Genomic DNA, 230,686 nt, shown 5'->3' with positions numbered 1-230,686 from the left:
TAAGGCGTAACCGCCATCCGGCGATGCCGTTACTGCTCGTAGCGTTTAAAGACCAGCTCGTCTTGTGTGGAGGTTTCTTCATCAAAGAAATACCCTTCACGGTCAAACGCGGTAAGCTGTTCCGGCTTCGTTAAGCGGTTTTCAATAATAAAACGGCTCATCAGTCCGCGCGCTTTTTTGGCGTAGAAGCTTACCACCTTAAACTTGCCGTTTTTCTCATCAAGGAACACGGGCTTAATCAGTTCGGCATTCAGTTTCTTCGGCTTCACCGATTTAAAATATTCCTCGGAGGCCAGATTCACTACCACCCGATCGCCCTGCGCCTCAAGCGCTTCGTTGAGCTTATCGGTAATGATATCGCCCCAGAATTGATAAAGATCTTTGCCGCGCGGATTCTCCAGGCGAATCCCCATCTCCAGACGATAAGGCTGCATTAAATCCAGCGGGCGCAATACGCCATACAAGCCAGAGAGCATACGCAGATGCTGTTGAGCAAAATCAAAGTCCGCGTCGTTGAACGTTTCCGCCTGTAGACCGGTATAAACATCGCCTTTGAACGCCAGAATCGCCTGGCGTGCATTATCCGGCGTAAAATGAGGCTGCCAGTCATGAAAACGCGTGGCGTTGAGATCCGCCAGTTTGTCGCTAATTCCCATCAGCCTGGAAATTTGCGGCGCCGAAAGCTGGCGGGCCTGTTGAATAAGCTGCTGGCTGTGATCCAACAGCTCCGGCTGGGTATAGCGGGTCGTGGCCAGCGGGCTTTGATAATCAAGCGTTTTTGCAGGTGAAATCAGAATCAGCATATCCAGTCCTTGCAGGGAATTTTCTGCGACTTTAGCAAAAAAACGCCGCAGAGTTGACCGATGGTTGTGATTGTCGGCTTAATCGCGCGATGCCGCATCCCAGGTATCTGGCGCCAGTTGTGGTTCGATATCCGGGAAGCGCCGCGGATCGAACTGCGGTCTTACGCCCAGTTTCCGTTGTCGCAGATAATCGCCGGCGAGGGTATACACCACCGGTGAGAGCAACAAAATCGCCGTCAGATTGGTAATGGCCATACAGGCCATGATCATGTCAGCGAGCTGCCATATCAGCGGAAAACTGATAAGCGTACCGGCGATAACCATGCCAAGCGTCGCAAGGCGTAATAGCCAGATGGCCTTTGCGTTATGTAACCGCAGAAAAAATAGATTGTTCTCGGCGTAAATATAGTTGGCGACGATAGAACTGAACGCGAACAGAATGACGATAAGCGCGACAAAGCTGGCACCCCATTCACCGGTCAACGAAACCATTGCATGTTGGAGAAGCTGAATGCCTTCTGTTGACGAGTGGGACGCGTGATTCCCCGCCAGCAGGATAATCATCGCGCTGGCTGTACAGATGATAATGGTGTCGCTGAATACGCCAATCATTTGCACAATCCCCTGCGCGACAGGGTGAGGGGGATACGACGTTGCCGCTGCGGCCGCATTAGGCGTTGACCCCATTCCCGCTTCATTAGAGAACATCCCACGCTGAAAACCGCTGGTAATAGCCTGGGTGAGCGTATATCCGGCTGCGCCTGCCGCGGCTTCCTGCCAGCCAAATGCGCTTTTGACTATCGAGGCGATAACGCCAGGCATTTGCTCAATATGCCAGAGGCAAATGAATACGCTGCCAGCGACCCACAATAACGCGATGAGGGGAATCAGCCATTGCATCAGGCGGGCGACGCCTTTTATGCCGCGGATGATAATTAACAGGGCACAGAACGCCAGAGCAATGCCGGAGATAAGCGGCGGAATGTTGAAGGCGAAATGGAGCGCGCGTGAGACGGCATTCGCCTGCACGCTATTAAAAATCAACCCGTAGGCGACGAGCAGAAAGAGGGCGAAAACCACGCCCATCCAGCGCATTCCCAGCCCGCGCGCCATATACCACGCCGGGCCGCCGCGGAACTGGCCTGTCGGGTCACGTTCTTTATAAAGCTGGGCAAGCGAACACTCGGCGAAGGAGGTCGCCATGCCAATGATGGCCGAGACCCACATCCAGAATACCGCGCCGGGACCGCCTGCGGCGATAGCCAGCGCCACGCCGGCCAGATTACCGCTGCCAATCCGCGCCGCGAGGCTGGTACACAGCGCCTGAAATGACGTCAGGCCGCCTGGCTGCGGGCTAAAGCTGCCTTTCAGACTGCGGCTAAATTGGCGAATATAACGAAATTGAATGAATCCGCTACGCCAGGTAAACCAACATCCTGCGCCGAGCAGCAGGTAAATCATTACCGAGCCCCAGAGTATTTCGTTAATAAAACTGAAAAACTCAGGCATTAACGTCCCTCTTGTTGATGCCGTCACGCTTTGATGATCCTGTATAAGCGTGACCCATGATGTAGATGACCTTGTCAGACTAATATTAACGGCAGTTTACCATAAATACGGCGGTATCCTTTAATTGCGCATCAACCGTCGGCAGATACGCAAACAGTGCACAAGGGCAGCCAGGTGCATGTAGGCGGTTGCGCTGTGAGTGCGTCGTGTTATCATCAGGGTAGACCGGTTACATCCCCTAACAAGCTGTTTAAAGAGAAACTCTATCATGACGGACAAATTGACCTCCCTTCGTCAGTTCACCACCGTAGTGGCTGATACCGGAGATATCGCGGCAATGAAGCTGTACCAGCCGCAGGATGCTACAACTAACCCTTCTCTCATTCTTAACGCAGCGCAAATCCCGGAATATCGTAAGCTGATTGACGATGCTGTCGCCTGGGCGAAACAGCAGAGCAGCGACCGCGCGCAGCAGGTTGTTGACGCGACCGATAAGCTGGCGGTGAATATTGGCCTGGAAATCCTGAAGCTGGTGCCGGGGCGTATTTCTACCGAAGTTGACGCGCGTCTGTCTTATGACACTGAAGCGTCTATCGCCAAAGCAAAACGTATCATTAAACTCTACAATGATGCGGGTATCAGCAACGATCGTATCCTGATCAAGCTGGCGTCCACCTGGCAGGGCATTCGTGCAGCCGAACAGCTGGAAAAAGAAGGCATCAACTGTAACCTGACGCTGCTGTTCTCCTTCGCGCAGGCGCGTGCGTGCGCCGAAGCGGGCGTCTACCTGATCTCGCCGTTCGTAGGTCGTATTCTTGACTGGTATAAAGCCAATACCGACAAGAAAGACTATGCGCCAGCTGAAGATCCGGGCGTGGTTTCCGTAACGGAAATCTACGAGTACTACAAACAGCATGGTTACGAAACCGTCGTTATGGGCGCAAGCTTCCGTAACGTAGGCGAAATTCTGGAGCTGGCGGGCTGCGACCGTCTGACTATCGCACCGGCATTGCTGAAAGAACTGGCGGAAAGCGAAGGGGCGATTGAGCGTAAGCTCTCTTTCTCCGGCGAAGTCAAAGCGCGCCCGGAACGCATTACCGAAGCCGAGTTCCTGTGGCAGCATCACCAGGACCCCATGGCGGTTGACAAACTGGCGGATGGTATCCGTAAGTTTGCGGTAGACCAGGAAAAACTGGAAAAAATGATCGGCGATCTGCTGTAATCATTAACGCGTGGCCCTGATATGGGTCACGCTACCTCTTCTGAAACCTGTCTGTCCTTCCCTTCGCAGTGTATCATTCTGTTTAACGAGACTGTTTAAACGGAATAATCATGGATACCTTACGTATTGGCTTAGTTTCTATCTCCGACCGCGCTTCAAGCGGCGTTTACCAGGATAAAGGCATTCCTGCGCTTGAGGAGTGGCTCGCTTCTGCGCTGACCACGCCTTTCGAGGTCCAGCGGCGCTTAATTCCTGATGAACAGGAAATTATCGAGCAAACGTTGTGTGAACTGGTTGATGAGATGAGCTGTCATCTGGTGCTGACCACTGGCGGTACCGGTCCGGCGCGTCGCGACGTCACGCCGGACGCGACCCTTGCCATCGCCGACCGTGAAATGCCAGGTTTTGGCGAACAGATGCGCCAGATCAGCCTGCGCTTTGTGCCGACCGCCATTCTTTCCCGCCAGGTGGGCGTTATCCGTAAACAGGCGTTAATTCTTAATCTGCCTGGACAGCCAAAATCGATCAAAGAAACGCTGGAAGGCGTAAAAGCGGACGATGGCAGCGTTAGCGTGCCGGGCATTTTTGCGAGCGTGCCGTATTGTATACAGCTGCTTGACGGGCCGTATGTCGAAACCGCGCCGGAAGTGGTTGCCGCTTTCCGTCCGAAGAGCGCCAGACGTGAGAATATGTCGTCCTGACCGGAAAATACTGATAGTAGGGTTATTCCTCCCGGTGCGGGAGGAATAAAAGAGATTTAGTGCGCCTCGCCGATTGGCAGAATAGTGCGGCCAAATTGCTCGTTTAGCACTTCACCCATCGCCAGATAAATAGCGCTGGCGCCGCAAACCAGACCAACCCAGCCTGCGATATGGATAATGGCTTCGTTACCGGTGATATTGCCGACCGCCAGCAGAGCGAACAGTACGGTCAGGCTCAGGAAAACAAATTGCAGCGCGCGGGCGGCTTTCAGCGTACCGAAGAACATAAACAGCGTGAACACGCCCCACAGACCTAAATAAGCGCCGAGTAGCTGAGCGTCAGGCGCATCCGTCAGGCCCATTTTCGGCATCAGCAGGATAGCGACCAGCGTCAGCCAGAACGAACCGTAAGAGGTAAAGGCCGTTAAACCAAAGGTATTGCCTTTTTTATACTCCAGCAGACCGGCAAAAATTTGCGCGATACCGCCGTAGAAAATCCCCATCGCCAGAATAATACCGTCCAGGGCGAAAAAACCGGCATTGTGCAGGTTAAGCAGAATGGTGGTCATGCCGAAGCCCATCAGGCCCAGCGGTGCCGGATTAGCCAACTTAGTGTTGCCCATAATTCCTCAAAATCATCATAATTGAATGGTGAAATAGTTTCCCAGAATAACGAGTTCCGTATTCGGGGCGCGGCATAATAATCAGGGGGAAGAGGACTGTCTATGATCTAATAAGGGGGAAAAGAAAATATTTCCCCCTGTGAGGGCATTCACGCCTGAACGGCTGCCATCATTCGTCGCAGGCAGGCTATTTGCAACACTGCCGGAATAGTCACGCGATACGCGCTGCCGCTCATCGCTTTGACGCCGTTTAACGCCGCGCCGACCGGGCCGCCAAGACCTGCGCCGCGCAGCAATCCGTGGCCCAGGATGCTCATTGCGGCATGGGTACGCAAAATGCGGGTAAGCTGGGTGGAAAGCAGGTGAGAGACCCCTTTTGCCAGACTGCGATCTTTCATGAGCAGCGGCAGCAGTTCTTCCAGTTCAGAAACTTTGGCGTCTACGGCTTGCAGAAATTCCTGCTTATGCGCCGCGTCCATCTTCTGCCAGGTATGACGTAAAAAATGCTCCAGCAGTTGCTGTTCTATTTCAAACGTCGACATGCTTTTATCTGCTTTGAGTTTTAGCCGTTTTGCGACATCCAGCAGAATCGCGCGGTACTGTTTTCCGTGCCCGCGCAATTTGTTGGCGATACTGTCGCCGCCGTAATGCTGAAACTCGCCGGCAATGAGCTGCCAGTTACGGCGGTGTTGCTCCGGGTGACCTTCCATCGCTTTGAACAGCTCGTTATGACTAAGGACGCTTGACAAGCGAGCCTTGCCCTTTTCGTTATGCGTCAGCAAACGGGCGAAATCGGCGAGTTGTTCTTCGCTACAATGCTGAAGAAAGTCTAAATCCTCGTCGTGTAAATAAGTGACGTTCATTTTCAGTCTGGCTTTTGGAATAGAAATAACAGCGATTAATCGTCGCCAATGATTTTAAGTCTCGCCATATCGGAAGAATTTACCGTATGGCCTGAGAAGGTAATCTTTGATACGCAGCGTTTGTTGTCGTTATCGCTATTAATATTGATCCAGCCTGTCGTCTGGCCCTCTTTGATTGAGGAAGGGACGTTCAGGCTTTGGCTGGCGCTACGCGCAGTTTTAAAATAGACGGATGCGCCGCTAAGTTCGATGTCGCCGTGATCCGCCGTGAGTTGAATGCGCTTCACGATGCGGCAGACGGGAATTTTCAGCGTGAGATCGTTCGTTTCATTTCTGGGCATGGCAATAACACCCAGTATTTTATGGTCGTTCGCGTGCGCGACGCTACTTAACGCCAGGCCGAAAAGCAGGCCGGCGGAAATCGTTAACACAGATCGCATGGAATTTCTCTTTGACGGGTTCAATAAGCAATTACCGTCTATCATACTCTGCTCATGACAACGATTCAGTTTTGTAATCTTTTCTTTTTATTACAATTTTTCTGTGAATGGTATTCGTTATTTAATTTACTTCATGAATGTTTATCTGTCTGGTTTTCCATCGCGCCCTCTCGTCACTAAAAAATTTTTTCATCTCCCCCTTGATGACGTGGGTTACGACCCCATCTTGTAGTCAACCGCAGTGGTGAGTCTGAAAAAAAACGATTCAGGGTAGTTGAAACCGCACGTTTCGCCCTTATTACAGATTCACAACCACATGATGACCGAATTTTTAGTGGAGACGTTTAGATGGGTAAAATTATTGGTATCGACCTGGGTACTACCAACTCTTGTGTAGCGATTATGGATGGAACGCAGGCACGCGTGCTGGAGAACGCCGAGGGCGATCGCACTACGCCTTCTATCATTGCTTATACCCAGGATGGTGAAACTCTGGTTGGTCAGCCGGCTAAACGTCAGGCAGTGACAAACCCGCAAAACACCCTGTTTGCGATTAAACGCCTGATTGGCCGCCGCTTCCAGGACGAAGAAGTTCAACGTGACGTTTCTATCATGCCGTACAAAATCATCGGCGCCGACAACGGCGACGCATGGCTTGATGTGAAAGGTCAGAAAATGGCGCCGCCGCAGATTTCTGCCGAAGTGCTGAAGAAAATGAAGAAAACGGCTGAAGATTATCTGGGCGAACCGGTAACTGAAGCGGTTATCACCGTACCGGCTTACTTTAACGATGCGCAGCGTCAGGCTACCAAAGACGCTGGTCGTATCGCGGGGCTGGAAGTTAAACGTATCATCAACGAACCGACTGCCGCAGCGCTGGCTTACGGTCTGGATAAAGAAGTCGGCAACCGTACTATCGCGGTTTACGACCTCGGTGGTGGTACTTTCGATATCTCTATTATCGAAATCGACGAAGTTGATGGCGAAAAAACCTTTGAAGTTCTGGCAACCAACGGTGATACCCACCTGGGTGGTGAAGACTTCGATACCCGCCTGATCAACTACCTCGTTGACGAGTTTAAGAAAGATCAGGGCATTGACCTGCGTAACGATCCGCTGGCAATGCAGCGCCTGAAAGAAGCCGCAGAAAAAGCCAAAATCGAGCTGTCTTCTGCGCAGCAGACCGACGTGAACCTGCCGTACATTACCGCAGATGCCACCGGTCCGAAACACATGAACATCAAAGTGACTCGTGCGAAACTGGAAAGCCTGGTTGAAGATCTGGTGAACCGTTCTATCGAGCCGCTGAAAGTCGCACTGCAGGACGCTGGCCTGTCCGTGTCTGATATCAACGACGTGATCCTCGTTGGCGGTCAGACCCGTATGCCAATGGTGCAGAAAAAAGTGGCTGAGTTCTTTGGTAAAGAGCCGCGTAAAGACGTTAACCCGGACGAAGCTGTGGCTATCGGCGCAGCGGTACAGGGCGGCGTATTGACCGGTGATGTGAAAGACGTACTGCTGCTGGACGTTACCCCGCTGTCTCTGGGTATCGAAACGATGGGTGGCGTGATGACTCCGCTTATCACCAAAAACACCACCATCCCGACCAAGCACAGCCAGGTGTTCTCTACTGCGGAAGACAACCAGTCTGCGGTAACCATCCATGTGCTGCAGGGTGAGCGTAAACGTGCGTCTGATAACAAATCTCTGGGTCAGTTCAACCTGGATGGCATCAACCCGGCGCCGCGCGGTATGCCGCAGATCGAAGTCACCTTCGATATCGATGCTGACGGTATCCTGCACGTCTCCGCGAAAGACAAAAATAGCGGTAAAGAGCAGAAGATCACCATCAAGGCGTCTTCTGGTCTGAACGAGGAAGAAATTCAGAAAATGGTTCGCGATGCAGAAGCGAACGCTGAATCCGACCGTAAGTTTGAAGAGCTGGTTCAGACCCGTAACCAGGGCGACCATCTGCTGCACAGCACCCGTAAGCAGGTCGAAGAAGCAGGCGATAAACTGCCGGCTGATGACAAAACCGCTATCGAGTCTGCGCTGAGCGCGCTGGAAACTGCCCTGAAAGGCGAAGATAAAGCCGCTATCGAAGCGAAAATGCAGGAACTGGCGCAGGTTTCCCAGAAACTGATGGAAATCGCTCAGCAGCAACATGCGCAGCAGCAGGCTGGCTCCGCTGACGCTTCTGCAAACAACGCGAAAGATGACGACGTTGTCGACGCTGAGTTTGAAGAAGTAAAAGATAAAAAATAATCGCCCTTTGAACGGGTAATTACTGGCACGGGCGAAGAGGTTTCCTCTCCGCCCGTGCATGCATGTTAAGGGCAGATAAAAAGAGATGGCGAAAAGAGATTACTACGAGATTTTAGGCGTTTCCAAAACAGCGGAAGAGCGTGAAATCAAAAAGGCGTATAAGCGCCTGGCCATGAAATATCATCCGGACCGCAATCAGGGTGATAAAGAGGCCGAAGCTAAATTTAAAGAGATTAAAGAAGCCTATGAAGTGCTGACCGATGCGCAAAAACGCGCAGCCTACGATCAGTATGGTCACGCCGCGTTTGAACAAGGCGGTATGGGCGGCGGATTTGGCGGCGGCTTTAATGGCGGCGCTGATTTCAGTGATATCTTTGGTGACGTTTTTGGCGATATCTTTGGCGGCGGGCGTGGTCGCCAACGTGCGGCGCGTGGGGCTGATTTGCGTTATAACATGGATCTCACCCTGGAAGAAGCGGTGCGTGGCGTGACCAAAGAGATCCGTATTCCGACGCTGGAGGAGTGCGACGTTTGCCACGGCAGCGGCGCGAAAGCTGGCACGCAACCGCAAACCTGTCCGACCTGTCATGGTTCTGGTCAGGTACAGATGCGCCAGGGATTCTTTGCTGTACAGCAGACCTGCCCACACTGTCAGGGACGCGGTACGCTGATCAAAGATCCGTGCCATAAATGTCACGGTCATGGGCGTGTTGAAAAGAGTAAAACTCTGTCCGTTAAAATCCCGGCGGGCGTGGATACCGGCGATCGTATTCGTCTGGCAGGCGAGGGCGAAGCGGGCGAGCATGGCGCACCGGCAGGCGACTTGTACGTTCAGGTCCAGGTGAAACAACACCCTATTTTCGAGCGTGAAGGCAATAATCTTTATTGCGAAGTGCCGATCAACTTTGCGATGGCGGCGCTGGGCGGTGAAATTGAAGTGCCGACGTTAGATGGTCGCGTGATGCTGAAAGTACCGAGCGAAACACAAACGGGCAAGCTGTTCCGTATGCGCGGCAAAGGCGTGAAGTCCGTACGCGGTGGCGCGCAGGGCGATTTGCTGTGCCGTGTGGTGGTTGAAACGCCGGTCGGTCTGAGCGAAAAACAGAAGCAATTGCTAAAAGATCTTCAGGAAAGTTTTGGCGGCCCGACGGGAGAGAAAAACAGCCCGCGTTCAAAAAGCTTCTTTGACGGCGTGAAAAAATTCTTTGACGATTTGACTCGCTAATCTTTTTCCCGTTGTATTTTTCTTCAGCCCGGGTGTATATCCGGGCTTTTTTCTGCCTGTACGCGCCCAGGCTTCTGTTAAACGCATCGTATCCTCTCATTTGTTGATATTTTGTTTTTACTGATAAACAAATTGATGTTAATCAGCAGTTTTGTATACGCTTATTCTTTAAAAAAACGTGATGTGATGACATTAATGATTGCTTTTTTAGATGCTGTGAATTGATTTATCTTGAGTATTATCTATATTGCTTTTTTTAGTTTCCGGAGGCAGACAGCGAATGGGATCGAAAGGTGCCAACAAGAGCTTTGATTATAATTTAATCAAAATTCTTGACGCTGTTATTTTGTCAGGAAATGCGGCTATGGCGGCAAAAAAGTTAGGCATTACACCGGCTGCCGTTTCTCTGGCGTTAAAGCGCCTGCAGAGTTATTACCCGGAAGAACTGTTTAGCAGAGGGAAAGGCGGGCTCATCCCCACAGCTAAGGCTGTCGACATTCACCAAAATTTCAGTCAGGTGATGAAACTGGTGGATGACACATTTCTCTGTAATAGCAAAAAAGATGAAGCGTTCCAGATAACGTTATTAGGCAGTGATATTGTTGAAAGCTATTATCTTTCTCAGCTCTATAACAGCGATATATTTGACCGTATTTTGATAAATCATTTCACTGTCAGAAATATGAGTCGGGAGCATATCAGCGAACTTCTGTTTACTGCGCAAGGCGATCTGTTGATTAGTGCCGAACCTTTGCTGGAGTCCGGCATAGAGAATCAAATTATTGATAGTTTTAAATCATTTGTTTGTATCTGTAGCAGTAAACACATGCTGAGTACCCTCTCACAACTGTCGCTACATCATTTTTATTCTTCGCGTCATGCGTTATATCAGCCGGGGATGGGGGCTTCAGTGATATATCATGATAGCGAGTTATTTAAGGATGAGCTTTACTATACTGGCAGGCGTATTGTCGGCTATCGTAGTGATTCGCTTAACGGTTTGATGAGCATGATCGAACGAACCTCATTGATTGCATTGATGCCTTTGAAATTAGCGCTTTTTTATAAAAATCATCGTAAATATGACATTAAGTTTATTCAGCCTCCGCCCGAACTGGCTTTGAAGTCAGTTCAGGTCTATGCATCCTGGAATAAAAATAGTAGAAATATATCGACGATTAATGAGATGGTAAGTATGTTACAAACGCTTTCCTCCTTCCGTCGCTAATACACCTCATTTTTACGCTTTGATTTAATATGGTTTTAAATGATGTGCTTTGATTTTTACCCTTCTGACAGGGCGCTTACACTCCTTGTGTTAATTATTCATTTATAATGATTTCGGAGTGTTAAAATGTCTATTCCCAACCATGTGTCGACAACGGAAGTTGTGCTATTGGAGCTAGAGATCTTACTCACTATTATTTCGATTGGCGCGTGGGGAGGCTTTGTCAGCTATCTTTTACGCAAAGATAAGACAGAATATAATAGTTCTCATGAAAGTATTAAATATTGCTTAACGCAGATCGTGATTTCCTGCTTCACCAGTTTCTTGTTAAGCGCGATTGCAATCGAAAAAGAATGCAGTTTCAACATTGTTCTGTTGGCGGCAGGCTTAGGCGGTGTTTTCGCGAGTCCGATCTTAAAAATTCTTGGGCGGCGGATTAAAAAAATTATCGAAGGAAATAATTCAGATTAATTATCATTCGCAGTATCAGGCTCATCCGTGAGCCTTTTACGCGTTTTTTTTCAGCCGGGTCTAGGTCACTCTATTCTTGATCCAGCCATAAATAAATTGTTCGTTATTGTGGTTTTTCTCAGCAACGTTTAAGTAGTACGTGCCCTGACTGCAATTGAGGGCTTTCACCAAAACGGCTTCCCCTTCCTGGCCTCGCCAGGCCAAATAATGTTCGAGAGCGGCAAGCGTCCGCGGGCCAATATTGCCATCCACATGAATATCCGGGTAGCGTTTACCTTCGTGATTAAAGACGTTCAACCAGCGTTGCAGCCACGCGCTGGGGTGGTAAGCGCCTATGTTGACTGCCGCATCGCACAGCTCGAAGGAGACTGGCCACGATAGCGTCGAGATGACGTCAAAGCCTGGTTTTATCCAGTAATCCTCTTCGAGAATCGCGTAGGCTTCAGCGTGGGTCAGATCCCGCATATCGCCAGCATATCCATGCGCTCGCGCCGTGGCTTCGGTAATGCCCCAATGGGTGGCGCCGCCTTTATCTTTAGGGTTAAATACGTAACCGCCTTCAAGCGCAATAATTCCATCTATAATTGGATTCATCTTCCCTTTCCTTCGCTTAGTGAATATGCAGATACATGAGAGAACCTAACGTTACTGAAAATACGGTCGTCAGGGCGGCGATGGTTTGCCGTACAATCTGTTTTTTTCTTCCCTTTGTTTCGCTATCCGTCGCGATAATGGCGATATCACTATTCACTTTGAGACCTTGTCTTGGAATGGTAATAAAAAGATCGTTAATACCAAGCGCTTTAAGGTCACGTCTGATTAAATAGAGAATCTGCGTTAGATTTGCATCATTAACATAGTGGCTTCGACTTCCCCATAACGCAGTGGTTATTTTTTGTCGCTCGATAATCTCCAGATGAGCATTCTCGATGATGAAACTGAGGCATTTGGCTCTCATCGCAGTCATTTTAATAACCTGTGAATTTGAGACCGTCCTCAGTTCATATTTACCTTCATTGTAAATGCAGTTGCTATTAATGATATAAGTTTTCATAACGTCTTCCTTTAGAAATGTACATCCTGGTTGTCTGTGGTGACTATATTGTATGAGAAATGTCTTAATCCAATAAATGTCACTGGTTTTATTGTATTGTCATTGTCTATAGCGAGTGTAATCACATTATTTCATTGAAATTAAATGATATTTAATTACATGATAAATGATATTTACTATGCTCTCACCAGAACGGACTAAGCGGGCGCTGAGAGATGTTGTTTTCTCTTCGACAGACGGTGTTGTTAACCTCATTTTTATGATTTTTATATCATCTAAAAAGATGATGTTTTGTGATTAGCTATTTTTTATGCCTGTAACGATTATGGACCCCGCAGAACGAGCTGCGACAATTTTGAAACGTAAAAGGAAATTTGAAAATGGCTACAAGCAAACTGATTCAAGGCGATACAATTACTGAAACTACTCATGCAGCGAATGGTTTTGACCCTGCAACAAGCGATGATAAAATAAGCTATACTTCCGCTCGTGTTGCGAAACCGGTATACAATAAATATAAAAATTCCACGACTAAACCGAAGGTATTCGGTTATTACACCGACTGGTCACAGTATGACAGCCGTCTGCAAGGCAATATGTCCCAACCGGGCCGTGGTTATGATTTAACCAACGTTTCACCGACGGCTTATGACAAACTGATTTTCGGCTTTGTTGGCATCACCGGTTTCAGAAAAATTGATAAAGAAGACCGCGACGTCGTAGCAGAAGCGGCAGCACAGTGCGGTAAAGTGAAATATGAGCCGACCTTCCTCGATCCGTGGGGTGATTTCCAGTCTTATATCAACCTGGGTTTTGAAACCAGCGGCTGGGATGTTGATCCGAAAACCGTGACCCAGGCTAACGCCAAAGGTATGCTGGGCGCGCTGCGTGATATGCAGGCAAAAGCGAAAGCCGCAGGCCACACGCTGGCGCTCTCCATGAGTATCGGCGGCTGGAGCATGAGTAACGGGTTCCACGAAACTGCCGCTTCTGACTCTTCTCGTAAAACCTTCGCCAAAGGCGTGGTGAAACTGTTCAAACAGTTCCCGATGTTCAGCGAAGTGGATATTGACTGGGAATACCCGAACGATGAAGGGGCGGGCAACCCGTTTGGTCCGGAAGATGGCGCTAACTACGCGCTGCTGATTGCCGAACTGCGTAAACAGCTGGATTCCGCTGGTCTGAGCAATGTGAAGATCTCTATTGCCGCTTCTGCTGTCACTACTATTTTTGACTATGCGAAAGTAAAAGATCTGATGGCTGCCGGCCTGTATGGCATCAACCTGATGACCTATGACTTCTTCGGTACGCCGTGGGCGGAAACGCTGGGCCACCACACTAACCGCAAAGCGCTGGAAGAGGGCGGCTGGGCTGTCGAAACTATCGTTGATCACCTGCTGGCGGAAGGTTTCTCCGCTGACCGTATCAACATCGGTTATGCCGGCTATACCCGTAACGCTCGTCAGGTAGAAATTGAATCCCTGTCGCCGCTGAAAGGTTCTTACAACCCAGGTTCAGGCCCTACTACCGGTTCCTTCGAATCCGGCACCAGCGAATGGTATGACGTCATTTATAGCTACCTGGATCTGGAAAACCAGAAAGGCCGTAACGGTTTCAACGTTTACACCGACCAGGTCGCTGATGCTGACTACCTGTATAGCCCGGAATCCAAACTGTTTTTATCCCTGGATACGCCGCGTACCGTCAAAGCAAAAGGCGAATATGCAGCGAAACTGGGCCTGGGCGGCGTGTTTACCTGGACTATCGATCAGGACAACGGCGTGCTGGTTAACGCCGTGCGTGAAGGTCTGGGTTATGAAATCGAATCTGAAGTTATCGATATGGAACCGTTCTACTTTGAAGGTATCAATGTAGAAAAAGATGAAGAGCAGAGCGACAGCGACGACGCGCAGAAGGTCAATCACGCGCCGAAAGCGGCGATTGAACTGCTGGTCGTAGGCGGATCTACGGTACAGCTGTCTGGCGCAGGCTCTTCTGATGAAGATAACGATGAGCTGTCCTTTAGCTGGGGCGTGCCTTCTCAAATCACTGTGGCAGACAAAACGGCTGAAATCATTGAGGTTGTGGTACCGGAAGTTAGCGAAAAAACAGCCTTCCAGTTCACCCTGTTTGTACGCGACTGCTACAACGAACCGTCCTCTCAACAGCGCTTTGTTCTGACGGCTGTGCCTGCGCTATCTCAGGTTCAACCGGAACCGGAAGAGGAAGAGGAAGAGGAAGAAGAGATTATCGTTCCTGTACCGGACGAGGAAGAAGATACCACGCCGGCTGAGGATGATACGCCAGCAGATGACAAAACGTCACCTTACGCGCAGTGGGATGCTTCTACCGTTTATGGCGCAAACTGGGGTTCTTTCGAAATCGTTAGCTGGAAAGGCCATAACTATCAGGTGAAATGGTGGTCTATGGGCGACCAGCCTGACCTGAACTGCGGTGTCGGCGGTGCATGGACCGATCTTGGCGCTTACTAATACACGGCATTAAGCACGATGTATTGGGCTTCATGATTCAAGCCCCGGTTTACCGGGGCTTTTCTCCACCAGGGACAGAGGAAGAGCAGACCATGACCATTTCCATCCATGCCAGCGCATTTGACGTCAACAGCTGGTATCAAAAAATCACCTTAACCTTCATCAATGAGAGCGGTAATGCGGTCGATATGAACCATGCCGCAATATCATTCACGGCTTCCGGGCACATCGATCCATGGGGAAATAGCGGCGGTACGCTCAAAGGGAACCTGCCGCTTACGCTGAATGAGAGTTCGTATGGCACGCTGGAAACTAACAACATCATCATTAATAACAGCGATGCATTACTTCTTCAGCCGGGCGAACGCGGGACGCTCTCTTTCAGCCTCGCGGCGACGCAGGTGCCGGTAAAAATGTCCGCCATCACCTTGACGCTGTCGTCATCGTCATCCGAAGACGCAGAGTCTGAAACTCCATCCGATCAGGAGACGCCAGCGATACCCGCCGCAGACGAACAACCCGCCGAACCCGATGTGCCGGAAAAGGACAATGACCTTCAGGAACGCGGCCTTACGCTTAACGTTAGCGAGTTGAATACCGCGAGTTGGTATCAACGCGTCACCTTTACGCTGACCAACCTCTACGCTCAGGCGGTAGATCTCAATCAGCTTCAACTGAATTTTACGGCCAGCGCGCACCCCGATCCCTACAGTCCGTTTCAGGGAACAATGCTGGGGAATCAGGCCGTGACGCTGGCCAGCGATGGGGGATGGCCCATCGAGAAGAATACCATCACCATTAATCATGACGGCGCGCTGATGCTGGCGGCGGGGGATACCGCCGAATTACAGTGCTATCTGGCTGCCACGCAGATGCCAGTTGCCATCAGCGATTTGAGCGCGACGTTGGCCCATGACCCTGCCCGTCAGGGAAAAATTTGTGTTCATTTTCCTGCCATGACGCAGACCGTGGCGCTCAAACCGGCAATTGAGCTGCTGTTTCCTGCCGGCGAAACCCGGCGCTTTGTCGGTGAGTGGGGAGAGGTTCTGACAATAAGCGATCTTAGCGCAGGAACGTATCGGCTTACCGTACCGGTACTGGCGAATGATGAGATGCAAATCGCGCCAGTCGAGTCCTCTTTTACCGTTACGCTGCAATCCGGCGATGCCGCCGCGCAGGTCCAGGTATCCTGTCTGCCGATTGTCCGTTATGCCAGCGCGCGTCTGATGATTGACGCCCCTGCGCTTGGTAATGCGAAATTGACCGTTGATATCGCCGATGCTACGCAAGCGGATGAGCGTACCGTCACGCTGATCGCTAACCAACCGCAGTTAATCACCCGGCTACTGGCGGGGCATCATTATACGGTCAATCTGCAGCCTGCGATGATTAATAACCGCTTTATATCGGCCCCCATACAGCTTACGGGGTTTATCCCTGCTGCGGCGCAGGTTGCCGAGGTTGCTGTCGCTTACCAACAGTCAGCGCTCGACACGGCGAGTTTCGTGACGGTGGATGCCACTATACTGGGCCTGCCCGATGGCGTCGCGCCGCAGCGTTATCTGTTCAGCAGCGGTAAATATCAGTACTCATTAATGCTGGAGAGCGGCAGCGATCGGCAGACGTTGGCATTACGCTTGGCGCCCGGGCTGTATGATGTTCAGACGGACGACATTTTCATCGACAGTGTGCCGTGGCGTTGTGAACAGGCCGGGCCGCTACGGTTGTTGCAAAAGGTCAACCATGTGGCGCTGGAGTTTCTGCCCGGCGTGACGCTACAGGTAAAAGGTTGGCCTGATTACCTTGCTCATGGCGGCGTGACGGTTAACGCGCCAGAGACGGTTTCTCTTTATCGCGATATACCGTTTAGCGCGTTGTTTAAATACGATGGTTTTGACGGCGGCGGCGATCCGGTTCCGGCCGCGGAGGTTGACGTGAACGGGGATGGTTTTCTGGATTACGCGACGTTACCGATCCATAAAACCGTTGCGCTGGTGCGCCAGATAGAAAAAGAAGCCGGGCGTAGCGTCATGCCGGTAATGGTCATTTATACCGCGAATGCCAGCGGCGGTAGCGCGCTGGCGGATTTACAGGATGCGCAAAAGCTACGTAACCATTTTGGTAACTTTATTACCCAGTGTCTGGCGGCGCAGTCATACAAAGATGAGACGCATCCTGTCCCGGCCACCTTTGTGCTTAACCCGGATTTTCTCGGGGCGCTACAGCAAGGACCGTATGGCTATACCGTAGTACGGCAAAAAAACAGTGTGCCGGTGAATGCCCAACTGGCGGCGGCGATACAAGCATTACCGGCGATGGCTGGCTTTATCGCGCCTTCGTTGCCGACGTTTAGCGACGATCTCTACGGCTATATTCAGGCGGTGAACTATCTTGTTCGTCAGTTTGCCCCGGATGTGGCTTTTGGCTGGCAGACGAATGTCTGGGCGACAGGAACGGCGGACTGGGTGCTGCGCGATACCGCTGATCCGGTAGCTGAAGGGCAGGCGATCGCCGGATTTATTCATGAACTGGGCGTTTATAGTGGAGAATATGCGCCGGACTTTATTGCGTTTGATAAATTTGAGCGTGACTGTTTCAGTCCTGATGCGCTTGCCCACTATGGCTGGAATGCGACATGCTGGCTTAATTACCTGGCGATGGTCAAACAGGTGACGAAAGTGCTGCTGACGCCCGCCATGCTGTGGCAAATCCCTGGCGGCCATATGCCTACAGTAGAAGAGGGCGTCAGTAAAATCAGCGCTGCGCACTTTGCATCCGGCGGAACCTTTTTTATGGGTGACGCCCGCATTGGCAGCGATCCTGACACGCTCTCTTTGCAGCTACTCAATACGGCCTTAAATAGCGCGACTTACGGCGTCCCGACCGTCGGCGACTTTTTACGTAAAGATAAAGGGTATGACTGGGGCCAGATGCAGGCGCTGAACCTACCGGACTTTAACGTCTTTTCGATCTTATGGGGCGGTGGTTCTACTATCAGTATTACGACAATCCATTCTAACGGTGAAGACGGCGGCTGGCTGGCGGATAAAATGGTAGAGTATTATGCTGCTCCACGCTATTTCAGATAATATCACTGCTTATTTGCATTAATCTGGACTATTAGTTTGAGATTCGAAGGCGTGTGCTTTCGAATCTCTTTTCTTGCGCCCCCTGACCTCTCATTCTTTATGCGTAATTCGTTATTAATTTTCTGTAATCATTTTGTATTAAGAATTGTCTTAATCTTAAAAATATTGCGTATTAGTGCCTTATGAATACAGAAATACTGCATAGCGATGTTATTTATTATTAATTTAAGTACTTTTTGAGAGGTTATACTGTGGCGCTACATTGAGTAGACAACCGTTAATGAAAAAAAATGATGAACGACGCTTTTGCTAAAGATAATAATGAGAATTCATTACACTCTTTTCTTTTTTCTCAGCAGGCTAAACCTCACGCGGCGATTGATGCCTTATTTTCGGCCTTGTTGCCATTTGGCCAACCGTTTACGCTGGGTATCGGCGATGAGTTTTATTTACAGGCAAATGATGAACACTACATTGTATTACTGGAGTCAGGCGTTGTTTCTTTCTGTCATAATGACAAACGACTCCATATATCTTCATCGTTTGCGCCATCGGTCGTGGGTATGGTTGACAGCTATGGCGCTACCTATAATGTCCCCGCGCGACCGGAACACTTTTTGCTCGCAGAAACGGTTTGTACCGGTAGATTTGTTCGCCTGCCGGATTTTATAAAAATCGCCGATGAATGCGATTTGTGGCACGACGTGGCCCGTTGTCTGGCTTACCGTCTGATGGTGATGAGCGCGCGCGATCGTGAATTAGTCGGCGTCGATTCTTATCTGAAAGTTCGGGCGCTGCTGACTGAAATATGGGCTTATCCACAGGCCTACCGGGAAAGCATTATTGTGTTGAATTTTATTCAACGGCGTACCGGGATATCGCGCAGTCGGACCATGAAGATTCTGTCTGAACTAAAAAAAGGCGGGTATATCCATATTGATAATGGGCGGCTGACGGCGCTCGGAAAACTGCCAGTGGCGTATTAATGCGCTATCCGCAACGATATATTTACATATCTCGACTGAATTTGCCTGATATCGTTAATAAAATGTTTTATTAAAATTTCTTATGAAGGTTATTTTTAAAAAGTCAATATGGCTAAAGGAGATAGGCCGAACGACTGGTGTAAAGTTAATATAAAACAAGAAGTTATGCCTGGTCCTATAAAACCAAATGTCGATGATTGCAACTTGCCGTTGGCTTGCTAATAATTAATAACATCGTTATCTCATTATAACGTAAAGATTAACTCACGACGTTGAGTGGCTGTTTTATTGCCTCTGACATTTATATCAGAACAAGAAGACACTTTTTTTCGCATAAGAAAAAGTCGTGATATTGCTGTGAAGAAATATCAGCAGCCGTTTCGTTAAAAAATCTGATTACCCTCATTTTTATATTTAAAAGGAGCTTGAATGAAAAAGCCTGTACTAGCATTAATGGTCTCTGCAATTGCCTTTGGCGGAATGTTGTCCACCGCGCAAGCGGATACTACAACCGTCACTGGCGGTACGGTAAATTTTGTCGGACAGGTCGTTGACGCCGCCTGTTCTGTTTCCGCTGACTCTGTCGATCAGACCGTGACATTAGGCCAGGTTCGCGCCAGTAAATTAACCGAGGCCGGTATGGTGGCGAATCAAAAAGAAGATTTCACCATTAAACTGGAAGACTGCGATACTCAGACCAGCCAGAATGCGGCGGTGATTTTTAATGGCCAACAGGACGCAAACCAGCCGGGGTCGCTGGCGAATACCGCTGGGGCAGGTTCGGCGACGAATGTGGCATTACAACTTTATGGACCAGATGGCCAGGCGCTGAATATCGGTGAATCGTCCAGTACTGTTACCTTGAACGATGGCGAAAACGTTATTCCGCTTAGCGTGGATTATATCGCTACCGGTACGGCGACTGCTGGTAATGTTACCGCGACGGCGACATTTAGCATGGTTTATTCCTGATTCCTTATCGGGATTTTTTTCTCGTCTGTTGGGAGGCGAGAAAGGGGAGTTACGCGCGTCACTGCGCGTAACAAACCGACGGCATCAGGATATTACGCAGATGAAAAAAAACGTACCGATTTTCCTTCGATTATTGCTACTGCTGTCGGCGGCCGGCCTGTCGTTTGCCGCGCAGGCGGGAGGCATTGCGCTGGGCGCGACCAGGGTGATTTATCCGCAGGGAAGTAAGCAAACCTCCTTGCCGATTATTAATTCTTCTGCCAGCAATGTTTTTTTAATTCAGTCATGGGTCGCCAATGCCGATGGTTCACGCTCGACGGATTTTATCATTACGCCGCCTCTCTTTGTGATCCAGCCTAAAAAAGAAAATATATTACGTATTATGTATGTCGGGCCGTCATTACCGACCGATCGCGAAAGCGTATTTTATTTAAACAGTAAAGCGATACCCTCTGTCGATAAAAATAAATTGACCGGCAACTCCCTGCAAATTGCGACGCAAAGCGTGATTAAGCTATTTATTCGCCCGAAAAATCTGGCGGAGGCGCCAGCTCATGCCCCGTCGACGCTTCGCTGCCGTAACGAGCGCGGCCAGCTAACGATTACTAACCCTTCGCCGTACTACGTTTCGATGGTTGAACTGTACAGCGCGGGGAAAAAACTGCCGAATACTATGGTACCGCCGAAAGGCGCGATCACTCTCCCGGCGACGCCCGGCCAGGTATCTTTGCGCACGGTAAACGATTTTGGCGCAACGACGCCAGCACGCGTTTGTCCAGCTTCATGATGTTATGCGTAATCAGCTTTTCATGACGCGATATTACTCCAGCGTAACTAAACCCGTATTAACCCCGCTGGCGTTGGCTATCGCACTGGCGCCTGCGCCGGGGTGGGCGGAAAACTATTTCAACCCGGCATTTCTGTCTGACGACCCGTCTGCGGTGGCCGACTTATCGACCTTTTCCCGTAATGCCCAGGCGGCGGGGATGTATCGCGTTGACGTTTACCTGAACAATACGTTTCTCGCGACCAGAGACATTGCCTTCCAGGCGGTGAAGACGACGGGAAAAAGCGCGCCCACCGATGACAGCGGATTACGCGCCTGCCTGACGCCTGAAATGCTTAAAAATATGGGAGTAAACACCGGGGCGTTTCCACTGTTGGCGAAGGCGGCGGCGGGAAGTTGCCCGGATCTCGCCAGTGCGATACCGGCCGCCCGGACCCGCTTTGATTTTGCGCAGCAACGTCTCGACATTAGCATCCCGCAGGCGGCGATGGTTGCCAGCGCCAGAGGCTATATCCCACCGCAATACTGGGATGAAGGTATTAACGCGTTGCTATTGAATTACACCTTTACCGGCGCGAATAGTCAGGATCGGAGCCCTGGCGGCAGTGCGGAGAACAGCTATTTTCTTGGATTGAATAGCGGCCTTAATCTGGGGGCCTGGCGGTTACGCGACTACTCCACATGGAACGCGAATAGCGGCGATCAGAATAGCGACAGCGACTGGCAGCACATCAGTACTTATCTGGAACGTGATGTGGTCTTTTTGCAGGGAGAACTGACGGCAGGCGATAGTTATACCCCCTCCGCATTATTCGACAGCCTTCCTTTTCGCGGGCTACAACTGGCGTCTGACGACAATATGTTGCCAGACAGCATGAAGGGCTTCGCGCCGACCATTCACGGCATTGCCAGAAGCAACGCGCAAGTGACCATTCGGCAAAACGGCTACATCATCAATCAGCGCTATGTGCCGCCCGGGGCATTTACTATTAATGATCTCTATCCTACCGCCGCCAGCGGCGATTTGACTGTGGAAGTCAAAGAATCCGACGGTTCTATTAATCGCTATAACGTGCCCTATTCCGCCGTGCCGATTCTACAACGAGAAGGGCGGCTGAAGTATGCGGCGACGGTGGCGGAGTATCGCAGCGATAGTAGTCAAAAAGAGAAGGTGAAATTCAGTCAGGCGACCTTGATATGGGGGTTACCGCATGGTTTTACGCTGTATGGCGGAACACAACTTTCCAGTCATTATCACGCGCTGGCGATCGGCAGCGGCGCAAATCTGGGCGACTGGGGCGCGGTGTCGCTGGATGTCACCCAGGCTACCAGTACGCTGGCGGATAATAACACCTACCAGGGGCAATCGCTGCGTTTCCTGTATGCCAAATCGCTTGCACAGTCAGGAACCAATTTACAGCTTATGGGCTATCGCTATTCAACCTCGGGCTTTTATACGCTGGATGATACCACGTGGAAACGGATGAGCGGCTATGACGAGGACGCTCGGACTGACAGCGATAAAAGCAGGCCGGAATGGGCGGATTATTACAATCTTTATTACACCAGGAGGGGGAAAGTACAACTCGATATCAATCAACAGCTAGGCGGGTTGGGATCGCTTTTTATTACCGGCAGTCAGCAAAGTTACTGGCACACTGATGAAAAGGATTCTTTGTTGCAGGTGGGATACAGCGATACGCTGGCGGGTATTGCATGGAGCGTTTCTTACAACAATAACAAATCCGCAGGCGATGCGGAGCGCGATCAAATTTTCGCGCTGAATATCTCGGTGCCGCTAAGTCAATGGCTGCAACACGATGATGAGGTCACGCGCCATCACAATGTTTACGCTACCTTTAGCACCAGTACGGACAAACAGCATAACGTTACGCAGAATGCGGGCCTTAGCGGCACACTGTTGGACGAAAACAATCTTAGTTACAACATACAGCAAGGCTATCAGAATCACGGTATTGGCGAAAGCGGCGCCGCCAGCCTGGAATACGATGGCGCGAAAGGCAACGCCAATATTGGCTATAACGTTAGCGATAACGGCGATTACCAGCAGGTGAATTATGGCCTGAGCGGCGGCCTGGTAGCGCACGCGCATGGAGTGACGCTAAGCCAGCCGTTAGGCAATACCAATATTTTGATTGCCGCGCCGGGCGCAGCCAATGTCGGCGTTGTCGACCAGCCGGGTATTCATACGGACGCGCGTGGCTATGCGGTGGTGCCGTATGCGACGACATATCGCCAAAACCGTATGGCGCTGGACGTTAACGCCATGGCGGATGATGTCGATATTGATGACGCGGTGACTCGCGTTGTGCCGACCGAAGGCGCGCTGGTTCTGGCCAGCTTTAAAGCGCGGGTTGGCGCGCGTGCCCTGGTAACGCTGAATCATAACGGTAAGCCTGTACCCTTTGGCGCAACGGTGACGGTGAATGATCGCCATGCGGAGGCGATTGTTGACGAGGCCGGGGAAGTCTATCTTTCCGGGTTGTCAGCGCAAGGCGTTCTGCACGTTCGCTGGGGGAACCGGCCGGATCAACAGTGCGTCGCGTCCTATCATCTCTCTTCCTCCCGTCAGATTCTGAGTCGACAACATGCGGAGTGTCATTAAATGAAAATACCTCTTTTATTTGCTCTGCTGGCGGGAAGTGTCGTATCGCAGTACGCACACGCAGACGTGTGTAAAAACGTTAACGGTGTACCTTCCAGTATTAATTACGATTTAACGACCACTCTGACGGCAGAACAAAACCAGGTGGGAAAGACGGTTCAACTGGAAAAAAGCCAGGAAGTTAATGTACAGGCGGTGTGTCCCGCTGGCGCGTCGACCTATAGCCAGACTTATCGCTCCTATGTGTCGCCATATCCGGTCGTAGAAACGAGCGGTAACTGGAAATATTTAAAGCTGGACCCGGACTACCTGGAAGGCGGAATGCGAATTGAGGATTCTTCGGCGGGCGATATCTATCCGCCAATGAACAACGTTCTGATGGGATATGATGAAAATGTGAAAGCGGGTCAACCGTTTTACGTTCGTGACTCAAATCTGGAGTTTCAGCTCAAAATTGTTAAACCGTTCGTCGGCACGGTGAATATTAGTCCTAAGACTATGTTCAATGTTTATGTCATGACCGCCGCAGGCGATCCGCTGACAGATGTCGTATACAGCATTCTTTATAGTGGAACGGTGACCGTACCGCAAAGCTGCGAAATCAACGCCGGACAAACGATTCTGGTGAATTTCGGCGCATTATACAGCGGCAATTTCAACCATGCAGGCCAAAAGCCGGAGGGGGTACGAGCGAAAAAATTCAGCGTACCGGTAAAGTGCAGCGGTCTGGATTCGCAGGTCAATTTAACGATGCGTCTTATCGCTACGCCGGATAGCCACGTTCCCCAGGCTATCGCTTCGGATAATGCCGATGTCGGCGTAGTGGTCGAAACCGATGAAGGAAACGCGCTTATCCCCAATGATGCACAGAGCGTCGCGCCTTTTATCACCGATAGCGCCGGACGCGCTAACATCACATTGCAAGCCTACCCGGTAAGTACAACAGGCGAAACGCCTGCGGAAGGGGCGTTTACCGCACTGGCCAGCCTGCGAGTGGACTTTGACTAAATGAACAGATCACACTGCGCTCTTTTTGCCATGGGACTAATGCTGTGTCCACAAATCAATGCCAGCGCTGACGACCTCGCTTATAACCTCGAATTTACCGGCACTATTGTGGCGCAAACCTGCGACATAGATATTTCCAGTCTCAGTCAAAGTATTGATTTAGGACAGTTTGCGGTTGGCGATTTTCCTTCGACAGGAACAACGACAAAATTTAAGCCCTTTAATATCAACCTCAAAAATTGTTCCCGAGGAATTGCCGGGGCGAAGATCTGGTTTACTGGCGAACCCGATCCGGACAATCCCGCGCTACTGGCGATAACCGATACCGGAATGGGAAGCGGAAACATGTTAGCAAGCGGGGTTGGGGTGGAAATTCTGAATGATGATCAGGATACCATCAGTATCAATAATGCCGACTCGGTGGTCTATCCGTTGAAAGCCGGACGCAACACGCTGTCTTTTTATATTCGCTATAAATCGACCCGGCCGACGGTCACGTCCGGGAACGCGACGGCGGTCATGTATTTCGATATGCAGTATGAATGAGGAGCCATCGTAATTATGCGTAACGATATCCTGTACGGCATCGGGATGCTGCTGGCGGCATCCGGCGTCCAGGCGCACGATGGCCGGGTCTATGTTTCCGGAACCATCACGGACAATACGTGTTCGCTCTCTCCAGGCTCGGAAAATATTAACGTGGCGATGGGCGCGGTTTCTCAACGGCAGTTTTATCGCGCAGGCGACGGTTCCGCATGGCAACCTTTTGCTATCGATTTACAGAACTGCGGCAGCACTGCCAGCGGCGTAACGGTCAGTTTTAGCGGTGCGGCGGACAGTCGTAATACGGATTTATTGGCGCTTACCGCAGGGGAAAGCGACGCTTCAGGCATTGGGATTGCGCTTTATGATCAAAATAAAACCTTAATCCCACTGGGGCAGGAGAGTGATGTGGTGACGCTCAGTCCGGGCCAGGCGTCGGCGCATCTGCAATTTTACGCGCGTTATCTTGCCGATGGCGGCAAGATAACGCCCGGGGACGCCAATGCCTCCGCAACCTTCATTCTTGCCTATGAATAAGTTCTTTTTACGCTGCGCGATATATTGGTGCTTGCTTCCCATATCATGGGCGCAGGCTGGCGTGGTAATTGGCGGTACTCGCTTTATCTATCATGCGGGCGCCCCGGCATTAAGCGTACCGGTAAGTAACCATTCAGAAGCGTCCTGGTTAATTGATACGCATATTTTACCTGGTGGCCGCTGGCCTGGAACCAAAAACGAAGGGAATATCACGCCCTTCGTAGTCACGCCGCCATTATTTATGCTTTCAGCGCGCCAGGAAAACTCAATGCGGGTGGTTTATACCGGCGGACCGCTACCCGCCGACAGGGAAAGTCTGTTTACCTTGAGTATCGCCGCTATTCCCTCCGGTAAACCGGAAGCGAACCGTGTACAAATGGCGTTTCGTTCGGCTTTAAAATTGCTCTATCGCCCTGAGGGACTCGCCGGCAATCCGCAGCAGGCCTACCGGCATCTGATCTGGTCGCTTACCCCCGATGGCGCGACGGTACGCAATCCGACACCCTATTACGTTACGCTCTTTTTATTACGCGCTAATGAGCGCGCCCAGGACAACGCCGGGGTTGTGGCTCCCTTTGCAACGCGTCAAACGGACTGGTGCCGGCACACGGTTCGCTGCACTGTGCGCTGGCAAAGTATTAATGACTATGGGCGGGTAATGACAGCGCAAACCGTGGATCTGACGCGTATTCATTAACCTTTTTTTCAGGCGTCTCCCGATAGCGGGAGGCTTTCCGATCTTATCGAACGAGACTTTTATTATGTATTATCACGCGTTAAAACTTTCCCGACTGGCGATGTTGACGTTGGCAGGCGTTGCCGTATCCGCCTCGGCAATCGCCGCCGATTCTGCCCCGACGTCGCAAATTGGCCCGACGGCGGAAGCCTACATCGTCAGTCATCCGGATAAAGTGGGAGAGGTGGTGGCAACGTATTTGGCCGAACATCCGGAATTTTTGGTCGCCGCCAGCGAGACGTTGCATCAGCGTCAGCAGATTGCGCAACAACAGGCGTATGTTCAACTGGCATTACAGTATCGTGCTGAGTTGCTCAGTAGCAGCAGTCCTTCCGTTGGGCCCAACGAGGCAAAAGCGGCGGTGGTGATGTTCTTTGATTACCAGTGCTCGTGGTGCAGCAAAATGGCGCCTGTGGTCGAAAACCTGATTAAGGCGAACCCGGATACCCGGTTTATTTTCAAAGAGTTTCCTATTTTTTCCTCCCGCTGGCCAGTATCCGGACTGGCGGCCAGAGTCGGCGAACAGGTATGGCTTACCCAGGGCGGGGCGAAATATCTCGACTGGCATAATGCGCTTTATGCCACAGGGAAGGTGGAAGGCGCGTTAACGGAACACGATGTCTACACCCTGGCGCAACATTATCTAACGCCGACGCAGTTGGCCGCCGTAAAAGAAGCGCAAAGCAGCGGTGCAGTACATGATGCGCTCCTCACTAACCAGGCACTGGCGCAGCATATGGACTTTAGCGGCACGCCTGCTTTTGTCGTCATGCCTCAGACGCAAAACGGTGATGTAAAACGGGTGACCGTGATCCCGGGAAGCACGACTCAGGATATGTTGCAAATGGCGATTCAGAAAGCGAAGGGGTGATATTCGCTCAGAGGAGAACGCACAGGAGTGAAAGTAAAATGAAGTCTATGCGTTGCGTCATACCGGTGATTTTACTTTCCTTTATCGTTCATGAAGGGACAGCGAAACCGACCGCTCAGATTCATTTTATGGGATCGGTTGTTGAGGCAGGCTGCTGGAATGACGTGGGAACCTTAGAAATTCAATGCCATAATAAAGAGGGAATTGAACGTTATATTATTGTCGAGAATATTATCACGCCGATATCGTCTCCTCATGCAACGGTAAAACGAGATTATTTGGATGAAGATAAGCAATTAACAGTGCTACGCATTGTCTATGACTGAACCGCGTAGCAGACCGCAGATGGTGTCCCGTCAGTGTCGTGTGAGGATATTATGAAAAATGTTCTCACCTTCCCGGGACACGGTCTACAGACTTTATCTTCAGATAAACGGTGCTAAAAAGAAAAGCACGATCAATAAAAAAAGAGTGGGAATACCAATGGATATAATTTTATTACATCGGTGAGTATGATGTTGAATAGCTTGTGGCGGTATGTCAGCAGCGTCAATGATAAATCTTTCATCGATTTTTATCCCCTGCCTGGGGAGCGTAACAAACAGTTCGAAAAGCCCGATTTGTTGTAAATCTCGTCTCAGCAGATAAAGAAGTTGCGTCAAATTAGCATCGCTAACAAATTGACTTCGCTCTCCCCAAACTGCGTGTGAAATCATCTCCCGCGTAATCAGTTTCTTGTAGGCATTTTCAAAAAGATAGCTTAAACAACGCGCACGCATTAGCGTCACCTTTAGCACTTTTTTATCATGTAATGATATTATTTCTCTTAACGACTCATTATAAATAAATTCGTTATTAATAGTATATTGTCTCATGAATTCACTCCGTTTTGATATTCATAAGGTAAGTTTCACACTGTCAGTGTGTTCACTGGCGGTAAAGTACTCCTTACATCAGTACGGATAAGCGTAGAGAACCGCAAAGAAATAAGAGAATCATTTGTGATTAAACAGGATAATATTATGCTTTTTTACTTTTTTATAAAGTGTGCCAGATGTTTTTGATGTTTTTTATAAAATAGCATCATGTGTTTTTATTTCACACAGGCTGAAATGATATCAATAAAATTATAATTTAATAACAAATAGGTAGAGGGAATGATTTACTTATTGAAATAAGTGTGGTGCAAGGTTAATCTGCGCCTTAAATGATGGTGCCAGATTATACCAGCCAGGATAACCTATATGCGGCCAATAAAAAATGCAAAAAAAATTGACTACAATCTGATCAAAGTGTTCGATACGGTTATTACTGAAGGAAATGCAACCAGGGCGGCGAGGAAACTGGATGTCACGCCTGCGGCGATCTCTCAGGCTCTTCTTCGTTTACAAAATCTTTATGGCGAAGACTTATTCATCAGAACCCGCAAAGGATTAGTCCCGTCCAGCAAAGGTAAATCGCTCCACCAGGTATTTCGCCAGGCAATTGAATCTATAGAAAGCACACTGTGCGATAAAACAGATGCTCAGGAGAGTAATGAACTCATTGTTCTGGGAAGTGATATCACTGAAAATTACTATTTTCCGGCATTGCTGGATACTGTGTTGATGAATCGATATATTATTAAACACTATGCGATTAAAAAAACAGGGGAATACTCGCCAGCCTCCATGCTGACGCATGGCTATGCGGATGTCATCATGGGAATTCTGGAAATTAAGAATGAGATGATCGAAAGTTATCTTATTGATAATTTATCTGATTTTGTTTGTGTTTGTGGTGAAAAAAGTCCATTGGTTGGGCTTGAAAAAATGTCTTTATATAATTTTTATGCTGCCAGACATGCTGTTTATCATTCAGATATGTTCTCTTCCTTCACCACTGATAGCATTGATTTATTCAAGAGCAGTACGCCTTATGCGGGGCGCAGGGAAATAGGTTATTATAGTGATTCACTATTTGGAGTTATCGGTGTTGTTGAAAAAAGCGATATGGTTGCGATTTTGCCAGGAAAGATTGCTACTTATTTTAGAGATGTGCGGCGTTATAATATAAAAATACTACGTATGCCTGATGAAATAATTTTTCGTACATTACCCGTTTATGCTTATCTGGCTACAAACAGCACCCATTATAAAAATGCCAAAAAACTGATATCAACATTTCAGTCGACCTTTCTTTTTAGCCAGGAAAAGCAGCCTGACGCTTTGGTTGAAGGAAGCACATCCTTATGCGATTTGTCGGTTTAATATCAAATTATTGTATTAAATAAATAACCGTTATGACCATGGTCAGTAAAGCAAAAAATAATGCTATATATTTATACTCTTCTTTTTTTAAAGAAGAGGGGAGGCAGCTTTTGTTTTCATTGCTGATAATAATGTTAGCATCTACTTTAATACCAGTTCGAGGCACCGTGGAAAAAAACTGGCTCAGGCCAAAGCCTTTAAGATCGCGCCGCAGTAGATATAAAATCTGGGTCAGGTTGGCGTCGCTGATAAATTGACTTCTTTCCCCCCAAAGTTCATTAGTGAGTTGTTTTTTATAAATGCTCTCTTGTTGTGCATGATTCAGCATATATTCCAGACACTTTATGCGCATTGCGGCAATTTTTATCATCTTTCCCGTTTTTATGTTTTTTAGCTCATTGGTCTTATCATTGTAAGTGTGCGTGCTGTTAATTAAATAAATAGTCATGATGTTATTTAATGGGTTTAATTGGGGTGGCGATAATAATATGCATATTAAATTTATGGATCAACTGGCGTGATTGTAATAGCGTCTTTTTTCCAGAGAAAATCGTATCGTGTCACAAAAATGATGGTTTTTTAGAAAAACTAAAATTTTATTTTTAGTCGCTCTAAAAATAAAATGATAGTAGTGTTAATTTTTATCAGTAGATTGATATGCTTTGATTGATTTATTGTTGATATAAAATAATTTGAATTATGGCGCAAGGCCTATGCCAACCATAAAAAAGGTATAGGCTATTAGTCACAATGCATTAATGCTACATAATTGTTATGCTTTTATATTAGCGCCAGGGAAATAAAATCTTCGGATGATAAAGAATAGTTTTAGTCTGGGCGTTATTTTATGGATGTTTTATTTTAAATTATTAAACCGATTTCTCTTGTTGACGTAGGGTTATTTGCTAAGCAACGGGCTGGCTTGTTGCGGCCGCTCGTTGTCTATATCTGAATTAATAAGGAGAAACGTATGAATAAGAAAAGTTCGTCAATGGTTAACATGCCCGCACCGCGTGAGCCGATTAACCAGAAAATCGATACCAATAACGCATTGGTGTTAAATCATAACGCCATATATGAACAACGATTAGCGGAGATCACGCAATCTAATACCTGTGACAAGGCCATTGTCACCGTAAATCCCTACGGGACCGCCCCGTTGAGTCTCTATCTGGGGGTTTGGATCGATGAAGCTGCCGCGCTTGAGATCAATGTTGTTGATAGCGAAGCGACGACAGAGGCAGTGCGTTATCAATATGATGTACATCCGGGCGCTAACCTTATTCCTGTGTGTGGGATGGTATCCGCGGTGAATAATCAGATTACCCTACGCCTTGCCTCGCAAATTGTCGGGCAATATACAGTAATGACAGACGCATTACCGCCCACGGATTCGGCTAACGTGAGCCTCGGTTTCCCTATTATTAGCGTCTCCTGTCCTGCGCAGCAGGCCTCGCTGATGGAGGAAGGGCTTTATTTCTCCACTTATTTTGATCGGTATAATCTGGCTTTTGATCATAACGGGATTGTCCGGTGGTATGTAAGTCAGGAAATCCCTTCTTATAATTTTGTCAGAATGGATAACGGCCATTTCCTGGCTACGTCACAGGGAATAAACCATTGTCTGAATATGTATGAATTTGACATTATGGGACGGGTTTATACGGTTTATCTTCTCGACAATGAGTTCCATCACTCCATTCTTCCCATTGAGAACAATCTGGCGATTGCGCCTTCAGAATATAGCAATGGACGGCCAGATGGTTACTCAACCGGGAAAGATGGCGTTTCTATTATTAACTTATCTACCGGACTTGAAGTCGCCTATTACGATATGCTGTATGTGATGGATTATTCCAGATCGCCGCGTCCTTCCGGAAGCGCGCCAGGTCAGGATGTATCAATGGATGACTGGCTGCATATCAACCAAAGCTATATTAATGAACCCAACAATTTGCTGATCTGTTCCGGTCGACATCAGAGCGCGATTTTTGGCGTAAATGTGGATTCCGGCGAACTGCGCTTTATTATGGCGAACCATGAGGATTGGTCTGACGAATTCAGGCAATACTTATTAACCCCTGTCGATGATGATGGTGTCCCGCTGTACGATCTTACCTCGCCGGGAGGGATTGATGCGGCAGATAAGAATTTCTGGACCTGGGGGCAGCATAACATTGTTGAAATTCCAAACGATGAGCCTGGTATCCTGGAGTTTATGGTCTTTGATAATGGTAACTATCGTTCACGCGAAGATGCGAAAAGTCTGTTGCCGCTCGATAACTTCAGCCGGGTGGTGCAGTTTAAAATAAACCTAAACACGATGACCGTAACGCGTCCGTATGAATATGGTAAAACGGAAGTCGGGAACCGGGGCTATAGCAGTTTTGTGAGCGCTAAGCATTTATTGACTAATGGTCACCTGGTTATTCACTTCGGCGCGACGACGGTTGATGAGTTTGAACATACCATTACCGCGCAACCAGGTTCCAGCGATCTTGTCGATCCGGATGAAGGGCAACAGGCGTTAGGCCGACTGGTATTACAAGAAATCAATAAAGAGACGAAAGAGGTTTTATTCGAAGCGATGGTGACGTCGGGCTATTTCAAGAACGAAGAGACGAATGGCACGAATTATCGTTATGATATTTCTGCATTTCGGGTATACAAAATGCCGCTGTTTGCATAACTAAGTATGTTATGCGGCCGGTTATCGACCGCATAACATTATGGCTTATTTGCTAATATCATCCACGCGCATGGTGTGGTCAGGTTGAATATTGTTAACCTGCTTCATATAGTTAACCAACGCTGGTGCGGTTTGTATCCCTATATATTTGATATTTTTACCTTTAGTGAAGGTAAATCCGCCACCACCTTTACCGATAAAGGAATCCAGCGCGACGGTATAGAGTTTATTGTCTTCTACCGGTTTGCCTTTGATATCAAATTCAACAATACGCTGGCCCAGCGGTTTGGTGCTGTCATATTTAAACTGGACGGTTTTCGATACGTGCAGCATACCGTTTTTCAGATCGGCAGCGTGTGACATGATGGATTTCAGGTCCTTACCGCTGATTTCCATGCTCATGACATCGTTGGTGAACGGATACATACTCAGCACATCACCATAGGTGATATTACCTTTAGGCAATTCGGTACGGATGCCGCCAGCATTATAGAAGGATGCGTCGGCGCCAGGAACGGTAGCCATCAGGGCATCGGTGATTAAGTTGCCGGTTGGCGCGGATTCACCGTAAGAACGGGTCAGCACTTCCGGAGAGTGCGCGACCACCTCATCGGTAATTTTCTTAACCTTGTTATCCCATTCGTCAATTTTGGCCTGCGTGACCGGATCTGGCTTATAAGTATCCGCATACATGGTGATCAACTTACCATTGTAGCTGTCCACTTTTTTGGTTTCCGGGTTCCAGTCAAGCACCAGTTTACCTAATTCGATGGTGTACGCATCCGTGGAAACGACAAGAGTATCGCCCACTTTAATCGGTTCTGGCGTACCTTTATGCGCATGGCCGGTAATCAGGACGTTAAGTCCATAGCCTTCCAGCGATTTCGCCATATCAACGTCGGTTTTCAGTGCGCGTGCGACATCAGCCTCGCCCGCGCTGGACTGCATACCCGGCACGCCTTCGTGGGCGAGCAGCACGGTCAGGTCAACTTTCCCTTTTAACTCTTCCAGCTGTTTTTTCACATAAGGAATCGGATCGCGGCAGTCAACGCCTTCACGCACGCCTGCGGCAATCGCTTCATAGAATGCGGAAACGCCGTGCATACCGATGACGCCGATCTTGAATCCATCTTTTTCCACGATGGTATACGGTTCTTTAATTAATGGCGTATCTGTGCCGCTGTAAAAAACATTATCCAACAATACCGGGAATTGCAATTTGCTGAGCTGTTTAACCAGATTCTCATGGCCATGGTCAAATTCATGGTTACCGACAGAGACGGCGTCGTAAGGCATGGTATTTAAAATATCAATAATAGCCTCGCCTTTGGTCAGCGTACTGATAAAAGGTCCGGTGAAATAGTCGCCAGCATCAAAGAAAAAGACATCTTTCTCTTTCGCTTTTGCATCTTTGACAATTTTCGAGATGGGCGCAAAGCCCCCTACCGGACGTGTCTTGGATACATAGGGGATAATTTCTGGGGTCACATGGGCATGTAAATCGTTTGTATAATAAATTGTGATGTCACGCGCATCGGCTGAAAAGGAAATGGCTGAAGACAAACCAATGCACAGCGACAGTAGGGATATCGAAAACTTTTTGTTCATATAAACCATCCATTTACGCTACATTAAAGAAAAACAATGTCTGTAGTCGTGTCATTCACGACTACAAACCGGGGAAATTAAGTAATATTCATCAAGTTTATTAATTATTAAAACTCGAAGCCGATCAGGTAATTCATACGGTCGCCGTAGCCGTCATACCCCAATTTATTATTGAAGTAACGGTAAGAGACGGAGGCGGTCCATCGCGGCATAAATTTCCATGTAAACGTCACCGCGCCGTTCAGGCCGGTCGTCCCACCCTGTTGTTCGGCGTAGGCATCATTACGATCCATTTCAACTTCGTTCCAGTTTGAAATGACGAACTTTTCATTAAACATATCGAAGTTATAAGCCGCGACCCAACCGAGAACATAACCGTTAAAGCCTGTCGCCTGTCCATACTTTTTAGAGGTATAATCGTTCGATAAGTTATGAACAGCGAAATAGGGCTTAATAAAGCCTGATGGGCTGGTTAAACCCAGATAACCTACCCCGTACATCATGTTTAATTCATCACCGAATTTATTCTCCATCGACATATAGAGTTTCATCATTGCGGTAAAGTTAGAGCCTTCTACCACCCTATAATGTCCCAGAAATTGGGTAACATGGTTACGGCCTTCTACCGGATGGTTGAGCACGTTCATTTCATAAAATGATGCAAATTCGCCCCTGTCAAACACGGCGCCGAAATCGGCTACCGCTTTCCACACTTCGCCGCGATCGACATTGACAAAGCCTTTATTCCAGTCGCCATATCCGAAGCTAAGTTTACCGTATACGCGTTTCAACTCCGCTGCCTGGCCATTAAAGCAAGAGAAAAGAACACATGCGGCGAGTAGACTATTAATATATTTCTTATTTTTCATGCTCAACTCCATGAGGTAAAAACACAGTGAAATGTTGTGTAAAGAAGCGAATTCTAAGGAGTGTATTTTTATACGTAGGTGATAGATGTCTCAAAAATATCAGCGACATATAATCGTCAAATATTCGTGTCAGATAATGTTGTTTATTACGCAATAACTATTTGATTTATAGTTTATGTCTCTGTTGTAAAAGTCACACCGGATAGCATGAAATTAATGAAACTTCGAATGGGAATAATCTCTCGCAAAGACAACTTACTGCCAGTAAATGAGGGTGTTACCGTTGAAACAGCAACATATATTGACATCACAATAGCGGTTCTGGCATATGGGCCATATTTGAGATCTGCATCACTCGTTCTCGATTTCTTTTTTTATAGACTGCTTCAGGCGTGTTTTCTTTAGCACGAAATATATTTATGGTATTAATATTATAATGAGTGTGAATAATTTTCTACGATAAAACGATGTTAATGGAAGAAATATAAGACAAATCGAATATATATAGTGCAATTAATTCAGGCTGTATTCCGCAGCCGGGTCTATCGGCAAATATATCGTAATCAGACCGTGCGATAACTCAAAGGAGTTGAAATGAAAAGAACAGTCGTTGCCAGTATGATAGGGTTGGCGCTATGCGCTGGAAGCGTATTATCAACCGCGCAAGCGGCAACCGCAAAGCGCCCTAACTTAGTCATTATTCTGGCGGATGATTTAGGGTATGGCGATCTCGCCACCTACGGGCACCGCATCGTTAAAACACCTAACATAGACAAACTGGCGCAGGAGGGGGTGAAGTTTACCGACTATTATGCGCCAGCGCCTCTGTGTTCTCCTTCCCGCGCGGGCCTGTTAACCGGTCGTATGCCGTTCCGTACCGGAATCCGTTCCTGGATACCGGAAGGCAAAGATGTTGCGCTGGGGCGTAATGAACTGACTATCGCCAATCTGCTAAAACAGCAGGGCTACGATACGGCGATGATGGGGAAATTACACCTGAATGCGGGCGGCGATCGCACCGATCAGCCGCAGGCGAAAGACATGGGCTTTGACTATACGTTGGTTAATCCGGCGGGATTTGTCACCGATGCTACGCTGGACAACGCCAAGGAGCGCCCGCGCTATGGCGTGGTGCATCCTACGGGGTGGATTCGTAATGGCCAACATATTGGCCGCGCAGATAAGATGAGCGGCGAGTTTGTGAGCTCTGAAGTGGTGAACTGGCTGGATAATAAAAAAGACGATAATCCGTTCTTCTTATATGTCGCCTTTACCGAAGTCCATAGCCCGCTGGCGTCGCCGAAAAAATACCTTGATATGTATTCGCAGTACATGACCGACTACCAGAAGCAGCATCCGGATCTGTTCTACGGCGACTGGGCAGACAAACCGTGGCGCGGCACCGGCGAATATTACGCCAATATCAGCTACATGGATGAGCAGGTCGGTAAAGTGCTGGATAAAATTAAGGCGATGGGCGAGGAAGATAACACCATCGTCATCTTTACCAGCGACAACGGCCCTGTCACGCGTGAAGCGCGTAAGGTATACGAGCTGAACCTGGCCGGGGAAACCGACGGTCTGCGCGGGCGTAAAGACAACCTGTGGGAAGGCGGCATTCGCGTACCGGCAATCATCAAATACGGCAAGCACATTCCACAGGGGATGGTAACGGACACGCCGGTATATGGTCTTGACTGGTTGCCGACGCTGGCCAACATGATGGACTTTAAACTTCCGACAGATCGTACCTACGACGGTCAGTCTTTAGTTCCGCTCCTGAAGGACAAGACTTTAAAACGCCAGAAACCGCTGATCTTCGGTATCGATATGCCGTTCCAGGATGATCCGACGGATGAGTGGGCGATCCGCGACGGCGACTGGAAGATGATCATCGATCGCCAGAATAAACCTAAATATCTCTATAACCTGAAAACCGATCGTTTCGAGACGCTCAATCAAATTGGTAAACAGCCGCAGATTGAGAAACAGCTTTACGGTAAGTTCCTGAAGTATAAAAAGGATATTGATAACGATTCGCTGATGAAAGCCCGTGGCGATAAGCCGACGCCTGTCACCTGGGGCTAATGGAATAATTATAAAAAATTAAGTATGCCACTTAGGGCGATGCCCACCTGATCCGGTCACTCTGTGCCGGATCAGGTTCTTTTATTTCAGGGAAGGTAATGATGTTTGGGAAAAGTTGTCAGGTCATGGTTAAACCAACCGGATCGGTGTGTAACCTTGACTGTAAGTACTGTTTTTATCTGGAGAAAGAAAAGCTCTATCCGGATCGAAAAAACCATTACAAAATGTCGGAAGAGACCCTCGAACTCTTCATCAGGCAGCAGATTGCCGCACAGGATATTGATGAGGTCATTTTTGCGTGGCAGGGTGGGGAACCCACATTAATGGGCATCCCGTTTTATCGTAAAGCCGTTGAATTTCAGCAGCGCTATTGTGGCGGCAAAACCATCGTCAATACCTTCCAGACTAACGGCATCCTGATCAACGACGACTGGGCGACCTTCTTCCGGGAGCATGATTTTCTGGTTGGCGTCTCTATTGATGGCGATGCCGCGTTACACGATGAATGGCGAGTGACGCGCTCCGGAAAGCCGACGCATGAAAAAGTAGAAAATGCGGTGCGTTGTCTGGCGCAGCACGACGTGGAATTTAATACCCTCACGGTGGTTAACCGTACCAATATGCACCATCCTGTTCAGGTCTATCGCTACCTGAAAAGCATTGGTAGCCGCTATATGCAATTTATCCCTTTAGTTGAACGATGCGGGGAAAATGGGCTGGCGCAGCCGCAGGATAAACATATCGCGATGACGCCGTGGTCGGTCGATAGCCTGCAATTTGGTCAGTTTCTGAATGCGGTATTTGATGTCTGGATCCGTGAGGATATCGGCGATATCGGCATCCAGCTATTTGAACAGACGCTGGCGGCCTGGTGCGGCCTGCCGCCGCAGGTTTGCGTTTTTGCTCCCACCTGCGGCAGCGCGTTTGCGATGGAAATGAACGGCGATGTTTATAACTGCGATCACTTCGTATATCCGCAATTTAAACTGGGCAATATCCACCAGAAGACGCTGCGTCAAATGAATCAGGGCGAACAAAATCGCCAGTTCGGCAGCGATAAACAGCATTCAATGGCGCAGGAGTGCCATCGCTGTCAATGGAAGTTCGCCTGCTATGGCGGCTGTCCGAAACATCGTTTTTTACCCTCCGCGTCAGGCGCAACCAATCATAACTATCTGTGTGCAGGTTATCAGGCTTTTTTCTCGCATACCGCGACGGCGATGAGTGCCATGCGAACCCTGTATGAAAAAGGCATCTCACCTGCAGAAATAAAGTCAATATTTGTTTGAAGGTAGTATTCGCAGGGAGTGAATATGTTTTCTCACATTAATGTCGATGCTTGCAAGACGCCAGGCTGCAAAAATCTGGGGATTCTGGGGAGTCCAGACTATCTACCGCAAGGGAAAAATGTTCTCTGTCGAGCGTGCGGTTTTTTGTTCCCCATTATCTCAGCCAGATCGCTTAATCTTTTTCGCCAGGCGGCGAATCAACCCTGGAAAGGTCTGGTGAAGTCCTGTCCGCATTGTGGCGGGACGTCGCTGAAAAAATATGGATTTTCCACTAAAGGTGAACGGCGTATGTATTGCCGCCAGTGTAATAAAACGTTCATCTCCTATACCGCTATCAGAAGCGACGCCAGACAAGAGAACCTTGCCACGTTGATTGGCGAAGGAGCGTCGCTAGTTGAAATACGCGCGGCGCTGGCGATAGACAGCACGGGTTTTAGCCGCGAATTACAAAAACTGTCCCGTCGCGCTAATCAAGCGGAACGCGATTTTGTGTTTCCCGCGTTTGACATCGCTATGAGCACGCGGGCGTTTCGTGTGAAATTTAACGGCGGCGACAGCAGCTTATACGTGTTGGTGACGGCGGAAGAAGAGAGCGGTAAGGTCGTCGCGATCTCAACGAATTACTCCGCCCAACCGGTGGAAGCGGATTATCAATATCATTCTGATTACGAAGAACGACTCCCGTCCGGCACGCTGGCGCATCTGGTGCAGCGAAAAGAGGCGATGACCATGCGCCGTAATGTATTATTTGATGTGGATTACGGCCCCGCCATTTTATATAAAAACGATCCGGGGATGTTAGTAAAACCCGTATTACCTGCTTATCGACATTTTGAGTTGGTTCAGGCGTTGACGGATGAGCGCTCCCTGAATGTCCAGCATTATCTCGATCACGAATGCTTCATTCTGGGCGGCTGTATGATGGCGAATTTTAGCTATCTTCGTCAGGGTCGCTGCCATATTTCGTTTGTGCGTGAAAGAGGCGTTACGCCGCCCAAACGCGATCTCCCTCCGCGGTTGTTTTTGAGCGGCGGAATTCGCAACAACGTCTGGCGTACATTTTCCACACGGGATTATGCGATGGCAGTATGCAATCTCACAGGAAATAAAAAGGTGAGTTTGTTACGCCATGCGACGTTAAATAGCGCGACGGCGTTTATTCGCTATGTTCACAACCATCCCTTCCTGCCGCATCTTAACCGGATGTCTCCTGGCAATGTTGTTGCCGTACTGGATTACCTAAAATTTGAATATAACGCTTCACGTAACTGAATTGCTAAAATAAAAAGTGTGATGAGGTGTTGTTGCGGTATTTTATTCGGACGGCTTAAAAATCCAGAGTATTAATTTTCGTGGTCCCCATGAGGGGCGATGAGATTAATACACTGGAGATTTATCATGAATACGTTAACTGCAACGTCTGTTGTCCTTCCTGCGCCGCGTCCGGCGATTAATCAGGGTATCGATATCAATAATGAAATGGTGCTTAACCATACTGCTATTTATGAAAATTGCCTTGCGCAGGTCACGCAAGAGAATACGGTAGAAAATGCGCTGATGTTGTTAGACCCTTACGGCACGGCGCCTTTAAGCGCTTATGCTGGCGTCTGGAGTCTGGAACCGGCTGAGATCATAGTCACGGTCCAGGATGCGGCAAAAACGGCGATGCCGGTAGAACATCTTTACACCCTTACGCCAGGCGCAAATCTGTTGCCGGTTCTGGGGCTGGTAGCGGATACTGAAAACCGTATTGTCTTTTCTCAGGCAGATACGCCGCTTGCCGTCTATACGCTCATCACACAGCCATTACCGCCGGTAGATTCCGCGGAAGTCGTATTAGGTTTTCCGATTATCAACGTGACGCAACCTGCTACCGATGCGGACAAGATGGCGCCAGGGTTTTATTTTATTACGCATTTCGATCGCTATAATTACGCATTAGATCAGAATGGTCTGGTGCGCTGGTACGTTACTCAGGATTATCCGTCTTATAATTTTGTTCGAATTGATAATGGCCATTTCCTCACCACTTCAGAAGCGAAAAATACCTATCTGGATATGTATGAGTTCGACATGATGGGGCGTCTTCACACATTCTATAATCTCGATAATCAATTTCACCATTCTATCTGGCCGTGGGATAGCAATACCATTGTTGCGCCCTCTGAATATACCTCGGGTCGGCCCGACGATTTGAAAACCAATGAAGACGGCGTATCGGTTGTCGATCTGACTACCGGGCTGGAGACCGCTTACTACGATATGGCGAAAGTGTTGGATACGACGCGGGTTTCCCGTCCTTCAGGTACGGCGCCGGGAGAAGACCCGACGGTTAAAGACTGGCTGCACATAAACCAGAGCTACGTGAATGAGACGAATCAGTTGTTAATTGCGTCCGGGCGTCATCAGAGCGCGGTGTTTGGCGTCGATCTGCAAACGCAAGCGTTACGCTTTATTTTGTCAACGCATGAAGACTGGGACGACGCTTATCAGCCTTATCTTTTAACCCCGGTCGACAGTGACGGTGTGGCGCTTTACGACTTTAGCAAACAGGAGGATATCGACGCGGCCGACCGTGACTTTTGGACGTGGGGCCAGCATAACGTCGTTGAAATCGCCAATAATACGCCGGGTATAGTGGAGTTTATGGTATTTGATAACGGTAACTACCGTTCGCGTGATGACAGCAAAAGTCTGTTACCGCCGGATAACTACAGCCGCATTGTCCATTTCGTGGTGAATATGAATGAGATGACCGTTATGCGGCCATTTGAATACGGCAAGGAGCTGGGCGCGCGTGGCTACAGTAGCTGCGTTAGCGCGAAAGCGATCCAGCAGAATGGCAATATTGTGGTGCATTTTGCCGACTGCACGTTTGATGAAAATGGCCGCGCCATCTCTTGCCAGCCTGGCGAGAGCGATATTATCGATCCGCAGGCGGGCAGCGAGGCGATGGGGCTGCTAATTTTACAGGAGATTGCGCCTACGGAGAAAACTGTGCTTTTTGAAGCGACCATGACGTCAGGTTACTACAAAAACGCGGAAACGAACGGGGAAGGCTATCGCTACGATATTACCAGTTTCCGGGTGTATAAAATGGATCTGTACGCGTAGCGGTCTATCATCAATGACTGACTGCACTAAAAAAGTCCGGCGTAAGTCGGACTTCATTTCGTAAAAAACGAGCTATTCATCATATATAATCTAATTTTAACGATGAGTCAGGCGAGGTAAGATAGTAGATTCGAAGAATTCACCTGATTGAGAGAATAAAAAGTGAAACATCTGCACCGATTTTTTAGCAGCGATGCCTCTGGGGGCATCATTCTCATCATCGCCGCTGCGCTGGCTATGCTGATGGCCAATATGGGCGCGACCAGTGGATGGTATCATGATTTTCTGGAGACGCCGGTTCAGCTACGGGTTGGGGCGCTTGAAATCAACAAAAACATGCTGCTGTGGATCAACGATGCGCTGATGGCCGTGTTTTTCCTGTTGATTGGCCTGGAAGTTAAGCGCGAACTGATGCAAGGCTCGTTAGCCAGTCTGCGCCAGGCTGCTTTTCCGGTGATTGCCGCCATCGGCGGGATGATTGTACCGGCATTGCTCTATCTGGCCTTTAATTACTCCGATCCGGTCACTCGCGAGGGCTGGGCTATTCCTGCCGCGACGGATATCGCCTTTGCGCTGGGCGTGCTGGCGCTGTTGGGCAGCCGGGTTCCGCTGGCGCTGAAAATATTCCTGATGGCGCTGGCGATCATCGATGATCTCGGCGCCATCGTTATTATCGCACTGTTTTATACCAGCGATCTTTCTATCGTCTCGCTGGGCGTGGCGGCGTTCGCGATTGCCGTGCTGGCGCTGCTGAACCTGTGCGGCGTCAGACGGACAGGGGTATATATTCTGGTCGGGGCAGTGCTGTGGACGGCGGTACTGAAGTCCGGCGTTCACGCGACGCTGGCAGGCGTCATTGTCGGTTTCTTTATTCCGCTGAAAGAAAAACACGGTCGCTCGCCGGCCAAGCGTCTGGAGCATGTTCTGCACCCGTGGGTCGCGTACCTGATCCTGCCGCTCTTCGCTTTTGCGAATGCCGGTGTTTCTCTTCAGGGCGTCACGATTGACGGTCTGACCTCCATGCTGCCGTTGGGAATTATTGCCGGTCTGCTGATTGGTAAGCCGCTGGGGATTAGCCTGTTTTGCTGGCTGGCGCTGCGTTTCAAGCTGGCGCATCTGCCGCAGGGGACCACTTATCAGCAAATCATGGCGGTCGGCATTTTGTGTGGCATTGGCTTTACGATGTCCATCTTTATCGCCAGCCTGGCATTTGGCAATGTCGATCCGGAACTTATTAACTGGGCGAAATTGGGCATTTTGATTGGTTCATTGCTCTCCGCAGTGGTGGGGTATAGCTGGTTGCGCGCGCGTTTGAACGCGCCGGCATAATCAGTACGAAGGAAAGGGGGAGCGATGTATCGCTCCCTTGCGACATTGAACAGGGAGAGGAATGAGCATGTCTCATATTAACTACAACCATCTTTATTACTTCTGGCATGTCTATAAAGAAGGTTCTGTCGTGGGTGCCGCAGAGGCGCTTTTTCTGACGCCGCAAACCATTACTGGTCAAATTAAAGCCCTGGAAGAGCGTTTACAGGGGAAGCTATTTAAACGTAAGGGACGCGGTCTTGAGCCCAGCGAACTGGGCGAGCTGGTTTTTCGCTATGCGGACAAAATGTTTACGCTAAGCCAGGAGATGCTGGATATCGTCAATTACCGCAAAGAATCAAACCTGTTGTTTGATGTCGGCGTCGCCGATGCTTTATCCAAGCGTCTGGTCAGCAGCGTTCTGGATGCGGCGGTGGTGGTGGACGAACCCATACATCTGCGTTGCTTCGAGTCCACGCACGAAATGTTGCTCGAACAGCTCAGCCAGCACAAGCTGGATATGATTATCTCCGACTGCCCGATAGATTCCACGCAGCAGGAGGGGCTATTCTCAGTCAAAATCGGCGAATGTAGCGTCAGTTTCTGGTGTACGAATCCACTTCCCGAAAAAGCGTTCCCTGCCTGCCTGGAAGAGCGACGTTTGCTGGTGCCGGGACGGCGCTCGATGCTGGGGCGTAAATTGTTGAACTGGTTTAATTCGCAGGGGTTGCAGGTTGAGATCCTCGGCGAATTTGATGACGCGGCCTTAATGAAGGCGTTTGGCGCGACGCACGATGCGATTTTTGTGGCGCCGAGCCTTTATTCGCTGGATTTTTATGCCGATGAGTCGGTAATAGAGATTGGGCGCGTGGAGAATGTCATGGAAGAATATCATGCGATTTTTGCCGAGAGAATGATCCAGCATCCGGCGGTGCAGCGTATTTGCAATGCGGACTACTCGGCATTGTTTAAGCTACAGTAGACGTACCTACCGTAATACTTCCGGCTGCGGAACTAGCCCGCAGCCGGAATCATTCTACAAGTTCAGCAGGCTACGGTACTGCCCACCTTCGCGGATAAACACCGGAATTCTGTTCAGTGGCGTAGCGTAATGCAGCGTCTGCCCTCCTGAATAGCTTTCACCGGTCGCAAGATCCGTCCATGTTTCCCCTTCTGGTAGCCAGATATCACGTTCGCGCATACCTTCATGCATGACGGGGGCGATCAGCAGGTCAGGACCAAAACAATACTGGTCGGTGATTGCCCAACTTGTTTCCTGTTCGGGGAATTCAAAGAACAGGGGGCGCATCACTGGCGTATTGTGCTTATGGGTTTCCTCCATCAGCGCTTTGATATAGGGCTTGAGTTTTTCTCGCAACGCCAGGCAACCTGTCAGTACCTCGCATACTTCCTCACCGTAGCTCCAGACCTCGTTCGGCGCACCTGTAGGGCACTGGGCGATACCATCCCGATACGGTTGTGCGGGTAAAATCTGCGGATCGCGGTTGCCGTGCAGACGCATCACCGGGCTAAAGACGCCCCACTGGAACCAGCGAATCAGCAATTCATGGAATTTCGGGTCGTGAATATTACCGCCATGGAAACCGCCGATATCCGTCGTCCACCACGGTATCCCCGCGATTCCCATATTGAGTCCGGCGGCAAACTGGTTGCGTAGCGATCTAAACGAGGAGTGAATATCCCCTGACCAGACCAGTGCGCCGAACTTCTGACTGCCGGCCCAGGCGCAGCGTAGCAGGTTGATAACCTGGTCTTCGCCATCGGCTTTCATGCCGTCAAAAAAGGTTTTAGCGTACATACGTGGGTAGATATTGCCCACTTCCAGTACCGGCCCGGCATGGTAGCGATAGTTGTCGTAGTCGTAAACGCTGAACTCAGGTTCGGCTTCATCTAACCAGAATAACTTCACGCCTTTATCGTAATAGTTGCGTTTGGCTTTGCCCCAGACGTAGTCGCGCGCGCCCGGATGAGTCGCATCAAAGTAAGTGGTATTGCCGAGGAAATCCATATTGATCGGCAAGCCACGTTCCGTTTGTACCAGCCAGCCGTTTTCGCGCATCTCCCGATAGCTTTCGGTACGGTTATCCACCGTCGGCCAGACGGAGACCATCAGCTCAATTCCCAGCGATTTCAGCTCGGCAATCATGGCGTCAGGATCGGGCCAGTCGCGCGCATCGAACATCCAGTCACCCTGATTCGGCCAGTGAAAGAAGTCGATAACGATCACCGAGATAGGCAGATTGCGGCGCTTATATTCGCGGGCGACCTCCAGCAGCTCTTCCTGCGTACGATAACGGAGTTTGCACTGCCAGAAGCCCATGGCGTAGTCCGGCATCATCGGCGGCGTGCCGGTAGCCAGCGCGTAAGCCCGGCTAATTTCTGCCGGGGTATCGCCAGCCGTGATCCAGTAGTCTAACTGTTCGCTGACCTGCGCTTCCCATTCGGTAACGTTTTGGGCAAAGGTTACGCGTCCGACTGCCGGGTTGTTCCATAAAAATCCGTAGCCCAGACTGGAGAGCATAAACGGTACTGAGGCCTGGGAGTTACGTTGCGCCAGCTCAAGCACGCATCCTTTGAGATCCAGGTTGGCCTGTTGATACTGCCCCATACCATAAATTTTTTCCCCTTCGGTGGCTTCGAAGCGGGCTTTCAGTGAATATTTCCCACCCGGAATAGGGCGGAACTCGCGTCCCTCAAGGTTGAGTGCGCTGACGTACTGGCCGTGAGATGATTCATCCTCGCCAATTTCGCCCCGCAGGCGCCAGAACTCCTGCAACAGGGGTTTGTGTGGATGGCGGTAAAAGGCAACCTGTCCTTTTTGATTGACGATAGCGATAATTTTGCCGTTGGTCAGCGTTGCCTGGTGGTGCTCATAATCAATGTGGCACTGGCTTTCTGCGACTGGCTCAGTCAATGCCCAGTCTTCATTTCTCATTACCGGCAGATGACGGCCGCTGCGTACGCGCAGGCTGTTCTCGCCCCAGGGTTCAATCCATAAATAGCGATCGTTTTGCTGCCAGACCAGACGACGCGGGTCTTGTTGCATAAATGGCATGGTGGTGCCTCCCATATTCGAGGGTGAAGGTAAAGAACGTTATGAGTTGACGGTTTCCAGATCGTGGCGAATCTTCTCTTCCATCGCTTCGTATTTGCGAAAGAAAAGTAGTGGGATCGCTGCGAGCGCGAAGAGTAGGGCGGGTGCCCAGATAAAGGCCCAGATAATGCCCTCCAGACCCGCAGCACTCTGGGCATGGTTGGGGACATAGCCAAAACTGTTCATGATCCAGGCGGCGAAAGCGGTGCCGAGGCCACTACCCATCTTGATGCAGAAGGTGCTGCCGAAGGCGATAAGAATGCCGGTAGCCTTAATACCGGTCTTCCAGGCGCCGAAATCAACGGCGAAGCCCAGCATGGCAAATGGCATTGAGCAGGCGATACCGCTGCCGATATTGCCGAGTATCCAGGCGGCGATGAGGAAAGTAATGTTGTCCGCTGCCAGCCACATCATGACGCCGCCAAACGTGGCGACCAGCAGACCGCCTACCCATATCCAGGTTTTAGCCAGGTATTTGCTAAAGAAGGGGATAGCGATGATAAACAGGATCTGAATCGTCGCCAGGCTGTTAATCAGCGGTACCAGATCTTTACGGTCGAGGTTGTAGGTCAGATAATAGACAATGGTCGTGTTACGCTGCTGTAGGGCAATCCAGAAGATCAGATTAGCCAGCACCATCAGGATCCACGGCCAGTTACCTTTCATCGCCGCGAAACTTTTTTCATCGGCAACTTAGGTTCATGCTGTATTTTATCCGTATCCATTTCACGAATGTTTTTAAACGCAAAGAGCGTTAGCGCGCAGGATATAATGGCAAACGTAATTGCCGTATAAATAAAACCAGCGTGATCATCACCGTTACCTAAAAAAGCGACTAACGGCAAGGCGGTCGCGTTCATTAATAAAACCCCAATTTGCCCACCGGTCATTCGCCAGGAATTTAAAACCAGTCTTTCCTTGGGAGATAAGGTCATCAGGGGTAATATTGCACTGAGTGGTGTATTAAGTCCGGTAAATAGAATGCTGGCAATCATATAAGATATTGCTGCATAGATGGCTTTTCCTGTCATACTGATATCTGGAGACCAAAATGACAGCGCACTGAATACCGCAAAAGGCAGCGGTAACCATAAAAACCAGGGACGACATTTACCGTAGCGTGAACGTGTTTTATCGATGATGATCCCCCATATGGGGGCGTCTATGCCATCGATAATACGCGCCAGCAGCAGGATAACGCCTGCTACGGCAAGGCTAATGCCCGCAACGTCTGTGTAGAAATATAAAATGTACGTTGAACCGAAGCAGTACAGCAGATTACCCGCCACATCCAAAGAGCCGTAGCTAATACGCTGTAGTAAAGACAATGATGCTGACCCGGAAGGCTGGGTATCCTCAATGACAGAACTCATAATGATAACTCCGATATTGGTACGATACGCCCAGAAAAACAACCTCTACTTTCTAAGCAAGTTTTGAATATTATTTTTATGTCGTTTCTGAATTTAACCTCAGATTAAAATGAGTAAGTAAGGTGTACATGAAAAGTAGTTAACCCGACGGCATCAATCAATTATTAAATCTTACATCAGGATTGCGTTTATTAGTTTTTGAATGAGCGATGTTTTTATTTGCTAAGGTGGTCACAGTTTTTTCAGTAATGAAATAAGAAAAGGAAAACAGTGAAAGAAAATAACTTTCAAGTATTACGTGACTAAGGGAGGGGGAGCTGAAAAAATAGGCTGGTCAGGAAGAGCGTGAACGAGTGAGGTCAGCGCCAGCGGTTGACGAGCAAAACGGCAGATAGCAGGCATAAAAAAACCCGCTTTACGCGGGTTTTTCTACAAAGCTGATAACAAGCAGGCGATTAAGCCAGTTTGTTGATCTGTGCAGTCAGGTTAGCTTTATGACGTGCAGCTTTGTTTTTGTGGATCAGACCTTTAGCAGCCTGACGGTCCACGATCGGTTGCATTTCGTTAAATGCTTTCAGTGCAGCAGCTTTGTCGCCAGCTTCGATAGCTGCGTATACTTTCTTGATGAAAGTACGCATCATAGAGCGACGGCTTGCGTTGTGCTTACGAGCCTTTTCAGACTGAACGGCGCGCTTCTTAGCTGATTTGATATTAGCCAAGGTCCAACTCCCAAATGTGTTCTATATGGACAATTCAAAGGCCGAGGAATATGCCCTTTTAGCCTTCTTTTGTCAATGGATTTGTGCAAATAAGCGCCGTTTAAATTGCAGCACTCGTTGCGTAGTGATGGCGCAGGATTCTACCAGCTTGCGTGCTGTGAATACAGCCTTTCCATGAGAAAAATTGCATTAAGCGGCGGGTTTTGGGGCGGAGTTTGCCGCATGGCGATGAAAAGCATCTTCTTTATGTTTCATCAGGGCAATAGTCGGTTAACCTTGACCGCTGTACAAGGTATACTCTTGCGATTTTCACTGTTTTGAGTCAGACATGAAGCTGATACGCGGCATACATAATCTCAGTCAGGCCCCGCATGGGTGTGTGCTGACCATTGGTAATTTCGACGGCGTACATCGGGGGCATCGCGCTCTACTGCAGGGTTTGCAGGAAGAAGGACGCAGACGCGGTCTGCCGGTGGTGGTCATGATTTTCGAACCGCAGCCGCTGGAGCTGTTCGCGACGGATAAAGCGCCCGCCCGCCTGACGCGCCTGCGTGAAAAACTGCATTACCTTGCGCAGTGCGGCGTGGACTATGTGCTGTGCGTGAAATTCGATCGCCGCTTTGCCGCTTTGACGGCGCAAACGTTTATCAGCGAACTGCTGGTGGAGCGACTTGGCGTGCAATTTCTTGCCGTCGGCGATGATTTCCGCTTTGGTGCTAGCCGCGCGGGCGATTTCTTGTTATTACAGAAGGCGGGGGCGGAGTATGGTTTTGCGGTTTCCAGCACCCAAACCTTTTGTGAAGGCGGCGTGCGTATCAGTAGTACCGCAGTGAGACAGGCGCTGGCGGAGGATAACCTGGCGCTTGCCGAAAGCCTGCTGGGACATCCCTTTACTATTTCCGGGCGTGTCGTTCATGGCGACGAGCTGGGACGTACCATTGGCTTCCCGACGGCGAACTTACCGCTGCGCCGTCAGGTCTCCCCGGTCAAAGGGGTCTATGCGGTGGAAGTCACCGGGCTTGGCGATAAGCCGTTACCCGGCGTAGCGAACATTGGCACTCGTCCAACGGTGGCTGGCGTGCGTCAACAACTGGAAGTGCATCTGCTGGACGTTGTAATGGACCTCTACGGTCGCCATATAGATGTAATACTGCGTAAAAAGATACGTAATGAGCAGCGATTTGCGTCGCTTGATGAGCTAAAAGCGCAAATCGCACGCGATGAGTTAACGGCCCGCAAGTTTTTTGGGCTAGCCGGGCAGGTGTAACCCTGACGGTGTTTATCAAACCGAAATACGGAACCGAGAATCTGATGAGTGACTATAAATCGACCCTGAATTTGCCGGAAACAGGGTTCCCGATGCGCGGCGACCTCGCCAAGCGTGAACCGGGAATGCTGGCGCGTTGGACCGATGATGATCTGTACGGCATCATTCGTGCGGCCAAAAAAGGCAAAAAAACCTTCATTCTGCATGATGGCCCTCCATATGCGAATGGCAGCATTCATATTGGTCACTCAGTTAACAAGATTCTGAAAGACATTATCGTGAAGTCCAAAGGACTGTCGGGATTTGACTCGCCTTACGTGCCGGGCTGGGACTGTCACGGTCTGCCTATCGAGCTGAAAGTCGAGCAGGAGTTCGGTAAGCCGGGCGAGAAATTCACCGCCGCTGAATTCCGCGCTAAGTGCCGCGAATATGCCGCTACGCAGGTTGACGGCCAGCGTAAAGACTTCATTCGTCTGGGCGTGTTGGGCGACTGGTCGCATCCGTACCTGACCATGGACTTCAAAACCGAAGCCAACATCATCCGCGCGCTGGGCAGAATTATCAAAAACGGTCATCTGCACAAAGGCGCTAAGCCGGTGCACTGGTGCGTTGACTGCCGTTCCGCGCTGGCGGAAGCGGAAGTTGAATATTACGACAAAACGTCACCGTCGATCGACGTGGCGTTCCGCGCCGTCGATCAGGATGCGGTGAAAGCGAAGTTTGGTCTGCCGGGCGTGAGCGGCCCTGTGTCGCTGGTTATCTGGACCACCACGCCGTGGACTCTGCCGGCTAACCGCGCCATCTCCCTGGCGCCGGACTTTGATTATGCGCTGGTGCAGATTGACGGCCAGGCGGTGATTCTGGCGAAAGATCTGGTTGAAAGCGTCATGCAGCGTATTGGCGCGGCTGAATACACCATTCTCGGCACCGTTAAAGGCGCGGAGCTGGAACTGCTGCGCTTTACCCATCCGTTTATGGGCTTTGACGTGCCGGCGATCCTCGGCGATCACGTCACCCTGGACGCCGGTACCGGCGCGGTACATACCGCCCCTGGCCACGGCCCGGATGACTACGTGATCGGCCAAAAGTATGGCCTGGAAACGGCTAACCCGGTTGGGCCGGACGGCGCTTACCTGCCAGGCACATATCCAACGCTTGACGGTGTTAACGTCTTCAAAGCGAACGATATCGTTATTGAACTGCTGAAAGAAAAAGGCGCGCTACTGCATGTCGAAAAAATGCAGCACAGCTATCCGTGCTGTTGGCGTCACAAAACGCCGATCATTTTCCGCGCGACCCCGCAGTGGTTCGTCAGCATGGATAAAGAAGGGCTTCGTCAACAGTCCCTGAAAGAGATCAAAGGCGTTCAGTGGATCCCGGACTGGGGTCAGGCGCGTATTGAATCAATGGTCGCTAACCGTCCTGACTGGTGTATCTCACGTCAGCGTACCTGGGGCGTACCAATGTCGCTGTTCGTGCATAAAGAAACGCAGGAGCTGCTGCCGATTGAGCGTACTCTGGCGGCGATGGAAGAGGTGGCGAAACGCGTTGAAGTTGACGGTATCCAGGCGTGGTGGGATCTCGACCCGAAAGAGATCCTCGGCGAAGATGCCGCTCAATACGAGAAAGTTCCGGATACGTTGGACGTTTGGTTTGATTCCGGTTCCACCAGTTACTCCGTGGTTGACGCACGTCCGGAATTCGCCGGTCATGCTGCCGATATGTATCTGGAAGGGTCTGACCAGCATCGCGGCTGGTTTATGTCCTCCCTGATGATTAGCGTGGCGATGAAAGGCAAAGCGCCATACCGCCAGGTACTGACTCACGGTTTCACCGTCGATGGTCAGGGGCGCAAGATGTCCAAGTCCATCGGTAACACCGTGTCGCCGCAGGATGTGATGAATAAACTGGGCGCGGATATCCTGCGTCTGTGGGTGGCGTCTACTGACTATACCGGCGAAATGGCGGTCTCTGACGAGATCCTCAAACGTGCTGCCGACAGCTATCGTCGTATCCGTAATACCGCGCGCTTCCTGCTGGCGAACCTCAATGGCTTCAATCCGGCCACCGATATGGTCAAACCGGAAGAGATGGTGGTGCTGGACAGGTGGGCGGTGGGCTGCGCGAAAACGGCGCAGCAAGAGATTCTGAAGGCATACGAAGCTTACGACTTCCATGAAGTGGTACAGCGCCTGATGCGCTTCTGCTCCGTTGAAATGGGCTCGTTCTACCTCGACATCATCAAAGACCGCCAGTACACCGCGAAGGCCGATAGCGTCGCGCGTCGTAGCTGCCAGACTGCGCTGTATCATATCGCAGAGGCGCTGGTTCGCTGGATGGCACCGATCATGTCCTTCACGGCTGATGAAATCTGGGGCTACCTGCCGGGCGAGCGTGAAAAATATGTCTTCACCGGCGAATGGTACGACGGGTTGTTTGGCCTGGAAGAGAATGAAGAATTTAATGACGCATTCTGGGACGATGTCCGCTATATCAAGGACCAGGTCAACAAAGAGCTGGAAAATCAGAAAGCCAATGGCATCAAATCGAACCTGGAAGCAAAAGTGACGCTGAAATATGCTGACGATGCTAACGGTACGATCAAGAAGCTAAAACTGTTGGGTGAAGAGGTCAGATTTATCTTCATTACTTCCCAGTTCGTGATTTCTGAGCAAGCGGGGGGTATTGATGATGAAAATATTCAGTACAATGCTGGTAATACGACAGTTCAGGCAGTGGTAACGCGTGCCGAGGGTGATAAGTGTCCGCGCTGCTGGCACTACACTACTGATGTCGGCAAGGTGGCGGAACATGCAGATATCTGCGGACGCTGTGTCAGCAACATCGCCGGTAATGGCGAACAACGTAAATTTGCCTGATGAGTAAACCACTCTGTTCAACAGGACTACGCTGGCTATGGCTGGTAGTAGTCGTGCTGATTATCGATTTGGGCAGCAAATACCTGATCCTCCAGAATTTCGCTCTGGGGGATACGGTAGGGCTGTTCCCGTCGCTTAATCTGCATTATGCGCGTAACTACGGCGCGGCTTTTAGCTTCCTGGCGGATAGCGGCGGCTGGCAGCGCTGGTTCTTTGCCGGGATTGCGATAGGTATCTGCGTAATTCTTTTGGTGATGATGTATCGCTCGAAAGCGACGCAGAAGCTGAATAACATCGCTTATGCGTTAATCATCGGCGGCGCGCTGGGTAACCTGTTCGACCGCCTGTGGCACGGCTTTGTTGTCGATATGATCGATTTTTACGTCGGCGACTGGCATTTCGCGACGTTCAACCTTGCCGATAGCGCGATCTGTATCGGCGCGGCGCTGATTGTACTGGAAGGCTTTTTGCCGAAGCCGACAGCGAAAGAACAGGCATAAGCGTAAATACCGGGTGGCGCTTATCCGGTTTTGTAGGCCTGATAAGCGCAGCGCCATCAGGCAAACGTGGTGCCGGATGGCGGTGAAAACGCCTTATCCGGCCTACGGTTTTATCGTTCTTTGTGCCTCCGGGCAAAACACGTGAGCAATTTGCATGTCTAAATCCGTACAGAGCAACAGCGCGATCCTCGTTCACTTCACCCTGAAACTGGATGATGGCTCAACGGCGGAATCTACCCGCAATAACGGCAAGCCAGCCCTGTTCCGTCTTGGCGATACCTCGCTTTCCGAAGGTCTGGAGCAGCAGCTTCTGGGGTTGAAAGAAGGGGAAAAGAAAGCGTTTTCGCTGGAGCCTGACGCCGCGTTTGGCGTCCCCAGTCCGGACTTGATCCAGTATTTCTCGCGCCGTGAGTTTATGGCGGCGGGCGAACCGGAAGTCGGGGCGATTATGCTTTTTACCGCAATGGATGGCAGCGAAATGCCTGGCGTGATTCGCGAAATCAACGGCGACTCGATTACCGTTGATTTTAACCATCCGCTGGCCGGGCATACCGTTCACTTTGATATTGAAGTGCTGGAAATCGATCCGGCGCTGGAGGCATAAACATGCAGATCCTGTTGGCCAACCCACGCGGTTTTTGCGCCGGGGTAGACCGCGCTATCAGCATTGTTGAAAATGCGCTCGCTATTTACGGCGCGCCAATTTACGTTCGGCACGAAGTCGTGCATAACCGCTATGTAGTGGACAGCCTGCGCCAGCGCGGGGCGATCTTTATAGAGCAAATTAGCGAAGTGCCGGATGGCGCCATTCTGATTTTCTCCGCTCATGGGGTTTCCCAGGCGGTGCGTAACGAGGCGAAAAGCCGCGATCTTACCGTTTTTGACGCCACCTGCCCGCTGGTGACGAAAGTCCATATGGAAGTGGCGCGTGCCAGCCGTCGCGGTGAGGAATCTATTCTCATCGGCCACGCCGGGCACCCGGAAGTGGAAGGCACCATGGGCCAGTACAGCAACCCGGAAGGGGGGATGTACCTGGTTGAGTCGCCAGAGGACGTCTGGACGCTGAATGTCAAAAATGAAGGCAAGCTCTCCTTCATGACGCAAACCACGCTTTCCGTGGACGATACGTCCGATGTGATTGATGCGCTGCGTAAACGCTTTCCGAAAATCGTCGGCCCGCGCAAAGACGATATTTGCTATGCCACTACTAATCGTCAGGAAGCGGTGCGGGCGCTGGCCGAGCAGGCTGACGTGGTGCTGGTGGTCGGCTCGAAAAACTCTTCTAACTCTAACCGGCTGGCGGAACTGGCCCAACGGATGGGAAGAACCGCGTTTCTTATCGACGATGCGGCGGATATCCAGGAGGCGTGGGTGAAAGAAGCCGCCTGCGTCGGCGTCACCGCTGGCGCTTCCGCGCCGGATATTCTGGTGCAGAATGTTATTGCGCGTCTGCGCGAGTTTGGCGGCGGCGAAGCCGTCACGCTTGAGGGGCGCGAAGAAAATATTGTTTTCGAAGTGCCGAAAGAGCTGCGTGTGGATGTTCGTGAAGTCGAATAAGATTTCACAATTCAGAAATCTGCCCGATGACGCTACGCTGACCAGATCTTAAGGATTTCTTTTGATATTCAATGTGCGACAGGAAAAATAAGGCGTAGTCGTCATCCGGTGCTAATGCCCCACCTTTTTGCTATTCATCTGAAAAACCAGCACAATCGTTGCTGGTTTTTGGGTTGTAATACCTACAGGGATAAGGGAAATGGGCAAAATAAAATATGGATTGCCAACGTTACTCGCCATCGGCTTTTGGATGGACGCGGCAAGCGCCACGGTGCTGGAGCTACCCGCCTGGGAGCGAAACTATACCGGGACTATCGCGGGGAAACCGGTAAACGTTAATATCACGCGATTTGGTAACTCTCTTAATGGATATTACTGCTATGAACCTTGCAATCAGCACAAGGCAGTGATTGTTCTACGCGGCTCACTCCAGGATAAAGAGGTGCATCTTGAAGAACGCGTGAAGGCGCTTTCGGGTTACTGGAATGCGGAAATCTCCAGTAGTGAGATTAAAGGCGAATGGACGTCCGCAGATAAAAAACGACATTTTCCTGTTGCCCTTATCTACCTCAAACCTAAAAACTCCCCTGATATTGTGCTGGTCACGAACACGAATGATGCAGGGGGTTACGACCCTTCCAAAGAGATTGATTGCGGCAATACGCCTGCCATTTCGGCGATAAAATTATACCGTGATGGTAAACTCATACAGACCTTAGATACCGCCTCGGTGGGCACTTGTAGCCCGTTTATGCCTCAATGGGGGGATGTCAATTTTGATGGCTACCCGGATCTGTCGATTGTAACAGAGTTACTTGCTGGGCCGGATGCTCCAGTACAAACATGGCTCTATGACCCCGCCAAACAGCGTTATGTTGATGCGCCAGCGTCTTATCAGGAAATCACTTCACCAGAGATCGATGCTGAACATAAACAGATTGTCAGCTATTGGCGCGGCGGTTGCTGCAGCCATGGCGTCAATGTGTATCGCTGGAAAGGAAAAACGATTGAACTGATCGATCGCGGTGAAAGCTACTTTCAGCCTGTGATCAGTAAAGGCAAAATGTATAACTGCTACATGATACCTTCCTACGCTGATGGGCGTATTATTTATCCGCTAGTACGTAAAAATGGTCATTTGACGCCGCCTTTTAGCCTTGATGAGACGTGTCAACCTTTTTGGCTAACCGGTAATGTTCGTACCGTGATTCAGGCAGAAAAACCCGGCGCTGAGCCCGAATCGCTTGAGATTCAGTGGCAGGAAAACAAAGCATCGCCAGGGCGTTTTTGCCCATTAGTTCCGTTTGTCGAAGGTAATAAGCTAAGTCCGCGTCTGGTGACGGATGACGATGTGCCTGATACCTGTATCAGTCGCGCTGAGTATGAAGATATAAAACAATAGGTCAGGAGAGCGTTAATGACAGCATCCCTACACATTATTCTTGATACCGATCCGGGCATTGATGACGCGGCTGCGATTGCCGCTGCGCTGTTCGCCCCCGAGCTGGATCTGCAACTAATAACCACCGTTGCCGGCAACGTTTCGGTCGAAAAAACCACCCGTAATGCGTTGCAGCTTCTGCATTTCTGGGACGCCGATGTGCCACTTGCACAAGGGGCCGCGACGCCGCTGCTGCGTCCGTTACGCGATGCGGCATACGTCCACGGCGAATCCGGTATGGAAGGCTATGATTTTGTCGACCATCAGCGCCAACCGTTGGCGAAGCCTGCGTTTATCGCTATCCGGGATGTGTTGATGAACGCCCCGGAGCCCATGACATTAGTGGCGATTGGGCCATTGACCAATATTGCGTTGCTACTGATGCACTATCCGGAGTGTGCGTGTAACATTCGCCGTCTGGTGTTGATGGGCGGTTCCGCAGGGCGCGGCAATTTTACGCCTAATGCTGAATTTAACATTGCTGTCGATCCGGAGGCCGCCGCCCACGTATTTCGTAGCGGCATTGAGATTGTGATGTGTGGGCTGGACGTCACGAATCAGGCAATGCTCTCGCCAGATTTTCTGAATAAACTGCCCGCGCTGAATCGTACCGGTAAGATGTTGCACAGCCTGTTCAACCATTATCGCAGCGGTAGTATGCGCACTGGCGTCCGGATGCACGATCTTTGCGCGATCGCCTGGCTGGTGCGTCCGGAATTATTTACTCTTAAACCCTGCTTTGTGGCGGTGGAAACGCAGGGGGAATATACCGCAGGCACGACGGTCGTTGATATTGAAGGGCGGCTGGGGCAGCCCGCCAACGCGCAGGTGGCGCTGGCGCTGGATGTGGACGGTTTTCGTCAGTGGGTGGCTGAGGTGTTTGCCTATGCGCCGTAATTACATGTTGGCGCCATAATCTCATACTTTGCCGCGATAGAGTCTCTCCGGCCTGCCCACTTTCCCGTAGCTGATCTCCGCTTCGAGAAAGTTATTTTTCACGCCTTGTTCCAGATAGCGTCGGGCAGTGGTTTTACTGCTGCCCAGAATTTGCGCCAGAGTGTCTGCTGTATGTACTGCCTGCGGGTCGGCGAATATTTGTCGTACCCGGTTGAAGGTGTTTTCATCAATTCCCCGCAGTCCGCTATTCGGTTCTGCGGTTTGTTCTTTGGCCTGGATATTAAATAAGGCATCAACGTGCGTCTGGTTTGCCTGCTCACTGGAACGTAACGAACTGCGGTAACGGGTGAACCGCTCCAGGGTATGCTGCAGGCGCTGATAATGTACCGGCTTAATCAGATAATCGAATACGCCCATGCGTAAGGCATCGCTGATGGTATCCATATGATTGTCGGCGGTAATGAAAATAATTCGCCCCGTGTAGTTGGTGCTGATGGTATGACGAATTAAATCGATCCCTTTGCCATCGGGTAAAAAATTATCCAATAGAATTAACTGTGGTTGATAGAGGCGTATTTGCTTCTTTGCACTTTCCAGTTTGTCTGCGATGCCGACGATTGAAAACTGGGGAAAAAGCTTGATGGTGTCCACCAGGATTTCCGCTAGCATCGGTTCGTCTTCAACGATGAGTGTCGTAATGCTATCCATGTTATTCTTCTCTGGTAAAAGGGATATAGAGGGTAAAAATGGTGCCAAAAGGATTATTGTTATCGACGATAATGTCGCCATTGGCCTGCTTGACGTAGCTGTGCACCAACCATAATCCAATTCCGTGATCGCCGTTGTTGTGGGTGGTCACTCCACGCTCGAAAATATGCTGGCGGATATTTTCGTCAATACCACATCCCTGATCGGCAACTTCAATAATGACTTCATTACCTTCGCTATTGATCAGGCACTCAATCTGTCGCGAGCCTTCGCTATTGAGCAGGGTGGCGTTATAGGCGTTGTCCAATAAATTGCCAACAATCGAAATCCATTCATTATGCGAGAGCGATGACGGCAGGTGTTCAACAAAGCTTGAAGGATCGAAAATCAGCTCCAGCCCCAGCTCTTTTGCCCGATAATATTTACCGATTAATAGCCCCGCAAGGTGGTGGTCGCGGAAATTATGGGAAATAAAATCGAGTACTTTCTGGTGGCTTTCCGACTGCTGCTGAATCAGCGCCAACGCATTATCGTAGCGCTTCAGGAACAGCAGTCCGGCAATGGTGGAAATAAGGTTGCGATGCTCATGCTGCACGGCGCGCAGGTTATCGGCGTATTGCCGCACCTGACTTAACTGCAGGCTGAGTGTATTGATATCGTCTTTGTTGCGAAAGCTAATAACCCAGCCCTGAGGCTGGTTGTCAATAATGACCGCCATGCGACTGGCGATGACTTTCATTTGGTTAAAGGTGACGATCTCATCTTTTTTGTTTTTTTGCGGCGCATCGTAAAAGAAGGCCTCCGGCAACACGACATGGTGGATTGCATAGCCAATGAGTTCAGACTCCGGTTGGCTCAGATTCAGTAAGCGGCGAGCCGTTTGGTTAATAGCGGTAATACGGTGATGGGAGTCAATGGCGATCAACCCTTCAAATACCGACTCAAACAACACGCTTTGCTGAATTAATAGTTGTGAAAGCTGCTGCGGCTCCATGTTAAGCATCTGCTTTTTAATATGCAGCGAGAAGCGGCGGGCGCAGTACAACAGTACCAGCAGCAGTAACGCCATCGGGAACAGCAACGAGCTGATTTGTAAGTTAAGCCAGCTCTCCAACTGTTCCAGAGTATAGCCGACGGAAACAATACCGATGACTTTACCGGTACTGTCCTGAATCGGGGATTTACCACGTAAGGAAGAGCCTAATGAACCTTTGCGCACCGATACGTAGCTTTTAGCGTTATACAGCGCGTCGTCGCTATCGCCGCCCTCCATATATTTGCCGATCTCATCCGGGTTGACGTGATACAGTCGCTGACCTTTTTCGTTGCCAACGGTAATGTAAGTCGCATCCGAAAACGAGCGCATTGGGTCAATCAGCGCTTTGATGCGTGACAAATCATGCGCCTCTACGGCTTCAACTAATTCTGGCATAGCGGATATTTGCATTGCCTGAATAAGCGCACGTTGGCCCACCTGATAATGCAGGCGCTCTTTCGTGATATCGGTCAGATACCAGGTGATTGCCAGCATCACGATGGTGGATGTAAACAGGATCAGTAGAAATATCCGGTTTTGAAACGAGCGTCTGGCAAACCAGCGTGTAATTTCCCGTATAAACATATTGGTATTTAGATATTTAATTACGGTATTTTCTTGCATTCGGCATCACCGGAACCTGAACCAGCTCATACTTACTTTTCTTTTAGAAAAAATTTGGATGAAAATGGGATACGACATGCGTACCCCATCCGCGATTACATCGCCAGCACGTACTTCAGCATCACGCCCGCCGCAATGGCCGAGCCAATCACCCCGGCCACGTTCGGCCCCATCGCATGCATCAGCAGGAAGTTCTGCGCATCGGACTCCAGCCCCACTTTGTTGGAGACCCGCGCCGCCATCGGCACCGCCGACACGCCTGCGGAGCCAATCAGCGGGTTGATTTTGTGCTGACTGAACACGTTCACCAGCTTCGCCATCAGCACCCCGGCGGCGGTGCCGATACCAAACGCAATCACCCCCAGCACCAGTATCCCCAGCGTCTGCGGTTGCAGGAACTTGTCCGCCACCAGTTTTGCGCCAACGGAAAGCCCCAGGAAAATGGTCACGATATTAATCAGCCCGTTCTGCACCGTGTCGCTCAGGCGCTCCACCACCCCGCTTTCACGCATCAGGTTGCCGAAGCAGAACATCCCCAGCAGCGGCGCGGCGTCCGGCAGCAGCAGCGCCACCAGCAACAGCAGGATCACCGGGAACAGGATTTTTTCCCGCTTACTGACGGTACGCAGCTGCACCATGCGGATTTTTCGCTCTTTCTCCGTGGTGAGCAGCTTCATAATCGGCGGCTGGATTAACGGCACCAGCGCCATATACGAGTACGCCGCCACCGCTATCGCCCCCAGCAGTTCCGGGGCCAGCTTGCCCGACAGGTAAATCGCCGTCGGGCCGTCCGCGCCGCCGATAATCCCGATGGACGCCGCCTGCGGCAGGGTGAAGCTGATTATCCCGAAGTAGTTCAGCGTCAGCGCCCCCAGCACGGTGGCGAAGATGCCGAACTGCGCCGCCGCCCCCAGCAGCAGGGTGCGCGGGTTGGCCAGCAGCGGGCCGAAGTCCGTCATCGCGCCGACGCCCATAAAGATGACCAGCGGCGCGACGCCGGAGCCAATCGCCACTTTGTAGAACAGCGCCAGCACGCCCGGCGTGTAGCCCATGTCCACCGCCAGATTCTCCATCTGGCTCTGCACCGACGGCAGCGCCAGCGCTAACGCCTCTTTAATAGCGTGCACGTCCGGCGCGCAGTGGAGCTTCGCGGCAATCACCGCCAGCTGCCCGGCGTCGTGATGCGCCAGCAGGCTTTCCAGCGCGGTCAGCGCCATGCCCGCTTCCGGGATGTTGGAGAGCAGGCCGCCGAAGCCAATCGGCAGCAGCAGCAGCGGCTCGAACTTTTTCGCTATCGCCAGCCACAGCAGCAGCAGGCTGACCAGCAGCATGATGGCCTGACCCGCGCCGAGGTGCATCAGCCCCATGCCCTGAAGCAGGGCGTTCAGACTTTCCATTCGTCCTCTCCGTTACGCCAGCGTCATCAGGGTGTCGCCCACCGCCACCGCATCCCCGGCTTTCACCGCGATGCCGCGCACGGTCCCGGCCTGCGCGGCGCGGATTTCGGTTTCCATCTTCATGGCTTCCAGAATCAGCAGCACGTCGCCTTCGGCCACCGTCTGGCCTTCTGTGGCAATCACCTTCCAGATATTGCCCGCCAGCGGCGCGCTGACCGGGGTGCCTGCGCCAGCAGGCGCCGCGGTCTGAACCGGCGCAGGACTGGCCGCAGTCAGCTGGCTGATATCGCCGCCGTCGCTGACCTTCACCACAAAGGCTTTGCCTTCCACTTCCACGGTGTAGATACCGGAGGCGGCAGGCTTCTCTGCTTTTGCCACCGGCTGCGCGGCTTCCGCCTGCGGCAGTGGCTCAAACGCCGCCGGGTTATTGCGGTTCTCAAGGAATTTGAGGCCGATTTGCGGGAACAGCGCCACGGTGAGCACGTCGTCGATGGCGTTTCCCGCCAGAGTAATCCCCTTCTCCTGCGCCTGGCGCCTGACGTCCGCTTCCAGTTCAGCCAGTTCCGGTTTGAGTAAATCCGCCGGACGGCAGGTCACCGGGGCGCCCCCTTCCAGCACGCGGGCCTGTAACGCGGCGTTCACCGGCACCGGGGTGTGGCCGTATTCGCCTTTCAGAATGCCGGCCGTTTCTTTGGCAATGGTTTTGTAGCGCTCGCCGGTCAGGACGTTGAGCACCGCCTGGGTGCCGACAATCTGTGAGGTGGGGGTCACCAGCGGAATAAAGCCGAGGTCCTCGCGCACGCGGGGGATTTCCGCCAGCACCTGGTCGAGTTTGTCCGCCGCATTCTGCTGCTTCAGCTGGCTTTCGAGGTTGGTCAGCATCCCGCCCGGCACCTGCGCCACCAGAATACGGCTGTCGTAGCCTTTCAGCTGGCCTTCAAAGGCATGATATTTTTTGCGCACCTCGCGGAAGTACGCGGCGATGTTTTCCAGCTTCAGGATATCCAGCCCGGTGTCATATTTTGTGCCGGCAAGCGTGGCGACCAGCGCTTCAGTGGCCGGGTGGCCGTAGGTGGCGCTCATGGAGGAAATCGCCGTGTCCACACCGTCAACGCCTGCTTCAATGGCTTTCAGCAGCGCCATCTCCGCCATCCCGGTGGTGGCATGAGCATGCAGATGTAGGCGCACGTCATAGCGTTTTTTGATTTCGCTCACCAGCTCAAAGGCGGCCATCGGCGTGAGAATGCCGGACATATCCTTGATGGCGATGGAATCGACGCCGGTCTCCAGCAGTTGCTCCGTTAAATCCAGCCAGGTCTGCAACGTGTGCGCCGGGCTGGTGGTATAGCTCAGTGTGCCCTGGGCGTGCGCGCCGTGGCTGCGTACCGCGCTGAGCGCCGCTTTCATATTGCGCGGGTCGTTCATGGCGTCGAAGACGCGGAACACGTCCATGCCGTTTTTCACCGCGCGTTCAACAAAACGCTCCACCACATCATCGGCATAGTGACGATAACCGAGCAGGTTCTGGCCGCGCAGCAGCATCTGCAACGGGGTCTTCGGCATGGCTTTTTTCAGCTCGCGCAGGCGAACCCACGGGTCCTCGCCGAGAAAACGAATACAGGCGTCAAAGGTCGCGCCGCCCCAGCACTCCAGCGACCCGTAGCCCACCTCATCAAGCGCAGCAGCAATGGGCAGCATATCATCAAGACGCAGGCGGGTGGCGAACAGAGACTGGTGAGCGTCGCGCAGGACGACATCGGTAATGGCAATAGTCATGGATCTCTCCGGGAATTAAGCGTTAAGGCGGTGATGGTGAATGGCGGCGGCAATCACCGGCTTTAAGCGGGTGAAGTCGTCCACGACGGGAACGGCGCGCGGCGCGGGCGCGGCGACGGGTTCCGGGAAGAGGCGGGTAATGGCGACGGACATGCCCCGGATGGCAAAGATCAGCAGGAACAGAAAGGCCAGTACGAACCCCATCCCTAAAAACATCAGGGTGAAACCTTCACCCAGTAGTACAGCTTCATTCATGAATCATTTTCCATAATGAGAGGCACGACGGTGACCTTGACGACAGCCTTCCTGGTGAATCCGGCTAAGGAGTAGAGTGGATTTCCCTTGGCCGCCTCTGGCTTTGGCCTCTACTTTTCTCCAGGTCGTTTGCGGCAAAGACACCGCCGTGCGTTTTTTTACACCATCATGCTGAACACGATGCTAGCGATAACCAGCACAATACCGCCGCCCAGACGAGAGGAAATTTGTGCATATGAAATGAGGTTCATACGGTTACAGGCGGAGAGCACTTCCAGATCGCCGGAGCCGCCGCGGTTGGCCATACAAAGACCCGCAGTAATGGATGATTCAATCGGGTAGAAGCCAATCAACCAGCCCCCGACAGCCGCGCCGACGACTGCGCCGACCACGATGATCGCGGCGATAACGACGTTCGCGAACGTCAGGGCATCGATGATCTCTTGCAGATCGGTGTAGCAAACACCCACACCGACCATCAGCACCCACAGCAGTTGTTTGGAGAAGAAGTCAGAAAGACGTTTCGCCCCGGCTTTAATCTCCGGTGAGCAAAGACCTGATGCGTTCAGCGCAGCAACAATCAGAACCATCCAGGCGAAGTAGTGAATAGAGACGCCGCCGATGCTTGGCAGAATTTTCTTGGCAACAACATAGGCCAGCAGGAAGCAGGTGGTGGATAACACCATGCCAACCGCCGTTTCACGATGGGTAATCTGACCGGCCTTTTCATCATCTTCGGTTTTGAAGGAAGCCTTACGAACCAACTCACCTTCACCGCTAAGCCAGGTGTATTTTTTGCCTATCATATCGAGGAGGGCGGCGAAAATAATGGCGAAGATATTCGCAATGGTCAGAATAGCAATAGCCGTTGAGTAATACTCTTCGCGAGAACGTCCGGTAACCGAGTGATAAATTTCAGACAGAGGCACGGCGCCCGCGCCGTTACCACCGCCCATAATCGGCAGAACGTACAGCATCATGATACGGTCGACCGGGATACCGAAGCACAGACCAATGACGATACCGAAAAGGGACGCGCCGACAATCCCGGCGAGGATGGTTGGGATATAGCCCAGCAGTGATTTTAACAGTAATTTACGGTTTACCGACAGGATCGCGCCTGTGATCAACACTGCGATAAACAGGTTAAGGAAGTTGCTTTTATCCATTACGTTGCTGATTGCATCAATTTCTTTCTGCGTAAATATGCCAGCATAGACAAAATAAGCTGCAACCAGAAATATCATAACCGGTGCGCCGCCAATATATTTATTGAAGATCGGTAAACGTTTGCCGATTTCACCAAAAATGGCCCCCATAACAAACATAAGAGCAAAACCACCGACTAAGTCAGTCGGTATAGCGTTATAGAAATGAGACAGTAATAAAGTAATTAATGCAAAAGCATAAAGCGGTAGCGGCATACCAAAGATTTTGAATCTGAGTAAATCGCTAGCCCCCTTTTTCTCCGTCGCCGAAGCCTGGGTCATGTTGGTCATAAACATTTTCCTGTGTATTGATGGGTAACAAGACCCGCGCATACTAATAAATTCAATGAACCGTGAGATGTGACTATCTTCACTGAATGGTTGTGTTTTTAATTAATTTAATTATTTTTATTAACTCTGGTTAATTAAGGAAATAAAGACCATAAAGCTTATAAAAGCAAGGGGGAAAGTGTGATGTCTATTCCAGACGAGTAATACAAACGCTGGCGAAATATGCGACGTTATTTGCTGACGGATGCAGAATAGAGTGAATCTAATATTTAAACGCATTTATTTGCAAAAGGATGTATTGCGTCGCGAGTCGGTCGCCATGTTTCTGGAGGGCGTGGGACTCGCCCTGGAAGACGATTGTGAAATCGCGGTATGCGCATATTGGCAGGGTGAGATAGTTGGATGCGGCTCGCTGGCCGGGAACGTACTGAAATGCATCGCTGTTTCCCCGGTTTTACAAGGGGAAGGGCTCAGCCTCAAATTGCTGACTGAGCTGCTTACATTGGCCTACGAGTTAAACCGCAGCGAGCTTTTCCTGTTCACTAAGCCGCAAAATCGGCTGCTGTTTTCTGGCGCGGGGTTTTGGCCCATTGCGCAGGCAGGTGAGCTGGTGGTGTTAATGGAGAACAGCAGTGAACGGTTAGCGCGCTTTTGTCGCCAACTGGCGCTTTATCGTCAACCGGGAAAAACGATCGGCGCCATCGTCATGAACGCCAATCCGTTTACATTGGGCCACCGTTATCTGGTGGAACAAGCAGCGGCGGCCTGTGACTGGCTGCATCTGTTTGTGGTCAAAGAAGATGCTTCATTTTTTTCCTATACCGACCGTTGGGCGCTGATCGAACAAGGAATCGCTGGTATTGACAACGTCACGTTGCATTCCGGCTCCGCTTATATGATCTCGCGTGCGACGTTTCCCGGCTATTTCCTCAAAGAAAAAGGGGTTGTGGACGACTGCCATTGCCAGATCGATCTGCAACTCTTCCGTGAACATTTGGCTCCAGCGCTGGGAATTACCCATCGTTTTGTCGGCAGTGAACCGTTTTGTCCTCTGACCTGTGCCTATAACCAGCGAATGCACGACATTTTACACGATCCGAAGCGCAGCGGCCCGGTTATTGAGGTCGTCGAGCTGGCGCGGGTGGAGAAAAACGGCGCGGCTATTTCCGCCTCTCGCGTCAGAAAACTGTATACCGAACGTAATTGGCCGGCGATAAGCGCGCTGGTGCCTGCTAGCACCCTGGCATATCTGCAGCGGCATGCCGCCAGACACACTGAAACCATATGACGTAACACCGTTAACAAGGAACATAACTAATGAAAATCATTAAAGATGCCCTGGCAGGCACGCTGGAATCCAGCGATGTGATGATCAGGATTGGTCCATCCAGCGAGCCAGGAATTCGGCTGGAGCTAGAGAGTCTGGTGAAGCAGCAGTTTGGCGCGGCGATTGAGCTGGTGGTTCGGGAAACGCTGGCGAAACTCGGTGTCGAACGCGCGCTGGTTAGCGTCGATGACAAAGGCGCGCTGGAGTGTATTTTACGCGCCCGAGTGCAGGCGGCGGCGCTGCGCGCTGCAGAACAAACGGAAATTCAATGGAGTGCGTTATGAAACCTCGTCGCAGTATGTTGTTTATCCCCGGCGCAAATGCGGCCATGTTGAGCACCTCGTTTGTCTACGGTGCGGACGCGGTGATGTTCGACTTAGAAGACGCCGTAGCGTTACGTGAGAAAGACACTGCCCGTCTTTTGGTTCATCACGCGCTTCAACATCCGTTCTATCAGGATGTTGAAAAAGTGGTGCGCATTAATCCACTGAACACGCCATTCGGTCTGGCCGATCTTGAGGCCGTCGTGCGTGGTGGCGTGGATATCGTGCGTCTGCCGAAAACCGACAGCAAAAACGATGTGCTGGAGCTGGAAGCGCAGGTCGAACGGATCGAACGTGAATGTGGACGCGAAGTCGGCAGTACCAGGCTGATGGCGGCGATCGAATCAGCGAAAGGCGTGGTCAATGCCGTCGACATCGCCACCTCTACACCACGCCTGGTGGCGATTGCGCTGGCAGCATTTGATTATGTGATGGATATGGGCACCTGCCGGGGCGATGGCACCGAGCTGTTCTACGCTCGCTGCGCAGTGCTGCACGCGGCGCGCGTTGCGGGTATTGCCGCCTATGATGTCGTTTGGTCGGATATCAATAATGAAGAAGGCTTCCTGAAGGAAGTGCAGTTGGCGAAAGGGCTTGGTTTTAACGGTAAGTCCTTAGTGAATCCACGTCAGATTGAGCTGTTACATCAGGCTTATTCTCCGACACGTAAAGAAGTTGAGCATGCGTACGAGGTGATTGCCGCCGCTGAAGAGGCTGCGTCTCGCGGTCTGGGCGTCGTTTCACTCAACGGCAAAATGATTGACGGCCCGATTATCGACCACGCGCGCAAAGTGGTGGCGCTGTCGGCTTCCGGTATTCGTGATTAAGGAAGGAACCATGAAAGAGACTGTAACCATGCTCAACCAGCAATATGTCGTACCGGAAGGATTACAGCCCTACCAGGGGGTAACAGCGAACAGCCCGTGGCTTGCCAGTGAAACGGAAAAGCGTCGGCGTAAAATTTGTGACTCGCTTGAAGAGGCTATCCGTCGTTCCGGGCTTAAAAATGGCATGACGATATCCTTCCACCATGCGTTTCGTGGTGGCGACAAAGTTGTCAATATGGTGATGGCGAAGCTGGCGGAAATGGGATTCCGCGATCTGACGCTTGCCTCCAGCTCATTAATTGATGCCCACTGGCCGCTTATCGAACACATTAAAAATGGCGTGGTGCGGCAGATTTACACCTCCGGACTGCGCGGCAAGTTAGGGGAAGAGATCTCCGCTGGCCTGATGGAAAACCCGGTACAGATCCACTCTCACGGCGGCCGCGTAAAACTAATTCAGAGCGGTGAGCTGAATATTGATGTCGCTTTCCTCGGCGTGCCGTGCTGCGATGAATTTGGTAATGCTAACGGCTTTAGCGGCAAGTCACGCTGCGGCTCTTTGGGGTATGCGCAGGTTGATGCGCAGTACGCTAAATGTGTGGTGCTCTTGACTGAAGAGTGGGTCGAGTTCCCCAATTATCCGGCCAGTATCGCGCAGGATCAGGTTGATTTGATCGTGCAAGTGGATGAGGTAGGGGATCCGGAAAAGATCACTGCGGGCGCGATTCGTCTGTCCAGCAACCCGCGTGAACTGTTGATCGCCCGGCAGGCGGCCAATGTGATCGAACACTCGGGCTATTTTTGTGACGGTTTCTCGCTGCAAACCGGTACCGGTGGTGCTTCTCTGGCGGTTAGTCGCTTCCTCGAAGACAAAATGCGTCGCCACAACATTACGGCGAGTTTTGGCCTGGGCGGGATCACCGGCACCATGGTGGATCTGCATGAGAAAGGATTGATCAAAGCGCTGCTGGATACGCAATCATTCGATGGCGATGCAGCCCGTTCGCTGGCGCAGAATCCACATCATATTGAAATCTCAACCAATCAATACGCGAACCCCGCCTCTAAAGGCGCGGCATGCGAACGCCTGAATGTGGTGATGCTGAGCGCACTGGAAATTGACGTGAATTTCAACGTTAACGTGATGACCGGTTCAAACGGCGTACTGCGTGGCGCATCGGGCGGCCATAGCGATACGGCAGCAGGGGCCGATCTCACCATTATTACTGCACCGCTGGTCCGTGGCCGAATTCCGTGCGTGGTGGAAAAAGTGCTGACTACCGTCACGCCAGGGGCAAGTGTTGATGTGCTGGTTACCGACCATGGTATTGCGGTGAACCCTGTACGTCAGGATCTGATTGATAATCTGCGTGCTGCGGGTGTGGCGCTGATGACCATCGAACAACTGCAACAGCGCGCTGAGCAACTGACCGGTAAACCGCAGCCGATTGAGTTTACCGATCGGGTGGTGGCTGTGGTGCGTTATCGCGACGGTTCAGTGATTGACGTGATTCGCCAGGTTAAAGGCTGATGAAGGGCACAGACCTGCTGTACCAGGGCCAGGCAGTTACGCTGGAGGAGATGCTACAAGCGCGCGATAAACGTGCCGCCAGGCAGCGTCAGGCGTTGAACTGCTATCGGCTACCGTTGATTTCCCTCACGCTGGTTGCACCGGGCGCCGTTAAAAACTCAGCGGTCTGGCGGCGTGTCGCCGATTACGCAATTGCCGAAATACTGGCGCTTTGCGAACAGAAGGAGTGGGTCAACGTCTGGGAAATGCAGGTAAATGAACGCAGCGGCCCGGAATGGATGGCAGCGGTCTGTGCGCCGGCAATGGCGTTGAAACAGCACATGTCGACACTAGAGATGAGCCATCCGTTAGGGCGGCTTTGGGACATCGACATTATTGATAGCGACGGTAAGTCGCTATCACGCCGTGAACTCGGGCATCCTGCCCGGCCATGTTTGATATGCCAGCAGGATGCTCATCTCTGTGCCCGGGGCAAGCATCACACCCTTGACCTTTTGTTGGATGAAATTGCACGAAGGATTGAATGCTATGAACGTGAGCGTTGTGACTGAACGGCGTACGCCAGCGTACTCATCGCTGGCGGCTGGCGAACTTAATGGGTTGGTTGCAAGAGCGCTGCTGACGGAAGCCAGGCTGACACCAAAACCCGGTCTGGTCGATATTCGTAATTCGGGAGCGCATAGGGATATGGATCTGGCGGCATTTGAACGTAGCACTACCGCCATTGCTCCATGGATGGAAAAGTTTTTTATCATGGGCAACAACACGGCGGCGCTGGCGGCAGAAAATGTCCTGGTGATGCTGCGTCCGCTGGGGATGGCCTGTGAGAACGATATGCTACAGGCGACCAATGGTGTGAATACCCATCGCGGGGCGATTTTCGCTTTTGGCCTGCTGAGCGCAGCGATTGGCCGACTTCTCGCGCGGGGAGAACCGTTGGAGCAAAATCGTATCTGCGACCAGGTTGCCCGCCTGAGTCGGAATATTGTTGCCCACGAGCTCTCAGCAAAAAAAGCGGGAAAACTGACAAAGAGTGAAACCCATTTCCAGTGTTATGGCCTGTCGGGCGCGCGGGGAGAAGCGGAAAGCGGTTTTCGAACCGTCAGAACGCAGGCTTTGCCGGTGTTTAACCGGGTCGTGCAGGAGCATGACGATACCCATCTTGCCCTGCTGCAAACATTGTTGCATCTGATGGCGTGGAATGATGATACCAATCTGGTGTCACGGGGAGGCCTGGAAGGGCTTTACTACGTGCAGCAGCAGGCACAAAAATTGTTGTGGCAAGGGGGCGTATTGGTTGAGGGGGGCATTGAAGCGATGCAGTCCCTCGATGATGAACTCATCCTGCGTAACTTAAGCCCTGGCGGTAGCGCGGATTTACTGGCAGTGACCTGGTTTTTAAGTCATTTTCCTGCCGGTTCCCTCTATCCTGAGTAAGTTTCTCTTCTTTCATTCTCTCCAGCAATGATTCATCCTGCGGGATGAATCATGTCTTTTACTGATATCGCTCCCTGTTTATCATTAATTTCTAATTATCGGCGATTTTAGATGGCGGCCTCCGGGCGCGCTGGTTACTCTGAAAACGGTTTACGCAATTTTTACAAAAGAGAATAGCTATGCATGAAGCACAAATCCGCGTCGCCATTGCCGGCGCCGGTGGCCGCATGGGACGGCAGTTAATCCAGGCCGCCATGGCGATGGAAGGTGTTCAGCTGGGTGCCGCGCTGGAGCGCGAAGGCTCTTCCTTGCTGGGCAGCGATGCTGGCGAACTGGCGGGGGCGGGAAAGTCCGGCGTGATCGTTCAAAGCAGCCTTGAGGCGGTAAAAGATGATTTTGACGTTTTCATCGATTTTACCCGTCCGGAAGGCACGTTGACGCATCTGGCGTTTTGCCGCCAGCATGGTAAAGGGATGGTGATTGGTACTACCGGCTTTGACGACGCCGGTAAACAGGCCATTCGCGAGGCGTCGCAAGAGATTGCGATCGTTTTCGCCGCAAACTTTAGCGTCGGCGTTAACGTCATGCTCAAGCTGCTGGAGAAAGCCGCGAAGGTAATGGGCGACTATAGCGATATTGAAATTATTGAAGCGCACCACCGCCATAAAGTGGATGCACCGTCGGGTACGGCGCTGGCAATGGGCGAGGCAATCGCCGGGGCGCTGGATAAAAATCTGAAGGACTGCGCGGTCTACTCGCGTGAAGGTTATACCGGCGAGCGCGTACCGGGCACGATTGGCTTTGCGACCGTACGCGCGGGCGACATCGTCGGCGAACATACCGCGATGTTTGCCGATATTGGCGAGCGCGTAGAGATTACGCATAAAGCTTCCAGCCGCATGACGTTTGCAAATGGCGCGCTGCGATCGGCGTTATGGCTAAAAACGAAGAAAAATGGGCTATTTGACATGCGGGATGTGCTGGGGCTGGATGTATTATAGCGACTAAATACCTTCGTGATGTGGTTGTGGTAATCAAGATTAATTGATTACAAAGGGCAATATATTATTGCCCTTTTGTTTTTTTGCCCCCCGGTTATTCGGTCAGATAAATAACGCCTTTCGCCATTCATGTTTCGACAGTTTCTTCGCCCACGACATGTTCTGACGTTGTTTTCGCGTTAAGAATAGTCAGTTTAAAGACATCCGGGCCAACGGCATCCATTTGCGTGACGTAATTGCCATTACGATAAATACGGTTAATTAGCCCTTCGGGCGCATCGGTACGGGTCATTACGTTCAACAGGAAAAAATTACTGCCTGAACTGACATTAGTCATATTCAGCCGCAGCGGCTTACCGTATGCAAAATGCACCTCGACCAGACTGATAAGACTGATATCCATCGGGGGGTAGTGCTGTTCCACGGGGGCGTTTTATCTCTTTTGTTTCAATAGGTTGGCTTTTTTATGCTGTAGTGAGGCTGGTTGTGGTCCAATCGTATGCGCTAGTCTTAAAGAAAAAGAAGCTGGATCTTTATATCGCGATTGTAATTGTTATTACATTGTATTAATTTGCTGTTTTTGTTGATTTTATAATGCATTTGATTTGTTTTTTATATTTTTAATATATTGATTTTTAAAATGTTTTTGTTGTTAATTTGCTTAATTTTGAATTTTTATGCATTTAATGGTGTTGATGACTATTAAATGAATTTTTATCGTTGTTTTTTGTTGTTTTAATGTGAAATTTGACCATTTGGTCCACTTTTTATCATGCCAGCCAGTTTTTTGCGAACTCAAGGAAGCGCAAGCGTTTTCTATCGTCACTTAGTTGATCTTTTTGCCTCTTAAACAGAATAACTCCCTTATAATGTGCAAAATAACATAAAAAATACCCTCTTTAAGTTGACTTTTATCCGGCTTAACTTCAGAATGCCGCCGTTTGCCAGAAATCCACGGGTAAGCAAATTTGCATTGCTTCATACTGACTGAATGAATTAATATGCAAATAAAGTGAGTGAATATTCTCTGGAGGGTGTTTTGATTAAGTCAGCGCTATTGGTTCTGGAAGACGGAACCCAGTTTCACGGTCGGGCCATTGGGGCAACGGGTTCGGCGGTTGGGGAAGTCGTTTTCAATACTTCAATGACCGGTTATCAAGAAATCCTCACTGATCCTTCCTATTCCCGCCAAATCGTCACTCTTACTTATCCCCATATTGGTAATGTCGGCACCAATGAAGCCGATGAAGAATCTTCTCAGGTTCATGCGCAAGGTTTAGTGATTCGCGATCTGCCGTTGATTGCCAGCAACTTCCGTAACACAGAAGACCTCTCTTCTTACCTCAAACGCCATAACATCGTGGCGATTGCCGATATCGATACCCGCAAGCTGACCCGACTGCTGCGTGAGAAAGGCGCACAGAACGGCTGCATCATTGCAGGCGATAGCCCGGATGCGAAGCTGGCGCTGGAAAAAGCGAAAGCATTTCCTGGACTGAACGGTATGGATCTGGCGAAAGAAGTGACCACGGCGGAAACCTACCGCTGGACGCAGGGTAGCTGGACGCTGAAAGACGGTTTACCGGAAGCGAAATCTGAGGATGACCTGCCGTTCCACGTGGTGGCCTACGATTTTGGCGCCAAGCGCAACATTCTACGTATGCTGGTGGATCGCGGCTGCCGCCTGACGGTGGTGCCAGCGCAGACCTCTGCTGAAGAGGTGCTGAAAATGAATCCGGACGGCATCTTCCTGTCGAACGGCCCTGGCGACCCGGCACCGTGCGACTACGCCATCGAGGCGATTGAGAAATTCCTCCAGACCGACATTCCTGTGTTCGGCATCTGTCTCGGCCATCAGCTGCTGGCGCTGGCGAGCGGTGCGAAGACCGTTAAGATGAAGTTCGGCCATCACGGCGGCAACCATCCGGTAAAAGATATGGACAGAAACGTGGTAATGATCACCGCGCAGAACCACGGCTTTGCGGTGGATGAAGACTCGCTGCCAGCCAACCTGCGCGTGACCCACAAGTCGCTGTTCGACGGCACCCTGCAGGGTATTCATCGTACCGACAAACCGGCGTTCAGCTTCCAGGGACACCCGGAGGCGAGCCCGGGCCCGCACGATGCGGCGCCGCTGTTCGACCACTTTATCGAGCTTATTGAGCAATACCGTCAGTCCGCGAAATAATCAGGAGTAATAAGAGCCATGCCAAAACGTACAGATATAAAAAGCATCCTGATTCTGGGCGCGGGCCCGATTGTTATCGGTCAGGCGTGTGAGTTTGACTACTCCGGCGCTCAGGCGTGTAAGGCCCTGCGCGAAGAGGGCTACCGCGTTATTCTGGTGAACTCCAACCCGGCCACCATCATGACCGACCCGGAAATGGCTGATGCCACCTACATCGAGCCGATTCACTGGGAAGTGGTACGCAAAATCATCGAAAAAGAGCGTCCGGATGCGGTGCTGCCGACCATGGGCGGCCAGACGGCGCTGAACTGCGCGCTGGAGCTGGAGCGGCAGGGCGTGCTCGAAGAGTTCGGCGTCACCATGATTGGTGCCACCGCCGACGCCATTGATAAAGCCGAAGACCGTCGTCGCTTCGATATCGCGATGAAGAAAATTGGTCTCGACACCGCGCGTTCCGGTATCGCGCACACTATGGAAGAAGCGCTGGCGGTTGCCGCTGACGTGGGCTTCCCGTGCATTATTCGTCCGTCCTTTACTATGGGTGGCACCGGCGGCGGTATCGCTTACAACCGTGAAGAGTTCGAAGAAATCTGCGAACGCGGTCTGGACCTCTCGCCAACCAACGAGCTGCTGATTGATGAATCGCTGATCGGCTGGAAAGAGTACGAGATGGAAGTGGTGCGTGATAAAAACGACAACTGCATCATCGTCTGTTCTATCGAAAACTTCGACGCAATGGGTATCCATACTGGGGACTCGATCACCGTGGCCCCGGCACAGACGCTGACCGACAAAGAATACCAAATCATGCGTAACGCCTCGATGGCGGTACTGCGTGAAATCGGCGTCGAAACCGGCGGTTCTAACGTCCAGTTCGCAGTGAACCCGAAAAACGGTCGTCTGATCGTTATCGAAATGAACCCGCGCGTCTCCCGCTCCTCGGCGCTGGCGTCGAAAGCCACCGGCTTCCCGATTGCCAAAGTGGCCGCCAAACTGGCGGTGGGTTACACCCTTGACGAGCTGATGAACGATATCACCGGCGGGCGTACGCCGGCGTCGTTTGAGCCGTCTATTGACTACGTTGTCACCAAAATTCCGCGCTTTAACTTCGAGAAATTTGCCGGTGCCAACGACCGTCTGACCACCCAGATGAAATCGGTTGGTGAAGTGATGGCGATTGGCCGCACGCAGCAGGAATCCCTGCAAAAAGCGCTGCGCGGCCTGGAAGTGGGCGCCACCGGTTTCGACCCGAAAGTCAGCCTCGACGACCCGGAAGCGCTGACCAAAATCCGCCGCGAGCTGAAAGATGCGGGCGCTGATCGTATCTGGTACATCGCCGATGCTTTCCGCGCAGGCTTGTCTGTGGATGGCGTGTTCAACCTGACCAACATTGACCGCTGGTTCCTGGTGCAAATTGAAGAGCTGGTGCGTCTGGAAGAGAAAGTCGCTGAAGTCGGGATTACTGGTCTCAACGCCGACTTCCTGCGTCAGCTCAAGCGTAAAGGTTTTGCCGATGCGCGTCTGGCGAAACTGGCGGGCGTGCGTGAAGCGGAAATCCGCAAGCTGCGTGACCAATACAACCTGCATCCGGTCTACAAGCGTGTGGATACCTGCGCGGCGGAATTCGCCACCGATACCGCCTACATGTACTCCACTTATGAAGATGAGTGCGAAGCGAACCCGTCCGTTGATCGCGATAAAATCATGGTCCTCGGCGGCGGCCCGAACCGTATCGGCCAGGGCATCGAGTTTGACTACTGCTGCGTCCATGCCTCGCTGGCGCTGCGCGAAGACGGTTATGAGACTATTATGGTCAACTGTAACCCGGAAACCGTCTCTACCGACTACGACACTTCCGACCGTCTGTACTTCGAGCCGGTGACGCTGGAAGACGTGCTGGAAATCGTGCGCATCGAGAAGCCGAAAGGCGTTATCGTGCAGTACGGCGGCCAGACTCCACTGAAGCTGGCGCGCGCGCTGGAAGCGGCAGGCGTGCCGGTTATCGGCACCAGCCCGGACGCCATCGACCGTGCGGAAGACCGTGAACGCTTCCAGCATGCGGTTGACCGTTTGAAGCTGAAGCAACCGGCCAACGCCACCGTCACCGCCATTGAACAGGCTGTCGAAAAAGCGAAAGAGATCGGCTACCCGCTGGTGGTACGTCCTTCTTACGTGCTGGGCGGTCGGGCGATGGAAATTGTCTATGACGAAGCCGATCTGCGTCGCTACTTCCAGACGGCGGTCAGCGTCTCTAACGATGCGCCGGTGCTGCTGGACCGCTTCCTTGATGACGCGGTTGAAGTGGACGTGGACGCTATCTGCGACGGCGAAATGGTGCTGATTGGCGGCATTATGGAGCACATTGAGCAGGCGGGCGTACACTCCGGCGACTCCGCCTGTTCCCTGCCGGCCTACACGCTGAGCCAGGAAATTCAGGACGTGATGCGCCAGCAGGTGCAGAAGCTGGCCTTCGAGTTGCAGGTGCGCGGCCTGATGAACGTGCAGTTTGCGGTCAAGGACAACGAAGTCTACCTGATTGAAGTCAACCCGCGTGCGGCGCGTACCGTACCGTTCGTCTCTAAAGCCACCGGCGTGCCGCTGGCGAAAGTGGCGGCGCGCGTGATGGCCGGCAAATCGCTGACCGAGCAGGGCGTGACCAAAGAAATTATCCCGCCGTACTACTCGGTGAAAGAAGTGGTGCTGCCGTTTAACAAATTCCCGGGCGTTGACCCGCTGTTAGGGCCAGAAATGCGCTCCACTGGGGAAGTGATGGGCGTCGGCCGTACCTTCGCGGAAGCGTTCGCTAAGGCGCAGCTGGGCAGTAACTCCACCATGAAGAAACAGGGCCGTGCGCTGCTCTCCGTCCGCGAAGGCGACAAAGAGCGCGTGGTGGATCTCGCCGCCAAGCTGCTGAAACAGGGCTTTGAGCTGGATGCCACCCACGGTACCGCGATTGTGCTGGGCGAAGCCGGTATCAACCCGCGTCTGGTGAACAAGGTGCACGAAGGTCGTCCGCACATTCAGGACCGTATCAAGAATGGCGAATATACCTACATCATCAACACCACCGCAGGCCGCCGCGCGATTGAAGACTCCAGGGTGATTCGCCGCAGCGCGCTGCAGTATAAAGTGCATTATGACACCACGCTGAACGGCGGTTTTGCCACGACGATGGCGCTCAATGCCGATGCCACCGAGAAGGTAACCTCGGTGCAGGAAATGCACGCGCAGATCAAAAAGTCGTAAACAAAGGGTCCGGCGGATATTGCTCTAACCGGACCTGTAATATAATGTTGAAAGGGTTTCTGTAAAGAAACCCTTTTTTTATCTTGCGTAAGGTCATTCCTGGAGAAGTCCGTTTCCGTAACCACATTTTCAATGTAATAAGCACGATATTGCTCACACTAATCAATATTTAAGTCGCATACTATCTTGCATATCCACAATTTTAATATGGCTTAGTTTTTATTAGTTTGGACAGGCCGTAGCCAGATTTTTAATTTGTGAAATGGTGTGCTTATGTGTGAAAAATATGTTGAAAGACCGCTTTATTTGTTAATTGCTGACTGGATGATGGCAGAGAACCGATGGATCACTGCCAGGGAGATTTCCCGTCAATTTGATATTGAACATTGCAAAGCAATTAATACGCTCTCCTATATTCTGTCAGAAGTGGGGGAAATTGTTTGTGAAGTGAAGATGATCCCTAACCAAATTGCAGGACGAGGCTGCCAGTGCCAGCGTCTGGTGAAAGTCGTGAGTATCGACTCTCAACTCTATCGCCGATTGAATCATAATTTGCAGGAAAGAAAAGTGAGCGTGGCGAAAGCGCCGCGGCTGTCTGCCGTTCCCCCCACAGAGCTAAACCGTGAGCAGAAATGGCAGATGATGCTCTCCAAGAGTATGCGTCGCTAATTGTCTGTTTAACCTGTTGGCGGGGTAAACGGTAATTGACGCGTAGGCCGGATAAGCGTGAGCGCATCCGGCATCAATTACTGTGCTGATTTTGGCTTCACGTCCGTCGTGCCTTTCAGGCGTGGCCGGTTTTCTTCGACCTGCGTTAACGGCTTCGTTTCAGATAACCCCGTTCGACAACGGACCGCAAGATCCTGATATTCTTTGGTATTGAGGCGTTTCCAGTGCAGCTCCTGGTCCGTAACCTGGCGTAGTACGCGCGCCGGTGATCCCACCAGCAGTTGCCTTGCCTCACCCTGAAATCCGGCTTTGACAAAACTCATGGCGGCGACAATGCTCTCTTCGCCAATCACTGCGCCGTCCATAATGACGCTATTCATGCCGACCAGGGCGTCCCGTCCCACCACGCAGCCATGTAGAATAGCGCCGTGGCCGATATGGCCGTTTTCATGCACGATGGTATCGGTATCGCAGTAGCCATGCATAATGCAGCCATCCTGCAGATTAGAGCCTGCCTCCAGGATCAGGCGACCATAATCCCCACGCAATGACGCGAGTGGGCCAATATAAACACCGGCGCCCACGATGACATCGCCAATCAGCACGGCGCTGGGATGGACAAACGCGTCCGGATGTACCACCGGGATCAGTCCTTCAAAGGCGTAATAGCTCATAGTTGTACCTCGGTTTTTTGCTGGATGGCGGCGTAAACACCTTATCCGGCCTACGGTTGCGCATGTGCTGTAGGCCGGATGAGCGAAGCGCCATCCGGCATAGTCACATTAACGACCTTTCCACACCGGATCGCGTTTTTCGGCAAATGCCTGCGGTCCTTCGAGCGCATCTTCTGAATGCAGTACCGACGGATAATGCTTCAGCACGCCGCTGCGGATGTAGCGGTAGCCTTCTTCTACCGGCATTTCGCTGGTCGCGCGATAAATCTCTTTCAGCGCCGCGATAGCCAGCGGGGCGCTATTGACCAGTTGTTGCGCCAGTTCGCGCGCGCTATCCATCAGTTCGCTCTGGCTGACAACGCGGTTCACGACTCCCCAACGCAGCGCTTCTTCGGCGCTCATTCGTCTGCCGGTCATTACCATTTCGTTGACGATAGCCGGTGGCAGCAGCTTAGGCAGACGCAATACGCCGCCGCTGTCAGGCACGATGCCGAGCTTTGCTTCCGGCAGCGCGAAACTGGCGTTTTCGGCGCAGACAATAAAGTCCGCCGCCAGCGCCAGCTCAAAACCGCCGCCAAACGCGTAGCCGTTCACCGCGGCGATAACCGGCTTATCGAGGTCAAATATTTCGGTTAAACCAGCAAAGCCGCCGGGACCAAAATCGGCATCCGGCGCTTCACCTTCCGCTGCCGCTTTTAAGTCCCAGCCAGCAGAAAAGAATTTCTCCCCGCCGCCGGTAATGATTGCTACGCGTAATTCCGGATCGTCACGGAAATTAAGAAAAGCTTCACCCATTGCAAAGCTGGTTTTGGCGTCAATGGCATTCGCTTTAGGTCGGTCGAGGGTAATTTCCAGGATCGGGCCGTTACGGGTCAGATGTAATGACTCACTCATAGTTCATCTCCAGATAAATAGTTTCCCGGCGGGAGGGATTCCTGCCGGAAGGTTTATTTCAGATTTTTTTTGATTATTTTTCCTGAACAGTTGCGTGGCAGGTCGGTTCTGATCTCCATAAAAGAGGGAACCTTGAATTTCGCCATATTGTTTTCGCAAAAGCTGAAAAACTCGGCTTCGCTTAATGTTTCACCTTCATTAAGGACGATAAACGCTTTAATGGCCTCATCACGGATCGCGTCTTTAATACCAACCACCACAATGTCCTGAATTTTCGGATGCGCAGAAATAATATTTTCCAGCTCGACGCAGGAGACATTTTCCCCGCCGCGTTTAATCATGTTGCAGCGTCTGTCGACAAAATAGAAATAGCCATCCTCATCCTGGTAACCCGAATCACCGGTATGTAACCAGCCCTCAGGTTCCAGCGCCCTGGCGGTTGCCTCCGGCTGCATGTAATACTCTTTGAAGATAGTCTTGCCGGGGATGCCTTTAATACAGATTTCGCCAATTTCTCCGGCGGGCAGCGGGCGATTTTGATCGTCGCGAATTTCAGCTTCATAGCTAAAACCCACGCGACCAATGGAAGGCCAGCGCCGTTTGTCTCCGGGACGGTCGCCAATAATTCCGACAATGGTTTCAGTCATACCATAAGAGGTCAGCAGCCTGACGCCAAAGCGTTCGGTAAAATCGTCTTTTTCCTGCTCGGATAAATTGAGATAGAACATCACTTCGCGCAGGTGATGCTGCCTGTCCGTTGGTGCGGCGGGCTGGACCATCAGCGTGCGGATCATCATCGGGATGCACTCGGTCACCGTCGCCTGATATTTACGTACCTGATCCCAGAAGGCCCTGGCGCTGTACTTCTCTAGCAGCACAAAGGTGCTGCCGGCGGAAAAGGCTGGCATTGCGGCGGTACACTGGCAGTCGATATGAAACGCGGGCATCACCGTCATGTACACGTCATCATCGCGCAGGGCGATTTGCCAGGCAGAGTAGTAGCCTGCAAAACGCAGGTTATAGTGGGTAATCACCACCCCTTTTGGACGCGAGGTGGTACCGGAGGTAAACAGAATTTCCGCCGTATCGTCAGTGGATAACACGGGCGTATAGCACAGCGTGGCCGACTGGCGTGCTTGCAGTTGGGAAAAGTGGCTCACGCCATCGTCAGCCGGAAGCTGCTCGCCAATCAGACAGATATGATTAAGCGGAGTGCTATTGTCCTGGCGTATTTCACGGTACATAGGATAAAACTGGGCGCTGGTAACCAGCAGGCTCGCCTGGCTGTTTTGCAGGATCCAGGCGCTTTCTTCGCCCAGTAAGCGGGCATTAATCGGCACCATAATGGCGCCGATTTTTGCCAGTCCAAACCAGCAAAAGATGAATTCCGGACAGTTATCCAGATGCAGCGCGACCCTATCACCCTTGCGGATCCCTAAGGAATAAAAAAGGTTCGCCGTGCGGTTAATCTCTTCATTGAGCGAAGCATAGCTAAACTGCCGAACGATTCCCTCACAGGATTCGAAAATTAACGCCGTTTTATCTCCGTACACCCCGGCCAGGTCGTCCCACATCTGACGTAAGTTTTGTCCGCCAACGATATCCATATTGCTTTATCCACTGAAATCAGGCGTGAGCGCTAACCGGAAAACCGATTAGCGCATCGCGTTTAATCCTCAACTTTGGCCAGGCCTTTGCCGACCAGTTCCTTAATATCTGCTTCGCTATAACCAATGTTTTTCAGAATGGCGGCGGTATCCATGCCGTGTGACGGCATGCCACGCCAGATTTTCCCCGGGTTGTTTTTAAATTTCGGCATGATGTTCGGCCCCTTACAGGTGCGGCCGTCCATTGTTTGCCACTGAGTAATCGATTCGCGGGCAACGTACTGCGGATTACCTTCCAGTTCCGGAATGGTGAGTACCTTCGCACAGGCGATATTCAGCTCAGCAAAACGCGCCTGAACGTCGGCGATGGTGTGTGTTGCCAGCCAGGCGTCCAGTTTCTCTTCGACGAGCGGGCCGTAAGGGCATTCCACGCGATGGATGAGCTGCGTGCCTTCCGGAACTTCCGGCGTACCGAGAATGTGGGCCAGGCCAATATCTTTAAAACACTCGTTGATTTGCGTGATGCCGACCAACTCCATGACGATGTAACCATCGGCGCATTTATACAGGCCGCAACCGGCGTAGTAGGGGTCTTTCCCTTTCGTCATACGTGGACAGATTTCGCCGCCGTTGAAGTAGTCCATCATGAAATACTGACCCATGCGCAGCATCACTTCGTACATGGCGATATCGATGCTTTCACCTTTACCCGTTTCGCGTACTTTGTGCAGGGCCGCCAGCGCGGCTGTCGTCGCGGTCATCCCGGAGAAGTAATCGGCGGTATACGGGAAGGCTGGCATCGGCTGATCAACGTCGCCGTTTTGGATCAGATAACCACTGAATGCCTGCGCGATGGTGTTATACGCCGGAAGATTGGTGTACTCCTCGGTACCAAACTGGCCGAAGCCGGAAAGGTGGGCGATAACCAGTTTCGGGTTATGTTCCCACAGCACTTCATCGGTAATACCGCGGCGGGCAAAGGCCGGACCTTTACTGGCTTCAATGAAAATATCGGTGGTTTCCATCAATTTCAGAAACGCTTCCCGACCTTCATCTTTGAAAATATTCAGCGACAGGGCGTGCAGGTTGCGGCGTGAGAGCTGCGGGTAGTTAGGCTGTACGCGGATGGTATCGGCCCATGCGACGTTTTCAATCCAGATAACCTCGGCGCCCCATTCGGCGAACATCTGTCCGGCGAATGGACCGGCGATTTCGATTCCTGAAAAAACAACGCGTACCCCAGCAAGCGGGCCAAAGGTTGGCATTGGTAAATGATTCATCATTTTTCTCCTGGCATTTTTTGCGGTATGTAGGCCGGATAAGCACAGCGCCATCCGGCATGATTGCCTGATGGCGACGCCCCGCGTCTTATCAGGCCTACAAGGGATCGATTAGCGGTATTGCTTGAGTACCGCACGACCCAACGTCAGGATCTGCATTTCGTCAGAACCACCAGAAACACGGTCAACGCGCAGGTCACGCCAGAAACGCGTGATGCGGTGGTTGCCCGCGATACCAACACCTCCCAGTACCTGCATGGCGGTGTCTACCACTTCAAACGCGGCGTTGGCGCAGAAGTATTTGCACATTGCCGCGTCGCCGGAGGTAATAGTGCCGTTATCTGCTTTCCACGCGGCTTCCAGCAGCATATTTTTCATGGAGTTCAGTTTGATCGCCATATGCGCAAACTTCTCCTGAATCAGCTGGAAACGGCCAATAGCTTCACCAAACTGCACGCGCTGATTCGCGTAACGCGCAGCGTCTTCAAAAGCGCACATTGCGGTACCGTAGTTGGTCAGCGCGACGAGGAAGCGCTCATGGTCAAACTCTTCTTTCACGCGGTTGAAGCCGTTACCTTCCCGACCGAACATGTCTTTTTCGTCCAGTTCAACGTCGTCAAAGGTGATTTCACAGCAGCTATCCATGCGCAGACCGAGTTTCTCCAGTTTGTTGACCTTGATACCTGCTTTGCTCATGTCCACAAACCACTCGGTGTAAACCGGTTTATCCGGCGATGCACCGTCTCTCGCCATGACCACGATGTACGGGGTATAGGCGCTACTGGTGATAAAGCACTTACTGCCATTGAGATAAACCTTACCATTTTTGCGTGTATAAGTGGTTTTCAGACTACCAACATCCGATCCCGCTCCCGGTTCAGTGATAGCAGAGTTCCACATCTGCTTACCGGTGCCCCGGAACGCCATGATTTTATCAATTTGCTCCTGAGTTCCTTCACGCAGGAAAGTGTTAAAACCTCCCGGCAATTGGTACAACACGTAAGTTGGTGCGCCAAGACGTCCCAGCTCCATCCAGACGGCGGCGACGGTAACAAAACCCGCTTCCAGACCGCCGTGTTCCTCCGGGATCAGCAGGCTATCAATACCCATATCCGCCAGCGCTTTTACAAAACGCTCAGGGTAGACGCTGTCACGATCGCACTCGGCAAAATAAGCTTCCCAGTTCTCACTGGCCATCAGTTCGCGAATACCGGCGACAAACAGCTCCTGTTCGTCATTTAAGTTGAAATCCATCTTTCAGCCTCTTGATCAATTGGGTTAATAAGAATTACTTGTCTTTCCAGTGCACTTTGGCGTCTTTAATAAAGGACAGCGTCACCATAATGTTGACGAAGAACAGCGGACATCCTCCGGCGATAATCGCGGTCTGAATCGGCTTCAACCCACCCAGCGCCAGCAGAACGATACCGATGATGCCGACCAGCACTGACCAGCCGATACGCACTAACAGAGGCGGCTCTTCACCATCGCGAACTTCGCGACAGGTCGACATCGCCAGGGTGTAAGAGCAGGCGTTAATCAGCGTGACGGTGGCAATAAAGCAGAGGATGAAGAAGCCCCACATGGTGGCGGTGCTCAGCGGCAAGGCGGCCCAGGTTTCGATAATGGCGCGCGCCACGCCGTGTTGCTCAATGAGTTGCGGAATGTTGAGGATGTTTTTATCCATCAGCAGCAGCGTGTTGCTGCCAAGGACTGTCCACAGGATCCAGGTAGACGCGGTCAGACCCATCACCATCCCGAAGCACAGTTCACGTACGGTACGACCACGGGAAATACGGGCCAGGAAGATACTCATCTGGATGGCGTAAATAACCCACCACGCCCAGTAGAAAACAGTCCAGCCCTGTGGGAAGCCGCCTTTACCGATGGCGTCGGTATAGAATAGCATCCGTGGCAGGTGCATTAACAGCATCCCGACGGAGTCGGTGAAGTAGTTCATGATGAAGCTGGCGCCGCTGACGATAAACACCCAGCCGAGCATCAGGAAGCTCAGGTAGCTACGCACATCGCTGGCGATTCTGACCCCTTTTTGCAGGCCGCAGGCCACGCAAATCGCGTTCAGAATGATCCAGCAGGTAATGATGATGGCGTCGAGTTGCAGCGTATGCGGAATACCGAACAGCCATTGCATACACTCGGTGACCAGCGGGGTAGCCAGACCGAGGCTGGTGCCCATCGCGAAGATCAGCGCCACCAGGTAGAAGTTATCGACGATGGTACCGAACAGCCCTTTCGCATGCTTTTCACCGACGAGCGGTACCAGCGTGGAGCTGGGGCGGATGACATCCATCTTGCGTACAAAGAAGAAGTAGGCGAAGGCCACGGAAAGGAAGCTATAGGTTGCCCACGGCAGCGGCCCCCAGTGGAACAGGCTGTACGCCAGGCCTATCTCTTTCGCGCCCGTGGAATTGGGTTCCAGGCCGAACGGCGGGGTGGAAATATAGTAGTAGATCTCAATAGAGCCCCAGAACAGAACCGCAGCGGATGTACAGGAGGCGAACATCATGAAAATCCAGCTGGCGGTGCTAAACTCCGGTTTTTCGTCACCTAATCTCTTTTTGGCATAGGGGCCAAAAACCAGCCAGAACCAGCCGAAGAGCATGACGACCATATACCATTCAAATGCCCAACCCCAGACGTTGGTGACATAACTGAATACCGCATTAATAACGACGTTAGCGGCATCAAGATCTCTGACTGTTAGCCAGCAAAGTATCCCGACAATTATTAATGGCGGAAAAAAAACCTTCGGTTCAATTCCCGATTTTTTCTTTTCATTTTTCATAAGTGAATTCCAGTGTGAAAACGAAATTTATTTAGCGTGCCAGTCCATGAACGTTTGTTTATTTATTATTAATGATTTGTTGATAAGTTTTTAACCTCTGGGACGCCTCAATGAGTAACTCATGATGGGTATTCACTTCGGGTGATTCTGTTATCTGTGTCACACTTTTTTGCGTTGATTATTTTGTGTCTAAATTTTGATTTTTGCTTTATTTATCAATTGGTTGGTTGTGGTTTTTTAACTTTTTTAAGTATCTGACGTTCAATATTGTTGAGCCAGCAAACAATATTGAAAATTTTCATATTTGGCATATTTCTTTCAATATTGGTGAGGTGCGTAACACTATTGAAAGTTACGAATATCAATGTGTGACATTTTCAATATTGGTGATTAAGGTTTTATTTCCGAATTAAAGAGCGTGATATCTGTATTTAACACCGCCGATATAAATACGTTTCCTTCATGATTTCTGGAGATGCAATGAAGATAATTACTTGCTACAAATGCGTACCTGATGAGCAGGATATTGCGATTAATAATGCTGACGGAACACTCGATTTCAGCAAAGCGGATAGCAAAATCAGCCAATATGATCTGAATGCAATTGAAGCTGCTTGCCAGTTAAAACAGCAGTTGGGAGACGTTCAGGTTGTCGCCATGAGCGTTGGCGGCAAAGCGCTGACTAATGCAAAAGGGCGCAAAGATGTCCTCTCTCGTGGTCCTGATGAACTGATTGTGGTCATTGACGATCAATTTGAGCAGGCGCTGCCGCAACAAACTGCCAGCGCGCTGGCCGCCGCGGCGCAAAAATCAGGTTTCGATCTGCTTATCTGCGGCGACGGTTCTTCCGATCTTTATGCTCAGCAGGTTGGTTTGCTGGTGGGCGAAGCGCTGAACATTCCGGCGATTAACGGCGTGAGTAAAATCCTCTCTCTTACCGACAGCACATTGACAGTAGAACGCGAACTGGAAGATGAAGTTGAAACGCTGAGCATCCCGCTCCCGGCGGTGATCGCGGTTTCCACCGACATTAACACCCCACAAATCCCTTCGATGAAAGCCATTCTTGGCGCGGCGAAAAAACCGGTTCAGGTCTGGTCGCCTGCGGATATCGGGCTGAACAGCGTACCCGCGTATTCCGCACAACAGGTTGCCGCACCGAAGCAGCGCGAGCGTCAGCGTGTGGTGATTGAAGGTGACGGTGAAGAACAAATCGCCGCGTTTGTCGAGAATCTGCGCAAAATCATTTAATTATCAGGGGATGTTATGAACAAATTTTCCAGTGTCTGGGTATTCAGCGATACCCCTTCTCGTCTGCCCGAACTGATGAGTGGCGCGCAGGCTGTAGGTGAAAAAGTTAACGCGTTCGTACTGAACGAAGCAGACAGCGCGACAGCATGTCATTTGGGCGCGGATCATGTCTGGCTGCTCAGCGGCAAACCAGAAGACCGCATGATCGAAGACTACGCTGCTGCGATGGCTGAGACTATTCGTCAGCATAGCGAGGGCGGCGCGGTGCTGCTGCCGAATACGCGTCGGGGCAAGCTGTTGGCGGCAAAGCTGGGCTATCGCTTGTCGGCTGCGGTTTCCAACGATGCCAGCGAAGTCGCCCTGCAGGATGGAAAAGCGGCGGTTAAACATATGGTCTACGGCGGTCTGGCGATAGGGGCAGAAACCATCGCTTCGCCGTTTGCCGTGATCACGCTCAGCAGCGGAACGTTTGACGCACAACAACCGGATGCATCTCGCAGCGGCGAGATGCATACCGTGCAGTGGCAGGCTCCGGCCATTACCGTGACCCGCACCGCAACCCAGGCGCGTCAGAGCAACAGCGTTGACCTCGACAAAGCGCGTCTGGTGGTCAGCGTGGGACGCGGCATCGGCAGCAAAGAGAATATCTCGCTGGCCGAAGCGCTGTGCCAGACGATTGGCGCCGAGCTAGCCTGCTCTCGCCCGGTGGCGGAAAACGAGAAGTGGATGGAGCACGAGCGCTACGTCGGTATCTCCAACCTGATGCTCAAGCCTGAGCTGTATCTGGCGGTGGGGATCTCCGGGCAGATCCAACACATGGTTGGTGCCAACGGCGCGCAGACGATTTTCGCCATCAACAAAGATAAAAACGCGCCAATCTTCCAGTATGCAGATTTTGGCATCGTTGGCGATGCGCTGAAGATCCTGCCTGCGCTGACGGCTGCCTTAGCGCGATAAACCATTTCGGGCAGGATGCGAAGGTATCCTGCCGCTGACAGGAGTACGTATGTCCGAAGATATCTTTGATGCCATCATCGTGGGTGCAGGTCTGGCCGGTTCGGTTGCGGCGCTGGTGCTTGCTCGCGAAGGTGCACAGGTGCTGGTTATCGAGCGTGGCAATTCTGCTGGCGCGAAGAATGTCACCGGTGGGCGTTTGTATGCACATAGCCTGGAACGCATCATTCCCGGCTTTGCGGATCAGGCCCCCATTGAACGCATGATCACCCACGAAAAACTCGCCTTTATGACCGACAACGGGGCGATGACTATCGACTACTGCAATGGTGAAGATGCTTCAGCGTCGCAGGTTTCCTATTCCGTCTTACGCAGTAAATTTGACGCCTGGCTGATGGAGCAGGCCGAAGAGGCGGGGGCGCAGCTGATCACCGGTATTCGCGTCGATAATGTCGTTCAGCGTGATGGCAAAGTCGTGGGTGTGGAAGCCGATGGCGATATTCTGGAAGCCAAAGTCGTAATTCTCGCTGATGGGGTGAATTCTCTGCTGGCTGAAAAGCTGGGCATGGCCAAGCGTGTTGAGGCATCGCATGTTGCCGTCGGTGTGAAGGAACTGATCGAATTGCCGAAGTCGGTCATTGAAGATCGTTTCCAGTTACAGGGCAACGAAGGTGCCGCCTGTCTGTTTGCCGGGGCGCCAACCGATGGTCTGATGGGCGGTGGCTTCCTGTATACGAATGAAACAACCCTTTCCCTGGGGCTGGTCTGCGGTCTTCATCATCTGAAAGACGCGAAAAAATCGGTCCCGCAAATGCTGGAAGATTTCAAACAGCATCCGGCAGTTGCGCCGCTGATCGCCGGTGGCAAGCTGGTGGAATATGCCGCGCACGTTGTACCCGAGGCGGGAATGAATATGCAGCCTGAACTGGTGGGCGATGGCGTACTGATTGCCGGGGATGCTGCCGGCATGTGTATGAACCTCGGCTTTACCATCCGTGGTATGGATCTTGCCATATCCGCAGGCGAAGCGGCGGCGAAGACGGTGCTTTCGGCGATGAAGCGCGACGATTTTAGCAAGCAATCGCTGGGGGAATACCGTCAGCATCTGGACGAAGGTCCGATGCGCGATATGCGCATGTATCAGAAACTACCGGCTTTTCTTGATAATCCCCGCATGTTTACCGCCTATCCCGAAATGGCGGTCAATATCGCGCGCGACCTGTTCACCGTGGATGGCTCCGCGCCGGTGCCGATGCGTAAAAAAATCCTGCGCCATGCGAAGAAAGTGGGCTTCATCAACCTGATGAAAGATGGCCTGAAAGGAGTGACCGTATTATGACATCTCCCGTTAATGTGGACGTCAAACTGGGCGTCAATAAGTTCAATGTGGATGAAGATAGCCCGCACATCATTCTCAAAACCGATCCTGATAAACAGGCGCTGGAGGTGCTGATTAAGGCCTGTCCGGCGGGACTGTATAAAAAGCAGGACGACGGTAGCGTTCGTTTTGATTACGCCGGGTGCCTGGAGTGCGGAACGTGCCGGATCCTCGGCCTTGATACGGCGCTGGAGAAATGGGAATACCCACGCGGGACGTTTGGCGTGGAGTTCCGCTACGGCTAATAAGTACGAAGTTGTGCCCCCGTAGGCCGGATAAGATGCGGTAGCGTCACCATCCGGCAATCATGTGGCGCCAATGCCGGATGGCGGCGGAAACGCCTTATCCGGCCTACAGATGCGCTTTGCCCGTGTTGACACAGGACATCACCATGCAGCAGCCCAGGAACTTTGATGACCTTAAATTCTCCTCCATTCATCGCAGAATTATGCTGTGGGGAAGCGGCGGCCCGTTCCTTGATGGCTACGTGCTGGTGATCATTGGCGTGGCGCTGGAACAACTGACGCCGCTATTGCACCTTGATGCTGAATGGATTGGCGCGCTCGGTGCGGCTACGCTTGCCGGACTGTTTATCGGCACCTCGTTGTTTGGCTATATTTGCGATAAAGTCGGGCGGCGTAAAATGTTCCTGCTTGATATTATCGCTATCGGTGTTATCTCCGTGGCGACCATGTTTGTTTCCACGCCGCTTGAATTGCTGGTGATGCGCGTTTTAATTGGCATTGTTATCGGCGCGGATTACCCTATCGCCACTTCCATGATTACGGAGTTTTCCAACACCCGCCAGCGCGCGTTCTCTATCGGTTTTATCGCCGCGATGTGGTACGTCGGCGCGACCTGCGCCAACCTGGTGGGCTACTGGCTGTATGACATGGAAGGCGGCTGGCGCTGGATGCTTGGCAGCGCCTTTATCCCGTGCTTAATCATTTTGATTGGCCGCTTTGACCTGCCGGAATCGCCACGCTGGCTATTGCGAAAAGGACGGGTAAAAGAGTGCGAACAAATGATGATCAAACTGTTCGGCGAACCGGTCTGCTTTGACGATGAGCCGCCGCAGGAGACCCGCTTCCTGCAGCTGTTTAACCGCCGTCATTTCCCGTTTGTACTGTTCGTTGCGGCTATCTGGACCTGTCAGGTGATCCCGATGTTCGCTATCTATACCTTTGGGCCGCAGATCGTCGGGTTACTCGGCTGGGAGCAGGGGCGCAACGCGGCGCTCGGCAATGTGGTCATTAGCCTCTTTTTTATGCTGGGCTGTATACCGGCGATGTTCTGGCTAAACAGTATTGGCCGTCGCCCTCTGCTTATTGGCAGCTTCGCCATGATGACTATCGCGCTGGCGCTGCTGGGGCTGGTGTCAAATCTGGGCATCATACTGGTCGTGGTGGCGTTTGCGGTATACGCCTTCTTTTCCGGCGGACCGGGCATACTGCAATGGCTTTATCCTAATGAACTCTTCCCGACGGATATTCGCGCTTCGGCCGTAGGGGTCATCATGTCATTAAGCCGCATCGGAACCATTGTCTCCACCTGGGCATTACCGATTTTTATTACTCGTTACGGTATTAATAACGTCATGCTGATTGGCGCGTTGATTTCGTTAGTCGGGCTTGGCGTATCGGTGATGTTTGCCCCGGAAACCCGCGGCTTGACGCTAACACAGACCGGAAACATGACTTTGCGCGGAACGCCATCGGATAACCCTCGTTAAGAGTGTTCTGCATTTCTCCCTGCTTTTCGCCAATAACGCTACAGTTAACAGTCACATGCTAAAACAACTGAAAAGCAGGGAGAACACCATGCAAAAACGTCTTATGACCGCACTGTTTACCGCAGCAACACTATTCACCGTCGCAGGATGCTCTTCTAACCAGGCGGTTGAAACCACGGATGGCAAAACTATTGTCACCGACGGGAAACCCGAGGTCGATAACGATACCGGTATGGTGTCTTACAAAAACGCCGCCACCGGGAAAACCGAACAGATTAACCGCGATCAGCTGAAAAATATGAGCGAGCTGGATAATTAATTCAATTTTTTCTGGTTAGCCGCTCAATAATATTCTCTCTTTATGCGCATCCATTTATTCCCATGCGAATAAACGGATGCCTGAACAGGCAGGGACGCCGGAAAACGTCGAAATACGTTCGCCCGTGTTCCCGCTTTCCCCACCGCGCTGTCCGCTTACATGAGGTTACATTCATCGACATTTCTCTGAACAGCGGCTCAACATTTCCCGGAAAAAAAACATATCGCAGGGCATTTATCCTTATGATTAGGTATAAATGATGAGGTATAAGGAACAGGAGTCTGTAATGAAACCAATACCTTTTTATTTGCTCGCGCTATTTTCTGCCGCCTCCGGGGCTACGGAGATAAACGTCTGCAAAGACCTGATCGGAACATGGAAAACCACGGCAGATAACCCGCCTTATACCATGACAATATCGCCGCCAGTAGAAAGCTGCGGGGAAAAATGTGTGAAACTGAACGTGCAGTATGAACTTGACGTGACTCACCGCAACGCGCTTTATTGCCATGAAGGACAAGAGGGGGTAAAAGGGCAGGGACCCATGGTGATAGCATTTGAAGGGGCGTATGGTGGACACGCTATTGGAACCTATAACCGACAGCTGCAATTACTTTGGGCTGGCGTAATACCGAAAAATAAAAAGGGGAAATGGATAACGAAAATGGAAAATTACTGGTTCAGGCAGGTAAAAGCGCATTAAACATCATCTTAAAACAGCCCGCAAAACCGTCTTATTCACGAAGGGCTTACTGCCTGCGCGCGCACATTCCAACGGCTTGCCAGCCCCGGATGAACTGTTGATAAAAAAGAGGGCCAGCATCTGTTTCCAGACGGCCCTGAGTGGATTGTGACGTAACATGGCACCTTGCTGGCGCTCTCTTATTATTTCATGCCAGTGCCATCGTTATGGCGCAATCAGAGCATTATTTCGTCGCATCGTTATAAACTTCGGCAACGGCTTCAAAATTCGGACCATGCTCACGTGCAGCGATAATATGGTAATATTTTCCGCCTTTCGCATCGGCTAATTCTGACAGTTTTTCGCGTAGATCAGAGGGTGAGGAAATCTGCCCGCCACTCTGGGACACATTTATGGTGCCGACCTTAACCAGTTTGAAGTGGCTGATTTCTTGCTTAGAGACCTGCTCTGCCGCAAGTGTGCTGAATGAAGCAACCGTTGCCAGTAATGCGGCGGCAATAATGCGTTTTTTCATAGTTCTGTTCCTGTTGCATTGATGATAAGGTTTGCGCAATATCAGTAATCCGTAACGAAATTATTTATCCCCTTCATACTTCAGGTTGCTTATGGGTTGGCTACGGATTACTCGGCCCACCCATGGGCCTCGCCCTGACGGGCCGTCGCACGCGACGTTCAAATCTGCTCCCGGCAAATTTGTCGCTCACCTCAGTCACATAATTATCTATGCTCCTGGGGACTCACTCCCTTGCCGCCTTTAAGCAACTCGAATTATTTTGGGTAATAACCTCGGTTGATTATCTGAAAATAGCCTTATTTGGTGTGACCGTCTTATATCTTGTTATAGTCACCTCTTTATGTTGTTGTCAATGTAAAATAATACACTGCCAGCTAAAAAGAAACTTAACCCCCTGTAAATAATAGTTTTTATATTATTTCTTTTAATGGCGTAATTTTTATTGAATCACGCGGCAATACGCTAGTTTTATTCATAAGCAACATAACAGAATTGAGTTATGTTTTAATTTCCCAGAGTGATATTACCGGTTGTATGTCTATGGTTGCGCGGCCTGTTACTGATAGTGTTTCTTTCGGGGCGATTTTATTGTAGCGGCATAGGGTAATCACCGTAGTTGAAGGGAAAAGGCACGAACACAGAGCTATAGAGTATGTTTAATAATGTATTTTTTTATGAAGTAATGTCTGCAGTTGTATCTCTAAAATAAAAACAATGAACTTTTCATCTAAATAATTTTTCAATGAATTATGCTCATTTATTAATATATTTCTAATTTGAAATACAAATCAATTTATAACACATATTCTTACCCGGAAGGCATTGATACATATCCACGCTTCCTCGTACAGTAATAAATGAATATGTGATAAAGTTACTGACTACAGGTATAATAATATGAGTAATAAAAAAAATCTGTCCGCAGAAGAGACGGATCTTACGCGTAGGAAACTGTTAACCAGCGCCGGTATTCTTGCCGCCGGCGGTATGCTATCCGGCGCGGTAAAAGCTGATGAAAAATGTGCCGTCAAGGCGAAACCGGCGTGGGATAAACCGTTTACCGGCGAAATCCCGGAAAAATTGCCAGAAGGATATAATATTCTGTTAGTCGTGACCGACCAGGAGCGTTTTTTTCCTACGTTTCCTTTCCCGGTACCCGGCAGAGAGCGGCTCATGAAAACGGGGGTGACATTCTGTAATCATCAGAATACCAGTAATGTCTGTACGCCTTCCCGCTCCGTATTGTATACCGGCTTACATATGCCCCAGACAAAAATGTTTGATAATCTGGGATTACCCTGGATGCCTTATGACCTTGACCCCGCTCTTGGAACCACAGGCCATATGATGCGGGAACTGGGATACTATACGGCCTATAAAGGTAAGTGGCATCTTACAGAAAAACTGGAGAAGCCTTTGCCTGACGAAAAAGATGAGGATATTGATGTCGGGGATATTCCTGAACCAGAATTACATAAAATTATGGAAAAATATGGTTTTGCTGACTATCACGGCATCGGCGATATTATAGGCCATAGTAAAGGCGGTTATTTTTATGATTCAACCACCACGGCTCAGACTATAAATTGGTTAAGATGCAAGGGGCAGCCCTTGAATGACCAACACAAGCCCTGGTTCCTGGCCGTTAACCTCGTTAATCCTCATGACGTCATGTTTATTGATACCGATAAAGAGGGAGAAAAGGTACAGTGGCGTGGCGAGTTGGATCAGGATGATAATACCCTGGCGCCCACGCAGCCGCCGGAAAACGAGCTTTATCAGGCAAGCTGGCCGAACTATCCGCTGCCGGCAAACAGGCATCAATCATTCAATGAGCAGGGAAGACCGCCGGCGCATCTTGAATACCAGACAGCGCGCGCTGCGCTGGAAGGGCAGTTTCCTGATGAAGATCGTCGTTGGCGTAAACTGCTTGACTACTATTTCAACTGTATCCGCGATTGTGATACTCACCTTGACCGGATATTAAATGAACTTGATGCCCTCAAGTTAACTGATAAAACGATTGTTGTATTTACTGCCGATCATGGCGAATTAGGCGGAAGCCATCAGATGCACGGTAAAGGCGCTTCCGTTTATAAAGAACAGATCCATGTACCGATGATTATTTCCCACCCGGCGTACCCCGGTAATAAGAAATGTCAGGCGTTGACCTGTCATCTTGATATCGCGCCGACATTAGTTGGGCTGACCGGTTTGCCGGAAGAAAAACAGCACCAGGCGTTAGGCAACCGCAAAGGCGTTAATTTTAGCGGATTGCTAAAAAACCCGGAAGGCGTTGCGGTTAATGCGGTGAGAAATGCCAGCTTATATTGCTATGGCATGATCTTGTATACCGATGCCCATTATCTCCACCGCGTTATCGCGCTACAAAGAGATAAACAAAAAACGGTGGCGCAAATCAAGCAGGAAATATCCCATTTGCATCCTGATTTCAGCCATCGTTCAGGGACGCGGATGATTAACGATGGCCGTTATAAGTTTGCACGCTATTTCTCGCTAAGGGAGCATAATACGCCGGAAACCTGGGAGGATCTTATTAAGTACAACGATCTTGAACTTTACGATCTTAAAAATGATCCCGATGAGAACCATAACCTTGCTGCTGATAAACAGAAATATCAGGATCTCATTCTTACGATGAATGAAAAACTGAATAAAATTATCAAGGACGAAATTGGCGTGGATGACGGCAGTTTTATGCCGGATGCGGCCCATGAGCCGTGGGATCTTACTATTGAGCAGTTTAACCGCATGGCGAAAGATTAAGAGCCTGGCCCATTAGGCTATTTTATTCGCCATTTGGGGACCGGGCAGTGCTCAAAATCCTCACGTACTACGTGTACGCTCCGGTTTCTGCGCGCTGGTCGGCCCCAAACTGGCTTCAACAATTACGCCTACTGGGCCAGGCTCTAAGTACCTGACCCATTAGGTTAATTTATGCGTCGGCGATCTGGCATCCAGCGTGTCTGGAGGTTCAGATGCTGTTGGCGCTGCGCTTATTGGGTCTGTGTCATCATGTAATGGATTGATATTACAGTCATTACAGGCAAATTTAGCGCAGCGCCGCCCGACAAGAAGGCCTTAAACCGATTTGTCAGCGATTTAAGGCTGCTATCATCACCGACCTTTCCACACCGGATCGCGCTTTTCCGCAAACGCCTGCGGCCCTTCGAGAGCGTCTTCCGGGGGCAGGATGGCGCCAGCTCCTGGCTGGCGTTAATTCAATTTTTTCTGATTAGCCGCTCAATAATATTCACTATTAGCCTGGCGAATTTGTCACTACACTTTGTAATAAAAAACAGATCATCACAGGCTAATCATGATCCTCATTATTTATGCGCATCCGTATCCGCATCATTCTCATGCGAATAAGCGGATGCTTGAACAGGCAGGGACGCTGGAAAACGTCGAAATACGTTCGCTTTATCACCTCTATCCCGATTTCAATATTGACGTTGCCGCCGAGCAGGAGGCGCTGTCGCGCGCGAGTCTTATCGTCTGGCAGCATCCGATGCAGTGGTACAGCGTCCCTCCTTTACTCAAATTATGGATGGATAAAGTCCTCACCCACGGCTGGGCTTACGGTCATGGCGGTACGGCATTGCATGGTAAACATCTGCTATGGGCGGTAACGACCGGCGGTGGTGAAAACCACTTTGCTATCGGTTCACATCCGGGATTTGACGTCCTTTCTCAGCCGCTACAGGCGACGGCGCTCTATTGCGGCCTCAAATGGCTGCCGCCGTTTGCCATGCACTGCACGTTCATTTGCGATGACGACACCTTACAGGCGCAGGCGCGTCAGTATAAACAGCGTTTACTGGCATGGAAGGAGGTGAATCATGGATAGCCATACTCTACTGCAGGCGCTGATCTATCTTGGTTCGGCGGCGCTGATTGTGCCGATTGCGGTACGTTTGGGCTTAGGATCGGTGCTGGGGTATCTGATTGCGGGTTGCATTATCGGCCCCTGGGGACTACGGCTGGTGACGGACGCCGAATCTATTCTGCATTTTGCGGAAATCGGCGTCGTGCTGATGTTGTTTGTTATTGGGCTTGAGCTGGACCCGCAACGGTTATGGAAGCTGCGCGCCTCGGTATTTGGCGGCGGCGCGTTACAAATGGTGGTCTGCGGCGTACTGATTGGTCTGTTCTGCATGTTTCTTGGCCTGCGTTGGCAGGTGGCGGAACTGATTGGCATGACGCTGGCGCTTTCGTCCACGGCTATCGCCATGCAGGCAATGAATGAGCGTAACCTGACCGTTTCGCAAGTAGGGCGTAGCGCATTTGCAGTGCTCTTGTTCCAGGATATCGCGGCGATCCCGCTGGTGGCGATGATTCCGCTGCTGGCCGCCAGCGGCGCATCCACCACGCTTGGCGCGTTTGCGCTATCGGCGTTGAAAGTCGCAGGCGCGTTGGCGCTGGTGGTGTTGCTGGGACGCTACGTTACGCGCCCGGCGCTGCGCTTTGTCGCGCGTTCTGGTTTGCGGGAAGTGTTCAGCGCCGTGGCGCTATTTCTGGTGTTTGGTTTCGGCCTGTTGCTGGAAGAGGTTGGGCTGTCAATGGCGATGGGCGCGTTCCTGGCGGGCGTTCTGCTGGCGAGTTCGGAATATCGTCATGCGCTGGAAAGCGATATTGAACCCTTTAAGGGGTTGCTGCTGGGGCTGTTCTTTATTGGCGTCGGCATGTCGATTGATTTCGGCACGCTGGTGGAGAATCCGCTGCGCATTCTGCTGTTGTTGGCCGGTTTTCTGGCAATCAAAATCGTCATGCTGTGGCTGGTCGCGAGGCCGCTGGGCGTACCGGCAAAACAGCGTCGCTGGTTTGCCGTCTTATTAGGCCAGGGAAGTGAGTTTGCGTTTGTGGTTTTTGGCGCGGCGCAAATGGCGGATGTACTTGAGCCGGAATGGGCAAAAGCGCTGACGCTGGCGGTCGCGCTGTCGATGGCGGCTACGCCGATTTTTCTGGTGCTGCTGACTCGCATGGAGAAGACCGCGACGGGTGAAGCGCGCGAGGCGGATGAAATCGACGAAGAGCAACCGCGGGTTATTGTGGCCGGGTTTGGACGATTTGGGCAGATAGCCGGGCGTCTGCTGCTGTCGAGCGGGGTGAAGATGGTGGTGCTCGATCACGACCCCGATCATATCGAAACGCTGCGTAAATTCGGCATGAAGGTTTTTTATGGCGACGCGACGCGTATGGATTTGCTGGAATCTGCCGGAGCGGCGAAGGCGGAGGTATTGATTAACGCCATTGACGATCCGCAAACCAATTTGCAACTGAGTGAACTGGTGAAGTCGCATTTCCCGCATCTGCAGATTATCGCCCGCGCCCGTGATGTCGATCATTACATTCGCCTGCGCCAGGCTGGTGTGGCGATGCCCGAACGTGAAACCTTCGAAGGCGCGCTCAAAAGCGGGCGACAGGCGCTGGAGGCGCTGGGGCTGGGGCGTTATGAAGCCCGCGAGTGCGCGGATCTGTTCCGCCATTTTAATACCCGGATGGTGGAAGAGATGGCGAAAGGGGAAAACGATCCGTTATCTCGCGCCGCCGCCTATAAACGTACCAGCGCGATGTTGAGCGAAATTATTACCGAGGACCGGGAGCATCTGTCGTTGATTCAGCGCCACGGCTGGCAGGGAACGGCTGAGGGCAAACATTCCGGGGAGGTCGCCGATGAACCCGAGGTCAAACCGTCAATCTAAAGTAAAAAATGTGATGTTCTGCAAACTTTACTGCTAATTGGCTGTTTTTGAACTACTGTAATGCTGGCGCTCCACATCAAATGAGTGGCGTCGCCAGCAGAACGAAAAATTTTCGTGCTCATCCTCTTTTCGTCAGTCGACGAAAGATTGCGCTTTACGTATAGTGGCGGCAATTTTTTTTGTATCAGGAAATAATTAATGATCAGTCTGATTGCGGCGTTAGCGGTGGATCGCGTCATCGGTATGGAAAACGCCATGCCGTGGAACCTGCCTGCCGATCTCGCCTGGTTTAAACGTAACACGTTAAATAAACCTGTCGTCATGGGACGTCACACCTGGGAGTCCATCGGACGCCCCTTACCGGGACGTAAAAATATTGTTATCAGCAGCCAGCCGGGCACCGACGATCGCGTGCAGTGGGTGAAGTCTGTCGATGAGGCGATTGCCGCTTGCGGCGATGCGCCGGAAATTATGGTCATTGGCGGCGGGCGCGTGTACGAGCAGTTCTTGCCAAAGGCGCAGAAGCTTTATCTGACGCATATTGATGCGGAAGTCGAAGGCGATACCCATTTTCCGGATTATGAACCGGATGACTGGGAATCGGTATTCAGTGAGTTTCACGATGCCGATGCGCAGAATTCTCACAGCTATTGTTTCGAGATTCTGGAACGTCGTTAACGCTGTAGTGCCGGATGGCGGCGAAACGCCTTATCCGGCCTACTCTTGAGCCGGATGTAGCCGGATGTAGGCCTGATAAGCGTAGCGCCATCAGGCATAAACCTATCAGGCGTTGACCGCTTCGCCTTCGCCCATATCCATCTGGCGGTTTGACGGCTGCACAAAATACTGTTTATCTTCCCAACGTAAACAGGTTAACTCCCCGCCCCAGCAGCAGCCGGTATCCAGCGCGTAAATACCTTCTGGCGTCCCTTTCCCTTCCAGCGACGCCCAGTGCCCGAACGCAATACTGTAAGCCTCGCTCACCGGTCCCGGAATGGCGAACCACGGCTTCAGCGGCGCAGGGGCATTTTCCGGCGACGCTTTACTGTACATATCCAGTTGACCGTTAGGAAAGCAGTAACGCATACGGGTAAAAGCATTAGTAATAAAGCGTAGCCGCGCCAGACCACTTAACTCCGGCGACCAGTTATTCGGCATATCGCCATACATCGCGTCGAGGAAAAAGGGGTACGAGTCGCTCGACAGCACCGCTTCAACATCGCGGGCGCACTCTTTTGCCGTCTGCAAATCCCACTGCGGGGTAATACCCGCATGCGCCATGACCAGCTTTTTCTCTTCATCTACCTGCAACAGCGGCTGACGGCGTAACCAATTCAACAGCTCATCGGCGTCCGGCGCTTCAAGAAGCGGGGTCAGCCGGTCTTTAGGTTTGTTGCGGCTAATCCCGGCGAATACGGCCAACAGGTGTAAATCGTGATTCCCCAGCACCAAACGCACGCTATTGCCAAGTGATTTGACGTAGCGTAACACGTCCAGCGAACCAGGACCGCGGGCGACCAAATCGCCAGTCAGCCATAGAGTGTCTGTATCTGGCGTAAATTCCACTTGCTGTAATAAGGCGATCAGTTCGTCGTAGCAACCGTGAACGTCGCCGATGAGATAAGTTGCCATTGTTATAATTTTAGTGAATGAGTGTAGGGACGGCGAGTCGAAACACGGGAATGTCGATGGTAAAGGCGTCGCCATTTTCATCGATCATTTCGTAATGACCCTGCATGGTGCCCAGCGGCGTTTCAATTACCGCGCCGCTGGTGTACTGATACTCTTCGCCAGGCGCAATGCGCGGCTGGACGCCAACCACACCTTCGCCCTGGACTTCAGTTTCACGGCCATGACCATTGGTAATCAGCCAGTAGCGGCCCAATAGCTGCACTGGCGCCCGGCCCAGATTGCGGATGGTTACGGTATAGGCAAAAACGTAACGTTCATCGTCAGGTGAGGATTGCGCCTCAATGTAGACGCTTTGCACCTGAATACACACTCTGGGCGAATTGATCATGTTTAACTCTCCTTCAAAGGCGCGTTTTCCGACAGATAGTTGGCCATCTGGCAGTACTGCGCGACAGAGATATTTTCCGCGCGCATTGCCGGGTCAATACCCATTTCCGTCAACGTCTCAACGCTAAAAAGATTGCCGAGACTGTTACGGATCGTTTTACGGCGCTGGTTAAAGGCCTCGGTGGTAATACGGCTCAACACGCGAATATCTTTAACCGGGTAAGGCATTGTTGCGTGTGGAACCAGACGCACCACGGCGGAGTCCACTTTGGGCGGCGGCGTGAAGGCGGATGGCGGCACTTCAAGCACCGGGATCACCTGACAGTAATATTGCGCCATCACGCTTAAACGACCATACGCTTTGCTGTTCGGCCCTGCAACCAGACGATTTACCACTTCTTTTTGCAGCATAAAGTGCATGTCGGCAATGGCATCAGTATAGCTAAAGAGATGGAACATCAGCGGGGTGGAGATATTATAGGGCAGATTGCCGAACACACGCAGCGGTTGGCCCAACTGCGCAGACAGTTCGCCAAAGTTCATGGTCATGGCGTCCTGCTGATAAATAGTCAGCTTCGGCCCTAAAAACGGATGGGTTTGCAAACGCGCCGCCAGATCGCGGTCAAGTTCAATGACCGTGAGCTTATCCAGTCGTTCGCCGACCGGCTCCGTCAGCGCCGCCAGGCCGGGGCCGATTTCAACCATCGCCTGGCCTTTTTGCGGATTAATAGCAGAAACAATACTGTCGATCACAAACCGATCGTTGAGAAAGTTTTGCCCGAAGCGTTTACGGGCTAAATGGCCCTGATGGACTCGATTATTCATTGGGTATTAACAATCATTTTGATGGCGAGATTAAGCGCCGTAATAAAACTGCCGACATCCGCTTTTCCACGACCTGCCAGTTCAAGCGCGGTGCCGTGGTCAACGGAGGTTCGAATAAAAGGTAGGCCGAGCGTAATATTCACTCCCCGACCGAATCCCTGGTATTTTAGCACGGGCAGGCCCTGATCGTGGTACATCGCCAGCACCGCGTCGGCATTATCGAGATATTTGGGCTGAAACAGCGTATCAGCAGGTAGCGGCCCGTTGAGTGTCATCCCCTGCGCCCGCAGCTCGTCGAGCACCGGAATGATGGTGTCTATCTCTTCCGTGCCCATATGACCGCCTTCGCCCGCGTGCGGATTCAGGCCACAGACAAGAATGCGCGGTTCGGCAATACCAAATTTGGTCCGCAAATCGTGATGCAAAATAGCAATCACTTCGTGCAAAAGCGCAGGGGTGATGGCGTCTGCAATCGCCCGTAGCGGCAGATGCGTAGTCGCCAGCGCCACGCGAAGTTCTTCGGTTGCCAGCATCATCACGACTTTTTTCGCCTGCGAACGCTCTTCGAAAAACTCGGTATGACCGGTAAACGGAATGCCTGCGTCGTTAATAACGCCTTTGTGCACGGGGCCTGTGATCAGCGCGGCAAATTCACCGTTCAGACAGCCATCACACGCTCGCGCCAGCGTCTCTACCACGTAGGGGCCATTTTCTACCGTCAACTGACCGGGGATGGCAGGCGCGCGCAGCGAGACCGGCAATAGGGTCAGCGTTCCCGCGGGCTGCGGCGCAGCGGGGACATCAGGCGAGTAAGGGAGAAGCGAGAGGGGCAGGCCGAGCATGGCGGCCCGCTCCGTCAGGAGCGCGCCGTCCGCACAGACGACCAGTTCAATCGGCCACGCGCGTTGCGCCAGTTGGACGACAAGATCGGGGCCAATCCCGGCGGGTTCGCCGGGAGTGATAACAACGCGTTGCGCACTGCTCATTAGTTACTCAAAATCTTAACGTAAGCGCTGGCGCGCTGTTCTTGCATCCAGGTCGCCGCTTCTTCTGAGAACTTACGGTTCATCAGCATACGATAAGCGCGATCTTTCTGCGCCGCATCGGTTTTGTCTACCTTACGCGTATCCAGCAATTCGATCAGATGCCAGCCGAAAGAGGAGTGTACCGGCGCGCTTATTTGGCCTTTATGCAGCTTCGTCAGCGCGTCGCGGAACGCCGGATCGAAAATATCTGGCGTAGCCCAACCCAAATCACCGCCCTGGTTAGCGGAGCCCGGGTCCTGAGAGTACTCTTTCGCCGCAGCGGCAAATGTGGTTTTACCACTCTTAATGTCAGCCGCGATTTCTTCCAGCTTCAGGCGCGCCTGCTGATCGTTCATGATCGGCGACGGCTTAAGCAGAATGTGACGAGCGTGAACTTCGGTCACGGAGATACTCTGGCTCTGACCGCGCAGGTCATTTACTTTCAGAATGTGGAAGCCGACGCCGGAGCGAATCGGGCCGACAATGTCGCCTTTCTTCGCGGTGCTCAGCGCCTGGGCGAAAATCCCCGGCAGCTCCTGGATACGGCCCCAGCCCATCTGACCGCCTTTTAGCGCCTGCTGGTCGGCAGAGTAGGTAATCGCCAGTTTGCCGAAATCTGCGCCGTTACGCGCTTCTTCAACAATGCTTTCCGCCTGGCGCTGCGCGTCGTTAACCTGCTCGGAGGTTGGGTTTTCCGGCAGAGCAATCAGGATATGGCTCAGGTTCAGCTCGGTGCTGGCATCGTTTTGGGTGCCAATCTGTTTTGCCAGCGCGTCAACTTCTTGCGGCAAAACGGTGATACGGCGACGAACCTCGTTGTTGCGCACTTCAGAGATAATCATCTCTTTACGAATCTGGTTACGGTAGGTTGAATAGTTCAGCCCATCGTAAGCCAGACGGCTGCGCATCTGATCCATCGTCATATTGTTTTGTTTGGCGATGTTGGCGATGGCCTGATCCAACTGCTCATCCGTGATCTTCACCCCCATCTTCTGACCCATCTGCAGGATAATTTGATCCATAATCAAACGTTCCAGGATCTGGTGACGCAGCGTGGCGTCGTCCGGAAGCTGCTGACCTGCCTGACCCGCGTTGAGTTTGACTGATTGCATTAAGCCATCAACGTCGCTTTCCAGCACGACGCCATTATTGACGACGGCTGCGACTTTATCGACTACCTGGGGGGCAGCGAAACTGGTATTCGCGATCATGGCGATACCGAGAAGCAGCGTTTTCCAGTTCTTCATACTTTTTCCATTTCAATTAACCGCAATGCGGATTACGTTGTAAATCAATCAGATTACATAGAGCTTTGGTACGGCAGAATGTTCGAACGCAACATTTCTTGCGTGCCGAGGCCGTAGTTAGAGCTCAAACCGCGCAGCTCAATGTTGAAGCCAATCGCGTTATCATAAATCGCGTGTTGTTTATCGTTATCCCAACCGTTCAGCTTACGTTCGTATCCGACGCGGATCGCATAGCAGCAAGAGTTGTACTGCAAGCCGAGCATCTGGTCTGCAGGTTTGCTCGAATTGGTATCGAAGTAGTACGCGCCGACAATCGACCAGCGATCGGCAATCGGCCAACTTGCCACCGCGCCCACCTGGTTGATGCCGTTTTTATACTGCTCTGCCGTGGAATAATACGAAGGCAACGTAGCCTGAATATATTCCGGGCTGGCATAGCGGTAGTTCAACTGTACCAGACGATCCTGATCCCGACGGTATTCGAGGCTGCTGCTGCTGGTAGCGACGCTATCCAGACGGGTATCGTACTGCACTCCGCTACGCAGCCCCCAGCGTTCTGAAATACGCCAGTAAGTGTCGCCTGCCCAAACCAGCGAACCGGTTTTGTCGTCATTCTCCCATTTAATGTTGTCATCGCCGGTGCGAGACTCCGTGAAATAGTAGATTTGACCAACAGAAACGTTAAAACGTTCAACGGCGGCATCATCATAAATGCGTGTTGTGACGCCTGTCGTGACCTGGTTGGCGGAAGCAATACGGTCGAGACCGCCATAAGTGCGGTCGCGGAACAGGCCGTTATAGTCGGATTGCAGCAAAGAAGAATCGTAGTTATAGATGCCGCTCTGGTCGCGGTACGGCACATACAGGTACTGCACGCGTGGTTCCAGCGTCTGGGTATACCCTGGCGCCAGCATCGCCATATCGCGTTCGAAGATGAGCTTACCGTCGACTTTAAACTGCGGCATGACGCGGTTAACCGAATCTTCCAGCTTATTTTTATTGTTTGGATCGCTGTTATAGCTGTCCAGATTCGTTTGCTGATAGTGCGTCGCCATCAGCTTCGCTTCGGTGTTCAGGCTGCCCCAGCGGTTGGAGAGCGGCAAATTAATGGTTGGCTCCAGGTGGACGCGGGTCGCTTCCGGCATGTTGTCTTTGGTGTTAACAAAGTGCACCGCCTGGCCGTAAATCCGGGTATCAAACGGCCCGAGATCGTTATGGTAGTAGTTAACGTCTAACTGCGGCTCCGCAGAGTAGCTGCTGGTGTTTTGATCGTTAAAGACCTGGAATTGTTTGGTCGACACCGTAGCGTCAAAGTTTTGTACGGCGTAGCCGACGCTGAATTTCTGCGTTGCGTAGCCGTCGGTACTGGAACCGTACTTACTGTCGAAATCATTAAAGTAGCTGGAGTCGCTGACTTTGGTGTAATCGACGTTAAAACGCCACACCTGATCCATCACGCCTGAGTGCTGCCAGTAGAATAACCAGCGGTGCTTATCGCCCTCTTTGGGATGTTCGTCCTCGTAGACTTTATCAGAAGGCAGATAATCTAATTCCATCAACCCGGCGCCTGCCTGCGTGAGATAACGGAATTCGTTCTCCCACATAATATTGCCGCGGCGGTGCATATAGTGCGGGGTGATGGTGGCGTCCATATTGGGCGCGATGTTCCAGTAATACGGTAAGTAGAACTCGAAATAGTTCTTGGTCGTGTATTTCGCGTTCGGGATCAGGAAACCTGAGCGACGTTTGTCACCGACGGGTAGCTGTAAATAGGGGCTATAAAAGATCGGAACCGGACCTACTTTAAACCGGGCGTTCCAGATCTCCGCAACCTGTTCTTCACGGTCATGGATGACTTCACTCCCCACCACGCTCCAGGTATCGGAGCCAGGCAGACAGGAGGTAAAGCTGCCGTTTTCCAGAATGGTATAGCGGTTTTCGCCGCGCTGCTTCATGAGATCGGCTTTACCGCGCCCCTGACGGCCCACCATCTGGTAATCGCCTTCCCAGACGTTCGTGTCTTTGGTGTTCAGGTTCGCCCAGCCCTTCGGCCCTTTAAGGATGACCTGATTATCATCATAATGCACATTACCCAGCGCATCGACGGTGCGTACAGGTTCCGGCTGACCTTCCGCCTGCTTCTGATGAAGCTGCACTTCATCCGCTTGCAGGCGGCTATTCCCCTGCATAATGTCCACGTTGCCGGTAAAAACGGCATCGTCCGGGTAGTTACCTTTAGCGTTATCGGCATTGATAGTAACCGGCAGATCGTTGGTATCGCCTTTTACCAGAGGACGATCGTAGCTCGGCACGCCCAACATACACTGTGAGGCGAGATCGGCTGCCAGCCCCTGATGACTATAAAGGGCGCTGGCGATCATGGTGGCCAGAAGAGTGGGAATACGTTTTTTCATACGTTGTATTTATTGTTCCATCATCGGTAGCGTTGCGCGTGACAAACGGTCACAGCCTAACTTACTCATCTTCGCTGCGCCAGTGTTAATCCTGCCGTTTAGCGTCTGTGGTGTTAGGCACGGCATTGAATGACAGGTATGATAATGCAAATTATAGGCGATGTCCCACAATTGACCGTAGCCTTCATTCGCAGAAAAGCACCTTATTTTGTGGGAGATAGCCTCACCGATAGCGTAACGTTTTGGGGAGTCTATGCAGTACTGGGGAAAGATAATTGGCGTCGCCGTAGCCCTGATGATGGGCGGCGGCTTTTGGGGCGTGGTCCTGGGTCTGCTGGTGGGCCATATGTTCGACAAAGCCCGCAGCCGAAAAATGGCGTGGTTTGCCAACCAGCGGGAACGGCAGGCGCTGTTTTTTGCCACCACCTTTGAGGTGATGGGCCACTTAACCAAATCAAAAGGACGGGTGACGGAAGCGGATATTCATATCGCCAGTCAGTTGATGGATCGTATGAATTTACACGGCGATTCACGTACAGCCGCGCAGAACGCCTTTCGGGTCGGAAAAGCGGATAATTACCCATTACGTGAAAAGATGCGGCAGTTTCGTAGCGTCTGCTTCGGGCGTTTTGATCTGATCCGGATGTTTCTGGAAATTCAGATCCAGGCGGCGTTTGCCGATGGCTCGCTACACCCTAATGAGCGGGAAGTGCTGTATGTGATTGCGGAAGAGCTAGGTATTTCCCGCATACAGTTCGATCAGTTTCTGCGCATGATGCAGGGCGGTGCGCAGTTTGGCGGCGGTTATCATCAACAGTCCGGCGGCGGCTGGCAGCAGGCGCAGCGCGGCCCGACGCTGGAAGATGCCTGTAATGTGCTGGGGGTTAAAACCACCGACGATGCAACCACCATTAAACGCGCTTATCGCAAACTGATGAGCGAGCATCATCCCGATAAGCTGGTGGCCAAAGGATTGCCGCCGGAAATGATGGAGATGGCGAAGCAAAAAGCGCAGGAAATTCAGAAAGCGTATGAGCTAATCAAAGAACAGAAAGGCTTCAAGTGATTGAATTGCCGGATGCGGCTAGCGCCTTATCCGGCCTACGTTAATGAATGTAGGCCGGATAGGCGAAGCGCCCCGGCATAAATTGGCTCCGAATTTAAAAATCTGCCGGGACTTTAAACGTCATGCTGTTACCGTAAGCGGGATGGGTAATGGTCAGCATTTCGGCGTGTAACTGCAAACGCGGCGCCAGCGACAACGCTTCCGGCGAGGCGTAAAACCGATCGCCTAAAATCGGGTGGCCTAACGCCAGCATATGCACACGAAGCTGATGCGAACGCCCGGTGATCGGTTTGAGCACCACGCGGGCGGTATTATCCGCCGCAAACTCCACCACGTTATATTCCGTTTGCGCCGGTTTGCCGGTTTCATAACACACTTTCTGCTTTGGCCGGTTCGGCCAGTCGCAGATGAGCGGTAAGTCAACCAGCCCTTCCGCCGGGGAGGGATGCCCCCATACGCGCGCCACATACTGCTTTTTCGGCTCACGTTCGCGGAACTGGCGTTTTAGCTCCCGCTCCGCGGCTTTGGTCAGCGCCACTACAATCACGCCGCTGGTGGCCATATCCAGACGATGCACCGATTCTGCCTGCGGGTAGTCGCGCTGGATACGCGTCATAATGCTGTCTTTGTGCGCTTCCAGACGCCCCGGCACGGACAACAGGCCGCTGGGCTTATTGACCACCATAATGTGCTCATCCTGATACAGGATAACCAGCCAGGGTTCCTGCGGCGGATTGTAGTTTTCCATCCCCATGTACGGCTCCGTTATTGGTGCGTGACGACGATAAGACGCAGCGCGTCCAGACGCCAGCCTGCCTGATTCAGGCTTTCCAGCACCTGCTGACGGTTGCTGTCGATAGCGGCAAGTTCGTCGTCGCGAATGTTCGGGTTGACGGCGCGCAGCGCTTCCAGACGCGACAGTTCCCCGGACAGTTTTTCATCCGCCTCGCGACGCGCGTTATCAATCAGCGCTCTGGCGGACTGTTCAATCTGCGTCTCGCCCAGTTGCAAAATGGCATGGACGTCCTGTTGCACGGCGTTAACCAGTTTGCTGCCGGTGTGGCGATTCACGGCGCTGAGCTGACGGTTGAAGGTTTCAAACTCGACCTGGGCGGCCAGATTGTTGCCGTTTTTATCTAACAGCATACGTACCGGCGTCGGCGGCAGGAAGCGGTTCAGTTGTAGCTGTTTCGGCGCCTGCGCTTCCACGACGTAAACCAGTTCGACCAGCAGCGTGCCGACGGGCAGCGCTTTATTTTTCAACAGCGAAATGGTGCTGCTGCCGGTATCGCCGGAGAGGATCAGATCCAGTCCGTTACGGATGAGCGGATGTTCCCAGGTAATAAACTGCGCATCTTCGCGAGACAGGGCTACGTCACGTTCAAACGTGATAGTACAGCCGTCTTCCGGCAGGCCGGGGAAATCCGGCACCAACATGTGGTCGGACGGCGTCAGCACGATCAGGTTGTCGCCGCGATCGTCCTGGTTAATGCCGACGATATCGAACAGGTTCATGGCGAACGCGATCAGGTTGGTGTCGTCGTCCTGTTCTTCAATGCTTTGTGCGAGCTGTTGGGCTTTTTCTCCGCCGTTGGAGTGGATCTCCAGCAGGCGGTCGCGGCCCTGTTCTAACTGGGCTTTTAGCGCTTCATGCTGTTCGCGGCAGGATTTGATCAGATCGTCAAACCCGTCGGTTTCTTCAGGCGCGGCCAGATAGTTAATCAGACTGGCGTAGGCTGAATCATAAATCGCGCGACCGGTCGGGCAGGTGTGCTCAAAGGCGTCCAGCCCTTCGTGATACCAGCGAACCAGCACCGACTGGGCGGTTTTTTCCAGGTACGGGACGTGGATCTGGATATCATGCGCCTGGCCGATACGATCCAGACGACCAATACGCTGTTCCAGCAGATCCGGGTTAAACGGCAAGTCGAACATCACCAGATTGCTGGCAAACTGGAAGTTACGTCCTTCGGAGCCGATTTCGGAACATAACAGCACCTGCGCGCCGGTATCTTCTTCGGCGAACCAGGCGGCGGCGCGGTCGCGTTCAATAATCGACATGCCCTCATGGAACACGGCGGCGCGGATGCCTTCGCGTTCGCGCAGCACCTGTTCCAGCTGTAACGCGGTGGTCGCCTTGGCGCAGATCACCAGCACTTTTTGCGAACGATGGCTGGTCAGATAGCCCATCAGCCACTCAACGCGCGGGTCGAAGTTCCACCAGGTGCCGGTATCGCCTTCGAACTCCTGATAAATTTGTTCCGGATAGAGCATATCGCGGGCGCGATCTTCCGCGCTTTTACGCGCGCCCATAATGCCGGAGACCTTAATGGCGGTCTGATACTGGGTCGGCAGCGGCAGTTTTACCGTATGCAGTTCACGTTTCGGGAACCCCTTGACGCCGTTACGGGTGTTGCGGAACAGAACGCGGCTGGTGCCGTGGCGATCCATCAGCATCGACACCAGCTCATCACGGGCGGCCTGCGCGTCGTCGCGATCGCTATTAGCGGCCTGCAACAGCGGTTCAATATCCTGTTCGCCGATCAGATCGCCCAGCCTGTTCAGTTCGTCGTTGCTGAGTTTATTGCCCGCCAGCAGCATGGCCACCGCATCAGCGACAGGGCGGTAGTTTTTCTGTTCTTCGACAAACTGTTCGAAATCGTGGAAACGGTTCGGATCGAGCAGGCGCAGACGGGCGAAATGGCTTTCCATCCCCAGCTGTTCTGGCGTGGCGGTCAGCAGCAGCACGCCCGGTACGCGTTCAGCTAATTGTTCGATGGCCATATATTCACGGCTCGGCGCATCGGTGCTCCACACCAGATGATGCGCTTCGTCGACCACCAGCAAATCCCACTCGGCGTCGCACAAATGTTCCAGACGCTGCTTATTACGGCGGGCGAAATCCAGCGAGCAGATCACCAGTTGCTCGGTTTCAAACGGGTTATACGCGTCGTGCTGCGCTTCGGTATAGCGTTCGTCATCGAACAGCGCGAAGCGCAGGTTGAAACGGCGCAGCATTTCTACCAGCCACTGGTGTTGCAGGGTTTCCGGAACAATGATCAATACGCGTTCCGCCGCGCCGGATAATAACTGTTGATGCAGAATCATCCCGGCTTCAATGGTTTTACCTAAGCCCACCTCATCCGCCAGCAGTACGCGCGGCGCATGGCGACGACCCACATCATGAGCGATATTAAGCTGATGCGGGATCAGGTTGGTCCGCTGACCGCGCAGGCCGCTGTATGGCATCCGGTACTGCTCGCTCTGAAATTTACGGGCGCGATAGCGCAGCGCGAACCGATCCATTCGATCGATTTGACCGGCGAACAGACGATCCTGGGGCTTACTGAAAACCAACTTGCTGTCGAGCAGAACTTCGCGCAGCGTCACATTGGTCTCTTCGGTATCCAGGCGGGTGCCGACATAAACAAGCAGGCCATTTTCTTCTTTTACTTCATCGATATGTAGCTGCCAGCCTTCATGGCTTGTAATCGTATCGCCAGGGTTGAACATGACGCGGGTCACGGGAGAATCACTACGCGCATACAGGCGGTTTTCCCCCGTGGACGGGAAAAGTAAGGTGACGGTTCGCGCATCCATCGCAACAACGGTTCCAAGTCCCAGCTCGCTTTCTGTATCGCTGATCCAGCGTTGACCAAGTGTAAAAGGCATATGTGTTCGGCTCTATATCTTTAATTGCAGGCATTACTCGCCATTCCCAGGCGACAGCACTGGATAATTGCGAGTATACGACCCCGCTACCAGGCTAATGTGGTAGTGGCGTTAATTAGGTCCAGGAATGGAAAGGGCGCTATGGTACTGGAAGGCGGCGCTTTCGTCACGCGTCAAAATAGCCCCAGTTGCCCGGTCAGTAGTGTAGCAAAATTATCTTCAACGAAGGGAAGAATTCCTTCCGCCACGGGTTGTAGCTGGCGGGTAAGATAGTGTTCGTAATCCAGCGGCGACTGCTGGTAATCCACGGGCTCGGGGCCGTTAACAGTCCAGACATATTTTATGGCGCCGCGATTCTGATACTGCGCCGGACGACCCTGCTTCAGGTTTTGTTCATCCGCCAGCCGGGCGGCGCGAACGTGCGGCGGGATGTTACGTTGGTACTCATGTAAAGGGCGACGCAGACGCTTACGATAAACCAGCTGTGCGTCCAGTTCGCCCGCCATCAGTTTATCGATAGTCTCACGCACATAGTCTTGATAAGGTTCATTGCGAAAAACACGCAGATACAGCTCCTGTTGAAAGCGCTGCGCCAGCGGCGTCCAGTCGGTCCGCACCGTTTCCAGACCTTTAAATACCATGCGCTGGCTGTCGCCTTCCTGAATCAGGCCCGCGTAGCGTTTTTTACTGCCAGTATCCGCGCCGCGGATGGTCGGCATCAGAAAACGGCAAAAGTGGGTTTCAAACTCCAGCTCCAGCGCGCTGGTCAAATTTTGCTGTTGTAACGTCTGCGCCCACCATTCGTTCACGTGACGCACCAGCCTGTGCCCGATTTCCGCCGCATCGGCTTCTGAATGCGCGCGCCGGAGCCAGACGAAAGTGGAATCGGTATCGCCATAGATCACGTCATAACCCTGCGCCTCAATCAGCGCTTTGGTCTGGCGCATAATCGCATGGCCGCGCATGGTGATTGACGACGCCAGACGGGGATCGAAAAAGCGACAGGCCGTGGTGCCGAGTACGCCATAAAAGGCGTTCATAATGATTTTAAGCGCCTGCGAGAGCGGTTTATTACCCTGACGTTTGGCTTCATCGCGCCCGTGCCAGATTTGGCTAACAATTTCCGGCAGGCAGTGCTTTTCTCGTGAAAACCAGGCGTCAAGGAAACCTTCGGTACTGTGTTCCGGATCCGGCTGCGCCATGCCTTCGACCAGCCCGACGGGATCAATCAAAAACGTGCGGATAATCGACGGGTACAGGCTTTTATAATCCAGCACCAGTACTGAATCGTATAATCCGGGTTGTGAATCCATTACGTAGCCGCCGGGACTTGCCAGCGGCGGCACTTCGCCGAGATTGGGCGCGACATAGCCGGCGCGGTGCATTCGCGGAAAGTAAAGATGCCCGAATGCGGCGACCGAACCGCCGTGGCGATCGACCGGCAGGCCGTTGATCGTCGCGCGTTCCAGCAAAAACGGCATGATCTCGGTTTTATGGAAAATGCGCGTGACCAGCTCGCAGTCTTTCAGGTTGTAGGTGGCGAGGGCGGGTTTATCCTGGGCAAAGCGGCGATCGATCTCATCCATACGATCCCAGGGATTATCAATGGATTTTCCTTCGCCGAGCAGTTCCTGCGAGACGGCTTCCAGCGAAAAAGACGAAAAATTCCAGAACGCGGATTTAAGCGCGTCGATACCATCGATAATGACTCGCCCTCTGGCCTGGGCGAAAAAAACGCCGTTTTTGAAGCCATGTTCGCGCCACTCCAGTTCGCTATTGTCTCGCCCCAGCCGTAAAGGGATACGGTAGCGTTCGGCATGTTTTTGCAGCATACGCAGGTCGAACTGCACCACGTTCCAGCCGATGATGACGTCAGGATCATGTTCGGCAAACCAGGCGTTGAGTTTTTCCAGCAACTGCGGGCGGCTGGCGACATACACAAGCTCGAAGTCCAGTTGGCGGTCATCGCCATTCGCCGGACCCAGCATATAAACGGTACGCTGGCCGCAGCCTTCCAGACCAATGCAATACAGTTCGCCGTGTCGCGTGGTTTCGATATCCAGCGAGACCCATTTTAGCGGCGGTCGATAGTCGGGGTGGGGTTTAAGACGTGCATTGCGGATAACGCCGTTGCGCATCTCGCCGTCTACCCAAACGGGCGACGTAATAAAACGCTCCATCAGGTAACGTTCCGGCGGGCGTACATCCGCTTCATAAACGGTGACGCCGTTTTCGCGCAGCAGTTTCTCCATCCGCATAAGCTGGCGGTGAGTACGGCAATACAGACCGGATACCGGCTGACGATGAAAGTCTCGCAGCTGGAGCGGCGTCAGGCGATAGTCTTTTTCCGCCTGTAGCAGCGAGGCGGCGCGGGAGGTCTGGCTGGTCGGAATAAACGCCACGGACTCTTGCGGTGCCAGCGTCGCCTGCACAGGGCCGTTGTCTGTCGCCAGCCAGAAAGAGACCTCCGTCCCTTGCGGCGTATCCCGCCAGTGCCGGGTTAAAATGAAACCTGCCTGCGCCACGATGATTACCTGTCTAAAAAATTCACGCTAATTATAACCTGTTTTAGGGGGTAATACTGTTATTTTGTACAGGCATATAACGTAAAAGCCGATATCCGCTGTAATAAAAAGTTTCTCGCAGTAAGAAGCGGGTTTGCGCCCACCAGGATTTATAGCGGGTGGATCGCGTGGGTGATGAGCGGCTATCGATACCATTATCCTGAGCGATAGTTTTCAGACGCAGCATATGCAGCGGATCGCTGACCAGTAACGCTGTGCGCCATCTTAACTCCAAAGGGTACTCCCGCCGACATAAGGCGGGAGGGGAATTTGGACGGGCTTGAGAAGCCCGAAGGATCATCAGCCACGCTGATGTTGAATGTATTGCTTTACAACTTCCAGCGGCGCACCTCCGCACGAGCCAGCAAAGTATGACCTCGACCAGAGCGCGGCTTTTCCGTATGCTCCCCGCAAATCAATAAATTCGTTTCGCAGACGGCGGGATGTCACAGCTTTCAGTGAGTTAACCAGTACCGAAAGCTGCACTGTTGGTGGGTATTCGATCAGCATGTGGACATGATCGACGTCTCCGTTACTTTCTTTAAGTTCTGCACCAAAATCATGGCAGACTTCTGCTGCATACTGATGGAATGCAGCATAGTGTGACTCACCCAGTATCTTTCGACGGTATTTTGTTACAAAGACAAGATGAACATGCAAAAGGAAGGCGGCATGTCTTGAACGATTAATATTATGTTTTTGCATTGAGGTTGACCGTAAAAACAGTAACATAGCAAACAAATCTCCTACACACTGAGTGATGATGCTAATCCTGAAAGCCTACAAATTCAGACTGGAACCAACGCCTGAACAGTCGCAGCGTTTGCGGCAGTTATGTGGTTGCGCCCGTTTTGTCTGGAATTTAGGTCTTGCAGAGACAAAGCGCATCCTTGGCTCAGGCGAAAAGTTACCTTCGGCTTTCGAGTTGAACAGGATGCTTACAGTGTGGAAAAAAATGCCGGGACACATCTTTTTACAGGATGCTTATACCGACAATCTGCAGCAAAAGTTGAAAGACCTGCATGCTGCATGGAAACGTTGCTTTGATAAAAAGCTCGCAGCTAAGGCCCCGGTATGGAAACGAAAAAATGAGGGCAGAGACTCAATCCGTTTTGTGAACTTTGAGAAATATTGCCGCCTTGAAAATCGCAGAGTGAAGCTACCGTCAGGTCTTGGGTGGGTAAAATTCCGGCAATCTCAACGTGTGAACGGTAAAATCAAAAATGCGACAATCAGTCAGTTAGCGGGACAGTGGTATATCTCGTTTCAGGTTGAAGTTGAAACGGCAGAACCCAATCACACAAGCACAACGATAGTCGGTCTGGACGCAGGAGTAACAAAACTCGCCACGCTTTCAGACGGTACGGTATACCAACCAGTCAACAGTTTTAAAGCAAGTCAGCGCAAGCTGGCAACACTCCAGCGGCAGTTAAGCCGTAAAGTCAAATTCAGCAGTAACTGGCAGAAACAAAAGCGAAAAGTCCAGCGTCTGCACTCGCACATAGCCAATATCCGGCGCGACTACCTTCATAAAGTTACCAGTGAAATCAGCAAAAACCACGCGATGATAGTCATTGAGGATTTGAAGGTTAGTAACATGTCGAAATCGGCAAAAGGTACAGCAGAACAGCACGGACGAAACGTCAAGGCCAAATCAGGTCTAAACCGTTCGATACTGGATCAGGGCTGGTATGAAATGCGCCGCCAGCTTGAGTACAAACAGCTCTGGCGTGGCGGTCAGGTGCTTGCGGTTCCGCCAGCATACACAAGCCAGCGTTGCGCGTGCTGTGGTCATACCGCGAAAGAAAATCGCCTGTCACAAAGTAAATTTGTGTGTCAGGCATGCGGATATACAGCGAACGCTGATGTAAATGGCGCTCGTAACATTTTAGCGGCGGGGCACGCCGTTCTTGCCTGTGGAGGGATGATGCAGTCAGGCCGCCCGTCTGAAACAGGAACCAGACGCTGAGCAATCAGTCGTCACCCACTAATGGGAATCCCCCTTCTGAGTCACGAAGTGCGAAGGTGGGGGAGGATGTCAATGTTGTTGTCGCAGTATCTGTTTTGCGTAACGAATATTTTCGCGCGTCACGGTAGAGCGCTCTTCAATAAAAATCGCCTTAGCCGGAATCCCTTTTTCCAGAACGTATTGACGGGCTATCGCCGCGTCGGAAACCGTTGCGCCAGCGCCGTAGCCGCCGGTTAATACCAACGCGCGGACAATGTGTTGTTGGTAAAGCCAGATGGCATGATCCAGTCTGGCCTGAAAAACGGGAGAAGGCGTTTTTCCGCTAACACCTGCTCCTGCGACAATCGCGCAGTCAGCTACGCGCGTCTGGTTTTGCTGACTGAACTGATAAATAGCGATGGCATTATGGATAAACACCGTAGCCATAATGAGAATTATGCCTGCCGCGATTCTGATGATGTAGCGATATTTCATGAATGAGTTCGTTCCCCGTGACGGGTGTAATGGATATTTTAACGATAAAATGGCTTTTAGCGTCAGATATTTTTGCTGACGTATATTTATCAATATATACCCAAAATAATTCGAGTTGCTTAAAGGCGGCAAGGGAGTGAGTCCCCAGGAGCATAGATAACTATGTGACTGGGGTGAGCGACAAATCTGCCGGGAGCAGATTTGAACGTCGCGTGCGACGGCCCGTCAGGGCAAGGCCCATGGATGGGCCGAGTAATCCGTAGCCAACACATAAGCAACTCGAAGTATGAAGGGTATAATGATGCTGGTGTAGACAGCAGATATAATTATCCTATAACTGCTAATTTTAAATCATGTTTATTTACCATTTTTACCCATGTATTAGCCGTTTTGTGTCAAGTCTGTTTTCATACATTAAGTATTTTTCAGAAAGGCGCTTGTTCGAATCTGTTACTTATTTCTCGGATTAACAAAAAAGCGATATTTTTTGTTTGTTTTACTTAATGAAAAGTGTAACAATTTCATTTGGAACATCCGCACCGTCAGGTAGAAATATAATATTCCAATTGGCCGCTATGGTTAAATAAAAATGGATTACAGTGCGAATTCGTCGGGAACTCTCTGCATAATTTAATTTTTATTTTAGAATATAATTTTATTTTGACTTTCGGGTGCGGGTGTTTTTATCAAAATTTGTGGTATTCGGGAATGATCTTTTATGAATGTGAGTATGCAGGCGCGTCTGGTAGGGAGCGACCGTTATCTTTTCGTCAATACTCAACGCGCTAACCCTTCCATAAAAACCGTGAGTCGATTTTTTGAGTATAAAACATGGACAGAACAAATTTGGCGTACCGAGATTATTGAAAACGGCAATGCTTTTTTTCACTGGCAAGGACACGACAGAAAAAACGGACATCGGGATACCATTATTAACTATCTGTTAAATGGGCAACGCTGGCAGTCAACAATCGAAGATTATATTTTCTTCCATGCGCTGGAAGGAAAAGCGTGGCAGGGACATTATGATAATATTATTGAATATGTGAGTTCTGATCATTACGTCTATCAAAGCGCATTTGCTGAATATATCACCGACCAGATTCATCAACGCGCCCCCCATGGGACGCGTTTTTAGAGGCATTACTGCCCGTAATAGGCTTTTGCGCCGTGTTTGCGTAGATAGTGTTTATCCAGCAGGGATTGCTGCATGTCGGGCAACTGCGGCGCAAGCTGGCGGCAGAAGATCCCCATATAGGCCACTTCTTCCAGCACGATGGCGTTATGCACTGCATCCTCGGCATTTTTACCCCAGGCAAACGGGCCGTGCGAATGGACAAGCACGCCGGGCATTTGAGCGGCGTCAATACCTTGTTTTTCAAAGGTTTCAACAATGACATTGCCCGTTTCCCATTCATACTCGCCATTAATTTCCGCCTCGGTCATTTTGCGAGTGCAGGGAATCGTACCGTAGAAATAGTCGGCATGGGTGGTTCCCGTCGCCGGAATCGGCTGACCCGCCTGCGCCCAGATAGTCGCGTGGCGCGAATGGGTGTGTACGATGCCGCCGATAGTCGGAAATGCCTGGTACAACAGACGGTGGGTTGGCGTATCGGACGACGGTTTCTTATGACCTTCAACGACTTCACCGCTCTCCAGGCTGACCACCACCATATCGTCAGCGGTCATGACGCTATAATCGACGCCGGACGGCTTAATCACCAGTACGCCGCGTTCGCGATCGACGGCGCTAACGTTACCCCAGGTGAGGGTGACCAGGTTGTGTTTTGGCAGCGCCAGATTAGCTTCCAGTACCTGGCGTTTGAGATCTTCTAACATTGTTTTCTCCCTGCCGGATGGCGCTTCGCTTATCCGGCCTACGAGCGACGGTGTGCCGGATGGCGACACAAATGCCTTATTCGGCCTACAGGACCGTAGGCCCGGTAAATGCAGTGCCGCCGGGCAATCCGTTTCACCAATTAACGTTTGAACCCGTAATACACCTCGTTCCAGCGCAGCGCGTCCTTAAAGGCCGGCAGACGGGTATCATTATCAATTACCGCGATTTCGATATCGTGTATTTCTGCGAACTGGCGCATATCGTTCAGATCCAGCGCGTGGCTGAAGACGGTATGGTGCGCGCCGCCAGCCAGAATCCACGCTTCGGAGGCGGTCGGCAGATCCGGCTGCGCCTTCCACAGCGCGTTAGCCACCGGCAGTTTCGGCAGGGAGTGCGGCGTTTTTACGGTGTCAATGCAGTTGACCAGCAGGCGATAACGATCGCCGAGGTCGATCAGGCTGGCGACGATCGCCGGGCCGGTTTGGGTATTGAAAATCAAACGCGCCGGATCTTCCTTGCCGCCAATGCCGAGGTGCTGGACGTCGAGGATCGGTTTCTCTTCCACCGCGATGGAGGGACACACCTCCAGCATGTGCGAGCCGAGCACCAGATCGTTGCCTTTCTCGAAGTGGTAGGTGTAATCCTCCATAAATGAGGTGCCGCCCTGCAGACCGGTTGACATCACTTTCATAATGCGAAGCAGAGCGGCGGTTTTCCAGTCGCCTTCGCCCGCAAAGCCGTAGCCTTGCTGCATCAGACGCTGTACGGCCAGACCCGGAAGCTGTTTCAGACCGTGTAAATCTTCAAAGGTAGTAGTGAATGCGTGGAAGCCGCCCTGTTCCAGGAAACGCTTCATACCGAGTTCAATACGCGCCGCTTCCCGCACGTTCTGGCGTTTATCGCCGTGGATTTGGGTGGCGGTCGTCAGGGTATAGCTGCTTTCATACTCGTCAATCAGAGCGTTGATATCGCCGTCACTAATTGCGTTCACCACCTGCACCAGATCGCCGACCGCCCAGGTATTGACCGAAAAGCCAAATTTGATTTGCGCGGCCACTTTATCACCGTCAGTCACTGCGACTTCACGCATATTGTCGCCGAAGCGGCAGACTTTTAGCTGGCGGGTATCCTGTTTAGAGACCGCCTGGCGCATCCAGGCGCCGATACGCGTATGGGCCTCTTTATCCTGCCAGTGGCCAGTGACGACCGCGTGCTGCTGACGCATCCGCGCGCCGATAAAACCGAACTCGCGGCCGCCGTGCGCAGTCTGGTTCAGGTTCATAAAGTCCATATCGATGCTGTCCCACGGCAGGGCGGCGTTAAATTGGGTATGGAATTGCAGTAGTGGTTTGTTAAGAATACTCAGCCCGTTGATCCACATTTTGGCCGGGGAGAAGGTGTGCAGCCAGACCACCAGCCCTGCGCAGCGATCGTCATAATTGGCGTCACGACAAATGGCGGTAATCTCATCCGGCGAGGTGCCCAGCGGTTTTAATATCAGTTTACATGGCAGTTTGGCTTCGGTATTCAGCGCGTTGACCACATGCTCGGCATGTTGGGTGACCTGACGCAGGGTTTCTGCGCCATACAAATGCTGGCTGCCAATCACAAACCATACTTCATAATTATCAAAAATCGTCATTGTCGTGTCCTTAATGAGTCAGGATTGCCTGATTGGCCGGGGTCGTTGGCGCCGGCGCGGCAGTCGGAAGATAATGTTGTTCTGCGCTTAGCGCCCACTGCTGGTAGCGGCGGTAAAGCTGTTCGAAGCGTTGCGCCTGTTCAGGGTGGGGGCGCAGAGTGCGTTCTACCGCGCTTGCCATGCTTTGCTGGGCGGCAGGAATATCGGCATGAACTTTCGCAGCGACGGCGGCAAAGATAGCGGCGCCTAATGCGCAACACTGGTCGGAAGCGACGATCTGCAACGGACGATTCAGTACGTCGCAGCAGACCTGCATAATGACCTGATTTTTACGGGCGATGCCGCCAAGCGCCATCACGTTATTGACCGCGATACCTTGATCGGTAAAACATTCCTGAATGGCGCGCGCGCCGAAGGCGGTCGAGGCGACCAGACCGCCAAACAGCGCTGGCGCGTCGGTGGCGAGATTGAGATCGGTAATGACGCCTTTCAGACGCTGATTAGCGTTTGGCGTGCGGCGACCGTTAAACCAGTCGAGCACCACCGGCAGGTGATCCAGCGACGGATTTTTCGCCCAGGCGTTGGTGAGCGCTGGCAGTAGCTGCTTCTGGCTGGCGTTAATCTGGGTTTTCAGTTCCGGGTGCTGCGCGGCAAGTTGTTCCAGCGGCCAGCTCAACACGCGGCTAAACCAGGCGTAGATGTCGCCGAAAGCAGATTGGCCCGCTTCCAGACCGATAAAGTTCGGCACCACGCTGCCGTCAACCTGACCGCAAATGCCTTTCACGGCGCGATCCCCGACGCTCTGTTTATCCGCAATCAGAATGTCGCAGGTAGACGTGCCGATGACTTTTACCAGCGTATTGGGCTGTGCGCCCGCGCCGACCGCGCCCATGTGGCAGTCGAACGCGCCGCCGGAAATCACCACACTTTCCGGCAAGCCGAGGCGCTGCGCCCATTCGGCGCACAGGGTGCCCACGGGCAGATCGGCGGTGAAGGTTTCGCTAAATAACGGGTAGCGCAGATGACGGTTAATGCACGGATCGAGTTCATCAAAAAAGCTCACGGGCGGCAGACCGCCCCAGCTTTCATGCCACAGTGTTTTGTGCCCGGCGCTGCAGCGGCCACGGCGGATATCCTGCGGGCGAGTGGTGCCGGAAAGCAACGCCGGCACCCAGTCACACAGCTCAATCCACGAGACGGCGGCCTGCGCGACGGCGCTATCCTGCCGGGTGACGTGCAGAATCTTCGCCCAGAACCATTCGCTGGAGTAAATGCCGCCAATATAGCGGGAGTAGTCGACCTTGCCTGGCTTATGGCACAGACGAGTGATTTCGTCGGCCTCTTCCACGGCGGTGTGATCTTTCCACAGCACAAACATCGCATTCGGGTTCTCGGCGAACTCTGGACGCAGCGCCAGGACGTTACCGTCGGCGTCAATCGGCGCTGGCGTAGAGCCGGTGCTGTCAACGCCAATGCCAACGACATTTGCGCGTTGCGCGGCACTTAATTGTGCCAGAACGGCTTTCAGCGCGGCCTCCATTGACTCCATGTAGTCGCGCGGATGATGACGGAACTGGTTGTTCGGGCCGTCGCAATAACGGCCTTCTTGCCAGCGCGGATACCACTCTACGCTGGTGGCGATCTCGTCGCCGGTGGCGCAGTCCACTGCCAGAGCGCGCACTGAATCACTGCCAAAATCGAGGCCAATTGCAATTGCCATCGTCTTACTCCATCCAGAAAAACAGGTATGGAGAAACAGTAGAGAGTCGCGGCAAAAACCGTCAGGCAGGATCCGCTAATCTTATGGACAAAAATGCTAATGCTTTGCAAAGTGTGACGCTGTGCAAATATTCAATGTGGACATTCCAGCCATAGTTATAGACACTTCTGTTACTTAATTTTATCGCCTGAACTGTACGCTTTTGTTACAAAGCGCTTTTCACAAGCGGGGTTGATACGTGCTTTCATCAAGCGCAAGGTCTTGCGGAGACGTAAGCACTGTCGTCCTGGTCAATATGGACAATTTGTTTCTTCTCTGAACATCGGGGGGTAGAGAAATCATGGCTGAAACGCAAAATGATCCGCTATTGCCGGGATATTCATTTAATGCCCATCTGGTCGCCGGACTGACGCCAATTGAAGCGAATGGATATCTGGATTTTTTTATCGATCGTCCGTTGGGCATGAAGGGATATATTCTTAACCTGACCATCCGCGGAGAGGGCGTCATTAATAATAATGGCGAGCAGTTTGTCTGTCGGCCTGGCGATATATTATTGTTTCCGCCGGGCGAGATTCATCACTATGGACGGCATCCGGACGCCAGCGAGTGGTATCACCAGTGGGTTTATTTCCGGCCTCGCGCCTACTGGCAGGAGTGGCTGACCTGGCCGACAATCTTTGCCCAGACAGGATTTTTCCGCCCGGACGAGGCGCGCCAGCCGCATTTCAGCGAACTGTTCGGGCAGATCATCAGCGCCGGGCAAGGGGAAGGTCGCTATTCTGAGCTACTGGCGATCAATCTGCTGGAGCAGTTGTTGCTCAGACGTATGGCGGTAATTAATGAGTCGTTGCACCCGCCGATGGATAGCCGTGTGCGCGATGCCTGCCAGTATATCAGCGACCATCTGGCGGACAGCCATTTTGATATCGCCAGTGTCGCCCAGCATGTCTGCCTGTCGCCCTCCCGGTTATCGCATCTGTTCCGCCAGCAGTTAGGCATTAGCGTATTGAGTTGGCGCGAAGATCAGCGTATCAGCCAGGCGAAACTCCTGCTTAGCACCACGCGAATGCCGATAGCGACCGTTGGGCGCAATGTTGGATTTGACGATCAGCTCTATTTTTCTCGGGTATTTAAAAAATGCACCGGGGCAAGTCCTAGCGAGTTCAGGGCCGGATGTGAATAAAAAGTGAATGATGTGTCCACAAAGATGTCATAAGCCGTAACTATTCGGATAATTGACGGCTTGACGAAGGGGGACGGGGTAAGCAGAATCCCTGCTTCATCACGCTGACGGACACACTATGCAAGCACTGCTGGAACACTTTATCACCCAATCCACTCTGTATTCGCTTATCGCCGTGTTGCTGGTCGCCTTCCTGGAATCGCTGGCGCTGGTGGGGTTGATTTTACCCGGCACGGTACTGATGGCGGGGCTGGGCGCGCTTATCGGCAGCGGCGAGCTCAATTTTTGGCATGCCTGGCTGGTGGGTATTATCGGCTGTCTGATGGGCGACTGGGTTTCGTTCTGGCTGGGGTGGCGCTTTAAAAAGCCGCTACACCGCTGGTCTTTTATGAAAAAGAACAAGTCGCTGCTGGATAAAACCGAACACGCGCTGCATCAGCACAGTATGTTCACGATCCTGGTCGGACGTTTTGTCGGTCCGACGAGGCCGCTGGTGCCGATGGTGGCAGGGATGCTGGATCTTCCCGTGGCGAAATTTATTGGGCCGAACTTGATTGGCTGTTTGCTGTGGCCGCCGTTTTATTTCCTGCCGGGCATTCTGGCGGGAGCGGCAATCGATATTCCTTCCGATATGCAGAGCGGAGATTTCAAATGGCTGCTGCTGGCGACGGCGTTGCTGCTGTGGGTCGGAGGCTGGCTATGCTGGCGGCTGTGGCGCAGCGGCAAAGCGGCAGTCGATCGTTTAACCGCGTATTTCCCCCGCAGCCGTTTGCTGTATCTGGCGCCGTTGACGCTCGGGATCGGCGTGGTCGCGCTGGTGGTGCTGGTTCGCCACCCGCTGATGCCGGTATATATCGATATTCTGCGCAAAGTTGTGGGTTACTAACGATTCCTTTGCCGGATGGCGGCTTCGCCTTATCCGGCCTACAAAATATGGGATTTGATGCCCAATAGCGCTGAGGCGCTGGCTTGACCGCTTAGTAGCTCGTCTGTTTTGCCTTGCCACGCAATGCGTCCGTCGGCCACGACGATTGACCGGGGCGCAATTCGCGCCGCATCTTCCACGCTGTGCGAGACCATCAACAGCGTGAGCTGTCGCTCGCGGCAGATATCGCTGACCAACGTCAGCATCTCCTGGCGCAGCGCGGGATCGAGCGCGGAGAACGGTTCATCCAGCAGCAGTACCGGCTGTTCACGTACCAGGCAGCGCGCCAGCGCTACCCGCTGACGCTGACCGCCGGACAGTTCGCCCGGCAAACGCGCCATCAGACTCTCAATGCCCATCTGACGTGCGATAGCGTCCCGTTTTTCCCGCTGGCTGGCGTTGAGCGTTAACCCGGGGTTTAGCCCCAGACCGATATTTTGCTGCACATTCAGGTGGCTGAATAAATTATTCTCCTGAAACAGCATTGAGACCGGACGGCGTGAGGGCGGCGTAAGCGTATGATCTTCACCGGCAATAAGTAACGTACCGCTGGCAGGCGCAAGAAAACCGGCAATTAAATTCAACAACGTGCTTTTCCCCGCGCCGCTGGGGCCAAGAATCGCCACCTGCTCGCCGCGTTCTACCGCCAGCGTAAAACGCATCGGCAAATGATGGTAAAGCCAGGTGATATCAATCAGTTTTAGCATGTCGGCCCGGTAGTTTCTCTATGAGGGTAAATAACGTAAAGCAGAGCAGCAATAGTATCAGCGCGGTCACCGCGCCGTCCTGGCTGCGGTAGGAGCTGATCTGCTGATACAGATAAAACGGCAGCGTGCGGAAATTGTCATTGCCGAAAAGCGCGACGACGCCAAAATCACCGATAGAAAGTACGCAGGCAAACGCCAGCGCCTGCGCCAGCGGACGTTTCAGCGCCCGCAGTTCCACGACCTTTAACCGCGACCAGCCTTCAATTCCTAATGACTGGCACAGCATTCCATAACGGGCGGTAATATCGCGCATTGGGTTTTCCAGGACTTTTAGCGCGTAGGGGATTGCCATCAGCGCATTGGTGAAAATCACGATGCCGTCGGCGGATTCCGGTAAGCCAACGCTGTTATTGAGCAGTAAAAAGAAGCCTGTCGCCAGCACGATCCCCGGCATCGCGAGGATCAACATCCCGCTGAGTTCCAGCGTTTGTCCGGCGAATAGTTGCTGGCGTTGGCGTAGCTCGCGGCTACTCCACAGCAGCATCATGGTCAGCACCACACACAGAACGCCCGCCGCCAGCGCAATGCGTAGCGATGTCCAGACAGCCTGCCACAGAATGGGTTGCGCCAGCACCTCCGGCAGGCTGCGGTTGACGCCATCGACCACTACGGCGACCAGCGGCGGAAGCAGCAGCAGCAGCGCCAGCACGATTAATAAGGCGTCCGTCAGACGGCTGTGGAGACGATCGTCAGGATCGCGCCAGCCCTGCGTCAGCGTCATCCCCGGCGCAATCGCTTTGCTCAACCGTTGGCTTAGCAGTACCAGCGCCAGGCAGCAGACCATCTGGATTAATGCCAGCATCGCCGCGCGGGCGGGATCGTAGTCATAACTGAGCGCCTGAAAGATAGCCAGTTCGATAGTGGTGGCCTGCGGGCCGCCGCCGAGCGACAGGACCGTTGCGAAACTGGCGAAGCAGAGCATAAAAATCAGCGCCGCGACGGGCGGAATTTGGCGGCGCAGCCACGGCCATTCGACAAAACGGAAAAAATGCCAGCCGCGCATACCGAGCTGGGCGGCGAGCTGGCGCTGCTCGCCGGGAATGCTTTCCAAAGATTGCAGCAACAAACGGCTCGCCATTGGCAGGTTAAAAAAGACGTGCGCCAGTAAAATGCCCTGCAAGCCGTAGGGGGAGAATGTCCACTGAAGCCCCAGCATCTGCCACAGCGAGGCCAGCCAGCCCTGACGGCCATACACGCTAAGAATACCGAACACGGCAACCAGTACCGGCAGAATCAGCGTCATGGCGCACAGACGCAGCAGCGCCAGACGTCCAGGAAAACGGCGTCGATAAAGCGCGCGGGCGAGAAAAACCGCCGGGACCACAGACAGCACTGCGGACAGAAACGCCTGCCAGAATGAGAAGCGCACCACATGCCACAGGTAGCTATCCCGCCAGATTGTCGACCACGCGCCCGACGGCGCGTTCAGCCAAAGCGCCAGAAAGGCCGCCAGCGAGACGGTTATCATCAGCGCAGCGGCGCACAGCCCCGGAATCAGCCAGCCGGGAATTAACGGCTGACGGCGCGTTGCCATTCGCTAATCCATGCCTGGCGTTGTGCTGCCACTTGTTGCGGCGTGAATTCCAGCGTTGTGGCGGGTTTGGCCAATGATTCAAACCCTGCTGGTAGGGCGACGTCCGCTACCGGGTACATCCAGTTGCCGGTGGGTATGGCGTTCTGAAACGCCGGAGAAACCATAAATTTGAGGAATTTCTCCGCCAGTTCCGGCTGCTTACTGGCGACGGTACGCGCCGCGACTTCTACCTGTAAGTAATGGCCTTCGCTGAAGTTCGCGGCGGCGTAATTGTCCTTCTTCTCTTCAATAATGTGATACGCCGGAGAGGTGGTGTAACTGAGCACCAAATCGCTTTCACCTTTCAGAAATAAACCGTAGGCCTCGCTCCAGCCTTTCGTCACCGTCACCGTTTTGGCCGCCAGTTTTTGCCAGGCCTGCGGCGCGTTATCGCCATAGACTTTGCGCATCCACAGTAACAGCCCCAGCCCTGGCGTACTGGTACGCGGGTCCTGATAAATTACCCGCCATTTTTGATCGCTCTCGACCAGTTCTTTCAGGCTTTTCGGCGGATTTTTCAGCTTGCTTTTATCGTAGACAAAGGCGAAATAGCCGTAATCGAACGGCACAAATGTGTCGTTTTTCCAGCCGCCGGGCACCTTGACCGCTTCATTCGCCACGCCGCTTTTGGCAAAAAGTTTAGTTTGCGTGGCCGCTTCCAGCAGATTATTGTCCAGCCCCAACACCACATCGGCTTTGCTGTTCTTCCCCTCCATCCGCAGGCGGTTGAGCAGTGAAACGCCATCCTCCAGCGCCACCAGTTTCAGCTCGCAGTTGCAATCGGCTTCAAACGCTTTTTTCACCACCGGGCCTGGCCCCCAGTCGGCGGCGAACGAGTCGTAGGTATAGACGGTGAGAACGGGTTTGGCGAAAGCAGGCGCCGCGCACAGGAGTAAAAGCGGAAGATATTTTTTTAACACTTTGCACCTCAGTTAAAGAGTGGCAAAGGACTTGAGAGGTAACCTCAAATCCCTTCGCCGGCATTATCCGGATCAGGTTCGACGGGTATTTTCTCAGCGCGCGCATGAGCGCGGCACCCCGTTGAGTTCGGCGTTAGTGTAGTGATTTTGTTGCCGGGCAGCAATTAAGAGCTGGCTTTTAAGGGTCCGGCGGCGCAAACCACGCCGATTTAAAATCAAACCAGCCGAGGGTATTCATGCGCAGCCCGCGCATACTGCGCTGTCCCTGGATAATCAGCCAGTGGTGGATCAACGGCACAATCGCTTTGTTGGTCAGCAGCTGCTGGCACCAGTTCGCCAGGTTCATCTCGCCAGCGCGCCACTGCGCGGCGTCGCCCTGCCAGTCGCGCGGAATGCAGTTCTGCAAGAGCGGTACTTCGCACAGGTGCGCGAACAGCGAGAAATCCAGCGGCAGCGTAAAGTTAGCGCTATTGAGCCAGATATCGCTTTCGATCTCGCCGGCGTGCCATTGATCGTAGTCGATCTCCTGAATATGCAGATGCACCTGATGCTCAGCCAGAAGCGCGCTCATGATACGGGCGATAACCCGGTGCTCAATGTGTTCGCGATAGAAGGTCAGCGTGAGGGTTTCCAGACCGGCGGGTTTTTCGCCCGGGCCTGGACGGGCGTGATGCCAGCGTGGTAAAAGCCCATAGGCCGGGAACCAGAGCTGCTGTAGCGGTTCATCGGCATGATAGAGTAAATTGGTGGGGGAGAGGACGTGGCTTACCCATTCTCTGACCTGCGGATGTGCGCCGCGCGGCGTTCTGGCGTCGAATAGCAGGTAATAGCACCCCTCTTCCAGTCGGCTTTCTATCGCTTTTTCACCGCCTTGTATCGGCCCTTCCAGCATCAAGCCGCAGGCCGGTTCTTCACTGATATCCGGCAGTACCCAGACGTTCACTTCGTCTATCAACGCCCGATAGCCGAAGTAATCATCAAAGGCGAGTATCTTGAGTTGGTTAGGCGTATTACGCCGCACGGCATAAGGCCCGGTGCCGATAGGGTGGCTGGCGAAATTAGCCAGCGTTTCCCACTCCCGCGGCAAAATCATCGCCGGGACCTGGCCCAGCAGCCACGGCAACCAGCGATCCGGCTGGGAAAGATGAATATCCAGCGTCCACGTGGTAGGGGAGTCTATCTTTGTGATGTGCGAGTAAAGCGGAAGCGTATTGATACGCGTCAGCGAGGCGATGACATCTTCCATCTCCAGCTCGCGGCCATGATGAAAATGAATGCCAGGGCGCAGGTAGAAGCGCCACAGTAAAGGGGAAATTTGCTGCCAGTGGTGCGCAATGTCCGCTTCCAGTTCCCCGTTTTCCTCATTTACCCGCGTGAGCGAACTGAAAATTTGCCGGGCAATATGGGTTTCCGAGCGACGTAATGCGGTTCCCGGCAGGAGATTGTGCATCGGACGATAGTAAAGAACCCGCAGAATATGCCGCCCCTGGCGGAAGCTGCGTCCCAGATGGGAAATCAGCATTTGCCTGACAGCGCTTTTATCGCCGACCAGTTGTACCAGTTGATCGATTCGATCTTGTTCCAGCAGGTCTTCCGCCCGCTGCTGTTGCAGCGCCAGTCCGGTATACAGGAACGTCAGACGCGAACGCTTTCCGCGTCCAACCTCGGCCTCCCATGTTAGCCAACCGCGCGCCTGCATCGTATTTAGCAGCGTACGCATATGGCGACGCGAACAGTTCAGCAGATCCGCCAGCTCATTAAGCGTGGTGTCTTGCGTTTTACCGTCACAACATTGCCAGAGACGGATAAATTGTTGTTGCAGGCGACCTGAGGGCATAAAAGGGGAACTCCGATGAAAAACTCAGCAATTTTATTATCCCTATATTAGGCCAATAATATCTTTCGATGAAGCAAGAGGAAGAGGTCGCTATGCGCCAGTTCTGGTTGAGATATTTTGCCGCGACGGAAAAAACGTCCTGGCTGGCTTGCCTGAGCGCGCCGCAGCGCTTAAAAATGCTCGCGGAACTGATGCAGTGGGAGGCGACCGATTGAAGCCAATTGCAGACATCATGTGTGACTGAGTATTGGTGTAGGCGATAGCCTAAAATCACCCGCCAGCAGATAATATCTGCTGGCTTTTTTTATTTCGGCTGTTTCTGGATGACGACGATGGGACGGCGTCTCAACGGGATTTATACGGCGGTTTCTGTGGTCACGCAGGTGATGACCGGGCGAGTAAAAGACGTATAAAAAATGCCGGAATATCCCCGGCATGAGCGACTGATGAGTAACCCGGCGCTTGATGGCGCTACGCTTATCAGGCCTACAGGATATAGTGGCAACCTGGTGATATTGCATAACCTGTAGGCCCGGTAAGGCGTGAAAGGTTACCGCATAAATGCCGGTTGTTTATTTTCGTAGGCGGCAATCGCGTCTTCGTGCTGCAGCGTCAGCCCAATGCTGTCCAGACCGTTCAACATGCAGTGGCGGCGGAAGTCGTCGATTTTAAAGCTGTAGGTCTTATCGCCTGCTTTCACCACCTGTGCTTCCAGATCCACTTCAAATTTAATGCCCGGATTGGCTTTCACCAGAGCAAACAGCTCATCGACCTGTGCGTCGCTCAGGGTTACCGGCAGCAGTTGGTTGTTAAAGCTGTTGCCGTAGAAGATGTCGGCGAAGCTTGGCGCGATCACCACTTTAAAGCCGTAATCGGTCAACGCCCACGGCGCGTGTTCGCGTGACGAGCCGCAGCCAAAGTTTTCCCGCGCCAACAGTATCGACGCGCCTTGATATTCCGGAAAGTTCAACACGAATTCCGGATTTGGCTGTTGACCCTTTTCGTCCAGGAAGCGCCAGTCGTTAAACAGATGGGCGCCAAAACCGGTGCGCGTAACCTTCTGCAAAAACTGTTTAGGGATAATTGCATCGGTATCGACGTTGGCGGCATCCAGTGGGACAACCAGGCCGGTATGCTGGGTAAATTTCTCTGCCATGGTAGTTTCCTTATTTGATGCTGCGAATGTCGGCGAAGTGGCCGGTAACGGCGGCAGCGGCGGCCATCGCCGGGCTGACTAAATGCGTGCGACCCCCGCGGCCCTGACGGCCTTCAAAGTTACGGTTGCTGGTGGAGGCGCAGCGCTCGCCCGGGTTCAGGCGGTCATTATTCATGGCCAGGCACATGGAACAGCCCGGTAAGCGCCATTCAAATCCTGCTTCGATAAAGATCTTGTCCAGACCTTCCGCTTCCGCCTGCGCTTTCACCGGACCTGAACCCGGCACCACCAGTGCCTGTACGCCCGGCGCGACTTTGCGCCCTTTGGCGACTTCCGCCGCCGCGCGCAAATCTTCAATGCGCGAATTGGTACAAGAGCCGATAAAGACTTTATCGATAGCAACGTCCGTTAACGGTACGCCCGGCTGTAAGCCCATATAAGCCAGCGCTTTTTCGGCGCTGGCGCGTTCAACCGGATCGCTAAAGGAGGCGGGATCGGGGATGATGTCGGTGACGGAAATCACCTGGCCCGGATTCGTGCCCCAGGTCACCTGCGGCGCGATCTCTTCTGCTCGCAGGGTGACGACAGTATCAAAAGTCGCGCCGTCATCGGTTTTCAGCGTTTTCCAGTACTCGACGGCTTCGTCAAAATCGCGGCCCTTCGGCGCGTGCAAACGCCCTTTTACGTAGTTGAAAGTGGTTTCATCCGGGGCGACCAGACCGGCTTTGGCACCCATCTCAATCGCCATATTGCACAGCGTCATGCGGCCTTCCATACTCAGCGCGCGGATCGCGTCGCCGCAAAATTCAACCACGTGTCCGGTGCCGCCGGCGCTACCGGTTTTACCGATGATCGCCAGCACGATGTCTTTGGCGGTAATGCCCGGCGCGGCGTTGCCCGTGACTTCAATCTTCATGGTTTTAGCGCGCCCCTGTTTCAGGGTTTGCGTCGCCAGTACATGTTCTACCTCAGAAGTGCCGATGCCGAAGGCCAGCGCGCCAAACGCGCCGTGGGTGGCGGTGTGGGAGTCGCCGCAGACGATGGTCATGCCCGGCAGGGTGACGCCCTGTTCCGGCCCCATCACATGGACGATGCCCTGATACGGGTGATTCAGGTCATACAGCTCGACGCCGAACTCGTTACAGTTCTTAATCAGCTCCTGCATCTGGATACGCGCCATTTCACCGGAAGCATTAATGTCTTTAGTCTGCGTCGAGACGTTGTGATCCATCGTGGCGAAGGTTTTCCCTGGCTGACGTACCGGACGATGGTGCGCGCGCAGACCGTCAAACGCCTGCGGAGAGGTGACTTCATGCACCAGGTGGCGGTCGATGTACAGCAGCGGCGTTTCGTTTGGCGCCTCAAAGACCACGTGGGCATCAAATAATTTTTCGTATAACGTTTTGGCCATGATTACACCCCTTCTGCGACATAGCGGGCGATAATATCGCCCATCTCATCGGTACTGACTGCGGCAGCGCCCCTGGCTAAATCGCCGGTGCGAACGCCCTCTTCTAATGCGCGATTGATCGCCTGTTCAATGGCCGTTGCCGCATCGTTGGCATCCAGGCTGTAGCGCAGCAGCAGCGCCAGCGACAGGATCTGCGCAATTGGATTGGCGATATTTTTCCCGGCGATATCCGGCGCGGAGCCGCCAGCCGGTTCATACAGGCCAAATCCTTGCTCGTTCAGGCTGGCGGAGGGCAACATCCCCATTGAGCCGGTGATCATCGCGCATTCGTCGGACAGAATGTCGCCGAACAGGTTAGAGCACAGCAGTACGTCAAACTGCGACGGGTCTTTAATCAACTGCATGGTGGCGTTATCGATATACATGTGCGCGAGTTCCACATCGGGATACGTTTTCGCGACATCATTGACGATTTCACGCCACAGGATAGAGCTTTGCAGTACGTTGGCTTTATCAATAGAGGTGACTTTACGGCGGCGTTTACGCGCCGATTCAAAGGCGATACGGGCAATGCGCTCGATCTCAAAGCGGTGATAAACTTCGGTATCAAAGGCTTTTTCGTACTGACCGCTGCCTTCACGGCCTTTTGGTTGTCCGAAATAGATCCCGCCGGTCAGCTCGCGCACGCACAGGATATCGAAACCGTTAGCGGCGATATCGGCGCGCAACGGGCAAAATGCTTCCAGTCCCTGATACAGTTTCGCCGGACGCAGGTTACTGAATAATTTGAAATGTTTGCGCAGCGGCAGCAGAGCACCGCGCTCTGGCTGGCTTTCCGGGGGCAAATTTTCCCATTTCGGGCCGCCGACGGAGCCAAACAGAATGGCATCCGCCTGCTCGCACCCTTCAACGGTGGCTTTCGGCAGTGGATGACCATGATTGTCGATAGCAATACCACCGACGTCATAGCGGCTGGTGGTGATACGCATATCAAAACGGCTGCGTACCGCATCCATAACTTTCAGGGCTTGCGCCATGACTTCCGGGCCGATACCGTCGCCCGGCAGTACGGCAATATGATAGTTCTTCGACATTACACGGTTTCCTTGTTGTTCTCTTTATTTTGAGCTTTGCGTTGCAATTCTTTTTCAACTTCGGCGGCGCGCCAGATATTGTTCAGTACGTGCACCATCGCTTTGGCGGAGGATTCGACGATATCCGTCGCCAGCCCGACGCCGTGGAAGCGGCGACCATGATGGTTCACGACGATATCGACCTGGCCCAGCGCGTCTTTGCCCTGGCCTTTGGCGTTCAGGTCGTATTTAACCAACTCAACGTCGTAGCCAGTGATGCGGTTAATCGCCTGATAGATGGCGTCGACCGGGCCGTTGCCGTTCGCCGCTTCGGCCTTGATCTCTTCACCACAGGCCAGCTTCACGGAAGCGGTGGCGATATCGCTGGAGCCGGACTGCACGCTGAAGTAATCCAGACGGAAATGCTCTGGTTCTTCTTGCTGTTTATTAATAAACGCCAGCGCTTCCAGGTCATAGTCGAACACCTGGCCTTTTTTGTCCGCCAGCTTCAGGAACGCGTCGTACAGGTGGTCCATGTTGTAGTCTGTGTCCTTGTAACCCATCTCTTCCATGCGATGTTTCACGGCGGCACGGCCAGAGCGGGAGGTCAGGTTCAGCTGTATCTGGTTCAGACCGATGGACTCTGGCGTCATGATTTCATAGTTTTCGCGGTTCTTGAGGACACCATCCTGGTGGATGCCGGAAGAGTGGGCAAAAGCGCCGCTGCCGACAATCGCTTTGTTGGCCGGGATCGGCATGTTACAGATCTGGCTGACGGTCTGGCTGGTGCGCCAGATTTCGTGGTGATTGATGTTGGTGTGTACGTTCATGATGTCTTTGCGCACTTTAATCGCCATGATCACTTCTTCCAGTGCGCAGTTACCGGCACGTTCTCCGATACCGTTCATCGCGCCTTCAACCTGACGCGCGCCCGCATGTACTGCCGCCAGCGAGTTACCTACCGCTATCCCTAAATCGTCGTGGGTATGAACGGAGATGATGGCTTTGTCGATATTGGGGACACGTTCATACAGGCCGGAAATGATTCCCGCGAACTCAAACGGCATGGTATAGCCCACGGTATCGGGAATATTAATGGTTCTCGCGCCGGCGTTTATAGCGGCTTCCACCACGCGCGCCAGATCGTCAACAGGCGTCCGGCCAGCATCTTCGCAGGAGAACTCTACGTCATCAGTGTAATTACGCGCCCGCTTAACCATGTATACCGCGCGTTCGATGACCTCATCCAGCGTGCTGCGCAGCTTAGTGGCGATGTGCATTGGCGAGGTGGCGATAAAAGTATGGATGCGAAACGCGTCGGCGACCTTCAGCGCCTGTGCCGCGACGTCGATGTCTTTTTCTACACAACGCGCCAGGGCGCAAACGCGGCTGTTTTTGATGGTGCGGGCGATGGTTTGGACAGATTCAAAATCACCCGGAGAAGAGACCGGGAAGCCTACTTCCATGACATCAACACCCATGCGCTCAAGGGCCAGGGCAATCTGCAGCTTCTCTTTCGCGCTCAGGCTGGCCTGTAACGCTTGTTCGCCGTCGCGTAAGGTCGTATCAAAAATAATGACTTGCTGGCTCATGATGTGGTCCTTGTCTCCAGGGGCGCCTTGCGTCAGGCATAAAAAAACCCGCGCAACGGCGCGGGTTTTGTTTGACTTCGAGCTGACTTAATGTTGAATGCCGCCCACCGGTCTACCGCGCACAATAAATGCGTTGAGTAGTAGTAGCCCAGTGAAACGAACGATATGTGACATTAATTCAGCTCCAGCGAATGCGTTATGCTTTTAGTGGTACTGGATATGCCGTTTAATGTCAACTCTATTTTCTGTCGCCATTGCATTTTGTTGACGATATCCGGATACGTACTTTAGCTAATTGTGCTGGGCTGCGCGTCCAATAAAGGATAAAAGAACGAGTGGACATTCATACTTTTCATTGTTTGAAATATTTAGGCATTTTTGTTTGCAAATTGGTTAGGGGAATGGCCTGTTAAAGGTATGCTAAAGGTTTGGTTTATCTTTTTGATTTGTTTTATATTTTAACAAATAACCTTGTTTACTTAATGGATAAGGATAAAGTTATTGATAAATTAATGTTAACTTTTTAGCTATTAATAATATAAACATTTAATTGAAACTTAAATGATCATTCACTTAGTGTATGATTGTATATTCGCCATAGTTATGGTTATATTGCTTGCGTAATTTAAACATTATGAATCGCAATGGTGTGACTCAGGACACATTATGCTTGCGCTGGCATTCTATTTGTCTCTGTCAGCGTCTTTATGTTTTCCGAATTTTAACGCTTTCCCTTTTTCTTATTTTATATGCATGGTAAATCATATTTTCAGGAATTATTTCTGCCTTCAGCCAGAAAAAGGGAGTTAAGCGTGACAGTGGAGTTAAATATGCCAGAGGTCAAAACCGAAAAGCCGCATCTTTTAGATATGGGCAAACCACAGCTTCGCATGGTTGATTTGAACCTATTGACCGTGTTCGATGCGGTAATGCAAGAGCAGAATATTACGCGCGCCGCCCACACGCTGGGAATGTCGCAGCCTGCGGTTAGTAACGCCGTAGCGCGTCTGAAGGTTATGTTTAATGACGAACTTTTTGTTCGATATGGACGAGGAATTCAGCCGACTGCCCGTGCATTTCAGTTATTTGGTTCAGTCCGTCAGGCGTTACAATTGGTGCAAAATGAATTGCCGGGATCGGGGTTTGAGCCGACCAGCAGCGAACGTGTATTCAATCTTTGCGTGTGCAGTCCGCTGGATAATATCCTGACGTCACAGATTTATAATCGTGTAGAAAAAATTGCGCCAAATATTCATGTCGTTTTTAAAGCGTCGTTGAATCAGAATACTGAGCATCAGCTACGCTATCAGGAAACCGAGTTCGTTATTAGTTATGAAGAATTCCGTCGTCCTGAGTTTACCAGCGTACCGCTATTTAAAGATGAAATGGTTTTAGTCGCCAGCCGAAAACACCCGCGTATTAGCGGCCCGCTACTGGAAGGCGATGTTTATAATGAACAACATGCGGTTGTTTCTCTCGATCGTTATGCGTCATTTAGTCAGCCGTGGTATGACACGCCGGATAAACAGTCGAGCGTGGCTTATCAGGGCATGGCGCTTATCAGCGTTCTGAACGTGGTTTCGCAGACGCATTTGGTCGCTATTGCCCCGCGCTGGCTGGCGGAAGAGTTTACGGAATCGCTGGATCTGCAAATATTGCCGTTGCCTTTAAAACTGAATAGCCGGACATGCTACCTTTCCTGGCATGAAGCGGCTGGGCGTGATAAAGGGCACCAATGGATGGAAGATTTATTAGTTTCTGTTTGTAAGCGATAAAACCGGGCAGAATAAATCAGAAACAAATTCTGGTTTATTCTGCTTTTTAGCGTATATCAAAAATTTTATGCTGAATTAACGGTGAGCGATTCTTTTCGTCGTTGTGAAAAATAGATGAATTGCTGTAAGTCTGCATTTATAAGCGATTATTTATTACCTGGTGTGATTCAGACGGAGTATTTCTCCATTTCTTCTCTTCTTGCCTCCTGATTATTCTAACCTTCCCCATCTTTACGTCATTCCACCCAATTGCCAGGCGTGATAGCGAGCGGTTAAGGTGTCCGTCAAACCGTGATGACAGGTATAAAGTGGAGGCAAGCCGTGGAGATGTTGTCTGGAGCCGAGATGGTCGTCCGATCGCTTATCGATCAAGGCGTAAAGCAGGTGTTCGGCTATCCTGGAGGCGCAGTGCTTGATATTTATGATGCGCTACATACCGTTGGAGGGATCGATCATGTGCTGGTGCGTCATGAGCAGGCCGCGGTGCATATGGCGGATGGCCTGGCGCGAGCCACTGGCGACGTTGGCGTGGTGCTGGTGACTTCCGGACCGGGAGCGACCAATGCGATTACCGGGATTGCTACGGCCTATATGGATTCCATTCCGCTGGTGATTCTTTCCGGCCAGGTCGCCACCTCATTGATTGGCTATGATGCCTTTCAGGAGTGCGACATGGTGGGGATTTCCCGACCGGTGGTCAAACATAGCTTCCTGGTCAAACAGACGGAAGATATTCCCCAGGTGCTTAAAAAGGCCTTCTGGCTGGCGGCAAGCGGACGTCCTGGGCCGGTGGTCGTGGATCTGCCGAAAGACATTTTGAATCCGGCGAAAAAAATGCCGTATGCCTGGCCGGAGACGGTCAGTATGCGCTCTTACAATCCCACAACATCAGGACATAAAGGACAAATTAAGCGTGCCTTGCAAACGCTGGCGTCGGCAAAAAAGCCGGTGGTCTACGTTGGGGGAGGGGCGATAAGCGCGGCCTGCTATGCGCCGCTGCGCCACATCATTGAAACCTTTAACCTGCCGGTGGTCTCTTCATTAATGGGACTGGGCGCGTTTCCTGCTACTCATCGCCAGTCGTTAGGAATGCTGGGAATGCATGGCACTTATGAAGCCAATATGACCATGCATAACGCCGACGTGATTTTCGCTGTTGGCGTACGATTTGACGACCGCACGACGAATAATCTCGCTAAATATTGTCCGAACGCGACGGTATTACACATCGACATTGACCCGACGTCCATATCCAAAACGGTTAACGCTGATATCCCGGTGGTGGGCGATGCCCGCCTGGTACTGGAACAAATGCTGGAGCTACTGGCGCAGGATGCGCCGTCTCAGCCGCAGGATGATATTCGCGACTGGTGGCAGCAGATAGAGATCTGGCGCGCCCGTCAGTGCCTGAAATATGACGCGGAAAGCGAAAGTATTAAACCCCAGGCGGTGATTGAAACCCTCTGGCGTCTGACGAAGGGCGACGCTTACGTGACGTCCGATGTAGGACAACACCAGATGTTTGCCGCCCTCTATTACCCGTTCGATAAACCACGTCGCTGGATTAATTCCGGCGGGCTCGGCACGATGGGTTTTGGCCTACCGGCTGCGCTGGGCGTTAAAATGGCCCTGCCGAAAGAAATGGTGGTCTGCGTGACCGGCGATGGCAGCATACAGATGAACATTCAGGAGCTGTCGACAGCCTTACAGTATGAACTGCCGGTACTGGTTCTGAACCTGAACAACCGTTATCTGGGGATGGTGAAACAGTGGCAGGATATGATCTATTCTGGTCGCCATTCTCAGTCTTATATGCAGTCGTTACCGGATTTTGTGCGCCTGGCGGAAGCATATGGCCATGTCGGGCTGCAGATTAACCGTCCGGATGAGCTGGAAAGTAAACTCAGCGAAGCCCTTGAGCATGTGCGTAATAACCGACTGGTGTTCGTCGATGTCACCGTTGATGGCAGCGAGCATGTCTATCCAATGCAGATTCGCGGGGGCGGGATGGACGAAATGTGGTTAAGCAAAACGGAGAGGACCTGATGATGCGCCGGATTTTATCGGTATTACTGGAAAACGAATCTGGGGCGTTATCGCGGGTTATCGGCCTCTTTTCGCAACGCGGATATAATATTGAAAGCCTGACCGTCGCGCCGACAGACGATCCGACGTTGTCGCGCATGACTATCCAGACGGTAGGCGATGAAAAAGTGCTTGAGCAAATTGAAAAGCAACTGCACAAGCTGGTTGATGTGCTGCGCGTCAGCGAGCTGGGACAGGGAGCGCACGTTGAGCGGGAAATCATGCTGGTGAAAATCCAGGCCAGCGGCTACGGACGGGAAGAGGTGAAGCGTAATACGGAAATTTTCCGTGGTCAGATTATTGACGTTACGCCAACGCTGTATACCGTTCAACTGGCGGGCACCAGCGACAAACTGGATGCTTTTCTGGCCTCGCTGCGCGACGTGGCGAAAATTGTTGAAGTGGCGCGTTCAGGCGTCGTCGGGCTTTCGCGCGGCGATAAGATTATGCGCTGAGCAGATTCGCCGGATGACGACGCGGTTGCGTTTTATCCGGTCTACAGGCTGATATCTGGCCCAGGTCCGATAAGCGTAGCGCCATCAGGCAGGTTTGCCGGATATCAGCCAACAGGAATTATCGCCCAACCCAATATCACCGGTTGGGCTTTTTTTTGCGAAATCCGTGGTAACCCGGAATAAAAGCGGTTGCCGGAGTGATCAAACTGCGCTTAGATGTTAACGATTTTAACCCATGCCGACATAAAGGTTATGGTTTGTACAATTTACACAAGGGGCAATTGTGAAACTGGATGAAATCGCTCGGCTGGCCGGTGTCTCGCGCACAACTGCAAGCTACGTTATAAACGGTAAAGCAAAGCAATACCGCGTGAGCGACAAAACCGTAGAAAAAGTCATGGCGGTAGTGCGTGAGCACAATTACCATCCTAACGCTGTGGCTGCCGGGCTGCGTGCTGGACGCACACGTTCCATTGGTCTGGTGATCCCGGACCTTGAAAACACGAGCTACACCCGTATCGCAAACTATCTTGAGCGCCAGGCACGCCAGCGTGGCTACCAACTGCTGATCGCCTGTTCTGAAGATCAGCCGGATAACGAAATGCGCTGCATTGAGCACCTTTTGCAACGCCAGGTGGATGCAATCATTGTTTCAACTTCGTTACCGCCGGAGCATCCCTTCTATCAACGCTGGGCCAACGATCCGTTCCCCATCGTCGCGCTCGACCGCGCGCTGGATCGCGAACATTTCACCAGCGTGGTCGGCGCCGATCAGGATGATGCCGAGATGTTGGCGGAAGAGCTGCGTAAATTCCCGGCGGAAACGGTGCTTTATTTGGGCGCGCTGCCGGAGTTGTCCGTCAGTTTCCTGCGCGAGCAGGGGTTCCGCACCGCATGGAAAGACGATCCGCGGGAGGTGAATTTCTTATATGCCAACAGCTATGAGCGCGAAGCCGCCGCGCAGCTGTTTGAGAAATGGCTGGAAACGCATCCTATGCCGCAGGCGCTCTTTACGACATCGTTCGCGCTATTACAGGGCGTGATGGACGTTACGCTGCGGCGCGATGGAAAACTGCCTTCGGATTTGGCGATTGCGACCTTCGGCGATCATGAGCTGCTGGATTTTCTGCAATGCCCGGTACTGGCGGTGGCGCAGCGTCATCGTGATGTCGCGGAACGCGTGCTGGAGATTGTGCTGGCAAGTCTTGATGAACCGCGTAAACCGAAACCCGGCTTAACGCGTATTCGGCGAAACCTGTATCGTCGCGGCATTCTGAGCCGTAGCTAAAGGACCGGCGGTAAAAGACTCTCTCTTCTGCCGCCGTCAAACAAATGCGTATCAGTAAAAATATCCCTCAAATAATTAAGATTATTCCTTAAAATTATCCGAAAATTCTTTTTTATTACCTTTCTTTTGTCCGAAATCGTCCATATTCCACTAATTAAGACGTAACGAGTCTTTTCCTTTGTCTTGTTTTGTTACAAGCAGGCAAGAAATCGTCGAATTAACAGCCACTTTTTGTCTTTGGCGCGACAGTCGCTCGTAGGCGCTGGTATAGCAGGCGCTGCACACGTTAAACAGGCACTGTTAACACGGTGCAATATGTCCTAAAATGCCGCTCGCGTCGCAAACTGACACTTTATATTTTTCTCGGATTATATTGAGTCCGTTTTAAACGGCGGTGGGTCTTTGGTTTTTTTCTTACAAATATTCATAACGTTAATTTGACTTGCACGCTGGGTGGAAATTAATCAACGCAGATATTCGCCGTAAACATTGGCTTTTTTACTTAGGTAAGCGTTGTGACTTGCTTGACAAGCTTTTCCTCCGCTCCGTAAACTCCTTCGAGTGGGAATTTGTGGGATAAAGTGGTAAGAAGGGGTGAGACTGGCATGTTCCGGGGGGCAACGTTAGTCAATCTCGACAGTAAAGGGCGCCTGACCGTGCCGACCCGTTATCGGGAGCAACTGATCGAGAGCGCTACCGGTCAAATGGTATGTACCATTGACATCCATCACCCATGCCTGCTGCTTTACCCCCTGCCTGAATGGGAAATTATTGAGCAAAAGTTATCTCGTCTGTCGAGCATGAACCCGGTAGAACGTCGCGTACAGCGTTTACTGTTGGGCCATGCCAGCGAATGTCAGATGGATGGTGCAGGTCGATTACTGATCGCGCCAGTTCTGCGGCAACATGCCGGACTGACGAAAGAAGTGATGCTGGTTGGACAGTTCAACAAATTTGAGCTGTGGGATGAAACGACCTGGTATCAACAGGTCAAGGAAGATATCGACGCTGAACAGTCAGCTACCGAAACGTTATCGGAGCGGCTGCAGGACTTGTCTCTATAAGATGATGGAAAATTTTAAACACACTACGGTACTGTTGGATGAAGCCGTTAATGGGCTGAATATTCGTCCGGATGGTATCTATATTGATGGCACATTTGGTCGCGGCGGCCACTCGCGCCTGATCCTCTCGCAACTGGGCGAAGAGGGGCGCTTGCTGGCGATCGATCGCGATCCGCAGGCGATCGCCGTTGCGCAGACCATTAATGATCCTCGCTTCTCCATCATTCATGGACCTTTTTCCGCGTTGGCTGATTATGTAGCCGAGCGCGAGCTTACCGGCAAGATTGACGGGATCCTTCTCGATCTTGGCGTCTCTTCTCCGCAGCTTGACGATGCGGAGCGCGGTTTTTCATTTATGCGCGACGGTCCGCTGGATATGCGAATGGACCCGACGCGCGGCCAGTCTGCCGCCGAGTGGTTACAAACGGCGGAGGAGGCGGATATCGCCTGGGTGCTGAAAACATTCGGCGAGGAGCGTTTTGCCAAACGTATTGCTCGCGCCATTGTTGAGCGCAATCGCGAACAGCCGATGACCCGCACCAAAGAGCTGGCGGAAGTGGTTGCGGCGGCGACCCCGGTAAAAGACAAATTCAAACATCCCGCGACCCGTACCTTCCAGGCGGTGCGCATCTGGGTAAACAGTGAACTGGAGGAGATAGAGCAGGCGCTAAAAAGCTCGCTCAGCGTACTGGCCCCAGGCGGGCGGCTTTCAATCATCAGTTTCCACTCGCTGGAAGACCGTATTGTGAAACGCTTTATGCGTGAGCAAAGCCGCGGTCCGCAGGTACCGGCGGGATTACCGATGACGGAAGCGCAGCTCAAAAAACTGGGCGGTCGTGAGTTACGAGCGTTAGGCAAGTTGATGCCGGGTGAAAAAGAGGTAGCTGAAAATCCTCGGGCCCGTAGTTCAGTTCTGCGTATCGCAGAGAGGACGAACGCATGATCAGCAGAGTGACAGAAGCCCTAAGCAAAGTGAAGGGATCGATAGGAAGCAACGAGCGCCATGCCTTGCCTGGCGTGATCGGTGACGATCTTTTGCGGTTCGGGAAGCTGCCACTCTGCTTGTTCATTTGCATCATTTTAACGGCGGTGACGGTGGTCACGACGGCGCACCATACTCGTTTACTCACCGCGCAGCGTGAACAACTGGTTCTGGAGCGCGATGCATTGGACATTGAATGGCGCAACCTGATCCTTGAAGAAAATGCGCTCGGCGATCACAGCCGGGTGGAGCGGATCGCAACGGAAAAGCTGCAAATGCAGCATGTTGATCCGTCCCAAGAAAATATCGTAGTGCAAAAATAAGGATAAACGCGACGCATGAAAGCAGCGGCAAAAACGCAAAAATCGAAGCGCCAGGAAGAACAGACCAACTTCATCAGTTGGCGTTTTGCGTTGCTGTGCGGCTGTATTTTACTGGCGCTGGTTTTTTTACTTGGACGCGCGGCGTGGCTACAGATTATCGCCCCGGATATGCTGGTGCGTCAGGGCGATATGCGTTCGCTGCGTGTTCAGGAAGTCTCCACCTCACGCGGTATGATTACCGACCGTTCCGGGCGTCCACTGGCGGTCAGCGTACCGGTTAAGGCGATTTGGGCCGACCCGAAAGAAGTTCATGACGCCGGCGGCATCAGCGTCGGCGATCGCTGGAAAGCGCTTTCTACTGCGCTCAATATTCCGCTCGATCAGCTCTCCGCCCGTATCAACGCCAACCCGAAAGGGCGTTTTATTTATCTGGCGCGCCAGGTAAATCCTGACATGGCGGACTACATCAAAAAACTCAAACTGCCGGGCATTCATTTGCGTGAAGAATCCCGCCGCTACTACCCGTCAGGAGAAGTAACCGCTCACCTCATCGGTTTTACCAACGTCGACAGTCAGGGGATTGAAGGCGTTGAAAAGAGCTTTGATAAGTGGCTTACCGGTCAGCCTGGCGAGCGAATCGTGCGTAAAGACCGCTATGGCCGCGTGATTGAGGATATCTCCTCCACTGACAGTCAGGCAGCGCACAACCTGGCGTTAAGCATTGATGAACGCTTACAGGCGCTGGTTTACCGCGAACTGAACAACGCGGTGGCGTTTAACAAGGCGGAATCCGGTAGCGCGGTGCTGGTTGATGTCAATACCGGTGAAGTACTGGCGATGGCGAATAGCCCTTCCTATAACCCCAACAACCTTGCCGGTACGCCGAAAGACGCTATGCGTAACCGTACCATCACCGACGTGTTTGAACCGGGTTCTACGGTTAAGCCGATGGTGGTGATGACTGCGCTTCAGCGCGGTATCGTCAACGAAAATACGGTGCTGAATACCGTTCCATACCGAATTAACGGCCACGAAATTAAAGACGTGGCGCGCTACAGCGAATTAACCCTGACCGGGGTTCTACAGAAGTCGAGTAACGTCGGTGTATCCAAACTGGCGTTAGCGATGCCGTCCTCAGCGTTAGTAGATACTTACTCACGTTTTGGGCTAGGAAAGGCGACCAATTTGGGGTTGGTCGGAGAACGCAGTGGCTTATATCCTCAAAAACAACGGTGGTCCGACATAGAGAGGGCCACCTTCTCTTTCGGCTACGGGCTAATGGTAACGCCGTTACAATTAGCGCGAGTCTATGCAACGATCGGCAGCTATGGCATTTATCGCCCGCTGTCGATTACCAAAGTTGATCCGCCTGTACCCGGCGAACGCATCTTCCCTGAATCCACCGTACGCACCGTGGTGCATATGATGGAAAGCGTGGCGCTGCCGGGCGGCGGCGGCGTGAAGGCGGCAATTAAAGGCTATCGTATCGCGATTAAAACCGGTACGGCGAAAAAAGTGGGGCCGGACGGTCGCTACATCAACAAATACATTGCTTACACCGCAGGCGTCGCGCCTGCGAGTCAGCCGCGCTTCGCGCTGGTGGTTGTCATCAACGATCCGCAGGCGGGTAAATACTACGGCGGCGCCGTTTCCGCGCCGGTATTTGGTGCCATCATGGGCGGCGTTCTGCGCACCATGAACATCGAACCGGACGCGCTGGCAACGGGCGAAAAAAATGAATTCGTAATTAATCAAGGCGAGGGAACAGGTGGCAGATCGTAATTTGCGCGACCTTCTTGCTCCGTGGGTGGCTGGACTACCCGCGCGAGAACTGCGAGAGATGACGCTCGACAGCCGTGTGGCTGCGGCGGGCGATCTCTTTGTGGCAGTGGTGGGTCATCAGGCGGACGGGCGTCGATATATCCCGCAGGCGATAGCGCAAGGCGTAGCTGCCATTATTGCAGAGGCGAAAGACGAGGCGAGCGACGGTGAGATTCGCGAAATGCACGGCGTACCAGTCGTCTATCTCAGCCAGCTCAATGAGCGTTTATCTGCGCTGGCGGGCCGCTTTTACCATGAGCCATCTGAAAACATGCGTCTGGTGGCGGTGACCGGCACCAATGGCAAGACCACCACCACCCAACTACTGGCGCAGTGGAGCCAGTTGCTCGGCGAAACCAGCGCAGTGATGGGAACGGTAGGCAACGGACTGTTGGGTAAAGTGATCCCGACGGAGAACACAACCGGTTCCGCTGTGGATGTTCAGCATGTGCTGGCCAGTCTGGTTGCGCAGGGCGCGACCTTCGGCGCGATGGAAGTCTCTTCTCACGGCCTGGTGCAGCATCGCGTGGCGGCGCTGAAATTTGCCGCCTCCGTGTTTACTAATTTGAGCCGCGACCATCTCGACTATCATGGCGATATGGCGCATTACGAGGCGGCAAAATGGATGCTTTATTCCACCCACCATCACGGTCAGGCAATCGTCAACGCCGATGATGAAGTTGGACGCCGCTGGCTGGCGTCGCTACCCGATGCGGTCGCGGTATCAATGGAAGGGCATATCAACCCTAACTGTCACGGTCGTTGGCTGAAAGCGGAGGCGGTGGAGTACCACGACCGCGGAGCGACGATTCGTTTTGCTTCAAGCTGGGGTGAAGGCGAAATCGAAAGCTGCCTGATGGGCGCGTTTAACGTCAGCAACTTACTGCTGGCATTGGCGACGCTGCTGGCGCTGGGCTATCCGTTAACGGATTTGCTGAAAACCGCCGCGCGTTTGCAGCCGGTTTGCGGGCGTATGGAAGTGTTCACTGCGCCAGGCAAACCGACGGTGGTGGTGGATTACGCGCACACGCCGGATGCGCTGGAAAAAGCGTTGCAGGCGGCGCGCCTGCACTGCGCCGGAAAATTGTGGTGCGTCTTTGGCTGTGGCGGGGATCGTGACAAAGGTAAGCGCCCACTCATGGGGGCCATTGCCGAAGAATTCGCGGATATCGTCGTGGTGACTGACGATAACCCGCGTACCGAGGAGCCGCGCGCCATTATCAACGATATTCTGGCCGGAATGCTGGACGCCGGGCAGGTCAGGGTAATGGAAGGCCGCGCTGAGGCGGTAACCAATGCCATTATGCAGGCAAAAGACAATGACGTCGTGCTGATTGCAGGTAAAGGGCACGAGGATTACCAGATTGTCGGCACGCAGCGTCTTGATTATTCAGACCGCGTGACCGCAGCGCGTTTGCTGGGGGTGATCGCATGATTAGCGTAACGCTCAGCAAAATTGCCGATGTCCTTGGCGCCGAACACCGCGGGGCGGATCTCACGCTCGATACGGTCATTACCGACACACGGAAAGTGACGCCGGGATGCCTGTTCGTGGCGCTGAAAGGGGAACGCTTTGATGCGCATGATTTTGCTGATAAAGCAAAAGCAAACGGCGCTGGCGCCCTGCTGGTCAGTCGTCCTCTGGATATCGATCTTCCGCAGGTGATTGTAAAAGACACGCGTCAGGCATTTGGCCAACTGGCCGCCTGGGTACGTATGCAGGTACCGGCGCGGGTGGTGGCGTTAACCGGTTCGTCCGGCAAAACCTCGGTCAAAGAGATGACCGCCGCGATTCTTAGCCAGTGCGGAAATACTCTGTATACCGCAGGCAATTTTAACAACGACATCGGCGTGCCGATAACGCTGCTGCGCTTAAACCATGATTATGACTATGCGGTAATCGAGTTAGGCGCTAATCACCAGGGAGAAATCGCCTGGACCGTTAGCCTGACGCGCCCGGAAGCGGCGCTGGTCAATAACCTGGCGGCGGCGCATCTGGAAGGTTTCGGCTCGCTGGCCGGCGTGGCGAAAGCGAAAGGCGAAATCTATACCGGTTTGCCTGAGAACGGTATCGCGATTATGAATGCCGATAATAATGACTGGCTGAACTGGCAAAGCATTATTGGCGATCGTCAGGTGTGGCGCTTTTCGCCGAATGCGGCAAACAGCGACTTTACCGCTGCGAATATCCACGTGACGTCACACGGTACCGAATTTACCCTGCAAACGCCGATGGGCAGCATTGATGTGCTGCTGCCGTTGCCGGGGCGGCACAATATTGCCAACGCGCTGGCGGCCGCTGCTTTATCAATGGCGGTGGGGGCGACGCTGGCGGCGGTTAAAGCAGGGCTGGCGGCGTTAAAAGCCGTACCCGGGCGTCTGTTCCCGATTCAACTAAGTGAAAACCAACTGGTACTGGATGACGCTTATAACGCCAACGTCGGTTCGATGACCGCCGCAGTGCAGGTCCTTTCTGAAATGCCCGGCTACCGCGTGCTGGTGGTAGGCGATATGGCCGAGCTGGGCGCAGAAAGCGAAGCGTGCCACCTCCAGGTTGGCGAGGCCGCAAAAGCGGCGGGTATTGATCGCGTGTTAAGCACCGGAAAACTCAGTCAGGCTATCAGCCACGCCAGCGGCGTCGGCGAACATTTTGCCGATAAAGCCGCGCTCATTGCGCGTTTACACGCTCTGCTTCAGGAGCAACCGATGATGACTATTTTAGTGAAAGGATCACGCAGCGCCGCGATGGAAGATGTGGTTCATGCGTTACAGGAGAAAGGTTCATGTTAGTTTGGCTGGCCGAGCATTTGGTCAAATATTATTCCGGCTTTAACGTCTTTTCTTATCTGACGTTTCGCGCCATCGTCAGCCTGTTGACCGCGCTGTTCATCTCTTTATGGATGGGCCCGCGTATGATCGCTCGTCTGCAAAAACTCTCTTTTGGCCAGGTGGTACGTAACGATGGCCCGGAATCGCACTTCAGTAAACGCGGTACGCCGACGATGGGCGGCATCATGATCCTGACGGCGATTGTGATTTCCGTTCTGTTATGGGCTTACCCGTCTAACCCGTACGTCTGGTGCGTGCTGGTGGTATTGATTGGCTACGGCATTATCGGTTTTGTCGATGATTACCGCAAAGTGGTGCGGAAAGATACCAAAGGGCTGATTGCGCGCTGGAAATATTTCTGGATGTCGGTTATCGCGCTCGGCGTGGCCTTTGCGCTTTATCTCGTCGGGAAAGACACACCCGCGACCCAACTGGTGGTGCCGTTCTTTAAAGATGTTATGCCGCAATTGGGGCTGTTTTACATTCTGCTGTCCTACTTTGTCATCGTCGGTACGGGTAACGCCGTAAACCTGACCGACGGGCTTGATGGTCTGGCGATTATGCCGACTGTTTTCGTTGCCGCCGGCTTTGCGCTGGTGGCCTGGGCGACCGGGAACATGAACTTCGCCAATTACCTGCATATTCCGTATTTACGCCATGCGGGCGAGCTGGTGATTGTCTGTACGGCGATTGTCGGCGCGGGATTAGGATTCTTGTGGTTTAACACCTATCCGGCGCAGGTTTTTATGGGCGACGTCGGATCGCTGGCGTTGGGCGGCGCGTTGGGCATTATCGCCGTGCTGCTGCGTCAGGAGTTCCTGCTGGTGATCATGGGCGGCGTCTTTGTGGTGGAAACTCTGTCGGTCATCCTGCAGGTGGGTTCCTTTAAACTACGCGGACAGCGTATTTTCCGTATGGCGCCTATCCATCACCACTATGAACTGAAAGGCTGGCCGGAACCGCGCGTGATTGTGCGCTTCTGGATTATTTCGCTGATGCTGGTGCTGATTGGCCTGGCAACGCTGAAGGTACGTTAATCATGGCTGATTACCAGGACAAAAACGTCGTCATTATTGGTCTGGGCTTAACCGGACTCTCTTGCGTGGACTTTTTTCTCGCCCGCGGCGTGACGCCGCGGGTGATGGATACTCGCGTGACGCCGCCGGGTCTGGATAAGCTGCCGCAAGAGGTTGAGCGTCACGTTGGCGGCCTGAACGACGAGTGGCTCTTAGCGGCGGATTTAATCGTCGCCAGCCCTGGCATCGCCCTGGCGCATCCCTCTCTCAGCGCTGCCGCCAGCGCTGGAGTGGAAATTGTCGGCGATATCGAACTGTTTTGCCGCGAAGCGCAAGCGCCGATTGTGGCCATCACCGGCTCGAACGGCAAAAGCACCGTGACCACCTTAGTGGGCGAGATGGCGAAAGCGGCGGGCGTCAATGTCGGCGTTGGCGGCAATATCGGTCTTCCGGCGCTGATGCTGCTGGATGCCGATCGCGAATTGTACGTGCTGGAATTATCCAGTTTCCAACTGGAAACCACCTCAAGTTTGCAAGCGGCGGCGGCAACGGTGCTCAACGTCACTGAAGATCATATGGACCGGTATCCGTTTGGTTTGCAACAGTACCGGGCGGCGAAACTGCGCGTCTACGAGAAGGCGAAAGTGTGCGTAGTGAATGCCGATGACGCGTTGACGATGCCGGTACGCGGGGCCGATGAGCGCTGCGTCAGCTTTGGCGTCAATATGGGGGATTATCACCTTAATCGTCAGCAGGGCGAAACCTGGCTGCGAGTCAAAGGCGAGAAGGTGCTGAACGTGAAAGAGATGAAGCTTTCCGGGCAGCATAACTATACCAATGCGTTAGCGGCGCTGGCGCTGGCGGATGCCGTAGGTCTGCCGCGTGCCAGCAGTTTGAAGGCGTTGACGACATTTACCGGTCTGGCGCATCGCTTCCAGCTGGCGTTGGAGCATAACGGCGTACGTTGGATCAATGACTCGAAAGCGACCAACGTCGGCAGTACCGAAGCGGCGCTAAACGGTTTGCATGTGGACGGTACGCTGCATCTGCTGCTGGGCGGCGACGGTAAGTCGGCAGACTTTTCTCCGCTGGCGCGCTATCTGACCGGCGATCGTATCCGCCTGTATTGCTTTGGGCGCGATGGCGCGCAGCTTGCCGCACTGCGTCCGGAAATCGCCCAACAGACTGAGACGATGGAAGAGGCGATGCGTTTGCTGGCGCCGCGCGTTCAGCCGGGTGATATGGTGCTGCTGTCGCCCGCCTGCGCCAGCCTCGATCAGTTTAAAAATTTTGAGCAACGGGGCGATGTCTTTACCCGTCTGGCGAAGGAGTTAGGTTGATGCGTTTATCTCTCCCCCGTCTGAGAATGCCGCGCGTACCAGGCTTTGGCCTCCTGGCCTGGCTGTTTGCGGCGCTTAAAGGCTGGGTGATGGCTTCGCGCGATAAAGACGCCGACAGTCTGATCATGTATGACCGCACGCTGCTATGGCTGACCTTCGGGCTGGCGGCGATTGGTTTTGTCATGGTGACGTCGGCCTCCATGCCAGTCGGGCAGCGCCTGGCGAACGATCCGTTTTTGTTTGCCAAACGTGATGCGCTCTATATCTTCCTGGCATTTTGTCTGGCGATGGTCACGCTACGTTTGCCCATGACCTTCTGGCAAAAATACAGCACGACGATGCTGATTGCGTCGATCATTATGCTGCTTATCGTGCTGGTCGTCGGGAGCTCGGTCAACGGGGCGTCGCGCTGGATTGCGCTGGGGCCGCTGCGTATTCAGCCTGCGGAGTTTACCAAGCTGTCGCTGTTCTGCTACCTCGCGAACTATCTGGTGCGTAAGGTTGATGAGGTGCGAAATAACCTGCGCGGCTTTTTAAAACCAATGGGCGTGATTCTGGTGCTGGCGGTGTTACTGCTGGCGCAGCCTGACCTCGGGACGGTGGTCGTACTGTTTGTCACCACGCTGGCGATGCTGTTTCTCGCCGGGGCGAAATTATGGCAGTTCATCGCCATTATCGGGATGGGCATCTCGGCGGTGATTCTGTTAATCCTCGCCGAACCGTATCGTATTCGCCGCGTTACCTCGTTCTGGAACCCCTGGGAAGATCCGTTCGGCAGCGGTTATCAGCTGACGCAGTCGCTGATGGCTTTTGGTCGCGGTGAGATATGGGGGCAAGGGCTGGGGAATTCGGTGCAGAAACTGGAGTATTTGCCGGAGGCGCACACCGATTTCATCTTCGCCATTATTGGGGAAGAACTGGGTTATATCGGTGTGGTATTGGCGCTTTTAATGGTATTCTTCGTCGCTTTTCGCGCGATGTCGATTGGCCGTAAGGCATTGGAGATTGACCACCGTTTTTCCGGATTTTTAGCGTGTTCTATCGGTATCTGGTTTAGTTTCCAGGCGCTGGTAAACGTTGGCGCGGCCGCGGGGATGCTGCCGACCAAAGGTCTTACGCTGCCGCTGATCAGTTATGGCGGGTCGAGTCTGTTGATTATGTCGACGGCCATTATGTTTTTATTACGTATTGATTATGAAACGCGTCTGGAAAAAGCGCAGGCGTTTACACGAGGTTCTCGATGAATGGTCAACCGAAGCGGTTAATGGTGATGGCGGGCGGTACCGGCGGGCACGTGTTCCCGGGACTGGCCGTTGCGCATCATTTAATGGCCCAGGGCTGGCAGGTTCGCTGGCTGGGTACCGCCGATCGTATGGAAGCGGATTTAGTGCCGAAGCATGGCATCGACATTGACTTTATTCGGATCTCCGGTCTGCGCGGTAAAGGCGTAAAAGCGCTTCTGGCGGCGCCGCTGCGGATTTTTAACGCCTGGCGGCAGGCGCGGGCGATCATGAAGCGGTTTAAGCCGGATGTCGTGCTGGGAATGGGCGGTTATGTTTCCGGCCCCGGCGGTCTTGCCGCCTGGTCATTGGGTATTCCGGTCGTTTTGCATGAGCAAAACGGTATCGCCGGGCTGACCAATCAGTGGCTGGCCAAAATCGCGACCACGGTGATGCAGGCGTTTCCCGGTGCGTTTCCGAACGCGGAAGTGGTGGGTAACCCGGTGCGTACCGACGTACTGGCGTTGCCGTTGCCGCAGGAGCGTCTGGCCGGTCGTGACGGCCCGATTCGCGTGTTGGTGGTCGGCGGTTCTCAGGGGGCGCGAGTCCTGAACCAGACGATGCCGCAGGTTGCCGCCAGACTGGGCGATACGGTTACAATCTGGCATCAAAGCGGAAAAGGCGCGCAGCTCACGGTAGAGCAGGCATATGCCGGGGCGGGACAACCGCAACATAAGGTAACGGAATTTATCGATGACATGGCCGCCGCCTATGCGTGGGCGGATGTGGTGGTATGTCGTTCCGGCGCTTTAACGGTGAGCGAGATCGCCGCCGCCGGGTTACCGGCGATATTCGTGCCGTTTCAGCATAAAGACAGGCAGCAGTACTGGAATGCGCTGCCGTTAGAAAACGCCGGCGCAGCTAAGATTTTTGAGCAGCCGCAGTTTACTGTAGAGGCTGTCGCCGACACCCTGGCGGGGTGGTCGCGCGAGGCGTTGTTAACCATGGCGGAGCGTGCCCGCGCGGTATCCATTCCGGATGCTACCGAGCGCGTCGCCAGTGAAGTCAGCCGGGTGGCCCGGACATAATTTGTGGCGGTGCCTTTTGCATCGCAGGGTTTTTCTACCCTCAATAATTTGGGTTGCAGGCAAGCCAACGCATCTGCAATTTGAAGTATGGCGGGTATTGGAGTTAATGGCGTAAAGAATGAATACACAACAACTGGCAAAACTGCGTTCCATCGTGCCCGAAATGCGTCGCGTTCGGCACATTCACTTTGTCGGCATCGGTGGTGCTGGTATGGGCGGTATTGCCGAAGTTCTGGCCAATGAAGGGTATCAGATCAGTGGTTCCGATTTAGCGCCGAATCCGGTGACCCAGCAGTTGACGAGCCTGGGGGCGACGATTTTCTTTAACCATCGTCCGGAAAATGTGCGTGATGCCAGCGTGGTCGTCGTTTCCAGCGCAATTTCCGCGGATAACCCGGAAATTGTCGCGGCGCATGAAGCGCGTATTCCGGTTATTCGCCGTGCGGAAATGCTGGCGGAACTGATGCGTTTTCGCCACGGCATCGCCATTGCCGGGACGCACGGAAAAACCACAACGACCGCGATGGTGTCCAGTATTTATGCCGAAGCGGGGCTGGACCCGACTTTCGTGAATGGCGGACTGGTGAAAGCCGCAGGCGTTCATGCGCGTCTGGGCCATAGTCGTTACCTGATTGCCGAGGCAGATGAGAGCGACGCATCCTTCCTGCATTTGCAGCCGATGGTCGCGATCGTCACCAACATCGAAGCCGACCATATGGATACCTATCATGGCGACTTTGAAAATTTAAAGCAGACGTTTATTAACTTCCTGCATAACCTGCCGTTCTACGGTCGCGCGGTAATGTGCGTCGACGATCCGGTCATCCGCGAGCTGCTGCCGCGGGTGGGGCGTCAGACCACGACGTATGGCTTTAGCGAGGATGCTGACGTCCGCGTAGAAGATTATCAGCAGATAGGGCCGCAGGGGCACTTTACGCTGTTGCGCCAGGGAATGCCGGATCTGCATGTCACGTTGAATGCGCCGGGTCGCCACAATGCCCTGAATGCCGCTGCGGCAGTGGCGGTAGCGACCGAAGAAGGCATCGCCGATGACGCTATCCTGCGCGCGCTGGAAAGCTTCCAGGGGACCGGGCGTCGTTTTGACTTCCTCGGCGAGTTCCCGCTTGAGCCGGTGAATGGTAAAGCCGGGACGGCGATGCTGGTGGATGACTATGGTCATCATCCGACCGAAGTAGACGCCACCATTAAAGCTGCGCGAGCAGGGTGGCCGGATAAAAACCTGGTGATGCTGTTTCAGCCGCACCGTTACACGCGCACGCGCGATCTGTATGACGATTTCGCCAATGTGCTGACCCAGGTCGATGCGCTGCTGATGCTGGACGTTTACCCGGCGGGTGAAGCGCCGATTCCGGGCGCGGATAGCCGTTCTTTATGTCGTACGATTCGTAATCGGGGAAAAATTGACCCGATTCTGGTTTCCGATCCGGCTCAGGTTGCGACAATGTTAGCGCCGGTGCTGACGGGTAACGACTTGATATTAGTGCAAGGCGCAGGAAATGTTGGCAAAATTGCGCGTTACTTATCTGAAATCAAGCTGAAGCCGCAAATCCAGGAGGAAGAGCAACATGGCTGATAAAATCGCGGTCCTGTTGGGCGGAACCTCTGCGGAGCGGGACGTTTCGTTAAATTCCGGCGCGGCAGTGTTGGCCGGGCTACGTGAAGGCGGCATTAATGCGCATCCCGTCGATCCGCAAGAGGTCGATGTCGCGCAGCTTAAAGCAATGGGCTTTCAGAAGGTCTTTATTGCGTTGCATGGCCGTGGCGGTGAAGATGGCACCTTACAGGGAATGCTTGAACTGCTCGGCCTGCCTTATACCGGTAGCGGCGTGATGGCCTCGGCGCTTTCCATGGATAAACTGCGCAGTAAATTGCTGTGGCAGGGCGCAGGCTTACCGGTTGCGCCGTGGGTCGCGCTGACGCGCGCTGAGTTTGAAAAAGGTCTTAGCGAAGAACAAAAAGCGCGAATTTCGGCGCTGGGTTTACCGCTGATCGTCAAACCCAGCCGTGAAGGCTCCAGCGTCGGTATGACGAAAGTAGTAGAAGAAAATGCTTTACAGGGTGCGTTATCATTGGCTTTTCAGCATGATGACGAAATACTGATTGAGAAATGGCTGTGCGGTCCGGAATTTACGGTGGCGATAGTTGGCGAAGAAATTTTACCGTCAATTCGTATCCAACCGGCAGGAACCTTCTATGATTATGAGGCGAAGTATCTCTCTGATGAGACTCAGTATTTCTGCCCTGCCGGTTTAGATGCGTCCCAGGAAGCCGCGCTACAGTCTCTCGTCCTGCAGGCATGGAAAGCTTTAGGCTGCACGGGATGGGGGCGTATTGACGTCATGCTGGACAGCGATGGTCAGTTTTATCTGCTGGAAGCCAATACTTCTCCGGGGATGACCAGCCATAGTCTGGTGCCGATGGCGGCGCGTCAGGCGGGAATGAGCTTCTCGCAGTTAGTGGTACGAATTCTGGAGTTGGCGGACTGATATGTCGCAGGCTGCGCTGAACACGCGAAACAGTGATGAAGAGACGCCTTCTTCACGCCGCAATAATGGAACGCGTCTTGCAGGAATTTTATTCCTGCTGACGGTACTGTGCACCGTGTTTGTTAGCGGGTGGGTCGTGTTAGGGTGGATGGAAGATGCGCAGCGTTTACCGTTATCAAAGCTGGTATTAACCGGCGAGCGTCACTACACGCGTAACGATGATATCCGTCAGGCGATACTGGCTCTGGGCGCGCCGGGAACCTTCATGACGCAGGATGTGAACATTATCCAGAGCCAGATTGAGCGTTTGCCGTGGATTAAACAGGCCAGCGTCAGAAAACAGTGGCCTGATGAATTGAAGATTCATCTGGTTGAATATGTGCCGATTGCGCGTTGGAATGATCAACATATGGTCGATGCTGAAGGGAACACCTTCAGCGTGCCGTCAGACCGCATCGGCAAACAGGTTTTACCCATGTTGTATGGCCCGGAAGGCAGCGCGAGTGAAGTGTTGCAGGGATACCGCGAGATGGGGCAGGTGCTGGCTAAGGATAAATTCACTCTAAAGGAAGCGGCGATGACCGCACGTCGCTCCTGGCAATTGACGCTTAATAACGGCATTAAGCTCAATCTCGGCAGGGGCGATACGATGAAAAGGTTGGCTCGCTTTGTAGAACTCTATCCGGTTTTACAGCAGCAGGCGCAAACCGATGGCAAACGGATTAGCTACGTTGATTTGCGTTATGACTCAGGTGCGGCAGTTGGCTGGGCGCCGCTCCCCCCTGAGGAATCTAATCAGCAACAGAATCAGGCACAGGCAGAACAACAATGATCAAGGCGACGGACAGAAAACTGGTAGTAGGACTGGAGATTGGCACCGCGAAGGTTGCCGCTTTAGTAGGGGAAGTTCTGCCCGACGGTATGGTCAATATCATTGGCGTGGGCAGTTGCCCATCGCGGGGTATGGATAAAGGCGGGGTGAATGACCTTGAGTCAGTGGTGAAATGCGTTCAGCGCGCCATTGACCAGGCGGAATTGATGGCTGATTGCCAGATCTCCTCGGTATATCTGGCGCTTTCCGGCAAACATATTAGCTGTCAGAATGAAATTGGTATGGTGCCCATTTCCGAAGAGGAAGTGACGCAAGAAGATGTGGAAAACGTCGTGCATACTGCGAAGTCAGTGCGCGTGCGCGATGAACATCGCGTGCTGCATGTGATTCCTCAGGAGTACGCCATTGACTACCAGGAAGGCATTAAAAATCCGGTCGGTCTTTCCGGCGTGCGTATGCAGGCGAAAGTACATTTGATTACCTGCCACAACGATATGGCAAAAAACATTGTCAAAGCTGTTGAACGTTGTGGTCTGAAAGTTGACCAACTGATATTTGCCGGACTGGCGGCCAGTTATTCCGTGTTAACGGAAGATGAACGTGAACTGGGCGTCTGTGTCGTGGATATCGGCGGTGGTACAATGGATATCGCCGTTTATACTGGCGGCGCGCTGCGTCATACCAAAGTGATCCCTTACGCGGGGAACGTGGTGACCAGCGATATCGCTTATGCCTTTGGTACGCCGCCGAGCGATGCTGAAGCCATTAAAGTTCGCCACGGTTGCGCGCTGGGTTCCATTGTCGGTAAAGACGAGAGCGTTGAAGTACCGAGCGTAGGCGGGCGTCCGCCGCGCAGCCTGCAACGTCAGACGCTGGCGGAAGTGATTGAGCCGCGTTACACCGAGCTGCTCAATCTGGTCAACGAAGAGATATTGCAATTACAGGAACAGCTTCGCCAACAAGGGGTAAAACATCACCTGGCGGCGGGGATTGTGTTAACCGGCGGCGCGGCGCAAATCGAAGGGCTTGCTGCTTGCGCTCAGCGCGTGTTTCATACGCAGGTGCGTATCGGCGCGCCGCTGAATATCACCGGTCTGACGGATTATGCCCAGGAGCCGTATTACTCAACGGCGGTGGGATTGCTTCACTACGGGAAAGAGTCCCACTTAAACGGTGAAGCAGAAGTGGAAAAACGTGTTACGGCATCAGTTGGCTCGTGGATCAAGCGACTTAATAGCTGGCTGCGAAAAGAGTTTTAATTTTTATGAGGCCGCCAGATATTACGGCCTCAGGCGACAGGCACATGACGGAGAGAGATTATGTTTGAACCTATGGAACTAACCAACGACGCGGTGATTAAAGTCATCGGCGTCGGTGGTGGCGGCGGTAACGCTGTTGAACACATGGTGCGCGAGCGCATCGAAGGTGTTGAATTCTTCGCGGTGAATACCGACGCGCAGGCGTTGCGTAAAACGGCGGTTGGCCAGACCATTCAAATTGGTAGCGGCATTACCAAAGGTCTGGGCGCTGGCGCTAACCCGGAAGTCGGTCGTAACGCGGCGGACGAAGACCGTGAAGCGCTGCGTGCGGCGCTTGAAGGCGCAGACATGGTATTTATCGCGGCAGGCATGGGCGGCGGTACCGGAACCGGCGCGGCGCCAGTGGTTGCTGAAGTGGCAAAAGATTTAGGTATTCTGACCGTTGCCGTGGTGACTAAACCTTTCAATTTTGAAGGTAAAAAGCGCATGGCATTTGCGGAGCAGGGTATCACTGAGCTGTCCAAGCATGTGGACTCGTTGATCACCATCCCGAACGACAAGCTGCTGAAAGTGCTGGGCCGTGGTATCTCCCTGCTCGACGCGTTCGGCGCGGCTAACGACGTGCTGAAAGGCGCGGTTCAGGGCATCGCAGAGCTGATCACCCGCCCGGGTCTGATGAACGTCGACTTTGCTGACGTGCGTACCGTGATGTCTGAAATGGGCTACGCAATGATGGGCTCCGGCGTGGCGAGCGGTGAAGACCGTGCGGAAGAAGCGGCTGAAATGGCTATTTCTTCTCCGCTGCTGGAAGATATCGACCTGTCCGGCGCGCGCGGCGTGTTGGTCAACATTACCGCGGGCTTCGACCTGCGTCTGGATGAGTTCGAAACCGTCGGTAACACCATCCGCGCGTTTGCGTCGGATAACGCCACCGTGGTTATCGGTACCTCTCTGGACCCGGATATGAATGATGAACTGCGCGTGACGGTAGTGGCGACCGGTATTGGTATGGACAAACGTCCGGAAATCACCCTGGTGACCAATAAACAGGTGCAGCAGCCGGTGTTGGATCGTTATCAGCAGCACGGTATGGCGCCGCTGACGCAGGAGCAAAAAACGGTCGCGAAAGTGGTTAACGACAATACACCACAGGCGGCGAAAGAGCCGGATTATCTGGATATCCCCGCATTCCTGCGTAAGCAAGCTGATTAAGAATTAGCTGGAATTTGGGATTCTGGGCTCTTTGTGCTAAACTGGCCCGCCGAATGTATAGTACACTTCGGTTGGATAGGTAATTTGGCGAGATTATACGATGATCAAACAAAGGACACTTAAACGTATCGTTCAGGCGACTGGCGTCGGTTTACACACCGGCAAAAAAGTCACCCTGACATTACGCCCTGCGCCGGCCAATACCGGGGTCATCTATCGTCGCACCGACTTGAATCCACCGGTAGATTTCCCGGCCGATGCCAAATCTGTGCGTGATACCATGCTCTGTACATGTCTGGTGAATGAGCATGATGTACGGATTTCAACCGTTGAGCACCTGAACGCTGCTCTGGCGGGCTTAGGTATCGATAACATCGTTATTGAGGTTAATGCCCCGGAAATCCCGATCATGGATGGCAGTGCCGCTCCGTTTGTCTACCTGCTGCTTGATGCCGGTATTGATGAACTGAACTGCGCCAAAAAATTCGTACGCATCAAAGAGACTGTTCGGGTTGAAGATGGCGATAAATGGGCTGAATTCAGACCGTACAATGGTTTTACGTTGGATTTCACCATCGACTTTAACCATCCGGCGATCGATTCCAGCAGCCAGCGCTACGCGATGAACTTCTCTGCGGATGCGTTCATGCGCCAGATCAGCCGTGCGCGTACCTTCGGTTTTATGCGTGATATCGAATATCTGCAGTCCCGCGGCCTGTGCCTGGGCGGCAGCTTCGATTGTGCCATCGTTGTTGACGATTATCGCGTATTGAACGAAGACGGCCTGCGTTTTGAAGATGAATTCGTTCGTCACAAAATGCTCGACGCGATCGGTGACTTGTTCATGTGTGGTCACAATATTATTGGTGCGTTTACCGCGTATAAATCCGGTCACGCATTGAATAACAAATTGTTACAGGCAGTCCTGGCAAAACAGGAAGCTTGGGAATTTGTGACCTTCCAGGACGACGCAGAACTGCCGTTGGCTTTCAAAGCGCCTTCGACGGTACTGGCATAACGACATACGCTGTCGTATAAAATTCGACTGGTTAACCTGGCACTCTCTCCGGCCAGGCGAGCCAGTCGTTTTTTTTACTATCCTTTATCTGCGCTTTCCTTAATACAGCCATTTTGACAGGGTTAAATGGAAACACGGCGCGTTCGCTGTTTTCTTAGCCGATTTTCACCTTAGCTTCTCGTCATTACTGCTGTAGCGCGTACGCTTTAATGATAAGATTTGTGCGCAAATTGTTTTGATTCCGTAAGCCCATGAGGGGCATATCAGGTGGCAATGACGTGAGTGGAATACTGACGCACTGGCGACAGTTAGGCAGACGATACTTCTGGCCGCATCTCTTATTAGGGATGGTCGCGGCGAGTTTTGGTTTGCCCGCGCTCAGTAACGCCGCTGAAACCAATACGCCTGCAAGGACGACCGCCAGCACCGCGTCTAAAGTTAACTTTAGCCATCTTGCGCTGTTAGAAGCCTCTAACCGTCGTCCCAATTTCACCGTAGATTACTGGCATCAGCACGCTATTCGCACGGTGATTCGCCACCTTTCTTTTGCAATGGCGCCGCAAACGCTGCCCGCTGCCGACGCGCCGTCGCCATTACAGGCGCATCATATCGCCTTACTGAATACGCTCAGCGCGATGCTCACGCAGGAGGGCACGCCGCCGGCGATTGTTCGCCGCCTCTCCCTGGCGTATTTTGCGCCACAAACCGCATTTAGCATCCCGGCCTGGATAAGTCAGGCGCAGGGTATCCGCGCCGGTCCGCAACGTCTCAGCTAACGAAAAAAGACCCTTTTACTTTATTTGTAGCTCCGCGGCGCGGGGCATTTGAGACTTTATTATGCTAATCAAATTATTAACCAAAGTATTCGGTAGCCGTAACGATCGTACGCTGCGTCGTATGCGTAAGGCCGTCAGCCTTATTAATGCGATGGAACCGGAGATGGAAAAACTCTCCGATGACGAACTGAAAGCGAAAACCAACGAATTTCGCGCCCGTATTGAAAAAGGCGAAAGCGTAGAGAGCCTGATTCCGGAAGCGTTCGCGGTGGTGCGTGAAGCCAGTAAACGCGTCTTTGGGATGCGTCACTTCGACGTTCAGCTATTGGGTGGTATGGTGCTCAACGATCGCTGTATCGCCGAAATGCGTACTGGTGAAGGTAAAACGCTGACCGCAACGCTGCCAGCCTACCTGAACGCGCTGTCCGGCAAAGGCGTTCATGTGGTAACCGTGAACGACTATCTGGCGCAGCGTGACGCCGAAAACAACCGTCCGCTATTCGAATTCCTCGGTATGTCCGTTGGTATCAACCTGCCAGGTATGCCTGCGCCCGCCAAACGTGAAGCTTACGCTGCCGACATCACTTACGGCACTAACAACGAATACGGTTTTGACTACCTGCGCGACAACATGGCGTTCAGCCCGGAAGAGCGCGTGCAGCGTAAACTGCATTATGCGCTGGTGGATGAGGTTGACTCCATCCTGATCGATGAAGCGCGTACGCCGCTGATTATTTCCGGCCCGGCGGAAGATAGCTCGGAAATGTACAAAAAAGTGAACAAAATCATTCCGCACCTGATTCGTCAGGAGAAAGAAGATTCTGACACTTTCCAGGGCGAAGGCCACTTCTCCGTTGATGAGAAAGCGCGCCAGGTTAACCTGACCGAACGCGGTCTGGTGCTGATTGAAGAGCTATTGGTGCAAGAAGGCATTATGGATGAAGGCGAGTCGCTCTACTCGCCTGGCAATATTATGTTGATGCATCACGTCACCGCCGCGCTGCGCGCGCACGCGCTGTTTACCCGTGACGTGGATTACATTGTGAAAGACGGCGAAGTCATCATTGTTGATGAACATACCGGTCGTACCATGCAGGGGCGTCGCTGGTCTGACGGTCTGCACCAGGCGGTAGAAGCGAAAGAAGGCGTTGAAATTCAGAATGAAAACCAGACGCTGGCGTCTATTACCTTCCAGAACTACTTCCGTCTGTATGAAAAGCTGGCCGGTATGACCGGTACGGCGGATACTGAAGCCTTCGAATTTAGTTCTATCTATAAGCTGGACACCGTCGTTGTTCCGACCAACCGTCCGATGATCCGTAAAGATTTGCCGGATCTGGTCTACATGACCGAAGCGGAAAAAATCCAGGCCATTATCGAAGATATTAAAGAGCGTACCGCGAACGGTCAGCCAGTGCTGGTCGGGACGATTTCTATCGAGAAATCTGAAGTGGTCTCCAGAGAGCTGACCAAAGCGGGCATCAAACATAACGTACTGAACGCAAAATTCCACGCCAACGAAGCAGGCATCGTTGCGCAGGCTGGTTATCCAGCGGCGGTCACTATCGCTACCAACATGGCGGGTCGTGGTACCGATATTATGTTGGGCGGTAGCTGGCAGGCGGAAGTCGCTGCGCTGGAAGCGCCGACGGAAGAACAGATTGCGCAGATTAAAGCGGACTGGCAGGTACGCCATGACGCGGTTCTGGCTGCCGGCGGTCTGCATATCATTGGCACCGAGCGCCATGAATCCCGCCGTATCGACAACCAGCTGCGTGGCCGTTCCGGTCGCCAGGGCGATCCGGGTTCTTCCCGTTTCTACCTGTCGATGGAAGATGCGCTGATGCGTATTTTCGCCTCCGATCGTGTCTCCGGTATGATGCGTAAACTGGGGATGAAGCCGGGCGAAGCGATTGAGCACCCGTGGGTGACGAAAGCTATCGCTAACGCGCAGCGTAAAGTAGAAAGCCGTAACTTCGATATTCGTAAGCAACTGCTGGAATATGATGATGTGGCGAACGATCAGCGCCGTGCAATTTATACCCAGCGTAACGAACTGCTGGATGTGTCTGACGTGAGCGACACCATTAACAGCATTCGCGAAGATGTCTTTAAGGCGACTATCGACGCCTACATTCCGCCGCAGTCGCTGGAAGAGATGTGGGATATCCCGGGTTTGCAGGAACGCCTGAAAAACGACTTCGACCTGGAGATGCCGATTGCCGAATGGCTGGATAAAGAGCCGGAGCTGCATGAGGAGACGCTGCGTGAGCGCATCCTGGCGCAGTCCATCGAGGTGTATCAGCGTAAAGAAGAGGTGGTTGGCGCTGAAATGATGCGTCATTTCGAAAAAGGCGTGATGCTGCAAACGCTCGATTCCCTGTGGAAAGAGCACCTGGCGGCGATGGATTACCTGCGTCAGGGTATTCATCTGCGCGGCTATGCGCAAAAAGATCCGAAGCAGGAATACAAGCGCGAATCCTTCGCTATGTTCGCCGCGATGCTGGAATCGCTGAAATATGAAGTGATCAGTACCCTGAGCAAAGTCCAGGTACGTATGCCGGAAGAGGTCGAAGCGATGGAAATGCAGCGTCGCGAAGAGGCGGAGCGCCTGGCGCAGATGCAGCAGCTAAGCCATCAGGATGACGATACCGCCGTGGCTGCCGATCTGGCCGCCCAAACAGGCGAACGTAAGATTGGACGTAACGATCCTTGCCCTTGTGGTTCCGGTAAGAAATACAAACAGTGTCACGGTCGCCTGAGCTAATGCGATAAACTTACCGGCCTGATAAGACATAATGTTGTTGCCATCAGGTCGGTGCTGGCATTATTGCCGAAGGGCGCTACGCTTATTCGGCCTGGCATTGAACACAGATAAAAAGGCGCAGGCGACTGCGCCTTTTTTATGGATGCAACAAGATGAAAAAACTGCAAATCGCGGTTGGGATTATCCGCAACCCGAACGACGAAATTTTTATTACCCGACGCGCCGCTGATGCGCATATGGCGAACAAGCTGGAATTTCCGGGCGGTAAAATTGAAGCCGACGAAACACCAGAGCAGGCGTTGATCCGGGAGCTACAGGAAGAGGTGGGGATTACGCCAACACAGGTGACATTATTCGACACTCTGGAATATCAATTCCCGGATAGACACATTACGCTGTGGTTTTGGCTGGTTGAACGCTGGGAGGGCGAACCGTGGGGGAAAGAAGGACAGCCGGGACGGTGGATCGCGCAGAACGCGTTGAATACGGACGATTTTCCGCCGGCCAATGAACCGATTATTCGTAAATTACGCCAATTTGCGCCTTAGTGGGGGATCGCAACACGATCCCCATCGATCTTATTAGCGATTTAATGTCGACATAATTTCCGGCCAGTAGCGGGGGCCGGCCGCGGCGTCGTGAGGAAAAACCGCCTCAATTGCCGCCAGCTCCTGCGGGCTTAGGGTCAGTGATAACGCGCCGAGGTTTTCATCTACCCTGGCGCAGTGGCGGGTGCCGGGAATGGGAACGATGTGCCTGTTGCGGGCCAGCAGCCAGGCCAGCGCTAATTGTGCGGGGGTACACTCTTTTTCGCGTGCCATTTGTTTTATTGCTTCAGCCAGACGTAAATTGCGCGAGAAGTTCTCACCCATGAACCTGGGATTTGTGCGACGGAAGTCATTCGCAGCAAAATCTTCTGGCGTTTTAATCGTACCGGTCAGAAATCCGCGTCCCAGCGGGCTGTAAGCGACGAATCCTATACCCAACCGTTCACAGGTGGAAAGTGCTGAAATTTCCGCTTCGCGGGACCAAAGCGAATACTCACTTTGCAGCGCGGTAATAGGGTGAACGTGATGGGCGCGTTCCAGCGTTTGCGTTGATGCTTCGGATAGCCCGAGATAACGCACTTTTCCCTCGCGCACCAGGTCCGCCATTGCACCGACAGTCTCTTCTATGGGAACTGATGGATCAACGCGATGTTGATAGTACAGATCGATATGATCGACCCCCAGGCGTTGCAGGCTTTGCTCACAACTACGGCGAACGTACTCCGGTCTGCCATTGACGCCACGCGCCATAGGGTTAGCAGGGTCGAGAACGATACCAAATTTCGTCGCTAAAAATACCCGATCGCGACGATCGGCGATGGCTCTTCCAACTAACCTTTCATTGGTATAAGGGCCATACATATCTGCGGTATCGAGCAGTGTTACCCCCTGATCTAACGCATAATGTAGCGTCTTAATTGAGGTGCTGTCGTCATGAGCGCCGTAAAATGCGCTCATGCCCATACATCCCAGTCCGATGGCTGACACTCGCGGTCCGTTTGCGCCTAATGTACGATATTGCATACTACCTCCATGAGGATATTTTGTGCATGGCAGGCAGTCTATATCTGGCGTATAAGATGAAAAATAGGGGGAATAAGCATGGTTTATGAAGGCTGGCTTAATAATGCGTCATGATGTGATGTCCATATTGCATGCTTTTTGCATGATTGCTGAAAACCATAGCTTCACGCGGGCAGCGGCGCAGTTACATATTTCTACATCGGCGTTAAGTCAGAATATGCGCCAACTGGAGGATGAACTTGGCGTAAAATTGTTGAACCGAACCACCCGGCGTGTCGGTTTGACAGAAGCAGGACATGCCTTTCTTGCCAGTATCAGGCCCGCATTGAACCATATTGATGAGGCGATGGAACATGCCCGCCAGAGCCGCGATATACCCGGAGGGACATTACGCCTGACCGTACCGCGCACGGCGGCTACGCTTTTGTTACAACCTAATCTCGCCGGTTTCATGCGCGATTATCCCGATATTCGGCTGGATATCGACGTGAATGACGGTTTTGTGGATTTAATTAACGAACGCTTTGATGCCGGTATTCGCTTTGGCGATGCGGTACAACTTGATATGAATGTCGTTCCGCTCGGTGATGTTTTACGCCCGGCGATCGTAGCATCCCCTGCATACCTTGCGCGTTTTGGCACGCCGCTGCACCCTCAGGAACTCATCAATCACCGCTGCCTTTGCCATCGTTTTACGCGTGAGAGCGGGCTATATCGGTGGGAGTTTGTTCGTGGAGCGCAACGGCTGGAAATTACGCCGGAAGCCGCGTTAATGGTGAATGATAAAGCGTTGCGTCTCTCCGCCGCGCGTGATGGGGCAGGGCTAACCTATGTTTTTGAACAGGATGTCCATGAAGACTTACAGGATGGGCAGTTGTGTTCCGTACTTGAGGAGTGGCTGCCTGCGGCGGACCGGTTTTATTTGTATTATCCCGGCCGCGCGCATATGGCGCCAAAACTACGCGTATTTATTGATTATTTTTGTCATAAGGCGATATTGCCGTCTCAACAGAGCTATCACCGTTAGCGCTCTTCGCTCCAGTCGTCGCTATCAGACTGGTCGCCGCTGCTGGCGATTCGTTTCTCTTCGGCGGCCCATTCGCCCAAATCAATTAACTGGCAGCGTTTAGAACAAAATGGGCGGAAGGGGCTAATTTCCCCCCAGACGACCGGTTTACCGCAGGTCGGACAGTTTACGACGGTCACGTCAGACATTTTTACTCCTTAGCAACAGGCCAGTTCAAAATCAAGACGCTCCGGCACCAGACCATTTTCACTATCCAGCGGCATAAAGCGAATGGCAAAACGGCTCTTATGGCCGGAAATTTGCGGATAAAGTTGTGAATCGAGCGTCAGCATAAGACGCAGCAAATCGGCGTCGTCCCCGTTATCCTGATAAAAACCGTTCAGGCTGGTTTGCTTACGGAAAGGCGCTGAATTACGGATCAGATCAAGCACCAGCGTCAGCGCCTGGGTGAGGGGATTCAGGCTGGCAAGCCAGCTTTCAATCTGGGCGTCGCGCTGCGCCTGTTGTAGGTGCAACCAGATATGCAGAGTGGGTAAATCGAAACTGCAACAGCCGCCAGGAATACTTAGGCGTTGACGCACAAGGGCAATCAAGCGATCTTCGCGTAGCTGCTGGCCAATCCTCGGGGCGGAGATCAGCACGCTGCCCGCGGATTTTAACTGCTGGCGCAGGGCTTCAATACGGTCTTGATCGACGCCGGGAACCTCAACCCAGGCCTGTAATTTACGCTGCTGGCGCTCCAGTTCTTTCAGCAGTTCGGTACGGACTTCGCCCCGTTCGAACACATCCAGTAGATCGCTGATGTTACGGAAAAAATGCAGTGCGCCAGCATGGTCTGCAATTGGCAGGTTGATGGAGAGCTGTTGGATCAAAAACTCTATGCGCAGCCACGTACGCATCTTCTCATTGAGAGGGTGTTCAAATAGGACCTGGGTGTGCATTACGGTTTTTCCTGTGAGACAAACTGCGACGCGAGCTTAAGATAACTGGCGTGCAGGCGGGCCACATCTGATGCGATAGCATCCGGTGCGCCGTTATTATCAATAACATCGTCCGCCACGGCAAGGCGCGCTTCACGCGTCGCCTGCGCAGCGAGAATGTGTTCAACATGCTCGCGCGTAACATCATCACGCTGCATTGTGCGCATAAGCTGCGTTTCGGGCGTCACGTCAACCACCAGTATGCGGTTGGCTTTTTGATACAGCCTGTTTTCAACCAGCAGAGGCACAACCCATAACACATAGGGCGACGTAGCCTGTTGAAACTGTCGTTGGGTTTCCTGCTGAATTAAGGGATGAAGCAGAGCGTTAAGCCAGGCTTTTTCTTCCGGATGCGAAAAAATACGCTCACGCAGCGCCCGGCGACGTAACGTGCCGTCGGCGGCGATAAGTTCAGAGCCAAAATGTTCCGCTATTGCGTTCAGGGCGGGCTGCCCTGGCTCAACCATCTGGCGCGCGATAATATCCGCGTCGATGACGGTTATTCCGAGGTCAGCGAAGGCATCAGCGACGGTACTTTTACCGCTGCCAATACCGCCGGTTAAGGCTACGGTATACCTCATATCTCCAGCTTCCGGAATTTTAGTTTGATAATCAAAAGGTTAAATTTTAAACATACAAAGACGATGCGCTCTGAGCATTAACCTACTATTCGCCAGGTAAATTTATGGGATTGTAACGTAAAAAAAGAGAATTTCGCAGTCTTGTACGGCCATGATTAGTGCGTATGATAGCGTCACTGGAGTTGTGAGTTTCGATTTTTCGCCATTAACCCCAGGAATCCGCACATGCGTATTGAAGAAGATCTGAAGTTAGGTTTCAAAGACGTTCTTATCCGTCCTAAACGTTCTACCCTCAAAAGCCGTTCCGATGTCGAACTGGAACGTCAATTCACCTTTAAACACTCAGGTCAGACCTGGTCTGGCGTACCGATTATTGCGGCCAATATGGATACCGTCGGGACGTTTGAAATGGCGCAAGCATTGGCCGGGTTTGATATTCTGACTGCTGTACATAAACATTATACCGTTGAAGAGTGGGCAGCTTTTATCAACACGGCTTCGGCTGATGTTCTGAAGCATGTGATGGTTTCCACCGGGACCTCTGATGCTGATTTCGAAAAAACCGTGCAGATTCTGGCGCTGAATCCTGCGCTGAACTTTGTCTGTATTGATGTGGCCAATGGCTATTCAGAACATTTTGTGCAGTTCGTCGCGAAAGCACGTGAAGCATGGCCGACAAAAACAATCTGCGCAGGCAATGTGGTAACGGGCGAGATGTGCGAAGAGCTTATCCTCTCCGGCGCCGATATCGTGAAAGTGGGAATTGGTCCCGGCTCCGTATGCACGACGCGTGTAAAAACTGGCGTTGGTTATCCGCAACTGTCGGCGGTTATCGAATGTGCTGACGCGGCGCATGGCCTGGGCGGCATGATCGTCAGCGATGGCGGCTGCACCATGCCAGGCGACGTAGCAAAAGCCTTCGGCGGCGGCGCGGATTTCGTTATGTTGGGCGGCATGCTGGCGGGTCACGAAGAGAGCGGCGGCAGCGTGGTAGAAGAGAACGGCGAGAAATTTATGCTGTTCTACGGCATGAGTTCGGAATCTGCGATGAACCGTCATGTCGGCGGCGTTGCGAAATACCGCGCGGCAGAAGGTAAAACGGTTAAATTGCCGCTGCGTGGGCCGGTGGGCAATACTGCCCGCGATATCCTGGGCGGTCTACGCTCAGCCTGCACTTATGTCGGCGCGTCTCGCCTGAAAGAGTTGACCAAACGCACCACCTTTATTCGGGTGCAGGAACAAGAAAACCGCATTTTCAATAGCCTCTAATATTCTGGCTGGCGTAAATGTGCGCCAGCCTTATCCCATCCCGCTCATCGCGTCTCCCAGATGAAAAATCGGCAAATACATCGCCACCACCAGCGTACCGATAATTAAGCCGGTGATGATCAATAACGCCGGTTCCAACAGCGACGCCAGATTATCGGCCAGCGCCAGCGTAGTTTCACTGTGGTGACGGGCAAGGTTATGCAGCATGATATCGAGTGAGCCGGACGCTTCGCCCGTTCTGACCAGTTGCAGGCATAGCGGACTAAATTCCTGGGTATTTTTTAGCGCCAACCAGACCGGATTGCCCGCGGCGATCTCCTGATGTACCTGCGTTAAACGCTGTGACCAGTAAGGGCAGCCGAGACTATCGATAGCGCTTTCCAGTCCCTGAAGAAAAGGAATGCCTGCGCTTTGGGTCAATGCCAGTACGGTGAATATTTGCGCTAGTTTCTGGCCTCTTATCAGGCGACCCATAACGGGAAGCCGTAGCAGAAGACGCTGCCGCTGCGCTTGCCAGGACGGCTTTTGTTTTACCCTGCGGTGAGCGATAGCAATGAGCATCGTCAGGAACAAGATGAGCCAACCCCATGCCGACCCCCATTGCGCTATCGCGATAATACCGCGCGTCAGAAGAGGGAGCGGGGTATTGAAGCTACGGTAAATGGCGGCAAATTCCGGCAGGACAAAGTGCAGCATGGCGAAAACGACCAGGGCGGCCATTGTCAGAATAATGGCGGGATAGCGCAGCGCCTTTTTCACGCTAACCGTAATCTGCCGTTGCGCTTTTTGCTGACGGGCCAGTTCAAAGCAGCAGTCGGCCAGTTTGCCGGTCAGTTCTCCGGTGCGGATCATCGTCTGGTAGAGCGGCGGAAATACCTGCGGCCAGGAGACTAATGCGCTGGAAAAAGGGACGCCCTGTTCAAGCTCGTGAGCCAGCGTGCGCAACAGCGCTTGCCATTGTCGGTGGGGATGCTGTTGCGCAAGGAGTTCCAGCCCTTCTGAAAGCGTCAGCCCGGCATGAATGAGCGTGGCCAACTGATGAATAATTTCAGCGCTTTGCTCTTCTTTCCACAGTGCGGCGTTAACGCCTATGCGCTTGATGCGAAGCGGCATAATGCGCTGATGTTGCAGGGTGATGATCAGCGCCAGACGATTGTCCACCCATACAACGTCTTGTTCCAGTTGACCTTTATCGTTAACGCCTTGCCAGCGCCAGAGCTGTTTAACGCTCATGGGGCATTCCCAGAACGCGCAGTATCTCTTCAAAGGACGTCATGCCTTGCTCAACGGCGCGACAGCCATTTTCAAAAAGCGTCCCTGTACCGGTCTGTTGGAGGTGGGCTTCCAGTGCTTGCGCCGATGCGCCGCTCGCAATTAACTGACGTAATGCCGGGGTAACGGTTAACACTTCGAATAACGCGGTTCGGCCATAAAAGCCGTGGTAGCAATGCTGACAGCCGTTTGCCTGCCAGCGCGGTAGCGCGCTGGGCCAAAGATTGGGCGATAGCACTACGGGATCGCTCAGGCGCTGTTTGCAGTGCGGGCAAAGCTTCCTTACCAGGCGTTGCGCTACCACCAGCGTAAGCGCCGATGAGATCATCCAGCGTGCTACGCCCATTTGCTGCAAACGTATCAGGGTTTCACTGGTGGAGTTCGTATGTAGCGTTGAAAGTACCAGATGGCCCGTTTGTGCCGCCTTAATGGCGATTTCTGCGGTGTCGCCGTCACGAATTTCACCTACCATGATGATGTCAGGGTCCTGGCGTAATAGCGCACGCAGCACATTTTGAAAGGTGAGCCCGGCGCGGGGATGGATCTGCGTCTGGTTAATCCCATCCAGTGGAATTTCTATCGGATCCTCAACGCTACAGAGGTTGATACCCGGCGTATTCCGGGTTTGTAGCGCGCTGTATAGCGTGACCGTTTTTCCGCTACCGGTGGGGCCAGTCACCAGTACCAGCCCCTGAGGTTGCTGTAGGGCTTGTCTAAAAGCGGTAAGTTGTGCCCCGTACATGCCCAGCGTGTCCAGATCCAGCGTTTGTTCAACCTGATGCAACAACCGTAAGACGACTTTTTCGCCTTCTTTACAGGGAAGCGTGGCGATACGAAAAGAGATGCTGTCTCCCGACAGGTCAACGGTAAATTGCCCGTCCTGCGGCAGCCGATGTTCAGCGATGTCCAAATTTCCCAGGACTTTCAATCTGGCCGTCAGCGCAAGCCCCGTCTCTTTGGCGATGTCCTGCAGAATATGAAGAACGCCGTCGATGCGGAGTCTTATTCGGTAGCGGCTGGCGCCTGGTTCGAGATGGATATCAGAGGCGCGTTTCGCCATCGCCGAGCGTAATGTCTGATTGAGAAGCTGGGCCGCGGTTTCTCCGCCTTTCGCGGCGTTTGCCGAGGGTGGCTGATCCGGCTTATGCCGATGATTTTCCATTTGCTGGCGAGTCCAGCACACAATATCAATCTGTTTTTGCGTAGCGAAATGCAGAGCGTCCAGTAACGCATGAGAGGGCGCGTCGACCACCGCAACAGTGATACTGTTGCTGGCGCTATTGATCAGTACAGCCTGATGACGTTGACACAAGGTGTTGAGCTGAGCGTCTTTCATCTTGTCTCCTTAGTTGGCGTCAAAACGGAAGACATCTTCACAAGCCTGTTGTAACGCGCTGTCGCTTTGAATATTGCAGTTACGCGTCCAGCCGGTAATGCCGTTAGCATTGTCCCAGGCGGGCGTCATGATGACGCTAAGCCCGCTCAGACTCTCCTGGCCGGTAAGCGTGATGACGCCTTTTTCCACGCTCATGCCCGAAACATAACGGGTGATGACGGGCGAGGGGATACCGTTGACGCCCGCATCGCATGTGTTCGTCCCACCATGTTCCAGAGCGCAGAGTTCGACGGCGGTACGGTAGGGGACAAACGTTTGCAACATATCCGTCAGCGCCGCTTTACGCAGATAGTTCTGGTAAGCCGGAATGCCAATGGCGCTTAAAATGGCGATGATGCCAATAACGACCATCAGTTCGATAAGCGTGAAACCGCGTTGTTTTTCCATTGTTCGCTCCTTGAGTTAGCTGGCGCTACTGTGGCAAACGAGGAAAGAGCAGGCGAGCGGCAAAAGATAAAACGGGAAGGCGGATTCTGAAGATTTTCGCTGCGTTACATGACACGGCAACGTTATTGCGAGGCGCTACGAATATTTTACCGAATCATGACGCGGATCTACGGACAGGTGATTTATAGACCCGACGGCGCAGCGCCATCGGGTGGAGAGGATCAGCGAAAACGCATGGAGAGATCGAGCGCGCGTACGTGCTTGGTCAGCGCGCCAACGGAGATGAAATCCACCCCGGTTTCAGCAAATTCGCGTAAGGTTTCCGCGGTGACGTTGCCGGATACTTCCAGCCGCGCCTGGCCGTTGACGCGTTTCACCGCCTCGCGCATCTGGTCGGTGTTGAAATTATCCAGCATGATAATATCCGCGCCTGCTTTCAGCGCATCGTCCAGTTCATCCAGATTTTCGACCTCGACTTCTACCGGCACGTCCGGATGTAGCCAGAACGCTTTTTCCACCGCCTGACGAACCGAACCGGAGGCGATGATATGGTTTTCTTTAATCAGGAACGCGTCAGTGAGGCCCAGACGATGATTGGCGCCGCCGCCGCATAAAACCGCATATTTGAGCGCGGTGCGCAGACCCGGCAGCGTTTTACGCGTGTCGAGCAACTGGGTTTGGGTGCCAGCCAGCAGTCCAACGTAGCGGCGTACTTCACTGGCAACGCCGGAAAGGGTCTGGACAAAGTTTAGCGCCGTGCGCTCGCCGGTCAGCAATACGCGAGCGGGGCCGTTTAGTTCAAACACTGTTTGGTTGGCGTGAATGGCGTCGCCGTCATCGACATGCCAGGTGAGGCGCACATCATCGCCCGCCAGTTGGATGAAGACCTCTTCAACCCAGCGCTTGCCGCAGAAAACGCCGTCTTCACGAGTGATCACCGTGGCATGGGCTTGCGTATCTGCCGGCAAAAGTTGCGCGGTGATATCGTTGCCAGCATCGACTTCTCCACCTAAATCTTCACGCAGCGCCTGAGCAACGGCGGCAGGGATATCGAGATTAATGCGTTCCAGTAGCGCGTCACGTCGGTCGTCTGGGTTATAACGGCGAGGCGGCATGATAAAACTCCAAATTGCTAACGAATCATAAGGTAGAAACATGCTACTCTGAAGCAGCTATAAGCACCACTCAAAAGGAGACTCTGCATGTTGCCAGATAAGGGTTGGTTGGTAGAGGCGCGACGCGTCCCTTCTCCGCATTATGATTGCCGTCCGGATGACGAAAAACCGTCCTTGCTGGTGGTGCATAATATTAGCCTGCCCCCCGGCGAGTTTGGCGGTCCGTGGATCGATGCATTATTCACCGGAACGATAGATCCAGACGCCCATCCTTTTTTTGCAGAAATCGCTCATCTTCGTGTTTCGGCCCATTGTCTGATTCGTCGCGACGGTGAAATCGTCCAGTATGTGCCTTTTGATAAGCGTGCGTGGCATGCGGGCGTGTCAAACTATCAGGGGCGGGAACGTTGTAATGATTTCTCCATTGGTATTGAGCTGGAGGGGACGGATACGCTGGCTTATACCGATGCGCAGTATCAGCAGCTAGCCGCCGTGACGCGCACGCTTATCGCTTGCTATCCGGCGATCGCCGACAATATGACCGGACACTGCAACATTGCGCCTGACCGCAAAACGGACCCTGGCCCTGCCTTTGACTGGCCGCGCTTTCGCGCTTTGGTAGCCCTCTCGTCGCACAAGGAGATGACATGACGCTGTTTACGACATTACTGGTGCTGATTGTCGAGCGCCTGTTTAAGCTGGGCGAGCACTGGCAGCTCGATCATCGGCTGGAGGCGCTATTCCGTCGGATTACGCATTTTTCGATGTTGCGCACGATGGGAATGACGGCGATCGCGATGGTGGTGACTTTTCTACTGCTCCAGGCGTTAAAAGGGCTGCTATTTAACGTGCCGACACTGGTGGTGTGGATTCTCCTGGGCGTGCTGTGTATCGGCGCGGGCAAAGTGCGAGTACATTATCACGCCTGGCTGAAAGCGGCGTCCCGTAACGATCCGCATCCTTGCGAGGCGATGGCCAGCGAGCTTACGCTGATTCACGGCGTGCCGCCGGATTGTAATGAGCGTGAATTTTTGCGTGAGCTGCAAAATGCGTTGTTATGGATAAATTTCCGTTTTTACCTCGCACCGCTATTTTGGTTTATCGTTGGCGGTCCGTGGGGGCCGGTAACGCTGGTGGGCTATGCGTTTTTACGGGCCTGGCAGACCTGGCTGGCGCGCTATCAGACGCCGCACCAGCGTTTGCAATCCGGCATTGACGCTATTCTTCATGTGCTGGACTGGATTCCGGTACGTCTGGCGGGCGTAGTGTATGCATTACTGGGGCATGGCGAGAAAGCGTTGCCGGCCTGGTTTGCCTCGCTGGCGGATCTGCATACTTCGCAGTATCAGGTGCTCACACGTCTGGCGCAGTTCTCACTGGCGCGCGAACCGCATACTGACAAAGTAGAAACCCCCAAAGCGGCGGTGTCGATGGCGAAGAAGGCCTCGTTTGTGGTGGTGGTGATTATTGCGTTGCTCACCATTTATGGGGCATTAGTGTAATGTTGTGCCGATGGCGCTAACGCTTATGCGGCCTACAATGGAAAAACCTGTAGGCCCGGTAAGCGCTAGCGCCACCGGGCAGTGCAACGGCTTAGATCGTATCGGCTGGCGGCACGCCAAAATCAGGCATCCCGTTTTCGTCCCAGCGCACCCGTTTCAGACGCGTATGGCGGTTGGGATCGTACAACGGATCGCCTTCAATTTCGGTGTAATTTCTCGCGTGGTACACCAGTACATCTTCACCTTCCGGCGTTTGCGTAAAGCTGTTGTGTCCCGGCCCATACTGGCGATTTTCATAGCTGGTGGTAAAGACCGGGCGCGGTGATTTATGCCAGTTGGCCGGATCGCGCGGATCGTCGTTTACGTTAATCCACAGTAATCCCATACAGTAGTTTTCATCGGTGGCGCTGGCCGAATAGCTGATAAACAGCTTGTCGCCATGCACCACGACGGCCGGACCTTCGTTAACCCAAAAACCCCGACACTCCCAGTCGTACTCTGGCTTACTGAGTCTTACCGGCTCGCCTTTAATCGTCCACGGATTTTCCAGTTCAGCCAGATAAATATTTGAATTACCGGCAATATCCGGCGCTTTTTGCGCCCACAGATACCACTGCTTTCCCTGATGATAAAAAGTGGTGGCATCGAGGGCGAAGGTATCAAACGGTGTTTTAATTTGACCTTTCTCCGTCCACTTGCCGGTGAGTGGGTCGGCATCGGCGCACTCCAGGGCAAACATGCGGTGCTGGAACATTCCCAGCTTATCAAGCGCTTGAGTATGGGTAGCGGCAAAATAGATGTACCACTTGCCGTTGATGCGGTGCATTTCCGGTGCCCAGATGAGCTGGCTCATCGGGCCACTTTCCGGTTTGCGCCAGACGACAACGGGGTCGGCGGCGCGCAACCCTTCCAGCGAATCAGCCCGGCGGATTTCCAGCCTGTCATATTCCGGTACGGAGGCAATAAAGTAGTAATCGCTGCCGTCGCGTAAAATAAACGGATCGGCACGTTGTTCAATAAACGGGTTTGGCCAGTTTGCCATCAGGCTTTCCTTACGCTTTCAGCGGCTTTGAGCTCCTGCAACTCACTCAATTCGCGGTAATTAGTGCGACGTTTTTCCAAATCGTCCTGGATTTTTTTCATCAGTTCACGGTCAACTTTCAGCAGACGTACCACGCCTGCGGTAATCAGATAGCCAACACCGGGGATAACGGTAAACAACAGCATAATACCGTTCATCGCCGAGGCGCTTTGCGCTTTGGCGCTGGCGTCATAACCGTACCAGGAGAGCAAAAAGCCGACCATCGCCCCGGCAATCGCCAGGCCCAGTTTCAGGAAGAACAGATTACCGGAGAAGCTAATACCGGTAATGCGTTTGCCGGTTTTCCATTCGCCGTAATCATCGACGTCCGCCATCAGCGACCAGTGCAACGGGGAAGGGATCTGATGCAGAATATTGAGCAGGAAGTAGAGCGCCACTATCATCACGGTAGCTTTCGGATCAAAGAAATAGAACGCGCAGGAGAAAATCGCCAGCGCGATATTGGTCCAGAAAAATACCTTCAATTTACACCAGCGATCGGTTAAGACTTTTGCCAGCATACTGCCGATCATCATACCGACCACGCCAAGGCTAATAAAAAGCGTAGCGAAATGGGTGCTTTGTCCCATCACCCAGGTGACGTAATACATGGTCGCCGCCATACGGATAAACCCCGGGCAGACGTTACATAAGGTCAATAGCAGAATGCGTACCCACTGATCGTTTTTCCACACGTCTTTGAAATCATTCTTCATATCATCGTGCGTCGGAACGGCAGGGCGAACGCGTTCGCGGACGCTGGCAAAGCAGAACAGAAACATACCCATGCCGATAATCGCCAGCACGGTCATCGCCAACTGATAGCCTTTGGCTTTGTCGCCGCCGCCAAACCAGTCCACCATCGGCAATAGCGTTAACGATAGCAACAGCGTCGCGATGCCGACTAACACGAAGCGATAAGCCTGACAGGCCACGCGCTCTTTTGGATCATTGGTGATCACGCCGCCCAGTGAGCAATAGGGAATATTGATGGCGGTGTAGGTCACAGAAAGCAGAAAATAGGTGACGAAAGCATAGACAACTTTGCTGTTATAGCCCCAGTCCGGCGTCGTGAACATCAGAACGCTGAACAGCGCGTAGGGAAATGCAATCCACAGTAGCCAGGGGCGGAAACGACCATATTTACTTTGGGTACGATCGGCAAGTGCGCCCATCACCGGATCGGTAACGGCATCGATAACGCGTACTGAAAGGAGTAAAACACCGACTAACGCCGGGGCAAGACCAAAAATATCCGTATAAAAATAATTAACAAACAGCATGATAGCGCCAAAAATAATGTTACATCCGGCGTCGCCCATGCCATACCCGATTTTCTCTCTTACCGAAAGTCTGCCCTTATCCATTGAGACTTCTCCCCATCAGATGATGGCGGTAATTATTCGCCTGCGAGCTTTTATTTGCGTAGCAGGATCACGCCGCTGATATGGATAAAATGGTTATACGTGGGAAACTGTGAGGCAGATAACACCCTCCCCGGACGGGGAGGGCGGAAAAGTAATGCCACGATCAGTGGGCTTTCACCGTTTTTGCCGTTTTTTCTTTACACAGGTAGCCGACGCCCAGGATGAGCAGCCATACCGGAATCAGCCACACGGAGATCGCCATACCTGGCGTCATCAGCATAATGATCAATACCGCCGCCATAAACAGCAGGCAGAGAACATTGCCGAACGGATAAAACAGGGCCGGGAAGCGGGTTTTCACGCCCTGCTGCTGTTTCGCGCGACGGAACATCATATGGGCAAGGCTAATCATCGCCCAGTTAATGACCAGCGCGGAGACCACCAGCGCCATCAGCAGTCCGAATGCGGACTCTGGGGCCAGGTAGTTGAGCAGCACGCACAACGCCGTCACGACGGCGGAAACCAAAATGGAGCTCACCGGCACGCCGCGTTTGTCGACGTTCAGCAGCGCTTTCGGCGCATTTCCCTGCTGGGCCAGACCGAACAGCATACGGCTGTTGCAGTAAACGCAGCTGTTATAAACCGATAGCGCGGCGGTGAGAACCACGATATTCAGCGCATTGGCGACAAACGTATCGCCCAGCTCATGGAAGATAAGAACAAACGGGCTGGTATCGGCGGTGACGCGAGTCCATGGCAGCAGCGAAAGCAGAACCGCCAGCGAGCCGATATAAAAAATCAGGATGCGATAGATAACCTGATTGGTGGCTTTGGGGATGCTCTGTTCCGGGTTATCGGCTTCAGCGGCGGTGATCCCTACCAGCTCCAGTCCGCCGAACGAAAACATAATAATGGCCATCATCATCACCAGCCCGGTCCAGCCATGCGGCAGAAAGCCGCCCTGTTCCCACAGGTTGCGCACGGTGGCCTGCGGACCAGCGGTATCGCTGAAGAGTAACCACGCGCCGAACAGAATCATAGCGATGACGGCGATCACTTTAATAATGGCGAACCAAAACTCCATCTCACCGAACACTTTAACGTTGGTCAGGTTGATGGCGTTGATAATCACAAAGAAGGCTGCCGCAGAAGCCCAGGTGGGGATCTCCGGATACCAGAACTGGATATATTTACCCACTGCAGTCAGTTCCGCCATGGCAACTAATACGTACAGCACCCAGTAGTTCCAGCCGGAAGCGAATCCGGCAAAGCCGCCCCAGTATTTATAGGCGAAGTGGCTAAAAGAGCCGGCGACCGGTTCTTCAACCACCATCTCCCCCAGCTGGCGCATAATCAGAAAGGCAATAAAGCCTGCAATCGCATAGCCCAGGATAATTCCTGGCCCCGCCGACTGAATAACGGAGGCGCTTCCCAGGAACAAGCCTGTCCCTATCGCGCCGCCCAATGCGATAAGCTGAATATGGCGGTTTTTCAGGCCGCGCTTGAGCTGCTCGCCGTGCTGCTGACTGTCCATTATAAAACCTCGTGTATCGGGCGCGGTTTATTCATAACGCGCTTATTTTGAACGATGCAGTAGTGCGTGTGTAAGTTTGCAATTCCGCTTTTTGTATTGATTTATTTACAGGCTCGTTTTTTAAAATGTCACTTCAACTCTTTCGTCTTGATCAGAATAATGGTATGTGGCCGCGAATGCACCTGCTTTGTGCAGGGGTGATGACGAGTTGCGTAAAAAGAAAGCACTTGTAAATACCTCCTTTTATTTTCCCTTGCAGAGGTTAATTTGTTTCTATTCATTATTTATGCATATAAATGCATTTAATCTGCTGTTGAATCGGTTCAGATGAGATTTTTTGTCGTTTCAAATACGTTAAATCTACCTCCTGGTGGGTAAATTTAACATTTGTGCACAGTTACAGTTTTGAAACGTGATTTCTGTAAAATTGTTAAAATGTGCCTCCTTTACTGATTTCAATCAAAACCTGTATGGACAGAAGGTGAATACTTTGTTACTTTAGCGTCACAGACATGAAATTGGTAAGACCAATTGACTCCGGGCAAATGGCTTAAGACAGGAAATCATGGCCTACAGCAAAATCCGCCAACCAAAACTCTCCGATGTGATCGAGCAGCAGCTGGAGTTTTTAATCCTTGAGGGAACATTGCGTCCCGGAGAAAAACTCCCACCGGAACGTGAACTGGCAAAACAGTTCGACGTCTCCCGTCCCTCCTTGCGCGAGGCGATTCAACGTCTCGAAGCGAAGGGATTGTTGCTTCGTCGCCAGGGCGGCGGAACCTTCGTGCAGAGCAGCCTGTGGCAGAGCTTTAGCGACCCGCTGGTGGAACTGCTCTCCGATCACCCTGAATCCCAGTTTGACCTGCTCGAAACGCGCCATGCGCTGGAAGGCATTGCGGCTTATTACGCGGCGCTACGCAGCACCGACGAAGATAAAGACCGTATTCGCGAGCTGCACCATGCCATTGAGCTGGCGCAAGAGTCCGGCGATCTGGATGCCGAGTCCGAAGCCGTGCTCCAGTATCAAATCGCCGTCACCGAAGCGGCGCACAACGTGGTATTGCTTCATCTGCTAAGGTGTATGGAGCCGATGCTGGCGCAAAACGTGCGGCAGAACTTCGAATTGCTGTATGCGCGTCGGGAGATGCTGCCGCTGGTGAGTACGCATCGCACCCGTATATTTGAAGCCATTATGGCCGGAAAACCAGAAGAAGCGCGTGAAGCGTCACACCGCCATCTGGCGTTTATCGAAGAGATTATGTTGGACAGAAGCCGTGAGGAGAGCCGTCGTGAACGCGCTTTACGCCGTCTGGAGCAGCGCAAGAATTAGTTTTTTCTGGCAGAACGTTAACCAGAAGATGTTGTGAATAAAGCGCAAAAATGTGCGCGGCAACTAAATGCCAGGCCCATAAGGCTATTTTATTTGCCATTTTGGTCCTGGGCAGTGCTCACAATCCTCACGTACTACGTGTACGTTCCGGTTGTTCCGCGCTGTCCGTGACCAAACTGGCTGCAACAATTACACCTTATGGGCCAGGCAATAAACGCAGAACCTGTCTTATTAAGCTTTCTGACGAAAGTTTAATGGGACAGGTTCCAGATAACTCAACGTATTAGATAGATAAGGAATACCCCCATGTCAGAACGTTTCCCAAATGACGTGGATCCGATCGAAACTCGCGACTGGCTACAGGCGATCGAATCGGTCATCCGTGAAGAAGGTGTTGAGCGCGCTCAGTATCTGATTGACCAACTGCTTTCTGAAGCTCGCAAAGGCGGCGTGAAAGTCGCGGCAGGCGCAGGGGCCAGTAATTACATCAACACTATTGCCGTTGAAGACGAACCGGAATACCCGGGCAATCTGGAGCTGGAACGTCGCATTCGTTCTGCTATCCGCTGGAACGCCATCATGACCGTGCTGCGCGCGTCTAAAAAAGACCTTGAGTTGGGCGGCCACATGGCGTCCTTCCAGTCTTCCGCCACGATCTATGATGTCTGTTTCAACCATTTCTTCCGTGCGCGCAACGAACAGGATGGCGGCGACCTGGTATACTTCCAGGGCCACATCTCTCCGGGCATCTACGCTCGCGCGTTCCTGGAAGGTCGTCTGACCCAGGAACAGATGGATAACTTCCGTCAGGAAGTTCACGGCAATGGCCTCTCTTCCTATCCGCACCCGAAACTGATGCCGGAATTCTGGCAGTTCCCGACCGTCTCTATGGGTCTGGGCCCAATCGGTGCTATCTACCAGGCGAAATTCCTGAAATATCTGGAACACCGTGGCCTGAAAGATACCTCTAAACAGACCGTTTACGCCTTCCTCGGCGACGGCGAGATGGATGAGCCGGAATCCAAAGGCGCTATCACCATCGCCACCCGTGAAAAACTGGACAACCTGGTCTTTGTTATCAACTGTAACCTGCAGCGTCTTGACGGCCCGGTCACCGGTAACGGCAAGATTGTTAACGAACTGGAAGGCATCTTTGCAGGTGCTGGCTGGAACGTTATCAAAGTCATGTGGGGCGGTCGTTGGGATGAGCTGCTGCGTAAAGACACCAGCGGTAAACTGATCCAGCTGATGAACGAAACCGTTGACGGCGACTACCAGACCTTCAAATCCAAAGACGGCGCTTACGTACGTGAGCACTTCTTCGGTAAATACCCGGAAACCGCAGCGCTGGTGGCCGACTGGACCGATGAGCAGATTTGGGCGCTGAACCGTGGTGGTCACGATCCGAAGAAAGTCTACGCGGCACTGAAAAAAGCGCAGGAAACCAAAGGCAAAGCGACCGTAATCCTGGCCCATACCATTAAAGGTTACGGCATGGGTTACACCGCGGAAGGTAAAAACATCGCTCACCAGGTTAAGAAAATGAACATGGACGGCGTGCGTTACGTCCGCGATCGTTTCAACGTGCCGGTTGCCGATGCTGATCTCGAAAAACTGCCGTACATTACCTTCCCGGAAGGTTCTGAAGAACACAAATACCTGCATGAACGCCGTCAGGCGCTGCATGGCTACCTGCCAAGCCGTCAGCCGAACTTCACCGAGAAGTTAGAGCTGCCGACCCTGGAAGATTTCGGCGCGCTGCTGGAAGAGCAAAGTAAAGAGATTTCCACTACGATCGCTTTCGTGCGTGCCCTGAACGTGATGCTGAAGAACAAGTCGATCAAAGATCGTCTGGTTCCGATCATCGCCGACGAAGCGCGTACTTTCGGTATGGAAGGTCTGTTCCGTCAGATTGGTATCTACAGCCCGAACGGCCAGCAGTACACCCCGCAGGACCGTGAGCAGGTTGCTTACTACAAAGAAGACGAGAAAGGCCAGATTCTGCAGGAAGGTATCAACGAGCTGGGCGCAGGCGCATCCTGGCTGGCTGCGGCGACCTCTTACAGCACCAACGATCTGCCGATGATCCCGTTCTACATCTACTACTCTATGTTCGGGTTCCAGCGTATCGGCGACCTGTGCTGGCAGGCTGGCGACCAGCAGGCTCGCGGCTTCCTGATCGGCGGGACTTCCGGTCGTACTACGCTGAACGGCGAAGGTCTGCAGCACGAAGATGGTCACAGCCATATTCAGTCTCTGACTATCCCGAACTGTATCTCTTACGATCCGTCTTACGCATACGAAGTTGCGGTCATCATGCACGATGGTCTGGAGCGTATGTACGGTGAGAAACAAGAGAACGTTTACTACTACATCACCACCCTGAACGAAAACTACCACATGCCGGCCATGCCAGCAGGTGCCGAGGAAGGTATCCGTAAAGGTATCTACAAACTCGAAACCCTTGAAGGTAGCAAAGGTAAAGTTCAGCTGCTGGGCTCCGGTTCTATCCTGCGTCATGTGCGTGAAGCGGCACAGATCCTGGCGAAAGACTACGGCGTAGGTTCTGACGTGTACAGCGTAACCTCCTTCACCGAACTGGCGCGTGATGGTCAGGATTGTGAGCGCTGGAACATGCTGCACCCGCTGGAAACCCCGCGTGTACCGTACATCGCTCAGGTGATGAACGACGCTCCGGCTGTAGCATCTACTGACTATATGAAACTGTTCGCCGAGCAGGTTCGTACTTACGTACCGGCTGACGACTATCGCGTACTGGGTACGGATGGCTTCGGTCGTTCCGACAGCCGTGAGAACCTGCGTCACCACTTCGAAGTTGATGCTTCTTATGTGGTTGTTGCAGCGCTGGGCGAACTGGCTAAACGTGGCGAAATCGACAAGAAAGTGGTAGCGGATGCGATTACCAAATTCAACATCGATGCAGATAAAGTTAACCCGCGTCTGGCGTAAGAGGTAAAAGAATAATGGCTATCGAAATCAAAGTACCGGACATCGGGACAGATGAAGTTGAAATCACCGAGATTCTGGTCAAAGTGGGCGACAAAGTGGAAGCTGAACAGTCGCTGATCACCGTAGAAGGCGACAAAGCCTCTATGGAAGTCCCGTCTCCGCAGGCTGGCGTCGTGAAAGAGATCAAAGTCTCTGTCGGCGACAAAACCGAGACCGGTGCACTTATCATGATTTTCGATTCCGCCGACGGTGCAGCCGACGCTGCACCTGCTAAGGCAGAAGAGAAGAAAGAAGCGGCTCCGGCAGCAGCACCTGCTGCGGCAGCGGCGAAAGACGTTCACGTTCCGGATATCGGCAGTGACGAAGTTGAAGTGACTGAAGTGATGGTGAAAGTGGGCGACACCGTTGAAGCTGAACAGTCGCTGATCACCGTCGAAGGCGACAAGGCCTCTATGGAAGTGCCGGCGCCGTTCGCGGGCACCGTGAAAGAGATCAAAGTGAACACCGGTGATAAAGTGTCTACCGGCTCTCTGATTATGGTCTTCGAAGTGGCGGGTGAAGCGGGCGCAGCAGCACCAGCGAAAGCGGAAGCCGCTCCGGCTGCGGCTGCTCCAGCAGCAGCGACGGGCGTGAAAGACGTTAACGTACCGGATATCGGCGGCGACGAAGTTGAAGTCACCGAAGTGATGGTCAAAGTTGGCGATAAAGTTGCCGCTGAACAGTCGCTGATCACCGTGGAAGGCGACAAGGCCTCTATGGAAGTTCCTGCGCCGTTCGCGGGCACCGTGAAAGAAATCAAAATCAGCACCGGCGATAAAGTGAAAACCGGTTCTCTGATTATGGTCTTCGAAGTAGAAGGCGCAGCGCCTGCGGCCGCTCCGGCTAAACAGGAAGCGGCGGCACCGGCTCCGGCGGCGAAAGCTGAGAAGCCAGCGGCTCCGGCTGCCAAAGCGGAAGGTAAATCTGAGTTCGCTGAAAACGACGCTTACGTTCACGCTACCCCGCTGATTCGCCGCCTGGCGCGCGAGTTTGGCGTCAACCTGGCGAAAGTGAAAGGCACCGGTCGTAAAGGCCGTATTCTGCGCGAAGACGTTCAGGCTTACGTGAAAGACGCAATCAAACGCGCGGAAGCTGCGCCGGCTGCTGCGGGCGGTGGTATCCCGGGTATGCTGCCGTGGCCGAAAGTGGACTTCAGCAAGTTTGGTGAAGTTGAAGAAGTGGAACTGGGCCGTATCCAGAAAATCTCTGGCGCGAACCTGAGCCGTAACTGGGTGATGATCCCGCACGTTACGCACTTCGACAAAACCGATATCACCGATCTGGAAGCGTTCCGTAAACAGCAGAACGCCGAAGCTGAGAAGCGCAAACTGGATGTGAAATACACGCCAGTGGTCTTCATCATGAAAGCGGTTGCCGCTGCTCTGGAACAGATGCCGCGCTTCAACAGCTCTCTGTCCGAAGACGGTCAGCGTCTGACCCTGAAAAAATACATCAACATCGGCGTGGCGGTTGATACCCCGAATGGCCTGGTGGTTCCGGTCTTTAAAGACGTGAATAAGAAGAGCGTGACCGAGCTGTCTCGTGAACTGACCACCATCTCCAAAAAAGCGCGTGATGGTAAGCTGACCGCTGGCGAAATGCAGGGTGGTTGCTTCACTATCTCCAGCATCGGCGGTCTGGGAACTACCCACTTCGCGCCGATTGTTAACGCGCCGGAAGTGGCTATCCTCGGCGTTTCTAAGTCGGCGATGGAACCGGTGTGGAATGGGAAAGAGTTTGTGCCGCGTCTGATGATGCCTATCTCTCTTTCCTTCGACCACCGTGTGATCGATGGTGCTGATGGTGCGCGTTTCATTACCATTATCAACAATATGTTGTCTGACATTCGCCGTCTGGTGATGTAATGAAAAAGCCGGCCCGACGGCCGGCTTTTTTTTGATAATCTCATGGAATTTGTGAGGTTATTAGCGAAAGCGATAATTCGTGATCCGTTTGTTGTTTCAAAATTGTTAACAATTTTGTAAGATACAGGCGGATAGAACGACCCGGTGGATGATGGGCGATCAAGTACCCCGGACCGCCGGATACAAATAAAGAGGTCATGATGAGTACTGAAATCAAAACTCAGGTCGTGGTACTTGGGGCGGGCCCGGCAGGCTATTCTGCCGCTTTCCGTTGCGCTGATTTAGGTCTGGAAACCGTAATTGTAGAACGCTACAACACCCTTGGCGGTGTTTGTCTGAACGTCGGCTGTATCCCTTCTAAAGCGCTGCTGCACGTAGCAAAAGTTATCGAAGAAGCCAAAGCACTGGCTGAACACGGTATCGTTTTTGGCGAGCCGAAAACCGATATCGACAAGATTCGTACCTGGAAAGAAAAAGTTATCACTCAGCTGACCGGCGGTCTGGCGGGTATGGCCAAAGGCCGTAAAGTGAAAGTGGTTAACGGTCTGGGTAAATTTACCGGGGCAAACACCCTGGAAGTTGAAGGCGAAAACGGCAAAACCGTAATCAACTTCGACAACGCAATCATCGCGGCGGGTTCCCGTCCGATCGAACTGCCGTTTATTCCGCATGAAGATCCGCGCGTGTGGGATTCCACCGATGCACTGGAACTGAAAGCTGTTCCTAAGCGCCTGCTGGTCATGGGCGGCGGTATCATCGGTCTGGAAATGGGTACTGTGTACCATGCGCTGGGTTCAGAGATCGACGTGGTTGAAATGTTCGACCAGGTTATCCCGGCTGCCGATAAAGACGTGGTTAAAGTCTTCACCAAGCGCATCAGCAAGAAATTCAACCTGATGCTGGAAACCAAAGTGACCGCCGTTGAAGCGAAAGAAGACGGTATCTACGTTTCGATGGAAGGCAAAAAAGCCCCGGCTGAAGCGCAGCGTTACGATGCTGTGCTGGTCGCTATCGGTCGTGTACCGAACGGTAAAAACCTCGACGCGGGCAAAGCTGGCGTGGAAGTTGACGACCGTGGCTTTATCCGCGTGGACAAACAGCTGCGCACCAACGTGCCGCACATCTTCGCTATCGGCGATATCGTCGGTCAGCCGATGCTGGCGCACAAAGGCGTTCACGAAGGCCACGTTGCCGCTGAAGTTATCGCCGGGAAGAAACACTACTTCGATCCGAAAGTTATCCCGTCTATCGCGTACACCGAGCCAGAAGTGGCATGGGTTGGCCTGACCGAGAAAGAAGCGAAAGAAAAAGGCATCAGCTATGAAACCGCCACCTTCCCGTGGGCAGCTTCTGGCCGTGCTATCGCTTCTGACTGCGCAGACGGTATGACCAAACTGATTTTCGACAAAGAATCTCACCGCGTGATCGGCGGGGCGATTGTCGGCACCAACGGCGGCGAGCTGCTGGGTGAAATCGGTCTGGCGATCGAAATGGGCTGTGATGCGGAAGACATCGCGCTGACCATTCATGCGCACCCGACGTTGCACGAGTCCGTCGGTCTGGCTGCTGAAGTGTTCGAAGGTAGTATTACCGACCTGCCGAACCCGAAAGCGAAGAAGAAATAATCTTCTGTAGGTGGCAATGCGCCACCCGATACAAAAAAGCGGCTTTACAGCCGCTTTTTTTATGCATGGCAAATCAGATGTGTCAAATGATGGCGAAGGATAACGAAACCGCAAAATTTATCTTGTCCGCAGCAGTACGTTTTTCAAAGCTTATGCCGTCGGTAGTGCCTTTGTCTGTCATTTTCGACCAACTAATTGTTTCATAAGAAATACCTCTCCTTACTTTGTCATCACCCTGAAATTAGTAACGCTATAAAATAATAGCGAGCTAATTATGAGGTTTGATATATGAAACTTTTTCTGACAACAGCAGCGCTAACTGCGACGTTGATTTCCGGCATGGCATTTGCCAGCGATCCCGTCATCCCCTGGGCGACTAACAGCGGCGGTACGGAAAGTACGCATATTGCGGCAATGGGCGAGGATTTGAATGCGCAGCATCAGCAGATCACCCACACGCATGAAGGCGTATGGGCGGCCAATTCCGGCAGCATTCAGGCTGATGAAGCCGCGCTGACCAGCAACAAGCCGCCGGTACAAGGCCACCCGGAATTAATGCCGCATCAGGGCTAATGATCATGGCCTGGCGATAACGCCAGGCGCTTACGGGTTATTCGGCGACCTGCCACTGCGCGTCTGGCGCAAAACGCGTGATAGCCTGAACTTTACTCTCCGTCTCCTTGCCTAAATCCGCCTGATAAATACGATCGTCCTGGTTGACCATAAAACTCATCACCCCGGTTTCGCCGTAATGCATCGGCCAGGCCAGAAGCGCCGCGCCGTGACCGTCGTTATCGCTGATAATACGGAAATGGTAGCCGTGGTAACCCTCGTCTGGCGCTGCGGGACTAAAGTTTGGGCCTAACGGACTGGGGACGTCGCCTGCTTTGGTTGGCCAGTACAGGCCATCTTTTTGGCCTTCGCTACTGATTATCCTGTGCGCCCAGCGATGGTTTTGTAAGTAATAATCCTGCTGCGCATCAACGTAAGCATGCATGGCCTGTAAGGTAGAAAGTTCATTTCGCCCAATAGTACGGGTGAGGATCTCATTCCCGGCTGCCGCCATATCAAAGCGCCAGCCGCCAGTCTCTTTCACCATGGGCACCGGGAGCTGCCAGTCTTCTCGTCCGACATTCAGGTGCGCCGTATTGTCTTTTTGTACAATGCGATGGCCTTCGCGCCAGTCACGATTGAAGCGGGCCACGGCCTCGGGATCGGCACCTTCCGGCGGCAGAAATTGCCGCCAGTCATCGCCCAGTAGCGCGGTAAGCTGCGTTTCGTTTTTTCCGGCTACCGCCGCGGCGAAGGCGCTGGCGGCCGCTTCCGGGGAGGGGAACCGTTCCTGCGCGTAGCCCAGCAAGGGTAACGACAGTAACAGAGCGCTTAACATAACCTTTTTCATTATCTGCTCCGGTTAACGGCGATGAAATTCATGATGTTCAGAAAAATGTTCCCGCGCGGCGGCGCGTTGCTCGGTGTTTAAGTGACTGCCGCGACGGCTTTCCAGGCCGCGTAGCTGTTGCGATTGCCATGACGGCGATCGACTGTCGTTCCCGCTAAACACATTGGCGTGCATATTCTGGCGAAATGCCTGATGCTGTTGCGGCGTAGAGGATTCAATACGCTGGCGGGCGGTGTCTCTCTGCTGTTGTGAAACAGGGTGCTGCTGGGCTTTAGCCTTCAGCTCGGAACGATGCTGCTGCGTGGTGGATTTATTCAGTGTCTGCTGCGCCGCCTCGCGACGACTGCTGTTTTGTGTTCCGTCATAGCCACGGTAATTATTACGCTGGGCAATTTGATTTAACTGCTGCGATGCCGCTTTGCGCTGTCTATCGCGGGATGTCTCGCCTGACAGGTTAGCGGGTGATGTATGGCTGCGCTGTTGGAATTGCGTCATGGCCGCCTGGCGCTGACTGTCGCGAGACACTGGCGCTTGCTGCGTTGCGCTTAACCCGCCGCTAACATTGGTGGGATAGAACCGTTGCGCAACGGTATTATTCGGATAGGGGACGCCATTGCGCCAGGCGGGATTATGCTGCCAGCCCATCGTTTGGCCCGGCAGGTTTTGCCCGGATATCCGGTTGAAATTATTGACATTGATGTTGATATTATCGCCATTATGTTGATAACCGTTACCACCATGATGGTAATCATCATCATGATGGTCGTCGTCATGGTGGTGATGATCGTCGTCATCCCAGTCTATGCTGCTGAACAACGCATAGGTGGTGGCGACGCCCAGACTATAACCAAAACCTTTAACAAAACTGTCGGCAAACTGCTGCCCCGGAGGGGGCGGTAAATACACCGGCGGATAAGCGGTATTGGGCCAGGCGCCATACACCGTCGCGGGGTTATAGTTTGGCACGTACACCACCTGCGGATTCGCGGGTTCAATTTTGATGACGGTCGACGGTGTTGCTGGCGTACTGGCGGATGTGGTGGTGGTTGTTGTCGTCGTGACGGCGGTAGAAGCGCTGGACTTCGGCACGCTGGTGACGGTTTGCTGCGGCGTTGATTTTAGCGAACCGGTTTGTTGAGCGAGCAGACGCAACCTTTGCACCGCATCCATCACATCCTGTGGCTGGGCTAAGAACGCATCGCCCAGGTTTTGCACCCATTGCGGATTCTCGCCCATAAGCGCCATCAACTGGGGAAAGGCGACCAGCGATTTGACGCTGGGGTCCCACGGTTGGCTGGCCACCGCCTGAATAGCGGCATCGCCCTGCAGCGTGGGGTTATCCCGCGACCACTGGACGGCCTGAACCACGTTCGCCGGGTAGGTGGAGGCCATGAGCACCTGCGAAAGCAGGGCATCGGGATAAAGCGCGACAGGCGCGACCCATTGATCGATTTGCGCAGTGGTAAAGGTCGTCTTCGCGACAGGCGCGGGCACAGCGGTCTGCGTTGGCTCAGAGGCGGGAGCTGCCGCCTGCGCGGGCGCTTCGGGAGCGCGGCTTTTAACATACAGTACGCCCGAAGCGGCAAATAACCCGGCACTGCACACAAGGGCAATGAGATGGGGTTTAAAGGGCAACGTCATTTTATCTCTCCCGATTCCAGAGAATCGCTATGGTCATTATGCCTGCCGCCGACGGGGTGCAGTTTCGCGTGAGTATAAAGGGACGATAGTTTAATTTTTAGCTAATGTTGGGATCGATAACGTTACGTGACGATCAAAGCACGAAATGAGGTAAGCATTTATGGCTGCAGCTCCCGTCTCAGTAGAGCATTAGACCATCCTTAACGATTCAGCCACTTTTTTATGTTGCTTTTTTGTAAACAGATTAACACTTAAAGAAAATCCTGTTATTGTGCCTTATGCGGTACCGGGCATTTACCCTACTAACTACTGTCTCACAGGAGCGTGAAGAGAATCGCCCATCAACAAAAGCGCCGCATTATGACAATGAGAGCGAGGAGATATCGTCGTGCTAGAAGAATACCGTAAGCACGTAGCTGAGCGTGCTGCCCAGGGGATTGTGCCGAAACCTTTAGACGCAACCCAAATGGCTGCGCTTGTCGAGCTGCTGAAGACCCCGCCTGTGGGCGAAGAAGAATTCCTGTTAGACCTGTTGATCAACCGCGTTCCTCCTGGCGTAGATGAAGCCGCTTATGTTAAAGCCGGTTTTCTCGCTGCTGTCGCGAAAGGCGACACCACCTCCCCGCTGGTCTCCCCAGAAAAAGCCATTGAACTGCTGGGCACCATGCAGGGTGGTTACAACATTCATCCGCTGATTGATGCGCTGGACGATGCGAAACTGGCGCCGATTGCTGCCAAAGCGCTGTCCCACACTCTGCTGATGTTCGATAACTTCTACGACGTAGAAGAGAAAGCCAAAGCGGGCAATGAATATGCCAAACAGGTGATGCAATCCTGGGCCGACGCCGAATGGTTCCTGAGCCGTCCGCCGCTGGCGGAAAAAATCACCGTCACCGTTTTCAAAGTGACCGGCGAAACGAATACCGACGATCTCTCTCCGGCGCCGGATGCGTGGTCGAGACCGGATATTCCGTTACATGCGCAGGCGATGTTAAAAAACGCCCGTGAAGGCATTGAGCCGGATCAGCCAGGCGTTGTCGGCCCCATCAAACAAATCGAAGCATTGCAGAAAAAAGGCTACCCGCTGGCTTACGTGGGTGACGTGGTGGGCACCGGTTCTTCCCGTAAATCCGCGACCAACTCCGTGCTGTGGTTCATGGGTGACGACATCCCGAACGTGCCGAATAAGCGCGGCGGCGGTCTGTGCCTCGGCGGCAAAATTGCGCCTATCTTCTTTAACACTATGGAAGATGCGGGCGCGCTGCCGATTGAAGTTGACGTTTCTAACCTGAATATGGGCGATGTAATTGACGTCTACCCGTACAAAGGCGAAGTGCGCAATCACGAAACTGACGAACTGCTGGCAACCTTCGAACTGAAAACCGACGTGCTGATCGACGAAGTGCGTGCCGGTGGTCGTATTCCGCTGATTATCGGCCGTGGCCTGACCACCAAAGCGCGTGAAGCGCTGGGGCTGCCGCACTCAGACGTTTTCCGTCAGGCAAAAGACGTGGCGGAAAGCAGCCGCGGCTTCTCGCTGGCGCAGAAAATGGTCGGTCGCGCCTGTGGTGTGAAAGGTATCCGTCCGGGCGCGTACTGCGAACCGAAAATGACCTCCGTCGGTTCTCAGGATACTACCGGCCCGATGACCCGCGATGAGCTGAAAGACCTGGCCTGTCTGGGATTCTCCGCCGATCTGGTCATGCAGTCGTTCTGTCACACCGCAGCCTATCCGAAGCCGGTTGACGTCACCACGCACCACACGCTGCCAGACTTCATTATGAACCGTGGCGGTGTCTCCCTGCGTCCGGGCGACGGAGTGATCCACTCCTGGCTGAACCGTATGCTGCTGCCGGATACCGTCGGTACCGGCGGTGACTCCCATACCCGTTTCCCGATTGGTATCTCTTTCCCGGCGGGTTCTGGTCTGGTGGCGTTTGCCGCCGCGACCGGCGTGATGCCGCTGGATATGCCGGAATCCGTGCTGGTGCGCTTCAAAGGCAAAATGCAGCCGGGCATCACCCTGCGCGATCTGGTCCATGCCATCCCGCTGTACGCCATCAAACAGGGCCTGCTGACCGTTGAGAAGAAAGGCAAGAAAAACATCTTCTCTGGCCGCATCCTGGAAATCGAAGGTCTGCCGGATCTGAAAGTTGAGCAGGCGTTTGAGCTGACCGATGCTTCTGCCGAGCGTTCCGCTGCGGGTTGTACCATCAAGCTGAACAAAGAGCCGATCATTGAATACCTGACCTCCAACATCGTCCTGCTGAAGTGGATGATTGCCGAAGGCTACGGCGACCGTCGTACGCTGGAACGTCGTATCCAGGGCATGGAAAAATGGCTGGCGGACCCGCAGCTGCTGGAAGCCGATGCTGACGCGGAATACGCAGCGGTGATCGACATCGATCTGGCGGATATCAAAGAGCCAATCCTCTGTGCGCCGAACGATCCGGACGACGCGCGTCTGCTGTCTGACGTGCAGGGCGAGAAGATCGACGAAGTGTTCATCGGTTCCTGCATGACCAACATCGGCCACTTCCGCGCGGCTGGTAAGCTGCTGGATAACCACAAAGGCCAGTTGCCAACCCGCCTGTGGGTAGCGCCGCCAACCCGTATGGACGCTGCGCAGCTGACCGAAGAAGGTTACTACAGCGTGTTTGGTAAGAGCGGGGCGCGTATCGAGATCCCGGGCTGTTCCCTGTGTATGGGTAACCAGGCGCGTGTGGCCGACGGCGCGACGGTGGTTTCTACCTCTACCCGTAACTTCCCGAACCGTTTAGGTACCGGTGCGAACGTCTTCCTGGCTTCTGCGGAGCTGGCGGCGGTTGCAGCGCTGATCGGCAAACTGCCAACGCCGGAAGAGTACCAGACCTTTGTGGCGCAGGTGGATAAGACGGCGGTGGATACCTACCGTTACCTGAACTTCGACCAGCTCTCTCAGTACACTGAGAAAGCGGACGGCGTGATTTTCCAGACTGCGGTGTAACAGAGACGGGCCCGGATTTCCGGGCCCGAATGGCGCTTCTTATTTATTATTACGCTTCACTTCCCGTAGCCCCGGCAAATACGTAATTACCCCGCCCATTATTGCCCCGGCTACAATCGCTGGAATAAGCATAATCAATACTTCACCATATATTAATGGCAGTATGCGTATGTCAAAACCATATCGCGCAAAATTAAACAGCGTCGTGATCAGACCACCTGCAATGGCGCAAAGGAACATCCTGTTAATTATTTTTTGATATAATTTCAGGGGTATCAGCGCGCAGGCGACACCGGTTAACCATGCGGGGAGGAGACTGTATATCCAGCCGGTAATAATAACTAATGCTGGTATTGTTCTGTAGAAACAGAACAAAAATGAGTCTGGTCCGCCAATAATGGCGGGTAAAAAGTTTATGATACCTATCGCGATGGCTGCGCCTATTAACGGCCCAAACAGAATAAACCAACCGCTATGATAAATTATTCGTCGAAATACAGACATAATGTATCCTTCCTGAATTTTCCTTCAACCGTCTGACAAAAAATACAACTCACTACGGCTTCTCTGCTGATATTGCCCATTGCTGGAGCTCAGTTGAAAAGCGCTTATCAAGTAGCCAACAATTTCATGACAACGACCCGGATGATAAGGAAGCGTCTGAAAGACTAGCAGGCGTCGGCGTGGGCAGGGTATTGATGATTTCTGAAAAAACGCCAGAGGGACACCGGGCTGGTAATGCTATAACTGGATGAGGGTCAGCCGTTTTTAACGACTGCGCTCTTCCGGCGCATAATAAAAGGTCATCTAAACGGCGCGCTGCCTGATGTGAAATTTGTCGTCGAGTTTTCGCTTAACGGAGATTAAGTGTATGTAAGCGTGATGGATGATGGACATTTCCTTGCGGCAACGCCTATATCCCCAGCACTTCCGGCACCAGCTCTTCCAGTTGCCTGACCAGTTCAGGGTCCATATAGCGGTAGTCATCGGGGATATCGAGTACGTGCAGGGGCTTATTTTCAATAATACGACGATATTCAGCCATCAACCGATCTTTATGTTTCTGCTCCATAACGCAGATAACGTCAGCCCACTGAAGTAACCCGCACGACACGCTTTTTTTGGCGTTGCGGCTGGTGCCGGCGGAACGGACGCTAAGGCCGGGATAGCGGCGGAACACCTGCTCCGCCGTGGGGCTGCGCCATTGATTACGGCTGCATATGAAAAGCACATTCATTAAATAAATACTCTTCCAGATCGCGCTTCGCTAACGGCGAGTTTGTCAGTCGTGGAGACTCAATACCCCACGGTGCGGCACGTAGCACTTTGTCGGAGCGCGTGTAGATATATTGAAGCGCTAGAGTGACTTTCTGTATGAATAATAAACCGTTTTGGCATTTTTATTTTATCTTTTGTGCGCCCCGCTGTTTTTCTTTCACCGTGCTGCGATAATTACCTCAAGGCGCAATGCGGTATTGGCGCATTGCCAGGGCAGAGGAAAACAATTATGGATTACGAATTTCTGCGCGACGTTACCGGAGGGGTAAAAGTACGAATGTCGATGGGCCACGAGGTGGTCGGTCACTGGTTTAATGAAGAGGTTAAAGACAACCTCTCGCTACTGGATGAAGTAGAACAAGCCGCGCGTACGGTCAAAGGCAGCGAACGCTCCTGGCAACGAGCAGGGCATGAATACACGATCTGGATGGACGGCGAAGAGGTGATGATTCGCGCCAATCAGCTGGATTTTTCCGGCGATGAGATGGAAGAGGGGATGAGTTATTACGATGAAGAGAGTTTATCCCTGTGCGGCATGGAGGATTTTCTGCGGGTCGTCGCCGCGTATCGGGAATTCGTCAGTAAAGCCTGACCCTCTCTTCGTTATTGTCCCGCAACGCCAGTCGACGGACAGTTGGGGGCGGTAGTGGAAACGAAATCACCACACATTCCAGCCGGGAGTATCCCGGCTTTTTTATAGCAGAATGATTTTTTGATTTTTATTAATCATTTTAAAACTGTGATCTGACGCGTTTGTGATCTTAATTTGATTGAATATAATCGTTATGATTTTATTCAATCACAACAAGCAACAGGCGGTAAGACCATGAACATCAAAAAAGCAATAGAGCGCGTACCCGGCGGCATGATGGTCGTACCGCTCGTTATTGGCGCAGTCATTAACACCTTCGCCCCGCAGGCGCTTGAGATCGGCGGTTTTACCACCGCCTTATTTAAAAACGGCGCGGCGCCGCTGATTGGCGCTTTTCTGCTGTGTATGGGAGCCGGTATCAGTGTGAAAGCCGCGCCCCAGGCGTTATTGCAGGGCGGGACGATTACGCTCACTAAGTTGCTTGTCGCCATCGGCATTGGCCTGGGCGTGGAGCATCTTTTCGGCGCGGAGGGTATTTTTGGCCTGAGCGGCGTGGCGATTATCGCGGCGATGAGCAATTCGAATGGCGGACTTTATGCTGCGCTGGTAGGCGAATTCGGCAATGAGCGCGACGTCGGCGCTATCTCTATTTTGTCTCTTAATGATGGCCCTTTCTTTACGATGATTGCGCTGGGCGCGGCAGGGATGGCGAACATTCCCATTATGGCGCTGGTGGCGGTGCTGGTTCCGCTGGTTGTCGGCATGATCCTCGGCAATCTTGATCCTCATATGCGCGATTTTTTGACCAAAGGCGGCCCGCTGCTCATTCCTTTCTTTGCTTTTGCGCTGGGGGCGGGCATCAATCTGGAAATGTTACTGCAAGGCGGACTTGCCGGAATTCTGCTCGGCGTGCTGACAACGTTCGTTGGCGGTTTCTTTAATATTCGCGCAGATCGTCTGGTTGGCGGAACTGGCATTGCCGGGGCGGCGGCCTCCAGCACCGCGGGTAATGCCGTTGCGACGCCGCTGGCTATTGCGCAGGCCGACCCTTCGCTCGCCGAGGTGGCCGCTGCTGCCGCTCCGCTGATTGCCGCCTCGGTGATCACCACGGCAATCCTGACGCCAGTGTTGACCTCCTGGGTTGCGAAAAAACAGGCGCGTCAGGCTTCTTTGGAGAAAAACGCATGAAAATGATGGTTATCGCCGATGATTTTACCGGATCGAATGATACCGGCGTCCAGTTGGCGAAGAAGGGGGCGAGAACGGAAGTCATGTTGAGCGCGTCGCAAAAACCGTCCCGCCGCGCCGATGTGTTAGTCATTAACACCGAAAGCCGGGCGATGCCCGCAGATCAGGCGGCATCTGCCGTTTATGCCGCGCTTTCGCCGTGGTGTGAGACATCGCCAGCGCCGCTGGTGTACAAAAAAATCGACTCTACATTTCGCGGCAATATCGGCGCCGAAGTGACGGCGGCCATGCGCGCCAGTCAGCGAAAACTGGCCGTTATCGCCGCCGCGATCCCTGCGGCCGGACGCACGACGCGTGAAGGAAAATGTCTGGTTAATGGCGTCCCGCTACTGGAAACCGAATTTGCCAGCGATCCGAAAACGCCCATTGTCTCTTCCCGTATTGCCGAGATAGTGGCGTTGCAAAGTGAGATCCCTGTGTATGAAGTCTTTTTGCAGGATGTCCGACGCGGTGGGTTAAGCGCCTTACTTACGGCTTATGCGGCTGAGGGCGAAGGGATTATCGTCGTGGATGCGGTGGAAGAGCGGGATCTGACGTTGATTGCGCAAGCGGCGTGCGAACAACCGTCGATGCCGCTGCTCGTCGGCGCAGCTGGTCTGGCGAATGCGTTGCCGGTTGAACTTTTTATGCAAGACCGGCAGCGGCTGCCGGTGCTGGTGGTGGCCGGTTCGATGAGCGAAGCCACGCGACGTCAGGTGGATAATGCGCTGTGCCGGGGACGTGCGGAGGTCGTGGATATTGATGCCGCGCGCATGGTGTCGGATAGCGCGGAACAGGAAATCGCGTCTGTCGTAGAGCAGGCCTGCGCGCTGTTAAGTCAGCATCGACATACGATTTTACGCACCAGCCGTCGCGCAGAAGATCGACAGTTAATCGACGCGCTGTGCGAAAAATCCGCGATGAGCCGTCAGCAATTGGGCGAGCGACTGAGCCAGCGGCTTGGCGTCGTCACGTTAAACATTATCGAGCAGGCGCGGATTGGCGGGTTGTTTCTGACCGGCGGCGATATCGCTACCGCCGTCGCCGGCGCGCTTGGCGCTGAAGGTTATCGCATTCAGAGCGAGGTGGCGCCCTGTATTCCCTGTGGAACGTTTGTAAACAGCGAAATTGACGATCTGCCGGTCATTACCAAAGCGGGCGGATTCGGTTCAGACAGTACGTTGTGTGACGCGCTTTATTATATTGAGGAGATGTATTGTGGAGACTAAAACCGTTGCCATTACCATGGGCGATCCAGCGGGCATTGGGCCGGAAATTATTGTTAAAGCGCTAAGCGAAGACGGTCTCAACGGCGCGCCGCTGGTGGTTATTGGATGCCTCGCAACGTTGAAACGTTTACAGGCGAAGGGCATCACGCCGAACGTTGAGCTACGGGCCATTGAACGGGTCGCCGAAGCGCGTTTTGCGCCCGGCATCATTCATGTGATTGATGAGCCGCTGGCGCAGCCGGAGGCGCTGGAGGCCGGGAAAGTTCAGGCGCAGGCGGGGGATTTAGCGTATCGCTGCGTGAAGCGCGCCACCGAGTTAGCGTTACGGGGCGACGTACAGGCTATCGCTACCGCGCCGCTGAATAAAGAGGCGCTGCACCTGGCGGGGCACAACTATCCGGGCCATACCGAGCTGCTCGCGACCCTGACCCATAGCCGCGATTACGCGATGGTACTTTACACCGATAAACTAAAAGTGATTCACGTTTCAACGCATATCGCGCTGCGTAAATTCCTTGATACGTTAAGTACCACGCGTGTCGAAACGGTGATTGGCATTGCTGATACTTTCCTCAAGCGTGTGGGTTACGTTAAACCGCGTATCGCCGTGGCAGGCGTGAATCCTCATGCGGGCGAGAATGGCCTGTTTGGCGATGAAGAGACGCGTATCCTGACGCCAGCCATTACCGATGCCCGTGCAAAAGGTATGGACGTTTATGGGCCGTGCCCGCCGGATACTGTATTTCTCCAGGCTTATGAGGGGCAGTATGATATGGTGGTGGCGATGTATCATGACCAGGGACATATCCCGTTGAAATTGCTTGGCTTTTATGATGGCGTGAATATCACCGCGGGGCTGCCGTTTATTCGGACCTCTGCCGATCATGGCACCGCATTTGATATCGCCTGGACGGGAAAAGCAAAATCTGAGAGCATGGCCGTATCGATCAAACTGGCAATGCAACTGGCATAATTCCCTGTTATGAAAGGACAACACCGTCTGGATCTCATTGTGGCGTATCTGAAAAACCATACGCTGGTTACGGTAGAACAGCTGGTTGAGGCGGTTGACGCATCGCCAGCCACTATCCGTCGCGATTTGATCAAGCTGGATGAGCAGGGCGTGATCAGCCGTAGTCATGGCGGCGTGGCGCTGCGGCGTTTTGAACCCGCCCAGCCCACCACCAATGAAAAACAACTGCGATCGCCCGCTGAAAAACGGGCGATCGCACGCGTTGCCGCATCGCTGGTCAATGCTGGCGATGCCGTCGTGCTGGATGCCGGTACGACAATGATGGAGCTGGCGAAATGCTTAACCCATCTTCCGCTGCGGGTCATCACCGTCGATCTGCATATTGCGCTGTTTTTAGCTGAGTTCCGGCAAATTGAAGTGACGATTGTCGGCGGTCGTATCGATGACAGCAGTCAGTCCTGTATCGGTGAGCATGGGCGTAAGCTGTTGCGCAGCGTTTATCCGAACATCGCGTTTATGAGCTGTAATTCATGGGGGGTAAAAACGGGCGTGACGACCCCAACGGAAGATAAGGCCGGGCTTAAACAGGAGATTATTGCTAATGCGCAGCGCAAAGTGTTACTGGCGGACAGCAGTAAGTATGGCGCGCATTCGCTCTTTAATGTGGTACCGCTTGAGCGCTTTAATGACGTGATTACCGACGTCAATCTGCCGCCGTCAGCACAGGTTGAACTGAAAGGGCGCGCTTTTGCGCTAACGCTGGTGCAGCCGGAGTGACAGCGCCGTCAGGCGCTGTCAGTGGTGAATCAGACCGCCGAAATATTGCGGCCGTAGTAAATCTCGCGCATCTCTTTCCACAGCGCGGCGGTGATCTCCTGGCGTTCGGTTTCAGTGAGATCTTCCGGTTTGGTGTGAAACATGTAGTGCTTAAGATCGAACTCTTTAAGCAGCATCTTGGTATGGAAAATATTTTCCTGATACACGTTTACATCCACCATGTCATACAGCGACTTCATATCTTCCGACATAAAATTCTGAATAGAATTAATCTCATGATCGATAAAGTGCTTCATACCGTTGACGTCGCGCGTAAAGCCGCGCACGCGGTAATCGATGGTGACAATATCGGACTCTAGCTGGTGGATCAGGTAATTGAGCGCTTTTAGCGGTGAAATCACCCCGCAGGTTGACACTTCGATGTCGGCGCGAAAGGTGCATAGCCCGCCTTCCGGATGGCTTTCCGGATAGGTATGCACACAGATATGGCTCTTATCGAGGTGCGCCACCACGGTTTCCGGCAGCGGGCCGGGATGTTCGGTTTGATCGATAAGTTTCGGGTCGATCGGCTCTTCGCTCACCAGAATCGTGACGCTGGCGCCCTGGGGTTCATAATCCTGACGGGCGATGTTCAGGATGTTCGCGCCGATAATGGAGCAGGTCTCCGACAGGATCTCGGTCAGTCGGTTGGCGTTATAGAGTTCATCGATATAGGCGATATAGCCATCGCGCTCTTCTGCGGTTTTGGCGTAGCAGATATCGTAAATACAAAAACTCAGGCTTTTCGTCAGATTGTTAAAGCCATGCAGTTTCAGCTTTTTCAATTTTTATCACCTCCTTAACGTCACTGTGCGGACAGTGCGTCATGTAGATATTGCGGTAGCGCAAATGCAGCGGCATGAATAGCCGGGTTGTAATAGCGACATTTGAGGCCGGCGGCATGAAAACGCGCCTGAATAATTTCGCTCGACAGGTGACGAAGAGCGTCGTTGTCCGTCGCCCAGGCGAAGGTCATAATGCCGCCGTAATAGGTCGGAATCGCCGCCTGGTAGAAGCCGACATCGCTGAAGTAATGACTCAGCTTGCGGTGGCTGTCGAGCGCTTCATCCTGTTGCAGGAAGCACACGCCGTTCTGGGCGACAAAAATGCCGCCCGGATTCAGGCAACGCTTACAGCCTGCATAAAAGGCGGAGGTAAACAGGCTTTCGCCGGGGCCTATCGGATCGGTACAGTCGGAAATGATCACATCAAAGGTCTGATGGGTCTGATTGACGAAATTCACGCCGTCGTCGATCACTAGCGTAAAGCGCGGATCGTCGTAGCTGCCGGCATTGTGGTTGGGTAAATACTGGCGGCAAAACGAGACTACGCCAGCGTCGATCTCCACCATGGTGATGGTTTCGACGTTTTTATGCCGGGTAACTTCACGTAGCATTGCGCCGTCGCCGCCGCCGATAATCAGAACGTGTTTCGCATGACCGTGCGCCAGCAGCGGGACGTGGGTCATCATTTCATGATAAATAAACTCGTCGCGTTCGGTGGTCTGTACCACGCCGTCCAGCGCCATCACGCGGCCAAAAGCGGCGTTTTCAAAGATGATTAAATCCTGGTGATCGGTTTTTTCATGATACAGAACGTTGTCTACGGCAAAGTACTGACCAAACTGGTCGTGTAGCGTTTCATGCCACATCGTATTTTCGGCCATTGGCTGATACCTCCATTGTTAACACCCGTAAAAAAAGGGCGCAACATCATAGCTAACAATGACCGTGGATGCACGGTCATTATTTCAGCAATAGGATCGCGGAGGATTATTTAACGTAGGCTAACAGGCTCAGAGAATCGCGGGCCAGAGCTTTGCATTTTTTAGCGACCGGAATACCGATGCCGCTAAGATCGCGGTAGCTGTCTTCGCCCAACGATTTCATATCGAAGGTGTCGTAGTTACTCAGGTCCCACTGATTTTGCTGGGCAAAAAAGACCAGCGCACGGCGAATCTGACTGTTGGGTAAATTTTGGTAACCACAGTCATTTTTCAGAAAAACGAAAACCGCCGTTAAATCGGCCATATCTTCAGCTTCGGATTCAGTAAGCGCATAGCTATTTGCGCATAAGGCCATCAGGCTGCCAAACAACACGGGTCTGAAAAACGTCTTCATTGCTTCTACCACGGCATCAGGGAAAGTCAACGTTAGCATACTGAGAACGTAGCGACGACTTTTATTATCAGGATTGGTCGCGGCGTTTTCATTCTTATTGTATTGCTGTCAGGAATGGTAAAGACGTGTTGCTGGCTTGACCTTCCCGTTAGGGCAGGGTCTAAGCTTAGACACCCGCCTGTTCATTATAAGGAAATGATTATGTTACGCCGTGATTTCTTAAAATATTCAGTGGCGCTGGGGGTTGCATCAGCGCTGCCGCTGTGGAGCCGCGCCGCTTTTGCCGCCGAACGTCCCGCGTTGCCTATTCCTGACCTGTTAACGGCAGATGCGAGCAACCGTATGCAGTTAATTGTTAAAGCCGGACAGTCGACATTCGCCGGTAAGAACGCGACAACCTGGGGCTACAACGGTAATTTGCTGGGGCCAGCGGTACAGCTTCACAAAGGAAAAAGCGTGACCGTTGATATCCATAACCAACTGGCCGAAGACACGACGCTTCACTGGCATGGTCTGGAGATTCCGGGCATCGTCGACGGCGGTCCGCAGGGGATTATTCCCGCAGGCGGAACCCGCACGGTGACGTTTACGCCGGAGCAACGCGCCGCGACCTGCTGGATTCATCCGCACAAACACGGCAAAACCGGGCGCCAGGTGGCGATGGGCCTTGCCGGGCTGGTGCTGATTGAAGATGACGAGATTCGCAAATTGCGCCTGCCGAAACAGTGGGGCATCGACGATGTGCCGGTGATCATTCAGGACAAACGCTTCTCCGCCGATGGCCAGATTGATTATCAACTGGATATTATGACCGCCGCCGTCGGCTGGTTTGGCGATACGCTGCTGACCAATGGCGCTATCTATCCGCAGCATTCCGCGCCGAAAGGCTGGCTACGTCTGCGCTTGCTAAATGGCTGTAATGCGCGTTCGCTGAATATCGCCGCCAGCGATAATCGCCCGCTTTATGTGATCGCCAGCGACGGCGGCCTGCTGGCGGAGCCGGTGAAAGTCACCGAACTGCCGTTATTAATGGGTGAGCGTTTTGAAGTGCTGGTGGATATCAGTGACGGGAAAGCCTTTGATCTGGTGACCCTGCCGGTCAGCCAGATGGGAATGGCGATCGCTCCGTTTGATAAACCGCATCCGGTGATGCGTATCCAGCCGCTGCGGATTACCGCCTCCGGTACGCTGCCGGATACGTTGACGACGATGCCGGCGCTGCCGTCGCTGGAAGGGCTGACGGTGCGCAACCTGAAACTGTCGATGGACCCACGCCTTGATATGATGGGGATGCAAATGCTGATGAAGAAATATGGCGCTCAGGCGATGAGCGGCATGGATCATGACAGCATGAACGCGCATATGCAGGGCGGCAATATGGGGCATGGCGAGATGGATCATGGCAACATGGATCACAGCGGGATGAATCATGGCGCGATGGGCAATATGAATCACGGCGGAAAATTCGACTTCCATAACGCTAACTTTATCAACGGCCAGGTCTTCGATATGAACAAACCGATGTTCGCGGCGCAAAAAGGCCGACATGAACGTTGGGTCATTTCCGGCGTGGGCGACATGATGCTGCATCCTTTCCATATTCACGGCACGCAGTTCCGTATTCTGTCAGAGAACGGCAAAGCGCCAGCGGCGCACAGAACGGGCTGGAAGGATACGGTACGCGTTGAGGGCGGTATCAGCGAAGTGTTGGTCAAGTTCGATCACGACGCGCCGAAGGAACATGCCTATATGGCGCACTGTCATCTGTTAGAACATGAAGATACGGGAATGATGTTAGGATTTACGGTCTAATCGATGTCTGTGACGCAGGCCGGGTAAGGCGAAGCCGCCACCCGGCACAATGCCCGGCATACGCCGGGCATTAATGGTTATTTCGCGTCGTCAGGCAAAGCATAGGCCACGATATAGTCGCCCATCTTCGTACCAAACGAACCGTGGCCTCCGGCAGAAACGACCACGTACTGCTTACCGTTTACCTCATAGGTCATCGGCGTTGCCTGGCCTCCGGCGGGTAAACGTCCCTGCCACAGTTTTTCCCCGTTGCTCATGTTATAAGCGCGCAGGTAGTTGTCGGCGGTCGCGGCGATAAACAGCACGTTACCGGCGGTTGAGATTGGCCCGCCGAGCATGGGCATCCCCATGTTGAACGGCACCGGAACCGGCATCGGGAACGGCATACTGTCGCGCGGCGTCCCTATACGTTTCTTCCATACGATTTCATTGGTCTTCAGATCCAACGCGGAAATATAGCCCCAGGCCGGTTGTTTACACGGCAGGCCAAACGGCGAAAGGAACGGATTCAGCGTGACGCCGAACGGTACGCCGTACTGTGGCTGAATACCCGCTTCTGTTCCGGTACCTTTCGCGTCTTTCGGCGGCTCCATCGGATTACCCGGGCCGCGTGGGATCAGTTTCGAGACAAACGGCAGCGCCATCGGGTTAGCGATAGCGACCTGACGGTCTGGATCGACGGAAATACCGCCCCATTCAAACATCCCCAAGTTGCCAGGGAATACCAATGTCCCCTGCTCGGACGGCGGGGTGAAGATACCTTCATAGCGCAACTGGTGGAACATAACGCGGCACACCAGTTGGTCGAACATGGTCGCGCCCCACATATCCGCGCCGGAGAGATCTTTTTTCGGGCGGAAGGTTAAATCAGAGAACGGCTGAGTTTTGGCGACGTAATCGCCTTTTGCCGCGCCCTGCGGGACCGGTTTTTCCGGAGCGGGCACGACCAGCTCGCCATTACGTCTGTCGAGCACAAAGATATTACCGGTTTTCGCTGGCGCATAGATAACCGGAACGGTAGTACCGTCAACGGTAATATCTGCCAGCGTCGGCTGTGCCGGCAGGTCCATATCCCACAGATCGTGATGGACGGTCTGATAACTCCAGGCCAGTTTCCCGGTGGTGGCATTCAGCGCCAGAATGGAGCTGGCATAACGTTCCTGCTCCGGCGTGCGGTTACCGCCCCAGATATCCGGCGTGGTCACGCCCATCGGCAGATAGACCAGATCCAGTTTCGCATCATAGGCGGCAGGCGCCCAGGAGTTCGGCGAGTTAAAGGTAAAAGCGTGCTCATCGGCTGGAATCGCGTTCGGATCTTTCGCCCCCGGATCGAAGGCCCACAGTAGTTTACCGGTATTAACGTCAAAACCACGGATAACGCCGGACGTTTCGCGGGTAGAGAAGTTATCCGTGACCGAACCGGCAATGACAATCGTTTTATCGGTGATAATCGGCGGCGACGTCGGTTCATACAGTCCCGGCGTGGTGTCCGGCATATTAGTTTGCAGATTCAGGACGCCTTTATTGGCGAAGGTTTCACACAGCTTGCCGGTTTCGGCATTCACCGCGAAAAGGCGACCGTCATTGACCGGAAGGATAATGCGGCGCGGACAGTCGGCGATGACCTCCGGCGAGGCGGTATCCGCTTTGGCCTCATGATAAGAGACGCCGCGGCAGGTCACATGCTGGAAAGACGAATCGGTCTTCAACTGAGGATCAAAATGCCACTTCTCTTTACCGCTGGCGGCGTCCAGCGCGAACAGTCGCTGGTGAGCTGTACACAAATAAAGCGTATCGCCGACTTTAATCGGGGTCACTTCGTTGGTGATTTCGCCCGGATCGTTGGGTTGTTTCAGATCGCCGGTGCGGAAGACCCACGCTTCTTTCAGTTGGTGAACGTTATCCGCAGTGATCTGTTTCAGCGGCGAATAGCGTTGGCCTTCCTGATTACGTCCATAGGCCGGCCAGTCTTCGTCGGCGATCGACGAGCTTGTTGCGGCGGGCGTGGCGTCGGCGCGAAGCGTACCGTTGATCTCCTGCGGGTCGTTGAAGCCAGCCCAGGTCAGAATGCCGCCGCTAATCAGCAGCGCCACGACCAGCGCCGCTACTGCGCCGCTGGAAGGAACCACCAGCCGATGCCAGACAAACGGCAATATTAGCCAGATGCCGAAAAACACCAGGATATCGCTACGCGGCGTGAGCGCCCAGAAGTCGAACCCGACTTCCCACACGCCCCAAATCATTGTCGCCAGCAGCAGGGCGGCATACAGCCACAGCGCGGCACGTTTACTGCGCCATAGCAATCCGGCCACAACCAGCATCACGAGGCCCGCGATGGGGTAGTACCAGGAACCGCCAATAGCAACCAGCCAGACACCTCCGATAAGAAGATACAGCCCGCAAAGTGCTGCAAAGAGGGCCGTCAGCGTCACGAGTAATCGTGGCGATCGTGCGTTATTTTCTGCCATAAAAAGACACCATCCCAAATTGTTAATTTTTTAGTAGCAATTAAGTATAGGAATTAACATGTGTGATCGTCATCACAAAATGAGCTTTCTTATCAAATGCCGCGAATGAATACGTTTGCTGTTATACTGCGTGCCTTGCGCGTCAATGCGGCGTTATTAGTCACCGGCATTGAGTGATTTGTTTTTAAATCATATGGTTATAAATATGAAACATACTGTTGAAGTCATGATCCCCGAAGCGGAGATCAAAGCACGTATTGCCGAGCTGGGTCGTCAGATTACCGAACGTTATAAAGACAGCGGCAGTGAAATGGTGCTGGTAGGTCTGTTGCGTGGCTCATTTATGTTTATGGCGGACCTGTGCCGTGAAGTTCAGGTTCCTCATGAAGTCGATTTTATGACCGCCTCCAGTTATGGTAGCGGCATGTCCACCACCCGCGACGTGAAAATCCTCAAAGATCTGGATGAGGATATTCGCGGTAAAGACGTGCTGATTGTTGAAGACATTATTGATTCCGGTAATACGCTGTCGAAGGTCCGTGAAATCCTGGGCCTGCGCGAGCCGAAATCGCTGGCGATTTGTACGCTGCTGGATAAACCGTCTCGCCGCGAAGTGGACGTGCCGGTTGAGTTCGTTGGCTTTTCGATTCCGGACGAATTTGTAGTCGGTTACGGTATCGACTACGCCCAGAGTTATCGCCATCTACCGTATGTTGGTAAAGTGGTGCTGCTGGACGAGTAAGCGCAGAAATGCCGGATGGCGTCGCTAAAGCGACTTATCCGGCCTATAGCTAATGGCTTATTGGTGGGGAATGTATTTCAGACTTAGGGCGGAGATACCCTTATGATAGCCGTTCTCCAGCGTTTTTTTGTTGGTGGCGGTGACGTCAAGATCGCGCAGCAGGCCATCATTGATACTGTACGCCCAGCCGTGAATGGTCACATTCTGCCCGCGTTTCCACGCTGACTGCATAATGGTGGAATGTCCCAGGTTATAAACCTGCTCCATGACGTTCAATTCATAGAGCGCGTCCAGACGTTGCTCTTCGGGCATTTTTCCCAACAGCGAGCTATGTTTAAGCCAGATGTCGCGGATATGCAGCAGCCAGTTATTAATCAAGCCCAGCTCAGGGTTTTCTACCGCAGCCTTGATACCGCCGCAACCGGAGTGGCCGCAAATGATAATATGCTCAACTTCCAGAACATCAACCGCATACTGAACCACGGAGAGACAGTTCAGATCGGTGTGAATAACCAGGTTAGCCACATTACGGTGAACAAACAATTCGCCCGGTTCAAGCCCGGTTAAACGCTCTGCGGGAACGCGGCTGTCGGAACATCCAATCCATAGAAAGCGCGGTTTTTGCGCTTGCGCCAGTTTCTCAAAAAATCCGGGGTCCTCTTCCACCAGCATTTTTGACCATAGTGCATTGTTGCTGATGAGTGTATCTATGTCTTTCATGGAAGTTAACGACCTGTAACCAAATAAGTGCGTTGGGCTAATATAGGGCAACTCCGTAGTTATTTAAACCATATATAAAGTGTAAGAACGTAAAGTAAGTGAGAATTTATGACCATTGCGCTGGAACTTCAACAACTTAAAAAAACCTATCCCGGCGGCGTTCAGGCGCTGCGCGGCATAGATTTGCAGGTCGAAGCGGGGGATTTTTACGCGCTTCTGGGGCCAAATGGAGCAGGGAAATCGACCACCATCGGTATTATCAGCTCATTGGTTAATAAAACGTCCGGGCGCGTTAACGTTTTTGGTTACGACCTGGAAAAAGACGTGGTTAACGCCAAGCGACAGCTAGGATTGGTGCCACAGGAGTTTAACTTTAACCCGTTTGAAACGGTGCAGCAGATCGTAGTGAATCAGGCCGGTTACTACGGCGTGGAACATAAAGAGGCGGTTTTACGTAGCGAAAAGTATTTAAAACAGCTCGATCTGTGGGAAAAACGTAGTGAACGCGCGCGGATGCTCTCTGGTGGGATGAAACGCCGCCTGATGATCGCCCGCGCATTGATGCATGAACCTAAGCTATTGATTCTCGACGAGCCGACGGCGGGCGTCGATATAGAATTGCGTCGCTCGATGTGGGGATTCCTGAAAGACTTAAACGCCAAAGGCACCACCATTATTCTCACCACCCACTATCTGGAAGAGGCGGAAATGCTGTGCCGCAATATCGGTATTATTCAGCACGGCGAGCTGGTGGAAAATACCTCCATGAAAAATCTGCTTTCAAAGCTGAAATCGGAGACGTTTATTCTGGATTTAGCGCCAAAAAGCCCGCTACCTAAGCTTACGGGTTATCAATATCGTCTGGTGGATACCTCGACTCTGGAGGTGGAAGTGTTACGCGAGCAGGGGGTTAACAGCGTCTTTAGCCAACTGAGCGAGCAGGGGGTTCAGGTATTAAGTATGCGTAATAAAGCCAACCGTCTGGAAGAACTGTTTGTGTCGCTGGTGCATGAAAAACAAGGAGATCGCGCATGATGCAGCTTTACTGGGTTGCCCTTAAAAGCATCTGGGCGAAAGAGATTCACCGCTTTATGCGGATCTGGGTGCAAACGCTGGTGCCGCCCGTCATCACCATGACGCTCTATTTTATTATTTTCGGCAACCTGATTGGTTCGCGCATCGGCGAAATGCATGGTTTTAGCTATATGCAATTTATTGTGCCGGGCCTGATTATGATGGCGGTCATTACTAACTCCTACGCGAATGTCGCGTCGTCATTTTTTAGCGCCAAGTTTCAGCGCAATATTGAGGAACTGCTGGTCGCGCCGGTACCAACGCACGTGATCATCGCCGGATTTGTCGGCGGCGGCGTAGCGCGCGGGCTGTGCGTGGGGATTCTGGTGACGGCGATTTCGCTCTTTTTCGTGCCTTTCCAGGTGCATTCCTGGATATTTGTCGCGCTAACGCTGATTCTGACCGCGATTCTGTTCTCGCTGGCCGGACTGCTGAACGCCGTGTTTGCGAAAACCTTTGACGATATCAGTCTGATCCCGACCTTTGTGCTGACGCCGCTGACCTACCTCGGCGGGGTATTTTACTCGCTGACGCTGCTGCCGCCGTTCTGGCAAGGGCTGTCGCACCTGAACCCGATCGTCTACATGATCAGCGGTTTCCGTTATGGTTTTCTGGGTATCCATGATGTGCCGCTGGTGACGACGTTTGGCGTACTGGTGATCTTTATCTCTGCTTTCTATCTGCTGTGTTGGTCGCTGATCCAGCGCGGGCGCGGGTTGCGCAGTTAAGCGCTGACTGGGGAGATGGGGCGTTGGGTTGCGCTTCGCTTCACTTCATCTACGGGTCCGTAATATCAATGGGTTACGGGTCGGTAGGTGAGGCTTGTCGAAACCCAACGCTTCTCTCAGCGAATCTGAATCTCCAGCGTGGCGGTGGCCTGGTATTCTCCGGTGTGGGGAACATGTCCGGTGGTATTGACCGGCGCGGCGGTGAACTCGGTGCTGCCTTTACCGTCTGTGTAATCTTCAATCGGCAATTCGGCGCTGCCGCCGGGAACGATGGTATTATCGTATTTATCGGAAATCCGTATCCCCAAATTCTCATTGTCGGTTTTCAGGTAGTCCGGGTTGTGCGGATCGGTTGCGCCATTTAATGACATTGACAGGTTGGTGCCGTCCGCCACGTTGCTACAGGTAAAGTTTACCTGAGTGGTGACGTGCGAGTTCTGCGGACTGTCGCCGAGGTGACGAATATCTTTGCCCTCAATATCCGGTAGCCTGACCTCGATAACCTGCCCGGCGTTGATGGAGCAGGACTGCGGCACGGTAATGGTCCCGGACATGGTGACGTGCGCCATCGGTGGAACGGAAGGGGGAATATTATCTCCGCTGCTGCCCGGCGTTTTTGACAAATAGAGATTCATAATCGTCGTCTCAGGAATGGTGATTTCACCTACCAGTGGGTGAGTAATATAAATACGCACGTTACCCTTATTCCCTGCGGACATTTTGTTTATGTCCGCGCCCGTACACCCGCCTGCGGTGGGGTCCTGATTACTGATCGCTGAAAAGGGAACGGGGATATACTGTTTCAGGTTACCGACGATGTAGGTTTCCGTACCAATCTCCAGCTTACCCGCGACCAGAACATAAAAATCCATCTGTTGCCCATTGCTACCCGCTTCGCTGTACGTTCCTTTTTGTGTTAAATCGCCGGTCGTGGCGGTGAAATAGTTAACGCCCTGATAATCTTTATTATCGCAGTCGCACCTGGCGCTGTATTCGCCGCCGACCGACCAACTCTCTTTGACTATTTTCCCTGCCTGGTTCTCATCCGTATCGGTAATGGTCTGGTCAAGGGGAAAAAAGAAATTATGCGTGCCGCTGGTGGGTTGACACCAGCCGCTTCCGTTGCCCATCGTTCCGTCTGCCAGCGCATGGCCTGAAAATAGCGACAGCGCCAGCAGCATCCATAAATTCTTCATTGTGTTCCTCACTGGCAGACGGCGTTCGCCATCACTATGCCGTTCATATTTTTGCTGATATCCAGGTGGTAATCCGCGCGGCAAGAGGCGCTTCCCCAGTTCACCAGCAGCAGGCCCTCTTCCGGCAGGCCGCTGAGGAAGACCTGGCCTTTATCGCCGACGATACTGGCCAGGTTCGCATCCTGCCCATCGACGCTTGCCGTCGCGCCAAAGGGCACGGGCTCGCCATTGCTACGCGTCAGCGTTAACAGCACGCGATAGCCCTTATGCGTGTCATACGCCGCGCGCACCACCGCATTACGCGTCGGGTAGACGGTCTGGTTGTTGAGCGGAATATCCACGTTGTCGGCAAACGTGCTGCTGTCGAGCGAGATATCGTAGCGATAATACGGCGTAACGTTGGGGATCACCGTATAACCCCGGAAGTCGGTGGCGACGCCGGTCTGGTTTTCAACCGAAACGCCGCTGGCGCCGGGCGCTTTAATTAAAATCGCCGCGCCGGTAATCGGCTGGCTCAGGGTAATACCGTTTTCGTGCGCCAGAATGCCGCCGCTGATGCCGTAGCTGACCTGTTGGCTATCTGGCGACTGATTGTAACCGGCGTTGAGATTGGCATAAGTGCCTTTGTAGCTGGCGTTTACCCCGCCGGAATCACCGTCTTGTGTGCTGTGGCTCTGCTGTAACGACCAGTTCAGGTTTCTGTCACGCAGCGCGGTGCCGCTAAGGGTGGTGCTGTTCACCGTGGCATCATGCTTACGCGTGTTCAGCATATAGCTGGCGTATAGCCTGGAATCGAACACCGTAAACGGAACGTGCAGCGACAGCGTGAACAGCCGATCGTTCTGGTTATAACGATCGTCGTCGTTATCATCATCGTCATTGTCCGAACGGTACTGGTAGGTGTTTTTGTTATAGCTGTAGCTCAGCGTATAGCTCACCGGACCCCAGCTATTGTTGTAGCTGGCGCTCAGGGATTCCATCTGCTGCGCGCTGTGCCAGTAATCTTCTTTTACCCAACTTAGCGTTAAGGAACCGAGCGTATCGCTAATTTGCTGGTTGACCGAAGCTTCGAAACGATTATGGCGCTTGCCGTAGTTATCATAAAAATCGTCGTCCGGGTTGATCACCTCGCTCAGCGAATTGTAGTTTTCGCTGGCGTAACGATAGCCGGCCAGCGAAAACGTGGTGCCCGTACTGACGACGCCCTTGCTGTAGCGGACGCGCCAGGATTGCCCGATTTCTTTGCGGCCATCGTCAAATTTGGCGTGCGACCAGATGCCGTCCAGGGAAATGGCTCCCAGCATCTGCATATTTTGCCCGACGCCGAAGGCGACGGACTGGTATTTATCGCCGGCAATCTGGCTGCCGCCGTACAGGGTGATGCCCCATGGCAGGCCGTACAGCAGGGTCGCCTGGCCGAAGTCGTCCAGCGTGTGGTTGTTATAATCGCGGTATTTACCCACGGTCACGCTGTATTTTGCCCGTCCGGTGCGCTGCAGAATCGGCAGCGAAGAGTAGGGCACGATAAAATGCTGTTCGCTGCCGTCGGCTTCTTTTACCGTTACGTCATAGTCGCCGTTGCTGCCGGTGGGAAACATATCGTTGATTTCAAATTCGCCCGGCGAAACGGCGGTTTGATAGGCGATATAGCCGTTTTGCCGCACGATAACCTGCGCGTTTGAGCGGGCGATGCCGCGAATCGTCGGGGCGTAACCACGCTGGCTGTTGGGCTGCATTTGATCGTCAGAGGTAAGCTGGAGGCCGCGAAAAGGTACGCTGTCGAACACGTCGGATGGCGTATTGCTGTCTCCGGCGGTGAACTGGCTTTTCAGCGCGATAATGTCGCGCTGTAAATAGTTATAAACGCTGTTCCAGCTACCGCTCTCGCCGTTATTTGAACTCCAGTTACTGTAGTTGCGAAAACGCCACGGCCCGAGGTTAAAACCCGGCTGGAGAGCGAGATACTTCGATTCCGCATCGTCGGAATCCTCACTGGAACCGTACTCTTTATAGCCGCTGAAACTGTAGTTCAGCATTAGCGCGGTAATCCCCTCCTGCCACTTTTCCGGCGGCACGTAGCCGCGCGCGTTGTTGGCGATGTAGAGTTGCGGGATGCTTACTGATAATGTCTGTCGCTGAAAATCAAACCGCTGGCTGGCGCCGGGGATAACGCTGAGATCGACGCAGCCTTTTTCACTCTCCAGGGTTGGAAAAAGGTCGGTTTTGACGCTGTTATCTTTTAGTTCCTGGAGCCGTAAACAGCCCTGTAATGCCTGTTGACCGTCACTGAGCGTCGTGAGTTGAAAATCAACGTTTCGCGCGCCGATTTCTGTTTTATTGATATTGATAGTGACGTAATAGGTGCCAGGCAGCTGGCTTTTGTCGTTATCAAATGTCGACAGATCGACGCTTGTGCGACTCGCCTGCCCATGGTTTTCAATAAATGCCGGATTGAAATAGTCGCGCGCCCATGCAACGTGTGCGAACGTGCTGCCCAGCGCGATACACACAGCGCAGCGCGATAAATAAAATACCCGGTGTTGCCTTTTGCGCATCGGCACTCTCATCCCTGTCACTCTTCTCAAGGCGTTTGTTTATGTTCGGGGCCAGTACCGCCAAAATCGTTGATGATAGACCAGACAATCGGGCCGCTGGCGGCGGCAGGCAGCGTGTACTGCGCGTTGCCGAAAGGCGCCACATAGCGCGGGGCTTTCACTTTTTGACTGCCAACGGAAAGGGTGGCGAAGTTCATATAATAGGGCGTGGGGTTCTTCACGGTGAGCGTGCGACCCTGACGCGACCACGTTAACCGATCGGCAACCTCTTCTGGTTTTTGGGTTAACGCTTTTGGCCGGTAAATCAGCTTAAATTCCGCTTTAACGGCCAGCATGAGCGTGTTGTGTTTATTGTCCGGATTGCTGCTGGGAATCGATTTAATATCCAGCCAGTACAGCGACTCGCGATCTTCCGGCAAATTGCCGCCGGTACGGATAATTCGTAGTACGTTCTTTTGCCCGCCATTAAGGCGAAAAAGCGGCGGGGTGACCATAAACGGCGCATCGCCGCTCACCCCTGTTTCGCTGATCGATTGCGCCCAGGACTGAATTAAATAGGGAACGTTGTCGTTATTGCTTATCGATATGGACGCATCTTTGGCATCGCCGTGAAAAATAACCCGCGTTGTGCCGATGTTTATCCCTGCGGCATGCGCCAGCGAACCGCACAACAGGCAACAAAGCAACCCTGCTTTAGCCAATGAATTCATTGATGACCTCAATAAACAAAGGGGCCAGCCGACGCTGGCCGCCAGGATCAGTTATATTGCAGATAGAATGTTGCGGTTGCATCGACCGTTCCCGACTTAACGGGAACCGCGGTGGAGATATAGCGGGCGGTGAAAGGCATTGAGAGTTCCGTCACCCCCTCTGTGAGCGCGACTGCGGCAGACCATGCCTGAAGATCGTTAAAGGTCATAGGGGTGCTAGATTTATCAAGAATTTGCACGCCAATATTCTCAGCATCATCCTCATTTTTCAGGATGGTCGCATCGGTTCCGTCGAGTGTGCCTTCAAAGCGCGCCTGTACACTGCTGTAGACGTTTGCGTCGCAGTTTTCGAGTTCGATGGTGAAGTCTTTATCCCCTGCCGTCTGCCCTGCGGCAGTAAAAAGAGAGGCAAATTCGTCCTGTAATGTCACCTCTACTGAATCCGTTTTTACCGTACAGGCGTTTTGCTTAATGAGGCCGGTGATATGTACGGTGCCGTCTTTGGCGGTGTCTGCCAGCGCGGCGGGGGAGAGGGTGATGGCAGCCAGTGACACAGTGAGTGTTTTTAAGGTGAGTTTCATTATCTTTGATCCTTTAAGATATTATAAATATTGACATAGTAACAATATCTATAGTGTGGGAAGTTATTGTTCTTTTTATTGCCGAATGAGTAAATATAATGTCCGATGATTTTTGCGGCGCGAAGAAAAATTCAGAATACATAAATATGAAATATTTATAATATATATTTAATCAATTATTTTGGTGAGGGTTTGTTTAATTGAATCGCCGTGATTACCCTTTAATGGGCCAGATTCTATGAAGGCTGTTAACAATTTTAAAAATAATGCAAATTTTTTTGAATAAAAAATGATCGTGGTCATAGTGTGTTGTCGGCCAAAAAAACATGCTGACATCATGCAGGATTGGAGCTCAATGGAGGAGAAGTTATGCTGGGATGGGTCATTTCCTGTCATGACGATCGGGCGCAGGAAATGCTCGAAGGTCTTGAAAAGAAGTATGGGCCGTTGGCGCAGTGTCGGGCGGTCAATTTCTGGCGTGGGTTAAGCGTAAATATGCTCAGCCGCATGATGTGTGACGCCCTCCATGCCACCGACTCCGGTGAAGGCGTGATATTTTTAACCGACATTTCCGGCGCGGCGCCTTATCGTGTAGCGTCGCTGATGAGCCATAAACATTCTCAATGTGAAGTTATTTCAGGTGTCAGCTATTCATTGATAGAGGAAATGCTTCCTTTGCGAGAGTCGATGAGCAGTTCAGCATTTCGCGACCAGATTGTCGCGCTTGGCGCACCGGATGTCACCAGTCTCTGGCATCAGCAGCAGAAAAATCCGCCTTTTGTATTGCTGCATGATTTGTATGAGTTTTGATCAATACCATTGACGACGCTTTTGCTACAATAACGGCGTTTTTTCGCCTCGGTTATGATATATGGTTATGCGCGTTGTCCTTATCTTGCTGTTCTTTTTCTCCGGTAATGTGTTGGCTGCCTTGCCCGCTCGTTATATGCAAACGACGAAAGACGCCGCCATCTGGTCGCAGATTGGCGATAAAATGGTGACCGTAGGGAATATCCGCGCCGGACAAATTCTTTCCGTAACGCCTGTTGCGGCTGATTATTATGCCTTTAAATTCGGCTTCGGTGTGGCGTTTATCGATAAAGGCCATCTGGAATCCGTGCAGAGAAAACAAAAAGTGGAAGATGGGCTGGGCGATCTTAACAAGCCGCTCAGCAATCAGAATCTGGTGACCTGGAAGGACACGCCGGTGTATAACGCGCCGGACATCAGTAGCGCCCCGTTTGGCGTATTAGTGGATAATTTGCGTTACCCCATTATTAGCAAGCTGCAAGGCCGGCTACACCAAACCTGGTATCAGATCCGTATTGGCGACAGGCTGGCTTATGTCAGCGCCATGGATGCGCAGGAGGACAACGGCATTCCGATTTTGACCTATCATCACATCTTACGTGATGAAGAGAATACTCGTTTTCGCCATACGTCCACCACGACTTCGGTTCGGGCATTCAGCAACCAAATGACCTGGCTTCGCGATCGCGGCTATGCCACGTTGACGATGTACCAACTGGAGGATTACATCCATAACCGCGCGAATTTCCCGGCGCGCGCGGTGGTTATCACCTTTGACGATGGCCTTAAATCGGTGAGTCGCTATGCGTATCCGGTATTAAAGCAGTACGGTATGAAAGCGACGGCATTTATTATCTCATCGCGTATTAAGCGCCATCCGCAAACATGGAATCCCAGATCGCTGCAATTTATGAGCGTGTTCGAATTGCGCAAGATAAGCGACGTTTTTGATTTTCAGTCGCATACTCACTTTTTACACCGGGTAGATGGGCATCGTCGCCCGATTTTATATAGCCGCAGCTACCATAATATTCTGTTTGATTTTGAACGCTCGCGTCGGGCGCTCGCACAGTTTACTCCGCACGTATTTTATCTTTCTTATCCCTTTGGCGGTTATAACGCGACCGCGATCAAAGCAGCAAAAGACGCCGGTTTCCATCTGGCGGTCACCACGGTGAGAGGGAAGGTGAAGCCGGGAGATAATCCGATGCTGCTCAAAAGGCTGTATATTCTGCGCACGGATTCGCTGGAAACCATGTCGCGGCTGATCAGCAACCAGCCGCAGGGATAAGGACTATCAGGCAACCTGTACCGGAATAGCTTTCGCGGTGCGCTTCATTTCGTTGTCGCCTTCAAAATAGGCCACTTTCGGACGCCATGTACGCGCTTCTTCATCAGACATGGTGACGAAGCTGGCGATAATCACAATGTCGCCAACTTCAGCACAGTGCGCCGCCGCACCGTTCACCGAGATGATTCTGGAGCCGCGTTCAGCCGCAATCGCATAGGTTGAGAAACGTTTCCCATTGGTCACGTTCCAGATATCAATCGCTTCGTTCTCCAGAATACCGGAGGCATCAAGGAAATCCTGGTCAATGGCACAGGAACCTTCGTAGTGCAGGTCCGCCTGCGTGACTTTTACGCGGTGGAGCTTGCCTTGCAGCATGGTGCGAATCATAACTTCTTTACCCTGTCGTTTACCTTGGCTAAGCAGGCGCTTGTGGCCTGCTTTGGAAATTCTCAGGCAGTATTGCCCGATTTTTAACCCCTGTCTACTGGGCTAATGTAACGCTTTGATTATCGATCAGACGCGCCTGACCCAGCCAGGCGGCGGCCAGAATCACTGCGCGTTTGCTGGTTTCCGTCAGCTCCTGCAGCGTGTCGGCATCACGAATTTGAATGTCGTCGGCACGGAAGCCTTTTTCATTCAGTTCCTGTTCGGCAATGGCGATAATCTCTTGCAGCTCACGATTACCCGCAATCAGTTTTTCAGCGATGCTATTCATCACGTTGTGTAGACCCGGCGCAATTTTGCGCTGCTCTGCGGTCAGATAACTGTTACGTGAGCTGAGCGCCAGACCGTCTTTGGCGCGAATAATCGGCACGCCGACGATCTCAATGTCATAACTCATATCCGCCACCATTTTGCGGATCAGCGCCAGTTGCTGGAAATCCTTCTCGCCAAAGCAGGCGATATCCGGCTGGATCAGGTTGAACAGCTTGCTGACGATGGTCGAGACGCCGCGGAAATGACCCGGACGGCTGGCGCCTTCCAGCATGGTAGAGAGGCCGGGAACATCAACGTACGTCTGGCCTTCCAGCCCCTGCGGGTAGATTTCCTCAACGGCTGGCGCAAAGACATAATCGACTTTGCGTTTGTTCAGCTTTTCACAATCTTCCTGCAGCGTGCGCGGATAACGCACCAGATCGTCCGGCCGGTCAAACTGCATCGGGTTGACGAAAATGCTGACGATCACCACATCAGCCCGGGCTTTTGCCTCATCGACCAGCTTCATATGGCCGTCGTGCAGGTTGCCCATGGTGGGAACCAGTGCGACGCGTTTACCTTCCTGACGCAGACGACGAATATGCTGGCGCAGCAGCGGCAGGGTTTCAATGATTAGCACAACAAAACTCCTTGAGTTGCTTGATGATCCTGCCCGATGGCGCTGCGCTTATCAGGCCTACATCCGTTGAGGATTGGTAGGCCGGATAAGACGCGTCGCGTCGCCATCCGGCACGGTCAGAAAAATTAGTGAAAGCTGTGTTCTTCGCCCGGATAAACGCCGGACTCCACTTCAGCCATATACTGCCGTACGGCGGCGCGCATGTCGCCCGCCTCGGCAAGGAAATTTTTCGCGAATTTGGGAATATGGCCGCCGGTGATGCCAAACGCATCGTGCATCACCAGGATCTGACCGTCGGTGACGTTGCCCGCGCCGATGCCGATCACCGGAATCGACAGCGCTTCCGTGACGCGCTTCGCCAGCTCAACCGGCACGCACTCCAGCACCAGCAGTTGAGCGCCAGCGGCTTCTAAAGCCAGCGCGTCATCCAGCAGCACTTGTCCGGCGTCGCCGCGGCCCTGAATTTTATAGCCGCCGAAGATATTCACCGACTGTGGCGTTAGCCCCAGATGACCACAAACCGGCACGGCGCGTTCGGTGAGCATTTTCACCGTATCAACCAGCCAGGCGCCGCCTTCAATTTTGACCATATTGGCCCCCGCACGCATCACGATAGTCGCGTTTTCACATGCCTGTTCCGGGGTGGCGTAAGCCATAAACGGCAGGTCGGAGAGCAATAGACAGTTGGGCGCGCCACGTCGCACGGCACGAGTGTGGTAAGCGATATCTTCCACGGTGACCGGCAGGGTGGAGTCGTGCCCCTGAATCGTCATGCCCAGCGAGTCGCCAACCAGCATCACATTGATACCTTCGTCGGCAAATAACTTAGCGAAGCTGTAGTCGTAGGCAGTAATTGTCGCGAAGCGTTTTTTCTCTTGCTTGCATTTCTGCAGCAGTGAAATGGTGGTGGGTTTCATAACGTTTCCTGATGGTAAAAGTTATATTTCCCGGCATTCTAACAGTCATATTCAGGGGGGCAATTGATTTAAGCAATCGTTTGGCGCTAAAGCAGTAAACGCTAAAGGGGAGGCGATGTTTTACCAGTGGGCGGGTTTTGCAGCACCAAGATGGGTGAGATGCTGATGCAGGCTGATACCATCCGGAAAGATCAGATCAGGAGCGATTTCGAATAACGGCCACAGCATAAAACCGCGGTTTTTCATGTCGTAGTGCGGTACGGTCAGACGGTCGGTGTTAATGACTTCATCGCCAAACAGCATAATGTCGAGATCCAGCGTGCGCGGCCCCCAGCGTTCGGCTTTGCGCACCCGGCCCTGTTGCAGCTCAATGCGCTGGGTATGGTTAAGCAATTCTTCGGGGGCGAGGGCGGTATCCAGCGCCACCGCGGCGTTCAGGTAGTCCGGCTGATCCTGTGGACCAAGCGGCGGCGTGCGGTAAAACGAAGACACCGTGACGATACGGCTATCGGGAATGTCGGCGATAGCCTTCAGGGCGGCATTGACCTGCTCCAGCGGAGAGGCCAGATTACTGCCAAGCGCGATATACGCGATCGTCATACGGTGCCCTCGCGGCGCGGCGCGCGTTTGCGCGGACGTGAACGGCGGCGGCGTGGAGCAGGATCGTCGTCCAGCTCGTTGAGCATCCCTTTTTGTTCCGGCGGCGCGGAAGCCTGAAACTCGGCCCACCACTGCGCCAGACGTTGCAGTTCAGTATTATTTTCCACCTGAGCGCGCAGCTCCAGTAAATCAAACGCGGCGCGGAATTTGGGATGTTCCATCAGTTTCCAGGCGCGTTTGCCCTGACGTCGCGACATCCGTAACTGAAGCTGCCAAATATCACGGGTAAGCGTGGTAAGGCGTTTCGGGATCGCCAGTGAACGGCAGGCCTCATCCAGCACGTCATTCATGGCCAGCGCGAAAGCGTCGTAATAGGCCAGACCGCTCTCCTGAGCGATTTTTTGCGCCATCTCCAGCAGCGGATACCAGAACATGGCGGCAAACAAAAATGCCGGATTAACGCGCATCTCGTTACGGATGCGGTTATCCGTATTCTTCAACACCTGCGCAATGATGCGTTCCATTGCGCTGTCGCCGTTTTCGGTGAAATAACGCGTAATGGTAGGAAACAACGGCTGGAAGAGGTTGTATTCCCGCAGTTGTTGATAGGTTTCAAAACCGTTCCCCGCCTGCAACAGCTTCAGCGACTCTTCGAACAGGCGCGCGGGAGGAATGTCGTTTAGCAAGGTTGCCAGACGCGGGATTGGCTCAGCCGTTTCAGGGCTGATACGCATATTGAGCTTCGCAGCGAAACGCACGGCGCGCAGCATTCGAACCGGATCTTCGCGGTAGCGCGTTTCCGGATTGCCGATCAGGCGAATCACGCCTTCTTGCAGATCCTGCATTCCGCCGACGTAATCGCGCACGGTAAAATCCGCTACGCTGTAGTAAAGGCTGTTGATGGTGAAATCGCGGCGCTGGGCATCTTCTTCGATAGAGCCGAAGATATTATCGCGCAGCAGCATACCGTTTTGCCCACGCTGGGAGGTCGTACGGTCGTTTTCACTGCCTTCATGATGACCACGAAACGTTGCCACTTCGATAATTTCCGGGCCAAACATCACGTGAGCCAGGCGGAAACGACGCCCCACCAGACGGCAATTGCGGAATAATTTCCGTACCTGATCTGGTGTTGCGTTGGTGGTCACGTCGAAATCCTTCGGCTTTTTGCCGAGCAGGAGATCGCGGACGCCGCCGCCGACCAGGTAGGCTTCATAGCCCGCTTTGTTCAGCCTGTACAGTACCTTGAGGGCATTTTCACTGATATCTTTGCGGGAGATAGCGTGCTGTTCACGCGGGATAATCGTCATATGTGGACGGGCGACGGCTTGTTCTGCCTCGCTCTCCTCGCGGCTTAACACCTTACGGCAAAAATTAGCGACTCGGGTAAAAATAGCGCACCTCGGTAGTGTCATACATTAATAAGATCAACTTACTCTGTGTCTTTCGCATTACGGCAGACGGGCGTAAGAGAGCAACGCGACCTGGGCTGTAAGCATCATTAACGCCGCAGCAATGCGAAAGACGATGAGCAAAAATAGCGGCTAATCATAGCTCAGCGAGACGCATTTGAGAATGCCGGATTTACATTAGCCGATGTGGGTACGGCTGTAAGCCTCCAGTGCGTCACCGCAAAGCGCAGCAACTCCTCAACAGACATCTCCTGCCACGCTACGACGTCGCGTTGGCCTAAAAAGCGCAATGCCTGGACCAGTACCGGGCGCGGATCGCCTGTCGCAAGCGCAGGGGCATGATTTTGCTTGGAAAGTTTAGCGCCTTGTTCGTTGAGCGCCAGCGGAAGGTGCACGTAACCAGGCGCACGCCAGCCAAACTGTTTATACAGCGAAAGTTGTCGGACAGTGGGTTCGATTAAATCTGCGCCGCGGACGATCTCCGTCACCCCCTGAAAATGATCGTCGACCACCACGGCCAGATTATAAGCAAACAGTCCGTCGCGGCGGTGGATAATAAAATCTTCGCTCGCCAGCTGTGGGTCAGCCTGGATGTCGCCGCGCAAGGCATCATGGAAACGCATCACCGGATGCTGCTGTTTAATTCTGACGGCGGCATTCTCCGGCCCGTGGCATAACGTCCGGCAATGGCCGTCGTAAATACCGCCCAGACGTTGAATGCGCGAGCGGGGGCAAGTGCAGTAGTAGCTCAGTCCCTGCTCGTGAAGCCAGGCCAGCGCCTCGCGATAAGCCTCATGACGCTGTGATTGCCATAAGACCTCGCCATCCCAGTGCAGGCCGTAATGTTCCAGCTGGCGCAGAATGGTCGCTGCGGCACCGGGAACTTCACGTGGGGGGTCGATATCCTCTATGCGAACGCGCCAAATTCCGCGTTGCGCACGGGCTTGTAGATAGCTGCCGAGGGCGGCGATTAACGAGCCGAAATGCAGTTCGCCGGATGGCGACGGCGCGAAACGGCCAATATAGTGTGAGTCAGTCATGCTGCGGGCAATAAAGAATAAGGCGGGAAAACTCCCGCCTGTCATAAATAGGGTAGAAACGAACGGGATTAACCCGCCATCTGTTTTTCGCGAATTTCAGCCAGCGTTTTGCAGTCGATGCACAGATCGGCTGTTGGACGCGCTTCCAGGCGGCGGATACCAATCTCCACCCCGCAGGACTCGCAATAACCGAAGTCTTCATCTTCCACTTTCTTCAGCGTCTTCTCGATCTTTTTGATCAGTTTGCGCTCACGGTCACGATTACGTAACTCCAGGCTAAACTCCTCTTCCTGCGCGGCGCGATCGACCGGATCGGGGAAGTTGGCGGCTTCGTCCTGCATGTGCGTCACAGTGCGATCGACTTCATCCCGGAGTTGATTACGCCATGCTTCAAGAATACGCTTGAAGTGCGATAGCTGGGCTTCGTTCATATACTCTTCGCCCGGTTTCTCCTGGTACGGCTCCACCCCAGCGATGGCGAGAATACTCAGGGACGATGTTTTACGGTTTTGCCCTTCTTGCATGTTGCTTCTCCTTAACACGCACTATCGATCCCCATGTTCGGGGGAAAATCAGGTCGCTATAAATAGCAGATGCTTTTCCGGATAGCAATTATCTAAACGTAACACTTGACAACCCTGTGAGGAAAAGCGTATTTACGCACGCGGCCAGAATACTTAATAATCAGGCTGTTATTCCACTACAACGTTATGGGTACTGGTTCGTTCAGTTCCATTTTTTGGGCTGAAAGTTCTGCTTTATAAGCTAAAACTTCCACGCCTTTATTCTGAGCCTCGCTCAATAGCTGCGCGTATTTTATATCGATATGACGTGCGGGTGAAAAACGTGTAATGGCGGAGTGCAGCACCGCGAACACCACCACCGCGCGATGACCTGCCGCCGCAACGCCCATCAATTCCCGAAGATGTTTTTGCCCTCGTTCGGTGATGGCGTCGGGAAAATAACCGTTTTCTTTTTCCGCTAACGTGACCGATTTCACTTCAATATAGCAGTCCGGGCGGAAATCTGCCTGTAACATAAAATCTATACGGCTGCGCTCGGCGCCATATTTGACTTCACTTTTCAGAATATTGTACCCCGCCAGCGCCGGCAGGCGATTCTCCTGAATCGCTTCTTTCGTTAGCTGGTTCGCCCGCAGCGTATTCACGCAAATGAATGCGCCGGATTGCGTTTCAGTCAATTCCCAGGTATGCGGATATTTGCGTTTAGTATTTTCTGATGTCGAATACCAGACGGTATCGCCAGGCGTGGCGCAGCCGGTCATCGCGCCGGTATTAGGACAGTGCAGCGTAAGCGTTGTACCGTCAGGGGTGATCACATCGGCTAAAAAACGTTTATAGCGCTGAATCAGCGTAGCGCGTTGTAAAGGGGGTGAGAATAGCATCGACATTCCTTCATTATTATTCGCCCAGCGTCCAGCGCTGCAGCTCGGCATAGCGGGTACGGCCTTGCCCATACGAAGAGGCGTAAAGCGCAAACGACGTGACCGGAAATGACCAGCAAAAGCCCGGCGGCGGGATAGCCACCGTATGGCTGGCGTCGCGCAGCAGCGTAATATGCGGGTGAAAAGGCTGCGGGCTTTGGTAACAACCGCTGCGGGCAGCCTGCGCGCGCAGCATATTAGCCAACTGCAACAACCCGCGCGGCGGCTGGCGCATCCCCAGCCACACCACGCGCGAACGCAGCCACTGGCCGGCGTCATCCAGATGTAGCGTAAAGCCCGGCTGGCGAATTCGTCCGGCCAGTTGCGCAAGCGCGCGCTGCTTATCGCTACTGACGTCGCCTAAAAAGGCCAGCGTCAGGTGCAGGTTCGCCGCTGCCACGGGGCGTCCGTCTTCAGACGCAAAATGGGCGGCGCGCCAGGCGATAATTTGCGCGCGCGCGTCGTCGGGTAAGTCAATAGCAAAAAACAGCCGTTTTGGCTCAGACATAGGGATACTCGGTTATGGATTAACACGATGCTACAATGCGGCGCAAAGAAAGTTAACCCCGTGGAGCCGTTTGTGACGTCATTGCCCGTTGCCGCCGTATTGCCTGAATTGTTGACAGCCCTAAAAACCGCGCCGCAGGTTTTGTTGTCCGCGCCTACCGGGGCGGGGAAATCCACCTGGCTGCCGTTGCAACTCCTGCAACAAGGTCCGGTTGCTGGAAAAATTCTCCTGCTTGAACCGCGTCGTCTGGCGGCGCGTAATGTCGCGCAGCGTCTGGCGGAAGCGTTGAATGAAAAGCCTGGCGAAACGGTAGGTTACCGGATGCGCGCGCAAAGCTGCGTGGGGCCGCGTACCCGGCTGGAAGTGGTGACCGAAGGCGTATTGACCAGAATGATTCAGCGCGATCCCGAATTACGCGGCGTGGGGCTGGTGATACTGGATGAATTTCATGAGCGCAGTTTACAGGCGGATTTAGCGTTGGCGCTGTTGCTGGATATCCAGCAAGGGCTCCGTGACGATCTCAGGCTGTTAATTATGTCTGCGACGCTGGATAACGACAGGCTTTGTCAGCGACTGCCTGATGCGCCGACGATCGTCTCGGAGGGGCGCGCGTTCCCGGTGGAGCGACGTTATCAGCCGCTTGCGGCGCATTTGCGTTTTGATGAAGCTGTCGCGATGGCGACAGCGGAACTGCTGCGCAATGAAAACGGTTCACTGCTGCTATTTTTACCCGGCGTAGGCGAAATACAGCGCGTTCATGAACATCTGGCGTCGCGGGTAGGGAGCGATGTCCTGCTTTGTCCGCTGTATGGCGCATTGTCTCTGGAAGCGCAGCGCAAAGCGATTGTTCCCGCCCCCGCCGGGATGCGTAAAGTGGTGTTGGCGACTAACATTGCCGAAACCAGTTTGACGATTGAAGGGATTCGTCTGGTCGTCGATAGCGCTCAGGAGCGCGTGGCGCGATTCGACGCGCGAACGGGACTGACGCGGCTGGTTACGCAGCGTATCAGTCAGGCGTCAATGACGCAGCGCGCGGGGCGCGCCGGACGACTGGCGCCGGGAATCTGTTTACATCTGCTGGCCAAAGAACAGGCGGAGCGGGCGGCGGCGCAAAGCGATCCGGAAATCTTACACAGCGACCTCTCCGGTTTGTTGATGGAGGTGTTGCAGTGGGGATGTCACGATCCGGCATCGCTTTTCTGGCTGGACAGGCCGCCGGAGGTGAATCTTCAGGCCGCCCGCCGTTTATTATTGATGTTAGGCGCGCTGGAGGGCGAGCGATTAAGCGCGCGGGGCCAGAAAATGGCGGCAATGGGTAACGATCCGCGCCTGGCGGCGATGTTAGTCAACGCCGACGAGGGCGACAGCGCCGCCACCGCCGCCATGCTCGCGGCCATCCTTGAGGACCCGCCGCGCGGCGGCGGTACGGATTTAAGCGTGCTATTTTCGCGGCGACAGCCGGGCTGGCAGCAGCGTAGCCAGCAGCTTTTAAAACGGCTGCAGGTGCGTAATGGCGAGCCGGATAGCGCGCTTATTATGCCGCTGTTGGCCAGAGCATTTAGCGACCGCATCGCGCGACGTCGTGGTCAGGAAGGGCGCTATCAGTTAGCCAATGGTATGGGCGCGATGTTAGATGCGGATGACGCGTTGGGACGTCATGAATGGCTGATCGCGCCGCTGTTGCTGCAAGGTAGCGCCTCGCCGGACGCCCGAATATTGTTGGCGCAGCCGCTGGATATTGCCTCGCTGATTCAGGCGTGTCCTGATTTACTGCGCCAGTCTGACACGGTTGAATGGGACGAAGCGCAGGGAACGTTGAAAGCGTGGCGCAGAATGCGTATTGGACAGTTGACGGTTAGCGTTCAGCCACTGGCGAAACCGTCTGAAGAGGAGCTTCATCAGGCGATGCTGAACGGCATCCGCGATAGAGGTCTGGCCGTCCTTAACTGGACGCCGGAAGCGGAGCAGTTCCGTCTGCGTCTACACTGTGCGGCGAAATGGCTGCCGGAATATGACTGGCCTGCCGTGGATGAGGCGTCGCTGCTGGCGACTCTGGAAAACTGGTTGCTGCCGCACATGACAGGCGTACAGTCGTTACGGAGTCTGAAATCTCTGAATGTGACTCAGGCGTTACGGGGACTGCTTGACTATGCCATGCTGCAACGTCTGGATAGTGAACTGCCTGGGCATTACACTGTGCCGACGGGAAGCCGAATAACGATTCGTTATCATGAAGATAACCCGCCCGCACTGGCGGTCAGAATGCAGGAAATGTTTGGCGAAGCGAAGACCCCAACCATCGCTCAGGGCCGCGTGCCGCTGGTGCTGGAACTGCTTTCGCCTGCGCAGCGACCGCTACAGATTACACGCGATTTAAGCGCTTTCTGGCAGGGGGCGTATCGCGAAGTGCAAAAAGAGATGAAGGGCCGTTACCCCAAACATGTCTGGCCGGACGATCCGGCGAATACGGCCCCAACGCGGCGCACGAAGAAGTATTCGTGACGTGTTATACGTTGCCTCCAGGCCGGATAAGGCGTTAATCGCCATCCGGCAAAAGAGTAAATTGAGAGATTTCTTCTTCTGTCGTCTGGCGGAAGAATACAGAATCGGGCCTTTGCGCCTGTATGTTGCGGAGAAAAAGCATGGCGGGGAATGACCGCGAGCCGATTGGACGTAAGGGGAAACCGTCACGTCCTGTGAAACAAAAGGTGAGCCGTCGTCGGCAGCATGACGACGATTATGATGATGACTATGAGGATGAAGAACCGATGCCGCGTAAAGGTAAGGGCAAAGGGCGTAAGCCTCGTGGCAAGCGCGGCTGGCTGTGGCTATTGCTAAAACTGTTTATCGTTTTTGTGGTGCTGTTCGCCATTTACGGCGTCTATCTGGATCAAAAAATCCGCAGCCGTATTGATGGCAAGGTCTGGCAGCTTCCGGCGGCGGTATATGGCCGGATGGTGAACCTTGAGCCAGACATGCCTGTCAGCAAAAACGAGATGGTGAAATTGCTGGAAGCGACGCAGTATCGTCTGGTGACGAAGATGACCCGTCCCGGCGAATTTACCGTGCAGGCCAATAGCATTGAGATGATCCGTCGTCCGTTTGACTTCCCGGACAGCAAAGAAGGGCAGGTGCGCGCGCGGCTGACGTTCAGTGACGGGCGTCTGGAAACCATCGTCAATCTGGATAACAACCGCCAGTTTGGCTTCTTCCGCCTCGATCCGCGGCTTATCACTATGCTTTCTTCGCCAAATGGCGAGCAGCGTTTATTCGTCCCGCGCAGCGGTTTCCCGGATCTGCTGGTCGATACGCTGTTGGCGACGGAAGACCGTCATTTCTATGAGCATGATGGCATTAGTCTTTACTCTATCGGGCGTGCGGTACTGGCCAACCTGACGGCGGGACGTACGGTGCAGGGGGCCAGTACGCTAACCCAGCAGCTGGTGAAGAACCTGTTCCTCTCCAGCGAAAGATCATACTGGCGTAAAGCGAATGAAGCCTACATGGCGCTGATCATGGATGCCCGTTACAGTAAAGATCGTATTCTTGAGCTGTACATGAACGAGGTCTACCTCGGTCAAAGCGGGGATAATGAAATTCGCGGTTTTCCGCTGGCGAGCCTGTATTACTTTGGTCGTCCGGTAGAGGAACTGAGCCTCGATCAGCAGGCGTTACTGGTGGGGATGGTAAAAGGGGCGTCGATTTATAACCCGTGGCGCAACCCGAAACTGGCGCTGGAGCGTCGTAACCTGGTGCTACGCCTGTTACAGCAGCAGAAAATCATCGATCAGGAACTCTATGACATGCTGAGCGCGCGTCCGCTTGGCGTACAGCCGCGCGGCGGCGTTATTTCACCGCAGCCAGCGTTTATGCAGATGGTTCGTCAGGAACTGCAGGCGAAGCTGGGGGATAAAATTAAAGATCTCTCCGGCGTGAAGATTTTCACCACCTTTGACTCCGTGGCGCAGGATGCCGCAGAAAAAGCCGTTGTCGAAGGCATTCCGGCGTTGAAGAAGCAGCGTAAATTGAGCGATCTGGAAACCGCGATGGTGGTGGTGGATCGCTTTAGCGGCGAGGTGCGCGCGATGGTTGGCGGGGCGGAGCCGCAGTATGCCGGCTATAACCGTGCCATGCAGGCGCGCCGTTCCATCGGGTCGCTGGCGAAACCGGCGACCTATCTGACCGCGTTAAGTCAGCCGAACTTATACCGTCTGAACACCTGGATTGCCGATGCGCCGATTTCTCTGCGCCAGCCGAATGGTCAGGTCTGGTCGCCGCAGAACGACGATCGTCGCTACAGCGAAAGCGGGAAAGTGATGCTGGTGGATGCGTTAACTCGCTCAATGAACGTACCGACGGTCAATCTGGGGATGGCGTTAGGTTTACCGGCGGTAACCGATACCTGGACGAAGCTCGGCGTGCCGAAAGATCAGCTCAATCCGGTTCCGGCTATGCTGTTAGGAGCGCTGAACCTGACGCCGATCGAAGTGGCGCAAGCGTTCCAGACTATCGCCAGCGGCGGAAATCGCGCGCCGTTATCAGCGCTGCGTTCGGTTATTGCGGAAGATGGTAAGGTGCTGTACCAAAGTTATCCGCAAGCTGAACGCGCTGTACCGGCACAGGCGGCTTACCTGACGATCTGGACAATGCAGCAGGTCGTCCAGCGTGGTACGGGGCGTCAGCTTGGCGCGAAATATCCAGGTCTGCATCTGGCGGGTAAAACCGGGACGACAAACAACAATGTCGATACCTGGTTTGCCGGTATCGACGGTAGCCAGGTGACTATCACCTGGGTAGGCCGTGATAACAACCAGCCGACGAAATTGTACGGCGCCAGCGGCGCGATGGCGATTTACCAGCGCTATCTGGCGAACCAGACGCCGACGCCTTTAGTTCTGACGCCGCCGGAAGATGTGGTGGATATGGGCGTTGATTACGACGGTAATTTTGTCTGTAGCGGCGGTATGCGCACTCTGCCGGTCTGGACGGACGATCCAAATACGCTGTGCCAGCAGGGCGAGATGATGCAGCAGCAACAGCAGCCGTCAGGTAATCCGTTCGATCAGTCGTCTCAGCCGCAGCAGCCTGCGCAGCAACAGCCGCCGAAAGAAGAGAAGAGCGACGGCGTTGCCGGCTGGATTAAGGAGATGTTCGGCGGCAATTAATCACGGTAATAGTGCCGGGTGGCGCTGTGCTTACCCGGTCTACACCGTTACGACTCCATTATGTGCGACGTAGGCCGAATAAGACGCTTACGTCGCCATCCGGCAAATCCCCTATAAATAACATTTCAGTCTAATTTATTAACCCTTCCTTTTCATCTGGTTATTTCTTAACCCCTTAGTTTTCGTAGGGCCGCGTATCGCTTGCCATTGCGACGATATTTCGCCTATCATGCTGCGGTTATAATAATAATTATCGTTTACGTTATCATTCACTTTCATCAGAGATATACCAATGGCGCGTCTTAAAACTGCTCAGCCAAACTCCTCACTGCGTAAAATCGCAGTTGTAGTAGCCACAGCGGTTAGCGGCATGTCTGTCTATGCACAGGCGGCGGTTCAACCGAAAGAAGAAACCATTACCGTAACCGCAGCGCCTGCCGCGCAGGAAAGTGCCTGGGGACCGGCTCCGACCATCGCCGCGAAGCGTTCCGCCACCACCACCAAAACTGATACACCTATCGAAAAAACGCCACAGTCGGTTTCGGTGGTCACTAACGAAGAGATGCAGATGCATCAATTCCAGTCAGTAAAAGAAGCGTTGGGTTACACGCCGGGCGTAACGGTAAGCAGCCGCGGCGCTTCCAATACCTATGACTTCGTGATTATCCGTGGCTTCTCTTCCGTCGGCCTGAGCCAGAATAACTATCTGGATGGCCTGAAATTGCAGGGGAACTTCTACAACGATGCGGTTATTGATCCCTACATGCTTGAGCGTGTTGAGTTGATGCGTGGCCCAACGTCCGTCCTCTACGGTAAGAGCAACCCGGGCGGTATCATTTCGATGGTTAGCAAGCGGCCGACTACTGAGCCGCTGAAAGAAATTCAATTCAAAATGGGAACGGACAATTTGTTCCAGACCGGTTTTGATTTTAGTGATTCCCTGGATGACAACGGTGAGTTCTCATATCGTCTGACGGGACTGGCGCGTTCGACAAATGAGCAGCAAAAGAGTTCTGAGTCGCAGCGCTATGCGATTGCGCCCTCTTTTACCTGGCGTCCTGATGAGAAAACGAATTTTACGTTCCTTTCTTATTTCCAGAACGAACCAGAGACCGGCTACTACGGCTGGCTGCCGAAAGAGGGAACGGTTGAACCGTTACCGAATGGTAAACGCTTGCCAACAGATTTCAATGAAGGGGCGTCAAACAACACCTATTCTCGTAACGAGAAAATGGTGGGATACAGTTTCGAGCATGGCTTCAACGACACTTTTACCGTGCGCCAGAATTTACGTTTTGTCGAAATGAAAACCGCGCAAAAAAGCGTCTATGGCACGGGGATTGCGGCGGACGGCCATACGCTTAACCGCGGTACTATCGTTGACAACGAGCGTTTACAGAATTTCAGCGTAGATACACAACTGGAAAGTAAATTCGCGACCGGCGATATTGATCATACGTTGCTGACGGGTGTCGATTTCATGCGTATGCGTAATGATATTAACGCGACGTTTGGTAGCGCGCCGTCAATCGATCTCTATAACAATTACCATCCTGAATACTTTGCTTTCGGCGGCGCTGAGCCGTACCAGATGAACGAAAGTAAACAAACAGGCCTTTATGTTCAGGATCAGGCGGAATGGAATAAGTGGGTATTTACTCTCGGCGGCCGTTATGACTGGTCTAAACAAGCGACAACGGTGCGTCAGAATTCCACTACGCCGACAGAAGGATATATTGAACGTAATGACCACCAGTTCACCTGGCGCGGTGGCGTAAACTACGTATTCGATAATGGAATTTCACCTTACTTCAGCTATAGCCAATCTTTCGAGCCAAGCGCCTTCGATTTGTGGAGCACCCCACGCGTTTCTTACAAGCCGTCAAAAGGCGAGCAATATGAAGCAGGGGTGAAATATGTACCGAAAGACATGCCGGTTGTTGTTACGGGGGCCGTTTATCAGCTGACCAAAACCAATAACCTGACCGCCGATCCAACCAACCCATTAGCGCAGGTGCCAGCAGGCGAAATTCGTGCGCGAGGTGTAGAGCTGGAAGCCAAAGCAGCATTGACGGCTAATATCAATATGACGGCGTCTTACACTTATACTGATGCTGAATACACGAAAGACACTAACCTGAAAGGGAATACGCCAGAGCAGGTGCCTGAACACATGGCGTCGTTGTGGGGCGATTACACCTTCAACGATGGTCCGTTGTCAGGTTTAACGCTGGGAACAGGCGGTCGTTTTATTGGCTCCAGTTACGGCGATCCGGCCAATAGCTTCAAGGTAGGCAGCGCAGCGGTGATGGATGCGGTCGTCAAGTACGATCTGGCGCGTTTTGGTATGGCGGGCTCCAGCATTGCGGTTAACGTTAATAATCTGCTCGACCGCGAATACGTCGCCAGCTGCTTCCAGACCTACGGCTGTTTCTGGGGCGCAGAACGTCAGGTCGTTGCAACGGCAACCTTCCGTTTCTAATTTCTTTTTGGGCACGGCTGGCCGTGCCCGTTTTACAAGTTGGCTGCGATGCAGGAAAACCACATTCATTCCGATACCACCTTTACGCTGCGAAGCGTCGCCTTTCGTGTGCCGGGCCGCACGCTTTTACACCCTCTCTCGTTAACGTTTCCCGCAGGTCGCGTCACCGGACTTATCGGTCATAATGGTTCCGGTAAATCCACGCTGTTAAAAATGCTGGGCCGCCATCAGCCGCCTTCCGAAGGGGATATTCTGCTCGACAATCAGCCGCTGGCGAGCTGGAGCAGCAAGGCGTTTGCCCGAAAAGTTGCCTATCTGCCTCAACAATTGCCGCAGGCGGAAGGAATGACGGTGCGCGAACTGGTGGCGATTGGCCGCTATCCGTGGCACGGCGCGCTGGGACGCTTTGGCGTCGCGGACCGGGAAAAAGTAGACGAGGCGATTACGCTGGTCGGCTTAAAACCGCTGGCGCATCGTCTGGTAGACAGCCTTTCCGGCGGCGAGCGCCAGCGCACGTGGATTGCCATGCTGGTCGCGCAGGACAGCCGTTGTCTGCTGCTGGATGAGCCGACGTCAGCGCTGGATATCGCCCATCAGGTTGACGTGCTGGCGCTGGTGCATCGCTTAAGCCAGCAGCGTGGGCTGACGGTGGTTGCGGTGCTGCACGATATCAACATGGCGGCCCGCTACTGTGATTATTTAGTCGCGCTACGCGGCGGTGAAATGATTGCGCAAGGAACGCCTGCGGAACTGATGCGCAGTGACACGCTGGAGAAGATTTACGGTATCCCGATGGGTATCCTTCCGCATCCGGCGGGCGCGGCACCTGTGAGTTTTGTGTATTAATGCGTGATTTATATCCTCTTACTCGCCGCCGTTTATTAACGGCGATGGCGCTCTCGCCGCTGCTGTGGCAAATGAATACGGCGCAGGCTGCCGCTATCGATCCCCGCCGGATTGTGGCGCTGGAGTGGCTGCCGGTTGAGCTGCTGCTGGCGCTCGGTATTACGCCGTATGGCGTGGCGGATGTGCCAAATTATAAGCTGTGGGTTAGCGAACCGCCGTTGCCGGATTCGGTGATTGATGTGGGTCTTCGCACTGAACCCAATCTCGAACTACTGACGGAGATGAAGCCGTCGTTTATGGTCTGGTCGGCAGGGTACGGACCCTCGCCGGAGAAACTGGCGCGGATCGCGCCGGGGCGCGGGTTCGATTTTAGCGACGGCAAAAAGCCGCTGGCGGTAGCCCGACGCTCGATGGTTGAACTGGCGCAGACGCTGAATCTGGAAGCTGCGGCAGAAAAACATCTGGCGCAATACGATCGCTTCATCGCCAGCCAGAAGCCGCATTTTATCCGCCGCGGGGGGCGTCCGTTACTGATGACGACGCTTATCGATCCGCGGCATATGCTGGTGCTAGGCCCGAATTGCTTGTTCCAGGAGGTGCTGGACGAGTATGGCATTGTCAATGCCTGGCAGGGTGAAACCAACTTTTGGGGCAGTACGGCGGTCAGCATCGATCGGCTGGCGATGTATAAAGAAGCGGATGTAATCTGCTTCGATCACGGGAATAGCACCGATATGAACGCGCTGATGGCAACGCCGCTGTGGCAGGCCATGCCGTTTGTCCGCGCCGGGCGCTTTCACCGGGTGCCCGCCGTTTGGTTCTATGGCGCGACCCTCTCCACGATGCATTTTGTCCGCATCCTGAATAACGTGTTGGGAGGCAAAGCGTGAGCAGAAAACGTGAAATGCCGGATGGCGGCTCGAAAAACGCCTTATCCGACCTACGGTTCGGGCGCTTGGTAGGCCGGATAAGGCGAAGCCGCCATCCGGCGTTGCTGTTATTGGTGCTGTTTGTTGCCGCCTGCTGGCTGACATGGGTTAACTTCTCTGTTGCGCTACCGCGCAGTCAGTGGCAACAGGCTATCTGGTCACCGGATATCGACATCATTGAGCAGATGATTTTTCATTACAGCCTGCTGCCAAGACTGGCGATTTCGCTGCTGGTGGGCGCGGGACTTGGGCTGGTAGGCGTCCTGTTCCAGCAAGTATTGCGTAACCCGCTGGCGGAACCGACCACGCTGGGCGTGGCGACCGGCGCGCAATTGGGGATCACGGTGACTACGCTATGGGCGATTCCCGGCGCGCTGACCACGCAGTTTGCCGCCTTGACGGGAGCCTGCATTGTCGGCGCGCTGGTGTTCGGCGTGGCGTGGGGCAAACGCCTGTCGCCGGTAACCCTAATCCTCGCCGGGCTGGTGGTTAGCCTCTATTGTGGCGCAATCAACCAGTTACTGGTGATTTTCCACCACGATCAGTTGCAAAGCATGTTTTTATGGAGCACCGGAACGCTGACGCAAACCGACTGGAGCGGCGTGCAGCGTCTGTGGCCGCAGTTGCTGGGCGGTGTGATGCTCACATTATTGTTGCTACGTCCGATGACGCTGATGGGGCTGGATGACGGCGTTGCGCGTAATCTGGGGCTGGCGCTGTCGTTAGCGCGTCTGGCGGCGCTGTCGTTGGCGATTGTGTTGAGCGCGCTGCTGGTCAACGCGGTGGGCATTATCGGTTTTATCGGCCTGTTTGCGCCGCTGCTGGCGAAAATGCTTGGCGCAAGACGTCTGCTGGCGCGCCTGATGCTGGCGCCGCTCATTGGGGCGCTTATTTTATGGCTATCCGATCAGATTATCCTTTGGCTCACCCGCGTATGGATGGAGGTCTCCACCGGTTCAGTGACGGCGTTAATCGGCGCGCCGCTGCTCCTGTGGCTGCTGCCGCGGCTTAAAAGCATGAGCGCGCCGGATATGAACGCCAGCGATCGTGTGGCGGCGGAGCGTCGGCATGTCCTCGCTTTTGCCGTTGCCGGTGGCGCGCTCTTGCTGCTGGCAACATGGGGCGCGCTCTCTTTTGGTCGCGACGCGCACGGCTGGACGTGGGCGAGCGGAACGCTGCTTGAAGAACTGATGCCGTGGCGCTGGCCGCGGATACTGGCGGCGTTAATGGCGGGCGTCATGCTGGCGGTGGCGGGCTGCATTATTCAGCGTCTGACCGGTAATCCAATGGCCAGTCCGGAAGTGCTGGGGATCAGTTCCGGAGCTGCGTTTGGCGTGGTGTTGATGCTGTTTTTGGTGCCGGGGAATGCTTTCGGTTGGCTACTACCTGCCGGAAGCCTGGGCGCGGCGGCGACACTGCTGATTATTATGATAGCCGCCGGGCGCGGCGGTTTCTCGCCGCAACGGATGTTGCTGGCGGGGATGGCGCTCAGCACCGCGTTTACCATGCTGCTAATGATGCTCCAGGCGAGCGGCGACCCGCGGATGGCGGAAGTGTTGACCTGGATCGCAGGATCTACCTATAACGCCACTGGCGGGCAGGTTACGCGAACCGCGATCGTGATGGTGATTTTGCTGGCCATTGTGCCGTTGTGTCGCCGCTGGTTAACGATTTTGCCTCTGGGCGGCGATGCCGCGCGCGCGGTGGGCATGGCGCTTACGCCGTCGCGTATCGCGCTGCTGGCGTTGGCGGCTTGTTTGACGGCAACCGCGACGATGACCATTGGGCCGCTGAGTTTCGTTGGACTGATGGCGCCGCATATTGCGCGGATGCTCGGTTTTCGCCGGACGATGCCGCATATGGTCATCTCGGCGCTGGCAGGGGGCGTTTTACTGGTCTTTGCCGACTGGTGCGGCAGGATGGCGCTATTTCCGTATCAGATCCCGGCGGGACTGCTTTCAAGCTTTATTGGCGCGCCGTACTTTATCTATTTGCTACGTAAACAGAGTCGGTAAAAAAAAGCTGTGCCACATTTATGTCGGGTGGCAGCCATGCTCAACCCGACCTACAAATTACACAATATCAATATGTTGTGACAATATTTTGTAGGCCTAAAAATAGCTGAACGCTATCAGGTGCGAGAGCTGTCCTGTCACGTTTTATCGAGGGAACTCTGCTTTTATTTTCAGCAAGAAGCAGGTGTTATTTCTGTATCGATAAGTCATGTGCTATTTCAGTGGCGCGCCGCTGTCTCCTGAACAGGGTGACTAATTTCAACATATCCAGGCCCGAAACGTTGATGATAAATTGCGGCATGATCTATCCAATAATAAGAATTACCGGTTTCGGTATTAAGCCTTTTTAAATATTAAGATGCGGATGCCGCATCTTTAATGAATCTCGTAAATCAATTTTAATTTAATAATAAATTTTCATTATAAAACTTCGATAATAAAATATTATTTTTTTATCGAAGTAATAAAAAACAACTCTATTAAAATAAATTAATTGCCACGAGTAAACAAAAAAAATGTAATTTAGCATTTTTTGTTTTTTTTAATGAAATTTATACCAAAAATAAATGTTACGCGTCATTGCTATATATTCAGTACTGTAATTCTGATCTTTTTTTATTCATTTTGACATGTTTATTGTTTTTTTGGCTCTCCCGTCTTGCTTGCTTTGTTTGTTTTTTGAACGGTAAAAATATTTATTATTTAATTCTGATAATCCTTTAAATAAAAAACGCTTGTCTTTGGGTTTTTAATGGAAAATACTTCACCGCGCCTAAGGGATGTTATTTATTAACGTGTTGTTTGCTTCTTTTGAATGTTGCATCGGCAATTTCATAACTCGTCATATAATATATATCTACTAATATAAACATGGGGTATTGAGTATAACTCCGTGTGAATAGCGTAAAAATACTCACCAACTTTTAATAAGGATGAAAAATGAATACAGCAGTAAAAGCTGCGGTTGCTGCCGCACTGGTTATGGGTGTTTCCAGCTTTGCCAATGCTGCGGGCAGTAATACTGGTACGGTGACTTTTACCGGTACTATTGAAGATTCACCGTGTTCAATCGTGGTTGGCGACGAACACCAGACCGTTAACCTGGGCCATATCGGTACCGGTTCTCTGATGGGCGGTAAAGAATCTTCAAAAGTCGATTTCCATATCGGTCTGGAAAACTGCGCATTCACCACTGAGAAAGAAGCGTCTACCGTTTTCTCTGCCATCGGTAACGAATCCAGCGCTAATCCGGGCAGCGTTGCGCTGATGCGTATCGGCGGCGGCGAAATGGCGGGTTCCAGCATTGTTATCGGCAACCACCTGGGTTCTGCGATCAAATTGGGCGACGCTTACAGCGAAAACCTGACGATGAACGGCAGCGTTGCGGCGGCGAAACAGACTCTTAACTTCAAAGCCTGGGTGAAAGGCGATTCCGCTGCCACCACTATCGATACCGGCGAATTCAGCAGCACCGTAAACTTCACGATCAGCTATCTGTAAGTGAAATATCATCCTGCGGCAGTCTGCCGCAGGATAATGCTCAAAGTAAAAAAATAGATTATATATTTCAGGGATAGATTGTCTGATGGCTCACTATAAAAAATTTCGTCTGAGCACGCTTGCGGCCGTGGTGGGTATTGTTCTGGCTGTCGGTCCGGAAAATAGCTATGCGGAAGCGCCCATTCAATTTAATACCCGATTTCTTGATGTTAAAGATGATGCCAGCCTGGATCTCTCCCGTTTTTCCCGTAAAGGCTACATTATGCCGGGGAGCTATCATCTTCAGGTGCTGGTCAATCAGAGTCAAATTGCTCAGGATAATATTATTACGTACTCCGTTGATAATAACGATCCTGATAAT

Annotated in this window: 195 protein-coding genes, 5 pseudogenes and 1 riboswitch (1 of these 201 running past the window's edge); of the genes and pseudogenes, 114 read left to right on the top strand and 86 right to left on the bottom strand. The window is 52.8% G+C overall.

Annotated features, from left to right (window positions below; genetic code table 11):
• Nucleotides 1–29 precede the first annotated feature (29 nt).
• Both yaaA and ACLJR2_RS01260 read right to left on the bottom strand, forming a co-directional pair.
• Nucleotides 30–803 carry a peroxide stress protein YaaA gene (gene yaaA, locus ACLJR2_RS01265; protein WP_000906175.1) on the bottom strand — a complete coding sequence of 258 codons (774 nt, stop codon included), beginning with the start codon at nt 801–803 and terminating at the stop codon, nt 30–32.
• A gap of 78 nt (nt 804–881) precedes the next feature.
• Nucleotides 882–2,312: an alanine/glycine:cation symporter family protein gene (locus ACLJR2_RS01260; protein WP_001113798.1), complete on the bottom strand. Its 1,431-nt coding sequence runs from the start codon at nt 2,310–2,312 to the stop codon at nt 882–884.
• 268 nt (nt 2,313–2,580) lie between these two features.
• On the opposite strand from ACLJR2_RS01260, the gene tal reads away from it, so the two are divergent.
• Both tal and mog read left to right on the top strand, forming a co-directional pair.
• Nucleotides 2,581–3,534 (top strand): transaldolase, encoded by a 954-nt coding sequence (gene tal / locus ACLJR2_RS01255; protein ID WP_000130175.1) that lies wholly within the window; start codon nt 2,581–2,583, stop codon nt 3,532–3,534.
• 110 nt (nt 3,535–3,644) lie between these two features.
• Complete coding sequence (gene mog / locus ACLJR2_RS01250) at nt 3,645–4,235, top strand: molybdopterin adenylyltransferase (RefSeq protein WP_000380373.1); 591 nt, start codon at nt 3,645–3,647, stop codon at nt 4,233–4,235.
• 56 nt (nt 4,236–4,291) lie between these two features.
• Here mog and satP read toward each other — a convergent pair whose 3' ends face one another.
• The 3 genes from satP to ACLJR2_RS01235 form a co-directional block, all read right to left on the bottom strand.
• Nucleotides 4,292–4,858, bottom strand: coding sequence for an acetate uptake transporter (gene satP, locus ACLJR2_RS01245; protein ID WP_000528525.1), 567 nt, complete (start codon nt 4,856–4,858; stop codon nt 4,292–4,294).
• A 149-nt stretch (nt 4,859–5,007) separates the two neighbouring features.
• Nucleotides 5,008–5,721: an acidic protein MsyB gene (gene msyB, locus ACLJR2_RS01240; protein WP_001103477.1), complete on the bottom strand. Its 714-nt coding sequence runs from the start codon at nt 5,719–5,721 to the stop codon at nt 5,008–5,010.
• Nucleotides 5,722–5,756: 35 nt separating this feature from the next.
• Nucleotides 5,757–6,161: a DUF2541 family protein gene (locus ACLJR2_RS01235; protein ID WP_001258085.1), complete on the bottom strand. Its 405-nt coding sequence runs from the start codon at nt 6,159–6,161 to the stop codon at nt 5,757–5,759.
• A gap of 348 nt (nt 6,162–6,509) precedes the next feature.
• On the opposite strand from ACLJR2_RS01235, the gene dnaK reads away from it, so the two are divergent.
• The 4 genes from dnaK (at nt 6,510) to ACLJR2_RS01215 (ending at nt 11,350) form a co-directional block, all read left to right on the top strand.
• Nucleotides 6,510–8,426 carry a molecular chaperone DnaK gene (gene dnaK, locus ACLJR2_RS01230; protein ID WP_000516126.1) on the top strand — a complete coding sequence of 639 codons (1,917 nt, stop codon included), beginning with the start codon at nt 6,510–6,512 and terminating at the stop codon, nt 8,424–8,426.
• A gap of 85 nt (nt 8,427–8,511) precedes the next feature.
• Nucleotides 8,512–9,651, top strand: coding sequence for a molecular chaperone DnaJ (gene dnaJ, locus ACLJR2_RS01225; protein WP_001119009.1), 1,140 nt, complete (start codon nt 8,512–8,514; stop codon nt 9,649–9,651).
• A 280-nt stretch (nt 9,652–9,931) separates the two neighbouring features.
• The gene (locus tag ACLJR2_RS01220) at nt 9,932–10,879 is read left to right on the top strand and encodes a LysR family transcriptional regulator (RefSeq protein WP_000534911.1); all 948 of its coding nucleotides are present in this window, start codon (nt 9,932–9,934) and stop codon (nt 10,877–10,879) included.
• 126 nt (nt 10,880–11,005) lie between these two features.
• Nucleotides 11,006–11,350: a phage holin family protein gene (locus ACLJR2_RS01215; protein ID WP_000026889.1), complete on the top strand. Its 345-nt coding sequence runs from the start codon at nt 11,006–11,008 to the stop codon at nt 11,348–11,350.
• 60 nt (nt 11,351–11,410) lie between these two features.
• Here ACLJR2_RS01215 and ACLJR2_RS01210 read toward each other — a convergent pair whose 3' ends face one another.
• Nucleotides 11,411–11,944, bottom strand: coding sequence for a glycoside hydrolase family 108 protein (locus tag ACLJR2_RS01210; RefSeq protein WP_001068132.1), 534 nt, complete (start codon nt 11,942–11,944; stop codon nt 11,411–11,413).
• 16 nt (nt 11,945–11,960) lie between these two features.
• Nucleotides 11,961–12,404 (bottom strand): transcriptional regulator, encoded by a 444-nt coding sequence (locus tag ACLJR2_RS01205; RefSeq protein ID WP_000860681.1) that lies wholly within the window; start codon nt 12,402–12,404, stop codon nt 11,961–11,963.
• Between the two features lie 380 nt (nt 12,405–12,784).
• Between ACLJR2_RS01205 and ACLJR2_RS01200 the strand changes: the two genes are divergently transcribed.
• The 12 genes from ACLJR2_RS01200 to ACLJR2_RS01145 all read left to right on the top strand — a co-directional run bounded on the left by ACLJR2_RS01200 (nt 12,785) and on the right by ACLJR2_RS01145 (nt 27,377).
• On the top strand, nt 12,785–14,896 hold the full coding sequence (locus ACLJR2_RS01200; RefSeq protein ID WP_000235806.1) for a glycosyl hydrolase family 18 protein: 2,112 nt from the start codon (nt 12,785–12,787) through the stop codon (nt 14,894–14,896).
• 92 nt (nt 14,897–14,988) lie between these two features.
• Nucleotides 14,989–17,985 (top strand): hypothetical protein, encoded by a 2,997-nt coding sequence (locus ACLJR2_RS01195; protein ID WP_000155805.1) that lies wholly within the window; start codon nt 14,989–14,991, stop codon nt 17,983–17,985.
• A 290-nt stretch (nt 17,986–18,275) separates the two neighbouring features.
• A complete protein-coding gene (locus tag ACLJR2_RS01190) occupies nt 18,276–18,971 on the top strand; it encodes a winged helix-turn-helix transcriptional regulator (protein ID WP_000980522.1) in 696 nt (231 codons plus the stop codon).
• Between the two features lie 429 nt (nt 18,972–19,400).
• Entirely contained in the window at nt 19,401–19,943 is a 543-nt protein-coding gene (locus ACLJR2_RS01185; protein WP_000743357.1) for a fimbrial protein BcfA, read from the top strand.
• 100 nt (nt 19,944–20,043) lie between these two features.
• Complete coding sequence (gene bcfB, locus ACLJR2_RS01180) at nt 20,044–20,730, top strand: fimbrial biogenesis chaperone BcfB (protein ID WP_000742551.1); 687 nt, start codon at nt 20,044–20,046, stop codon at nt 20,728–20,730.
• 4 nt (nt 20,731–20,734) lie between these two features.
• Nucleotides 20,735–23,356: a fimbrial usher BcfC gene (bcfC, locus tag ACLJR2_RS01175; protein WP_001245866.1), complete on the top strand. Its 2,622-nt coding sequence runs from the start codon at nt 20,735–20,737 to the stop codon at nt 23,354–23,356.
• Complete coding sequence (locus tag ACLJR2_RS01170; RefSeq protein WP_000701250.1) at nt 23,357–24,364, top strand: fimbrial protein BcfD; 1,008 nt, start codon at nt 23,357–23,359, stop codon at nt 24,362–24,364. It begins immediately after the preceding gene.
• Nucleotides 24,365–24,910, top strand: a complete 546-nt coding sequence (locus tag ACLJR2_RS01165; protein ID WP_001082038.1) for a fimbrial protein BcfE — start codon at nt 24,365–24,367, stop codon at nt 24,908–24,910.
• Nucleotides 24,911–24,925: 15 nt separating this feature from the next.
• Nucleotides 24,926–25,444 carry a fimbrial protein BcfF gene (locus tag ACLJR2_RS01160; protein WP_001243233.1) on the top strand — a complete coding sequence of 173 codons (519 nt, stop codon included), beginning with the start codon at nt 24,926–24,928 and terminating at the stop codon, nt 25,442–25,444.
• Nucleotides 25,410–26,141 carry a fimbrial chaperone BcfG gene (bcfG, locus tag ACLJR2_RS01155; protein ID WP_001135035.1) on the top strand — a complete coding sequence of 244 codons (732 nt, stop codon included), beginning with the start codon at nt 25,410–25,412 and terminating at the stop codon, nt 26,139–26,141. Before ACLJR2_RS01160 ends, bcfG begins: the two co-directional genes overlap by 35 nt.
• A gap of 64 nt (nt 26,142–26,205) precedes the next feature.
• Nucleotides 26,206–27,051: a DsbA family protein gene (locus ACLJR2_RS01150; protein ID WP_000291393.1), complete on the top strand. Its 846-nt coding sequence runs from the start codon at nt 26,206–26,208 to the stop codon at nt 27,049–27,051.
• Between the two features lie 38 nt (nt 27,052–27,089).
• The gene (locus ACLJR2_RS01145; protein ID WP_000839831.1) at nt 27,090–27,377 is read left to right on the top strand and encodes a hypothetical protein; all 288 of its coding nucleotides are present in this window, start codon (nt 27,090–27,092) and stop codon (nt 27,375–27,377) included.
• Nucleotides 27,378–27,476: 99 nt separating this feature from the next.
• Here the strand turns inward: ACLJR2_RS01145 and ACLJR2_RS01140 are convergent, their stop codons facing one another.
• Nucleotides 27,477–27,926: a transcriptional regulator gene (locus tag ACLJR2_RS01140; RefSeq protein WP_001250361.1), complete on the bottom strand. Its 450-nt coding sequence runs from the start codon at nt 27,924–27,926 to the stop codon at nt 27,477–27,479.
• A gap of 369 nt (nt 27,927–28,295) precedes the next feature.
• Here ACLJR2_RS01140 and ACLJR2_RS01135 point away from each other — a divergent pair, with 369 nt between their 5' ends.
• Nucleotides 28,296–29,300 (top strand): LysR family transcriptional regulator, encoded by a 1,005-nt coding sequence (locus tag ACLJR2_RS01135; RefSeq protein WP_001247388.1) that lies wholly within the window; start codon nt 28,296–28,298, stop codon nt 29,298–29,300.
• Nucleotides 29,301–29,307: 7 nt separating this feature from the next.
• Here the strand turns inward: ACLJR2_RS01135 and ACLJR2_RS01130 are convergent, their stop codons facing one another.
• Nucleotides 29,308–29,748, bottom strand: coding sequence for a transcriptional regulator (locus ACLJR2_RS01130; RefSeq protein WP_000158349.1), 441 nt, complete (start codon nt 29,746–29,748; stop codon nt 29,308–29,310).
• 522 nt (nt 29,749–30,270) lie between these two features.
• Between ACLJR2_RS01130 and ACLJR2_RS01125 the strand changes: the two genes are divergently transcribed.
• A complete protein-coding gene (locus ACLJR2_RS01125; protein WP_001036509.1) occupies nt 30,271–31,989 on the top strand; it encodes an aryl-sulfate sulfotransferase in 1,719 nt (572 codons plus the stop codon).
• 45 nt (nt 31,990–32,034) lie between these two features.
• Here the strand turns inward: ACLJR2_RS01125 and ACLJR2_RS01120 are convergent, their stop codons facing one another.
• Complete coding sequence (locus ACLJR2_RS01120; protein WP_000262866.1) at nt 32,035–33,606, bottom strand: bifunctional metallophosphatase/5'-nucleotidase; 1,572 nt, start codon at nt 33,604–33,606, stop codon at nt 32,035–32,037.
• 98 nt (nt 33,607–33,704) lie between these two features.
• Nucleotides 33,705–34,466 (bottom strand): outer membrane protein OmpK, encoded by a 762-nt coding sequence (locus ACLJR2_RS01115; RefSeq protein WP_000791534.1) that lies wholly within the window; start codon nt 34,464–34,466, stop codon nt 33,705–33,707.
• Between the two features lie 594 nt (nt 34,467–35,060).
• Here ACLJR2_RS01115 and ACLJR2_RS01110 point away from each other — a divergent pair.
• From ACLJR2_RS01110 to nhaR, 6 genes are all read left to right on the top strand, one after another.
• The gene (locus tag ACLJR2_RS01110; protein WP_000831886.1) at nt 35,061–36,554 is read left to right on the top strand and encodes a sulfatase; all 1,494 of its coding nucleotides are present in this window, start codon (nt 35,061–35,063) and stop codon (nt 36,552–36,554) included.
• A gap of 98 nt (nt 36,555–36,652) precedes the next feature.
• Nucleotides 36,653–37,843, top strand: a complete 1,191-nt coding sequence (locus tag ACLJR2_RS01105; RefSeq protein ID WP_000971150.1) for an anaerobic sulfatase maturase — start codon at nt 36,653–36,655, stop codon at nt 37,841–37,843.
• A gap of 18 nt (nt 37,844–37,861) precedes the next feature.
• Nucleotides 37,862–39,115, top strand: a complete 1,254-nt coding sequence (locus ACLJR2_RS01100; RefSeq protein ID WP_001055834.1) for a hypothetical protein — start codon at nt 37,862–37,864, stop codon at nt 39,113–39,115.
• Between the two features lie 126 nt (nt 39,116–39,241).
• Nucleotides 39,242–40,957, top strand: a complete 1,716-nt coding sequence (locus ACLJR2_RS01095; protein WP_001094797.1) for an aryl-sulfate sulfotransferase — start codon at nt 39,242–39,244, stop codon at nt 40,955–40,957.
• A gap of 162 nt (nt 40,958–41,119) precedes the next feature.
• Entirely contained in the window at nt 41,120–42,286 is a 1,167-nt protein-coding gene (gene nhaA, locus ACLJR2_RS01090; protein ID WP_000681340.1) for a Na+/H+ antiporter NhaA, read from the top strand.
• A 61-nt stretch (nt 42,287–42,347) separates the two neighbouring features.
• The gene (gene nhaR / locus ACLJR2_RS01085) at nt 42,348–43,247 is read left to right on the top strand and encodes a transcriptional activator NhaR (RefSeq protein WP_000062872.1); all 900 of its coding nucleotides are present in this window, start codon (nt 42,348–42,350) and stop codon (nt 43,245–43,247) included.
• A gap of 54 nt (nt 43,248–43,301) precedes the next feature.
• On the opposite strand, the gene ACLJR2_RS01080 is transcribed toward nhaR, so the two are convergent.
• From ACLJR2_RS01080 to rpsT, 3 genes and pseudogenes are all read right to left on the bottom strand, one after another.
• Nucleotides 43,302–45,341, bottom strand: coding sequence for a TIM-barrel domain-containing protein (locus ACLJR2_RS01080; RefSeq protein WP_001116436.1), 2,040 nt, complete (start codon nt 45,339–45,341; stop codon nt 43,302–43,304).
• A 39-nt stretch (nt 45,342–45,380) separates the two neighbouring features.
• Nucleotides 45,381–46,753, bottom strand: a pseudogene (locus ACLJR2_RS01075) (MFS transporter).
• Between the two features lie 455 nt (nt 46,754–47,208).
• On the bottom strand, nt 47,209–47,472 hold the full coding sequence (gene rpsT / locus ACLJR2_RS01070; protein ID WP_001518655.1) for a 30S ribosomal protein S20: 264 nt from the start codon (nt 47,470–47,472) through the stop codon (nt 47,209–47,211).
• Between the two features lie 105 nt (nt 47,473–47,577).
• Here rpsT and ACLJR2_RS01065 point away from each other — a divergent pair, with 105 nt between their 5' ends.
• The 8 genes from ACLJR2_RS01065 (at nt 47,578) to rihC (ending at nt 56,013) form a co-directional block, all read left to right on the top strand.
• Nucleotides 47,578–47,793, top strand: coding sequence for a DUF2575 family protein (locus tag ACLJR2_RS01065; protein WP_001726890.1), 216 nt, complete (start codon nt 47,578–47,580; stop codon nt 47,791–47,793).
• Nucleotides 47,794–47,800: 7 nt separating this feature from the next.
• Nucleotides 47,801–48,739 carry a bifunctional riboflavin kinase/FAD synthetase gene (ribF, locus tag ACLJR2_RS01060; protein WP_000767311.1) on the top strand — a complete coding sequence of 313 codons (939 nt, stop codon included), beginning with the start codon at nt 47,801–47,803 and terminating at the stop codon, nt 48,737–48,739.
• 44 nt (nt 48,740–48,783) lie between these two features.
• Nucleotides 48,784–51,618, top strand: coding sequence for an isoleucine--tRNA ligase (ileS, locus tag ACLJR2_RS01055; protein WP_024134200.1), 2,835 nt, complete (start codon nt 48,784–48,786; stop codon nt 51,616–51,618).
• Nucleotides 51,618–52,118: a signal peptidase II gene (gene lspA / locus ACLJR2_RS01050; protein WP_000042736.1), complete on the top strand. Its 501-nt coding sequence runs from the start codon at nt 51,618–51,620 to the stop codon at nt 52,116–52,118. The genes ileS and lspA overlap by 1 nt, the downstream gene beginning before the upstream one ends.
• A gap of 154 nt (nt 52,119–52,272) precedes the next feature.
• Nucleotides 52,273–52,722, top strand: a complete 450-nt coding sequence (gene fkpB / locus ACLJR2_RS01045) for an FKBP-type peptidyl-prolyl cis-trans isomerase (RefSeq protein WP_000047269.1) — start codon at nt 52,273–52,275, stop codon at nt 52,720–52,722.
• 2 nt (nt 52,723–52,724) lie between these two features.
• Nucleotides 52,725–53,675, top strand: a complete 951-nt coding sequence (gene ispH / locus ACLJR2_RS01040) for a 4-hydroxy-3-methylbut-2-enyl diphosphate reductase (RefSeq protein ID WP_001166428.1) — start codon at nt 52,725–52,727, stop codon at nt 53,673–53,675.
• Nucleotides 53,676–53,874: 199 nt separating this feature from the next.
• Nucleotides 53,875–55,077 (top strand): XAC2610-related protein, encoded by a 1,203-nt coding sequence (locus ACLJR2_RS01035; protein ID WP_000516315.1) that lies wholly within the window; start codon nt 53,875–53,877, stop codon nt 55,075–55,077.
• A 15-nt stretch (nt 55,078–55,092) separates the two neighbouring features.
• The gene (rihC, locus tag ACLJR2_RS01030; protein ID WP_000127272.1) at nt 55,093–56,013 is read left to right on the top strand and encodes a ribonucleoside hydrolase RihC; all 921 of its coding nucleotides are present in this window, start codon (nt 55,093–55,095) and stop codon (nt 56,011–56,013) included.
• A 21-nt stretch (nt 56,014–56,034) separates the two neighbouring features.
• On the opposite strand, the gene ACLJR2_RS01025 is transcribed toward rihC, so the two are convergent.
• The 6 genes from ACLJR2_RS01025 to citS all read right to left on the bottom strand — a co-directional run bounded on the left by ACLJR2_RS01025 (nt 56,035) and on the right by citS (nt 63,308).
• On the bottom strand, nt 56,035–56,721 hold the full coding sequence (locus ACLJR2_RS01025) for a response regulator (protein WP_000377415.1): 687 nt from the start codon (nt 56,719–56,721) through the stop codon (nt 56,035–56,037).
• Between the two features lies 1 nt (nt 56,722).
• Nucleotides 56,723–58,342: a sensor histidine kinase gene (locus ACLJR2_RS01020; protein WP_023216942.1), complete on the bottom strand. Its 1,620-nt coding sequence runs from the start codon at nt 58,340–58,342 to the stop codon at nt 56,723–56,725.
• Nucleotides 58,343–58,476: 134 nt separating this feature from the next.
• On the bottom strand, nt 58,477–59,778 hold the full coding sequence (locus ACLJR2_RS01015) for an oxalacetate decarboxylase subunit beta (RefSeq protein WP_000444813.1): 1,302 nt from the start codon (nt 59,776–59,778) through the stop codon (nt 58,477–58,479).
• 12 nt (nt 59,779–59,790) lie between these two features.
• Nucleotides 59,791–61,554: a sodium-extruding oxaloacetate decarboxylase subunit alpha gene (oadA, locus tag ACLJR2_RS01010; protein WP_001534400.1), complete on the bottom strand. Its 1,764-nt coding sequence runs from the start codon at nt 61,552–61,554 to the stop codon at nt 59,791–59,793.
• A 15-nt stretch (nt 61,555–61,569) separates the two neighbouring features.
• Nucleotides 61,570–61,809 carry an oxaloacetate decarboxylase subunit gamma gene (locus tag ACLJR2_RS01005; protein WP_001001146.1) on the bottom strand — a complete coding sequence of 80 codons (240 nt, stop codon included), beginning with the start codon at nt 61,807–61,809 and terminating at the stop codon, nt 61,570–61,572.
• A gap of 158 nt (nt 61,810–61,967) precedes the next feature.
• Nucleotides 61,968–63,308 carry a citrate/sodium symporter CitS gene (citS, locus tag ACLJR2_RS01000; RefSeq protein WP_000183603.1) on the bottom strand — a complete coding sequence of 447 codons (1,341 nt, stop codon included), beginning with the start codon at nt 63,306–63,308 and terminating at the stop codon, nt 61,968–61,970.
• A 244-nt stretch (nt 63,309–63,552) separates the two neighbouring features.
• Here citS and citC point away from each other — a divergent pair, with 244 nt between their 5' ends.
• The 7 genes from citC to dapB all read left to right on the top strand — a co-directional run bounded on the left by citC (nt 63,553) and on the right by dapB (nt 69,754).
• Nucleotides 63,553–64,596 (top strand): [citrate (pro-3S)-lyase] ligase, encoded by a 1,044-nt coding sequence (citC, locus tag ACLJR2_RS00995; protein WP_001181451.1) that lies wholly within the window; start codon nt 63,553–63,555, stop codon nt 64,594–64,596.
• Nucleotides 64,597–64,625: 29 nt separating this feature from the next.
• A complete protein-coding gene (gene citD / locus ACLJR2_RS00990; protein WP_000691460.1) occupies nt 64,626–64,919 on the top strand; it encodes a citrate lyase acyl carrier protein in 294 nt (97 codons plus the stop codon).
• On the top strand, nt 64,916–65,785 hold the full coding sequence (gene citE / locus ACLJR2_RS00985; protein ID WP_000804559.1) for a citrate (pro-3S)-lyase subunit beta: 870 nt from the start codon (nt 64,916–64,918) through the stop codon (nt 65,783–65,785). Before citD ends, citE begins: the two co-directional genes overlap by 4 nt.
• A 10-nt stretch (nt 65,786–65,795) precedes the next feature.
• Entirely contained in the window at nt 65,796–67,316 is a 1,521-nt protein-coding gene (gene citF, locus ACLJR2_RS00980) for a citrate lyase subunit alpha (RefSeq protein ID WP_000665569.1), read from the top strand.
• On the top strand, nt 67,316–67,867 hold the full coding sequence (gene citX, locus ACLJR2_RS00975; RefSeq protein ID WP_000679050.1) for a citrate lyase holo-[acyl-carrier protein] synthase: 552 nt from the start codon (nt 67,316–67,318) through the stop codon (nt 67,865–67,867). The genes citF and citX overlap by 1 nt, the downstream gene beginning before the upstream one ends.
• A complete protein-coding gene (gene citG / locus ACLJR2_RS00970) occupies nt 67,845–68,753 on the top strand; it encodes a triphosphoribosyl-dephospho-CoA synthase CitG (RefSeq protein WP_001103238.1) in 909 nt (302 codons plus the stop codon). Before citX ends, citG begins: the two co-directional genes overlap by 23 nt.
• A gap of 179 nt (nt 68,754–68,932) precedes the next feature.
• Nucleotides 68,933–69,754: a 4-hydroxy-tetrahydrodipicolinate reductase gene (gene dapB, locus ACLJR2_RS00965; RefSeq protein ID WP_000544032.1), complete on the top strand. Its 822-nt coding sequence runs from the start codon at nt 68,933–68,935 to the stop codon at nt 69,752–69,754.
• A 127-nt stretch (nt 69,755–69,881) separates the two neighbouring features.
• Here dapB and ACLJR2_RS00960 read toward each other — a convergent pair whose 3' ends face one another.
• The gene (locus tag ACLJR2_RS00960) at nt 69,882–70,157 is read right to left on the bottom strand and encodes a hypothetical protein (protein WP_001534402.1); all 276 of its coding nucleotides are present in this window, start codon (nt 70,155–70,157) and stop codon (nt 69,882–69,884) included.
• A 636-nt stretch (nt 70,158–70,793) separates the two neighbouring features.
• Here ACLJR2_RS00960 and carA point away from each other — a divergent pair.
• From carA to caiF, 3 genes are all read left to right on the top strand, one after another.
• Nucleotides 70,794–71,942 (top strand): glutamine-hydrolyzing carbamoyl-phosphate synthase small subunit, encoded by a 1,149-nt coding sequence (carA, locus tag ACLJR2_RS00955; protein WP_000597272.1) that lies wholly within the window; start codon nt 70,794–70,796, stop codon nt 71,940–71,942.
• 18 nt (nt 71,943–71,960) lie between these two features.
• Complete coding sequence (carB, locus tag ACLJR2_RS00950; RefSeq protein ID WP_001126316.1) at nt 71,961–75,188, top strand: carbamoyl-phosphate synthase large subunit; 3,228 nt, start codon at nt 71,961–71,963, stop codon at nt 75,186–75,188.
• Nucleotides 75,189–75,461: 273 nt separating this feature from the next.
• Nucleotides 75,462–75,857 (top strand): carnitine metabolism transcriptional regulator CaiF, encoded by a 396-nt coding sequence (gene caiF, locus ACLJR2_RS00945; RefSeq protein WP_000333324.1) that lies wholly within the window; start codon nt 75,462–75,464, stop codon nt 75,855–75,857.
• Nucleotides 75,858–75,934: 77 nt separating this feature from the next.
• On the opposite strand, the gene caiE is transcribed toward caiF, so the two are convergent.
• The 6 genes from caiE to caiT all read right to left on the bottom strand — a co-directional run bounded on the left by caiE (nt 75,935) and on the right by caiT (nt 83,118).
• Nucleotides 75,935–76,531 (bottom strand): carnitine operon protein CaiE, encoded by a 597-nt coding sequence (gene caiE / locus ACLJR2_RS00940; protein ID WP_000122864.1) that lies wholly within the window; start codon nt 76,529–76,531, stop codon nt 75,935–75,937.
• A gap of 108 nt (nt 76,532–76,639) precedes the next feature.
• Nucleotides 76,640–77,425: a crotonobetainyl-CoA hydratase gene (gene caiD, locus ACLJR2_RS00935; protein ID WP_000004383.1), complete on the bottom strand. Its 786-nt coding sequence runs from the start codon at nt 77,423–77,425 to the stop codon at nt 76,640–76,642.
• A gap of 53 nt (nt 77,426–77,478) precedes the next feature.
• A complete protein-coding gene (caiC, locus tag ACLJR2_RS00930; protein ID WP_000355797.1) occupies nt 77,479–79,032 on the bottom strand; it encodes a crotonobetaine/carnitine-CoA ligase in 1,554 nt (517 codons plus the stop codon).
• Nucleotides 79,033–79,094: 62 nt separating this feature from the next.
• Entirely contained in the window at nt 79,095–80,312 is a 1,218-nt protein-coding gene (caiB, locus tag ACLJR2_RS00925; protein WP_001016207.1) for an L-carnitine CoA-transferase, read from the bottom strand.
• 111 nt (nt 80,313–80,423) lie between these two features.
• A complete protein-coding gene (gene caiA / locus ACLJR2_RS00920; protein ID WP_000347134.1) occupies nt 80,424–81,566 on the bottom strand; it encodes a crotonobetainyl-CoA dehydrogenase in 1,143 nt (380 codons plus the stop codon).
• A gap of 34 nt (nt 81,567–81,600) precedes the next feature.
• Nucleotides 81,601–83,118 (bottom strand): L-carnitine/gamma-butyrobetaine antiporter, encoded by a 1,518-nt coding sequence (gene caiT / locus ACLJR2_RS00915; protein ID WP_000787073.1) that lies wholly within the window; start codon nt 83,116–83,118, stop codon nt 81,601–81,603.
• Between the two features lie 480 nt (nt 83,119–83,598).
• On the opposite strand from caiT, the gene ACLJR2_RS00910 reads away from it, so the two are divergent.
• The 8 genes and pseudogenes from ACLJR2_RS00910 to ACLJR2_RS00875 all read left to right on the top strand — a co-directional run bounded on the left by ACLJR2_RS00910 (nt 83,599) and on the right by ACLJR2_RS00875 (nt 89,455).
• Nucleotides 83,599–84,369 carry an electron transfer flavoprotein FixA gene (locus ACLJR2_RS00910; protein WP_000692197.1) on the top strand — a complete coding sequence of 257 codons (771 nt, stop codon included), beginning with the start codon at nt 83,599–83,601 and terminating at the stop codon, nt 84,367–84,369.
• A gap of 15 nt (nt 84,370–84,384) precedes the next feature.
• On the top strand, nt 84,385–85,326 hold the full coding sequence (locus tag ACLJR2_RS00905; RefSeq protein ID WP_001032197.1) for an electron transfer flavoprotein subunit alpha/FixB family protein: 942 nt from the start codon (nt 84,385–84,387) through the stop codon (nt 85,324–85,326).
• Between the two features lie 49 nt (nt 85,327–85,375).
• Nucleotides 85,376–86,662, top strand: coding sequence for an FAD-dependent oxidoreductase (locus ACLJR2_RS00900; RefSeq protein WP_001287773.1), 1,287 nt, complete (start codon nt 85,376–85,378; stop codon nt 86,660–86,662).
• On the top strand, nt 86,659–86,946 hold the full coding sequence (fixX, locus tag ACLJR2_RS00895; protein ID WP_000203736.1) for a ferredoxin-like protein FixX: 288 nt from the start codon (nt 86,659–86,661) through the stop codon (nt 86,944–86,946). The genes ACLJR2_RS00900 and fixX overlap by 4 nt, the downstream gene beginning before the upstream one ends.
• Before the next feature lie 146 nt (nt 86,947–87,092).
• Nucleotides 87,093–88,433, top strand: a complete 1,341-nt coding sequence (locus ACLJR2_RS00890) for an MFS transporter (RefSeq protein WP_001187057.1) — start codon at nt 87,093–87,095, stop codon at nt 88,431–88,433.
• Between the two features lie 88 nt (nt 88,434–88,521).
• Entirely contained in the window at nt 88,522–88,752 is a 231-nt protein-coding gene (locus ACLJR2_RS00885; protein ID WP_001172089.1) for a YgdI/YgdR family lipoprotein, read from the top strand.
• Between the two features lie 26 nt (nt 88,753–88,778).
• Nucleotides 88,779–88,873 (top strand): annotated as a pseudogene (locus ACLJR2_RS00880) (glutathione-regulated potassium-efflux system ancillary protein KefF); the annotation flags it as partial.
• Nucleotides 88,874–89,038: 165 nt separating this feature from the next.
• A complete protein-coding gene (locus tag ACLJR2_RS00875) occupies nt 89,039–89,455 on the top strand; it encodes a hypothetical protein (protein ID WP_000802643.1) in 417 nt (138 codons plus the stop codon).
• A gap of 223 nt (nt 89,456–89,678) precedes the next feature.
• On the opposite strand, the gene srfN is transcribed toward ACLJR2_RS00875, so the two are convergent.
• Nucleotides 89,679–89,969 (bottom strand): DUF1471 family virulence protein SrfN, encoded by a 291-nt coding sequence (gene srfN / locus ACLJR2_RS00870; RefSeq protein ID WP_000745961.1) that lies wholly within the window; start codon nt 89,967–89,969, stop codon nt 89,679–89,681.
• A gap of 897 nt (nt 89,970–90,866) precedes the next feature.
• Between srfN and ACLJR2_RS00865 the strand changes: the two genes are divergently transcribed.
• Nucleotides 90,867–92,756 carry a sulfatase-like hydrolase/transferase gene (locus tag ACLJR2_RS00865; RefSeq protein WP_000066315.1) on the top strand — a complete coding sequence of 630 codons (1,890 nt, stop codon included), beginning with the start codon at nt 90,867–90,869 and terminating at the stop codon, nt 92,754–92,756.
• Nucleotides 92,757–93,107: 351 nt separating this feature from the next.
• On the opposite strand, the pseudogene ACLJR2_RS00860 reads toward ACLJR2_RS00865, so the two are convergent.
• Nucleotides 93,108–93,188 (bottom strand): annotated as a pseudogene (locus ACLJR2_RS00860) (hypothetical protein); the annotation flags it as partial.
• Nucleotides 93,189–93,309: 121 nt separating this feature from the next.
• On the opposite strand from ACLJR2_RS00860, the gene kefF reads away from it, so the two are divergent.
• The 3 genes from kefF (at nt 93,310) to folA (ending at nt 96,373) form a co-directional block, all read left to right on the top strand.
• A complete protein-coding gene (gene kefF, locus ACLJR2_RS00855) occupies nt 93,310–93,840 on the top strand; it encodes a glutathione-regulated potassium-efflux system oxidoreductase KefF (protein ID WP_000600705.1) in 531 nt (176 codons plus the stop codon).
• On the top strand, nt 93,833–95,695 hold the full coding sequence (gene kefC, locus ACLJR2_RS00850) for a glutathione-regulated potassium-efflux system protein KefC (RefSeq protein ID WP_000377177.1): 1,863 nt from the start codon (nt 93,833–93,835) through the stop codon (nt 95,693–95,695). Before kefF ends, kefC begins: the two co-directional genes overlap by 8 nt.
• A gap of 198 nt (nt 95,696–95,893) precedes the next feature.
• Nucleotides 95,894–96,373, top strand: a complete 480-nt coding sequence (folA, locus tag ACLJR2_RS00845) for a type 3 dihydrofolate reductase (protein ID WP_000624379.1) — start codon at nt 95,894–95,896, stop codon at nt 96,371–96,373.
• Between the two features lie 105 nt (nt 96,374–96,478).
• Here the strand turns inward: folA and apaH are convergent, their stop codons facing one another.
• The 6 genes from apaH to lptD are packed head-to-tail and all read right to left on the bottom strand — an operon-like array spanning nt 96,479 to nt 103,225.
• Entirely contained in the window at nt 96,479–97,327 is an 849-nt protein-coding gene (gene apaH / locus ACLJR2_RS00840; protein ID WP_000257211.1) for a bis(5'-nucleosyl)-tetraphosphatase (symmetrical) ApaH, read from the bottom strand.
• Nucleotides 97,328–97,337: 10 nt separating this feature from the next.
• Complete coding sequence (gene apaG / locus ACLJR2_RS00835) at nt 97,338–97,715, bottom strand: Co2+/Mg2+ efflux protein ApaG (RefSeq protein WP_000610894.1); 378 nt, start codon at nt 97,713–97,715, stop codon at nt 97,338–97,340.
• Between the two features lie 2 nt (nt 97,716–97,717).
• Nucleotides 97,718–98,539 (bottom strand): 16S rRNA (adenine(1518)-N(6)/adenine(1519)-N(6))-dimethyltransferase RsmA, encoded by an 822-nt coding sequence (rsmA, locus tag ACLJR2_RS00830; RefSeq protein WP_001065397.1) that lies wholly within the window; start codon nt 98,537–98,539, stop codon nt 97,718–97,720.
• Complete coding sequence (gene pdxA / locus ACLJR2_RS00825) at nt 98,536–99,525, bottom strand: 4-hydroxythreonine-4-phosphate dehydrogenase PdxA (RefSeq protein ID WP_000093005.1); 990 nt, start codon at nt 99,523–99,525, stop codon at nt 98,536–98,538. The genes rsmA and pdxA overlap by 4 nt, the downstream gene beginning before the upstream one ends.
• A complete protein-coding gene (surA, locus tag ACLJR2_RS00820; protein WP_000800482.1) occupies nt 99,525–100,811 on the bottom strand; it encodes a peptidylprolyl isomerase SurA in 1,287 nt (428 codons plus the stop codon). The genes pdxA and surA overlap by 1 nt, the downstream gene beginning before the upstream one ends.
• A gap of 53 nt (nt 100,812–100,864) precedes the next feature.
• Nucleotides 100,865–103,225, bottom strand: coding sequence for an LPS assembly protein LptD (gene lptD / locus ACLJR2_RS00815; protein WP_000746119.1), 2,361 nt, complete (start codon nt 103,223–103,225; stop codon nt 100,865–100,867).
• A 253-nt stretch (nt 103,226–103,478) separates the two neighbouring features.
• Between lptD and djlA the strand changes: the two genes are divergently transcribed.
• Nucleotides 103,479–104,291, top strand: coding sequence for a co-chaperone DjlA (gene djlA / locus ACLJR2_RS00810; protein ID WP_001200591.1), 813 nt, complete (start codon nt 103,479–103,481; stop codon nt 104,289–104,291).
• A 94-nt stretch (nt 104,292–104,385) separates the two neighbouring features.
• Here the strand turns inward: djlA and rluA are convergent, their stop codons facing one another.
• The 5 genes and pseudogenes from rluA to tnpA all read right to left on the bottom strand — a co-directional run bounded on the left by rluA (nt 104,386) and on the right by tnpA (nt 111,232).
• Nucleotides 104,386–105,045 (bottom strand): bifunctional tRNA pseudouridine(32) synthase/23S rRNA pseudouridine(746) synthase RluA, encoded by a 660-nt coding sequence (gene rluA / locus ACLJR2_RS00805; protein WP_000525196.1) that lies wholly within the window; start codon nt 105,043–105,045, stop codon nt 104,386–104,388.
• An 11-nt stretch (nt 105,046–105,056) separates the two neighbouring features.
• Nucleotides 105,057–107,963: an RNA polymerase-associated protein RapA gene (rapA, locus tag ACLJR2_RS00800; RefSeq protein ID WP_001116968.1), complete on the bottom strand. Its 2,907-nt coding sequence runs from the start codon at nt 107,961–107,963 to the stop codon at nt 105,057–105,059.
• 173 nt (nt 107,964–108,136) lie between these two features.
• Entirely contained in the window at nt 108,137–110,488 is a 2,352-nt protein-coding gene (gene polB, locus ACLJR2_RS00795) for a DNA polymerase II (protein ID WP_000035714.1), read from the bottom strand.
• A 43-nt stretch (nt 110,489–110,531) separates the two neighbouring features.
• Nucleotides 110,532–110,753, bottom strand: a pseudogene (locus ACLJR2_RS00790) (YdcF family protein); the annotation flags it as partial.
• 74 nt (nt 110,754–110,827) lie between these two features.
• The gene (gene tnpA / locus ACLJR2_RS00785; protein ID WP_001169101.1) at nt 110,828–111,232 is read right to left on the bottom strand and encodes an IS200/IS605 family transposase; all 405 of its coding nucleotides are present in this window, start codon (nt 111,230–111,232) and stop codon (nt 110,828–110,830) included.
• Nucleotides 111,233–111,290: 58 nt separating this feature from the next.
• Between tnpA and ACLJR2_RS00780 the strand changes: the two genes are divergently transcribed.
• Nucleotides 111,291–112,496 (top strand): RNA-guided endonuclease InsQ/TnpB family protein, encoded by a 1,206-nt coding sequence (locus ACLJR2_RS00780; RefSeq protein WP_043991152.1) that lies wholly within the window; start codon nt 111,291–111,293, stop codon nt 112,494–112,496.
• Between the two features lie 75 nt (nt 112,497–112,571).
• Here the strand turns inward: ACLJR2_RS00780 and ACLJR2_RS00775 are convergent.
• Nucleotides 112,572–112,970: pseudogene (locus ACLJR2_RS00775) on the bottom strand (YdcF family protein); the annotation flags it as partial.
• 718 nt (nt 112,971–113,688) lie between these two features.
• Between ACLJR2_RS00775 and ACLJR2_RS00770 the strand changes: the two are divergent.
• Nucleotides 113,689–114,108: a DUF4751 family protein gene (locus tag ACLJR2_RS00770; protein ID WP_001103154.1), complete on the top strand. Its 420-nt coding sequence runs from the start codon at nt 113,689–113,691 to the stop codon at nt 114,106–114,108.
• Nucleotides 114,109–114,113: 5 nt separating this feature from the next.
• Here the strand turns inward: ACLJR2_RS00770 and araD are convergent, their stop codons facing one another.
• From araD to araB, 3 genes are all read right to left on the bottom strand, one after another.
• On the bottom strand, nt 114,114–114,809 hold the full coding sequence (araD, locus tag ACLJR2_RS00765) for an L-ribulose-5-phosphate 4-epimerase (RefSeq protein ID WP_000888683.1): 696 nt from the start codon (nt 114,807–114,809) through the stop codon (nt 114,114–114,116).
• Nucleotides 114,810–114,949: 140 nt separating this feature from the next.
• Nucleotides 114,950–116,452, bottom strand: a complete 1,503-nt coding sequence (gene araA, locus ACLJR2_RS00760; RefSeq protein ID WP_000151686.1) for an L-arabinose isomerase — start codon at nt 116,450–116,452, stop codon at nt 114,950–114,952.
• 10 nt (nt 116,453–116,462) lie between these two features.
• On the bottom strand, nt 116,463–118,172 hold the full coding sequence (gene araB, locus ACLJR2_RS00755; RefSeq protein WP_000951824.1) for a ribulokinase: 1,710 nt from the start codon (nt 118,170–118,172) through the stop codon (nt 116,463–116,465).
• 340 nt (nt 118,173–118,512) lie between these two features.
• Here araB and araC point away from each other — a divergent pair, with 340 nt between their 5' ends.
• Both araC and ACLJR2_RS00745 read left to right on the top strand, forming a co-directional pair.
• Nucleotides 118,513–119,358, top strand: a complete 846-nt coding sequence (araC, locus tag ACLJR2_RS00750; RefSeq protein ID WP_000852387.1) for an arabinose operon transcriptional regulator AraC — start codon at nt 118,513–118,515, stop codon at nt 119,356–119,358.
• A gap of 118 nt (nt 119,359–119,476) precedes the next feature.
• Nucleotides 119,477–120,244: a DedA family protein gene (locus ACLJR2_RS00745; RefSeq protein WP_001148374.1), complete on the top strand. Its 768-nt coding sequence runs from the start codon at nt 119,477–119,479 to the stop codon at nt 120,242–120,244.
• A 38-nt stretch (nt 120,245–120,282) separates the two neighbouring features.
• Here the strand turns inward: ACLJR2_RS00745 and thiQ are convergent, their stop codons facing one another.
• From thiQ to sgrR, 4 genes are all read right to left on the bottom strand, one after another.
• Nucleotides 120,283–120,990, bottom strand: coding sequence for a thiamine ABC transporter ATP-binding protein ThiQ (gene thiQ, locus ACLJR2_RS00740; protein ID WP_000915973.1), 708 nt, complete (start codon nt 120,988–120,990; stop codon nt 120,283–120,285).
• A complete protein-coding gene (thiP, locus tag ACLJR2_RS00735) occupies nt 120,974–122,584 on the bottom strand; it encodes a thiamine/thiamine pyrophosphate ABC transporter permease ThiP (RefSeq protein ID WP_001534423.1) in 1,611 nt (536 codons plus the stop codon). Before thiP ends, thiQ begins: the two co-directional genes overlap by 17 nt.
• A complete protein-coding gene (thiB, locus tag ACLJR2_RS00730) occupies nt 122,560–123,543 on the bottom strand; it encodes a thiamine ABC transporter substrate binding subunit (protein ID WP_000915333.1) in 984 nt (327 codons plus the stop codon). Before thiB ends, thiP begins: the two co-directional genes overlap by 25 nt.
• Nucleotides 123,544–123,574: 31 nt before the next feature.
• Nucleotides 123,575–123,674, bottom strand: a riboswitch (TPP riboswitch).
• 47 nt (nt 123,675–123,721) lie between these two features.
• The gene (gene sgrR, locus ACLJR2_RS00725; RefSeq protein WP_001139035.1) at nt 123,722–125,380 is read right to left on the bottom strand and encodes an HTH-type transcriptional regulator SgrR; all 1,659 of its coding nucleotides are present in this window, start codon (nt 125,378–125,380) and stop codon (nt 123,722–123,724) included.
• 92 nt (nt 125,381–125,472) lie between these two features.
• Between sgrR and sgrT the strand changes: the two genes are divergently transcribed.
• Nucleotides 125,473–125,595 carry a glucose uptake inhibitor SgrT gene (sgrT, locus tag ACLJR2_RS00720; RefSeq protein ID WP_001248755.1) on the top strand — a complete coding sequence of 41 codons (123 nt, stop codon included), beginning with the start codon at nt 125,473–125,475 and terminating at the stop codon, nt 125,593–125,595.
• A gap of 335 nt (nt 125,596–125,930) precedes the next feature.
• Here the strand turns inward: sgrT and leuD are convergent, their stop codons facing one another.
• The 5 genes from leuD to leuL all read right to left on the bottom strand — a co-directional run bounded on the left by leuD (nt 125,931) and on the right by leuL (nt 130,786).
• Complete coding sequence (gene leuD, locus ACLJR2_RS00715) at nt 125,931–126,536, bottom strand: 3-isopropylmalate dehydratase small subunit (RefSeq protein WP_000818267.1); 606 nt, start codon at nt 126,534–126,536, stop codon at nt 125,931–125,933.
• Between the two features lie 10 nt (nt 126,537–126,546).
• Nucleotides 126,547–127,947, bottom strand: coding sequence for a 3-isopropylmalate dehydratase large subunit (leuC, locus tag ACLJR2_RS00710; protein WP_001140632.1), 1,401 nt, complete (start codon nt 127,945–127,947; stop codon nt 126,547–126,549).
• Between the two features lie 2 nt (nt 127,948–127,949).
• Nucleotides 127,950–129,041, bottom strand: coding sequence for a 3-isopropylmalate dehydrogenase (leuB, locus tag ACLJR2_RS00705; RefSeq protein ID WP_000042336.1), 1,092 nt, complete (start codon nt 129,039–129,041; stop codon nt 127,950–127,952).
• On the bottom strand, nt 129,041–130,612 hold the full coding sequence (gene leuA, locus ACLJR2_RS00700) for a 2-isopropylmalate synthase (protein ID WP_000082819.1): 1,572 nt from the start codon (nt 130,610–130,612) through the stop codon (nt 129,041–129,043). Before leuA ends, leuB begins: the two co-directional genes overlap by 1 nt.
• A gap of 87 nt (nt 130,613–130,699) precedes the next feature.
• The gene (gene leuL / locus ACLJR2_RS00695) at nt 130,700–130,786 is read right to left on the bottom strand and encodes a leu operon leader peptide (protein WP_001575587.1); all 87 of its coding nucleotides are present in this window, start codon (nt 130,784–130,786) and stop codon (nt 130,700–130,702) included.
• Between the two features lie 656 nt (nt 130,787–131,442).
• Between leuL and leuO the strand changes: the two genes are divergently transcribed.
• The 23 genes from leuO to mutT all read left to right on the top strand — a co-directional run bounded on the left by leuO (nt 131,443) and on the right by mutT (nt 158,817).
• The gene (gene leuO / locus ACLJR2_RS00690; protein ID WP_001115422.1) at nt 131,443–132,387 is read left to right on the top strand and encodes a transcriptional regulator LeuO; all 945 of its coding nucleotides are present in this window, start codon (nt 131,443–131,445) and stop codon (nt 132,385–132,387) included.
• 321 nt (nt 132,388–132,708) lie between these two features.
• Nucleotides 132,709–134,433, top strand: a complete 1,725-nt coding sequence (gene ilvI / locus ACLJR2_RS00685) for an acetolactate synthase 3 large subunit (RefSeq protein WP_000425612.1) — start codon at nt 132,709–132,711, stop codon at nt 134,431–134,433.
• A 2-nt stretch (nt 134,434–134,435) separates the two neighbouring features.
• On the top strand, nt 134,436–134,927 hold the full coding sequence (gene ilvN / locus ACLJR2_RS00680; protein ID WP_001563086.1) for an acetolactate synthase small subunit: 492 nt from the start codon (nt 134,436–134,438) through the stop codon (nt 134,925–134,927).
• A gap of 283 nt (nt 134,928–135,210) precedes the next feature.
• A complete protein-coding gene (gene cra / locus ACLJR2_RS00675; RefSeq protein ID WP_000762406.1) occupies nt 135,211–136,215 on the top strand; it encodes a catabolite repressor/activator in 1,005 nt (334 codons plus the stop codon).
• Nucleotides 136,216–136,820: 605 nt separating this feature from the next.
• Entirely contained in the window at nt 136,821–137,279 is a 459-nt protein-coding gene (mraZ, locus tag ACLJR2_RS00670) for a division/cell wall cluster transcriptional repressor MraZ (RefSeq protein WP_000488294.1), read from the top strand.
• Between the two features lies 1 nt (nt 137,280).
• On the top strand, nt 137,281–138,222 hold the full coding sequence (rsmH, locus tag ACLJR2_RS00665; protein ID WP_000970444.1) for a 16S rRNA (cytosine(1402)-N(4))-methyltransferase RsmH: 942 nt from the start codon (nt 137,281–137,283) through the stop codon (nt 138,220–138,222).
• Complete coding sequence (gene ftsL, locus ACLJR2_RS00660; protein ID WP_000625651.1) at nt 138,219–138,584, top strand: cell division protein FtsL; 366 nt, start codon at nt 138,219–138,221, stop codon at nt 138,582–138,584. The genes rsmH and ftsL overlap by 4 nt, the downstream gene beginning before the upstream one ends.
• A gap of 15 nt (nt 138,585–138,599) precedes the next feature.
• Nucleotides 138,600–140,366, top strand: coding sequence for a peptidoglycan glycosyltransferase FtsI (gene ftsI, locus ACLJR2_RS00655; RefSeq protein ID WP_000642235.1), 1,767 nt, complete (start codon nt 138,600–138,602; stop codon nt 140,364–140,366).
• Nucleotides 140,353–141,840 (top strand): UDP-N-acetylmuramoyl-L-alanyl-D-glutamate--2,6-diaminopimelate ligase, encoded by a 1,488-nt coding sequence (murE, locus tag ACLJR2_RS00650; RefSeq protein WP_000775072.1) that lies wholly within the window; start codon nt 140,353–140,355, stop codon nt 141,838–141,840. The genes ftsI and murE overlap by 14 nt, the downstream gene beginning before the upstream one ends.
• Nucleotides 141,837–143,195, top strand: a complete 1,359-nt coding sequence (gene murF / locus ACLJR2_RS00645) for a UDP-N-acetylmuramoyl-tripeptide--D-alanyl-D-alanine ligase (protein ID WP_000626634.1) — start codon at nt 141,837–141,839, stop codon at nt 143,193–143,195. The genes murE and murF overlap by 4 nt, the downstream gene beginning before the upstream one ends.
• Nucleotides 143,189–144,271, top strand: coding sequence for a phospho-N-acetylmuramoyl-pentapeptide-transferase (gene mraY, locus ACLJR2_RS00640; protein ID WP_000964138.1), 1,083 nt, complete (start codon nt 143,189–143,191; stop codon nt 144,269–144,271). Before murF ends, mraY begins: the two co-directional genes overlap by 7 nt.
• 2 nt (nt 144,272–144,273) lie before the next feature.
• Complete coding sequence (murD, locus tag ACLJR2_RS00635) at nt 144,274–145,590, top strand: UDP-N-acetylmuramoyl-L-alanine--D-glutamate ligase (RefSeq protein ID WP_000796443.1); 1,317 nt, start codon at nt 144,274–144,276, stop codon at nt 145,588–145,590.
• Nucleotides 145,590–146,834: a cell division protein FtsW gene (ftsW, locus tag ACLJR2_RS00630; protein WP_001239803.1), complete on the top strand. Its 1,245-nt coding sequence runs from the start codon at nt 145,590–145,592 to the stop codon at nt 146,832–146,834. The genes murD and ftsW overlap by 1 nt, the downstream gene beginning before the upstream one ends.
• Nucleotides 146,831–147,898 (top strand): undecaprenyldiphospho-muramoylpentapeptide beta-N-acetylglucosaminyltransferase, encoded by a 1,068-nt coding sequence (murG, locus tag ACLJR2_RS00625; RefSeq protein ID WP_001014345.1) that lies wholly within the window; start codon nt 146,831–146,833, stop codon nt 147,896–147,898. The genes ftsW and murG overlap by 4 nt, the downstream gene beginning before the upstream one ends.
• A 118-nt stretch (nt 147,899–148,016) precedes the next feature.
• On the top strand, nt 148,017–149,492 hold the full coding sequence (gene murC / locus ACLJR2_RS00620) for a UDP-N-acetylmuramate--L-alanine ligase (protein WP_001096070.1): 1,476 nt from the start codon (nt 148,017–148,019) through the stop codon (nt 149,490–149,492).
• Complete coding sequence (locus ACLJR2_RS00615) at nt 149,485–150,405, top strand: D-alanine--D-alanine ligase (RefSeq protein ID WP_000763905.1); 921 nt, start codon at nt 149,485–149,487, stop codon at nt 150,403–150,405. The genes murC and ACLJR2_RS00615 overlap by 8 nt, the downstream gene beginning before the upstream one ends.
• A 1-nt stretch (nt 150,406) precedes the next feature.
• The gene (gene ftsQ, locus ACLJR2_RS00610; protein WP_000075728.1) at nt 150,407–151,237 is read left to right on the top strand and encodes a cell division protein FtsQ; all 831 of its coding nucleotides are present in this window, start codon (nt 150,407–150,409) and stop codon (nt 151,235–151,237) included.
• A complete protein-coding gene (ftsA, locus tag ACLJR2_RS00605) occupies nt 151,234–152,496 on the top strand; it encodes a cell division protein FtsA (RefSeq protein WP_000588463.1) in 1,263 nt (420 codons plus the stop codon). Before ftsQ ends, ftsA begins: the two co-directional genes overlap by 4 nt.
• Before the next feature lie 60 nt (nt 152,497–152,556).
• Nucleotides 152,557–153,708, top strand: a complete 1,152-nt coding sequence (gene ftsZ / locus ACLJR2_RS00600; protein WP_000462785.1) for a cell division protein FtsZ — start codon at nt 152,557–152,559, stop codon at nt 153,706–153,708.
• A gap of 100 nt (nt 153,709–153,808) precedes the next feature.
• Nucleotides 153,809–154,726: a UDP-3-O-acyl-N-acetylglucosamine deacetylase gene (gene lpxC / locus ACLJR2_RS00595; protein ID WP_000595487.1), complete on the top strand. Its 918-nt coding sequence runs from the start codon at nt 153,809–153,811 to the stop codon at nt 154,724–154,726.
• A gap of 278 nt (nt 154,727–155,004) precedes the next feature.
• Nucleotides 155,005–155,502, top strand: a complete 498-nt coding sequence (gene secM, locus ACLJR2_RS00590; RefSeq protein ID WP_043991151.1) for a secA translation cis-regulator SecM — start codon at nt 155,005–155,007, stop codon at nt 155,500–155,502.
• A 61-nt stretch (nt 155,503–155,563) separates the two neighbouring features.
• Nucleotides 155,564–158,269: a preprotein translocase subunit SecA gene (secA, locus tag ACLJR2_RS00585; RefSeq protein ID WP_000905757.1), complete on the top strand. Its 2,706-nt coding sequence runs from the start codon at nt 155,564–155,566 to the stop codon at nt 158,267–158,269.
• Between the two features lie 152 nt (nt 158,270–158,421).
• A complete protein-coding gene (gene mutT / locus ACLJR2_RS00580) occupies nt 158,422–158,817 on the top strand; it encodes an 8-oxo-dGTP diphosphatase MutT (RefSeq protein WP_000736058.1) in 396 nt (131 codons plus the stop codon).
• 33 nt (nt 158,818–158,850) lie between these two features.
• Here the strand turns inward: mutT and ACLJR2_RS00575 are convergent, their stop codons facing one another.
• Nucleotides 158,851–159,840 (bottom strand): aldo/keto reductase, encoded by a 990-nt coding sequence (locus ACLJR2_RS00575; RefSeq protein WP_001534422.1) that lies wholly within the window; start codon nt 159,838–159,840, stop codon nt 158,851–158,853.
• A gap of 85 nt (nt 159,841–159,925) precedes the next feature.
• On the opposite strand from ACLJR2_RS00575, the gene ACLJR2_RS00570 reads away from it, so the two are divergent.
• On the top strand, nt 159,926–160,867 hold the full coding sequence (locus tag ACLJR2_RS00570; protein ID WP_015632789.1) for a LysR family transcriptional regulator: 942 nt from the start codon (nt 159,926–159,928) through the stop codon (nt 160,865–160,867).
• Here the strand turns inward: ACLJR2_RS00570 and yacG are convergent.
• The 3 genes from yacG to coaE are packed head-to-tail and all read right to left on the bottom strand — an operon-like array spanning nt 160,864 to nt 162,428.
• Nucleotides 160,864–161,055: a DNA gyrase inhibitor YacG gene (yacG, locus tag ACLJR2_RS00565; protein WP_001286419.1), complete on the bottom strand. Its 192-nt coding sequence runs from the start codon at nt 161,053–161,055 to the stop codon at nt 160,864–160,866. The genes ACLJR2_RS00570 and yacG overlap by 4 nt on opposite strands.
• Before the next feature lie 9 nt (nt 161,056–161,064).
• Nucleotides 161,065–161,808 carry a cell division protein ZapD gene (zapD, locus tag ACLJR2_RS00560; RefSeq protein WP_000557441.1) on the bottom strand — a complete coding sequence of 248 codons (744 nt, stop codon included), beginning with the start codon at nt 161,806–161,808 and terminating at the stop codon, nt 161,065–161,067.
• Nucleotides 161,808–162,428, bottom strand: coding sequence for a dephospho-CoA kinase (gene coaE, locus ACLJR2_RS00555; protein WP_001270911.1), 621 nt, complete (start codon nt 162,426–162,428; stop codon nt 161,808–161,810). Before coaE ends, zapD begins: the two co-directional genes overlap by 1 nt.
• Before the next feature lie 225 nt (nt 162,429–162,653).
• On the opposite strand from coaE, the gene ACLJR2_RS00550 reads away from it, so the two are divergent.
• Entirely contained in the window at nt 162,654–163,697 is a 1,044-nt protein-coding gene (locus tag ACLJR2_RS00550; protein WP_001217365.1) for a GMP reductase, read from the top strand.
• Between the two features lie 30 nt (nt 163,698–163,727).
• Here the strand turns inward: ACLJR2_RS00550 and hofC are convergent, their stop codons facing one another.
• The 4 genes from hofC to nadC form a co-directional block, all read right to left on the bottom strand.
• On the bottom strand, nt 163,728–164,930 hold the full coding sequence (gene hofC / locus ACLJR2_RS00545; RefSeq protein ID WP_000114105.1) for a protein transport protein HofC: 1,203 nt from the start codon (nt 164,928–164,930) through the stop codon (nt 163,728–163,730).
• Nucleotides 164,920–166,305, bottom strand: a complete 1,386-nt coding sequence (gspE, locus tag ACLJR2_RS00540) for a type II secretion system protein GspE (RefSeq protein WP_001534416.1) — start codon at nt 166,303–166,305, stop codon at nt 164,920–164,922. The genes hofC and gspE overlap by 11 nt, the downstream gene beginning before the upstream one ends.
• Nucleotides 166,306–166,314: 9 nt before the next feature.
• Nucleotides 166,315–166,752 (bottom strand): prepilin peptidase-dependent pilin, encoded by a 438-nt coding sequence (ppdD, locus tag ACLJR2_RS00535; protein WP_000414982.1) that lies wholly within the window; start codon nt 166,750–166,752, stop codon nt 166,315–166,317.
• A gap of 221 nt (nt 166,753–166,973) precedes the next feature.
• Nucleotides 166,974–167,867, bottom strand: a complete 894-nt coding sequence (gene nadC, locus ACLJR2_RS00530) for a carboxylating nicotinate-nucleotide diphosphorylase (protein WP_001135136.1) — start codon at nt 167,865–167,867, stop codon at nt 166,974–166,976.
• 87 nt (nt 167,868–167,954) lie between these two features.
• Here nadC and ampD point away from each other — a divergent pair, with 87 nt between their 5' ends.
• Nucleotides 167,955–168,518, top strand: coding sequence for a 1,6-anhydro-N-acetylmuramyl-L-alanine amidase AmpD (gene ampD / locus ACLJR2_RS00525; RefSeq protein WP_000936326.1), 564 nt, complete (start codon nt 167,955–167,957; stop codon nt 168,516–168,518).
• Complete coding sequence (ampE, locus tag ACLJR2_RS00520) at nt 168,515–169,369, top strand: beta-lactamase regulator AmpE (protein WP_000172039.1); 855 nt, start codon at nt 168,515–168,517, stop codon at nt 169,367–169,369. The genes ampD and ampE overlap by 4 nt, the downstream gene beginning before the upstream one ends.
• 91 nt (nt 169,370–169,460) lie before the next feature.
• Here ampE and ACLJR2_RS00515 read toward each other — a convergent pair whose 3' ends face one another.
• The 3 genes from ACLJR2_RS00515 to aroP form a co-directional block, all read right to left on the bottom strand.
• Nucleotides 169,461–170,411, bottom strand: coding sequence for a family 43 glycosylhydrolase (locus ACLJR2_RS00515; protein ID WP_000024767.1), 951 nt, complete (start codon nt 170,409–170,411; stop codon nt 169,461–169,463).
• Nucleotides 170,411–171,817 carry a glycoside-pentoside-hexuronide (GPH):cation symporter gene (locus ACLJR2_RS00510; RefSeq protein WP_000357539.1) on the bottom strand — a complete coding sequence of 469 codons (1,407 nt, stop codon included), beginning with the start codon at nt 171,815–171,817 and terminating at the stop codon, nt 170,411–170,413. The genes ACLJR2_RS00515 and ACLJR2_RS00510 overlap by 1 nt, the downstream gene beginning before the upstream one ends.
• 163 nt (nt 171,818–171,980) lie before the next feature.
• Nucleotides 171,981–173,354 carry an aromatic amino acid transporter AroP gene (aroP, locus tag ACLJR2_RS00505; protein ID WP_000969487.1) on the bottom strand — a complete coding sequence of 458 codons (1,374 nt, stop codon included), beginning with the start codon at nt 173,352–173,354 and terminating at the stop codon, nt 171,981–171,983.
• A 562-nt stretch (nt 173,355–173,916) separates the two neighbouring features.
• On the opposite strand from aroP, the gene pdhR reads away from it, so the two are divergent.
• The 5 genes from pdhR (at nt 173,917) to ACLJR2_RS00480 (ending at nt 181,753) form a co-directional block, all read left to right on the top strand.
• Entirely contained in the window at nt 173,917–174,681 is a 765-nt protein-coding gene (gene pdhR / locus ACLJR2_RS00500; protein WP_000331771.1) for a pyruvate dehydrogenase complex transcriptional repressor PdhR, read from the top strand.
• A gap of 306 nt (nt 174,682–174,987) precedes the next feature.
• Nucleotides 174,988–177,651: a pyruvate dehydrogenase (acetyl-transferring), homodimeric type gene (gene aceE, locus ACLJR2_RS00495; RefSeq protein ID WP_000003843.1), complete on the top strand. Its 2,664-nt coding sequence runs from the start codon at nt 174,988–174,990 to the stop codon at nt 177,649–177,651.
• A gap of 14 nt (nt 177,652–177,665) precedes the next feature.
• Nucleotides 177,666–179,555, top strand: a complete 1,890-nt coding sequence (gene aceF / locus ACLJR2_RS00490) for a pyruvate dehydrogenase complex dihydrolipoyllysine-residue acetyltransferase (RefSeq protein WP_000963594.1) — start codon at nt 177,666–177,668, stop codon at nt 179,553–179,555.
• Nucleotides 179,556–179,755: 200 nt separating this feature from the next.
• Entirely contained in the window at nt 179,756–181,180 is a 1,425-nt protein-coding gene (gene lpdA / locus ACLJR2_RS00485; RefSeq protein ID WP_001534412.1) for a dihydrolipoyl dehydrogenase, read from the top strand.
• Between the two features lie 288 nt (nt 181,181–181,468).
• Nucleotides 181,469–181,753, top strand: coding sequence for an outer membrane protein (locus ACLJR2_RS00480; RefSeq protein WP_000765363.1), 285 nt, complete (start codon nt 181,469–181,471; stop codon nt 181,751–181,753).
• A gap of 37 nt (nt 181,754–181,790) precedes the next feature.
• On the opposite strand, the gene ACLJR2_RS00475 is transcribed toward ACLJR2_RS00480, so the two are convergent.
• Nucleotides 181,791–182,582 (bottom strand): DUF2950 family protein, encoded by a 792-nt coding sequence (locus ACLJR2_RS00475; RefSeq protein ID WP_000757452.1) that lies wholly within the window; start codon nt 182,580–182,582, stop codon nt 181,791–181,793.
• A 12-nt stretch (nt 182,583–182,594) separates the two neighbouring features.
• A complete protein-coding gene (locus tag ACLJR2_RS00470; protein ID WP_000174522.1) occupies nt 182,595–184,223 on the bottom strand; it encodes a DUF3300 domain-containing protein in 1,629 nt (542 codons plus the stop codon).
• Between the two features lie 388 nt (nt 184,224–184,611).
• Here ACLJR2_RS00470 and acnB point away from each other — a divergent pair, with 388 nt between their 5' ends.
• The gene (gene acnB, locus ACLJR2_RS00465; RefSeq protein ID WP_000888949.1) at nt 184,612–187,209 is read left to right on the top strand and encodes a bifunctional aconitate hydratase 2/2-methylisocitrate dehydratase; all 2,598 of its coding nucleotides are present in this window, start codon (nt 184,612–184,614) and stop codon (nt 187,207–187,209) included.
• A 39-nt stretch (nt 187,210–187,248) separates the two neighbouring features.
• Here acnB and ACLJR2_RS00460 read toward each other — a convergent pair whose 3' ends face one another.
• On the bottom strand, nt 187,249–187,713 hold the full coding sequence (locus tag ACLJR2_RS00460) for a membrane protein (protein WP_000110431.1): 465 nt from the start codon (nt 187,711–187,713) through the stop codon (nt 187,249–187,251).
• A 409-nt stretch (nt 187,714–188,122) separates the two neighbouring features.
• On the bottom strand, nt 188,123–188,446 hold the full coding sequence (locus tag ACLJR2_RS00455; protein ID WP_001101536.1) for a low molecular weight protein tyrosine phosphatase family protein: 324 nt from the start codon (nt 188,444–188,446) through the stop codon (nt 188,123–188,125).
• Between the two features lie 270 nt (nt 188,447–188,716).
• Here ACLJR2_RS00455 and yacL point away from each other — a divergent pair, with 270 nt between their 5' ends.
• From yacL to ACLJR2_RS00430, 5 genes are all read left to right on the top strand, one after another.
• Complete coding sequence (yacL, locus tag ACLJR2_RS00450) at nt 188,717–189,079, top strand: protein YacL (protein ID WP_000384308.1); 363 nt, start codon at nt 188,717–188,719, stop codon at nt 189,077–189,079.
• 234 nt (nt 189,080–189,313) lie between these two features.
• Nucleotides 189,314–190,267 (top strand): 2-keto-3-deoxygluconate permease 1, encoded by a 954-nt coding sequence (locus tag ACLJR2_RS00445; protein ID WP_001022089.1) that lies wholly within the window; start codon nt 189,314–189,316, stop codon nt 190,265–190,267.
• Nucleotides 190,264–191,535, top strand: a complete 1,272-nt coding sequence (gene dtnK, locus ACLJR2_RS00440) for a D-threonate kinase (RefSeq protein ID WP_000783304.1) — start codon at nt 190,264–190,266, stop codon at nt 191,533–191,535. The genes ACLJR2_RS00445 and dtnK overlap by 4 nt, the downstream gene beginning before the upstream one ends.
• Nucleotides 191,525–192,508, top strand: coding sequence for a D-threonate 4-phosphate dehydrogenase (locus ACLJR2_RS00435; RefSeq protein ID WP_000448749.1), 984 nt, complete (start codon nt 191,525–191,527; stop codon nt 192,506–192,508). Before dtnK ends, ACLJR2_RS00435 begins: the two co-directional genes overlap by 11 nt.
• A gap of 9 nt (nt 192,509–192,517) precedes the next feature.
• Nucleotides 192,518–193,285, top strand: a complete 768-nt coding sequence (locus ACLJR2_RS00430) for a DeoR/GlpR family DNA-binding transcription regulator (RefSeq protein ID WP_000678254.1) — start codon at nt 192,518–192,520, stop codon at nt 193,283–193,285.
• Nucleotides 193,286–193,314: 29 nt separating this feature from the next.
• Here ACLJR2_RS00430 and speD read toward each other — a convergent pair whose 3' ends face one another.
• The 3 genes from speD to ACLJR2_RS00415 all read right to left on the bottom strand — a co-directional run bounded on the left by speD (nt 193,315) and on the right by ACLJR2_RS00415 (nt 195,444).
• Nucleotides 193,315–194,109, bottom strand: coding sequence for an adenosylmethionine decarboxylase (gene speD / locus ACLJR2_RS00425; protein WP_000734276.1), 795 nt, complete (start codon nt 194,107–194,109; stop codon nt 193,315–193,317).
• 20 nt (nt 194,110–194,129) lie between these two features.
• Complete coding sequence (gene speE / locus ACLJR2_RS00420) at nt 194,130–194,990, bottom strand: polyamine aminopropyltransferase (protein ID WP_001534394.1); 861 nt, start codon at nt 194,988–194,990, stop codon at nt 194,130–194,132.
• 106 nt (nt 194,991–195,096) lie between these two features.
• Nucleotides 195,097–195,444: a YacC family pilotin-like protein gene (locus ACLJR2_RS00415; RefSeq protein WP_000846613.1), complete on the bottom strand. Its 348-nt coding sequence runs from the start codon at nt 195,442–195,444 to the stop codon at nt 195,097–195,099.
• 201 nt (nt 195,445–195,645) lie between these two features.
• Between ACLJR2_RS00415 and cueO the strand changes: the two genes are divergently transcribed.
• The gene (cueO, locus tag ACLJR2_RS00410) at nt 195,646–197,256 is read left to right on the top strand and encodes a multicopper oxidase CueO (protein WP_000946047.1); all 1,611 of its coding nucleotides are present in this window, start codon (nt 195,646–195,648) and stop codon (nt 197,254–197,256) included.
• A 77-nt stretch (nt 197,257–197,333) separates the two neighbouring features.
• On the opposite strand, the gene ACLJR2_RS00405 is transcribed toward cueO, so the two are convergent.
• Nucleotides 197,334–199,724: a glucose/quinate/shikimate family membrane-bound PQQ-dependent dehydrogenase gene (locus ACLJR2_RS00405; RefSeq protein WP_000829732.1), complete on the bottom strand. Its 2,391-nt coding sequence runs from the start codon at nt 199,722–199,724 to the stop codon at nt 197,334–197,336.
• 205 nt (nt 199,725–199,929) lie between these two features.
• Between ACLJR2_RS00405 and hpt the strand changes: the two genes are divergently transcribed.
• Complete coding sequence (gene hpt / locus ACLJR2_RS00400) at nt 199,930–200,466, top strand: hypoxanthine phosphoribosyltransferase (RefSeq protein WP_001534389.1); 537 nt, start codon at nt 199,930–199,932, stop codon at nt 200,464–200,466.
• Nucleotides 200,467–200,523: 57 nt separating this feature from the next.
• Here hpt and can read toward each other — a convergent pair whose 3' ends face one another.
• Nucleotides 200,524–201,186 carry a carbonate dehydratase gene (can, locus tag ACLJR2_RS00395; protein ID WP_000651590.1) on the bottom strand — a complete coding sequence of 221 codons (663 nt, stop codon included), beginning with the start codon at nt 201,184–201,186 and terminating at the stop codon, nt 200,524–200,526.
• 108 nt (nt 201,187–201,294) lie between these two features.
• Between can and ACLJR2_RS00390 the strand changes: the two genes are divergently transcribed.
• Both ACLJR2_RS00390 and ACLJR2_RS00385 read left to right on the top strand, forming a co-directional pair.
• On the top strand, nt 201,295–202,221 hold the full coding sequence (locus ACLJR2_RS00390; protein WP_000150628.1) for an ABC transporter ATP-binding protein: 927 nt from the start codon (nt 201,295–201,297) through the stop codon (nt 202,219–202,221).
• Entirely contained in the window at nt 202,218–202,988 is a 771-nt protein-coding gene (locus tag ACLJR2_RS00385) for an ABC transporter permease (protein WP_219829013.1), read from the top strand. Before ACLJR2_RS00390 ends, ACLJR2_RS00385 begins: the two co-directional genes overlap by 4 nt.
• A gap of 116 nt (nt 202,989–203,104) precedes the next feature.
• On the opposite strand, the gene ACLJR2_RS00380 is transcribed toward ACLJR2_RS00385, so the two are convergent.
• The 4 genes from ACLJR2_RS00380 to stiA are packed head-to-tail and all read right to left on the bottom strand — an operon-like array spanning nt 203,105 to nt 208,030.
• Nucleotides 203,105–204,184, bottom strand: a complete 1,080-nt coding sequence (locus ACLJR2_RS00380) for a fimbrial protein (RefSeq protein ID WP_000794042.1) — start codon at nt 204,182–204,184, stop codon at nt 203,105–203,107.
• An 8-nt stretch (nt 204,185–204,192) separates the two neighbouring features.
• Complete coding sequence (locus ACLJR2_RS00375) at nt 204,193–206,739, bottom strand: fimbrial outer membrane usher protein (protein WP_001231772.1); 2,547 nt, start codon at nt 206,737–206,739, stop codon at nt 204,193–204,195.
• 26 nt (nt 206,740–206,765) lie between these two features.
• Nucleotides 206,766–207,449 (bottom strand): fimbrial biogenesis chaperone StiB, encoded by a 684-nt coding sequence (stiB, locus tag ACLJR2_RS00370; protein WP_001086405.1) that lies wholly within the window; start codon nt 207,447–207,449, stop codon nt 206,766–206,768.
• Between the two features lie 47 nt (nt 207,450–207,496).
• A complete protein-coding gene (gene stiA / locus ACLJR2_RS00365; RefSeq protein WP_000779125.1) occupies nt 207,497–208,030 on the bottom strand; it encodes a Sti fimbria major subunit StiA in 534 nt (177 codons plus the stop codon).
• A gap of 369 nt (nt 208,031–208,399) precedes the next feature.
• Between stiA and ACLJR2_RS00360 the strand changes: the two genes are divergently transcribed.
• Entirely contained in the window at nt 208,400–208,840 is a 441-nt protein-coding gene (locus tag ACLJR2_RS00360; protein ID WP_000901957.1) for a PTS sugar transporter subunit IIA, read from the top strand.
• 61 nt (nt 208,841–208,901) lie between these two features.
• The gene (locus tag ACLJR2_RS00355; RefSeq protein ID WP_000245332.1) at nt 208,902–210,131 is read left to right on the top strand and encodes a polysaccharide deacetylase family protein; all 1,230 of its coding nucleotides are present in this window, start codon (nt 208,902–208,904) and stop codon (nt 210,129–210,131) included.
• Between the two features lie 6 nt (nt 210,132–210,137).
• Here ACLJR2_RS00355 and panD read toward each other — a convergent pair whose 3' ends face one another.
• The 9 genes from panD to thpR form a co-directional block, all read right to left on the bottom strand.
• Complete coding sequence (gene panD / locus ACLJR2_RS00350; RefSeq protein WP_000621526.1) at nt 210,138–210,518, bottom strand: aspartate 1-decarboxylase; 381 nt, start codon at nt 210,516–210,518, stop codon at nt 210,138–210,140.
• Between the two features lie 94 nt (nt 210,519–210,612).
• Entirely contained in the window at nt 210,613–211,467 is an 855-nt protein-coding gene (gene panC / locus ACLJR2_RS00345) for a pantoate--beta-alanine ligase (RefSeq protein ID WP_000905350.1), read from the bottom strand.
• Nucleotides 211,468–211,592: 125 nt separating this feature from the next.
• A complete protein-coding gene (panB, locus tag ACLJR2_RS00340) occupies nt 211,593–212,384 on the bottom strand; it encodes a 3-methyl-2-oxobutanoate hydroxymethyltransferase (RefSeq protein ID WP_106086759.1) in 792 nt (263 codons plus the stop codon).
• 120 nt (nt 212,385–212,504) lie between these two features.
• Nucleotides 212,505–212,984: a 2-amino-4-hydroxy-6-hydroxymethyldihydropteridine diphosphokinase gene (gene folK / locus ACLJR2_RS00335; protein ID WP_000150777.1), complete on the bottom strand. Its 480-nt coding sequence runs from the start codon at nt 212,982–212,984 to the stop codon at nt 212,505–212,507.
• Entirely contained in the window at nt 212,981–214,378 is a 1,398-nt protein-coding gene (gene pcnB, locus ACLJR2_RS00330; RefSeq protein WP_203435626.1) for a polynucleotide adenylyltransferase PcnB, read from the bottom strand. The genes folK and pcnB overlap by 4 nt, the downstream gene beginning before the upstream one ends.
• A gap of 161 nt (nt 214,379–214,539) precedes the next feature.
• Complete coding sequence (gene gluQRS / locus ACLJR2_RS00325) at nt 214,540–215,436, bottom strand: tRNA glutamyl-Q(34) synthetase GluQRS (RefSeq protein ID WP_001682576.1); 897 nt, start codon at nt 215,434–215,436, stop codon at nt 214,540–214,542.
• Nucleotides 215,437–215,504: 68 nt separating this feature from the next.
• Entirely contained in the window at nt 215,505–215,960 is a 456-nt protein-coding gene (gene dksA, locus ACLJR2_RS00320; protein ID WP_001155232.1) for an RNA polymerase-binding protein DksA, read from the bottom strand.
• Between the two features lie 176 nt (nt 215,961–216,136).
• Nucleotides 216,137–216,841: a DNA/RNA nuclease SfsA gene (sfsA, locus tag ACLJR2_RS00315; protein ID WP_000899412.1), complete on the bottom strand. Its 705-nt coding sequence runs from the start codon at nt 216,839–216,841 to the stop codon at nt 216,137–216,139.
• Nucleotides 216,842–216,857: 16 nt separating this feature from the next.
• Nucleotides 216,858–217,388 (bottom strand): RNA 2',3'-cyclic phosphodiesterase, encoded by a 531-nt coding sequence (thpR, locus tag ACLJR2_RS00310; RefSeq protein ID WP_001294178.1) that lies wholly within the window; start codon nt 217,386–217,388, stop codon nt 216,858–216,860.
• A gap of 72 nt (nt 217,389–217,460) precedes the next feature.
• Here thpR and hrpB point away from each other — a divergent pair, with 72 nt between their 5' ends.
• The 8 genes from hrpB to ACLJR2_RS00270 all read left to right on the top strand — a co-directional run.
• The gene (gene hrpB, locus ACLJR2_RS00305) at nt 217,461–219,890 is read left to right on the top strand and encodes an ATP-dependent helicase HrpB (RefSeq protein ID WP_015632795.1); all 2,430 of its coding nucleotides are present in this window, start codon (nt 217,461–217,463) and stop codon (nt 219,888–219,890) included.
• Between the two features lie 140 nt (nt 219,891–220,030).
• Complete coding sequence (gene mrcB, locus ACLJR2_RS00300) at nt 220,031–222,553, top strand: bifunctional glycosyl transferase/transpeptidase (RefSeq protein WP_000918122.1); 2,523 nt, start codon at nt 220,031–220,033, stop codon at nt 222,551–222,553.
• Nucleotides 222,554–222,845: 292 nt separating this feature from the next.
• Nucleotides 222,846–225,035: a ferrichrome porin FhuA gene (fhuA, locus tag ACLJR2_RS00295; protein ID WP_000113219.1), complete on the top strand. Its 2,190-nt coding sequence runs from the start codon at nt 222,846–222,848 to the stop codon at nt 225,033–225,035.
• 48 nt (nt 225,036–225,083) lie between these two features.
• Nucleotides 225,084–225,881, top strand: coding sequence for a Fe3+-hydroxamate ABC transporter ATP-binding protein FhuC (gene fhuC, locus ACLJR2_RS00290; RefSeq protein WP_001157208.1), 798 nt, complete (start codon nt 225,084–225,086; stop codon nt 225,879–225,881).
• Nucleotides 225,881–226,771 (top strand): Fe(3+)-hydroxamate ABC transporter substrate-binding protein FhuD, encoded by an 891-nt coding sequence (fhuD, locus tag ACLJR2_RS00285; protein WP_001205364.1) that lies wholly within the window; start codon nt 225,881–225,883, stop codon nt 226,769–226,771. Before fhuC ends, fhuD begins: the two co-directional genes overlap by 1 nt.
• A 14-nt stretch (nt 226,772–226,785) precedes the next feature.
• A complete protein-coding gene (gene fhuB / locus ACLJR2_RS00280) occupies nt 226,786–228,825 on the top strand; it encodes a Fe(3+)-hydroxamate ABC transporter permease FhuB (RefSeq protein ID WP_094461622.1) in 2,040 nt (679 codons plus the stop codon).
• A 939-nt stretch (nt 228,826–229,764) separates the two neighbouring features.
• Complete coding sequence (gene stfA / locus ACLJR2_RS00275; protein ID WP_001090554.1) at nt 229,765–230,325, top strand: fimbrial major subunit StfA; 561 nt, start codon at nt 229,765–229,767, stop codon at nt 230,323–230,325.
• 85 nt (nt 230,326–230,410) lie between these two features.
• Nucleotides 230,411–230,686: the start of a fimbrial biogenesis outer membrane usher protein gene (locus ACLJR2_RS00270; RefSeq protein ID WP_000951666.1), read on the top strand. Its footprint extends 2,382 nt past the window's final position; 276 of the gene's 2,658 nt are visible here — the first part of the coding sequence; its start codon is at nt 230,411–230,413; its stop codon lies beyond the right edge, outside the window.

This window comes from Salmonella sp. SAL03688, from assembly GCF_046551895.1.
Lineage (GTDB): Bacteria > Pseudomonadota > Gammaproteobacteria > Enterobacterales > Enterobacteriaceae > Salmonella > Salmonella enterica.
This window is presented reverse-complemented; position numbering and strand designations above follow the sequence as displayed.

Coding starts and splice junctions, on each gene's coding strand:
- mutT (WP_000736058.1), top strand. CDS start 158,422: ATGAAAAAACTGCAAATCGCGGTTGGGATTATCCGCAACCCGAACGAC.
- ACLJR2_RS00910 (WP_000692197.1), top strand. CDS start 83,599: ATGAAGATAATTACTTGCTACAAATGCGTACCTGATGAGCAGGATATT.
- thiQ (WP_000915973.1), bottom strand. CDS start 120,990: ATGCTAAAACTGATTGATATCACCTGGCTTTACCATCATTTGCCGATG.
- ACLJR2_RS00375 (WP_001231772.1), bottom strand. CDS start 206,739: ATGCGCAAAAGGCAACACCGGGTATTTTATTTATCGCGCTGCGCTGTG.
- ACLJR2_RS01115 (WP_000791534.1), bottom strand. CDS start 34,466: ATGAAAAATAAGAAATATATTAATAGTCTACTCGCCGCATGTGTTCTT.
- ACLJR2_RS01005 (WP_001001146.1), bottom strand. CDS start 61,809: ATGAATGAAGCTGTACTACTGGGTGAAGGTTTCACCCTGATGTTTTTA.
- kefC (WP_000377177.1), top strand. CDS start 93,833: ATGGATAGCCATACTCTACTGCAGGCGCTGATCTATCTTGGTTCGGCG.
- dtnK (WP_000783304.1), top strand. CDS start 190,264: ATGAAAATGATGGTTATCGCCGATGATTTTACCGGATCGAATGATACC.
- fhuD (WP_001205364.1), top strand. CDS start 225,881: ATGCGTGATTTATATCCTCTTACTCGCCGCCGTTTATTAACGGCGATG.
- ACLJR2_RS01210 (WP_001068132.1), bottom strand. CDS start 11,944: ATGAATCCAATTATAGATGGAATTATTGCGCTTGAAGGCGGTTACGTA.
- ACLJR2_RS01095 (WP_001094797.1), top strand. CDS start 39,242: ATGAATACGTTAACTGCAACGTCTGTTGTCCTTCCTGCGCCGCGTCCG.
- ACLJR2_RS01170 (WP_000701250.1), top strand. CDS start 23,357: ATGAAAATACCTCTTTTATTTGCTCTGCTGGCGGGAAGTGTCGTATCG.
- gspE (WP_001534416.1), bottom strand. CDS start 166,305: ATGAAAGACGCTCAGCTCAACACCTTGTGTCAACGTCATCAGGCTGTA.
- ACLJR2_RS00460 (WP_000110431.1), bottom strand. CDS start 187,713: ATGTCTGTATTTCGACGAATAATTTATCATAGCGGTTGGTTTATTCTG.
- rsmH (WP_000970444.1), top strand. CDS start 137,281: ATGATGGAAAATTTTAAACACACTACGGTACTGTTGGATGAAGCCGTT.
- ACLJR2_RS01135 (WP_001247388.1), top strand. CDS start 28,296: ATGCGGCCAATAAAAAATGCAAAAAAAATTGACTACAATCTGATCAAA.
- ftsZ (WP_000462785.1), top strand. CDS start 152,557: ATGTTTGAACCTATGGAACTAACCAACGACGCGGTGATTAAAGTCATC.
- caiB (WP_001016207.1), bottom strand. CDS start 80,312: ATGAATCATTTACCAATGCCAACCTTTGGCCCGCTTGCTGGGGTACGC.
- ACLJR2_RS00480 (WP_000765363.1), top strand. CDS start 181,469: ATGAAACTTTTTCTGACAACAGCAGCGCTAACTGCGACGTTGATTTCC.
- nadC (WP_001135136.1), bottom strand. CDS start 167,867: ATGCCGCCTCGCCGTTATAACCCAGACGACCGACGTGACGCGCTACTG.
- ispH (WP_001166428.1), top strand. CDS start 52,725: ATGCAGATCCTGTTGGCCAACCCACGCGGTTTTTGCGCCGGGGTAGAC.
- mraY (WP_000964138.1), top strand. CDS start 143,189: ATGTTAGTTTGGCTGGCCGAGCATTTGGTCAAATATTATTCCGGCTTT.
- caiF (WP_000333324.1), top strand. CDS start 75,462: ATGTGTGAAAAATATGTTGAAAGACCGCTTTATTTGTTAATTGCTGAC.
- citE (WP_000804559.1), top strand. CDS start 64,916: ATGAAACCTCGTCGCAGTATGTTGTTTATCCCCGGCGCAAATGCGGCC.
- yacG (WP_001286419.1), bottom strand. CDS start 161,055: ATGTCTGACGTGACCGTCGTAAACTGTCCGACCTGCGGTAAACCGGTC.
- leuL (WP_001575587.1), bottom strand. CDS start 130,786: ATGTCACATATCGTTCGTTTCACTGGGCTACTACTACTCAACGCATTT.
- ACLJR2_RS00615 (WP_000763905.1), top strand. CDS start 149,485: ATGGCTGATAAAATCGCGGTCCTGTTGGGCGGAACCTCTGCGGAGCGG.
- mog (WP_000380373.1), top strand. CDS start 3,645: ATGGATACCTTACGTATTGGCTTAGTTTCTATCTCCGACCGCGCTTCA.
- srfN (WP_000745961.1), bottom strand. CDS start 89,969: ATGAAAAAACGCATTATTGCCGCCGCATTACTGGCAACGGTTGCTTCA.
- ACLJR2_RS00570 (WP_015632789.1), top strand. CDS start 159,926: ATGAAGGCTGGCTTAATAATGCGTCATGATGTGATGTCCATATTGCAT.
- ACLJR2_RS00510 (WP_000357539.1), bottom strand. CDS start 171,817: ATGGATAAGGGCAGACTTTCGGTAAGAGAGAAAATCGGGTATGGCATG.
- coaE (WP_001270911.1), bottom strand. CDS start 162,428: ATGAGGTATACCGTAGCCTTAACCGGCGGTATTGGCAGCGGTAAAAGT.
- ftsI (WP_000642235.1), top strand. CDS start 138,600: ATGAAAGCAGCGGCAAAAACGCAAAAATCGAAGCGCCAGGAAGAACAG.
- nhaR (WP_000062872.1), top strand. CDS start 42,348: ATGAGCATGTCTCATATTAACTACAACCATCTTTATTACTTCTGGCAT.
- citG (WP_001103238.1), top strand. CDS start 67,845: ATGAACGTGAGCGTTGTGACTGAACGGCGTACGCCAGCGTACTCATCG.
- ACLJR2_RS00430 (WP_000678254.1), top strand. CDS start 192,518: ATGAAAGGACAACACCGTCTGGATCTCATTGTGGCGTATCTGAAAAAC.
- ACLJR2_RS00385 (WP_219829013.1), top strand. CDS start 202,218: ATGATGCAGCTTTACTGGGTTGCCCTTAAAAGCATCTGGGCGAAAGAG.
- ACLJR2_RS01220 (WP_000534911.1), top strand. CDS start 9,932: ATGGGATCGAAAGGTGCCAACAAGAGCTTTGATTATAATTTAATCAAA.
- ACLJR2_RS00885 (WP_001172089.1), top strand. CDS start 88,522: ATGCAAAAACGTCTTATGACCGCACTGTTTACCGCAGCAACACTATTC.
- ACLJR2_RS01165 (WP_001082038.1), top strand. CDS start 24,365: ATGAACAGATCACACTGCGCTCTTTTTGCCATGGGACTAATGCTGTGT.
- thpR (WP_001294178.1), bottom strand. CDS start 217,388: ATGTCTGAGCCAAAACGGCTGTTTTTTGCTATTGACTTACCCGACGAC.
- fhuA (WP_000113219.1), top strand. CDS start 222,846: ATGGCGCGTCTTAAAACTGCTCAGCCAAACTCCTCACTGCGTAAAATC.
- gluQRS (WP_001682576.1), bottom strand. CDS start 215,436: ATGACTGACTCACACTATATTGGCCGTTTCGCGCCGTCGCCATCCGGC.
- fkpB (WP_000047269.1), top strand. CDS start 52,273: ATGTCTAAATCCGTACAGAGCAACAGCGCGATCCTCGTTCACTTCACC.
- leuO (WP_001115422.1), top strand. CDS start 131,443: ATGCCAGAGGTCAAAACCGAAAAGCCGCATCTTTTAGATATGGGCAAA.
- apaH (WP_000257211.1), bottom strand. CDS start 97,327: ATGGCAACTTATCTCATCGGCGACGTTCACGGTTGCTACGACGAACTG.
- lptD (WP_000746119.1), bottom strand. CDS start 103,225: ATGAAAAAACGTATTCCCACTCTTCTGGCCACCATGATCGCCAGCGCC.
- citF (WP_000665569.1), top strand. CDS start 65,796: ATGAAAGAGACTGTAACCATGCTCAACCAGCAATATGTCGTACCGGAA.
- ACLJR2_RS00900 (WP_001287773.1), top strand. CDS start 85,376: ATGTCCGAAGATATCTTTGATGCCATCATCGTGGGTGCAGGTCTGGCC.
- leuB (WP_000042336.1), bottom strand. CDS start 129,041: ATGTCGAAGAACTATCATATTGCCGTACTGCCGGGCGACGGTATCGGC.
- oadA (WP_001534400.1), bottom strand. CDS start 61,554: ATGACTATTGCCATTACCGATGTCGTCCTGCGCGACGCTCACCAGTCT.
- ACLJR2_RS00780 (WP_043991152.1), top strand. CDS start 111,291: ATGCTAATCCTGAAAGCCTACAAATTCAGACTGGAACCAACGCCTGAA.
- hofC (WP_000114105.1), bottom strand. CDS start 164,930: ATGAGCGTTAAACAGCTCTGGCGCTGGCAAGGCGTTAACGATAAAGGT.
- ftsQ (WP_000075728.1), top strand. CDS start 150,407: ATGTCGCAGGCTGCGCTGAACACGCGAAACAGTGATGAAGAGACGCCT.
- murD (WP_000796443.1), top strand. CDS start 144,274: ATGGCTGATTACCAGGACAAAAACGTCGTCATTATTGGTCTGGGCTTA.
- caiT (WP_000787073.1), bottom strand. CDS start 83,118: ATGAAAAATGAAAAGAAAAAATCGGGAATTGAACCGAAGGTTTTTTTT.
- ACLJR2_RS01145 (WP_000839831.1), top strand. CDS start 27,090: ATGAAGTCTATGCGTTGCGTCATACCGGTGATTTTACTTTCCTTTATC.
- ACLJR2_RS01205 (WP_000860681.1), bottom strand. CDS start 12,404: ATGAAAACTTATATCATTAATAGCAACTGCATTTACAATGAAGGTAAA.
- zapD (WP_000557441.1), bottom strand. CDS start 161,808: ATGCACACCCAGGTCCTATTTGAACACCCTCTCAATGAGAAGATGCGT.
- caiD (WP_000004383.1), bottom strand. CDS start 77,425: ATGAGTGAGTCATTACATCTGACCCGTAACGGCCCGATCCTGGAAATT.
- rluA (WP_000525196.1), bottom strand. CDS start 105,045: ATGGGGATGGAAAACTACAATCCGCCGCAGGAACCCTGGCTGGTTATC.
- stiB (WP_001086405.1), bottom strand. CDS start 207,449: ATGAATTCATTGGCTAAAGCAGGGTTGCTTTGTTGCCTGTTGTGCGGT.
- ACLJR2_RS00470 (WP_000174522.1), bottom strand. CDS start 184,223: ATGACGTTGCCCTTTAAACCCCATCTCATTGCCCTTGTGTGCAGTGCC.
- ACLJR2_RS01125 (WP_001036509.1), top strand. CDS start 30,271: ATGAATAAGAAAAGTTCGTCAATGGTTAACATGCCCGCACCGCGTGAG.
- ampE (WP_000172039.1), top strand. CDS start 168,515: ATGACGCTGTTTACGACATTACTGGTGCTGATTGTCGAGCGCCTGTTT.
- citX (WP_000679050.1), top strand. CDS start 67,316: ATGAAGGGCACAGACCTGCTGTACCAGGGCCAGGCAGTTACGCTGGAG.
- ACLJR2_RS00550 (WP_001217365.1), top strand. CDS start 162,654: ATGCGTATTGAAGAAGATCTGAAGTTAGGTTTCAAAGACGTTCTTATC.
- hpt (WP_001534389.1), top strand. CDS start 199,930: ATGAAACATACTGTTGAAGTCATGATCCCCGAAGCGGAGATCAAAGCA.
- carB (WP_001126316.1), top strand. CDS start 71,961: ATGCCAAAACGTACAGATATAAAAAGCATCCTGATTCTGGGCGCGGGC.
- rsmA (WP_001065397.1), bottom strand. CDS start 98,539: ATGAATAATCGAGTCCATCAGGGCCATTTAGCCCGTAAACGCTTCGGG.
- ACLJR2_RS01140 (WP_001250361.1), bottom strand. CDS start 27,926: ATGAGACAATATACTATTAATAACGAATTTATTTATAATGAGTCGTTA.
- ACLJR2_RS00745 (WP_001148374.1), top strand. CDS start 119,477: ATGCAAGCACTGCTGGAACACTTTATCACCCAATCCACTCTGTATTCG.
- mraZ (WP_000488294.1), top strand. CDS start 136,821: ATGTTCCGGGGGGCAACGTTAGTCAATCTCGACAGTAAAGGGCGCCTG.
- ACLJR2_RS00445 (WP_001022089.1), top strand. CDS start 189,314: ATGAACATCAAAAAAGCAATAGAGCGCGTACCCGGCGGCATGATGGTC.
- surA (WP_000800482.1), bottom strand. CDS start 100,811: ATGAAGAACTGGAAAACGCTGCTTCTCGGTATCGCCATGATCGCGAAT.
- panD (WP_000621526.1), bottom strand. CDS start 210,518: ATGATTCGCACCATGCTGCAAGGCAAGCTCCACCGCGTAAAAGTCACG.
- caiE (WP_000122864.1), bottom strand. CDS start 76,531: ATGAGCTATTACGCCTTTGAAGGACTGATCCCGGTGGTACATCCGGAC.
- stiA (WP_000779125.1), bottom strand. CDS start 208,030: ATGAAACTCACCTTAAAAACACTCACTGTGTCACTGGCTGCCATCACC.
- dksA (WP_001155232.1), bottom strand. CDS start 215,960: ATGCAAGAAGGGCAAAACCGTAAAACATCGTCCCTGAGTATTCTCGCC.
- lpdA (WP_001534412.1), top strand. CDS start 179,756: ATGAGTACTGAAATCAAAACTCAGGTCGTGGTACTTGGGGCGGGCCCG.
- ACLJR2_RS00865 (WP_000066315.1), top strand. CDS start 90,867: ATGAGTAATAAAAAAAATCTGTCCGCAGAAGAGACGGATCTTACGCGT.
- ACLJR2_RS01015 (WP_000444813.1), bottom strand. CDS start 59,778: ATGGAAAGTCTGAACGCCCTGCTTCAGGGCATGGGGCTGATGCACCTC.
- ACLJR2_RS00770 (WP_001103154.1), top strand. CDS start 113,689: ATGAATGTGAGTATGCAGGCGCGTCTGGTAGGGAGCGACCGTTATCTT.
- fhuB (WP_094461622.1), top strand. CDS start 226,786: ATGCCGGATGGCGGCTCGAAAAACGCCTTATCCGACCTACGGTTCGGG.
- tnpA (WP_001169101.1), bottom strand. CDS start 111,232: ATGCAAAAACATAATATTAATCGTTCAAGACATGCCGCCTTCCTTTTG.
- ACLJR2_RS00875 (WP_000802643.1), top strand. CDS start 89,039: ATGAAACCAATACCTTTTTATTTGCTCGCGCTATTTTCTGCCGCCTCC.
- apaG (WP_000610894.1), bottom strand. CDS start 97,715: ATGATCAATTCGCCCAGAGTGTGTATTCAGGTGCAAAGCGTCTACATT.
- folK (WP_000150777.1), bottom strand. CDS start 212,984: ATGACGATCGCGTATATCGCGCTTGGCAGTAATCTGGCCTCTCCGCTG.
- ribF (WP_000767311.1), top strand. CDS start 47,801: ATGAAGCTGATACGCGGCATACATAATCTCAGTCAGGCCCCGCATGGG.
- araB (WP_000951824.1), bottom strand. CDS start 118,172: ATGGCAATTGCAATTGGCCTCGATTTTGGCAGTGATTCAGTGCGCGCT.
- ACLJR2_RS01200 (WP_000235806.1), top strand. CDS start 12,785: ATGGCTACAAGCAAACTGATTCAAGGCGATACAATTACTGAAACTACT.
- ACLJR2_RS01080 (WP_001116436.1), bottom strand. CDS start 45,341: ATGCCATTTATGCAACAAGACCCGCGTCGTCTGGTCTGGCAGCAAAAC.
- satP (WP_000528525.1), bottom strand. CDS start 4,858: ATGGGCAACACTAAGTTGGCTAATCCGGCACCGCTGGGCCTGATGGGC.
- leuA (WP_000082819.1), bottom strand. CDS start 130,612: ATGAGCCAGCAAGTCATTATTTTTGATACGACCTTACGCGACGGCGAA.
- fixX (WP_000203736.1), top strand. CDS start 86,659: ATGACATCTCCCGTTAATGTGGACGTCAAACTGGGCGTCAATAAGTTC.
- ppdD (WP_000414982.1), bottom strand. CDS start 166,752: ATGGAAAAACAACGCGGTTTCACGCTTATCGAACTGATGGTCGTTATT.
- pdhR (WP_000331771.1), top strand. CDS start 173,917: ATGGCCTACAGCAAAATCCGCCAACCAAAACTCTCCGATGTGATCGAG.
- ACLJR2_RS01195 (WP_000155805.1), top strand. CDS start 14,989: ATGACCATTTCCATCCATGCCAGCGCATTTGACGTCAACAGCTGGTAT.
- citS (WP_000183603.1), bottom strand. CDS start 63,308: ATGACCAACATGACCCAGGCTTCGGCGACGGAGAAAAAGGGGGCTAGC.
- ACLJR2_RS01190 (WP_000980522.1), top strand. CDS start 18,276: ATGATGAACGACGCTTTTGCTAAAGATAATAATGAGAATTCATTACAC.
- ACLJR2_RS00455 (WP_001101536.1), bottom strand. CDS start 188,446: ATGAATGTGCTTTTCATATGCAGCCGTAATCAATGGCGCAGCCCCACG.
- ACLJR2_RS01110 (WP_000831886.1), top strand. CDS start 35,061: ATGAAAAGAACAGTCGTTGCCAGTATGATAGGGTTGGCGCTATGCGCT.
- kefF (WP_000600705.1), top strand. CDS start 93,310: ATGATCCTCATTATTTATGCGCATCCGTATCCGCATCATTCTCATGCG.
- ftsW (WP_001239803.1), top strand. CDS start 145,590: ATGCGTTTATCTCTCCCCCGTCTGAGAATGCCGCGCGTACCAGGCTTT.
- murF (WP_000626634.1), top strand. CDS start 141,837: ATGATTAGCGTAACGCTCAGCAAAATTGCCGATGTCCTTGGCGCCGAA.
- ACLJR2_RS00890 (WP_001187057.1), top strand. CDS start 87,093: ATGCAGCAGCCCAGGAACTTTGATGACCTTAAATTCTCCTCCATTCAT.
- ACLJR2_RS00380 (WP_000794042.1), bottom strand. CDS start 204,184: ATGAAGAATTTATGGATGCTGCTGGCGCTGTCGCTATTTTCAGGCCAT.
- dapB (WP_000544032.1), top strand. CDS start 68,933: ATGCATGAAGCACAAATCCGCGTCGCCATTGCCGGCGCCGGTGGCCGC.
- ACLJR2_RS00405 (WP_000829732.1), bottom strand. CDS start 199,724: ATGGCAGAAAATAACGCACGATCGCCACGATTACTCGTGACGCTGACG.
- araD (WP_000888683.1), bottom strand. CDS start 114,809: ATGTTAGAAGATCTCAAACGCCAGGTACTGGAAGCTAATCTGGCGCTG.
- bcfG (WP_001135035.1), top strand. CDS start 25,410: ATGCCTCCGCAACCTTCATTCTTGCCTATGAATAAGTTCTTTTTACGC.
- ACLJR2_RS01105 (WP_000971150.1), top strand. CDS start 36,653: ATGATGTTTGGGAAAAGTTGTCAGGTCATGGTTAAACCAACCGGATCG.
- ACLJR2_RS00905 (WP_001032197.1), top strand. CDS start 84,385: ATGAACAAATTTTCCAGTGTCTGGGTATTCAGCGATACCCCTTCTCGT.
- araA (WP_000151686.1), bottom strand. CDS start 116,452: ATGACGATTTTTGATAATTATGAAGTATGGTTTGTGATTGGCAGCCAG.
- ACLJR2_RS00960 (WP_001534402.1), bottom strand. CDS start 70,157: ATGGATATCAGTCTTATCAGTCTGGTCGAGGTGCATTTTGCATACGGT.
- fhuC (WP_001157208.1), top strand. CDS start 225,084: ATGCAGGAAAACCACATTCATTCCGATACCACCTTTACGCTGCGAAGC.
- ACLJR2_RS01235 (WP_001258085.1), bottom strand. CDS start 6,161: ATGCGATCTGTGTTAACGATTTCCGCCGGCCTGCTTTTCGGCCTGGCG.
- ACLJR2_RS01130 (WP_000158349.1), bottom strand. CDS start 29,748: ATGACTATTTATTTAATTAACAGCACGCACACTTACAATGATAAGACC.
- murC (WP_001096070.1), top strand. CDS start 148,017: ATGAATACACAACAACTGGCAAAACTGCGTTCCATCGTGCCCGAAATG.
- tal (WP_000130175.1), top strand. CDS start 2,581: ATGACGGACAAATTGACCTCCCTTCGTCAGTTCACCACCGTAGTGGCT.
- ACLJR2_RS00390 (WP_000150628.1), top strand. CDS start 201,295: ATGACCATTGCGCTGGAACTTCAACAACTTAAAAAAACCTATCCCGGC.
- sgrT (WP_001248755.1), top strand. CDS start 125,473: ATGCGCCAGTTCTGGTTGAGATATTTTGCCGCGACGGAAAAAACGTCC.
- mrcB (WP_000918122.1), top strand. CDS start 220,031: ATGGCGGGGAATGACCGCGAGCCGATTGGACGTAAGGGGAAACCGTCA.
- lpxC (WP_000595487.1), top strand. CDS start 153,809: ATGATCAAACAAAGGACACTTAAACGTATCGTTCAGGCGACTGGCGTC.
- lspA (WP_000042736.1), top strand. CDS start 51,618: ATGAGTAAACCACTCTGTTCAACAGGACTACGCTGGCTATGGCTGGTA.
- bcfC (WP_001245866.1), top strand. CDS start 20,735: ATGCGTAATCAGCTTTTCATGACGCGATATTACTCCAGCGTAACTAAA.
- ACLJR2_RS01035 (WP_000516315.1), top strand. CDS start 53,875: ATGGGCAAAATAAAATATGGATTGCCAACGTTACTCGCCATCGGCTTT.
- msyB (WP_001103477.1), bottom strand. CDS start 5,721: ATGAACGTCACTTATTTACACGACGAGGATTTAGACTTTCTTCAGCAT.
- can (WP_000651590.1), bottom strand. CDS start 201,186: ATGAAAGACATAGATACACTCATCAGCAACAATGCACTATGGTCAAAA.
- ACLJR2_RS00360 (WP_000901957.1), top strand. CDS start 208,400: ATGCTGGGATGGGTCATTTCCTGTCATGACGATCGGGCGCAGGAAATG.
- cueO (WP_000946047.1), top strand. CDS start 195,646: ATGTTACGCCGTGATTTCTTAAAATATTCAGTGGCGCTGGGGGTTGCA.
- ileS (WP_024134200.1), top strand. CDS start 48,784: ATGAGTGACTATAAATCGACCCTGAATTTGCCGGAAACAGGGTTCCCG.
- rihC (WP_000127272.1), top strand. CDS start 55,093: ATGACAGCATCCCTACACATTATTCTTGATACCGATCCGGGCATTGAT.
- ftsL (WP_000625651.1), top strand. CDS start 138,219: ATGATCAGCAGAGTGACAGAAGCCCTAAGCAAAGTGAAGGGATCGATA.
- aceF (WP_000963594.1), top strand. CDS start 177,666: ATGGCTATCGAAATCAAAGTACCGGACATCGGGACAGATGAAGTTGAA.
- ACLJR2_RS01150 (WP_000291393.1), top strand. CDS start 26,206: ATGTATTATCACGCGTTAAAACTTTCCCGACTGGCGATGTTGACGTTG.
- leuD (WP_000818267.1), bottom strand. CDS start 126,536: ATGGCAGAGAAATTTACCCAGCATACCGGCCTGGTTGTCCCACTGGAT.
- ACLJR2_RS00475 (WP_000757452.1), bottom strand. CDS start 182,582: ATGAAAAAGGTTATGTTAAGCGCTCTGTTACTGTCGTTACCCTTGCTG.
- bcfB (WP_000742551.1), top strand. CDS start 20,044: ATGAAAAAAAACGTACCGATTTTCCTTCGATTATTGCTACTGCTGTCG.
- ACLJR2_RS01215 (WP_000026889.1), top strand. CDS start 11,006: ATGTCTATTCCCAACCATGTGTCGACAACGGAAGTTGTGCTATTGGAG.
- djlA (WP_001200591.1), top strand. CDS start 103,479: ATGCAGTACTGGGGAAAGATAATTGGCGTCGCCGTAGCCCTGATGATG.
- folA (WP_000624379.1), top strand. CDS start 95,894: ATGATCAGTCTGATTGCGGCGTTAGCGGTGGATCGCGTCATCGGTATG.
- yacL (WP_000384308.1), top strand. CDS start 188,717: ATGGATTACGAATTTCTGCGCGACGTTACCGGAGGGGTAAAAGTACGA.
- yaaA (WP_000906175.1), bottom strand. CDS start 803: ATGCTGATTCTGATTTCACCTGCAAAAACGCTTGATTATCAAAGCCCG.
- speE (WP_001534394.1), bottom strand. CDS start 194,990: ATGGCCGAAAATACGATGTGGCATGAAACGCTACACGACCAGTTTGGT.
- rapA (WP_001116968.1), bottom strand. CDS start 107,963: ATGCCTTTTACACTTGGTCAACGCTGGATCAGCGATACAGAAAGCGAG.
- ACLJR2_RS01020 (WP_023216942.1), bottom strand. CDS start 58,342: ATGTTTATACGGGAAATTACACGCTGGTTTGCCAGACGCTCGTTTCAA.
- thiP (WP_001534423.1), bottom strand. CDS start 122,584: ATGGCAACGCGCCGTCAGCCGTTAATTCCCGGCTGGCTGATTCCGGGG.
- stfA (WP_001090554.1), top strand. CDS start 229,765: ATGAATACAGCAGTAAAAGCTGCGGTTGCTGCCGCACTGGTTATGGGT.
- secA (WP_000905757.1), top strand. CDS start 155,564: ATGCTAATCAAATTATTAACCAAAGTATTCGGTAGCCGTAACGATCGT.
- caiC (WP_000355797.1), bottom strand. CDS start 79,032: ATGGATATCGTTGGCGGACAAAACTTACGTCAGATGTGGGACGACCTG.
- murG (WP_001014345.1), top strand. CDS start 146,831: ATGAATGGTCAACCGAAGCGGTTAATGGTGATGGCGGGCGGTACCGGC.
- ilvN (WP_001563086.1), top strand. CDS start 134,436: ATGCGCCGGATTTTATCGGTATTACTGGAAAACGAATCTGGGGCGTTA.
- dnaJ (WP_001119009.1), top strand. CDS start 8,512: ATGGCGAAAAGAGATTACTACGAGATTTTAGGCGTTTCCAAAACAGCG.
- sfsA (WP_000899412.1), bottom strand. CDS start 216,841: ATGCTATTCTCACCCCCTTTACAACGCGCTACGCTGATTCAGCGCTAT.
- panB (WP_106086759.1), bottom strand. CDS start 212,384: ATGAAACCCACCACCATTTCACTGCTGCAGAAATGCAAGCAAGAGAAA.
- dnaK (WP_000516126.1), top strand. CDS start 6,510: ATGGGTAAAATTATTGGTATCGACCTGGGTACTACCAACTCTTGTGTA.
- ACLJR2_RS00355 (WP_000245332.1), top strand. CDS start 208,902: ATGGTTATGCGCGTTGTCCTTATCTTGCTGTTCTTTTTCTCCGGTAAT.
- ACLJR2_RS00515 (WP_000024767.1), bottom strand. CDS start 170,411: ATGGCAAACTGGCCAAACCCGTTTATTGAACAACGTGCCGATCCGTTT.
- araC (WP_000852387.1), top strand. CDS start 118,513: ATGGCTGAAACGCAAAATGATCCGCTATTGCCGGGATATTCATTTAAT.
- ACLJR2_RS01120 (WP_000262866.1), bottom strand. CDS start 33,606: ATGGTTTATATGAACAAAAAGTTTTCGATATCCCTACTGTCGCTGTGC.
- ACLJR2_RS01160 (WP_001243233.1), top strand. CDS start 24,926: ATGCGTAACGATATCCTGTACGGCATCGGGATGCTGCTGGCGGCATCC.
- ACLJR2_RS01260 (WP_001113798.1), bottom strand. CDS start 2,312: ATGCCTGAGTTTTTCAGTTTTATTAACGAAATACTCTGGGGCTCGGTA.
- leuC (WP_001140632.1), bottom strand. CDS start 127,947: ATGGCCAAAACGTTATACGAAAAATTATTTGATGCCCACGTGGTCTTT.
- ftsA (WP_000588463.1), top strand. CDS start 151,234: ATGATCAAGGCGACGGACAGAAAACTGGTAGTAGGACTGGAGATTGGC.
- pdxA (WP_000093005.1), bottom strand. CDS start 99,525: ATGAGCAGTGCGCAACGCGTTGTTATCACTCCCGGCGAACCCGCCGGG.
- ampD (WP_000936326.1), top strand. CDS start 167,955: ATGTTGCCAGATAAGGGTTGGTTGGTAGAGGCGCGACGCGTCCCTTCT.
- citC (WP_001181451.1), top strand. CDS start 63,553: ATGCAGAATAGAGTGAATCTAATATTTAAACGCATTTATTTGCAAAAG.
- citD (WP_000691460.1), top strand. CDS start 64,626: ATGAAAATCATTAAAGATGCCCTGGCAGGCACGCTGGAATCCAGCGAT.
- aceE (WP_000003843.1), top strand. CDS start 174,988: ATGTCAGAACGTTTCCCAAATGACGTGGATCCGATCGAAACTCGCGAC.
- ACLJR2_RS00415 (WP_000846613.1), bottom strand. CDS start 195,444: ATGAAGACGTTTTTCAGACCCGTGTTGTTTGGCAGCCTGATGGCCTTA.
- ACLJR2_RS01025 (WP_000377415.1), bottom strand. CDS start 56,721: ATGGATAGCATTACGACACTCATCGTTGAAGACGAACCGATGCTAGCG.
- sgrR (WP_001139035.1), bottom strand. CDS start 125,380: ATGCCCTCAGGTCGCCTGCAACAACAATTTATCCGTCTCTGGCAATGT.
- ACLJR2_RS00575 (WP_001534422.1), bottom strand. CDS start 159,840: ATGCAATATCGTACATTAGGCGCAAACGGACCGCGAGTGTCAGCCATC.
- caiA (WP_000347134.1), bottom strand. CDS start 81,566: ATGGATTTCAACTTAAATGACGAACAGGAGCTGTTTGTCGCCGGTATT.
- ACLJR2_RS01185 (WP_000743357.1), top strand. CDS start 19,401: ATGAAAAAGCCTGTACTAGCATTAATGGTCTCTGCAATTGCCTTTGGC.